Annotated in this window: 166 protein-coding genes, 8 tRNA genes and 9 pseudogenes (2 of these 183 only partly in view); 80 read left to right on the top strand and 103 right to left on the bottom strand. The window is 43.2% G+C overall.

Going from position 1 to position 230686, the window contains the following annotated elements; all coding sequences use genetic code 11:
- The 12 genes from H8S63_RS04245 to rhaB all read right to left on the bottom strand — a co-directional run.
- Window positions 1-1011, bottom strand: the 5' portion of a protein-coding gene (locus tag H8S63_RS04245) for a hypothetical protein (protein ID WP_186925817.1). Its footprint begins 528 nt before the window's first position; the window shows 1011 of its 1539 coding nt (coding positions 1-1011); it begins with the start codon at window positions 1009-1011; the stop codon falls past the left edge of the window.
- A gap of 28 nt (window positions 1012-1039) precedes the next feature.
- On the bottom strand, window positions 1040-1651 hold the full coding sequence (locus H8S63_RS04240) for a fasciclin domain-containing protein (protein ID WP_004310456.1): 612 nt from the start codon (window positions 1649-1651) through the stop codon (window positions 1040-1042).
- A 13-nt stretch (window positions 1652-1664) separates the two neighbouring features.
- Window positions 1665-3134 carry a RagB/SusD family nutrient uptake outer membrane protein gene (locus H8S63_RS04235; RefSeq protein WP_186925816.1) on the bottom strand — a complete coding sequence of 490 codons (1470 nt, stop codon included), beginning with the start codon at window positions 3132-3134 and terminating at the stop codon, window positions 1665-1667.
- Window positions 3135-3147: 13 nt separating this feature from the next.
- Window positions 3148-6285, bottom strand: coding sequence for a TonB-dependent receptor (locus tag H8S63_RS04230; RefSeq protein ID WP_118407151.1), 3138 nt, complete (start codon window positions 6283-6285; stop codon window positions 3148-3150).
- Between the two features lie 208 nt (window positions 6286-6493).
- Window positions 6494-10516 (bottom strand): hybrid sensor histidine kinase/response regulator transcription factor, encoded by a 4023-nt coding sequence (locus tag H8S63_RS04225; protein ID WP_186925815.1) that lies wholly within the window; start codon window positions 10514-10516, stop codon window positions 6494-6496.
- Window positions 10517-10586: 70 nt separating this feature from the next.
- Window positions 10587-11486: an AraC family transcriptional regulator gene (locus H8S63_RS04220; RefSeq protein WP_032839740.1), complete on the bottom strand. Its 900-nt coding sequence runs from the start codon at window positions 11484-11486 to the stop codon at window positions 10587-10589.
- Between the two features lie 98 nt (window positions 11487-11584).
- Window positions 11585-11899, bottom strand: coding sequence for an L-rhamnose mutarotase (gene rhaM / locus H8S63_RS04215; protein WP_007754771.1), 315 nt, complete (start codon window positions 11897-11899; stop codon window positions 11585-11587).
- A gap of 17 nt (window positions 11900-11916) precedes the next feature.
- On the bottom strand, window positions 11917-13071 hold the full coding sequence (gene fucO, locus H8S63_RS04210; RefSeq protein ID WP_186925814.1) for a lactaldehyde reductase: 1155 nt from the start codon (window positions 13069-13071) through the stop codon (window positions 11917-11919).
- 19 nt (window positions 13072-13090) lie between these two features.
- The gene (gene rhaD / locus H8S63_RS04205; protein WP_186925813.1) at window positions 13091-13900 is read right to left on the bottom strand and encodes a rhamnulose-1-phosphate aldolase; all 810 of its coding nucleotides are present in this window, start codon (window positions 13898-13900) and stop codon (window positions 13091-13093) included.
- Window positions 13901-13991: 91 nt separating this feature from the next.
- Window positions 13992-15011: an L-rhamnose/proton symporter RhaT gene (rhaT, locus tag H8S63_RS04200; protein ID WP_007754791.1), complete on the bottom strand. Its 1020-nt coding sequence runs from the start codon at window positions 15009-15011 to the stop codon at window positions 13992-13994.
- 3 nt (window positions 15012-15014) lie between these two features.
- Window positions 15015-16271 carry an L-rhamnose isomerase gene (locus tag H8S63_RS04195; protein WP_007754804.1) on the bottom strand — a complete coding sequence of 419 codons (1257 nt, stop codon included), beginning with the start codon at window positions 16269-16271 and terminating at the stop codon, window positions 15015-15017.
- A gap of 45 nt (window positions 16272-16316) precedes the next feature.
- Window positions 16317-17774 (bottom strand): rhamnulokinase, encoded by a 1458-nt coding sequence (gene rhaB / locus H8S63_RS04190; protein ID WP_186925812.1) that lies wholly within the window; start codon window positions 17772-17774, stop codon window positions 16317-16319.
- Between the two features lie 235 nt (window positions 17775-18009).
- Here rhaB and H8S63_RS04185 point away from each other — a divergent pair, with 235 nt between their 5' ends.
- The 9 genes from H8S63_RS04185 (at window position 18010) to H8S63_RS04145 (ending at window position 28406) form a co-directional block, all read left to right on the top strand.
- On the top strand, window positions 18010-18483 hold the full coding sequence (locus H8S63_RS04185; protein WP_007754821.1) for an arginine repressor: 474 nt from the start codon (window positions 18010-18012) through the stop codon (window positions 18481-18483).
- 26 nt (window positions 18484-18509) lie between these two features.
- A complete protein-coding gene (locus H8S63_RS04180) occupies window positions 18510-19088 on the top strand; it encodes a GNAT family N-acetyltransferase (protein ID WP_007754823.1) in 579 nt (192 codons plus the stop codon).
- A gap of 12 nt (window positions 19089-19100) precedes the next feature.
- Entirely contained in the window at window positions 19101-20309 is a 1209-nt protein-coding gene (locus tag H8S63_RS04175) for an argininosuccinate synthase (protein ID WP_007754828.1), read from the top strand.
- Entirely contained in the window at window positions 20306-21274 is a 969-nt protein-coding gene (gene argC / locus H8S63_RS04170; protein ID WP_186925811.1) for an N-acetyl-gamma-glutamyl-phosphate reductase, read from the top strand. Before H8S63_RS04175 ends, argC begins: the two co-directional genes overlap by 4 nt.
- Window positions 21275-21287: 13 nt before the next feature.
- A complete protein-coding gene (locus H8S63_RS04165) occupies window positions 21288-22409 on the top strand; it encodes an aspartate aminotransferase family protein (RefSeq protein ID WP_032839720.1) in 1122 nt (373 codons plus the stop codon).
- Window positions 22410-22548: 139 nt separating this feature from the next.
- Window positions 22549-23322 (top strand): pyrroline-5-carboxylate reductase, encoded by a 774-nt coding sequence (gene proC / locus H8S63_RS04160; RefSeq protein ID WP_007754833.1) that lies wholly within the window; start codon window positions 22549-22551, stop codon window positions 23320-23322.
- Between the two features lie 47 nt (window positions 23323-23369).
- On the top strand, window positions 23370-23924 hold the full coding sequence (locus H8S63_RS04155) for a helix-turn-helix domain-containing protein (RefSeq protein WP_007754835.1): 555 nt from the start codon (window positions 23370-23372) through the stop codon (window positions 23922-23924).
- 7 nt (window positions 23925-23931) lie between these two features.
- A complete protein-coding gene (locus H8S63_RS04150) occupies window positions 23932-25587 on the top strand; it encodes an AMP-binding protein (protein WP_022276493.1) in 1656 nt (551 codons plus the stop codon).
- Window positions 25588-26324: 737 nt separating this feature from the next.
- Entirely contained in the window at window positions 26325-28406 is a 2082-nt protein-coding gene (locus H8S63_RS04145) for a BT4734/BF3469 family protein (protein ID WP_186925810.1), read from the top strand.
- Between the two features lie 196 nt (window positions 28407-28602).
- Here H8S63_RS04145 and H8S63_RS04140 read toward each other — a convergent pair.
- From H8S63_RS04140 to prmC, 8 genes and pseudogenes are all read right to left on the bottom strand, one after another.
- Window positions 28603-28875 (bottom strand): annotated as a pseudogene (locus tag H8S63_RS04140) (fibronectin type III-like domain-contianing protein); the annotation flags it as partial.
- Between the two features lie 81 nt (window positions 28876-28956).
- A tRNA-Leu gene (locus H8S63_RS04135) sits at window positions 28957-29041 on the bottom strand.
- Window positions 29042-29056: 15 nt separating this feature from the next.
- Window positions 29057-29129, bottom strand: a tRNA-Gly gene (locus tag H8S63_RS04130).
- Window positions 29130-29222: 93 nt separating this feature from the next.
- Window positions 29223-30563, bottom strand: a complete 1341-nt coding sequence (gene argH / locus H8S63_RS04125; RefSeq protein WP_022276503.1) for an argininosuccinate lyase — start codon at window positions 30561-30563, stop codon at window positions 29223-29225.
- Window positions 30564-30580: 17 nt separating this feature from the next.
- Window positions 30581-30991, bottom strand: coding sequence for an SRPBCC family protein (locus H8S63_RS04120; protein ID WP_186925809.1), 411 nt, complete (start codon window positions 30989-30991; stop codon window positions 30581-30583).
- Between the two features lie 94 nt (window positions 30992-31085).
- Window positions 31086-31724 (bottom strand): orotate phosphoribosyltransferase, encoded by a 639-nt coding sequence (gene pyrE / locus H8S63_RS04115; protein WP_007754934.1) that lies wholly within the window; start codon window positions 31722-31724, stop codon window positions 31086-31088.
- 77 nt (window positions 31725-31801) lie between these two features.
- On the bottom strand, window positions 31802-32284 hold the full coding sequence (locus H8S63_RS04110) for a regulatory protein RecX (protein ID WP_007763901.1): 483 nt from the start codon (window positions 32282-32284) through the stop codon (window positions 31802-31804).
- Window positions 32281-33117, bottom strand: a complete 837-nt coding sequence (gene prmC, locus H8S63_RS04105; protein WP_032839725.1) for a peptide chain release factor N(5)-glutamine methyltransferase — start codon at window positions 33115-33117, stop codon at window positions 32281-32283. The genes H8S63_RS04110 and prmC overlap by 4 nt, the downstream gene beginning before the upstream one ends.
- 54 nt (window positions 33118-33171) lie before the next feature.
- Between prmC and ribD the strand changes: the two genes are divergently transcribed.
- The 8 genes from ribD (at window position 33172) to H8S63_RS04065 (ending at window position 41655) form a co-directional block, all read left to right on the top strand.
- Window positions 33172-34209: a bifunctional diaminohydroxyphosphoribosylaminopyrimidine deaminase/5-amino-6-(5-phosphoribosylamino)uracil reductase RibD gene (gene ribD, locus H8S63_RS04100; protein ID WP_186925808.1), complete on the top strand. Its 1038-nt coding sequence runs from the start codon at window positions 33172-33174 to the stop codon at window positions 34207-34209.
- A gap of 142 nt (window positions 34210-34351) precedes the next feature.
- A complete protein-coding gene (locus tag H8S63_RS04095; protein WP_186925807.1) occupies window positions 34352-35836 on the top strand; it encodes a DUF6242 domain-containing protein in 1485 nt (494 codons plus the stop codon).
- A gap of 26 nt (window positions 35837-35862) precedes the next feature.
- The gene (locus tag H8S63_RS04090; protein WP_186925806.1) at window positions 35863-36597 is read left to right on the top strand and encodes an isoprenyl transferase; all 735 of its coding nucleotides are present in this window, start codon (window positions 35863-35865) and stop codon (window positions 36595-36597) included.
- Window positions 36598-36627: 30 nt separating this feature from the next.
- The gene (locus tag H8S63_RS04085; RefSeq protein ID WP_007754946.1) at window positions 36628-39282 is read left to right on the top strand and encodes an outer membrane protein assembly factor; all 2655 of its coding nucleotides are present in this window, start codon (window positions 36628-36630) and stop codon (window positions 39280-39282) included.
- A gap of 23 nt (window positions 39283-39305) precedes the next feature.
- The gene (locus H8S63_RS04080) at window positions 39306-39821 is read left to right on the top strand and encodes an OmpH family outer membrane protein (RefSeq protein ID WP_022276508.1); all 516 of its coding nucleotides are present in this window, start codon (window positions 39306-39308) and stop codon (window positions 39819-39821) included.
- Window positions 39822-39877: 56 nt separating this feature from the next.
- Window positions 39878-40393, top strand: a complete 516-nt coding sequence (locus H8S63_RS04075) for an OmpH family outer membrane protein (RefSeq protein ID WP_007754950.1) — start codon at window positions 39878-39880, stop codon at window positions 40391-40393.
- A 110-nt stretch (window positions 40394-40503) separates the two neighbouring features.
- Window positions 40504-41346 (top strand): glutamate racemase, encoded by an 843-nt coding sequence (gene murI / locus H8S63_RS04070; protein ID WP_186925805.1) that lies wholly within the window; start codon window positions 40504-40506, stop codon window positions 41344-41346.
- Window positions 41347-41421: 75 nt separating this feature from the next.
- A complete protein-coding gene (locus H8S63_RS04065; RefSeq protein WP_007754954.1) occupies window positions 41422-41655 on the top strand; it encodes a DUF2007-related protein in 234 nt (77 codons plus the stop codon).
- Here the strand turns inward: H8S63_RS04065 and H8S63_RS04060 are convergent.
- A complete protein-coding gene (locus H8S63_RS04060; RefSeq protein WP_186925804.1) occupies window positions 41624-42775 on the bottom strand; it encodes a pyridoxal phosphate-dependent aminotransferase in 1152 nt (383 codons plus the stop codon). The two genes, H8S63_RS04065 and H8S63_RS04060, sit on opposite strands and share 32 nt — an antisense overlap.
- 105 nt (window positions 42776-42880) lie before the next feature.
- Between H8S63_RS04060 and proB the strand changes: the two genes are divergently transcribed.
- The 3 genes from proB to H8S63_RS04045 all read left to right on the top strand — a co-directional run bounded on the left by proB (window position 42881) and on the right by H8S63_RS04045 (window position 46395).
- The gene (gene proB, locus H8S63_RS04055; protein ID WP_022276511.1) at window positions 42881-43963 is read left to right on the top strand and encodes a glutamate 5-kinase; all 1083 of its coding nucleotides are present in this window, start codon (window positions 42881-42883) and stop codon (window positions 43961-43963) included.
- Between the two features lie 182 nt (window positions 43964-44145).
- Window positions 44146-45399, top strand: a complete 1254-nt coding sequence (locus H8S63_RS04050) for a glutamate-5-semialdehyde dehydrogenase (protein ID WP_186925803.1) — start codon at window positions 44146-44148, stop codon at window positions 45397-45399.
- A 39-nt stretch (window positions 45400-45438) separates the two neighbouring features.
- Window positions 45439-46395, top strand: a complete 957-nt coding sequence (locus H8S63_RS04045; protein ID WP_186925802.1) for an acetylornithine carbamoyltransferase — start codon at window positions 45439-45441, stop codon at window positions 46393-46395.
- A gap of 199 nt (window positions 46396-46594) precedes the next feature.
- On the opposite strand, the gene H8S63_RS04040 is transcribed toward H8S63_RS04045, so the two are convergent.
- The 7 genes from H8S63_RS04040 to rpmH form a co-directional block, all read right to left on the bottom strand.
- On the bottom strand, window positions 46595-46987 hold the full coding sequence (locus H8S63_RS04040) for a rhodanese-like domain-containing protein (protein WP_186925801.1): 393 nt from the start codon (window positions 46985-46987) through the stop codon (window positions 46595-46597).
- A gap of 11 nt (window positions 46988-46998) precedes the next feature.
- Entirely contained in the window at window positions 46999-47682 is a 684-nt protein-coding gene (locus H8S63_RS04035; protein WP_186925800.1) for a NigD-like protein, read from the bottom strand.
- A complete protein-coding gene (locus H8S63_RS04030) occupies window positions 47679-48827 on the bottom strand; it encodes an acyltransferase (protein ID WP_186925799.1) in 1149 nt (382 codons plus the stop codon). The genes H8S63_RS04035 and H8S63_RS04030 overlap by 4 nt, the downstream gene beginning before the upstream one ends.
- 7 nt (window positions 48828-48834) lie before the next feature.
- Window positions 48835-49809, bottom strand: a complete 975-nt coding sequence (locus H8S63_RS04025) for a D-alanine--D-alanine ligase (protein ID WP_055279549.1) — start codon at window positions 49807-49809, stop codon at window positions 48835-48837.
- Window positions 49806-50879 carry an RluA family pseudouridine synthase gene (locus H8S63_RS04020; RefSeq protein WP_186925798.1) on the bottom strand — a complete coding sequence of 358 codons (1074 nt, stop codon included), beginning with the start codon at window positions 50877-50879 and terminating at the stop codon, window positions 49806-49808. The genes H8S63_RS04025 and H8S63_RS04020 overlap by 4 nt, the downstream gene beginning before the upstream one ends.
- A 25-nt stretch (window positions 50880-50904) precedes the next feature.
- Window positions 50905-51552, bottom strand: a complete 648-nt coding sequence (locus tag H8S63_RS04015; RefSeq protein ID WP_186925797.1) for a PASTA domain-containing protein — start codon at window positions 51550-51552, stop codon at window positions 50905-50907.
- Window positions 51553-51694: 142 nt separating this feature from the next.
- Entirely contained in the window at window positions 51695-51856 is a 162-nt protein-coding gene (gene rpmH, locus H8S63_RS04010) for a 50S ribosomal protein L34 (protein WP_005678985.1), read from the bottom strand.
- Between the two features lie 191 nt (window positions 51857-52047).
- On the opposite strand from rpmH, the gene efp reads away from it, so the two are divergent.
- Window positions 52048-52614, top strand: coding sequence for an elongation factor P (gene efp / locus H8S63_RS04005; protein ID WP_007754996.1), 567 nt, complete (start codon window positions 52048-52050; stop codon window positions 52612-52614).
- Between the two features lie 82 nt (window positions 52615-52696).
- On the opposite strand, the gene H8S63_RS04000 is transcribed toward efp, so the two are convergent.
- Window positions 52697-54097 carry an alkaline phosphatase gene (locus H8S63_RS04000; RefSeq protein WP_186925796.1) on the bottom strand — a complete coding sequence of 467 codons (1401 nt, stop codon included), beginning with the start codon at window positions 54095-54097 and terminating at the stop codon, window positions 52697-52699.
- An 86-nt stretch (window positions 54098-54183) separates the two neighbouring features.
- Complete coding sequence (locus H8S63_RS03995) at window positions 54184-55779, bottom strand: DUF6377 domain-containing protein (RefSeq protein WP_186925795.1); 1596 nt, start codon at window positions 55777-55779, stop codon at window positions 54184-54186.
- Between the two features lie 264 nt (window positions 55780-56043).
- On the opposite strand from H8S63_RS03995, the gene H8S63_RS03990 reads away from it, so the two are divergent.
- The 5 genes from H8S63_RS03990 (at window position 56044) to H8S63_RS03970 (ending at window position 67370) form a co-directional block, all read left to right on the top strand.
- A complete protein-coding gene (locus tag H8S63_RS03990; RefSeq protein ID WP_055279547.1) occupies window positions 56044-58221 on the top strand; it encodes a glycoside hydrolase family 97 protein in 2178 nt (725 codons plus the stop codon).
- An 86-nt stretch (window positions 58222-58307) separates the two neighbouring features.
- Entirely contained in the window at window positions 58308-61382 is a 3075-nt protein-coding gene (locus H8S63_RS03985) for a TonB-dependent receptor (RefSeq protein WP_186925794.1), read from the top strand.
- A gap of 12 nt (window positions 61383-61394) precedes the next feature.
- Window positions 61395-63038, top strand: coding sequence for a RagB/SusD family nutrient uptake outer membrane protein (locus H8S63_RS03980; protein WP_186925793.1), 1644 nt, complete (start codon window positions 61395-61397; stop codon window positions 63036-63038).
- A 19-nt stretch (window positions 63039-63057) separates the two neighbouring features.
- Window positions 63058-64914 (top strand): SusE domain-containing protein, encoded by a 1857-nt coding sequence (locus H8S63_RS03975; RefSeq protein ID WP_255467625.1) that lies wholly within the window; start codon window positions 63058-63060, stop codon window positions 64912-64914.
- Between the two features lie 26 nt (window positions 64915-64940).
- Window positions 64941-67370, top strand: a complete 2430-nt coding sequence (locus H8S63_RS03970) for an alpha-amylase family glycosyl hydrolase (protein WP_186925791.1) — start codon at window positions 64941-64943, stop codon at window positions 67368-67370.
- Between the two features lie 135 nt (window positions 67371-67505).
- Here the strand turns inward: H8S63_RS03970 and H8S63_RS03965 are convergent, their stop codons facing one another.
- From H8S63_RS03965 to pta, 6 genes are all read right to left on the bottom strand, one after another.
- Complete coding sequence (locus H8S63_RS03965) at window positions 67506-68270, bottom strand: UDP-2,3-diacylglucosamine diphosphatase (RefSeq protein WP_022276521.1); 765 nt, start codon at window positions 68268-68270, stop codon at window positions 67506-67508.
- A 41-nt stretch (window positions 68271-68311) separates the two neighbouring features.
- Entirely contained in the window at window positions 68312-68623 is a 312-nt protein-coding gene (locus tag H8S63_RS03960; RefSeq protein ID WP_007755015.1) for a metal-sulfur cluster assembly factor, read from the bottom strand.
- A 45-nt stretch (window positions 68624-68668) separates the two neighbouring features.
- On the bottom strand, window positions 68669-69364 hold the full coding sequence (gene radC / locus H8S63_RS03955; RefSeq protein ID WP_186925790.1) for a DNA repair protein RadC: 696 nt from the start codon (window positions 69362-69364) through the stop codon (window positions 68669-68671).
- Window positions 69365-69615: 251 nt separating this feature from the next.
- Entirely contained in the window at window positions 69616-70605 is a 990-nt protein-coding gene (locus tag H8S63_RS03950; RefSeq protein ID WP_186925789.1) for a glycosyltransferase family 2 protein, read from the bottom strand.
- Between the two features lie 128 nt (window positions 70606-70733).
- A complete protein-coding gene (locus tag H8S63_RS03945) occupies window positions 70734-71933 on the bottom strand; it encodes an acetate kinase (protein WP_007755020.1) in 1200 nt (399 codons plus the stop codon).
- Window positions 71934-71959: 26 nt separating this feature from the next.
- Window positions 71960-72979 (bottom strand): phosphate acetyltransferase, encoded by a 1020-nt coding sequence (pta, locus tag H8S63_RS03940; RefSeq protein ID WP_186925788.1) that lies wholly within the window; start codon window positions 72977-72979, stop codon window positions 71960-71962.
- 197 nt (window positions 72980-73176) lie between these two features.
- Here pta and H8S63_RS03935 point away from each other — a divergent pair, with 197 nt between their 5' ends.
- From H8S63_RS03935 to H8S63_RS03920, 4 genes are read left to right on the top strand one after another with little or no spacing between them, the layout of a single operon-like run.
- On the top strand, window positions 73177-73533 hold the full coding sequence (locus H8S63_RS03935) for a CidA/LrgA family protein (RefSeq protein WP_007763834.1): 357 nt from the start codon (window positions 73177-73179) through the stop codon (window positions 73531-73533).
- The gene (locus tag H8S63_RS03930; RefSeq protein ID WP_007763832.1) at window positions 73530-74225 is read left to right on the top strand and encodes an LrgB family protein; all 696 of its coding nucleotides are present in this window, start codon (window positions 73530-73532) and stop codon (window positions 74223-74225) included. The genes H8S63_RS03935 and H8S63_RS03930 overlap by 4 nt, the downstream gene beginning before the upstream one ends.
- A gap of 56 nt (window positions 74226-74281) precedes the next feature.
- Window positions 74282-75199, top strand: a complete 918-nt coding sequence (locus H8S63_RS03925) for a DUF2156 domain-containing protein (RefSeq protein WP_186925787.1) — start codon at window positions 74282-74284, stop codon at window positions 75197-75199.
- 12 nt (window positions 75200-75211) lie between these two features.
- A complete protein-coding gene (locus tag H8S63_RS03920) occupies window positions 75212-76234 on the top strand; it encodes a GNAT family N-acetyltransferase (protein ID WP_186925786.1) in 1023 nt (340 codons plus the stop codon).
- 1 nt (window position 76235) lies between these two features.
- On the opposite strand, the gene H8S63_RS03915 is transcribed toward H8S63_RS03920, so the two are convergent.
- The 5 genes and pseudogenes from H8S63_RS03915 to H8S63_RS03895 form a co-directional block, all read right to left on the bottom strand.
- The gene (locus H8S63_RS03915; RefSeq protein WP_186925785.1) at window positions 76236-77369 is read right to left on the bottom strand and encodes a glycoside hydrolase family 88 protein; all 1134 of its coding nucleotides are present in this window, start codon (window positions 77367-77369) and stop codon (window positions 76236-76238) included.
- Between the two features lie 4 nt (window positions 77370-77373).
- Entirely contained in the window at window positions 77374-78669 is a 1296-nt protein-coding gene (locus H8S63_RS03910; protein WP_186925784.1) for a BNR repeat-containing protein, read from the bottom strand.
- Between the two features lie 9 nt (window positions 78670-78678).
- On the bottom strand, window positions 78679-79701 hold the full coding sequence (locus H8S63_RS03905) for a glycoside hydrolase family 43 protein (RefSeq protein ID WP_186925783.1): 1023 nt from the start codon (window positions 79699-79701) through the stop codon (window positions 78679-78681).
- A 27-nt stretch (window positions 79702-79728) separates the two neighbouring features.
- Window positions 79729-80985: a DUF2264 domain-containing protein gene (locus H8S63_RS03900; protein WP_186925782.1), complete on the bottom strand. Its 1257-nt coding sequence runs from the start codon at window positions 80983-80985 to the stop codon at window positions 79729-79731.
- A 231-nt stretch (window positions 80986-81216) separates the two neighbouring features.
- Window positions 81217-82770: pseudogene (locus H8S63_RS03895) on the bottom strand (AAA family ATPase).
- A 408-nt stretch (window positions 82771-83178) separates the two neighbouring features.
- On the opposite strand from H8S63_RS03895, the gene H8S63_RS03890 reads away from it, so the two are divergent.
- The 12 genes from H8S63_RS03890 (at window position 83179) to H8S63_RS03835 (ending at window position 102556) form a co-directional block, all read left to right on the top strand.
- On the top strand, window positions 83179-84306 hold the full coding sequence (locus H8S63_RS03890) for a FecR family protein (protein ID WP_186925781.1): 1128 nt from the start codon (window positions 83179-83181) through the stop codon (window positions 84304-84306).
- Between the two features lie 199 nt (window positions 84307-84505).
- Window positions 84506-87856, top strand: a complete 3351-nt coding sequence (locus H8S63_RS03885; protein ID WP_229101815.1) for a SusC/RagA family TonB-linked outer membrane protein — start codon at window positions 84506-84508, stop codon at window positions 87854-87856.
- 12 nt (window positions 87857-87868) lie between these two features.
- Window positions 87869-89785, top strand: a complete 1917-nt coding sequence (locus H8S63_RS03880) for a RagB/SusD family nutrient uptake outer membrane protein (RefSeq protein WP_186925779.1) — start codon at window positions 87869-87871, stop codon at window positions 89783-89785.
- Between the two features lie 192 nt (window positions 89786-89977).
- Complete coding sequence (locus tag H8S63_RS03875) at window positions 89978-91513, top strand: ADP-ribosylglycohydrolase family protein (RefSeq protein ID WP_186925778.1); 1536 nt, start codon at window positions 89978-89980, stop codon at window positions 91511-91513.
- Between the two features lie 7 nt (window positions 91514-91520).
- A complete protein-coding gene (locus H8S63_RS03870) occupies window positions 91521-93671 on the top strand; it encodes an alpha-N-acetylglucosaminidase (RefSeq protein WP_186925777.1) in 2151 nt (716 codons plus the stop codon).
- Between the two features lie 39 nt (window positions 93672-93710).
- The gene (locus H8S63_RS03865) at window positions 93711-95018 is read left to right on the top strand and encodes a family 16 glycosylhydrolase (protein WP_186925776.1); all 1308 of its coding nucleotides are present in this window, start codon (window positions 93711-93713) and stop codon (window positions 95016-95018) included.
- Window positions 95019-95060: 42 nt separating this feature from the next.
- Window positions 95061-96341, top strand: coding sequence for an acetylxylan esterase (locus H8S63_RS03860; protein ID WP_186925775.1), 1281 nt, complete (start codon window positions 95061-95063; stop codon window positions 96339-96341).
- Between the two features lie 33 nt (window positions 96342-96374).
- On the top strand, window positions 96375-97277 hold the full coding sequence (rbsK, locus tag H8S63_RS03855) for a ribokinase (protein WP_186925774.1): 903 nt from the start codon (window positions 96375-96377) through the stop codon (window positions 97275-97277).
- A gap of 12 nt (window positions 97278-97289) precedes the next feature.
- Complete coding sequence (locus H8S63_RS03850; RefSeq protein ID WP_186925773.1) at window positions 97290-98297, top strand: GRP family sugar transporter; 1008 nt, start codon at window positions 97290-97292, stop codon at window positions 98295-98297.
- A 13-nt stretch (window positions 98298-98310) separates the two neighbouring features.
- Window positions 98311-99141: an endonuclease/exonuclease/phosphatase family protein gene (locus H8S63_RS03845; protein WP_186925772.1), complete on the top strand. Its 831-nt coding sequence runs from the start codon at window positions 98311-98313 to the stop codon at window positions 99139-99141.
- 9 nt (window positions 99142-99150) lie between these two features.
- Window positions 99151-101727 (top strand): glycoside hydrolase family 3 N-terminal domain-containing protein, encoded by a 2577-nt coding sequence (locus H8S63_RS03840; protein ID WP_370527600.1) that lies wholly within the window; start codon window positions 99151-99153, stop codon window positions 101725-101727.
- 274 nt (window positions 101728-102001) lie between these two features.
- Window positions 102002-102556, top strand: coding sequence for an RNA polymerase sigma-70 factor (locus tag H8S63_RS03835; protein ID WP_186925771.1), 555 nt, complete (start codon window positions 102002-102004; stop codon window positions 102554-102556).
- A 454-nt stretch (window positions 102557-103010) separates the two neighbouring features.
- On the opposite strand, the gene H8S63_RS03830 is transcribed toward H8S63_RS03835, so the two are convergent.
- From H8S63_RS03830 to folP, 7 genes and pseudogenes are all read right to left on the bottom strand, one after another.
- A complete protein-coding gene (locus tag H8S63_RS03830; protein WP_186925770.1) occupies window positions 103011-104156 on the bottom strand; it encodes an ATP-binding protein in 1146 nt (381 codons plus the stop codon).
- A 123-nt stretch (window positions 104157-104279) separates the two neighbouring features.
- Window positions 104280-106223, bottom strand: coding sequence for a glycoside hydrolase family 97 protein (locus H8S63_RS03825; protein WP_186925769.1), 1944 nt, complete (start codon window positions 106221-106223; stop codon window positions 104280-104282).
- A gap of 42 nt (window positions 106224-106265) precedes the next feature.
- Window positions 106266-108717, bottom strand: a pseudogene (locus H8S63_RS03820) (alpha-L-arabinofuranosidase C-terminal domain-containing protein).
- A 39-nt stretch (window positions 108718-108756) separates the two neighbouring features.
- Entirely contained in the window at window positions 108757-109728 is a 972-nt protein-coding gene (locus H8S63_RS03815; protein ID WP_186925768.1) for a glycoside hydrolase family 43 protein, read from the bottom strand.
- Window positions 109729-109738: 10 nt separating this feature from the next.
- Window positions 109739-112078 carry a beta-galactosidase gene (locus H8S63_RS03810; protein ID WP_186925767.1) on the bottom strand — a complete coding sequence of 780 codons (2340 nt, stop codon included), beginning with the start codon at window positions 112076-112078 and terminating at the stop codon, window positions 109739-109741.
- Between the two features lie 137 nt (window positions 112079-112215).
- Window positions 112216-112980, bottom strand: a complete 765-nt coding sequence (gene cdaA / locus H8S63_RS03805) for a diadenylate cyclase CdaA (RefSeq protein WP_007755507.1) — start codon at window positions 112978-112980, stop codon at window positions 112216-112218.
- Complete coding sequence (folP, locus tag H8S63_RS03800) at window positions 112970-113833, bottom strand: dihydropteroate synthase (RefSeq protein WP_143867487.1); 864 nt, start codon at window positions 113831-113833, stop codon at window positions 112970-112972. Before folP ends, cdaA begins: the two co-directional genes overlap by 11 nt.
- A gap of 92 nt (window positions 113834-113925) precedes the next feature.
- Here folP and murF point away from each other — a divergent pair, with 92 nt between their 5' ends.
- Window positions 113926-115224 carry a UDP-N-acetylmuramoyl-tripeptide--D-alanyl-D-alanine ligase gene (murF, locus tag H8S63_RS03795; RefSeq protein WP_186925766.1) on the top strand — a complete coding sequence of 433 codons (1299 nt, stop codon included), beginning with the start codon at window positions 113926-113928 and terminating at the stop codon, window positions 115222-115224.
- A 6-nt stretch (window positions 115225-115230) separates the two neighbouring features.
- On the opposite strand, the gene H8S63_RS03790 is transcribed toward murF, so the two are convergent.
- A complete protein-coding gene (locus H8S63_RS03790; protein WP_007755519.1) occupies window positions 115231-115623 on the bottom strand; it encodes a membrane protein in 393 nt (130 codons plus the stop codon).
- A gap of 103 nt (window positions 115624-115726) precedes the next feature.
- On the opposite strand from H8S63_RS03790, the gene H8S63_RS03785 reads away from it, so the two are divergent.
- Window positions 115727-117097 carry a sodium-dependent transporter gene (locus H8S63_RS03785; protein ID WP_007755522.1) on the top strand — a complete coding sequence of 457 codons (1371 nt, stop codon included), beginning with the start codon at window positions 115727-115729 and terminating at the stop codon, window positions 117095-117097.
- Window positions 117097-118011, top strand: coding sequence for a helix-hairpin-helix domain-containing protein (locus H8S63_RS03780; protein WP_186925765.1), 915 nt, complete (start codon window positions 117097-117099; stop codon window positions 118009-118011). Before H8S63_RS03785 ends, H8S63_RS03780 begins: the two co-directional genes overlap by 1 nt.
- A gap of 183 nt (window positions 118012-118194) precedes the next feature.
- Here the strand turns inward: H8S63_RS03780 and H8S63_RS03775 are convergent, their stop codons facing one another.
- From H8S63_RS03775 to H8S63_RS03765, 3 genes are read right to left on the bottom strand one after another with little or no spacing between them, the layout of a single operon-like run.
- Entirely contained in the window at window positions 118195-118851 is a 657-nt protein-coding gene (locus tag H8S63_RS03775) for an ABC transporter ATP-binding protein (protein ID WP_186925764.1), read from the bottom strand.
- An 8-nt stretch (window positions 118852-118859) separates the two neighbouring features.
- Complete coding sequence (locus tag H8S63_RS03770; protein WP_022276542.1) at window positions 118860-119594, bottom strand: ThiF family adenylyltransferase; 735 nt, start codon at window positions 119592-119594, stop codon at window positions 118860-118862.
- The gene (locus H8S63_RS03765; protein WP_007755538.1) at window positions 119576-121711 is read right to left on the bottom strand and encodes a cation:proton antiporter; all 2136 of its coding nucleotides are present in this window, start codon (window positions 121709-121711) and stop codon (window positions 119576-119578) included. Before H8S63_RS03765 ends, H8S63_RS03770 begins: the two co-directional genes overlap by 19 nt.
- Before the next feature lie 200 nt (window positions 121712-121911).
- On the opposite strand from H8S63_RS03765, the gene H8S63_RS03760 reads away from it, so the two are divergent.
- From H8S63_RS03760 to H8S63_RS03735, 6 genes are all read left to right on the top strand, one after another.
- Entirely contained in the window at window positions 121912-122919 is a 1008-nt protein-coding gene (locus H8S63_RS03760; RefSeq protein ID WP_143867472.1) for an aspartate-semialdehyde dehydrogenase, read from the top strand.
- A gap of 160 nt (window positions 122920-123079) precedes the next feature.
- Window positions 123080-124345, top strand: a complete 1266-nt coding sequence (locus H8S63_RS03755) for a lamin tail domain-containing protein (protein WP_186925763.1) — start codon at window positions 123080-123082, stop codon at window positions 124343-124345.
- Window positions 124346-124458: 113 nt separating this feature from the next.
- Window positions 124459-126924, top strand: a complete 2466-nt coding sequence (locus H8S63_RS03750; protein WP_186925762.1) for a DUF4922 domain-containing protein — start codon at window positions 124459-124461, stop codon at window positions 126922-126924.
- On the top strand, window positions 126921-128252 hold the full coding sequence (locus H8S63_RS03745) for a SpoIID/LytB domain-containing protein (RefSeq protein ID WP_186925761.1): 1332 nt from the start codon (window positions 126921-126923) through the stop codon (window positions 128250-128252). Before H8S63_RS03750 ends, H8S63_RS03745 begins: the two co-directional genes overlap by 4 nt.
- Window positions 128253-128267: 15 nt before the next feature.
- Window positions 128268-129560, top strand: a complete 1293-nt coding sequence (locus H8S63_RS03740; protein WP_186925760.1) for an MFS transporter — start codon at window positions 128268-128270, stop codon at window positions 129558-129560.
- 39 nt (window positions 129561-129599) lie between these two features.
- On the top strand, window positions 129600-130451 hold the full coding sequence (locus tag H8S63_RS03735) for an ATPase (RefSeq protein WP_186925759.1): 852 nt from the start codon (window positions 129600-129602) through the stop codon (window positions 130449-130451).
- Window position 130452: 1 nt separating this feature from the next.
- On the opposite strand, the gene phnW is transcribed toward H8S63_RS03735, so the two are convergent.
- Genes phnW through H8S63_RS03720 form a run of 3 tightly spaced genes read right to left on the bottom strand, consistent with a single transcriptional unit; the run spans window position 130453 to window position 133791 of the window.
- Window positions 130453-131535 (bottom strand): 2-aminoethylphosphonate--pyruvate transaminase, encoded by a 1083-nt coding sequence (gene phnW / locus H8S63_RS03730; RefSeq protein WP_186925758.1) that lies wholly within the window; start codon window positions 131533-131535, stop codon window positions 130453-130455.
- A gap of 52 nt (window positions 131536-131587) precedes the next feature.
- On the bottom strand, window positions 131588-132379 hold the full coding sequence (phnX, locus tag H8S63_RS03725) for a phosphonoacetaldehyde hydrolase (protein ID WP_186925757.1): 792 nt from the start codon (window positions 132377-132379) through the stop codon (window positions 131588-131590).
- Window positions 132380-132423: 44 nt separating this feature from the next.
- Window positions 132424-133791, bottom strand: a complete 1368-nt coding sequence (locus tag H8S63_RS03720; protein ID WP_007755564.1) for a DUF5690 family protein — start codon at window positions 133789-133791, stop codon at window positions 132424-132426.
- Between the two features lie 232 nt (window positions 133792-134023).
- Here H8S63_RS03720 and H8S63_RS03715 point away from each other — a divergent pair, with 232 nt between their 5' ends.
- Complete coding sequence (locus H8S63_RS03715; RefSeq protein ID WP_186925756.1) at window positions 134024-134917, top strand: hypothetical protein; 894 nt, start codon at window positions 134024-134026, stop codon at window positions 134915-134917.
- A 168-nt stretch (window positions 134918-135085) separates the two neighbouring features.
- Here H8S63_RS03715 and H8S63_RS03710 read toward each other — a convergent pair whose 3' ends face one another.
- From H8S63_RS03710 to H8S63_RS03695, 4 genes are read right to left on the bottom strand one after another with little or no spacing between them, the layout of a single operon-like run.
- On the bottom strand, window positions 135086-136102 hold the full coding sequence (locus H8S63_RS03710) for a zinc-binding alcohol dehydrogenase family protein (protein WP_007755567.1): 1017 nt from the start codon (window positions 136100-136102) through the stop codon (window positions 135086-135088).
- Window positions 136103-136128: 26 nt separating this feature from the next.
- Window positions 136129-137397 carry an L-fucose:H+ symporter permease gene (gene fucP, locus H8S63_RS03705; protein WP_186925755.1) on the bottom strand — a complete coding sequence of 423 codons (1269 nt, stop codon included), beginning with the start codon at window positions 137395-137397 and terminating at the stop codon, window positions 136129-136131.
- Between the two features lie 38 nt (window positions 137398-137435).
- On the bottom strand, window positions 137436-138359 hold the full coding sequence (locus H8S63_RS03700; RefSeq protein ID WP_186925754.1) for an amidohydrolase: 924 nt from the start codon (window positions 138357-138359) through the stop codon (window positions 137436-137438).
- A gap of 15 nt (window positions 138360-138374) precedes the next feature.
- Window positions 138375-139307 carry an aldo/keto reductase gene (locus H8S63_RS03695; protein ID WP_186925753.1) on the bottom strand — a complete coding sequence of 311 codons (933 nt, stop codon included), beginning with the start codon at window positions 139305-139307 and terminating at the stop codon, window positions 138375-138377.
- Between the two features lie 178 nt (window positions 139308-139485).
- Between H8S63_RS03695 and H8S63_RS03690 the strand changes: the two genes are divergently transcribed.
- Window positions 139486-140523, top strand: a complete 1038-nt coding sequence (locus H8S63_RS03690; RefSeq protein WP_186925860.1) for a LacI family DNA-binding transcriptional regulator — start codon at window positions 139486-139488, stop codon at window positions 140521-140523.
- A gap of 36 nt (window positions 140524-140559) precedes the next feature.
- Here the strand turns inward: H8S63_RS03690 and H8S63_RS03685 are convergent, their stop codons facing one another.
- From H8S63_RS03685 to H8S63_RS03675, 3 genes are all read right to left on the bottom strand, one after another.
- Window positions 140560-141135 (bottom strand): FKBP-type peptidyl-prolyl cis-trans isomerase, encoded by a 576-nt coding sequence (locus H8S63_RS03685; RefSeq protein WP_186925752.1) that lies wholly within the window; start codon window positions 141133-141135, stop codon window positions 140560-140562.
- 11 nt (window positions 141136-141146) lie between these two features.
- Window positions 141147-142688, bottom strand: a complete 1542-nt coding sequence (locus H8S63_RS03680; protein ID WP_007755582.1) for a glycine--tRNA ligase — start codon at window positions 142686-142688, stop codon at window positions 141147-141149.
- A 103-nt stretch (window positions 142689-142791) separates the two neighbouring features.
- Window positions 142792-143298, bottom strand: a complete 507-nt coding sequence (locus H8S63_RS03675; RefSeq protein WP_186925751.1) for an HU family DNA-binding protein — start codon at window positions 143296-143298, stop codon at window positions 142792-142794.
- Between the two features lie 341 nt (window positions 143299-143639).
- On the opposite strand from H8S63_RS03675, the gene H8S63_RS03670 reads away from it, so the two are divergent.
- The 8 genes from H8S63_RS03670 to H8S63_RS03635 all read left to right on the top strand — a co-directional run bounded on the left by H8S63_RS03670 (window position 143640) and on the right by H8S63_RS03635 (window position 156934).
- Window positions 143640-146285 (top strand): DNA gyrase/topoisomerase IV subunit A, encoded by a 2646-nt coding sequence (locus H8S63_RS03670; RefSeq protein ID WP_186925750.1) that lies wholly within the window; start codon window positions 143640-143642, stop codon window positions 146283-146285.
- Window positions 146285-147157 carry a DUF3316 domain-containing protein gene (locus H8S63_RS03665; protein ID WP_186925749.1) on the top strand — a complete coding sequence of 291 codons (873 nt, stop codon included), beginning with the start codon at window positions 146285-146287 and terminating at the stop codon, window positions 147155-147157. Before H8S63_RS03670 ends, H8S63_RS03665 begins: the two co-directional genes overlap by 1 nt.
- 46 nt (window positions 147158-147203) lie before the next feature.
- Window positions 147204-148265 (top strand): S41 family peptidase, encoded by a 1062-nt coding sequence (locus H8S63_RS03660; protein WP_007755599.1) that lies wholly within the window; start codon window positions 147204-147206, stop codon window positions 148263-148265.
- Window positions 148266-148336: 71 nt separating this feature from the next.
- Window positions 148337-148418, top strand: a tRNA-Leu gene (locus tag H8S63_RS03655).
- A gap of 159 nt (window positions 148419-148577) precedes the next feature.
- A complete protein-coding gene (locus tag H8S63_RS03650) occupies window positions 148578-151643 on the top strand; it encodes a TonB-dependent receptor (RefSeq protein WP_186925748.1) in 3066 nt (1021 codons plus the stop codon).
- A gap of 12 nt (window positions 151644-151655) precedes the next feature.
- Window positions 151656-153188: a RagB/SusD family nutrient uptake outer membrane protein gene (locus H8S63_RS03645; RefSeq protein ID WP_149924125.1), complete on the top strand. Its 1533-nt coding sequence runs from the start codon at window positions 151656-151658 to the stop codon at window positions 153186-153188.
- 14 nt (window positions 153189-153202) lie between these two features.
- Window positions 153203-155512 (top strand): beta-glucosidase BglX, encoded by a 2310-nt coding sequence (gene bglX, locus H8S63_RS03640; protein WP_186925747.1) that lies wholly within the window; start codon window positions 153203-153205, stop codon window positions 155510-155512.
- A gap of 18 nt (window positions 155513-155530) precedes the next feature.
- Window positions 155531-156934 carry a glucoamylase family protein gene (locus H8S63_RS03635; protein ID WP_186925746.1) on the top strand — a complete coding sequence of 468 codons (1404 nt, stop codon included), beginning with the start codon at window positions 155531-155533 and terminating at the stop codon, window positions 156932-156934.
- A gap of 27 nt (window positions 156935-156961) precedes the next feature.
- Here H8S63_RS03635 and H8S63_RS03630 read toward each other — a convergent pair whose 3' ends face one another.
- From H8S63_RS03630 to H8S63_RS03595, 8 genes and pseudogenes are all read right to left on the bottom strand, one after another.
- Window positions 156962-159511 (bottom strand): outer membrane beta-barrel family protein, encoded by a 2550-nt coding sequence (locus H8S63_RS03630; protein WP_186925745.1) that lies wholly within the window; start codon window positions 159509-159511, stop codon window positions 156962-156964.
- Window positions 159512-159534: 23 nt separating this feature from the next.
- Window positions 159535-159726 (bottom strand): annotated as a pseudogene (locus H8S63_RS03625) (PD-(D/E)XK nuclease domain-containing protein); the annotation flags it as partial.
- A 236-nt stretch (window positions 159727-159962) separates the two neighbouring features.
- Window positions 159963-160997 carry an endonuclease/exonuclease/phosphatase family protein gene (locus H8S63_RS03620; RefSeq protein ID WP_229102149.1) on the bottom strand — a complete coding sequence of 345 codons (1035 nt, stop codon included), beginning with the start codon at window positions 160995-160997 and terminating at the stop codon, window positions 159963-159965.
- A 12-nt stretch (window positions 160998-161009) separates the two neighbouring features.
- Window positions 161010-162410, bottom strand: coding sequence for a DUF5689 domain-containing protein (locus H8S63_RS03615; RefSeq protein WP_186925743.1), 1401 nt, complete (start codon window positions 162408-162410; stop codon window positions 161010-161012).
- Window positions 162411-162455: 45 nt separating this feature from the next.
- On the bottom strand, window positions 162456-165206 hold the full coding sequence (locus H8S63_RS03610; RefSeq protein WP_186925742.1) for a TonB-dependent receptor: 2751 nt from the start codon (window positions 165204-165206) through the stop codon (window positions 162456-162458).
- 111 nt (window positions 165207-165317) lie between these two features.
- Window positions 165318-167273: a fimbrillin family protein gene (locus tag H8S63_RS03605; protein ID WP_186925741.1), complete on the bottom strand. Its 1956-nt coding sequence runs from the start codon at window positions 167271-167273 to the stop codon at window positions 165318-165320.
- A gap of 39 nt (window positions 167274-167312) precedes the next feature.
- Window positions 167313-168908, bottom strand: coding sequence for a fimbrillin family protein (locus tag H8S63_RS03600; protein ID WP_186925740.1), 1596 nt, complete (start codon window positions 168906-168908; stop codon window positions 167313-167315).
- 607 nt (window positions 168909-169515) lie between these two features.
- Complete coding sequence (locus tag H8S63_RS03595; RefSeq protein WP_186925739.1) at window positions 169516-170271, bottom strand: IS5 family transposase; 756 nt, start codon at window positions 170269-170271, stop codon at window positions 169516-169518.
- A gap of 388 nt (window positions 170272-170659) precedes the next feature.
- Between H8S63_RS03595 and H8S63_RS03590 the strand changes: the two genes are divergently transcribed.
- On the top strand, window positions 170660-171532 hold the full coding sequence (locus H8S63_RS03590; RefSeq protein ID WP_186925738.1) for an Rpn family recombination-promoting nuclease/putative transposase: 873 nt from the start codon (window positions 170660-170662) through the stop codon (window positions 171530-171532).
- Window positions 171533-171634: 102 nt separating this feature from the next.
- Here the strand turns inward: H8S63_RS03590 and H8S63_RS03585 are convergent, their stop codons facing one another.
- The 3 genes from H8S63_RS03585 to rpsO form a co-directional block, all read right to left on the bottom strand.
- Window positions 171635-173284 carry an AMP-binding protein gene (locus H8S63_RS03585; protein ID WP_022276184.1) on the bottom strand — a complete coding sequence of 550 codons (1650 nt, stop codon included), beginning with the start codon at window positions 173282-173284 and terminating at the stop codon, window positions 171635-171637.
- A 47-nt stretch (window positions 173285-173331) separates the two neighbouring features.
- Window positions 173332-173907 (bottom strand): helix-turn-helix domain-containing protein, encoded by a 576-nt coding sequence (locus H8S63_RS03580; protein WP_007755644.1) that lies wholly within the window; start codon window positions 173905-173907, stop codon window positions 173332-173334.
- Between the two features lie 180 nt (window positions 173908-174087).
- Entirely contained in the window at window positions 174088-174357 is a 270-nt protein-coding gene (gene rpsO, locus H8S63_RS03575) for a 30S ribosomal protein S15 (RefSeq protein ID WP_007763600.1), read from the bottom strand.
- Window positions 174358-174513: 156 nt separating this feature from the next.
- Here rpsO and typA point away from each other — a divergent pair, with 156 nt between their 5' ends.
- Entirely contained in the window at window positions 174514-176313 is a 1800-nt protein-coding gene (gene typA, locus H8S63_RS03570) for a translational GTPase TypA (RefSeq protein ID WP_007755649.1), read from the top strand.
- An 89-nt stretch (window positions 176314-176402) separates the two neighbouring features.
- On the opposite strand, the pseudogene H8S63_RS03565 reads toward typA, so the two are convergent.
- The 18 genes and pseudogenes from H8S63_RS03565 to rpsU form a co-directional block, all read right to left on the bottom strand.
- A pseudogene (locus H8S63_RS03565) lies at window positions 176403-176750 on the bottom strand (glycoside hydrolase family 95-like protein); the annotation flags it as partial.
- A gap of 273 nt (window positions 176751-177023) precedes the next feature.
- Complete coding sequence (rpoC, locus tag H8S63_RS03560) at window positions 177024-181307, bottom strand: DNA-directed RNA polymerase subunit beta' (protein ID WP_186925737.1); 4284 nt, start codon at window positions 181305-181307, stop codon at window positions 177024-177026.
- A gap of 120 nt (window positions 181308-181427) precedes the next feature.
- Window positions 181428-185240 carry a DNA-directed RNA polymerase subunit beta gene (gene rpoB, locus H8S63_RS03555; protein ID WP_007755656.1) on the bottom strand — a complete coding sequence of 1271 codons (3813 nt, stop codon included), beginning with the start codon at window positions 185238-185240 and terminating at the stop codon, window positions 181428-181430.
- 104 nt (window positions 185241-185344) lie between these two features.
- Window positions 185345-185719: a 50S ribosomal protein L7/L12 gene (rplL, locus tag H8S63_RS03550; RefSeq protein WP_004296358.1), complete on the bottom strand. Its 375-nt coding sequence runs from the start codon at window positions 185717-185719 to the stop codon at window positions 185345-185347.
- Between the two features lie 46 nt (window positions 185720-185765).
- Window positions 185766-186284: a 50S ribosomal protein L10 gene (gene rplJ, locus H8S63_RS03545; protein WP_007755658.1), complete on the bottom strand. Its 519-nt coding sequence runs from the start codon at window positions 186282-186284 to the stop codon at window positions 185766-185768.
- A gap of 15 nt (window positions 186285-186299) precedes the next feature.
- A complete protein-coding gene (gene rplA / locus H8S63_RS03540; RefSeq protein ID WP_007755659.1) occupies window positions 186300-186998 on the bottom strand; it encodes a 50S ribosomal protein L1 in 699 nt (232 codons plus the stop codon).
- Window positions 186999-187013: 15 nt separating this feature from the next.
- The gene (rplK, locus tag H8S63_RS03535; protein ID WP_007755660.1) at window positions 187014-187457 is read right to left on the bottom strand and encodes a 50S ribosomal protein L11; all 444 of its coding nucleotides are present in this window, start codon (window positions 187455-187457) and stop codon (window positions 187014-187016) included.
- 61 nt (window positions 187458-187518) lie between these two features.
- Window positions 187519-188061, bottom strand: coding sequence for a transcription termination/antitermination protein NusG (gene nusG / locus H8S63_RS03530; RefSeq protein ID WP_007755661.1), 543 nt, complete (start codon window positions 188059-188061; stop codon window positions 187519-187521).
- 16 nt (window positions 188062-188077) lie between these two features.
- Window positions 188078-188269 (bottom strand): preprotein translocase subunit SecE, encoded by a 192-nt coding sequence (gene secE / locus H8S63_RS03525; protein WP_004296363.1) that lies wholly within the window; start codon window positions 188267-188269, stop codon window positions 188078-188080.
- Between the two features lie 14 nt (window positions 188270-188283).
- A tRNA-Trp gene (locus tag H8S63_RS03520) sits at window positions 188284-188356 on the bottom strand.
- Window positions 188357-188409: 53 nt separating this feature from the next.
- Window positions 188410-189594, bottom strand: coding sequence for an elongation factor Tu (tuf, locus tag H8S63_RS03515; protein WP_055279243.1), 1185 nt, complete (start codon window positions 189592-189594; stop codon window positions 188410-188412).
- A gap of 50 nt (window positions 189595-189644) precedes the next feature.
- A tRNA-Thr gene (locus H8S63_RS03510) sits at window positions 189645-189716 on the bottom strand.
- 10 nt (window positions 189717-189726) lie between these two features.
- Window positions 189727-189799 (bottom strand) — tRNA-Gly (locus tag H8S63_RS03505).
- 28 nt (window positions 189800-189827) lie between these two features.
- Window positions 189828-189910: transfer RNA gene (locus H8S63_RS03500), tRNA-Tyr, on the bottom strand.
- Between the two features lie 126 nt (window positions 189911-190036).
- Window positions 190037-190110: transfer RNA gene (locus H8S63_RS03495), tRNA-Thr, on the bottom strand.
- 97 nt (window positions 190111-190207) lie between these two features.
- Window positions 190208-190507 (bottom strand): ribosome hibernation-promoting factor, HPF/YfiA family, encoded by a 300-nt coding sequence (hpf, locus tag H8S63_RS03490; protein ID WP_143865113.1) that lies wholly within the window; start codon window positions 190505-190507, stop codon window positions 190208-190210.
- 15 nt (window positions 190508-190522) lie between these two features.
- Window positions 190523-191404 carry a tyrosine recombinase XerC gene (gene xerC, locus H8S63_RS03485; protein ID WP_186925736.1) on the bottom strand — a complete coding sequence of 294 codons (882 nt, stop codon included), beginning with the start codon at window positions 191402-191404 and terminating at the stop codon, window positions 190523-190525.
- 70 nt (window positions 191405-191474) lie between these two features.
- Window positions 191475-191666, bottom strand: coding sequence for a 30S ribosomal protein S21 (gene rpsU, locus H8S63_RS03480; protein WP_007755673.1), 192 nt, complete (start codon window positions 191664-191666; stop codon window positions 191475-191477).
- Window positions 191667-191854: 188 nt separating this feature from the next.
- Here rpsU and H8S63_RS03475 point away from each other — a divergent pair, with 188 nt between their 5' ends.
- Both H8S63_RS03475 and H8S63_RS03470 read left to right on the top strand, forming a co-directional pair.
- Window positions 191855-193636: an aminopeptidase P family protein gene (locus H8S63_RS03475; protein ID WP_186925735.1), complete on the top strand. Its 1782-nt coding sequence runs from the start codon at window positions 191855-191857 to the stop codon at window positions 193634-193636.
- Between the two features lie 81 nt (window positions 193637-193717).
- The gene (locus H8S63_RS03470; RefSeq protein ID WP_186925734.1) at window positions 193718-194236 is read left to right on the top strand and encodes a gamma carbonic anhydrase family protein; all 519 of its coding nucleotides are present in this window, start codon (window positions 193718-193720) and stop codon (window positions 194234-194236) included.
- Between the two features lie 81 nt (window positions 194237-194317).
- Here H8S63_RS03470 and H8S63_RS03465 read toward each other — a convergent pair whose 3' ends face one another.
- Together H8S63_RS03465 and gltX are read right to left on the bottom strand one after the other, a co-directional pair.
- A complete protein-coding gene (locus H8S63_RS03465) occupies window positions 194318-195541 on the bottom strand; it encodes a 3-deoxy-D-manno-octulosonic acid transferase (RefSeq protein ID WP_007755680.1) in 1224 nt (407 codons plus the stop codon).
- A gap of 13 nt (window positions 195542-195554) precedes the next feature.
- On the bottom strand, window positions 195555-197072 hold the full coding sequence (gene gltX / locus H8S63_RS03460) for a glutamate--tRNA ligase (protein ID WP_186925733.1): 1518 nt from the start codon (window positions 197070-197072) through the stop codon (window positions 195555-195557).
- Between the two features lie 94 nt (window positions 197073-197166).
- Between gltX and H8S63_RS03455 the strand changes: the two genes are divergently transcribed.
- Window positions 197167-199239, top strand: a complete 2073-nt coding sequence (locus H8S63_RS03455) for an HD family phosphohydrolase (RefSeq protein WP_186925732.1) — start codon at window positions 197167-197169, stop codon at window positions 199237-199239.
- Here H8S63_RS03455 and H8S63_RS03450 read toward each other — a convergent pair.
- The 4 genes from H8S63_RS03450 to H8S63_RS03435 form a co-directional block, all read right to left on the bottom strand.
- Window positions 199214-199684, bottom strand: coding sequence for a low molecular weight protein-tyrosine-phosphatase (locus tag H8S63_RS03450; protein WP_186925731.1), 471 nt, complete (start codon window positions 199682-199684; stop codon window positions 199214-199216). The two genes, H8S63_RS03455 and H8S63_RS03450, sit on opposite strands and share 26 nt — an antisense overlap.
- Before the next feature lie 5 nt (window positions 199685-199689).
- Window positions 199690-202146 (bottom strand): primosomal protein N', encoded by a 2457-nt coding sequence (gene priA / locus H8S63_RS03445; RefSeq protein ID WP_186925730.1) that lies wholly within the window; start codon window positions 202144-202146, stop codon window positions 199690-199692.
- 195 nt (window positions 202147-202341) lie between these two features.
- Window positions 202342-202914 carry a porin family protein gene (locus tag H8S63_RS03440; protein ID WP_007755690.1) on the bottom strand — a complete coding sequence of 191 codons (573 nt, stop codon included), beginning with the start codon at window positions 202912-202914 and terminating at the stop codon, window positions 202342-202344.
- A gap of 154 nt (window positions 202915-203068) precedes the next feature.
- A complete protein-coding gene (locus tag H8S63_RS03435) occupies window positions 203069-204439 on the bottom strand; it encodes an FAD-dependent oxidoreductase (protein WP_186925729.1) in 1371 nt (456 codons plus the stop codon).
- 202 nt (window positions 204440-204641) lie between these two features.
- Between H8S63_RS03435 and H8S63_RS03430 the strand changes: the two genes are divergently transcribed.
- The 8 genes and pseudogenes from H8S63_RS03430 to H8S63_RS03400 all read left to right on the top strand — a co-directional run bounded on the left by H8S63_RS03430 (window position 204642) and on the right by H8S63_RS03400 (window position 219106).
- On the top strand, window positions 204642-207446 hold the full coding sequence (locus H8S63_RS03430; RefSeq protein WP_186925728.1) for a triple tyrosine motif-containing protein: 2805 nt from the start codon (window positions 204642-204644) through the stop codon (window positions 207444-207446).
- 226 nt (window positions 207447-207672) lie between these two features.
- Window positions 207673-210708 (top strand): TonB-dependent receptor, encoded by a 3036-nt coding sequence (locus H8S63_RS03425; RefSeq protein ID WP_007755696.1) that lies wholly within the window; start codon window positions 207673-207675, stop codon window positions 210706-210708.
- A gap of 18 nt (window positions 210709-210726) precedes the next feature.
- Window positions 210727-212247 carry a RagB/SusD family nutrient uptake outer membrane protein gene (locus tag H8S63_RS03420; RefSeq protein WP_186925727.1) on the top strand — a complete coding sequence of 507 codons (1521 nt, stop codon included), beginning with the start codon at window positions 210727-210729 and terminating at the stop codon, window positions 212245-212247.
- 20 nt (window positions 212248-212267) lie between these two features.
- The gene (locus H8S63_RS03415) at window positions 212268-213110 is read left to right on the top strand and encodes a LamG-like jellyroll fold domain-containing protein (RefSeq protein WP_186925726.1); all 843 of its coding nucleotides are present in this window, start codon (window positions 212268-212270) and stop codon (window positions 213108-213110) included.
- A gap of 7 nt (window positions 213111-213117) precedes the next feature.
- Entirely contained in the window at window positions 213118-214791 is a 1674-nt protein-coding gene (locus tag H8S63_RS03410) for a glucoamylase family protein (protein ID WP_186925725.1), read from the top strand.
- Between the two features lie 25 nt (window positions 214792-214816).
- Window positions 214817-217102, top strand: a pseudogene (gene bglX / locus H8S63_RS19925) (beta-glucosidase BglX); the annotation flags it as partial.
- Window positions 217076-218365, top strand: a complete 1290-nt coding sequence (locus H8S63_RS20285; protein WP_349091177.1) for a glucoamylase family protein — start codon at window positions 217076-217078, stop codon at window positions 218363-218365. The pseudogene bglX (H8S63_RS19925) and the gene H8S63_RS20285, both read left to right, overlap by 27 nt.
- 180 nt (window positions 218366-218545) lie before the next feature.
- Window positions 218546-219106, top strand: a pseudogene (locus tag H8S63_RS03400) (hypothetical protein).
- 20 nt (window positions 219107-219126) lie between these two features.
- On the opposite strand, the pseudogene H8S63_RS03395 reads toward H8S63_RS03400, so the two are convergent.
- Together H8S63_RS03395 and H8S63_RS03390 are read right to left on the bottom strand one after the other, a co-directional pair.
- A pseudogene (locus H8S63_RS03395) lies at window positions 219127-219660 on the bottom strand (FAD-dependent oxidoreductase); the annotation flags it as partial.
- Window positions 219661-219793: 133 nt separating this feature from the next.
- Window positions 219794-221227, bottom strand: coding sequence for an aspartate ammonia-lyase (locus tag H8S63_RS03390; RefSeq protein ID WP_007755725.1), 1434 nt, complete (start codon window positions 221225-221227; stop codon window positions 219794-219796).
- Window positions 221228-221406: 179 nt separating this feature from the next.
- Here H8S63_RS03390 and H8S63_RS03385 point away from each other — a divergent pair, with 179 nt between their 5' ends.
- From H8S63_RS03385 to H8S63_RS03375, 3 genes are read left to right on the top strand one after another with little or no spacing between them, the layout of a single operon-like run.
- Window positions 221407-222717 carry an anaerobic C4-dicarboxylate transporter family protein gene (locus tag H8S63_RS03385; protein WP_186925723.1) on the top strand — a complete coding sequence of 437 codons (1311 nt, stop codon included), beginning with the start codon at window positions 221407-221409 and terminating at the stop codon, window positions 222715-222717.
- A 32-nt stretch (window positions 222718-222749) separates the two neighbouring features.
- Window positions 222750-223808, top strand: a complete 1059-nt coding sequence (ansB, locus tag H8S63_RS03380; RefSeq protein ID WP_007755734.1) for an L-asparaginase 2 — start codon at window positions 222750-222752, stop codon at window positions 223806-223808.
- 14 nt (window positions 223809-223822) lie between these two features.
- Window positions 223823-225010 carry a porin gene (locus H8S63_RS03375; protein ID WP_186925722.1) on the top strand — a complete coding sequence of 396 codons (1188 nt, stop codon included), beginning with the start codon at window positions 223823-223825 and terminating at the stop codon, window positions 225008-225010.
- Window positions 225011-225089: 79 nt separating this feature from the next.
- Here the strand turns inward: H8S63_RS03375 and H8S63_RS03370 are convergent, their stop codons facing one another.
- From H8S63_RS03370 to H8S63_RS03360, 3 genes are all read right to left on the bottom strand, one after another.
- Window positions 225090-225311 (bottom strand): DUF2795 domain-containing protein, encoded by a 222-nt coding sequence (locus H8S63_RS03370; protein ID WP_002558131.1) that lies wholly within the window; start codon window positions 225309-225311, stop codon window positions 225090-225092.
- Window positions 225312-225384: 73 nt separating this feature from the next.
- A complete protein-coding gene (locus H8S63_RS03365; RefSeq protein WP_007755739.1) occupies window positions 225385-225948 on the bottom strand; it encodes a cob(I)yrinic acid a,c-diamide adenosyltransferase in 564 nt (187 codons plus the stop codon).
- 46 nt (window positions 225949-225994) lie between these two features.
- Complete coding sequence (locus H8S63_RS03360) at window positions 225995-226618, bottom strand: hypothetical protein (RefSeq protein ID WP_007755741.1); 624 nt, start codon at window positions 226616-226618, stop codon at window positions 225995-225997.
- A 151-nt stretch (window positions 226619-226769) separates the two neighbouring features.
- On the opposite strand from H8S63_RS03360, the gene H8S63_RS03355 reads away from it, so the two are divergent.
- Complete coding sequence (locus tag H8S63_RS03355; RefSeq protein ID WP_055279252.1) at window positions 226770-228068, top strand: NCS2 family permease; 1299 nt, start codon at window positions 226770-226772, stop codon at window positions 228066-228068.
- A 101-nt stretch (window positions 228069-228169) separates the two neighbouring features.
- Here the strand turns inward: H8S63_RS03355 and H8S63_RS03350 are convergent, their stop codons facing one another.
- Window positions 228170-228853: an energy transducer TonB gene (locus H8S63_RS03350; protein WP_186925721.1), complete on the bottom strand. Its 684-nt coding sequence runs from the start codon at window positions 228851-228853 to the stop codon at window positions 228170-228172.
- Between the two features lie 613 nt (window positions 228854-229466).
- Here H8S63_RS03350 and H8S63_RS20280 point away from each other — a divergent pair.
- Window positions 229467-229670: pseudogene (locus tag H8S63_RS20280) on the top strand (hypothetical protein); the annotation flags it as partial.
- 118 nt (window positions 229671-229788) lie between these two features.
- Window positions 229789-230686 carry the 5' portion of a site-specific integrase gene (locus H8S63_RS03345; RefSeq protein WP_149965228.1) on the top strand. Its footprint extends 326 nt past the window's final position, so 898 of the gene's 1224 nt are visible here — the first part of the coding sequence; it begins with the start codon at window positions 229789-229791; the stop codon falls past the right edge of the window.

Here is a 230686-nt window from a genome sequence, read left to right as displayed (position 1 = left end):
TTTGAGCTGGACAACTTCCATATTCACATAAGTCCTTACGATCCCTACTACTTCTTTACCCTCTCGACCGTCAGAAACAACCACTTTTAATTGGGACGTTTCTTCTGTTAATTGTACTTTAGGTGTATAATCAAAGTTTTTATTGTCACCACCTATCTCCTCACGGAATATTTCTGTACTTATACCATTTTCCACTCGGGATATAGCTACATATTTTACGCCACGAACCGATTCAATATGCATTGGAACTTCCGTATCTACTCCTTCATCAGTAGTAATTAGCTCTTTACCCAAGGTCAATACAGGAACCGGAACTGTCTTATATGACACCTGCAAAGTAGAAATTGTGATATTACCATATATATCTTCTGCTTTCACTTTAAAGCCCTTATCACCTTCTTTATATTCTATCAATTCATCATACTCATACGTTTTGTCGCCATTCAGTATATCACCACCTTTCGATGTTTGTCCGTCTACAGAAACCAAGAATCTTTCTACTTTCTTCAAACCAGCTTCCGAAACAATTTTAAAAGTGGTACGAGGCATTACCGGTTTTTCATCCATCTCATCATATACAATCTCTTCCGGATCGAATGTAATGACAGGACGTGCCATTACATCGGTAACAGCAATTGGTAAAGTCCCACTCGTAACATGATTCAGTTTATCTGTAGCTTCAATGATAAAAGCTTCATAATTTGCATTGTACTCCAAGTTTTCAGACAAGCTGTAAGAGTTGGGGTTAAAAAAGTCGGTTACAGTTTTATATTCTGTCACTCCCTCCACCGTCTGCAATTTCATTGTCACGCTCTGAAGCCCTGCCTGTGATTTAATAACAGCCACTACCGGCAGATTGTCTACTTTATTCAAATCAACGTCCAGCTGCTCCATAGGAAAATTAATCACAGGAGCCGCTGCATTAGGATCCAGTCCATCATTATCGTCGCCACAGGCAGCAAAGCCTAAGCAAAGTCCTAATATTAATAAGGTATATATTTTACGAATCATAATTAGTTCTCTTTTTAATTAACTGTGGTTATTTGGAATATTTGCAATAGTTCTCAAATATATGAATCACGCCGTTTGTCGGCAGAATATTGCTAGTCTTAGCTTGCCGTTGCGGAGATTTTCCGTTGCTTCCGGTCTGATTCACCAGAATCTTACCTACTGCAGCCTGCCATGGGTTTTTCCAAACAGACATTGTCATCAATCCAGTCTCACCTTTCAGCATAGTCAAAACGAACATCGGTTCAACCTGCAATTGCCCATAAGAACTATATTCTCCATCTACAATATGATAAAGCAACATATTCTTCACCTTTTCTTTATCACAATCTGTAATAGAAGCTACACCAGCAAATTCATTCTCCCGATAAAGCTGCATACCGGCATTATTCAAAGCCAGAAAAGTATATTTATTATCAGTCTGTGTATAATAGTCCTTTAAGCCTGTATATTCAATAGCTGCTATCAACTCCGAGAACATATCTTTGTGATCCTGAAAATATTCCCACGCTGTCACTTTTACATACGGATCATCCACCGAAGGCTCATAATCATAGTTCTTTTGCAAGTCCAGATCACAACCGGTCAATGCCAAAATTGTCCAACAAAAGAAAAGAGTCTTATATAATATTGTCTTTTTCATTGCTTCTACCTTTTTAGTTGTTAGTATTACCATAATACGTATTCTGCACAATCTTCGGATTTTCCAAGATATGTGAATAATGGATCGGGAAAAGTTCATTGCCGTCCTGCTCCATTCCGTTAATCGGTTTCATCACTTCCTTCCACTTTCCGGTACGCAGCAAATCAAACCAACGGCGTCCTTCGCCGGCTAACTCCACCTGACGTTCACGCAAGATATAATTGACTACCTCTTCTTCTGAAGCAAAATCATTTTCAGTCAGTGTATTCAATCCGGCACGGTCACGTACAGTTTTTACTAAATCCAAAGCTTCCCCCCATTTTCCCTGATGAGCACGAGCTTCAGCTTGCAACAACATCATATCTGTGTAACGATAGATTGGATATGCTACTTCGCATGTCTTATTCAAAGAGTTACTAATGTCACCTGCCATATATTTACGCAATTCATTTCCATTTTGATAGTATTTCACCGTAAAGTCTTTACGCTGGTCACCTTGCATATCCTTTTCATCAAAGATACTCATAAACTTATCAGACATGACTGCCGCACGATTTCCTGAACCGGAAAACCATTGATACATATAACTGTAACCATTCGTGCCGACTTCATCCATGTTGAAATGAACAAGGAAAATAAACTCTCTGGAGTTATATTCATCATTTTCCGGTGTATCATCAGAAGGTTTGTTAGTCAGTTCTTCCGTAAACATGGTATGCCAAGTAGCAATGTTAGGTTCGAAGTCTACAAAACGACCGCCTTTTTTGGAAGCGATAGTCGCCATCTTATCGATGGTCTGGTCGGCCAGATTATATTCTTTAGCCCACATATAAGCATCCGCCATGATGGCCCATACGCCACAGATAGAGATACGTTTGCGCTCATAATTCTTGTTACGGTTTATCAGTCCTTCCGCTTTCTTCAGGTCCGGAAGAATGACATGCTCCAAAATGTAGTTTTTATCCGTACGCTCTTTATAGATCGCTTCCGAATACTTTTCAGTGGGTTCTATAAACAAAGGTACGTCTCCCCAAACACGGATAGCATAGAAGTAGGCCAAAGCACGCAACGCATAAGCTTGTCCGAGATAGTCATTTCGGTCTGCCACGTCAGGCATACTGATATTAGGAACATATTTAATAGCCAGATTTGCCTGGTTAATCATCTGATACAGAGTCGTCCACTTTGCACATTTCTCATCCGTAGACATCAGGTTGTTGATAACACGTGCCTGATCGGCCATTACCGGTGCTCCGGGAGCTACATTATCCGAACGGAACTCACCCCAATAGAAATAGTTCTCCCGTAAAGTGGAACGTAACAATCCATAGATTTCATTTATACCTGCCTTAGCGTCACGGGCAGTCTGCCACATGTCACCTGCCGGAATTTCACTTACCGGTTCCTCATTCAGAAAGTCTGAACAGCTATTCAATGATAGAGCCAGGCATACAGCTCCAACAAAATATTTTATATTCTTCATACGATATCTTCAATTAAAAGTTTGCAGAAAAACCAATACCATATTCTCTCTTTCTCGGATAACGGTAAGAGTCTTTACCTACCTGCAGAGGATTGTTGGTAGAGAATTCAGGATCGAATCCCGAATAGTTGGTCCATGTCAAGGCGTTGTTTACAAAAGCGTAGATATTTATATTCTTCAACATCAGCTTCTTTATCCAGTTTTCAGGAAGATCGTATGCTACACGTATGTTCTGCAAACGAATAAATGAAGCATCTTCCAGATAGAACGAGTTACCCATACGGGCATTGTTGTAATCATCATTATACGGACGCGGATAGATTGCCTGGTCACCCGGATGCAACCACATATTATGGATGACTTCCGGTGAAGGAGTAGTTCCGGTGTATTTGAACATATTACGATTATGTTCGGCTGCATTATAAATCTGTCCTCCCAATGAATAATAGAATCCTAAGTATAAACTCAAATTCTTCCAAGTCACCGTTGTATTCAAACCACCGGTTACATCAGGCATGGCATTACCGATCACCATACGGTCATTATCATCAATCACACCGTCACGGGTTCCTTCCGGTTCCTCCCAGTTGTAATCTCCCCCACGGAACGGTTTGCCGTTCGGCAACGTTTTCTGACGGATATTACCTGCATATTCCTTTCCATCCAACAAATATTTGTACTGGAATACACCATTCTCAAACACCGGAGTCAACTGTTCCCATTTATCAGTAAAAGCATTCGATTCGTCGTATGCAAAGACACCGGCGCTTTTAAATCCGTAGAAGTCACCCACACGGCCACCTTCCTGCATCCACCAAATATCACCTTCCATATATGCCTTACCTTCAGACAGCTTCTCAATACGGTTGATGTTTCTGGAGATATTGAAAGAAGCATTCCACTTCCAGTCCTTCGTGCGGATAATATCACCGGTAACAGCTATTTCAAAGCCTCGGTTACTCATTTCACCGACATTAGTTTTCATATATGCAAAACCGGATTCTTTAGGCAATTGGTAATTTGCCAGCAAACCGTCTGTATATTTATCGTAATAATCGGCAGTGATTGTCAAACGGCTATTCCAGAAATTCAAGTCCAGACCAAGGTTGAATTGTTTAGTTTCCTCCCATTTCAGATTGTCTTTACCGATACGAGTCGGAATAACGCCACCCACTCCGTCATAAATAGAATTCGGAGAATAAGAGTAGATATAGTCGTAGTTGCCGATTGCTTCGTTACCCGTGATACCGAAACTTGCACGGATCTTACCATCTTCGAGAAACTTTTTCGAGAATTTCATGAATTTCTCATCCGAGAAGCGCCATCCCACAGATACGGAAGGGAAATTACCCCATTTGTTCTCTTTGGCAAAACGAGAAGAACCGTCACGACGCATAATGGCATTGAGCAAATATCTTCCTTTATAATCATAAGTCACACGGGCAAAAATGGAAGCCATAGAGTGATTGCTTAATGTGGAGCCTGTAGATGACAAATCCAGGTTTGCGGCAAAAGCATTCATTGTATAGATAAAATCTGTAGACGAGTTTATCCCCACAAATGTTTCGTTTTCATAACGCCACTGTTGTGCACTAACACCTACCATGGCCGTAAAATTATGATCTTTTATTTTGCGTGCATAAGTAAGGATGTCTTCATTCATCCAGTTCCAGTTCAGGTAATTATAAGAATAACCTTTATTCTGTTTCTGCCATTCGTCGGTGATAAGACTCGGTTCGAGTTTTTTACGCTTATCCAGATAGAAGTTGGCATTAATATTGGCTCTAAACTTCAAATACTTGTTGAATTTGATTTCAAAGAACTGGAAGAAGTTAGCCTTATAAGAATCCGTAAAGTCGGTGGTATAATTGACCTGTGCAATAGGGTTCTTCTGACCGTTAAACACTCCGACCAAAGAGCCATCCGGATAATAAGTATTGAAATAAGGACGACGAGTCAACACTGCGCTCAATAAAGTACCTTCATTCAGACCTTTCTTTTTAGAATAAGTCAAAGAAATACGGCTACCCATATTCATCCAGTCTGTCGGTGAATAATCGGAGTTGATACGAGTATTTAATCTCTGGAAACCTGTATTGGAAATAATACCTTTCTCATTATAATAACCGGTATTGATGAAATATTTCAATTTCTTTGTACCACCACCTACACTGATATCCACCTGATCTTTTTGTGCAGTGCTTGTAATCATGTCCAGATAATCGTTATCCACATTAAAGAAAGAGTTCAACGGATCATTCAGTATATCACTACTTTCATCCGGATTACCTCCGCCGTATGTTTCAAAATACTCTTTACGATACTGGTCGTACAACAAACGTTCTTTACGGTTTGCCTGTGGAACCTTGTGAGACAATGTACCCCACGAGTGATTATACTTGATATCAATACGGGCTTTACCTTCCTGCCCACTTTTGGTAGTGATAATAATCACACCGTTCGCCGAACGCGAACCGTAGATAGCTGCAGAAGCGGCATCCTTCAAAATCTCCATAGAAGTAATATCATTGGTATTGATACCATCGATACTTTCCAAAGGAACACCATCTACAATATAAAGAGGAGTCACACCTTCAGCGGAGAAAGTGGAAGTACCACGAATTTTGATAGAAGAAGATTCACCGGGCTGTCCGGAACCGGATACCACCTGTACACCGGCAGTAGTACCCTGCAATGCTTCAAAAACATTAGTAGCCATTTTTTGCTCAATGGCCTCGCTTGAAATGGAAGTAATAGCTCCTGTTACATCACGCTTTTTCATCGTACCGTAACCCACTACCACTACTTCGTCCAATAGCTTAGAGTTCTCTTCAAGCGTAATATTCATTGTTTTATCTTTCACTACCACATCTTTAGGGGTATATCCCATGAATGATACAGTCAAAGTAACTCCCTTCTTCGAAACATTCAATGAGAAATTACCATCTAAATCTGTAATTGTTCCATTAGATGTTCCCTTTTCCATCACATTGGCGCCAGGCAAAGGAAATCCTGTTTTATCCACAATAACTCCCTTCACTGCAAACCCGCCTTGAGCATAAGCCGGATTGACAAGGAAAAAGAGACTCAAGGAAATCAAAAGCAACGACTGAAGCAACCGCACTTTTGTCCTACTCTGCAAATTTTTCATAACTAGAATAAAATTAAATTGGTTAATTATCAAGGTTTGACTCACTATTTTATTAATTAGTAGGCGTGTGTGCGTACACACCAGATCACAATAAACACAAGTACAAGTTGGTACGATCCAACACCGCAAAAGTACCGGATTCGACCATGAGCTACCCTATCGAATTGTTCGTTTTATTAGGTCTAAAAATTCAGATAACTATTTTCATTCACGTTTCAGAGTCGTGTGAAGGGGGATTTTGTGATTTTCTATACTGTGTAGGAGCAATACTGAAAAGTTCTTTAAAACATTTGTTGAAGTATTGAGGATTTCCAAATCCCAACCGGTAAGCAATATCCGAAATATTCATCTCCGGAGCATTCAGCAGAAAATATGCAGCTTTCTTCAGACGCAGATTCATGATAAAATTATTTGGCGTACTTCCTGTGATACCTTTTATCTTTTGAAATAGAGCGGTACGTCCCACTCCCATTTCCCGTGAAAAGGTCTCTACACAGAATTCGGGATTCTCCATATTCTCTTCCACTACCCGAGTAGCCTGTTCAATAAACTTCTGGTCAAGTTCGTTCGTTGCAATCTTCTCAGCTTTGACATCCAATTGACGGGCGTATTTGTTCTGCAAAATTCTGCGGGTATTAATCAGATTATTGCATTGCATAACCAATCTTCGCATATTGAATGGCTTTACCACATAAATATCAGCTCCGATTCGTAACCCTTCAAGTTCACGTTCCGGAGCACTAAGAGCAGTCAACAGCACTACCGGAATATGACAGGTTTCTATATTATTCTTAATTTTAGCACACAATTCCGTTCCGGGCATTCCAGGCATCATTATATCTGAAATCACCAAATCAGGTTGCATCTCTTTCACCTTCTCATACCCTTCTTCTCCGTCATTTGCCGTTTCAACCGTATATAACGGAGAGAATATATCGACTAGAATATTTCTGATTTCCTCATTATCATCAATGACTAACAGTTTGCAGTCTGTAGTCCCATTTTCATTCTTTGCCGACTGCACTTCTTTAATCAACGCTTCTTTATCTTCTGAATAATAAATGTATTCTTTATCCTGTTCCTGTTCAATTCGAATAACCGAAGAATCAAAATGAGTATCCCCTTTCTTTAAAGTAACTTTAAAACAAGAACCTTTTCCTAGCTGGCTTTCTACTGTAATATCTCCTTGATGGGCTTTGACGATGCCCTGACTAAGAGCAAGACCGATACCTGTCCCACCGTACTGTCCGATATTCTCAACCTGATAGAACCGCTCGAATATCTTCACATAGTCTTCTTCAGATATACCGGCACCATTATCAGAAACAGAGAACATACATTCATCCGTTCCCTCAGTCAGCTCAAGCGTAATATTTCCACCGTCAGAGGTATATTTAAAGGCATTCGACAACAGATTATTGACAACTTTCTGTAATTGCAGACGATCCCCCCATATCATACATTGCTCACAATCTGCACGTAAGGTAAATGAAATATTCCTGTTAGCCGCCAACTCCTTAAACAACAGATAATGTTCCTTGAGCAGAGAATATAAATCAAACTGTGAGATTTTCAGTTTCAAAAGTCCCTGTTCCTGTTTCCTGAAATCAAGCAATTCTGTAATCAAATTTTTCAGATTACCGGCATTCTTATGTATATTCAACAACTTCGAATAAGCATAAGTAGACAATCTCCCCGAATTTAGCAACAAATCGACTTGTCCTAAAATAAGTGTGATAGGAGTTCTGATTTCATGTGAAATATTAGTAAAGAAGCGCAACTTGGACTGATTCATTTCTTCAATATACTGTTTCTCACGAAGTTCGAAATCAAGTGAAGTTTTCAGAAACAGACGTATCCTGTATTCTCTTATAACAAAGAAAAGAATAGCCATAATCACACATACATAAATGGTATATGCCCACCAAGTTGCATAGAAAGGCGGTGTAATTGTTATCCTCAGCGACCTGATGACTTCGGGAAAGTTCTTCAACCTAATCTCGAAAATATAATTATCGGGAGAGATATTTGTATAAGTAATATCGTTACCCGAACGGTTTTCGCTCCACTCATCATTATAACCAATCAACCGATATTCCACTTCGCCCCCACCGGTATGCAGAAAGTTATCTGTGGAAAAACCAATAGAAAAGACATTCTGCGAATAATTCAAATTGATCTGGTCAGTATAGGCAAAAGATTTATTCAAGATACCGGTTGGATCGCCAGTTGTTATCTGTCTGTTGTTCACATAAAGATGAGCCAATTCCAAATCGTATATTTTCGGAGGATAATGCAAGCTGCTTTCACGAATTGCAATCATTCCGGTAGTTCCTCCCATATAAATATTATGATTGCAGGATACGTGAAGGGATTTTCGATTCACAAGAGTCAGTGGAAACCCTGTATTAGAATTAAAGTTTATAATCTTCCCGTCTTTCTTGCCCAGCATTGACAATCCATGACCGGTACCAATCAGCAAATTACCTGAAGGTGTTTCACCTAGCACCCTTATATTTTCTCCGGACAACACATTCTCCGGTGTATGCAAATGAAACAAGCCATCCTCCTTATCCAACAAGAAAAGTCCGTTACCATGCGTCCCTACCCAAATATCTCCGGCCTTATCTTCATAAATCACATTAACAAGTTCTTTTTGGGATCTGACTTTCTTTCTCAAGTTTATTTTATAAGTTTCAAACCGGTGTTCATCAAGTATATAGGCAATACAACCCTCATCGGAGGCAAACCATAGTCTATTTTTTGAATCAAGCAACAAGGTATTATAATTATGTGTGAACAACTCCTTCTCATGAAACAAAATCTCAGATTTCAACGTTTGTTTATCCAAACTGACCACTGCCAACGTAGTACCAATATATAATCTTCGAGGTGTATCGGCCAATGCAAAAAGAGCTTCTCCTATCTTACCTTCTTCGGATGACCCAAGATTGTATATATCATTTCGATAGTTGTCAAGATGAAAGCAATTTATCTTATTAGTAAAATCGGCAGCAATCCACAAACAATTATTAGCCTCATCGAAAACAATATCTTTCAAATAATCGGTACTGAAATGATAACCTGTACGTAAATTAAAATGCTTGAATTTTTCTTGTTCCGGTTGATATAAGTTCAATCCACCACCCTCCGTACAAATCCATATATTTCCGGCTTTATCTTCTGCCATAGCGCCCACAACCGGAAAGGACAATCCGGTATCTGAAGCATGGAAATGGGTAAAATGCTGATATTCCGGAGAGAAGAAATTCACTCCGCCCCAATAAGTACCTACCCAAACCGTTCCCTGCTTATCCGTATAAAGAGAAGTTACGGAACGGTTGGACATAGCACCTACCCGATTCGGATCTGCCTGATAATGGAATATCTTACCGGAAGCCACTTCTATCTTACTGAGACCACTTCTATATCCTATCCATATATTTCCTTCCAAATCCTGGCACAGAGCTCTTGCCATATCATTCCGGACTTTGTAAATGCTCTTATTGTCATATTCGTATCGGTGTATCATGTTACCTTCCGGAGAAAAGCAGAAAACTCCATGCTCTTGAGAACCAACCCAAATATTCCGATCATTCCCCCTAATCAGTTTCATCACTTTTATCTCAGGTAAATGTAAAGATGCTCCGCCATAAATATCCACACATATTATCCCACCGTCTTTCAATGCAATCCACAAAGTCCCTTCTACCCCCTCTACCATAGTTGTTCCGGTATCCGGCAGTTCTAAATCTTTATACATTTGCATCAGACAATGAGAAACTTTATCATACAAGAATAGCTTTCCTTTTTCTACAATCCACACTCCACTCTTTCCTTTAGCTATAATAGAAGGTGAGGAAACCGGAAGCAAATAATACTTTTCCGTTTCAAGATCAAATTGAAAAAGTCCGGTAGAAGTCAACAGGAAAAGGCTTCCTTGACCATCCTCTATCATTTGAGTAACATATAAGTTACCGTAACTGATAGAGTCGTTATGGAAATGGTTAAAAACCTTGATATGATTACCATCGTAACAATTCAGACCATCCAAAGTAGCAATCCATATACGTGACTTCTCGTCCTGACAAATATCACTGACGGTTATTTGTGATAATCCGTTTTCTACTCCCAATGTCTTGAACTTATACTCTTGAGACTTTAGAGGAAATGAAAAACAAAACAGAAATATCAGAACAAAAAACAGTATATATTGCCCTTGTTTGTTCATATACTGAAACATATATTATATAATGAATATTTATCCAACCGCAAAAATAGCCTTTTTTTATGAAATAGTTCTATTCTTCCCTCCCGAATGAACGGTATTCCAACGGAGTAAGCCCTGTCCGTTTTTTGAAGAATGAAAAGAAGTACTCAGTAGATTGGAAACCTAAGAAGAAAGAAATCTCTTTTACTGACTGAGAAGTACCTACCAACAATTGCTTTGCCTTACGGAGTTTCAATTCTTGAAAATATTTGGCCGGTGCATAACCAGTATATTCCTTAAACACCCTGCGGAACCATGAATAACTGATATTCAGCCGCATCGCCAGTTCTTCCGGATCAACATTGCCCGAAACATTCTCGTTCATTATAATCTTTGCCTGCTCTATCTTCTGGTCAACATCGCTCATCTCAAAGACCTTGTTTTTAGAGATAGAAAGAATCATCCCGATTATATGCAACACAATGCCGGAAAGATACTGTTGTGCGGAAATCTTGTCCGCTTCGGCCACCGCAAGAGCACGGGAGAACAAAGATACCAACTCCTCATTGATTCCCACCTCCAATATTTGCTGTTCTTGGGATAAAAAAGAATTAGCCACAATCGCATCTATTGCCGGACCTTCAAATCCGATATAGTATTCTGTCCAACCGGTCTGCCGCAATGGTCGATACGTATGCCACTGTCCGGGAAACAACACCATCAACCTTCCTTTACAAACCTGCTTTTCTGGAGTAGAATCGGATGAGAACAGGCCGCGTCCTTTAGTAATATAAACTAGCTGGTATTCACGAAGCACCCTGCCTTTTTCCGCATTAAAAAAATAGCCGGAAGGATGCTCTTTCAACGGGTAAGGAGAATCGGGCGGGATAGACTGATAGCCGACTGTATTCACCCATAAACCGAACTTACGGTCCATGTCATTTACTATTAAATACTTGAATTCAAGCCCTAAACTTGTACCATCGGTCATGCCCATATCCTTACATACGATTTCTTTAATGTTTTCCACAGCAGACAAATGTACAAAAAAAGAGTGCATCGTATACAACCGACGCACTCTTTTTTTAATCAATCCATGTGGAAGACCTCCGGCAAAGGAATCGTAACCGGCGAATTATCCTCATTTACTTCCATGATATCCGCCATATAATCCCACCATTTCTGCACAATCGGATTGGCTCCCATATCTTGCGAGGACTCTTCTCCTCTTGTTTTCTGACAGGCGAAAAGAATATTTGTATCTTTATCCCAATAGATAGAATAATCATATACTCCACCATCGGACAACATTTTTTTCAGCTCCGGCCAAATGGCTGCGTGCCTTTTCTCATATTCTTTCTCGAACCCGGGTTTCAAGAACATCTTAAAAGCTTCCCGTTTCATACGCTTTCTCCTATCAATCAAAATGCTTTGTGATACAGAGCCTCAATATCCGCTACTGAAGCCGGACGAGGATTACCACCCGTACAGACATCATTGAAAGCCGCTACCGCCAAAGCAGGAATATCTTCTTCCTTCACATTAATTTCATGCAACTTCTGCGGGATACCGATACTCAACGAAAGAGCCTTCACTGCTTCTATTGCCGCTTTCACTCCTTCTGCCTCACTCATTCCGGCAGTATCTACCCCCATTGCTTTCGCAATATGAATATATTTCGAAGCCGCCGGAGATTCAGCATTGTATTCCATCACGTAGGGTAACAGCAAAGCATTTGCCACTCCGTGAGGCGTATCATAGAAAGCTCCCAACGGGTGAGCCATCGAGTGAACAATTCCCAGACCGACATTCGAGAATCCCATACCGGCGATATATTGCGCCTGCGACATTGCTTCGCGGGCCGCCACATCCTTACCGTTATCCACAGCCGCCTTCAAATTCTGTGCAATCATTTCAATCGCCTTCAATTCAAACATATCACTCATAGCCCAAGCACCCGGAGTAATATAACTCTCGATGGCATGAGTCAAGGCATCCATTCCCGTCGCAGCAGTCAGCCCCTTCGGCATGGAGTACATCAATTCAGGATCTACGATAGCCACAGCAGGAATATCGTTCGGGTCTACACACACCATCTTCTTACGTGCATCTTCATCGATAATCACATAATTGATAGTAACTTCGGCAGCCGTTCCGGCAGTAGTAGGCAGTGCGAAAGTAGGTACCGCTTTATGCTTGGTATCAGCCACACCCTCCAAAGACTTCACATCGGCAAAATCCGGGTTATTCACAACGATACCGATTCCCTTAGCAGTGTCAATAGAAGATCCGCCGCCCAAAGCAACGATAAAGTCTGCACCGGAAGCTTTGTAAGCAGCCACTCCGTTCTGTACATTAGCAATAGTAGGATTGGCTTTTACATCACTATAAAGTTCGTAAGGTATCTGATTGTCGTCAAACACTTTAATGATTTCGGCAGCCACACCAAACTTGATCAGATCCTTATCCGTTACAAAAAAAGCTTTCTTAAAGCCACGTCTGGCTGCTTCTACAGCAATTACACTCCGGCAGCCTGCACCGAAGTAAGAAGTTTCATTTAAAATAATGCGATTCATGGTTGTTTATTGGTTTATTTTATTTAGGAAGATTGAAAGCAACAGTCATTTCCTCCATCTGTTCCTGACTCATACCATCCGGTTCGAAGCCCATGTTCTTGGCTGCAATATAGATCAAAGCAGATTTATTCAACACATCAATCTGGTCGAATGCCTGCATCGCATCGCAATCTACTGCAAATACGCCATGTTTTTCCCACATCACAACATCGTAATCCTGCAACTCCTTAATGGTAGCTTCCGCCAGTTCTACAGAACTAGGCAATTTATAAGGAATGATACCCAAGCCACGCGGGCAGAATGCCTTTGTTTCGGGAATCATGCTCCACAACATATTGGTAGCCACATCTTTTTCCAGAAACTTCTTACAATGTGTCAGAGCGATCAACTCAATCGGGTGCGTATGCACAGATGCTTTATAAGGAGAGTTTTTGCTCAACAGGTCATTGTGCACACTCAGGTGAGAAGGCAATTCCGATGTCGGAGCCACCGCCTCATCAGCGATAATCACATAGCTGGCACAGTCATCCAGAATACGGATAACCGAACCATTCTCCATCGGCCAGCGAGCTAAATCACGCATACGCTTATTAGTTCCCTTGCAGTAGAAATAACATCCTTTCAGATAAGGAAGAGTCACACCGATAGATTTTACTTCGCTGATCGGTTTCATCTGACGGATTTCATCGTCTACAAACTCTGTGATATTAATAGTGATATTACCACCATTACGTTCAGCCCATCCTTTCTGCCACAAGTAGCCGGCAACTTCAGCCACCTTATTTACCTCTTTGGCAAGTGCCGGACGATTCTCTAAAATTGATTTCATTATATATATTTTTTAATTGTATACGGATTACACAGATTTCGCCGCAAGTTATAAAAAACTGCGTAATCTCTGTAATCCGTACCTATAAATTTTAAAACAAATTTGGGAACACTAATGAGAAGATAAGTACGATCAGACCAGCTATCAGCACAGTTATAGTCTTATTTGATACTCCTTTCCATTCCTTCAAAATGATTCCCCAAACATTACTAAAAGTTACATTCAATGCCATCAGTATACACCAGGAAAAAGCCAACAATACAGGACTTTCTGTCAAGAAACTTTTACCCATTTCCAATCCGAAGAATTGCATATACCACAACACACCTGCCAAGGCGCAGAACACCAGATTATTGCCCCACACTTTTCCTTTGGCATAGTCACCCATTGACTTATTAGCCACATTCTGTTGCAGACAATAAGCGGCATTCGTCAGAAATCCGCCAAGAGTAACCAGGAAGATTACCGGAAGACCGGCATAAAGCCCTTCTACTCCACCGGCTAGAGCCGCATTCTTGATAGGAGTTCCCGCATCCAACCCCAAGGCAAAGCAAGCGCTCATGACACCGGCAAGGAGGGCAACCAACAACCCTTTTGTCAGCGCAAAGTCTTTTACGGCAGCACGTTTTTCTTCTTCACTCATGTTTTGTGCACGCAAGCTACCGGCATAGCCGATAATAGCGATACCCGCCAATGTGATGCAAACACCCAACAACAGAATCAACCCGTTACCTTCAAACAAATTTGTGCCTGCAAAAAGAGCCGGAAGAAGAGTTCCGAAACCGGCACAAGTACCCAACGAGATACTCTGCCCTAGCGCAACCCCCAGATAACGCATGGAAAGTCCGAAAGTCAATCCTCCTACTCCCCACAATATACCATAAAAGATGCTCATACCGGCACCTCCTGCTCCCCACAAGTCGAGCAGACTGCCTCCTTGCGGTACGCCCAGCAGTGAACCCAAGAATGGGAACACCAACCAGGCAAATACACCTTGTATCAACCAGAAGCTTTCCCAGCTCCACTCCTTTACCTTTTTAATAGGTACATATGAACTGGACTGGCAAAAGCTACCGATGGCTATAATCAACAAGCCGATTAAAATATCCATAACTTATCGTTTAGAAGTTACTTCGGCTTCGTACTTTTCGATTTCTGCAATGAAATCTTCACCTACAGGAACATTGTTCTTCAAGCAGAACATATCCCAAACAGCATTCCAAGGCAACGCTTTTTCTTCTTCAAGCAAAGCCAGACGCTGGAATCCCTGTCCGTTTGCTTCATATTCACGCAATTTCGCAATCGGTTCGAGCAAAGCGCGGGTCATACATTTCTGTGCGGCACGGCTGCCGATCACGTATGCACCGATACGGTTGATGGAAGCGTCGAAATAGTCAAGACCATAATGTACACGGTCCAAAGCACCGCAACGAACGATTTCGCTGAACAGTTCCATTGTCGGATCATCCATAATAGTAACGTGGTCTGAATCCCAACGAACCGGACGGCTTACGTGCAACATCAGTTCGGGAACATAAAGCAACAATGAAGATACTTTATCAGCTACGCTTTCTGTCGGGTGGAAGTGACCGGTATCCAAAGTGATCATCTTATTGCGAGAAGCACCGTAACCGATATAGAAATCGTTGGAACCTACCGTATAGCTTTCCAGACCGATACCGAACACCTTAGATTCGATACAATCCTTCATATTCTTATATTCGGTAGCGAAGATCTGATCCAAAGAATCTTTCAGCAATGCACGATATTTCATACGATTTACCGTAATATCCTTGCTTCCGTCATGTACCCAAAGGTTCATAATACACGGATCACCCTGTGCCTTACCCATTTCCTCCGCAACAGCACGACAGCGTTTGGTATGTTCAATCCAGAACTGGCGGATACCTTCATCAGGGTTGGAGAGTGACAAATCGCCCGATTTCGGATGAGAGAAAGAAGTAGAGTTGAAGTCAAGCTTCATGTTATGCTCCTTACCCCATTCAATCCAACTCTTGAAGTGTTCCGGTTCTACCTGATCGCGGTCAACCACCTTGCCTTGGAAATCTCCGTAAATCTCATGCAAGTTCAAGCGGTGAGTACCTGGAATATAAGAAGCGGCTTTCAAGATGTCGGCACGCAACTCATCAATGTTACGAGCTTTGCCCGGATAATTACCGGTTGCCTGGATACCTCCGGTCAATGAACCTGCCTGCACTTCAAATCCAGTCACATCATCAGCCTGCCAACAGTGGAGTGACAGGTGAAAATCCTGCATAGTTTCCAAAACTTTCTCGGTGTCTACACCTACTGCCGCATAACGTTCCGCAGCAATTTCATACGCTTTCTGAATCAGTTCTTCTTTTTTCATGATATTCTTTTATTAAAATGATTATTCTGTCGGTTATCTAATTAATTATCGAACACAATTTTTAAAGTGGATATAAGCCGCATCCCATGCTTCCGTATCCTTCGGCTGATAAGTTTTTAACGGAATAGAGCTATGGATCAACCGGCGCATACCGGCAACATCCGTTGCTTCACCTGCCGCCATAGCCTGAATCATCACATTACCGATGGCTGTCGCCTCAGACGGTCCTGCCACCACAGGAATTCCGATAGCATTGGCCGTAAACTGATTCAGCAAGTCATTCCGACTACCTCCGCCAATCACGTGCAATGTTTCTATAGGTCGTGGAGAGAGTGAACGCAGATTTTCCAAAACCTGACGATAACGCAAAGCCAGACTTTCAAAGATACAACGCACCACTTGTCCGCGTTTCTCCGGAACCGGTTGTCCGGTAACCCGGCAATATTCAATAATGGCTTTTTCCATATCAGCAGGATTTGCAAAGCAATCATCATCCGGATTAATCAAACTACGGAACGGTTCACACGTATCCGCCTCACTGATTAATTCAGGATAACTTGTATCCCCCCAATTCAGACGGCAACGTTCCAACAACCACATTCCACAGATATTCTTCAACAGACGGATGGTTCCTTCCACGCCACCTTCATTGGTAAAGTTCAACGCCTCCGTTTCAGCATTAATCACCGGACTATCAGTCTCAACTCCCATCAGTGACCAAGTTCCGCTACTCAAATATGCAAAGTCACGGTCTAATGCCGGAACGGCGGCAACCGCAGAACCCGTATCGTGACCGGCTACTGCAATGACAGGTATTGCCCCCAGTCCTGTTATTTTTTGTACTTCTTCCGTCAATACCCCGACTTTCTCGCCCGGGAATACAAAACGACCGAAATTCTTCTCACTCAGTCCAACCGCTTTCAGCAACTCCGGTTCCAGACACCGTGTCTGCGCATTCACCAGCTGTGCTGTCGAAGCAATCGTATATTCCGTCACCATCTCTCCGGTCAGCATATAACTTAATGCATCCGGCATAAACAGAATTTTATCTGCTGCCTCCAATGCGCTGTCGTGATTGCGACGTAAAGTATCTAATTGAAAAAGTGAATTAAAATTCATAATCTGAATACCAGTTTTGCCATAGACTTCACTACGCGAAATACGGGAGAAAAGAGCTTCTGGTGCACCTACCGTATGAGGATCACGATACGCGTATGGCTGACGAAGCAGGTTACCGTCTTTTCCGACGCATACAAAATCCACTCCCCAGGTATCAATACCGATAGAAGCAATGGATTCGCCACGATGAGCCACCAACTTCAATCCGTCAATAATATGACGATATAATGCATAAATATCCCAATAGAAATGACCACCCACCTCAATCAGATGATTAGGAAAACGATTAATCTCTTCCAGATTTAATCCGCCTTCGATGAAAGTTCCTAAGATTGTACGGCCGCTCGTTGCGCCCAGGTCGACTGCAAAAAAGTTTTGTTTCATGGTATTCTGTCTATATATTTAAGGTATCCATTTACCTACATGGCAAAGATAGGCGATTCCCTCCTCCCTTTCCTTATGTATTTTGATTGAAAGGGTATACATTTTGACACAAAACAAAAAAGCAGGCTCTCACCGTTTAGCATATTTTTCACTTTTATGCAAAAAAACTTTGGTTTTATGCATCTTTTCTCCGAAATAATGCATACTTTTGCACCGTTCTTAGAATAAATATACAATGAAGAAGAAAGCAAATCGGTTAGATGCCATCAAAATGATTATCTCAAGCAAGGAGCTCGGTTCACAGGAAGAACTGCTGCAAGAGTTGAACCGTGAAGGCTACGAACTGACACAGGCCACCCTCTCCCGCGACTTGAAACAACTGAAAGTAGCCAAGGCTGCCAGTATGAACGGAAAGTATGTATATGTATTGCCCAACAACATCATGTATAAACGTTCCACCGACCAAAGCGCCGGTGAAATGTTGCGCAGCAACGGATTTATCTCTTTACATTTCTCCGGCAACATTGCCGTCATCCGTACCCGTCCCGGCTATGCAAGCAGCATGGCATACGACATTGACAACAATGAGTTCAGTGACATTCTGGGAACCATTGCCGGTGACGACACAATCATGTTAGTTTTGCGTGAAGGAGTTACCCCAAGCAAGATACGCCAGCTTTTGGCAGTCGTCATCCCGAATATCGAATAACTATACCTATATTATATAATAAAGAAATGGACACTCAGCAAATAGATGTTATGGTAGCCGACGCCTCACACGAGGTTTACGTTGACACTATTTTGGACACTATCAGAAAGGCTGCCGCAGTACGCGGAACAGGAATCGCAGAACGTACCCACGAATACGTAGCGACAAAAATGAAAGAAGGAAAAGCGATTATCGCACTTTGTGGAGAGACATTTGCCGGATTTACCTACATCGAATCATGGGGGAACAAGCAATATGTAGCAACTTCCGGTCTGATCGTTCATCCGGATTTCCGTGGTTTGGGACTGGCAAAACGTATCAAACAGGCTTCTTTCCAACTGGCACGCCTCCGATGGCCGAAAGCGAAAATATTCAGTCTGACTTCCGGTGCGGCCGTAATGAAGATGAATACGGAACTGGGCTACGTTCCTGTCACTTTCAACGAGCTGACAGACGACGAAGCTTTCTGGAAAGGATGTGAAGGATGTATCAACCACGACATATTGGTTGCCAAGAACCGTAAGTTCTGTATCTGCACAGCCATGCTGTACGATCCGACAGACCCACGGAACATAAAAAAAGAACAAGAAAGAAATAACATTTAAAATATACACACTATGGAAGAAAAGAAGAAAAAAGTAGTGGTGGCATTCAGCGGTGGACTGGACACATCGTTCACCGTCATGTACCTCGCCAAAGAAAAAGGTTACGAAGTATATGCAGCTTGTGCCAATACAGGCGGTTTCAGCGCAGAACAACTAAAGACGAACGAAGAGAATGCCTACAAACTGGGAGCTGTGAAATATGTAACGTTGGACGTCACTCAGGAATACTACGAGAAGAGTCTGAAATACATGGTTTTCGGTAATGTACTGCGCAACGGCACTTACCCTATCTCAGTAAGTTCCGAACGTATCTTCCAGGCATTGGCAATTGCACGCTATGCCAATGAAATCGGTGCGGACGCCATCGCTCACGGTTCTACCGGAGCAGGTAACGACCAGATCCGTTTCGACATGACTTTCTTAGTGCTGGCACCGAACGTGGAGATTATCACATTAACCCGTGATATGGCATTGAGCCGCCAGGAGGAAATAGACTATCTGAACAAGCATGGTTTCAGCGCAGACTTCACCAAACTGAAATACTCTTATAACGTAGGCCTTTGGGGTACTTCCATTTGTGGCGGTGAGATTCTTGATTCCGCACAAGGACTGCCGGAATCGGCTTACTTGAAACACGTTCAGAAAGAAGGAAGCGAACAGCTCCGTCTGACTTTCGAGAAAGGCGAACTGAAGGCTGTCAACGACGAGAAGTTTGACGACCCGATCAAGGCTATCCAGAAAGTGGAAGAGATTGGCGCAGCTTACGGCATCGGCCGTGATATGCACGTAGGTGACACGATTATCGGTATCAAAGGCCGCGTAGGATTCGAAGCTGCCGCTCCGATGTTGATTATCGGCGCTCACCGTTTCCTCGAAAAATATACATTGAGCAAATGGCAACAATATTGGAAAGATCAGGTAGCCAACTGGTATGGTATGTTCCTGCACGAAAGCCAGTATTTGGAACCTGTCATGCGTGATATCGAAGCGATGTTGCAGGAAAGCCAGCGTAACGTAAACGGTACGGCTATCCTCGAACTTCGTCCGCTTTCTTTCTCTACCGTAGGCGTAGAATCCGAAGATGACCTTGTTAAGACTAAATTCGGAGAATACGGTGAGATGCAGAAAGGCTGGACGGCTGAAGACGCCAAAGGCTTTATCAAAGTGACTTCTACTCCGTTGCGTGTTTACTATAATAACCATAAAGACGAAGAGATATGATTAAAGCAGGAATCATTGGTGGCGCAGGATATACAGCAGGCGAATTAATCCGTCTGCTACTCAACCATCCGGAAACCGAAATCGTATTTATCAACAGCAGCAGTAATGCCGGAAACAAAATTACCGACGTACATGAAGGATTGTACGGTGAGACAGATCTGAGATTCACCGATCAATTGCCTTTGGACGAAATCGATGTTCTCTTCTTCTGTACTGCCCACGGTGACACAAAGAAATTCATGGAAAGCCATAACATACCGGAAGACTTGAAGATTATCGACCTTTCCATGGATTACCGCATCAAAAGTGACGATCATGACTTTATCTACGGACTGCCGGAACTGAACCGCCGCGCCACCTGTACGGCGAAGCACGTAGCCAATCCCGGTTGTTTTGCAACCTGTATCCAGCTTGGCTTGCTTCCGCTAGCCAAGAATCTGATGCTGACAGACGACGTGATGGTAAATGCCATTACAGGAAGTACCGGAGCCGGTGTAAAACCGGGAGCTACCAGTCATTTCAGCTGGAGAAACAATAATATGAGTGTGTACAAAGCATTCGAACACCAGCACGTGCCGGAAATCAAGCAGTCACTCAAGCAATTGCAGAACAGCTTCGAGGCAGAGATTGATTTCATCCCGTACCGGGGCGACTTTCCACGCGGTATCTTTGCCACTCTGGTAGTAAAGACCAAAGTATCACAGGAAGAGATTGTCCGTATGTATGAAGAATATTATGCCAAAGACTCCTTTGTACACATCGTAGACAAGAATATTGACTTGAAACAAGTCGTCAATACTAATAAATGTCTGATACATCTGGAAAAGCATGGCGACAAGCTATTGATTATCTCTTGTATCGACAACTTGCTGAAAGGCGCCAGCGGACAAGCTGTTCATAACATGAACCTGATGTTCAATCTGGAAGAAACCGTAGGCCTACGTTTGAAGCCGAGTGCTTTTTAAAAATAACAGAATTATGAAATTATTCGACGTATATCCTTTATATAATATCAACATAGTCAAAGGGAAGGGTTGTCACGTTTGGGATGAAAACGGCACGGAATATCTGGACCTTTACGGAGGTCATGCCGTTATCTCCATCGGACACGCACATCCGCACTATGTAGAAATGGTCAGTAGCCAAGTAGCAAACTTGGGTTTCTATTCAAACTCCGTCATCAACAAGCTGCAACAGCAGGTAGCCGAACGATTGGGAAAAATCTCCGGCTACGAGGACTACAGCCTGTTTCTTATCAACAGTGGCGCGGAAGCCAATGAGAACGCTCTGAAATTGGCTTCGTTCCATAACGGACGTACCAAAATCGTTTCCTTCAACAAGGCGTTTCACGGCCGTACGTCTCTGGCGGTAGAAGCCACCAACAATCCGTCGATCATCGCACCTATCAACAATAACGGTCACGTGACCTATCTCCCTCTGAACGACATCGACGCGATGAAGCAAGAATTGTCAAAAGGAGATACCTGTGCTGTTATCATTGAAGGGATTCAAGGGGTAGGCGGTATCAAAATACCGACCGCTGAATTTATGCAGGAACTCCGCAAAGCCTGCAGCGAAACTGGAACGATACTGATTCTCGACGAGATTCAGAGCGGATACGGACGTAGCGGTAAATTCTTCGCCCATCAATATTGTGACATCAAGCCGGATATCATCACTGTAGCCAAAGGGATCGGAAATGGTTTCCCGATGGCAGGCGTCTTAATCAGCCCGATGTTCAAACCTGTATACGGACAACTGGGAACGACTTTTGGCGGAAACCACCTCGCTTGTTCTGCGGCTCTTGCCGTAATGGACGTCATCGAACAGGAGAATCTCGTAGAGAATGCGGCTAAGGTTGGTAACTACCTGCTGCAAGAACTTAAGAAATTCCCGCAAATCAAAGAAGTGCGCGGATGCGGACTCATGATCGGACTCGAATTTGAAGAACCGATCAAAGAGTTGCGTAGCCGTCTCATTTATGACGAACATGTATTTACCGGCGCAAGCGGCACGAATGTACTTCGCCTGCTTCCCCCTCTCTGTCTCAGTATGGAGGAGGCCGACGAATTCCTCGCCCGGTTCAAAAAAGTACTCTAACCGCTCATATTGATTAATAAACAGCCAACGATAAAAAGCAGCCTACCTCAGAATTTTATTTCTTATCCGGGCTGCTTTTTGTTTTTTCGCAATTAACCGTTACCTTTGTCTGTAACAATTCATTAAAAACAAGCGTCGTATGAAAATAGCTATTATCGGTGCAGGCAACATGGGTGGTTCTATCGCCCGTGGTCTGGCAAAAGGAAGTCTGATAGAAGATTCGGACATTATCGTATCCAACCCCAGCGCCGGCAAGTTGGAACAGCTGAAGAAAGAATTTCCGAACATCTCTACAACTCACAATAACGCGGAAGCGGCAACGGGAGCGGACATCGTTATCCTCGCCGTAAAGCCTTGGTTTATGCAGCCGGTAATGCGCGAGTTGAAGCTGAAGGGCAAGCAGATACTTATATCCGTAGCCGCAGGAATCAGTTTTGAAGAGCTGGCACATTATGTGGTAGTACCGGAAATGCCGATGTTCCGCCTCATCCCTAACACCGCCATCAGTGAACTGGAAAGTATGACACTCGTTGCCGCCCGCAATACAAATGACGAACAAGACAAGTTCATCCTCCGGCTATTCAGCGAGATGGGCACAGTCATGCTTATCCCCGAAGACAAAATAACAGCCGCTACGGCGTTGGCTTCCTGCGGTATCGCATACGTTCTGAAATACGTTCAGGCAGCCATGCAAGCGGGTATCGAAATGGGTATCCGTCCGAAAGACGCCATGACTATGGTGGCACAATCTCTGAAGGGAGCCGCCTCATTGATTCTGAATAATGACACTCATCCCAGCGTGGAAATCGACAAAGTGACTACTCCGGGAGGAATCACCATCAAAGGAATCAACGAGCTGGAACATAACGGTTTCACCTCCGCTATCATTAAAGCCATGAAGGCCAGCAAATAATGGCTGCTGCAAATCATTAATCACTAACAAACTAATCACTAAATAACATGAATGACCAGATTAGACAAATAGCAGAACGTCTCCGTGGATTGCGGGATGTGTTGGAATTGACCGCTGAGGACATCGCCCGCGACAGTGACATATCCGCCGAAGAATACCGGCTCGCAGAAACAGGCGACTATGACATCTCCGTCAGTATGCTGCAAAAGATAGCCCGCACTTATAACATAGCCCTTGATGCGCTGATGTTCGGTGAGGAGCCCAAGATGAGCAGTTATTTCGTAACCCGTGCAGGCAAAGGTGTCAGTATAGAACGTACGAAAGCCTACAAATACCAGTCATTGGCTTCCGGATTCATGAACCGCACCGCCGATCCCTTCATTGTGACCGTTGAGCCGAAAGGTGATGACGAGCCGATTCATTACAACAAGCACAACGGACAAGAATTCAACCTTGTGATTGAAGGTCGTATGCTTATCAACATCGAAGGGAAAGAAATTATCCTTAATCAAGGAGACAGCATTTATTTTAACTCCAAACTTCCACATGGCATGAAAGCGCTCGACGGCAAAACGGTACGTTTTCTGGCTGTAATTATGTAACAATATCATGATAGAAAGATTTTTAGCAAAGACTAACTTTGCCTCACAAGAGGATTTCATCAAGAACTTAAAAATAAACGTCCCGGAGAATTTCAACTTCGGTTATGACGTAGTGGATGCTTGGGCTGCCGAGCAACCCGACAAGAAAGCCCTGCTTTGGACAAACGACAAAGGCGAAAGCCGACAGTTCTCATTTGCCGACATGAAACGTTATACGGATATGACGGCTTCTTATTTCCAAAGTCTGGGGATCGGACGCGGGGATATGGTAATGCTGATTTTAAAACGTCGCTATGAATTCTGGTATAGCATTATCGCACTTCATAAACTGGGAGCGACCGTCATTCCCGCCACTCACCTGCTGACAAAGAAAGATATAGTCTACCGTTGCAACGCCGCTGATATCAAGATGATTGTGGCTGCCGGCGAAGGAGTGATTCTCCAACATATCAAGGAGGCTATGCCCGACTGTCCCACTGTGGAGAAGCTGGTCAGCGTCGGTCCTGAGATTCCCGAAGGTTTCGAAGATTTCCATCAGGGAATTGAGAATGCCGCTCCGTTCGTACGTCCCCGCCATGCCAATACCAATGATGACATCTCACTGATGTATTTTACTTCCGGCACGACCGGCGAACCCAAAATGGTAGCACATGACTTTACCTATCCGTTGGGACATATCGTAACCGGTAGTTTCTGGCACAATCTGAATGAGGAAAGCCTCCATCTTACCATCGCCGATACCGGTTGGGGAAAAGCTGTTTGGGGAAAGCTCTACGGACAATGGATTGCCGGAGCAAATATCTTCGTTTATGACCACGAGAAATTTACTCCCGGAGATATCCTGCAAAAGATACACGACTATCATGTCACTTCACTTTGCGCACCTCCCACCATTTTCCGCTTCCTGATTCATGAAGACCTGACGAAATACGACTTGTCCTCACTCAAATATTGCACCATTGCAGGCGAAGCATTGAATCCGGCCGTATTCGATACCTTCAAAAAATTGACAGGTATCAAACTAATGGAAGGTTTCGGGCAGACTGAAACAACACTGACCGTCGCCACGATGCCATGGATGGAACCGAAACCGGGAAGCATGGGACTGCCGAATCCTCAATATGACGTTGACTTGATAGACCACGAAGGTCGTTCCGTTGAAGCCGGAGAACAAGGACAAATCGTAATCCGCACCAGCAAAGGTAAACCCATCGGTCTCTTCAAAGAGTACTATCGTGATGCGGAACGTACTCGCGAAGCTTGGCATGACGGTATCTACTACACCGGTGACGTTGCCTGGAAAGATGAAGACGGTTATCTCTGGTTTGTAGGCCGTGCGGACGATGTTATCAAAAGTTCCGGTTATCGTATCGGCCCGTTCGAAGTAGAAAGCGCGTTGATGACGCATCCGGCAGTCATTGAATGTGCTATCACCGGTGTACCGGACGAAATTCGCGGACAGGTAGTAAAAGCTACGATTGTTCTTTCGAAAGACTACAAAGCCCGTGCAAGTGAAGAACTGATTAAGGAATTGCAGAATCATGTAAAAAAAGTGACTGCTCCTTATAAATATCCGCGTGTGATTGAATTTGTCGATGAACTTCCGAAGACAATCAGCGGTAAGATTCGTCGCGTAGAAATTCGTAAGAATGATGAGAAGTAGGTAAAAAGAGCCCTATTCATCGATAAAATCCTCCTTCAACTGTCTTTAGGCAAGTGAAGGAGGATTTCTTTTGTGAACAATGATACAAACTGACCAATTAATAGAAATCCTGATTCAATGAATCATTTGTATACCATATATGAAACAAAATTACACTTCTATTTTATTTTTCTGCCTTATCTTTGCCGCAGTAAAATCAAGCACACACTATTATATTATTAAAGATTTTGATTATTATTACAAGTAGAAAGGTTTCATTAGGTTTTAGGTTTACATATTAATTTGAAGGTTTTTATTGTCAGCTGACGTCTTTTCCTGAATAGCGCAATGATTATCAACCGCTTACCTGCTGACAATAAGCCCTGACAATAGGCTGACAATAAGAAGCTAGAACTTCTATTGTCAGCCTATTCATTTATACTAATGCACTGACATTGCCAACTTGTCACGGCCGTGGTTAGATCTCTCCACAGCTGTGATGAGTTCCTACCACGGATGTGAGAAGATCTCACCACGGCCGTGACAAACTAAAGACACTGATACCTTAGCGGAACTATATCGGCACACAAATGGAAATACATCCGTGTGATAGTGGAAGTATATCCGCTTCTCATCCTCCAAAAGCTTATTCTTTATCATGATAAAAGCCAAATAGCTTGTTTTACAAGCACCTTATCCGTACCTTTGAAACCTATAAACAAACACTTACAACTCTATAAAATTTAAGATAAATAGAAATGAAAATTACACAAATCAGGGAAAATGGAGATACGGAAGCATTAAGTGTGGTAAACATCGACCTGTTGATAGAAAAAATGAAAAGAGAGACCAAGCTCCGCCCGGTATCCGAACTACGCCAAGCCCTGCATTTTGTTCTGCCCGACGAACCTTGTTCACTCACTAGCAAATTGCCGCGAGTGATTCCTGCCGCAGCTTTCGGGCGAGTGAACGGAGTGAGACAAATGAAAACCTACAATGGGATTGTAGAACTGACCGTCGGTCCGTTAGCCGGAAAAACAGAAGTGGAGATTGTGAAGCAAAAGGCTGCCGAACTTCCTCAGACAATGCTGGCTTTCATGGGAGCAAGCGGCAAAAGTGTCAAGATATGGACTTGCTTCACCCGACCGGACGGCACTTTGCCGCAAACAACGGAAGAAGCCGAAGTGTTTCAGGCACATGCCTATCGCCTAGCCATCAAATGTTATCAGCCTCAACTTCCTTTCAATATTCTGCTAAAAGAACCGAAACTGGAACAGTTCTCACGTCTTAGCTATGATCCGGACTTGATTTATCGCCCCACTCCTGTTCCTTTCTATCTTTCACAACCTATCGGTATGCCCGGCGAGATGACTTATCATGAGAAATCGAGCACAGAAGCATCGCCATTGAATCGTGCCCTGCCGGGATATGATACGGAGGATACAGTGGCACTGCTTTATGAAGCAGCATTGCGAAAGACCTTTGAAGAAATGGACCAAGCCTGGCATCGGGATGATGATTTGCAAATATTAATAGTCCCGCTTGCCGAGAACTGCTACTACTCAGGCATTCCGGAAGAGGAGGCAACCAGACGCACCATCATCCGTTACAACAAAAGAAAGAATCCAATGCTGGTACGTGAAATGATAAGAAACGTATATAAGGAATGTAAGGGAGTGCCGAAAAGCAACTGTCTGACCAAAGAGCAACGCCTTAGCCTGCAAATGGATGAATTTATGAACCGCCGTTATGAGTTCCGTTACAATACGCAGATCGGAGAGGTGGAATACCGGGAGCGTTTCTCGTTCCGGTTCTATTTCCATCCCATCGACAAACGGGCACAAAACAGCATTATGCTGGACGCCCAATCTGAAGGAATCGGAGTATGGGACAGGGACATAGACCGTTACTTGCACTCCAACCGTGTGCCTATCTATAATCCGCTAGAGGAGTTTCTGTTTCACCTGCCACATTGGGATGGGAAAGACCGTATCCATGCGTTAGCCAACAGGGTTCCCTGCAATAATCCGCATTGGGAATTACTTTTTCATCGCTGGTTCTTGAATATGGTTTCGCATTGGAGAGGAGTAAATAAAATGTATGCCAATAGTACATCGCCTATATTAGTGGGAGCACAAGGAACTCATAAATCTACTTTTTGCCGTGAAATGATTCCGCCTGCACTCCGGGCTTATTATACGGACAGTATTGATTTCAGCCAGAAACGGGATGCGGAACTGTATCTGAATCGTTTTGCGCTCATCAACATTGATGAGTTCGATCAGATTACACTGACCCAACAGGGGTTTCTGAAACATATTCTCCAAAAACCGGTGGTCAACCTTCGAAAACCACATGGCCGCTCGGTGCTTGAGTTACAACGGTATGCTTCATTTATCGGCACAAGCAATCAGAAAGATCTGTTGACCGACCCTTCGGGGAGCCGTCGCTTCATCTGTATTGAAGTGACAGGAAACATCGACACTACACAGCCGATAGATTATGAGCAGCTTTACGCGCAAGCCATGCACGAAATTTCTCATGGTGAGCGTTACTGGTTTAATAGTGAAGACGAGCAGATTATGACCGAGAACAACCGGGAGTTTGAGCAAACACCGGCTATGCTCCAACTGTTTTATCAATACTTTAGGGCTCCACAAGCGGGAGAGGAAGGTGAATTCTTTACTCCGGTAGAAATACTGAATTACTTGAAGAAGAAAAGCGGTATTTCATTGTCCGACAACAAAGTATATCATTTCGGGAGAATGCTTCAAAAGTGCGGAATTAGCTCGAAACATACTTATAAAGGTACTGTCTATCAGGTAGTAAAGATATTATAAGATACAAAAGCAAGGCTGACAATAGAAGTTGATATCTTTTATTGTCAGCCTGTTTTCAGTGGCTATTGCCAGACAGCAACTAACTGATATTCACCCGTTTAGGTATTATATTGACAATTTGACAATAAAACAGGTGCAAATCACTGTGAGATCTAAATTTGATATTTTTGTTTCATAGATGAATAGAGGGTATCTCCTATTTTATCTCCACTTTCATCTGCAATCTGATGTCATCAGAAGCAGCACCGATCATTACTTGGAAAGTTCCCGGTTCTACCACCCTTTTCAAATTCCGATCGACAAGTGCAAAATCCTCTTCGGACAAAATAAACTTCACTTCCTGTTCTTCTCCACACTTCAAAAAGAGGCGTGCAAAATGTTTCAATTGCTTCAACGGTTGCACTACTGAAGCATATTCATCTCTCAAATAAAGTTGAACAACTTCTTCACCATCGTACTTTCCGGTGTTAGCCGTACATAGTACACTCATAAAAACAAATGAGGCTTCATGAATCTATATTCATAAAGCCTTTCAAAAAAAGAATACTCGTACTCGAAGCGGGACTTGAACCCGCACAGCCGCAATGGCCAAGGGATTTTAAGTCCCTCGTGTCTACCGATTCCACCATTCGAGCATCCTTTCAAAGAAGAGCGGAAAACGAGACTCGAACTCGCGACCCTAACCTTGGCAAGGTTATGCTCTACCAACTGAGCTATTTCCGCATTTTTTCAACGGGTGCAAAGATAAGTAGTTTACTTGTTTCTGCCAAATCTTTTCGGAGGAAAGTTTAAAAAACTATCCTCCGAAAGTTCATTTTATCTTCCAAGCAGTGCTTTCTCTGCTCTATCCATACCGCAAAAGTTGAATCCATCGACCACTTGCTGCATCAATGCAGAGATCTCTGTATTACACAAATTGCCTATACTTCCTTCATGTGTATGATGTACTTCCTTACTATGCGAGAATTTACCTGCTTCAATATCCAGACCGACCTTTTTGTATGCATCGCGGAAAGGCATACCTTCGCGTGCCAAACGGTTCACTTCTTCCACACTGAAAATGAGCAGATATTTGTCATCATCCAAGATATGTTCATTTACCTTAATCTCGTTCATGATGTAAGTTGTCATCTGCAAACAGTCTTTCAATTCCTGGAAAGCCGGAAGAAAGACCTCTTTTATAATCTGCAAGTCACGGAAATAACCGGAAGGCAGATTGTTGGCAATCATCATGATTTGTTGGGGAAGCGATTGCAACTTATTACATTTGGCACGTGTCAATTCAAACACGTCCGGATTCTTCTTATGAGGCATAATACTGGAACCCGTAGTACAATCATCGGGCAACTTCACAAATCCGAAGTTCTGGCTGTTGAACATACAAGCGTCAAAAGCTAATTTGGAGATTGTTCCGGCAATCGTGGCCAACGCAAACGCAACATTACGTTCCATCTTGCCACGTCCCATCTGGGCATATACCACATTATAATTCATAGAGTCAAAACCGAGCAACTCAGTTGTCATCGTCCGGTTCAACGGAAACGAAGAACCATATCCGGCAGCAGAACCTAACGGATTACGGTTGCACATCTTAAATGCAGCCTGCAGAAACAGCATATCATCCACCAGGCTTTCGGCGTAAGCACCGAACCATAGTCCGAAAGAAGAGGGCATGGCAATCTGCAGATGTGTATATCCCGGCATTAAAACATTTTTATAACGTTCGCTCTGGCAAATCAATACATGGAAAAGCTGCTCTACCGCTTCGGCTATTTCTCTGACTTGCGTGCGGGTAAAGAGTTTAAGATCCAACAGTACCTGGTCGTTACGCGAACGGCCGCTATGAATTTTCTTTCCTATATCTCCCAAACGACGAGTCAGCATCAACTCCACCTGTGAATGTACGTCTTCCACACCATCTTCTATCACGAATTCACCTTTCTCCGCTGAAGCATAAATATTTTTCAGTTCAGCCAGCAACTGCTCCAGTTCTTCTTTCGTCAGCAAACCGATACTTTCGAGCATTGTGATGTGCGCCATAGAGCCGAGCACATCATGCTTGGCCAGATAAAGATCCATTTCACGATCGCGTCCCACCGTAAAGCGTTCGATATCCTTATTTACCTGCACGGATTTCTCCCAAAGTTTCTGTGCCATACCAATTAATACTTGAATTAATAATTTATAATCGACAGCATTTCAACCATCTTCTCCAAACCTTCCTGGAGGGGCTTCTGCACCATCGCTTTCATAAACGGATTGATATCCATCCCGATAGTAACCTTTATTTTGCATTCTTCCTCACCGGTCGCCACTAATTGAATCCACATATTAAAAGGAAGCGGTGAATTGGTTGTCTCCAACTTCACACATTTAGAAGGCTCACGTTCAACGATTTGCAGTGTCAGCTTTCCAACAGGAGAAACACTAAAACTCAACGTATCCGAATCAAAACTCAAATCCTGTACCTTATCTTGCGGCAAACGGTCTTTAATGGCTTCCAGATTACTCAAATCCGAAAGCTTGTTATACACTCGTTCCTGACTGTAAGGTATCACCTTGACACTACTCTCAAATTTAGTCATAATATTCTATTTGTATAAAAACAAAAAAAGAACTATCCGGGCAAATATTGTCCGAAGAGTTCTTTTACTGACATATATTTAATCAAAAAAAGTCTTATTTACCAGCATCCCAATGAGCAGGGTCTTTACGCCATTCGTTCAGTGTCTGGATATCTTCTTTTTCAATGTAACCTGTACGAAGAGCAACATCAAGCACGGCCTCATAATTGGTCAATGTCACCAAAGTCACTTTAGCGTTCTTGAATGCTTCTTCAGCAACCGGGAAGCCATACGTATAAGCCGCAACCATACCAATTACTTCACAGCCATCGCGACGAATCGCCTCTACAGCCTTCAAACTACTGCCGCCGGTAGATATCAAATCTTCTATTACTACTACTTTCATACCCGGACGAAGTTCACCTTCGATTAGGTTCTCCAATCCATGGTCTTTCGGGGTAGAACGAACATATACGAACGGTAAATTCAATGCATCAGCAACCAAAGCTCCTTGAGGAATAGCACCAGTCGCCACACCTGCAATCGCATCCACCTGTCCGAATCGTTCCAATATCAGACGTGTAATTTCAATCTTCACAAAATTACGAAGAGAAGGATAGGACAGAGTTTTACGGTTGTCACAGTAAAAGGGGGATTTCCATCCAGAAGCCCAAGTGAAAGGGTTAGCAGGTTGAAGTTTAATAGCTTTAATCTTCAACAGTTTCTCCGCAAATAGTCTCTCTAAGTTTTTCATAACTAAACTAACTATTAATTATTTGCCGCAAAAGTACAGAAATAGAACGAGAATAAAAAGAAGAATCCGTTTATTTTTTACTCCACCTGCTCCTCTTCATCGGGAACATCGATACAACGCCTGATATCTTTCAGTTCAAACCCACGACTCATAGCGAACCGCATCAGCTTTCCATTCAGTTCATATTCATCCTGCGCATGGACACTTTTTTTCTTGGAGGCCAGCAGTCCACGAAGGACAGCAAGATATTCCTCCTCATCAATCTCATTCAGATAACGCCATGCTACGTCGGATGGAATCTTCTTCATATAGAGTCCTTGCGCTATTTTCATCTTCCCCCACTTGGCGAAACGGAATTTATCATTCACAAAAGCCCTGCAGAAACGTTCGTCATCAATGAACTTTTCTGATTCCAGCCGGTCAAGAATACGCGCTATGGTGTCATAGGCTATCCCCCAACGTTGTAACTTCTCATTTATTTCTGCCCGGCAATGCTCGGCAGTAGAGCAATAGGAGGCTACACGACTTAAAGCCTCTTCGTCTGTTAATTGTGCACTCATCGGTTAGCTGTAACTATTCTATCTTTTCCAAATATGTCTTTTATAACACGAATATCACGATATTGGTTCATTTCAAGCATATATGCTATTTCCCGGCCAAACGCCCGGTTGATTTCAAAATAAAGTTTTCCTTCCGGCAGAAGCAACTCACGCCCCAGAGTGGCAATCCTGCGATAAAACCGCAACGGGTCGTCATCGGGAACAAACAAAGCCAGTGCCGGTTCCCAATCGAGCACATTAGCTTCCATTTCATCTTTCTCCGCCTCAGTGACATAAGGAGGGTTGCTTACAATGACATCAAACGACGGTGACTTTTCCCAATCGTCAGATAAAACATCCCTTTGCCGAAACAGCACTCGGGATTCCAGTTCTTCGTTGTTTGTCCGAGCTATCGCTAATGCCTCTTCCGAAATATCCCAAGCTTCCACGTCGGCATCCGGAAGTCTCTTATCCAGAGAAATTGCAATGCATCCGCTTCCCGTACCTATATCTAATAGGTGATGTGCCCCCGGATTCTCATTGACGACCCAATCTACCAACTCCGCAGTTTCCGGACGGGGAATCAGCACCCCCGGAGCTACCTTGAACTTCCTCCCACCAAATACCGCAAAGCCGCGAATGTACTGTATCGGCTCATTTTTCTGTAAACGGAATATAATGTTTTCTAATTCACGCTCTTTGCATTCGGATAAAATCATATCTTTGCCCAAGTAAATATCGAGCGGATCGAACCCGAGCATATCGCAACAAATCATCATCGTAAGGGCTTTAAGCTCTTCCGGCGGATAGATATCACGCAGAGATTGGCGAATGCGGGTGGAGATACGATTCATACATTTACAGTTTCGGAGTGCAAAAGTAAGAATAATATAGCGAAGAGTACCAAAATGGAAGAAGAAAAATACATGAGACGTTGTATTGAGCTCGCAAAGAACGGGTTATGCAACGTAGCTCCCAATCCGATGGTAGGGGCTGTTATCGTATGCGACGGGCGCATTATCGGTGAAGGTTATCATGTCCGTTGCGGAGAAGCGCATGCCGAAGTCAATGCAATCCGCTCCGTCAAGGATGAGTCTTTATTGAAACGTTCGACAATCTATGTCAGCCTGGAGCCTTGTTCCCACTATGGTAAAACACCTCCCTGTGCAGACTTGATCATCGAAAAACAGATTCCGCGTATCGTCATTGGTTGCCGGGATCCCTTTTCCAAAGTAGCCGGACGAGGGATTCAGAAACTACAAAATGCCGGACGGGAAGTTATAGTCGGTGTGCTGGAAGAAGAATGCCTGCATCTGATCCGCCGTTTTATCACTTTCAACACGCTCCGCCGACCTTTTATTACTCTTAAGTGGGCTGAATCGGCCGACCGATTCATTGACATAGAGCGAATTGATGGGAATCCTGTCCTTCTCTCCTCCCCTCTTACGTCAATGTTGGTACATAAAAAAAGAGCGGAGAATACAGCTATTATGGTAGGAAGACGGACAGCCTTGCTGGATAATCCCTCTCTGACGGTACGCAACTGGTATGGACGTAACCCTATACGTATTGTTTTAGACCGCAACCTTTCTCTTCCAAATGATTTGCAAATATTCAACGGAGAGGTCCCGACATTAGTTTTCACAGAGAAAGAACATCCGGAAGAAAAGAGCGTCAGCTATATAACTATTGATTTTGGTCATAACCCTCTGAAGCTGATTATGGAAGAGTTATATCAACGAAATATACAATCATTGTTGGTAGAAGGCGGAAGCCAACTGCTGCAATCATTCATTGACAATGAATTATGGGATGAAGCCTATATAGAGAAGTGCCCCAAGCGGTTATACTCCGGTGTTAAAGCACCTGAAATAAGCAATAATTTTAGTTACTCGACCAAAGAACACTTCGGAAGACAAATTTGGTATTATGTTCATCGGATTTAGCTAAAATAGTCCTATTCAGGGAGTTTTACGTCGATAAAAACAGTGTTATTATCTATAATTTTATATAAAACTTACCTGTAATGTTCATTATCGGGAAAAATGTTTCTATTTTTGCAACTTGTAAATAAACACAATCTTTCAAATGAGAATAAAGTTTTTATCATTCATTGCGAGTTTTTTCATGGTGTCATTCGTTATAACGTCATGCCTTGATGACGATAATGACATAGAATATAGCCCGGATGCAACTATACATGCATTTGAACTTGATACAATATATGGGATATCCTACAAGTTCACTATTGACCATGACCAGCTAAAAGGTGAAATCTATAATCAAGATTCACTTCCTGTTCATGCAGATACGATTATCGATAAAATATTGATTAAGACTCTGACGACTGCTTCCGGTGTTGTCACCGTGAAAGACAAAGAAGGAAGAGACTCCATTATCAATATCAACGACTCACTAGACCTCCGCAAAAAATTAGAAATTAAGGTATGGTCCACTGAGGCATTGGCGGGAATAGCCCCCGACAAAGTAAAGACATATACTATTGATGTCAGAGTGCACAAGCATGATCCGGATTCTTTAAGCTGGGGATATGTCGGGAAAATAGGTGATGAGATTAAAGGAGCACAGAAAACCATTAAATTTAAAGATGAATATTTCATCTATTCTATGGATGGGTCAAGTGTAAAAGTACATAGCAGTAGTGACTTATCTAATTGGAGTTTGCAAAATGCAACGGGATTAGCAACTCTTCCTAACTCCATATTACCCTTAGAGAAGATTATATTGGCTACCGCAGACAATAAGGTATATGAATCTACCGACGGTATAGCATGGACAGAATCAAATAAATTTTCAGGTGAAGTAAATACATTTATTTCAGCAATACCCATTGAGAATGACAATAGCCAAACCGAAGAAGAGAAGTACATTCAACAAGCCACTTATCTCAAGACAGAAGATAACGTACGTTATTTGTATTCCATTTTAGAATCGGAACTAGAGATAGGAAATGCTGAAACTAAAATACAAGCAGCCGGTGAGAATTTCCCAACAAAGAACATTTCATACACAACTTTCAAAAAAGGAGGACAATATCAGAATGTTATAATAGGTGAACATGATGAATCTATCAAAATAACGGTTGGTGATAAAGAAATTCCAGTCAGCATAGCATGGGGATACAATGGAACGACATGGGCTGAGTTGGGAACCACTTCAACGGTTGCTTATTGTCCGGAGTTCAAGAATCCGACTATTATTTATTACAATAACCTTCTTTATACTTTTGGTGACAAGTTTGAATCCATCTATGTTTCAAAGAGTGAAGGAATTGCTTGGCAAAAAGCGGACAAAAAGTTCTCATTCCCTTATCAGGATTGGAGTGACCCCGAGTTCAAACCAACAATAGAAAAACCGGAATTCATGGGAAGAACTAATTACTCCGTAGTACAAGATACAAAGAATGACTACATTTACTTCTTATTCAGTAAGGGAGATGTTTTACTCGAAGAAGGTGAGAATACACATCCTTATAGTCATGATTCAGAAATCTGGCGTGCACGCTTAAACCAATTATGGTTTGATAAGGATCCCAAGCATGCAGGTCAATAATAAACGCATACGTTTAAAATAGAAAAATGTCCTATATAGAGCAAATAGACAAAACTCGGATACCCCAACACGTAGCCATCATCATGGATGGCAACGGAAGATGGGCAAAGCAACGGGGAAAAGAACGTACTTACGGTCACCACGCAGGCGCAGAAACGGTACAGAGAATTACCGAAGATGCAGCCCGTCTGGGAATCAAGTACCTCACTTTGTATACTTTCTCCACCGAGAACTGGAGTCGTCCGCAAGAGGAAGTTACGGCACTGATGAATCTATTGCTGGATTCTATTAAGGAAGAGACATTGATGAAAAACAATCTCCGCTTCAATGTAATCGGTGACTTAAAGAAATTGCCGGTTGAAGTCCAGGATAGTTTAACATCATGCATAGATCATTCCGCAAAAAACACGGGAATGTGTCTAGTGTTGGCACTTAGCTACTCTTCACGCTGGGAAATAACCGAAGCAGTCCGACAAATAGCTACGAAGATTAAAGAAGGAGATTTATCTCCTGAACAGATAACAGACGAATGCATCGCATCACATCTGAATACTAATTTTATGCCCGATCCGGATTTATTAATCCGCACGGGAGGCGAAATCCGACTAAGCAATTACCTGCTATGGCAATGTGCTTATTCGGAACTTTATTTTTGTGACATCTTTTGGCCGGATTTCGACAAAGAAGAACTCTATAAAGCCGTTTACGAATATCAACAGCGGGAACGACGATTCGGCAAGACCAGTGAACAAATCAGCTAATATAACTCGAAACATCAAATTATAACATAAATGCATTATCGTATTTCCTTTATATTCATAACGTTTATCTGCCTGTTCAGTTTTGCAACAACAGGTATTGCGCAAAATGCCAACACTGATGAAGACTCGAAACCTGTCATCTTATACTCTGGAACACCCAAAAAGTATGAGATAGCGGATATCAAGGTCGAAGGCGTGAAGAATTATGAAGACTATGTATTGATTGGACTATCCGGACTGTCGGTAGGACAAACAATTACTGTGCCGGGTGACGAAATCACCGGAGCAATCAAACGTTATTGGCGTCATGGCTTGTTCTCAAACGTACAAATCACAGCCGAAAAGATAGAAGGCAACAAAATCTGGTTAAAAATCAGTCTGACACAGCGTCCCCGAATCTCTGAGGTACGCTATCATGGCGTTAAGAAGTCAGAGCGTACCGATTTGGAAGGTAAGTTGGGAATGGTGAAGGGTATGCAGATTACACCGAATACCGTAGACCGGGCCAAAACATTGATTAAGCGTTATTTTGACGATAAAGGTTTTAAGAATGCAGAAGTTATCATCGCACAAAAAGATGATCCCTCCAGCGAGAACCAAGTAATTGTGGACATCGACATTGACAAGAAAGAGAAAGTAAAAGTTCACGAAATCAAAATTGTTGGAAATACGGCAATCAAAGCTTCCAAGCTGAAACGAGTAATGAAGAAAACCAATGAAAAAGGGAAACTTCGCAACTTGTTCCGCACGAAGAAATTCGTACCGGAAAACTACGAAGCGGATAAGCAACTCATCATCGACAAATATAATGAGCTGGGTTATCGTGATGCAGTTATCAGAAAAGACAGTATCTCACAATACGACGAGAAAACAGTTAATGTTTATCTCGATATCGAGGAAGGTCAGAAATACTATCTCCGTAACGTGACTTGGGTGGGTAACACGCTGTATCCTTCAGAACAGTTGGACTTCCTTCTGCGTATGAAAAAAGGAGATGTGTACAACCAGAAGTTGCTGAACGAACGTATCTCTACAGATGATGACGCTATCGGTAACTTATACTACAATAACGGTTATCTGTTCTACAACCTCGATCCGGTAGAAGTAAACATTGTAGGCGACTCTATCGACCTGGAAATGAGAATCTATGAAGGCCGTCAGGCTACTATCAATAAGATCAACATCAGCGGTAACGACCGTCTGTATGAAAATGTAGTCCGTCGTGAACTTCGTATCCGTCCGGGACAGTTGTTCAGCAAAGAAGACTTGATGCGTTCTTTGCGTGAAATCCAGCAGATGGGACACTTTGACCCCGAAAAACTTCAGCCGGATATTCAACCGGACCCGATGAACGGAACGGTTGACATAGGCCTGCCGTTGACTTCCAAAGCCAATGACCAGGTGGAATTCTCTGCCGGTTGGGGACAAACAGGTATTATCGGTAAACTGAGTCTGAAGTTCACAAACTTCTCTGTTGCCAACTTACTGCATCCGGGTGAGAATTATCGCGGTATCCTGCCGCAAGGTGACGGACAGACACTGACTATCAGCGGACAGACGAATGCCAAATACTACCAATCATACAGTATTTCATTCTTCGATCCTTGGTTTGGCGGCAAACGCCCGAACTCATTCTCTGTTTCGGCATTCTTCTCCGTACAGACAGATATCAGTAGCCGTTACTACAACTCCAGCTACTTTAACAACTACTATAACAGTATGTATAGCGGTTATGGCGGTTATGGTATGTACAACTATGGCAATTACAATAACTACGAGAACTATTATGACCCCGATAAATCGATCAAGATGTGGGGACTTTCCGTTGGTTGGGGTAAACGTCTGAAATGGCCGGATGACTATTTCACCCTTTCTGCCGAGTTGGCTTATCAACGTTACAACTTGAAAGACTGGCAGTACTTCCCGGTAACAAACGGTAAATGTAATGACCTCAGCCTTTCACTGACTTTGGCACGTAACTCTATTGACAACCCAATATTCCCGCGTTCGGGTTCGGATTTCTCATTGTCAGTGCAGTTCACACCACCTTACTCATTAATGGACGGCAAAGACTATAAAGGATATTACAGCAATCCTGAAACCGGAACCATTACTCAAGACAATATGAACAAGCTTCATAAATGGGTAGAATACCACAAATGGAAATTCAAAGGCAAAACATACACTCCGTTGATGGACCCGGTTGCACATCCGAAATGTCTTGTATTGATGACCCGTACGGAATTCGGCTTGTTGGGACACTACAACGAGTTCAAAAAGTCACCGTTTGGTACATTTGACGTTGGTGGTGACGGTATGACCGGTTATTCAACTTATGCAACCGAAAGTATTGCCTTACGTGGTTACGAAAACAGTTCATTGACACCATACGGTTCGGAAGGTTACGCTTATGCACGTCTCGGCATTGAATTAAGATATCCGCTCATGCTGGAAACAAGTACTAACATTTATGTGTTAGGTTTCTTGGAAGCCGGTAATGCTTGGCATGATATCAAGAAATTCAATCCGTTCGACTTGAAACGTTCCGCCGGTGTCGGTGTTCGTATCTTCCTGCCGATGATTGGTATGATGGGTATTGACTGGGGTTACGGTTTCGACCAAGTATTAGGTTCTAAACAATATGGAGGAAGCCAATTCCACTTTATCTTAGGACAAGAATTCTAATGTATCACCAAAAACTAAACGTTATGAGAAAGTCTGTTCTATTAATCATGATGCTGGTTGCCGTCAGTATGGCAGCCAACGCACAAAAATTTGCACTGATCGATACGGAATATATCATGAAAAATATTCCGACCGCCCAAAGCGCCAACGAGCAAATGCAACAAGCTACGAAAAAATACCAGAGCGAAGTAGAAGCTTTGGCAAAAGAAGCTCAGAAGATGTTTCAGGATTATCAAGCGAAATCCTCCACTCTCTCTGCCGCTCAAAAGACAAAGAAAGAAGATGAAATCGTAGCCAAAGAAAAAGCGGCTGCCGAGTTGAAGCGCAACTATTTCGGTCCGGAAGGTGAATTGGCCAAGATGAGAGACAAGCTGATCACTCCAATTCAGGATGATATTTACGAAGCGGTAAAAGCCATTTCACAACAATATGGATATGATCTGGTAGTCGACAGGGCCTCTGCGACAGGCATCATTTTTGCCAATCCGCGTATCGATATTAGCGATGAAATACTAAGAAAACTAGGATATTCAAATTAATTTCATACATTTGCATCCGGAAATAACTAAAAATCATTCAAATAAATTATAGAACTATGCTTAAAAAAATTGCACTTGTAATGTTGCTTGCACTCCCAATGGGTGTATTTGCACAGAACCTGAAATTCGGTCATATTAATGCGCAGGAGATTATCACTGTAATGCCGGAATTTACGAAGGCACAAAATGATATCCAGACATTAGAAAAACAACTGACTGCCGAACTTCAAAGAACTCAGGAAGAATTCAACAAAAAATATCAGGAATTCCAACAGGCTATGGCCAAAGACTCTCTTCCGGCTAACATCGCTGAAAGAAGACAAAAAGAGTTGCAGGACATGATGCAGAGACAGGAACAATTCCAGCAAGACGCTCAGCAGCAGATGCAGAAAGCTCAGACTGACGCAATGGCTCCTATCTACAAGAAACTGGATGATGCCATCAAAGCAGTAGGTGCTGCTGAAGGTGTTATCTATATCTTCGACCTTGCTAGAACTTCAATACCTTACGTAAACGAAGCGCAAAGTATCAATCTGACTAATAAGGTGAAAGCAAATCTTGGAATCAAATAAAAGAGAGTTCCAAGAAGCGAAAATATAAAAAAGGGAACGAGAAAGGAGATTAATCTTCTTTCTCGTTCCCTTTTTTTGGCGTACATTTGCGTACATAAATACTGTATGTCATGAATCAACATTTATCCCATGCTCCCGGTCCTATCGGAGTATTTGACTCCGGCTATGGCGGACTGACCATCTTAGATAAAATAAGAGAGGTACTTCCGGAATACGATTACATTTATCTGGGAGACAATGCCCGTGCTCCATACGGGACACGTTCTTTTGAGGTCGTATACGAGTTTACCCGGCAAGCCGTAAGCAAACTGTTCGACATGGGGTGTCATCTGGTCATATTAGCGTGTAACACTGCGTCAGCCAAAGCTTTGCGTAGCATTCAAATGAACGATCTTCCCAATATAGATCCGGCTCGCCGCGTACTCGGAGTAATCCGTCCTACAGTGGAATGTATCGGAAATATCACCCAAAACCAGCATATCGGCATATTAGCTACAGCGGGTACTGTAAAGTCCGAATCTTATCCGTTGGAGATACATAAATTATTTCCGGATATCCAGGTGAGCGGAGTAGCGTGTCCGATGTGGGTATCGTTGGTGGAAAACAATGAATCACAAAACGAAGGAACTGATTACTTTATCCGTAAATACATAGACCAACTACTGACAAAAGACCCGCAAATAGACACCGTGATTCTCGGATGCACGCACTTTCCCATACTCCTACCTAAAATCCGGCAATACATTCCGGAACATATCAGCGTGATTTCGCAAGGCGAATATGTAGCCCAAAGCCTGAAAGACTATTTGAGGAGACATCCGGAAATGGACGCGAAATGTACGAAAAACGGGAACTGCTCGTTTTACACGACAGAGGCGGAAGAGAAGTTCACTGAATCAGCTTCCACCTTCCTCCAACAGCAAATCCGTGTTAAACACATCACGCTTGAATAAATTTTAATTGAAGGATAACCATTTGTCTTTCTTTTTTGTTATATTTGTAGATAGCAACCCTTAATATATAAGATCATGAAAGAAAAGGATTATAGCAAGTCAATAGAGGTGTTCTCCGGCTCCCCGTGGGAAGCTGAAATCATCAAGGGTTTATTGGAAAGCAATGACATTCGTTGCGTTGTCAAAGACGGTATTATGGGAACGCTGGCCCCCTATATCGCTCCTGCTGTCTCTATCCTTGTCACAGAGGAGGAATATGAGGCCGCCACAGAGCTTATCAGAGCCCGGGACGAGAAAGATAGCGACTGATACGGTCGAGTCCTTCCTTGATATTCTCCAACGAGTTAGCATAGGAGAAACGCACGTATCCTTCCCCTCCTGTACCAAAGTCCACTCCGGGAGTAATACCGACATGCGCATGCTCGAGTACATCGAATGCAAAGCGATAAGAGTCGGCAGTAAATTTGCGTGCATCAGCGAAAATATAAAATGCCCCTTGAGGTTCCACCTTAATCTCAAATCCGATCTCACGAAGACGGGCAATCATATATTTCCGACGCTCATCATAGACCTGCCTCATACGTTCCACATCCGAATCCGCCTGCCGTAAAGCTGCAATTCCCGCCTGCTGGGCAACACTGGATGCGCAGATAAACAGATTCTGTTGCAACTTCTGCAATGAACGCATATAAGATTTCGGTGCGATGAGATACCCCAACCTCAGTCCGGTCATGGCAAACCGTTTGGAAAATCCATTCAGCACAAATGCTTGATCCGTGTATTCGAGAATACTATGTGCACGCCCTTCATACACCAGGCCATGATAAATTTCGTCTGAAATGACAGGAACTCCCAAAGCCGCTACTTCTTTCAAGAAACTTTCTTCCAATAACATCCCCGTCGGGTTCATAGGTGAGTTGATAAAAATAGCGGCAGTATGCTGATTCACACATTTGCGGATAGCTTCTATATCATATTGCAATCCTTTCTCTTCGGACAACGGCACCAAAACTGGTTTGGCTTGAGCCGCCAGCACAAAGTTCCGATAGCAGGCATATCCCGGATTGGAAAGAACCACTTCACTCTCCGAATTGCAAAGCAACATCAAGGCAAGAAGAATAGAGGGGGAAGAGCCGGAAGTCACGATGATACAGTCCGGATCAACCGCCACTCCATATTCTCTCTGATAAAAAGCTGCAATTTCCCGACGTAACTCAGGGTCTCCCAAAGAATGGGTGTAATGAGTCAAATGCCGATCGTAAGCAGCTTTCGCAGCCTCTGCTACACAAGACGGCACGTCAAAATCGGGCTCACCTACTTCTAAATGAATAATGTCAATGCCTTGTTTCTGTAACTCGTTTGCCCGTTCCAACACATCCATTACGATGAAGGAGGTCACCTGTTCTACTTGCGGATTTGTATGTTTCATTGTTTCTCTTTTCTCTATCCGGCTGCAAAGATAATTCTTTTTAGGCTGTTTTGGTAACATATCGACAAAAAGCTCTATATTTGTGCTTTCAAATCGTTAGCAAAGATGAAACAGGAATTTACACGAATCGCAGTAAAAGTGGGTAGTAATGTTTTGGCACGCCGAGACGGAACATTGGACGTAACCCGTATGTCTGCACTTGTTGACCAAATAGCAGAACTACATAAATCCGGTGTAGAAATCATCCTTATTTCTTCTGGAGCCGTTGCATCCGGACGTAGCGAGGTACATCCGCAGAAGAAACTCGATAGTGTAGACCAGCGACAATTATTCTCTGCCGTAGGGCAAGCCAAACTGATCAACCGTTATTACGAACTTTTCCGTGAGCACGGAATTACCGTCGGACAAGTGCTGACTACGAAAGAAAGTTTCAGTACACGCCGCCATTACCTGAATCAGAAAAACTGTATGACGGTAATGCTTGAAAACAATGTGATTCCTATCGTCAACGAGAATGATACTATCTCCGTAAGTGAACTCATGTTCACGGACAACGACGAATTGTCCGGACTCATAGCTTCTATGATGGATGCGCAGACACTTATCATCTTAAGCAACATCGACGGAATCTATAACGGCTCTCCGTCCGATCCCGATTCTTCCGTTATTCGGGAAATCGGTCATGGGAAAGATCTATCCAACTATATTCAAGCAAGCAAGTCCAGCTTCGGGCGAGGAGGTATGCTGACGAAAACAAATATCGCCCGCAAAGTTGCTGATGAAGGAATTACGGTTATCATCGCCAATGGTAAACGTGACAACATCTTGGTAGACTTGTTAGAACACCCCGAAAGCACTCTTTGCACCCGCTTCATTCCTTCTTGCGAACCGGTATCCAGTATCAAGAAGTGGATTGCGCATAGTGAAGGCTTTGCCAAAGGAGAAATTCACATCAACGAATGTGCCACTGAGGTACTCAGTTCGGAGAAAGCAGTCAGTATTCTCCCGATAGGTATCACTCATATCGAAGGAGAATTTGAAAAAGACGATATTGTCCGTATCATAGACTTTCAAGGAAACCAAGTGGGTGTAGGAAAAGCAAACTGTGACTCCCAGCAAGCCAAAGAGGTTATCGGAAAACATGGAAAGAAGCCTGTTGTACACTATGATTATTTATATATTGAATAATAATCGCGTTTAAATACTCAACATGATGAGATATTTTCTCATCACAATAAAAATATACACTCCAAAGGTTATTACAATTATAACCTAGACACAACATTTATTTCTGTTTTCAACAGGTTTTATTCACATCATTCACTATATTTGCATTGTTTATCTTTCTATTTAATGCAAAAAAGGAGCAAATGACTACAAATTTAAACAGAACCTTTGCTGCCGTACAGGCAGCAAGCCGAGAATTGGCCTTACTGAACGATGATACCATCAATCAGATTTTAAATGCAGTGGCCGATGCGGCAATTGCAAAAGCACCGTTCATTCTTGCAGAGAATGAAAAGGATCTTGCACGGATGGACCCAAATGATCCGAAGTACGACCGGTTGAAATTGACGGAAGAGCGTTTGAAAGGTATCGCAGCAGATACACGCAATGTAGCTACGCTCCCCTCTCCTTTAGGCAAAATACTGAAAGAGACTGTGCGCCCCAACGGGATGAAGCTGACAAAAATCAGTGTTCCTTTCGGGGTCATAGGAATAATCTATGAGGCACGCCCCAATGTCAGTTTTGATGTATTCTCTCTTTGTCTGAAAAGTGGAAATGCTTGCGTATTAAAAGGAGGAAGCGATGCCGACTGTTCCAATCGTGCCATCATCAGCGTGATTCACGAAGTACTGGGAAGTTTTAATATAAATCCGCATATCGTAGAACTGTTACCAGCCGACAGGGAAGCAACAGCCGCATTGCTAAATGCGGTAGGTTATGTTGATCTGATTATTCCCAGAGGTAGCAGTAATTTAATCAATTTTGTACGCAATAATGCCAAAATACCGGTCATTGAGACAGGAGCAGGCATTTGCCACACTTACTTTGACGAGTTCGGAGAGGTAAAGAAAGGAGCAGATATTATCCACAATGCCAAGACGCGCAGAGTCAGCGTATGCAACGCATTGGATTGCGTCATTGTGCATGAGAAAAGACTGGTCGACCTTCCCAAACTCTGCGAGAAGCTGAAAGACAGCCATGTAATTATCTACGCCGACCCACAAGCTTACCAAGCATTGGAAGGCCACTACCCTGCAGAGTTCTTACAATCTGCAACAAATGAAAGTTTCGGAACAGAGTTCCTTGATTACAAAATGGCCGTCAAAACGGTCAGAAGCTTTGAAGACGCACTGGGACACATCCAGGAAAACAGTTCCAAGCATAGTGAATGCATCGTTACGGAGAACAAGGAGCGTGCAGCCTTGTTTATCAAGATAGTGGATGCAGCCTGTGTGTACACCAATGTATCTACCGCCTTCACTGACGGCGCACAATTCGGTTTGGGAGCAGAAATAGGTATCAGCACGCAGAAGCTGCACGCACGCGGCCCGATGGGACTGGAAGAAATCACTTCTTACAAATGGGTCATCGAAGGGGACGGACAGACAAGATGGTGAGAAATACAATTGGATAATAACGAATAAATAATAGATAAGATGAAGAAATTTACTTGTGTACAGGACATTGGCAACTTGAAATCGGCCATTGAAGAAGCATTTGAGATTAAGAAGGACCGCTTCAAATATGTAGAACTTGGAAAGAACAAGACATTGATGATGATCTTCTTCAACTCCAGTCTGCGCACCCGCCTCAGCACACAGAAAGCCGCGCTTAATCTGGGAATGAATGTAATGGTGCTTGACATCAATCAAGGTGCCTGGAAGTTGGAAACGGAACGTGGTGTAATTATGGACGGAGACAAACCGGAACATTTGCTGGAAGCGATCCCTGTAATGGGCTGCTATTGCGATGTAATCGGAGTGCGTTCTTTTGCACGCTTCGAAGACCGTGATTTCGATTATCAAGAGACAATCTTAAATCAATTTATTCAATATTCCGGTCGTCCGGTTTTCTCGATGGAGGCAGCAACCCGCCATCCGCTACAAAGTTTCGCTGACCTAATCACTATCGAGGAATACAAGAAAACAGCACGTCCCAAAGTAGTCATGACTTGGGCACCGCATCCCCGTCCATTGCCGCAAGCCGTTCCTAACTCTTTTGCAGAATGGATGAACGTCACAGATTACGAATTTGTCATTACCCATCCGGAAGGATACGAGCTGGATCCCCAATTCGTTGGTAACGCCAAAGTTGAGTACGACCAGATGAAAGCGTTCGAAGGAGCGGATTTCATATATGCAAAGAACTGGGCAGCCTATACGGGGGATAACTACGGACAGATATTGAGTAAGGATCGTGACTGGACAGTTAGCGAACGTCAAATGGCGGTGACCAACAATGCTTATTTCATGCATTGCCTGCCGGTTCGTAGAAATATGATTGTGACAGACGACGTGATCGAAAGTCCGCAATCAATTGTCATTCCGGAAGCGGCCAACCGTGAAATCTCGGCAACCGTCGTTCTGAAGAGACTATTGGAAGGATTGAAATAACAGAAATGTCATAAAGGCAATCTTTCAATACAGCTATTAAAGAGGATACTCCTCGACAAGAAAAGATAGTATCAAAACGCAAATTATCGCAGATTATTGCAATTATATTGATAGGTTAATCAACAACTCATTAAATTATTTCTGCGATAATTTGCGTTAATCTGCGTTTTATCATTCATTATGACACTCTCTTCTTGCATCACTTTTCTATTTCCTTACCAGCTTCCTGCCAGGAATTAAATCCTTTATCAAGCTCAAAGACTTTATATCCTTTCTTACTCAAAATAGCCGCTGCCTTCTTACTGCGCTTTCCACTACGGCAGTATACAGCCACCGGTCTGTCTTTCTGCAACAAAGAATCAGCCATCGAAGAAAAGGAGTCATCCATCACATTAATATTAATCGTTTTTGCGATATGTCCTTCCGAGTATTCGGCCAATGTACGGACATCCAGACGTTGCATACCCTCATCTTGAATGAGCGCATCGAAATCTTCCACATTCATTGACTCAAAATCTCCTTTCTGCTGACAAGAGAAAAGAGAAGAAAGAAATAAAAGCATTCCCACGACCAATTGATTCATTTTAAGCATATCATTCTATATTATTCAGTCTTACCCGGAGTATACTCAAATTCGTAATCCTCTATCACATCGGCTTCCTTGCCGTATGTATAATACCTGAATTTAATCTTAATCCCATCGGCAGGATGTTCCGATTCCGCATATTGCTTTAAAGGGACAGAAATATAAGCACGCCGGTTATAGTATTCTTCATCACTATCCGCATCATGATATAACAGCATATCCACAGATCTTGTTGTTTCCAGTTCTGACTTATCCTCAATTATGCCAAAAGTATGTCCTTTCCCGGTACTGACTTTCAAGTTAAGAATCATATTCAAATAATCCCGTCCAAGCCAAATACTGACAACCTCTACCGGATCTTTGCCTTCCTTATCCTTAAAGGCCGGATCGTCCTTCGGTTTAGGAGTCGGTGTGAGGAGCGACTGCAAAGAATAAATTTTAGCCCCTTCCTCCATCGTTTCATAGTTACTCATTACACGTCTGGCGGTATTCGGAGAAATCGTAGACCCCGTAAGATCTTGCGAAACAGGTAATATGTCCCCCTTATCGGGAATAAGTGTCCGTATCCTGCCATCATCACCCGCTTCTATCGTAACAAATTCCATTTTTACCGATGGATAATAATAGTCATCATCACCACAGGCAGCCATCAGGAGGAGTAATCCCCACAACCAGATCATATATAACTTTCCTATTTTCATCGGCAGGCAGCTAAATAATTAACTAACGGATTGGAATACATCAACAACAACTTCTCACGCAAGAAGTCTTCATCTTTATTCGGAATGTTTATCTTAGCCAGTTGTTGGTCAATATAGTTTATGAACCGCAGCTTCTCCTCTTCCGTATAGTTAGCAGCAAACGTTGTAGAACCATTCAACCAGTCGTAAGCGACATAATTTCCGGAATAAATCCGATAGTTACTATGAATACGACGGTCAATACTAGCGGAAATACGGGCAAACAGTTCCGGTTTCGGCAAAGAACGGTCCATGCGCAACAACTCGTCGTTCAGACAAGGAGCAACTTGAAAATGCACTCTTCCCTTGTATCCGAAAAGACCGGTTTTCATATTGATTAAATCGTCCTGCGTTGTTTTTTTATACCCTTCCACATCTCTCTTCAATTGGAATTCCTGCGCTTTCAGAAAATCACAGGGATCATATTCGTAGGATATAGCAAGAGGAGCAATATTCATTTCCAGCAGACGGTCTATCACATCACCTTCACCACCCATCGCCAGCATTTTCAAGACGCTGTCCTGTGTGCGGTCGTTGGAATCTTTTGCACGTCCTTCACGTTGGGCAATCCATATTGATTGTTTCTTCTGCGAAATAGTATGATGCATATAGCGCGACATTCGCGCCGACGATTCCAACATCTGCCTCATAGTCAGTGCACGCTGAACGATAAATGATTTATTGACACGCACCAATTTCTTAATCCACGGGTAAATCAGCAGATTATCGCCGATGGCAATCTCTACGGTATCCATCCCTTCATCAATCAGCAAGATAGAAAGAAAACCCGAATCAAGGATAATATCCCTATGGTTCGACATATAAGTATAGGCTATATTATGATCCGGTATACGCGAATGGTCTAATGTCAAAGAATCTGTATGTTCCTGCGCAATCTTCCACAAAATGCCATAACAGAACGCTTCCTGAAATTCACGTTTTGTCTTACAAGCACGCATCTTCTGTGCCAGCAGTTCGAATGGAACGTTAGGTATAACTCCGGCAACAACCTTTTGAAAAGCCGGATCAGCAATCAATTCTTCAAAGATCTGAGGAAGTTCCTCATCATTGTAAGAACGAATCTCATTAAACTCTGTCAGGTCCATAACGTGATTAAAATTTATTTTCGATAATATCAGTCATCACATCCTTTATATCCAGTCCGGCTGCACGCACCTGCTGGGGAATAAAGCTTGTAGCAGTCATTCCCGGAGTCGTATTCACTTCGAGAAGATTCAGTTTCTCACCGGCAGTCACAATATAATCCACACGGATAATACCGGAACAGCCCAATATATCATAGATAGCCGAAGTCAGTTTCTGCACGCGTCCGGTCAGTTCCGGGGAGATACGCGCAGGAGTGATTTCATCTACCTGACCGTTATATTTAGCATCGTAATCGAAAAATTCATTGTGGGTAACTACTTCCGTAGGTGGGAAGACGACCGATTTTTCCTTCGTCTTGTAGCAACCGCAAGTCAGCTCCGTACCTTCCATAAATGCCTCAACGATCACTTCTTCCGCTTCTCCGAAAGCTTTGACAATGGCAGGCTGGATTTGTTCTTTTGTCTTCACTTTTGTAACGCCAAAGCTCGAACCTCCCAGACTGGGCTTGATAAAACAAGGCAGACCGATCTTCTCTATTACATCTTCGTCGGAAACCGACTGTCCTTGACGCAGCAGCAACGATTCGGCAATACGTACGCCAAAAGCCTTCAAATACTGATTGCAGGCAAATTTATCGTATGTAATAGCAGCCGCCAATACTCCACAACAGGAATACGGAATGCGCAGCATATCAAAATATCCCTGCAGACGACCATCCTCACCCGGTGTGCCATGAATCGTAATATAAGCAAAATCGAACACCACCTTTTCCGTTCCGTTCGTAAAACTAAAATCATTTCTGTCCACCGGAACCTTGTTGCCGTCCGGTAATTGTACTTCCCAGCGGCGGCCTTCCATCTCTACAATGTACAAATTATACTTCTCCTTATCTATAAAGGAATAAATACCCTGTGCGCTACGCAGGGAAACTACGATTTCAGAGGTATCACCTCCTGCTACGATAGCAATGTTGCGTTTCATTCTAATTCTCTATTACTTATATAGCCTCTCCACTTCTCGATAAGCCGGGTCATGTCATCCGGAAGTTCGGAAGTAAAATGCATCTCTTCACCAGTGACGGGATGCACAAACCCCAACGTCATAGCATGCAAAGCCTGTCGGGGACAAGTGTCAAAGCAATTATTTACAAATTGTTTGTATTTACTAAAATGAGTACCTTTCAATATCTCGTGCCCCCCATAGCGCTCGTCATTGAACAGCACATGTCCGATATGTTTCATGTGGACACGGATCTGATGAGTACGTCCCGTCTCCAGGATACATTCCACAAGCGTGACGTATCCCAAGCGTTCCAACACACGATAATGAGTCACAGCGTGTTTGCCAACTGTCGGGTCGGACATCACTGCCATCTGCATTCGGTCTTTCGGGTTACGGGCTATATTCCCGATGATTGTTCCCTCATCCTGCTCCACAATCCCCCATACCAGGGCGCGATATTTACGTTTGGTAGTTTTATTAAAGAATTGGTTTCCCAGATTTGTTTTGGCGTCTGGTGTCTTGGCAATCACCAACAACCCCGAAGTATCTTTGTCGATCCGATGAACAAGTCCCACGTGCGGATCATTCGCATCATAATCGGGATTATCTTTCATATGCCAGGCAAGCGCATTGACCAAAGTGCCATGATAATTTCCATGTCCCGGATGTACTACCAATCCGGCAGGCTTATTCACCACCATCAAATAGGGATCTTCATAAACGATAGTAAGGGGAATATCTTCCGGGATAATTTCATTTTCGTAACGCGGACGGTCCATCATCACCGTGATAACATCCAGCGGCTTTACTTTATAGCTACTTTTCACCGGCTTGCCGTTGACCATAACGAATCCTCCTTCGGCAGCCTTCTGAATACGGTTGCGCGAAGCATTGACAATACGTTCGAACAGATATTTGTCGACTCTGACCATCGCCTGCCCCTTATCTACCACCACCCGGAAGTGTTCGTAAAGTTGGGACTCGTCACCGACCGGTTCTATATCATCCAAATCGTTCTCCAGTTCATCCGGAAGTTCTTCCTCTATCATGTGAGTCTGTTCTGTTAGTTATCCATTAAAACCAGCTATCTTCTTGTATGGAAGATGATTCTGATGTCACAGGAGTTTCTGTATCCACAGCAACATCGGTGGAGTCTTTCTCCATGCTCCCTGCCCCATCACCAACCATCAGTGTCAAAGAAGCTCCCATAGGAATCTTTTCTCCGGCGGTCAGTTGTCTTCCCTGATACTTCACGCCATACACCCAGTCTTTTTCACCGTTCACTAACTGGACCTGATTCAGTTTGAAACCGGCACTTAACAGTTTGGCTTGCGCCTGACGAAGAGAGCTATTGTCCGCTACATCAGGAATCATACGCAAAGGAACATCCAGCGTGTTTACTGTCAGATAGACCGTACGACCTTCTTTTACTTTCTCACCGGCTCCCGGCTTGAGTTCAAGCACGATACCGGCAGCCTTATCCTTAACGTATCTCGTATCAGAAACCGAACATACCAATCCATGATTCCGGAACATCTTTGTCGCCTCCTCCACACTCATCCCCTTCACATCGGGAACAAGCACCGATTCACCATGATGCGTGTACACATCAATCCATTTCAGCACGCCGAATACCATGACTGCCACTATCACAATCATAGCGGCAATATTCAACCAGAAAAATTTATTTGTTTTAAAAGAAAAGAATTCTCTAATAGTCATACGCATTGCTGTTTATATGCGCCAAAGATACGACAAAATAGTTGAATTTATAAAAAAGAGGTGATGAAAAGTTTGCTATAAACAAAAAGGCAGAGATTAAATTCCCCGCCTTTTTTGTTTCCCTGATGATAGATAAAAGTGGTTACCACTTCTGTCCGTTGTACTCATCAGAAACAGTCAGTTTCTTTCTGCCTTTTGCACGGCGAGCAGCCAATACTCTACGACCATTAGCAGATGCCATTCTCTCACGGAAACCGTGTTTGTTCTTTCTCTTTCTGTTAGAGGGTTGAAATGTTCTTTTCATTTTTGTATCTTGTTTTATGTTATTATTCTACGTAATCGGGCTGCAAAAATAGGCACTTTTTTTAAATTAACCAAGAGATAACTCATTTTTGCTCAAAAGTTTTTGTGTTTTTTACTGATTTAGATTACTTTTGCACTCGATTTCCGACGAAAACAATTAAATAACAATAATATAATAAGAAGAATAGCAGTATGATTAATGCTCAAGACATCAAAAACGGAACCTGTATCCGTATGGACGGAAAGCTCTATTTCTGTATAGAATTCCTGCATGTAAAACCTGGTAAAGGTAACACTTTCATGCGTACTAAACTGAAAGATGTAGTTAGCGGCTACGTTCTCGAACGTCGTTTCAACATCGGTGAAAAATTGGAAGACGTACGTGTAGAACGTCGTCCTTATCAGTTCTTATATAAAGAAGGAGAAGATTATATCTTCATGAATCAGGAAACTTTTGACCAGCATCCTATCGCTCACGACTTGATTAACGGTGTTGACTTCCTGCTTGAAGGTGCAGTATTGGATGTTGTTTCCGACGCTTCTACCGAAACCGTATTGTATGCGGATATGCCGATCAAGGTGCAGATGAAGGTTACTTATACAGAGCCGGGCATCAAAGGTGACACTGCTACCAATACATTGAAACCTGCTACTGTAGAATCAGGAGCAACAGTACGTGTTCCTTTATTCATCAACGAAGGTGAAACGATCGAAATCGATACTCGCGATGGTTCATACGTAGGACGTGTAAAAGCATAAGTTACATAGAACACAATAATAAAGAAAGCCGGAAGATCAATTGAACTTCCGGCTTTCTTTATTGTGCTTTGCACGGGCATTCTTATTTATATCCCGCCGCTTTGGCTATTCTCTTCGGTATTTCAGTATTATCTATCTTCTCACCGAACAAATGTGAACCGGCTCCAATAGCGAATACAGGCACAAAACCGGCAGAATGTCCGCCACTCACCCAGCCAACCATCGCGATCTCATCCATAACTTGTTTGGCACAAGCAGCCATAGGCTCGCTCTTCGAGTACATACTCTCGGCAAACACCACTTTATTCTTCACAAATGACTTTTCAAATTCGTCGTGCAACTTCTTTTCTTGTTGCCAAGAAATAGGTAATTGTTTCCAGAATCCCATTTCATTGCCAAGAAATTCTTTCATATCTTCCCAAGTCACTTTGTTACCTTTGGCTTTTCTCAATTCACTGATACGTTGAGAAAGTCCGTCAGCCGAATGTTTTTGAGATTGCAATGCTTTCAAGTTCAGTTCATATTTTCCGGTTCCCAATACGATACCACCTGTTTCGTGGTCGGCAGTAACGACTATCAGTGTTTCTTTCGGATGCTTCTTATAAAATTCATAAGCCACTTTGATAGCGTTATCCATATCTTTTACTTCATTGAATACGGTAGCTGCATCATTCGCGTGACAAGCCCAGTCAATCTTTCCACCTTCCACCATGAGGAAGAAGCCTTTATTCTTGCCTTTAGTCAAAAAGTCGATAGCGCTTTCCGTAATTTGCGCCAGCGTCAGATCATTCTCTTTGCGGTCAATGGCATAAGGCAGACATGACGGATTAGCCCCCTCTTCCTGAATGAGAATCATTTTTTCAGCCTTAGCTGATTTTGCTTTATAGTCATTGTAACCACGTGCCACTGTATATCCGGCTTCTTCAAAGATAGGAAAAATGCTTGGAGCCTCTTTCTTATCAAAAGAAGTTGTCGGTTTCAAGAATCCGCCACCTGCATAAAAGTCAAAATCAGATTTCGGCAAGTCAAGAGCAATCTCATAATACATATTACGATCCGGTTGGTGCGCATAAAATGCGGCAGGGGTAGCATGATCAACACTGACAGAAGTAGTGACACCGACTTTCTTACCGGCTTTCTTCGCCTTTTCAGCTACAGTTTGAATCGCATTCTTATCTTCCCCCACAGAAATAGCGTGATTATAGGTTTTCTTTCCTGTAGCCAACGCAGTACCTGCGGCGGCAGAATCGGTCACGGAATTAGTTGCAGAGAAAGTAGTCGCCATCGTGGCAACCGGAAATTGAGTAAACAACAAAGGCTCAACACCGATACGTCCGTTCCGAAGTTCCGCCTGATACATCTCCGTACCATTCACTTGGTTGACTCCCATCCCATCTCCAATGAAATAGAATACATACTTTGCCTGACCGTTGGCCACAACGGAAATAAGAACAAAGAACAATGTGTAGATTAACTTTTTCATTCTTTAGTAAATTTATATTAGATTAGTTAGTACCACCTACAAAGGTATAAAAAAAGGCTATTTCTGATGTTACAAAACAAATAATATTATAAATTCATCACGTCCTGTTCAAACCGTTCCTTATCTCCAGCGGCCCTATTGCGCATCCGGCTACGGTAATTATAGATCGTTGCCAATGAGTAACCCAAGAAATGAGCAATCTTATTACTGTCTACCACTCCCAAACGGATAAGAGCAAAAATACGAAGTTCGGTAGTCAGCAGTTCATCAGATTTCGGATATATCCGTCCCTCCTCTACCAACAAATCGTTGAAAGCGGAAATGAAATTCGGAAAAAGTTTCAGGAAAGACTTATCGAACTCATTATAAAACTCGTTTCGTTCATCTTTGATAAACTGCTCGGACTTTATAGCCTTAAACAAATCCTCAATCCGGGAAGCCATAGCCAATTTAGCCAATGAGCGGCGGTACATCTCCAACTTATCCAGATAGTTCACACATCTGTCCAAATAACGGGCGATATATACTTCTTTTATCTTGCCCGTCTGCTCCAGTTCTTTGTTCACAGCCAACATCTGTCGATTAGCCAAACTCAAATCACGACGCATAGCAGACAGTTTCTTCATCCAGCGATACAAAAAGAAAATAGCTATCAAAAGAAATAAAGACAACATACTGACACTAATAAGCATCGCTCTTGAAACGGCTTGTTCTTTCTCTTCTTTCAACTTATAAGCCTTATCGATAATCGGGAAAAACTCCGTCACTTCAATAAACCTCAAACGGGCATTGCAGGCTACGGCATCTTCCATCGAACAACTCAAGTACTTATAAGCACGGTCAATATCTCCTAGTTCATACATCAGATGTGCCAACTTTTGCAAAGAGGCATACTCCCTGACCGAAGATTCCAAATCTGCAATAGCTGTCAATATGAGATAATAAACTTCTTTCTCAAAATCCTTCTTCATACCGTACGCTTCAGACAATGTATAGTAGATATACACTTTCTGCCGTTCGTCAACCGCCTCTTTCAAAGCCTCATCAAGTATCACCAGAGCTGTATCCGCCTTACCACTGACGATACATTTCTCGGCCAGAACAATCGTTCTGTTGATTTCCGGTGACATTACACTAATAATAGAATCCCGGTATAAATCTGTTTTTTCGAGATATTTCTTTTTCGCTTCCTTATTAGTAGTGTAATCAGCCAGCCAACCATAACAAGCACGATAAGTCTGATAATAAGCCAGCAAGGTTTCTTTGTCCAGCTTCGTCGGATTCATCCTCTCCAATTCCTCAATAGCTTCAATATACATTCCCATTACCCCTAACACCGTTGCACGATCAATAATAATCTTATTGTCCAATTCAGGGCGATTCAGTTGCGGAAGCAACTCCTGCTTCTTATTTATATAATGAAGGGCAGAATCAGCCTGATAATGAAGATAAGCATCAAATAAGGAACCGTATAGACGATATTTGTCGGCAGAGGCATTTGAATGCGCCAATTGCAATTTCAAGCCTTCAATTTCCTTTTCTTTCTGAATCTGATAAGTCTCCTTTTTATTTATGATGTCGTCCAGCTTTTTAAGAGCTGCCACATTATCTGTCTGTTTTGCAAACATTGAAACAGAACCAACCAAAAGAAAAGACAATACACAATAGGCTATATTTCTCATAGGTTACTTTTTAAAGATGTCACAAATATAATGAATATAGTAATCACAATGAAATAGATAAGCCAAACTATTTAATTTCCACTTATATTTTCGCCGATTCCAAACAATAATATATAACTGATAATCAATTAAATAAAATCATAAAGCGGTTATATTTTTATTCTAAACACCTCTTCCGATTCAATAGGTCGCTACATTTGCAACATCCGAAATAAAAAGGAGTAGAAACATTAGTTAGCTTACAATTTAATACCAATAAATAAAATGAAAAAGAATCTTTTACTCATTGCATTCCTCTGTATTTCATTTATAGCGAATGCGCAGCAGAAACTAACTTCACCGGATGGAAATCTGGTAATGACCTTTCAGGTAAACAAGGAAGGTGCTCCAACGTATGATTTGATTTATAAAGGCAAAACGGTAATCAAACCCAGTACTTTAGGTTTAGAATTAAAGAAAGAAGACAATACCCGGACAGACTTCGACTGGGTAGACCGTAGAGATCTCACCAAACTTGACTCAAAAACAAATCTTTATAACGGTTTTGAACTAAAGGATGCAAAGACCGATACATTCGATGAAACATGGCAACCGGTATGGGGAGAAGAAAAAGAAATCCGTAATCATTATAATGAATTGGCAGTGACACTATACCAGCCAATGAATGAGCGCTCCATCCTGATCCGTTTTCGCTTATTCAATGACGGTCTGGGATTCCGTTACGAGTTCCCTCAACAAAAATCATTGAATTATTTCGTTATTAAAGAAGAACATTCCCAGTTTGCCATGTCAGGCGACCATACCGCTTTTTGGATACCGGGCGATTATGATACGCAGGAATATGATTATACTATCTCCCGCTTATCGGAAATCAGAGGGTTGATGAAACAGGCAATCACTCCCAATTCGTCTCAAACTCCTTTCTCACCGACAGGTGTGCAGACTGCTCTTATGATGAAAACGGATGATGGTCTTTACATCAACCTTCACGAGGCAGCCCTCATCGATTATTCTTGTATGCACCTCAACCTGGACGATAAAAACATGATATTCGAATCTTGGCTGACTCCGGATGCAAAAGGGGACAAAGGATATATGCAGACACCTTGCCATACGCCATGGCGTACTGTCATTGTCAGTGATGATGCACGCAACATCCTTGCATCCCGTATTACTCTCAACCTGAACGAACCATGCAAGTTACCGGACGCAACCTCTTGGGTAAAACCTGTGAAATATATCGGTGTGTGGTGGGATATGATAACCGGAAAGGGCTCATGGGCCTACACCGATGAGCTGACTAGTGTAAAACTGGGTGAAACAGATTATTCAAAAACCAAACCTAACGGCAAACATTCCGCTAACACCGCTAACGTAAAACGTTATATCGATTTCGCTGCCGCCAACGGTTTTGATGCAGTACTGGTAGAAGGATGGAACGAAGGTTGGGAAGACTGGTTCGGTAACAGCAAAGATTATGTATTCGATTTCGTCACTCCTTATCCCGATTTCGACGTAAAAGAGATTCATCGTTATGCCGCAAGCAAAGGTGTCAAAATGATGATGCACCACGAAACTTCCGCATCAGCCCGTAACTACGAACGCCATATGGATAAAGCTTATCAATTTATGGTGGATAACGGCTATAACTCTGTAAAGAGCGGTTATGTCGGCAATATTATTCCCCGTGGCGAGCACCATTACGGACAATGGATGAATAATCATTATCTGTATGCGGTGAAGAAAGCAGCAGACTACAAGATTATGGTGAATGCTCACGAAGCAGTACGCCCGACAGGTATCTGTCGCACTTATCCGAACTTGATCGGTAATGAATCCGCTCGTGGAACAGAATATGAATCATTCGGCGGCAACAAAGTATACCATACTACAATTCTTCCATTCACCCGTCTGGTTGGAGGACCGATGGATTATACTCCGGGGATCTTCGAAACACATTGCAACAAAATGAATCCGGCTAATAACTCTCAGGTTCGCTCTACTATCGCCCGCCAACTGGCATTGTATGTAACTATGTACAGTCCATTGCAGATGGCCGCTGATATTCCTGAAAATTATGAGCGTTTCATGGATGCCTTCCAATTTATCAAGGATGTAGCTATTGATTGGGATGAAAGTAAGTATCTGGAAGCGGAGCCAGGAGAATATATCACGATAGCCCGTCGTGCCAAAGGAACGAATGACTGGTATATAGGTTGCACTGCCGGAGAAAAGGGACATGAGTCTAAATTAAGCTTTGACTTCCTCGAACCTGGGAAAAAATATGAAGCTACCATTTATGCTGACGCCAAAGATGCAAGTTGGGACAAAAATCCGCAAGCATACGTTATCACAAAAAAGAAAATAAACAATAAAAGCAAACTTACACTGAAAGCTGCAATAGGCGGGGGATACGCCATCTCAGTCAAAGAGATAAAATAAGACCTTAAACAAGTTTAATTAAGATTCCATAGTTTTCAATAGGTATTCATATAGAAGTACTATTTTTGACGAACTTATTTAATAACATGAAAACAAAAAAAATGAATGAACCGGGTAAAATAATGCTGCTATTTTTAGTAGCCATTATGTTTACGGTACAGGCAGTTGCACAAAACCTGTCAGTAAGTGGACTCGTCCAGGACGGTACCACCGGAGAGGGAGTTATCGGAGCAAATGTAGTAGTTAAAGGTACTACCAATGGCACCATTACCGATCTGGATGGGAAGTTTAAATTACAGGCCAAGCAAGGAGACATCATTGTCATTTCCTTCATCGGATATAAGACACAGGAATTACCGGCCGCAGCACAAATGAAAGTTGTTCTGAAAGATGATTCAAAACAGTTGGACGACGTAGTGGTCATCGGATATGGCTCCGTTAAGAAAGAAGACTTGAGCGGATCAGTCGTTGCCATTAAAGCTGAAGAGATGAACAAAGGTGCAGTCACTTCACCCGAAGAACTGATCATGGGAAAAGTTCCGGGATTGGCAGTCGCTCAAGGTGACGGTGGTCCGGGTTCAGGTTCTACGCTACGCATCCGTAGCGGTTCTTCTCTGAATGCCAGCAATGACCCGCTAATCGTCATAGACGGAATCCCCGTAGCCAACAATTCAGCTCCGGGTACACCGAATGCTTTATCGACCATTAATCCGAATGATATAGAAACTTTTACCGTATTAAAAGACGCATCAGCAACGGCCATCTACGGTTCACGTGCATCAAACGGCGTTATCATCATCACTACCAAGAAAGGGACACAAGGAAAAATCAAGGTAACTTATAACAGCAGTTATACTTTCAAAGATCCTTATAAGCGTTTTGAAACGATGAATGCAGACGAGTTCCGTCAGGCAGTGACGAACCAATATGCCGAAGGCACCGCTTTAGGCGATGCAGCACGCAATCTGATTAATCTCTACCCTCAACAGTCTACCGATTGGCAGGATGCTATCTATCAAAGTGGTCTGAGCACCGACCAAAATATATCCGTAGCAGGAAAAGCAGGGTTCATGCCTTTCCGCGTGTCTTTAGGTTACAACAATGAACGAGGTACAATCAAGACATCCAAGTATGAAAGATATACCGCATCTGTCAATCTAAGTCCGAAGTTCTTTGATGATCATTTGAGGGTGGATATCAATGTAAAAGGAACGATTAACAAAAATCGTTTTGCTGATTCGGGAGCAGTAGGAGCAGCTGCTTTCTTTGACCCTACCAAACCAATCTATGGTATTGACACAGAAGACCCTACATACGGTAGTAATTTATATAACTATAACGGTTATTGGAACTGGAGCACCGGCAAGAATACTCCCAACACGCTTTCTTCCGCCAATCCGTTATCTTTACTCTACGATGTGGACAATGCGGGAACTACTAAACGAAGTCTCGGCAATATCCAGTTAGATTATAAAATACACGGATTAGAAGATTTGCATGCCAACTTGAACGTAGGTTATGACGTAGCAAAAAGCACAGGTGGAAACTATACCGTTCCCGGTTCTTTCCAAACAGCCAAAGACAGTGATTTCAAGAATATCGGACGTGGTAATGATTGGAACAATCTGCGCCGCAACCATCTGCTGGACTTTTATTTGAACTACGCCAAAAACATAGAATCCATTCAAAGCAATATCAATGTAATGGCCGGATATTCCTGGCAACATTTCTATTACAGAGACCTGAGTATTTACAAATCAAATGTTACCGAAAACCTGGGAACTAAAGAAGGATGGACTTATAACGACGATGAAGGACGTTACATACAAAACAATAACACTCCCTCACCTTGGGAAAATTATCTGGTTTCTTTCTTCGGACGACTAAATTACAACTTCAAAGAACGTTATTTGCTCACTGCAACGTTACGTCAGGACGGTTCCTCACGTTTCAGCAAGAGCAACCGTTGGGGACTCTTCCCCTCCGCAGCGTTGGCATGGAGCATTATCAACGAACCGTTTATGGAAAAGGCACGCGATATTATGTCCAACTTGAAACTGCGTGTAGGATATGGTGTCACCGGTCAGCAGGAGATTACCGATTATCTCTATATCACTAACTACTCGCTGGGTAACAATACGACTTCACAATATATGGGTTCATATCTGCTGAAACCGGATGGGTACAGCCCCGATTTGAAATGGGAACAGACTGCGACATACAATGTCGGCATCGACTACGGATTTCTGAACAATCGTATCAACGGTAGTATCGAATATTATCAGAAGCGTACGAAAGATTTATTGAACACAGTCAGCGTAGCGGCAGGAAGCAACTTTACCAATATGATAACAGCCAACGTGGGATCTATGAAAAACGAAGGTTTGGAATTCAATATCAATGCCGTAGCTATACAGACTAAAGATTTCTCTTGGGAATTAGGCTATAACGTGACTTGGAACACCAGCAAAATTACTAAATTGACCGCTACCTACAATCCGGATTATGAAGGAATCAATGCCGGTTCTGCTTCATACGGTAGTGGCACAGTACTACAAAAGCACCAGGTAGGTTATGCCCCCTCCACTTACTGGCTCTTCCAACAGGTATACGACGAGAATGGAAAACCGGTACAAAACGCAGTGGTAGACCGCAATAACGACGGGCAGATTACGAATGACGACCGATATATGACTAAAAAGAGTCCGATGGCGGACGTATACATGGGACTGAGTTCGCAGTTTACATATAAAAATTGGGATCTGGGCTTCAATCTCCGTGCCAGTATCGGGAACTATGTCTACAACGCCAGTGCAGCGGACAACGGTTCACTGAATGCTTTCTCCAATCAAGGATTTATCACCAATTATTATAAATCGGCAGTAGAAAGCACCGGATTCACTCTCACCAGTTCTACCGAGCAAAAAGCAAGCGATCTCTTTTTGGAAAAAGCTTCTTTCCTGAAGATGGATAACATTACTTTGGGATACACCTTCAAGAATTTGTTCACCAGCAAGTTATCCGGCCGTATCAGCGCATCGGTGCAGAATGTGTTTACTATCACCAAGTATTCCGGACTCGATCCTGAGTGCAACGCCATTGATCAAAGTCTATGGCCGCGTCCACGCACGTTCTCTCTCGGAATTAATCTTAACTTTTAATCTGTCAGCATTATGAAATTCTATTCTATAAAATCGATCATATTGGTTTCCGCCCTCATTTTATTCGGCGGATGTATAGGTGATTTAGACGTGATGCCTCTCGATCCGAATGTCATGACGGCCGAAGACGCCTATTCTACTCCCGAAAGTTACACACAGGGATTGAAAAAGATCTATTCGGTATGGGCCCTCTCCGGACAAAAAGACGCAGGTTCTTCGGATTTGAGTGATTTGAATGCCGGTAACACAGTACTCCTGCGTTGTTGGTGGACACTGCAAGAAAGTACTACAGACGAAGTAAAATGCGCCTGGTCGGATAGCTGGGTACCGCAAGTTAACGGATTATCCTGGAATACAGCTAAGGTGGAATCAATGGAAGGGCTTTACCACCGTTCTATGTACATCGTAAGTATTGCAAATGATTTTCTGAAACAACTGAACAATGCCCCCGACGAAGTAGACCGGGAACGTTATCGTGCCGAAGCACGTTTCTGCCGTGCTTTAGCCTACTACGTGCTGATGGATGCTTTTGCCAATCCACCTTTTGTCACAGAAGAAACAACCTCGACGCTACCGGAGCAAATCAATCGCAAAGACCTATTCAACTGGCTAGAAAAGGAACTTACTGCTATTCGTAGTCTCCTTCCCGAACAGACAGACGAATACGGACGTGCCGATCAACATACCGTTGAGTTCCTATTGGCACGTATGTATCTCAATGCCGAAGTTTATACAGGAACACCCCGTTATACTGACTGTATCACTTATTGCAAATATATTCTAGGCAGTAATGACTATTCATTGGCAGACAATTATACCGAACTTTTTATGGCGGACAACGGAGAAAATAGCAATGCCAGAAAAGAAATCATTTTCCCGGTATTGGCTGACGGCAACACTACTCAGTCCTATGGAATAGGAGCTATCATTGTCGGCTCGCGTTCAAGTAGCGAAGGCACTGTTGTCAACTACGGATGCAACGGTGGATGGGATGGCTTCCGCTCTACAGGAAATCTGATACGTGCGTTCGAATATGAAGCGGAAGAATCAGCCTGGACCGCCGACAATTTAAATTCACACGACAACCGCGCCATCTTCTATAGCACAGGACGTTCATTGGATATCAAAACCTCATCTATCGGTACATTTACCACAGAAGGTTGGTCGGTATTTAAATTCACGAACCTGAACAGTGACGGTACTCCGGGAAAGAATTCCGTATTCCCTGACACAGACTTTCCACTATTCCGTCTGGCTGATGTATATCTGATGTATGCGGAATCCGTAGCCCGTGGTGGAGAAGGAGGAAGCGAATCCCAAGCTGTGACATACATACAGGACTTGCGCAAACGTGCCAAAACCGGTTATAGCCAAGTGGATGCAGCTTGGTTGAAGGCTTCCGCATCCATCAATGGAAGCACTGCCAACGTAAACTTTGGAAATATCTTAAACGAACGTTGTCGTGAACTTTATTGGGAAGCCACCCGCCGTACCGATTTAATCCGTTACGGACTGTTTACCTCGAATACTTATACGTGGGCAGAAAAAGGAGGAGTTATCACCGGAGTAGGTGTAGACAAACGCTACAATCTTTTCCCCATACCTGTAAGCGATATCAGCGTTAATGGTAATTTACAACAAAACGAAGGTTATTAATCTAAAAATCAGAATGTACATGAAAACAATATACGGATATATAGGTATACTGATCGCAGTTTGTTTATTACAAGCCTGTGAAAGTGACTTAGACAAAGCCTATTATAGCGACGGACAGGCTCAGCCTGCTGTATTGGAGGCTTTACCGGAAACGTATACCATCAACCCGCTACAACAAAATGAAGTTGCACTGACGTTCAAGTGGAGTGCACCCCAAATGGGATATAATGCATCGATCACGAACAATCTGGAGATGGATATAAAAGGCGAAAACAACTTCGGAGATAAAAAAGTAATCTTATCTTCGTTGGTAGGGAATAACTCGACTGTTTCATTTACGAATAAAGAGTTGAATGACTATGTACTGTCTCTGTTCAAGAATTATGCTGATGAAGCAGGAATATACACCATAGAAACCGTTCATCTGGAATTTCGTGTAACCTCTGTCATTTCAGAGGCGAAAACTCCTCTTGTTTCAAATATCGTTTCTTCCACTGTCACTCCATACGACAATGAAAATACAGGCTACAAAGCAGCGGTCATCACATCAACAGACATTAGCGAACTAGTTTTAGCGGCCGGTCAGAAAGAAGAAACGGCATTACCCTTAACGTGGCAACAGGCTTATTTGGGTGATAATGCAAGTATCAGCTATGCAATAGAAATAAATCTGCCCAAAACAAACACGGAATATAATTGGAGCAAGAAAGTGACTGTCAAGACTACTCAAGAAACCTCATACAATCTGACTCACCAAGATCTGAATGATGCACTTGTCAGTCTATTGGCAAAATATAGTAAGGAAGTAGGAAAAACTGAAATCAACCTCTCTGTTTCAGCTACTAAGAGCGGATATATCAAAGCGCTGGCTTCCGAACCTCTGACTATCAGCATCACTCCGTATGTAGCAACTCCGACATTCACTACTGTTCCGGAAAATATGGATTTAACTTCCGGCACTTCTTATTCTCTAGCATGGGAAGCTGTAGAAGGAGCTAAATACCAAGTGGAAATGGATATAAAAGACTCAGAATTCTCACAAAGAGCAATATTGGAAAGCGGTTTGACCAGTACAAACCTAGATATAAACAATGCAGTCCTAAGCAAGGCCATCAAATACCTGAAAATAGCACATAATGCAGTAACGCTTAGTGCAGAACAGGAGGTAGAGTTTCGGGTAAGAGCTTATTTCGGTAATACTGAGACAGGAGTATTATCAGAAGCAAAAACTGTAGCGGTGACTTATGATAATAGCGAGAATACACCGGAAGTATTCTATCTAGTAGGAGAATACTGTGCTTGGAAACACGATCAAACTCAAAAGCTATATAAAACAGAAAGTGGTTCGTACAAAGGACACATTATTGCAAAAAATCTTTATGAAGGGTGGAAAATCACAGACCAACCCAATTGGAATGGTAGAAATTGGGGAGCTCCAATCAATAGTGGAATCTTGACTCTAGGTAACGACAGCAAAAATATCACTTCTTACGGCGGTAACAACAATACCAACTACACCGTAGAATTTAATCCAAACAACGGTCGCCTCACCATGAGCAATGAAGAAAAGTCATGGATGTTATTAGGTGAACATAACAATTATTCTTTCAGTGATGCATCCAAAATGGAAATCATTTATGATGAAAGTAATAAAAAGTGGTATTTACAAAAGAAAGGAGTAAAGATACAAGCCGGAAATACGTGGCAAATACGTTCACAGATATTGAACATGGAAGTGACTCCACAAAATGCCGAAGGACATTTCGAAACGGATGTTACCGACGAAAGCCTATTTACCGTAAGCCAAACCGGCAATTACGAGATACGTTGGTATTTCAACGAACCGACTCCTTACGTAATAGTCATTAAAGAATAACCCATCCATCAAAAAAGAAAAGCTTTATGAAGAAATATTTGATATATATATTATTACTGCTATTCACTGCGCCCTATATAAGCTCATGCAGTGACGAGTGGACAGACTCCGACAAACTGAGCCTCCTGACAAAAGCAGAAGAGGAAGAACCTATTGTAGAGGATGACATTGACATAAGCCTGCTGAAATTCGGTTTCAACCTGAATCCCAAAGCCGAAACAAACGAGTTACCCAATGCGGACGAAGCTTTGGATATCTATTTTTATGCAGAAGGTAAAGAGTTGGCAGAAGGAGAAAAAGAATGCCCGTTATTAGGTTATCAAGAAGCGTGCTATCTCCATGCCGGTGTATATTCGGAAGGTACTTGGATGTATGTACCGGCTGCCTGGACAGAAGATACCGAAAAATGTAAAATGGTTCGTGTAAAGGAGAATGTATGGAAAATCACCCTCTCACCTACTATACGCGATTGGTTCGGAAGCGGTTCAACTCCAATTGAACAGTTAGGACTGATTATCCGTACTACTGATGGCAAAAAAGGAATAGAAGAAGATACCTTTGTCGATATTGAGGATGATAAGTACAACAGCTTTACTCCGGGTGAGATAAAGCTGGAGTCAATGCCTTCCGGACTGCAACATGGTATCAATATTATCGACAATCATACAGTAGCTTTGGTACTGTATGAGAAAGACAAAGACGGTAACCGTTATTACGATTATGCTTATGTCATGGGAGACTTCAATAATTGGAAACGCAGCAATGATGAAAACTCTCAAATGTATTATGACGAATCAGCGGGATGTTGGTGGATTACTTTAAGCGGTCTTGAGCCAACCAAAGAATACGCATTCCAATATTATCTGGGAAAGAAGAGTTCTGTAGAAGGAGAAAAAGATACAGAACTACGTATAGCCGATCCATACACGGAGAAGATTCTCGATGCAAGCAGCGATTCCTATATTCCGGAATCCACTTATCCTTCGTCCCAACGTATCTATCCAACGAAAGGGGCCGGAGTTGTTTCAACATTCAAGATACAGAAAGATTCCTATTCATGGGCACACGACAATTTCAAAATAGCAGATAAGAACAATCTGATGATTTATGAGTTACTCTTGCGTGACTTCACCGAAACCGGAGATCTACAGGGAGCGATACAGAAACTCGATTATTTGGAAAGGTTAGGTATTACCGCCATCGAACTAATGCCCGTACAGGAGTTTGAAGGCAATGACAGTTGGGGGTACAATCCGACCTTCTATTTTGCACTTGATAAAGCCTACGGTACTTCTGAGATGTACAAGAGATTTATTGACGAATGCCACAAAAGAGGTATCGCAGTACTTTTTGATGTTGTTTACAACCATGCTACAGGTAGCAACACTTTTGCCCGTCTGTATTGGGATTCGAAAAATAACCGAACTGCTGAGAATAACCCATGGTTCAATGTTGAAGCCCGTCATGCTTTCAATGTATTCCACGACTTCAACCACGAAAGTCCATTGGTACGAGACTTTGTAAAACGTAATCTAAAATATCTGATTAACGAATATCATATCGATGGTTTCCGTTTCGACTTGACTAAAGGGTTCACACAAAACGGAAATAAAGATACGGACGTTTCAGGTTACGATGAGTCACGTATCAGCATTCTACGGGATTATTACAACGCTATCCAATCCGTATCTCCAGAAGCAGTAATGATTTGCGAGCACTGGACTGATTGGGCAGAAGAAAACGTATTAGCTTTGGCAGGCATACAGTGTTGGCGTAAAGGAAGTAACACACATGATGAAGGCTACTATCAATCAGGGATGGGGTATTCAGAGCGCAGTTCCTTTAGCAATTTGATACAAAGTGGCGGAAACAGTATCCATTTTGGCGGATGGGTAGGTTTCATGGAAAGTCATGATGAAGAACGCGTAGCCTATAAAGCCCAAGTGTATGGAAACGAGAAAATAAAAACGGATCTTACTACCCGCATGAACCAGCTTGCCGCCAACGCTGCCTTCTGTTTCACAGTTCCGGGTCCTAAAATGATTTGGCAATTCGGTGAATTAGGTTATGACGAAACACTTGGTGAAGAAGATGAAAAAACAGCAAAGAAGCCGTTACATTGGGAATATTATGATGAACCTGCACGCAAAAGTTTGTATGATGTATATGCTAAACTACTAGATTTACGCAAAACGCACGCGAATTTGTTCGGGCAAAATGCAACATTCTCATGGAAAGTAGAAACTGCTGATTGGACAGGGAACACACCCCGCACCATCAGTTTGAAATACAATGATAAGGAACTCGTAGTCGTAGGAAATTTTGGAGATGATACCACCAACTATTCTCTAGATTCTAACATCAAGTACAATTACATGACCGGTGATGAAGTATCAGGTAATATAACTGTCGAACCACACAATTTCTTCTTAGGAACAAGCTTCAGACCTGAATAAACAGCTTAAGTAGAATAGATTAAACATAGAATTAACGCAAATTATCGCAGATAAATAAGAATAATTTCCCGAAGGAATAATCTTAATAATCTGCGATAATTTGCGTTAATCTGCGTCTAAACAAAACAAGATCAATTACACCTGTGTCTCTCCTTCGATGTATTCCTCCAGAAAGAGATTCTCTCCATCGAATACCGCATACGAGAAGAAATTAATCCAATCCCCGAGAATCAGCACACGGGAAGTTGCACTCAACATGAGATCCAATTCAATATGACGATGCCCATATATAAAGAAGTTGATATTCGGGTGGCTCTTCAGATATTCTTTGGTATACAAAACCAGATGTTCCTGATTCTCTCCCATATAATCCGGTTCCTTTCCGTCAATTCGTTTCAGTCGGCTATGCTTGGCCCATGTCAAACCCAGATCCACACTCCAACGAGGATGAATAGCAGAAAACATTCTTTGCAAAGTCGTACTATGAAACATTCGGCGAAGTAATTTGAACTTCTTATCCGGATCACCCAATCCGTCACCATGAGCCAGATAGAATTCTTTCCCATAGATTTCGGTAGTCAACGGTTCACGGTGCATAATGACACCACACTCTTTTGTGAGATAATCTCCACACCAAATGTCATGATTGCCAATAAAGTAGTGAACTTCCACACCCATGTCCGTAAGTTCGGAGATCTTTCCTAGAAAACGAGTATATCCCTTAGGAACTACCAAACGGAATTCATACCAGAAATCGAACATATCTCCCAGCAAATAAACGGCAGAAGCCTTATGTTTTATACTGTCGAGAAAGTTCACCAGGCGTCTCTCTTGTGTGCGACCATGTTCAATGGCGCGGGACCCCAAATGCGCATCGGAAAGGAAATAAACGTTCTTCATAGGCTTTGAGTTGTTACTTATAGTCAGCTTGTCACTCATCACTAGAGAAAGCCTAGTTCGAGTTTCGCTTCCTCACTCATCATATCTTTATCCCACTCCGGTTCAAACACCAGATTAATGATAGCCGAAGTCACTCCCTCCACCGATTCTACTTTCTGACGAATATCTTCCATGATAAAATCAGCAGCCGGACAATTAGGGGCGGTCAGTGTCATATCAAGTACTACTTCTCCATTATCGGAGACATCTATCTTATAAATCAGTCCAAGATCGTATACGTTTACCGGGATTTCCGGGTCGTACACCGTTTTTAGCATAGCTACAATCTTTTCTTCTATTTCAATCTTTTCCATAGGTTCTTTCCGTTAATAATAATGCAAATATAAGAATAAATTCATTTAGAGCAGTCCTTCATCTGCAAAACTATAGAATTGACTCTCACAAACGATAACGTGGTCTATCAAACGAATGTTCATTGTATCAGCTGCTTTACGAATATGTTCTGTCAAAATTTTATCCGGTTGACTCGGATGAATGTTTCCTGATGGATGATTATGCACAACAGCTATTTGCGTGGCCCTTTGTAACAATGCCTCCCGCAAGATCATACGTACGTCAGTGTAAGTTCCATCTATTCCACCAGTACTGATGCGCACTTTATCAATCAGTTTCGTTGCCTGATTCAACAAAAGAGCCCAAAATTCTTCTTGTTCCAAATCGCACATCAGAGGTTGAAAAATATCATAGATATCTTTTGAACAGGTGATTTGAGGCCTTTCTTTTATACTCTGCAGCTTCCTTCGTTTTCCAAGTTCCAATGCAGCCATCACCGTAATGCTCTTCACCGGTCCTATACCTTTAAAACGGGAATAGTCGCAGACTTCCCATTTTGCCAAGGAATTAAGGTTATTATCACAAGACAGAAGCAAGCGTCGCATCAGTTCAACAGCACTCTCTTCCGTATTTCCGGAGCCGATTAATATAGCGAGTAGTTCGGCATCACTCAATGCTGCTGCTCCCTTTTCCATCATTTTCTCCCGTGGGCGGTCCTCCAGTGCCCATTGGTTGATGGATAGTTTGTGTTTACTTTCCATTTGCTATGTTTTGAAGGTGTAAAGGTAGGCTTATTTAATTTAATGATAGAGGCAATGGAAAAAAAAATTGGTTGCAGGCTTCTTCTTTTTTCTATGCAGAGACAAGTTGTACGACACCCGGGTCTCAGCATACCTGACACCCGGGTGTTGAGTAGCATGAGACCCGGGTGTCAGACGTATTGAGACCCGGGTGTCATGCAACATTCCTTTTAAGTAAAAATAGGAATGGTAGTAAACAAATTAAAAGTAGGTTACTTATAAAAATTCTTTTGGAAAGCCTCAAACTCATCCTTCCCTCTGATACAACGTTGCCACCATGCGCGCCAAAAGCCTGTACCATAGCCTATAAGCTGTATAAATGCAGCGGCAATGGAATAAACGCCAATAGACAGACTTTTATTCTGAATAGTAGAATCAATGCATACGAGCAATGCATAGAGAATGACCGGCATGAAACTGAAGAGGCAGAAGGGGGTTCCTAATAATAGAAGTGCTACTCCCAATGTGAATGCCGCCGGAAGCAAATGTACCAGTTTCAGAGAATCCGGATATTTCTTATAAAGATTAATACGGGCAATGCCAGAGTTATGCACCTGCTTGAAGAATTTCTTCAAATCAGTCCGACGTTTATGATATACCCAGGCATCAGGAAAAAGACGGCAGATGTAACCACCTTTGAATATACGGATACTGAAATCAATATCCTCACCGAAACGCATTTTAGAAAATCCTCCCAAAGCCTCGTACACTGCCCGGCGAACTCCCATATTAAAACTACGGGGATAGAATTTGTCCATCTTCTTTTTTCCGCCACGAATGCCTCCGGTCGTGAAGAAAGAAGTCATGGAATAGTTGATTGCCTTCTGAATATCAGTGAAAGAATCGTGTGCACGGTCGGGGCCGCCAAATGCATCGGCAGGAGAAGCGGCAAGCTCCTTCTCTACCGCATCGAAATAGCCTTCGGGAAGGATGACATCAGAGTCCAATATAATAAGGTATTCTCCTTCGCTACGTTCTGCCCCGTAATTACGGCTCTGTCCCGGTCCGGAGTTAGATTTAAAAAAATATTTTATATCCAACTTATCCGTATATCGGTCTACTATTTCTTTACAGGAAACAGATGAACCGTCTTCTACCACAATCACTTCAAAATCTGTGAAATGCTGGGTAGTCAGACTCTTCAACAGTTCGTCCACCTCGTCAGGACGATTATAAACGGGAATTATAACGGAGTAACGCATATTAATCGGTTATGGCTCTATTTCAAGATACAAAGTAAGGTAAAAAAAACGAGAACCATGAAAAATAGCTAATAAAAAAGGCAGCTTCGTCACCGAGCCGCCTTTTTCTATATCCGGAGTTTATGAACTTATTTCTTCAGGATATCCATTGTATCAGAAGCGATCAATAACTCTTCATCTGTCGGAATTACTACAACTTTCACTTTAGAAGCAGGAGTTGAGATTACAGCTTCGTCACCATGAATCTTATCATTGACAGACTTATCGATCTCGATACCCATAAATTCCAATCCCTTACATACTTCCTCACGACACAGTGACTGGTTCTCACCGACACCACCTGTAAACAATACGATATCCACACCACCCAATGCAGCAGCGTAAGCACCGATGTATTTCTTAATACGATAGTAGTACATTTTTTCAGCAAGAATTGCTTTCGGATTGCCGGCTTTACAAGCCGCATCCAATTCACGCATATCGCTTGACACACCTGAAACTCCCAGTACACCGCTCTTTTTGTTCAGCAAATTGGAAACACCGGTTGTATTCAAGCCTTCTTTTTCCATGATAAAAGTTACTGCACCGGCATCTATATCACCGCTACGAGTACCCATCATCAAGCCTTCCAACGGGGTTAAACCCATCGTAGTATCCATACACTTGCCATCCTTGATAGCAGCGATAGAACCACCATTACCAATATGACAAGTAATGATCTTCTTTCCTTCCGGAGTTATGCCCAAGTACTCACATACACGCTTTGAAACATAACGGTGGGAAGTTCCGTGGAAACCATAACGGCGTACTGCATACTTTTCATACAATTCATAAGGAATAGCATACATATATGCATAGTCAGGCATAGTCTGATGGAACGCTGTATCAAATACACCTACCTGAGGAATATCAGGAAGAATAGCGGAAACAGCATTCACACCTTTCAAGTTGGCAGGATTGTGAAGCGGAGCCAAGTCATTGCAAGCGGTAAAAGCTTCCAATACTTCTTTGTTCAGCAATACAGACTCACTGAAACGTTCGCCTCCGTGCACCATACGATGACCTACCGCATTGATTTCTTCCAAAGATTTGATTGCCCCATATTCAGGATTAATCAATGTATTCAAAATAAACTCTACTCCTACTGTATGTTCCGGAATATCCTTTTCTAGGATTTTCTTTTCTCCATTCGGCAGAGTCAGTTTAAGGAATGATCCTTTCAGACCGATTTTCTCGATACCACCTTGAGCAATCACCTCTTTAGTGGTCATGTCGAACAATTTATATTTAATAGATGAACTTCCGCAGTTCAATACCAGAATCTTCATGTATTCAGTGTTTGACGGGTTAGTGATTAATGGTTAGCTTTTGCTGCGATAGCCTGATTAGCTGTAATAGCAATCATACGATATACATCTTCGATAGAACAACCGCGAGACAAGTCATTCACCGGACGGGCGATACCTTGAAGGATCGGGCCGATTGCGTCAGCGTGTCCCAGACGTTGAACTAATTTGTAGGAGATATTACCAACTTCCAGACTCGGCACAACCAATACATTTGCTTGTCCGGCAACTTGTGAACCTGGAGCTTTGCTTGCACCTACTTCAGGAACAAGAGCTGCATCAGCTTGCATTTCTCCGTCCAAGTCAAGAGTCGGAGCCATTTCTTTGGCAATCTTTGTAGCCTCTACCACTTTGTCCACCACCTCATGTTTAGCAGATCCTTTGGTAGAGAAGCTCAACATAGCAACTCTCGGAGTTTCGATACCAGCAACAGCCTTAGCAGTCTGTGCTGTACAAATAGCAATCTGAGCCAATTGGTTAGCATCCGGAACCGGAGTTACCGCTACGTCACCCATTACCAAAATACCGTTCTTTCCGCATTCCGGAGCATGTGTCAGCAACAACATTGCACCTGATACACAAGTGATTCCCGGAGCAGTCTTGATAATCTGCAAAGCAGGACGCAATACATTACCGGTAGTGTTGCGGGCACCTGCCAGCTGACCGTCAGCATCACCGCTCTTAATCATTAAACAACCATAGAACAAAGGATCGTTTGTCAAATTACGAGCCTCTTCGATAGTCATCCCTTTCTTCTTGCGCAACTCACACAGCAACTGTGCATACTCTTCATGTTTCGCAGAAGTTTCAGGATCGATAATAGTAGCCTTGCTGATATTTCCCAAGCCCCATTTTGCAGCAAGCTCATTGATTTCAGCTGGTTTACCCAGCAAAATAAGGTCAGCAACTTCGTCTGTCAAAATCTGATTGGCAGCTTTCAATGTGCGTTCTTCAGTTCCTTCAGGAAGAACAATACGTTGGCGGTCTGCTTTTGCACGCGCAACGATTTGGTTGATTAAATTGAGCATAGATATATTGAATATTATTATAAAACCTGCTTACAATTTGTTATTTGCGGTGCAAAAGTAGTCAATTTTGTAATATCCACATTACAATTTAGTCCATTTTTCTCCTCCACATCTAAAATATTATAATATTTAACACTGTACTCCTATTTTTCATACCTTTGCAGCGTTTTCAAACAAAATCAATAGGTTATTAGTATATGATACGTCAGTGTGCCATCTTATTTGGCTGTTTGGCTTTGGGTGAGCTAATCGTTTACTTTACAGGAATCAAACTTCCTTCCAGCATTATCGGAATGCTGCTACTCACCCTCTTTTTGAAATTAGGTTGGATTAAACTGCACTGGGTACAGGGATTGTCCGACTTTCTGGTTGCTAACTTAGGATTCTTTTTCGTTCCGCCCGGTGTGGCGCTCATGTTGTACTTCGATGTAATCGCGGCCGAATTCTGGCCGATTGTGATAGCTACCATCGTCAGTACCGCACTTGTACTTGTCGTAACGGGATGGGTACATCAGATCGTCCGTAAAATCAACTTAACACATAAGACCAAATGAGCTTCTTAGAAAATAATTTCTTCCTGCTGGCCATTACCTTCGGGATTTTCTTCTTTGCCAAACTGCTTCAGAAGAAAACAGGACTGGTATTATTAAATCCTATATTACTGACCATCGCACTATTAATCATCTTCCTTAAAATGACCAATATCTCTTATGAGACATACAATAAAGGAGGACATCTGATCGAATTCTGGCTACGCCCGGCCGTTGTGGCTTTAGGCGTACCTTTATATCTCCAACTGGAAATGATAAAAAAACAGTTGTTGCCTATTCTACTGTCTCAACTGGCAGGCTGCATCGTCGGAGTTATTTCAGTTGTACTGATTGCGAAATTTATGGGAGCCTCACAAGAGGTAATCCTGTCACTGGCTCCGAAATCGGTTACTACTCCGATTGCGATGGAAGTAACCAAAGCCATCGGTGGTATTCCGTCACTGACGGCGGCAGTTGTAGTGGCAGTAGGTCTATTGGGAGCTATCTGTGGCTTTAAGACCATGAAAATCATGCACGTAGGCAGCCCTATTGCACAAGGTCTCTCCATGGGAACAGCGGCCCATGCTGTCGGAACCTCCACTGCAATGGATATCAGCAGCAAATATGGAGCATACGCCAGCCTGGGACTGACGCTGAATGGTATATTCACAGCATTATTAACACCTACCATCCTTCGATTATTAGGTATTTTATAAAAACAAAATATCCTGATTATCCGTTATATAAAGAGTTAAACGCAAAATGCAACTTTATGATTCCATTTCAAGATATCACATTAGCAGATAAAGACACGATTACCTCATTCACAATGAAAAGTAATCGACGTAACTGCGACCTGTCATTTTCTAATCTCTGCAGTTGGAGATTCTTATATAATACTCAATTCGCAGTAGTCGACAACTTTTTAGTTTTCAAATTCTGGGCCGGAGAACAATTGGCGTATATGATGCCGGTAGGAACAGGAGACCTGAAAGCAGCTCTAAAAGAATTGATCGAGGATGCAGGTAAGGAGAACCAGTCCTTCTGTATGCTAGGAGTATGCGCCAATATGCGTGCAGAGCTTGAGACTATCCTCCCGGAACAATTCACATTTACGGAAGACCGCGATTATGCGGATTATATTTATCTGCGGAGTGACCTGTCTACATTAAAAGGCAAGAAATTTCAGGCAAAGAGAAATCATATCAACCGGTTTCGTAACACGTATCCGGATTATGAATATGCTCCGATCACTCCGGACCGCATCCGGGAATGCTTGGACTTGGAGGCCGAATGGTGTAAAGTGAATAATTGTGACCAGCAGGAAGGGACAGGCAATGAACGCCGCGCATTGGTTTATGCTCTTCACAACTTCGAAGTGCTCGGTTTGACAGGAGGTATCCTGCGCGTGAACGGCAAGATCGTGGCATTTACTTTCGGTATGCCTATCAATCATGAAACCTTCGGAGTGCACGTGGAAAAAGCAGACACTACCATTGATGGCGCATACGCCATGATCAATTATGAATTTGCCAATCGAATCCCCGAACAGTATATTTATATCAACCGGGAAGAGGATTTAGGAATCGAAGGTTTACGCAAAGCCAAATTATCTTATCAGCCGGTCACCATCTTGGAGAAGTATATGGCTTGTCTTAAGAGTCATCCGATGGATATGGTTAAATGGTAATATTCGGCGAACATGACAGTTAAAGAACAAGTAAAAGCTTTATGGAGAATCTGCTTTCAAGATAGCGAAGAATTTATTGATCTGTATTTCCGACTCCGCTATAAGAACGAGGTTAATGCTGTTATCCAAAATGGCGACAAGGTAGTTTCGGCACTTCAGATGCTTCCTTATCCGATGACTTTCTGTGGAAAGACCGTACAAACTTCTTATATTTCAGGTGCTTGTACCCATCCCGATTTCCGAAGCAAAGGAGTCATGCGCGAGCTTTTATCCCAGTCTTTCGTCCGAATGTTACGCAATGAGGTACACTTCAGCACATTGATACCGGCAGAGCCTTGGTTGTTCGACTATTATGCCCACATGGGATATGCTTCAGTATTCAAATACTCTACGAAAACAATAGCCTTACCTGAGATTATTCCTTCTCCTTCTAAAGATATCAACATTGAAATCATCGTAGAATATCAAGATGAGGTATATTCCTATCTTAACAAGAAGTTGTCCGAACGCTCTTGTTGCATCCAACACACTTCGGAGGACTTTCAAGTTATCATGAAAGACCTCTCCGTCAGCAACGGAATGCTCTTTCTAGCCAGACAAGAATATGAAATAAAAGGGATAGCCTTTATCTATAAAAGAGAGGAGAGCATCATTATTAATGAACTTTTGGCTGAGAACAAAGATGTAGAGTATAGTCTACTGCACGCTATCAAGCAACATACAGGATGCAAGCGTATGGTTCAACTACTGCCTCCTGAAGATAAACAGCCTCAACATCCGCTAGGCATGGTACGTATCATCAATGCCAAAGAAGTGCTGCAAATCTATGCCGCAGCTTTTCCTGAAGATGAAATGCAACTGGAATTATCGGACAAACAATTGCCTGTAAATAACGGCTATTATTACTTACGCAAAGGAAAGTGTATGTATAGCACCGAGCGACTGCCCGGTGCACATATACAAATGAATATTAGTGAATTAACCAATAGAATACTTCAGCCGTTAAAGCCATATATGAGCTTGATGCTGAATTAAATTATTTATTCAAATAACGAACCCGTTCACAGGCTGCCAATAGAAACGCACCTACTCCAAAATTCGAAGTTGAGTTTGCGTCTACCACCTGACCGGGTATCGCTTTCTCACCAATCGGTTGCACATAACCAATCTTGCCATCAGGCTGCAAAGCAACTGTTGAGAGATATTTCCATGCTTTTTCAACCACCGGCTGATATTCTGCAGCATCCAGAAAACCGTTATTGATTCCCCATTGTAAACCATAGGTAAAGAAAGCCGTTCCACTGGTTTCCGGTCCCGGTGCATGCAATGGATCGAGCATACTGCGTGTCCAGTAACCTTCCGGCTGTTGACAAGCAGCAACCGACTTAGCCAGGGTACGGAAACGATCTATATATTCCGGACGATACTTATCTGTTTCAGGAAGTTCTTTCAGGACTTTTGCCAATCCGGCCAATACCCAGCCGTCTCCACGTGCCCAGAAATCCTTTTTGCCGTTCACACTTTTGTGTTTAGGATACACGTATTTTCCATCCCGGTAATAAAGTCCGGCCTCTTCATCATACATAATACTATCAGCATAGGCGAGGTATTCATGCAGTTTCTCCAAATAGAGCGGATTCTTAGTAATGTTATACATCTTTGTCATGACCGGCATGACCATATATAAGCCATCTGCCCACCACCAATAATCATGATTGGGGGTACTCATCTGATATTCCATCACTTCGCGGGCACGGGCTATTTTCTGTGTATCCGGTTCCAGATTATAGAGATCGGCATACGTCTGGAAACAAATCTGATAGTCACCGAAAAGCACATAATCATCACTTTCACCGTAACTGTACTTCCAGTTTTCCTTATGATCTGATTTTGCCCCTTTCCATTCATTATGTTCCGCCCAGGCTTTCGAGTATTCCTGATATTCCGGCTGCTTAGTCAGAAAATAAGCTTCCATATTTCCGGTGTGATAGGCGGCATTATCCCAAAAAGAACGTCCGTGTTCCGGATGATTCGTCTGCCAATAATTATTCACTTTATGAATGGTGTTTATCACTTCTTCAGCAGAAGCATCTTTCTTATCCGTACAACTTGCACAGATTGCACCGCCTAGAAAGAGTGCAGAAAAAAGAGTTGCATATAGTTTCTTCATATCTTTATTTATTTGTATCCATATTCGTTTCCAATACATATACCATTTGAGGCTCAATTTCCGCTGTGCGTTCACCGTCTCCCTGACGGGTTCGCTGTACAAAGAGATGCAGTTTCCGCTGCTTTTTCCAAAGTTCCGTATCATGAGAGGGCTCCCAGGCATCCACCGAAAAATCCGTCAGATCCGTTATCGTCCACTTATTGGTACCCACATCAGTCGCATGTGCCATCGACACACGGCTTCCCCGTTCTTCGTCACGGAAAATATAAAAGACTTCTCCATCTTCTACCACAATACGCGGACGGGCAATAGGGATCATTTTCGTACCTCCACCCTTCAAGGTAAAAGGTGTCTGGCGATCGGTTATCTGCCGTTGATGCCACATCTTCCCGTCATTCCAGACGATGCGGTATTGAGGAACATCACTATCGGGTTCCCGCCAATAAGTAGCTATATACGGATTTCCTCCCGCATCGGCACTCATACTCGTTTGATTAATCAACTCACAGTTTTGAGGTAAACGACAGGCATACTCCGCATTGGACAATTTGATCGGGAGTTCATATCGTTCTCCACTCGTCTTATACCAAGTTACCCCATTATCAAAAGAACGGGCATAACAAATATCATGGTTTGTTTCCACATGCCAGGTCTCGCGCCATACCCATGAAAGATGAATCGTCCCTTTCTCATCAACATATAACTGCCAATAAGCATTCCGTTTATTTTCTCCGTCGATCAGTATATCCTGCACACGAGTCCATTTGTGTTCTTTCAGCGAATAACGGTTCATTACCAGATTTCCACGACCCGAAGAACCGGAGCGGTAAACAAACAATAAATCTCCTCCGGATAAAGGATAGAACTCCGGATAGGTGACATTTCCTTCGTCAACTCCGGTCATGGGCATTTTATCCCCCAGTTCCAAAGAACCGGGAGCAATGCTCCGGCAGTAATTCAATGGATGTCCGTGATGGTCAAAAGATACGTGTATGTATCCTTCTCCATCTATCATCATACTAATTATATTATGAGCATCCTTCACATTTCCCTGATATTGGGTGCGATGTAATGTCCATTGTTCCGAATCCAGTTTCCGCTTTCCAAGTACCAGATAGCCATCGTTATCGTAATAACTGATATATTGTTCATCACCGAGTGTAACCAGCGAGTTATTCCGAAAGACCGTCGTATTGACCGAAGTACAGCTATACCCCTTTCCCACTTCAACCAAACGCTGGGAACAGGCAATAACGGGAACGAGCATTATTCCGCAAAGTAGTAGCAGTATCCGTTTCATATTTATTTTTTATTTGTCAAAGATAGAAAGGTTCCATTTTTCATGCCAAGGGATAGTTATTTTCCCATCTTTTACCAACACAGGCAGCCATACATAACGGGAATCTTCCAAATCCTTCTTCTTCCAACGGTCGAACATGGCAATATATGCATCCTTCTTTCCGACAACAGGCTGGACATAAGTGCTCTGGGCATAAAACGTTTTATCTGCATCCGGTCCCGTACAAGGATTTCCGATTGTCTTCCATGTTCCCATAATAGAATCGGCTACTGCGATCTCGGCTATATTAGGATCCCAGCCAGTACAACCGGAACTTAACATATAATATTTACCATTATATTTAAATACTGCCGGAGCCTCTCTCGATTCTTTTACGAAATTGCGTGTAAAACGTCCGCTCGGTTTCAGATAATCATCAGTCAGAAGGCTGATATACATCGTTTCATTATTTTCTGAAGAATAAAACTGATAAGCACGTCCATCATCATCCACAAAAACAGTCTGATCGCGGCTCATCGCATTGTTCGGACGAAAACTTCCCTGATAAACGAACGGACCGACAGGAGAATCGGAAACTGCCACTCCGGCACAAGCCTTACTGTAATCAGCACTTTCCACATGGGCCCACATTACAAATTTGCCCGTTTTCTTATTATAAACCACTTTCGGACGTTCCAATACTTTGGAGGGATGCAGGTCATGATTCGGATCGTCTTTAACTGCCGGAAGTACAATACCCTCAAATTTCCAATTCAGCAAGTCTTTAGAAGAGTAACAACCTACTCCGGTCACATCCGTACGATAACACTCCCACGTAGCCCAGTCAGGCAAAATGGTCTTCCCTTTCTTGTATTCGCCATACCAATAGTAAGTGCCGTTATGATATAGAAGTCCACCACCATGAGCATTGATCGGATTCCCGTCCGTATCTTTCCAAACTTCTCCAGGGATAAATGCAGCGTTTTTCTGAGCTTGTACCGGCACCAGCAGCAAGCCAAGACAAACTACAATAAATAATAATAGTCTAGTCATATATAAATCTTTATTAGTTAGTCCATCTTAATGAACAGCATGATCTTTCGGGAAATCTTTCCCCTCCCAGGCTTTCTTACTTGTCCAATCCTCGGCAGGTGAAGTCCAAAATGGATGTTCTGCCGGAAGTCCCAATGGGAGGAATGCGAGTGAAGCCATATATAAGCTGCCATTATTCGTGTACCAATCTGATATATTCGGCTGCTTACCATTGAATCCTAAAGTCAGGAATCCTTTTTCATTGAAATTATGATTATCACTGAACATTCGTTTGATAACTGCCGTCATAGCTGCACGTACTTGTCCATTTGGTAATTCTTTAGGGAGCCACCCTCTCCATGCCAGTAATGCTAAAGGTTGTAAAGTTCCTGTACGGTACGTGATAGAACGCCCGAATACTGGGAGCGTACCTTCCGGAGAAATAAACCGTTCCAGAATTATTCCAAAGCGTTGCATCCGTTTGACTGCACGATTATAATCGCAATCCGGCATATTCCAGACTTTGTTCTTACCGGCATTTGTCATGATTTCCAACGGTTCTATATACATAGGGTGCAAAACGAAACTATTATAATAGTCAAAAGCAAAATCCGGACCGTCCGAATACCAGCCATCTCCCACATACCATTCTTCCACTTTACGTAGAGCCGAAGCAATGCGATAAGTATCACTCGGTGCACCAGCCTTACACAGGAAAGATTCCACTGTGGCAGAGAATAACAACCAGTTAGTGTAAGGAGGGTCTACTCGGCGAAGTTGTGTAAATTCGGTAATATAACGTTGTTTTGTCACACTGTCCAGCGGAACCCACAAGGCATCATATCCTCTTATGAAACTTTCTGCAATATAGGCTGCATCCACCAACGTCTGCCCCTCTTTTCTCCACAACAGATAATCGGGACTTTCCGGACTTACAGCCTGCGCATAACTCTTTAACGCCCATTCGCGCAACTGTTTACGCTGAGCTCCCTCCACTGTATCATCATCCGGTAATGAAATCCAAGGTGCCAATCCTGCCATTAAACGCCCGAAGCACTCCATATAAGTGACTTTCTTATTCCGTCCATCCCATGTCGGGCTTAACTCTACCAGCATGTTCTGTTGCAACTTGCCCTCACTCATATTACTAAGCACGGGTTCAGCCATTCGATATAATACTCCCGCCCACAGTTCGCGGTCGGTCGGTTCTTTTACTTGTTTTTTCTTTTTCGCAGATAGATCCTGTGCAGGGATCAACAACATTGCTATCAGCAACGGTAGTAAGTAATGTCTATTCAAATTCATGATATTATTTTAGGTTTTTCGTCTACAAAGGTACTCCATACTTAGATAAATAGAGTTCAATTTTACGTCAAAAAGGGATACAAAAAGACCATTATTCGTATGAAAAGCTTTTATAAGGCTATCTTTTCGCAAATGAATCTCATTGCCACTATATAATAATACGACATTACTCCACTTTCCACCTATCCATTATTGCATATTTCAATGACCAACTATACTTTTCATAATGCGCTATGCATCAGCATCAGGGATTATTTTCCACTCCTTAATGCCACGTGTCTCGGAAGAGAAGTCAGCACCTATCTTATATAATTTGCGGGGATCTTTTGCAAAAGGCAAAGCATAACCCTTCTCCTCTATCTGACGTAAAGCGTCGTCGGCACTACCATCAAGTTTAAGTTCCATCACGTAAATATAGTCCTTGGTTTTCAACACAATATCTATACGTCCATTACTAGTGGTACGTTTTACGTCGGTATAAAAGCCTAACATTTTAAACACCAGATACATCGCATTTTGAAAATAAAGTTCCATCTTCCCCGTTATCTTGTAGTCAGTATCGGCAAACATGGATTACATTCGCTGCATAAAGCTTTCAGGAGCACCACGACGTATATCCATGATAAAGTTAGTGATGAAAAATCCCGTCTTTTCTTCTTCCGGTGTGTAAAAAGGTATCAGATATTTAATGAAACCACTTTCCACCTCTTTGTTGGGAAAGCCCAACCGGTAGATATCAAATTCTTCATTATACCCCTTTATCGTGAGATATCCGCTCTGATAAATGACAGGAATAGGATTACGTGACATGGAATCAATGCTATTCAAAAAGTCACCGGAAACTTGCTCTTCGGTTAACTTGTCCAACTGGTAATTCGAATTCTTCATCAGATAAACAAGGAATGAAGGTGTGCCTATTTCAAACCAATAATTGGCAAACTTCATTTTAGCTAAAGTATTGAGGATGCTGAAAGGATTATAAAGTCCTTCGGTTTTGCAGTCAAAATGATAACCATCGTACTGTTCCTTCAGTTTGGTGTAACATTCCTCCTTTGTCAACCCATTTCTTTCACCTAACAGTGCCACATCATTATCAAAGTATTCGTGAAGTTCTCTATCTGTGATACCGCAAATATTGATGTAGCGGTCGTCCATAGAGATATCATTCAAGTTATTCAAATCACTGAACACACTCACCTTGCCGAATTTCGTCACACCTGTCAAGAAAGCAAGTTTGATATAGCGGTCTTGTGTTTTGAGTACAGAGTAGAAAGCTTTCAGCGTGCTACGATATTCTGTCTGTAACAGCTCGTTACCAATAGCTTGCAGCATAGGCTTATCGTATTCATCCACAAAAATAACTACACGATGACTAGTCTTTTCGTAAGCACGTTCTACGATTCCCTTTAAGCGTAAAGCAAAAGTCACCTCTGTAGGAAAGGTGCCGTATATTTCTTCCCATTTTTTGAGACTGTCATCAAGAACATGATTCAAGCTATCCATCTCATCATATTTGGCAGTATTCAAGTCAAGATGAAGAATAGGATGTTCTTCCCATTTATGTTCCAACTTCTCGATGGCAAGTCCCTTGAAAAGTTCCTTTTTACCGCTCAGATAAGCTTCCAGCGTAGAAAGAAGCAAGCTCTTCCCAAAACGTCGGGGACGGCTAAGAAAATAATAACGTCCGGTAGTAGTCATTTGATAGACTAACGCTGTCTTGTCTACATACATATAACCGTCATTTATCAGACTCTCAAAGTTCTGTATTCCTATGGGGTAAATCATAATGGGATTATATCGAACTCACGTTAAATTATACAAGTCCTCAAATGCAGAAAAAGAACCTTCCGACAATGATTGCAACAAACTATATATTCTGTCGTTTTCCATCATATTTCATTGATTCATTGTTTAAGTATTTCCCGTCTTTGTACGTTTTGTGCACAATATTATGAATAAAATCCGAATTGAACCTTATAACACCTTATCCCAACACCTCGGACAGCCGTCCTGCCTGTACATGCCGCACCCCTTCGCGCATCTTCTTCCTTCCCCAAAAAAATTCTTCTACAAAAAGCAAAATTTTCGACTATCACTGAAAAGAAACAGGAATCTGTAAAAAAAGCATTTTCTTTTTAGGGTAAGTTTGAGATGAGGTGTTATTCCTATAGAAACGATAAAAAAACAATTCTAATGGACAAAGAATTATTACATACATATTTTAGAGGAGAAGCTACTCCCGAAGAAGAGAAACAGATTATGGATTGGGCCGAGTCTTCACCCGAAAACTATCAAGAGTATCTGAAAGAGCGCAAAATCTGGAATGCCATACTGATGTATTCGGTCAATCCAACCATCAAAGCCACAGCTACCCACAAACGCCTGTTCCTTTCCTTATACAAATATGCTGCCATCGCCGTCATCGCTTTTGGAGTGGGGTTCTATACCTTACATAATAGGAATGTGCCGGGCGATTTCCTGTCTCATCTGTCCCCCATGGACATTTCCGAACCGGTGCTGTTACAGAACAATCAAAAATATATCGCGTTAGGAGCAGAGTCGTTCTCCTTGAATGAGCAGAAAGGCATTGTAAAGAACAACCACACAGACAGATTGCTCTCCTATCATCAAGAGGACGCTTCACGGGGTTTCTCCTTCGGGAAAAAGAGGGCCGACAACCGTCTGCTGGTGCCTCAGGGACAAACCTACAAGCTGGCACTCGCGGACGGAACAAACGTCATGCTGAATGCAGAGTCCGAATTGACATTCCCGTCGGAGTTCGACACAGACAGACGTGAAGTCTTCCTCAAAGGAGAAGCGTTTTTCCAGGTGACCCACAATGAAAAGGCACCGTTTATCGTACATACCGACCAATTAGACGTGCAAGTGCTCGGAACCACTTTCAACGTGAGCGGCTACAACAACGAAAATATGCTGAAGGTCACCCTTGTAGAGGGTTCCATCCGTATACACCAGCAGGGAGACTCGGTAAAGATTCGTCCGAACGAACAATACAATTACAACAAGAACACCCGGGAGAAGCGGGTTCAGACCGTAGATACGGAATTGTTCACCTCATGGGTCAACGATGAATACATCTTCAAGGATACCACGTTGGATGAAATCTTCAACCGAATCAACCACTGGTATATGTTTGATGTCACTTATGAGTCACCTTCCTTGAAAGAGAAGAGATTCTTCCTGACCATCGGCCGGGACGCTTCATTAGACCAAATCATACAAATCATCAACAGTACTGAAGAAGTATGTATAGAGAAAAAAGATAATCATATTGTTGTTAAAAACATTCCAGACAAATGAACTCATCATAGCCCATAAAACCAGAAATCGAATCCGATTACAGATACCCCATGGTTCAGTAAATAATCAATTACTTAAATTTAATACATAAAGTATGAAAGAAGACAGATATTTATGTTTAAGAAATTTATTTAGAAACATAAAAAAAGCATTTTTTATCGGACTATTGGTCCTCATGGCCCCGCACATAGTTCACTCTATGCCAACCAGTTCCCGGTTTGAAGACAATTACAACATCAATCTCTCCTTCAAAAACGAAACCTTAGAGAATGTCATTAAAGAAATTGCCAAGCAGGCCAACGTCAGAATCATCTATAGTTACGACCAGGTTGATTCCTCCAAAAGAATCAATGCCAACATTCAGACCACAGACATCCAGAAGGCCTTGGAAACGGTGTTAGGAGACGACTATGCCTTCAAACAAGAGGGAAACTACATCACTATCGTAGAAAAGAAAGCATCCTTCGTTCCACAGGCTACGCAACAGAAGAAAAGGGTATCGGGGCTGTTAACCGATGGAAACGGTGACCCCCTCATCGGAGTGACAGTGACCGTCAAAGGAAGCAACAAAGGCATCACTTCCGACATGGACGGTAAATACACCCTGGAGAATGTAAAGAACGGCGATGTGCTCGAATACCGCTATATCGGATTTGTTACCGAGGAACGGATTTACAAAGGGGAGCGGACCATCAACATCCGCATGATGGAGGCTTCCGTTGGTCTGGACGACGTGGTGGTCATCGGCTACGGTCAGCAGAAAAAGGAGAGCGTGGTCTCCTCCATCAACACCATCGGTCCCGCCGAATTGGCTATTAAGCAGCGCAACCTCAAGAACACCTTAGCCGGACAGATTGCCGGTGTAATTGCTATACAGCGAAGCGGCGAGCCGGGCAACGATGCCAGTGCTTTCTTCATCCGAGGACAAAGTTCGTATGCCGGTGGCGTCAACCCGTTAGTATTGGTGGACGGTATTCCCAGAAGCATGGACGACATTGACGTAGATGAAATCGAAAGCTTCACCGTACTGAAGGATGCCGCAGCCACGGCCGTTTATGGTGCTGAAGGTGCGAATGGCGTTGTATTGATTACCTCCAAACGCGGTAAAGTGCAGAAGACACAGGTGAACTTCAGCGCGCAATACAGCATCGTGACCCCGACCCGTATGCCCGAGACCTTAAACTCCTACGATTACATGTCCATGTACAACGAAGCCGTTTGGAACACCAAAGGTAATCCCGACCTGGAAAACTACATTCCTCACTACTCCACAGAGTTGTTGGAGAAATACCGCAATGGAGAAGACCCCGACCTCTACCCCTCAGTGGATTGGTTCGACCTGCTGAAAAAGCATACGCAAAGCCAACGATACACCATCAACTTCAGAGGAGGTTCGGACAAAGTCCGCTATTTCGCTTCCGGTTCCTACTACAAGGAAGACGGTATCTTCGAATCCAACTCGACGGAAAAGTACAATGCCAACATTGGCTTGCAGCGCTTCAACCTGCGTTCCAACATCGATATGGATCTGTCGAAGAGCACACTGCTCTCCATAGACATGAGTGGTCAGTACACGATGAAGAACCAGCCGGGTTTCTCATCGGACGATATATTCGCCAAAATTGCCGGATTCCCGGTGCACGTCATCCCGATGTCCTACTCGGATGGAACGGCTTCGGACCACTACAACAATGGTAAGGGCACGGACTATCAGCCTTACAACATGTTGAACCACAGCGGTTACATGAAGACTTGGAGTGCTTTCCTGCAGACTAAGGTCACGTTGAAACAAAAGCTCGACTTCATCACCAAAGGCCTTTCTGTACGAGGTACGGTCAGCTTCGATGCCGACTTCTACTCCACCATGAAGAGAGACATGAAACCCGAGAGTTTCTATGCTGAGGGACGCAACGAAGACGGCTCGCTTAAGAAGAAAAAGATGAAAGATGAATCTCCGCTCTCCAACCCTTCGAACAATGGCACGAACGGTGTCAAGAAAATCTATTTGGAAGCTGCCTTGGACTACAATCGGACCTTCAACAAGGTACACAATGTGACCGGTACCCTGTTGTACATGCAGAAGGAGACCCAATGGCAGAACAGAAAAGACCTACAACTCCTGCCCTACCGCAAGCAGAGCGTGGTGGCCCGTGCTACATACGGCTATGATAACCGGTATATGATTGAAGCCAGTGCGGGTATGACCGGAAGTGAGAACTTTTCCGACGGGAATCGTTGGGGCATCTTCCCCGCAGTCGGAGTGGCCTGGTACGTCAGCCACGAGCGATTTATGGAAGGAATCAGCGACTACATCAGCAAATTGAAACTGAGGGCCTCCTACGGTATTACCGGTAACGATGAGATTGGAGCGTCCAACCGTTTCCCCTATCATGGTAGCATCAATACAAAAGTGGACGGATATAATTTCGGTTTGGTGCCGGGACTCGGCGGATATGCCACCAACTATTTGACGGGAGTTGTGGAAGGTAACTTTGCCCTGCCCGGTCTCTCTTGGGAAATCGAGAAGAAACTGAATATCGGTATTGACTTGGGTTTGTTCAACGGCAGAGTAGATTTGAGTGCCGACTACTTCTTCAACCGGAGAAGCGACATCCTGCTGCAACGCAAAACTGTGTCTCAAGTAACCGGTTTCCGCAATATGCCCTTTCAGAATTTCGGTATCGTGGACAACCGGGGTATCGACGCCAGCCTTGTCCTGAAACAGCGCATTGGGCAGGTGAGCCTCTCCGCCCGAGGCAACATCACCTACGCGAAAAACAAGATTAAAGAGTACGATGAAGAACCCCAGCGGTTCGACTATCAGAACTACACCGGAAATTCGATAGGAGACGACATGCTGTACATAGCCGACGGGCTCTATACTCCGGATGACTTTGACATCACTACGGCTGCCAACGGTGCGCAGACTTATCGATTAAAAGAGGGTATGCCTGTTCCCGCAGCCTTGGTCGCTCCCGGTGACATCAAGTACAAGGACCTGAACGAGGATGGTGTCATCAACGGATACGACCGAACTTACAAGCACGGCTTCTACAACGATCTACCGGAAATCGTGTATGGATTCGGTCTGAATGCCGAGTGGAAAGGCTTCTTTGCAGGCGTGTTCTTCCAAGGTGCCGCACACAGTTCCATGAGCGTGCTGGCCTCCATGCCGTTTGCCTACGGAGTGGACAGCGGTTCTGTCCGCCAAGAGGTAAGCAATCACTGGAGAGCCTCTGACCCTTACAACCAAAACGTGCTCTACCCCCGCTTGCACGACAGCCATTTTGCCCACAACACCCTGCCTAGCACTTGGTGGCAGCGCGATGCCGGTTTCCTCCGTCTGAAGAATATCGAGATAGGTTATGAGTTCAATGAAAAAGCCCTGCGCGCTTTACGGCTGAAAAATCTCAGGCTCTACCTGCAAGGTAACAACATTGCCGTGTGGGACAACATCAAGTTCTGGGACCCGGAATTGGGTGGAGACAATTTAGGTGCCAAATATCCGCTGAGCAGCAATTACACAATCGGAATTGAAGTTACATTCTAAAACATAAAAAGTATGAGAATCTTAAATAAAATAAAGGCTGCGGCATCAGCCTGTGTTTTGAGTTTATCTCTGGTCGGATGCAGTGATTACCTGGATGTTTCCGACGAAATGGCCGAAAGCTTGGATATAGAAGAAGTATTCAGTAACCCCACTTATACCCGCCAATGGCACGCCAACCTGTTCGGGTGTATCTCAGAGTATTCAAGTATCGGAAGAAACGTACAAAGCGGTCTGGCTGGTGTGTGGGTGTCTATGTGTGGAGAAACCACCATCGGTGGCTCGGGATGGACAGAAATGATCGGCGGATTCACCGCAGACACTGCCCCCTACCATCGTTGGGGAGATTTGTACCGCTACATCAGGGACGCGCATATTTTCCTAGACCGGGGCACGGCATTGGGAGGCATTGACGATTTGTCTCGGATAACTGAGGAGGAGATGAGAAGAATGAAAGCGGAAGCGAAATTCTTGATTGCGTACAGCCACTTCTCTCTGTTCGAGTTATACGGGCCCGTTCCCGTCATGGCCGATGACATTGACCCGGAAGCCAAGGAACTGGATTTTGCCCGGTCTTCCGTGGACGAAATAGTCAACTTCATCGACAACCTTTTGGTGGAGGTGATAGAGTCTGGCGACCTGCCCCAGACCATTATCGAAAACCCTTCCGCTGAAGGAAATGACAAATACAACCTGTATGAGATTGCCCGCCCTACTGTGACTACCGCCTTGGCCTTGCGCGCCAAATTGTGGGTGTATGCCGCTTCTCCCCTGTTCAACGGAGGATATGCCGAAGCCTTAGAGTTGCAGAACAATGACGGAAAGCAATTGTTTGCCGCTTACGATGCCAACAAATGGAAGATTGCCAAACAACGGCTGGAAGACCTGTTCAGGAACACGACCAAGAACGGGCACGAGCTGTTTACCGTAAAGAACCCAGACGGCACCATCAATCCTGACGAGTCCTACTACCAACTGTTCATGAACTACAATGACGAGATTCTGTGGTCCACCGGTGTGAATCACTGGCACACCTCCATGGAGGCCAATACCAATGCAAGAGACTGCAAAGGCTGGGGCTATCTCGGTGTATCACAGGAATTGGTGGACGCCTATTTCATGAAGAGCGGACTGACGATTGACGACAAGGGCACCGAATACCGGGAAGAGGGTTTCTCCGATGTGGTCAATCCTTGCAACGAAAACAAACGGTTGGACAAAAACGTGTTCAACATGTATGTCAACCGCGAGCCGCGCTTCTATGCCAGCATCGGCTACGAAGGTAAGAGCTGGCACATCCAGCCTCCTGGCAAGCCCAATTACACTTTAGGTTTCGCCAGAGGAGAGGGAAGTGACATTTCTTCAGCAGATAATCCGCGCACCGGATATCTCCCCACCAAGCTCAAGAACAGGAAAGTGATGGCTCGATATGATGGCTATCCTCAGCGTTGGGGCCGTCCCTCCATCTTGTTCCGGTTGGCCGACTTCTATCTCTACTATGCAGAGGTCTGCAACGAAATCAACCCTAACGACCCCAACATCATCAAATGCTTGGATGAGGTGAGAAAACGTGCCGGCATACCGGGCTATCAGGAACTGGCCACTTCCGGAAAAAAGAACATCATCGGAAACCAGGCGCTGCAACGCAAGATGATTCAGCGCGAGCGTCAGGTGGAACTGGCGATGGAAGGCCAACGCTATTTTGACATCCGTCGCTGGATGATTTGCGGACCGGGTGAAGATGCGGACCAGAGCGTGTTCCATGCCATGAACATGAACGGCTTCAAGGATAAACCAGCCGGTGACCCCAAGTCTTATTTCACCCGTATCCTGTTAGAGAGACGTGCCTGGCATAGGGCGATGTATCTCTACCCGATACCTCAGGCTCAGATTCAAATCAGCAAGTTACTAGTGCAGAATCCATTATGGTAAACTGATTTTCATCACAGATTAAGGGGGTATTTTAACTCACCACAGAGTTGCACGGAGTTTTTACGAACTGATTATCAGCAGTTATACTCTGTGAAACTCTGTGTCCTCTGTGGTAAAAAGGAGTTTTGACACACCCTCGTATGGTGAATTTTATATAACAAGAATTACATAACTATGAAAATGATAAATAGAATGAAAATATTCCGATTACTTCCACTTTGCCTGTTACTCTTCGTCTCGTGCAACAACGAAAAAGATAGAACGATAACATTGGATAAATCCGTCTTACTGGACAAAATCGCAGGAGGATGGGCCGGTAAAATGGTCGGTGTGACTTACGGTGCTCCGACGGAGTTCAAGTATTTAGGAAAAATCATAGAGGACTCCATACCTTGGGAACCTAAAAAGATAGAGAATGCCAAATGGGAGGACGACCTCTATGTGCAGATGACCTTGATGGATGTGATGGACCGAAAAGGCAGGAATGCCGACGCCAAAGTGTTTCAAGAGTTTTTCGCCAACTCGGGGTATAAGCTCTGGCATGCCAATGCCCAGGCGCGCAAGAACTATCACGACAGCATTTTCCCGCCGATGTCCGGACACCCGGACTATAACTTCCATGCCGATGACATCGACTTCCAGATAGAAGCGGACTTTATTGGCATGATGTGTCCCGGATTGCCTCAACTGGCCAATCAGTGGTCTGACAAAATCGGCCACATCATGAACTACGGAGACGGTGTCTATGGTGGTGCATTTGTGGCTGCGTTATATACCGAAGCTTATTTGGAGAATGACATATGCAAGATTATCACCAAGGCCTTACAGTCTTTGCCGGCTGAATCTGATTACTACAAGATTATCCAAGACGTATTGTCGTTCTACAAGGAAAACCCGAACGATTGGAAAGCCGCCTGGCAGAAGTTGCAAGACAAATGGGAGAATACCGACATCTGCGGTGTAGGCGTACCCTTTAACATTGACGCCAAACTGAATGGAGCCTATATCGCTTTAGGCTTGCTGTATGGCGAAGGCGATATCAACAAAACCATGGACATTGCGACCCGCTGCGGGCATGACTCGGATTGCAATCCCTCTACTGCATTGGGAGTACTAGGAGTGGTTAAAGGCTATCACAGCTTCCCCGATGCTTACAAAGAGGTATTGAGTAACGTCAAAGATACCCTTTTCGTGCATACCAACTATACTTTGGAGAAAGCCATCTATAAGACATTGGCATATATCGAAAAGAATGTCACCGACTGTGGAGGCAAAGTGAGCGAGGAGTGCATTGAATTCAAGTTGCAAGAGTCCCGGCCACTGGCATTCGAAGCCTCGTTCCCCAATCTCGTTTTTGACAAGCGCATCGCCATTCCTAAAGAGAGTTCGTGTGTGCCCCAAGGAAAATGGGAAATGCAGAACAATGTGTTGTTCAGCGACCAAGCAGGAGATGAAATCAGCTTCGAATTTGAAGGCAGCGGAATAGCCCTGTACGGATGGTGGATCAGAAATGGCGGCAAGGCAGATGTCTATGTGGATGGTGTATGGAAACGCACCATTGACTGCTATTACAATTACGGCAAGCATGAACATAAGAATGCCAATATTTACCATATCTTGAACTTGGGGAAAGGGAAACATCAAATCAAATTGATGGTAAGAGGCGAGAAAAGGCCGGAATCGGAAGGATGTGTAATCGGCATTACAGAGGCTGTCATCTTCAAATGAGATTAAAATGAGAATCATTCATGTTTTTGTCCTGTTGCTGTTAGGAGTTGCTGCTTGTGCAGCAACTCCTATCAAGGGGTTGTTGGAACGCATAGACAAAGGAGCATCGCGCAAATTTATCATTGAGCAGACGAACGCTCCGACCGACTTTTTCGAGTTGGACCAAAAGGACGACAAGGTTGTGGTTCGTGGCAACAATTATGTATGCATCGCCACCGGCCTGAATTGGTACCTGAAGTATTATGCAGGGATTCATCTCTCATGGAACAGCATGCAGGCTGAGTTGCCAGAGGTGTTGCCTGCTGTGAAGCAGAAAGAACGCCACGAAACGACCATGAAGTATCGCTATAATTTCAACTATTGCACATTCTCGTACACGATGGCCTTTTGGGATTGGGAGCGCTGGGAGAAGGAAATCGATTGGATGGCACTACATGGCATTAACCTGCCCTTATCCATTGTAGGAGCAGATTGCGTTTGGTATCATGTGCTGGATAAGTTAGGTTATACCCCAAAGGAAATCAATGAGTTTATTGCCGGTCCGGGATTCCAAGCCTGGTGGCTCATGAATAATTTGGAGGGTTGGGGCGGTCCGAACCCGGACAGTTGGTACAAGAAGCAGATGGCCTTGCAACAACGGATTGTCAAACGGATGCGCGAATATGGCATCGAGCCTGTATTTCCGGGGTATTCCGGAATGGTTCCCCATAATGCCAAAGAGAAATTAGGATTGAACGTATCCGACCCGGGGTTGTGGTGCGGCTATCATCGACCCGCTTTCTTACAACCGACCGACTCACGTTTCCAAGAGATAGCCTCTTTGTACTATAAGGAGATGAACAAACTGTTTGGCAAAGCTAATTATTACAGTATGGATCCGTTTCATGAAGGAGGAAGTGTGGCTGGAGTGGATTTGGATGCGGCAGGAAAGTCAATCATGCAGGCCATGAAAAAGAACAACCCCAAATCGGTCTGGGTGGCACAAGCGTGGCAGGACAATCCCCGTCCCAAGATGATTGAGAACTTGAAGTCCGGTGATTTTATTGTACTTGACCTGTTCGCGGAAAGTCGTCCACAATGGGGGAATCCCGAATCGACATGGTATCGGAAGAACGGCTTCGGTCAACATGACTGGATTTTCTGCATGTTGTTGAATTATGGAGGAAATGTAGGTTTGCATGGGAAGATGGAGCATATTATCAATGAGTATTATAACGCCAAAGAAAGTCGGTTTGGAAAAACAATGAAAGGCATTGGTCTGACTATGGAGGGAAGCGAGAACAATCCGATCATGTTTGAATTAATGACCGAGTTGCCTTGGCGCTCACAACGTTTTGACAAAGACCAATGGCTAAAATCCTACACAAAAACCCGTTATGGGAAAAGCAATTCCGCTGTAGAAAAAGCCTGGAGGCTATTGAGTAACTCCATTTACAATTGCCCACCGGCTAGCACCCAGCAAGGAACTCACGAGTCTGTATTTTGTGCGCGTCCTTCCGAACATCCTTATCAAGTTTCGAGCTGGTCGGAGATGAACGATTATTATCATCCCAATGATGTCATTCGCGCTGCCTCACTGATGGTTTCCGTAGCCCATCAATTCAAAGGGAATACCAACTTTGAATATGATTTGGTGGATATTGTTCGTCAAGCGATTGCCGAGAGAGGACGTCTCATCGAAAAGGTTGTGGAAGCGGCCTATGCCTCGGGCGACAAAGTTTTGTATAAAGAGGCATCCAACCGTTTCTTGAACCTGATTCTCCTTCAGGATAAATTGCTGGCCACACGCCCGGAATTTAAAGTGGGAACTTGGATTAATCGTGCCCGTGACTTAGGAAATACGTTGGAGGAAAAAGCCCTCTACGAATGGAATGCCCGTGTACAGATTACGACTTGGGGCAACCGAACAGCCGCAGATAAAGGCGGATTACGCGATTATGCTCATCGGGAATGGAGCGGACTGCTAAAAGATTTCTATTATATGCGTTGGAAAACATGGTTTGATTACCAGACCAAACTGCTCAATGGGGAAAAACCGAAGGCAATAGACTTTTATGCCATCGAAGAAGCTTGGACTAAACAGACCAATGCCTATTCCAACCAACCGGAAGGTGATTGCATACAAACTGTAAAACAATTATTTGCTGAATTGTTTTAAATTAGATATTAAGAAATGACCATTAACTATTTTGAAGCTATGAGATATGTATATTCGATAATTGCAGGTTTGTTCTTGTTCCCATGTCTGAGTTGTAGTACAGATACAGCGGAGTGGTTGGATGAAGAAAAACCGACCGATGCTGTTCCTGTAAAAGGGATGAAACTGGTATGGAATGATGAATTCAATAGAACGGAACTGGATGCAGACAAGTGGTTCACTCAATATTATTCTACTTTAGATTTTGTGACAAAAACCAAATGGGAACAGTTTCAGAGCGGAATTCTTCCTGAACCTGCGTATAAATTTACAGGAAATTCCATTGTGCTATATATTGATGAAAAAAAACCGGAAAAGGCTTATTGGGAATCTAGCGGTAGAAAAATATCTTCCATCCAGACCTACGATTGGAGATTAAATAAAAATTTATTGGGTGATAAGGTGGGTGGATACATAGAAGCACGCATTCGTAGAAATGCGACTGAAGGTGCTCAGCTCGTAAACACCGCATTTTGGTTCGATTCTCCCGGCCCCGATGCGAAATATTTTATCGAGGAAGGAAATACTGCCAAAAATACAATCGGAGTACGGCCGCGTGGGCAAGTCTTTGAGATTGACATGTGCGAGTACTTGAATACGGAGATCGTACTTCATGGCAACGTCAATTCAAAGGGTGAGTATGAGTACAGTATTGGAAAATACTTGGTGAATGATGTGAATTTTAAGAACAGATGGACAACCCATGCCTTGCTCTGGACACCCAATTCCCTGAAATTTTACATTGATGGTATATTGAAAAAAGAATGGTCAGATCCCAACGACATTAAATCTCCTAATCATTATATGAACATTTATTTTGGTGCGTATGGGAAAGGAGGAACCGTGTCAACGGAAGTTGACTATATCCGGTTCTATCAGTGGGATTTGGAGGAGGGCAATGAACTTCCTAACGGTAATTTTGAATATGGTGACGGTTTGTACCCTTGGGAAGGTGACGCACAAATCGACAAGAACAATGTAAAAGACGGGAAACAAGCTTTGTCCATTGCATCCGGGAAACAAATAAGCCAATATGTCTATGTCGATCACACCTCTTCTTACTGCTTAGAATATTGGAGTAGCGGTTGTCTGGAAACGAAAGTCGAAAACATTATTCCTGTGGTTGGAAATGTACAGGATACTTTTCAGAAAGAGACAAACTTCGATTCCTATACTAAGGAAACCATCGTATTTTCTTCAAAGGAAGAAGTCGGCATAAATAAGGCTACCGTAAAAGTAACTTTCCGCAATAAAGGAAACAGCCCTGTGCTGGTTGACCATGTAGTTTTGAAAAAAGGTTTACGATAATACGTTCACCAATTCATGCTTTTAACAGTTAAAACGGTATATATGAAAAAAACTCTATTTTCATGCTGTGTCCTCATAGCCCTGCTATGGGGCACTACTTTGGAGTTGATAGCCCAACCCGCCCAAAGACTGATTAACGTAGTGGTATCACCCGACCACACCGACTGGAAATATAAATCCAAGGAGGAGGTCACTTTCACGGTTCAAGTGTTCAAGGACGAGAATCTGTTGGAGAATGCAATGATAGATTACGAGATAGGACCGGAGTGTTTTCCGGTAGAAAAGAAATCCAATGTTGTATTGAAAAAGGGGAAGACCACTTTGAAGGCGTCACTGAAGGAACCGGGCTTTTTACGTTGCAGAGTGTTGGCCAAGGTGGACGGACGTCAATACGAGGGTTTGGCCACGGTAGCTGTTGAAGAAGAAAAGATAGTGCCGTGCACTTCCCATCCGGAAGACTTTGACAACTTTTGGAAACAGGCTATCGAAGAAGCCCGTAAGTTGCCACTTGACCCCAAAATGATTCTGCTGCCCGAAAGATGCACTGAGACTCAGAATGTATATCACATTAGTTTTCAGAACCACATACCGTGCTCCCGCATCTATGGAATCTTAATCGTGCCGAAAAAAAAGGGTCGTTATCCGGCCATTCTGCAAGTTCCCGGAGCCGGCATCCGCTCGTATAGAGGACTCAACTTAGGAGATAATATCATTACGCTGGAAATCGGCATCCATGGTATTCCCGTCGATTTGCCTCAAGGGATATATACCGATTTGTCTTCCGGACCTTTGAGTTGGTATCAGGAAATCAACAAGCACGACCGCAACGGCCATTATTACAAGCGAGTGTACGTGGGTTGTGTGAAAGCGGTGGACTTTATTTATTCTTTGCCGGAATTTGACGGTTCGACCATTGGTGTAACCGGTGGAAGCCAAGGAGGCGCGCTTTCTATTGTAACAGCCGGTCTGGACCCACGCATCAAATTCCTGGCCGCACTCTATCCGGCGCTTTGCGACCATGTCGGCTATTTGAACGGACGTGCAGGAGGATGGCCGCACTATTTCAGGTATACCCCACCCAAAGCAAACGAGATGGAGACATTGGCCTATTTCGATGTGGTCAACTTTGCTCGTCGCATAAAAGTTGAGGGATGGTACAGCTGGGGATTCAACGACCAGACTTGCCCTCCCACCTCCATGTATGCTGCCTATAATGTCATTCCGGGAAACAAGGAGTTGCATCTTTACCTGAGAACCGGACATTGGACCTATCCAGAACAGGAGAGGGCACGGTTAGAGTGGTTAAAAGAAAAATGCAAATAAAGAGATTACCTTATACTATTTTAATGTCGTATCATGAAAAAAATCATAGTCATAGGCAGTTCCAATGTGGACATGGTGATGAAGACCTCTCACCTGCCCGCTCCCGGCGAGACCATCCTCGGAGGGGAGTTTCTGATGAACCAAGGAGGAAAAGGAGCCAACCAAGCGGTTGCAGTCCGAAGAATGGGCGGCAACTTGATATTCATGGCCAAATTAGGGAATGACATCTTGGGACGGCAGTCTTTGGAATATTTTGAAAACGAAGGCATAGATACCCGATACCTTACGCTCACTGAAAACGCAGCTTCCGGAGTGGCACTGATTAGTGTGGACAGCCAAGCTGAGAATAGCATTATTGTGGCCTCGGGGGCCAACATGCTACTGAATGAACAAGATGTGGATCGGATAACGGAAGAGATGGAAGAAGGAGATATCCTCCTGATGCAACTGGAAATACCGCTTCAGACTGTGGTCTATGCCGCTAAAAAAGCTTTTGAAAAAGGAGTAAAAATGGTGTTGAATCCAGCTCCTGCCTGTAATCTGCCCCAAGAGTTGTTCCCATACTTATACATGATTACCCCGAACGCCATCGAAGCCGAAATGCTTGCAGGCATGAAATTAGGTACTGATGCCGAAGAAGTAGGGAAAAAGCTGTATGAGATGGGAGTAAAGAATGTCATCATCACCTTAGGAGCAAAGGGGTGCCTCATCATAGAAGAGGGCATCTCCTATCACGTCGATGCCTTTAAAGTGAAACCTATTGACACCACGGCTGCCGGAGATACATTCAATGGAGCGTTGTGCGTAGGCTTGGCAGAGGGGATGGCCTTAAAACAAGCAGCAGTGATGGCTTCCAAAGCCTCCTCCATTGCCGTAACCAGAATGGGCGCACAACCTTCCATTCCTTATCGCAAAGAAGTAAATACGAATATCTAAGAAATAACGAATATGTTTATAGTTGAAAATTACGAATTGGCAGTGGTGTTGTGCTGGGTGACGATGCTCTGCTGGGGTTCATGGGGAAATACCCAAAAATTGGCGGCCAAGACATGGCGCTACGAATTGTTCTATTGGGATTATGTAATTGGTATACTTCTCTTCTCGCTGATTTTGGGATTGACCTTAGGAAGTTATGGAGAGGCAGGCCGTAGATTTATACAGGATTTGCAACAGGTAAGTGCCGAAAATGTGCAAAGCGCTTTTATTGGCGGCATCATTTTCAATGCTTCCAATATCTTGTTGTCGGCTTCCGTATCGCTGGCCGGTATATCGGTGGCTTTCCCTATAGGAGTAGGGCTGGCTTTGGTATTGGGGGTATTCATCAACTATTTCACCATGCCGAAAGGCGATCCTGTCATCCTCTTTTCGGGTGTCCTCCTCATCGTACTGGCTATTGTTTTCAATGGAGTGGCTTCCCATAAAGTATCTAAGGCATCTGGACAGAACAGCCGGAAAAAAGGCATTGTGATAGCCATCTGTGCCGGCATTCTGATGGCCTTCTTCTATCGTTTCGTAGCAGCCGCCATGGATTTAGAGAACTTGGAATCGCCTACGGCCGGTATGATGACGCCCTACTCCGCCCTATTTGTGTTTGCCATAGGTATCTTTGCCAGCAACTTCCTGTTCAATACGTTGGTGATGAAAAAGCCTTTTACCGGAGAACCGGTGAATTACAGCCAGTACTTCAAAGGGAGTTTCAGCACTCACTTAGTGGGTATCTTGGGAGGCATTATCTGGGCATTGGGAACCGCATGCAACTATATTGCTGCCGGTAAAGCCGGTGCGGCCATATCTTATGCCTTAGGACAAGGAGCGACAATGGTCGCCGCATTGTGGGGTGTATTTATCTGGAAAGAATTTAAAGGCGCTTCAAGATTCACCCGTCTGTTACTGACCCTCATGCTCATCCTCTTCATTTCGGGGTTGGCTTTAATTATTGTATCTGGTGGAAATTAAAAAGAAACAAGTTATGAAAAAATATATCATTGCTTTAGGCGTTTTATGCCTATGTTTAGAGTTGGTGGCTCAGAGCTACCCTAAAAAGAAAAATGCAATCCGAATTTTAACTTACAACACACACTATTGCAAGGGAGCCTCAGACCCTGGAGAGATAGCTAAAGAAAATATAGAGCATCTGGCTCAGATTATCAAAACTTTGGATGCCGATATTGTAGCCTTGCAGGAACTAGACAGTGCTTCAGTAGGCCGGGGGAACCGGTATCTGTTGAAAGACATAGCTGATGCAACAGGCTGCAAATACATACTGGTATATGGGAATGCCGCTCCATTCGACGGAGGCAGTATCGGTTGCGGAGTACTGGTCAAGAAAAAACATCCTATTCAAAGCACCGAAGTCATTCCTTTGCCGGGAGACGAGCCAAGGGTTGCCGTGAAAATAGATTTCAAGCATTTTGTCTTTATTGGTACGCACTTCGATCTCAATGACGAAAAGCGTAAAGAAGGGGCCGCAATAGTGTGTCATTTAATGAAAGATGAAGAGAGACCGGTGTTCCTTGCCGGTGATTTAAACGATTCTCATCGTTGGGCCAAGGGGGGCATAGCCTTTCCTGTATGGAGGAAACAGTTTAAAATCATTAGCGATATCAACGGTAATTCCATTCCGAGAAGGACGGATGACGGAGCCTTAATCGATTATGTACTTTTGTTGGATAATCAAAAGGCATCAGAGGTAAAGATTTGCCAATCAAGCATCGTACGCACTCTTTCCATTGACGGGAAAACAGTAGATACCGGCACCGTTTCGGATCATTATCCTATTTTTGTTGATGTAAAACTATAGCACACCGATATGATGATCAAAAGAAATCTCCTCAAATTGTTCTTTTTCGGTTTATCGCTTCTGCCGGAGATGTCATCTGCCCAGCAATGGCCATACCAACAAAGTTCCCTTCCCATAACTGAAAGGGTGGATGATTTGTTGGGACGCATGACCCTGGAAGAAAAAATAGCACAGATCAGACATATCCATTCATGGAACATATTCAATGGTCAGGAACTGGATATGGACAAGCTCAAGAATTTCACCGGAGGTCTGAGTTGGGGGTTTGTAGAAGGATTTCCACTGACAGGAGCCAACTGCAAGAAAAACATGCAGTTGATACAACAATTCATGGTGGAGCATACACGCTTGGGAATCCCCGTATTTACCGTTGCCGAGTCATTGCACGGTTCGGTACACGAGGGTTCCACAATTTATCCCCAGAATATAGCCTTGGGAAGTACCTTCCGGCCGGATTTGGCTTACCGGAAAGCAGCCATGATAACCAAAGACCTTCACGCGCAGGGAATACACCAGGTATTGGCGCCTTGCATCGACGTGGTGAGAGATTTGCGGTGGGGACGCGTGGAAGAGTCCTTCGGCGAAGACCCTATATTATGTGGACAGTTTGGCATCGCCGAAGTCAAAGGATATATGGACAACGGCATCTCCCCCATGCTGAAACATTACGGTCCTCACGGAAATCCGTTGAGCGGATTGAACTTAGCTTCGGTAGAATGCGGACTTCTGGACTTGCATGAGGTTTATTTGAAACCGTTTGAAATGGTGATTCGGAACACGCCCGTATGGGCAGTCATGTCCACTTACAATTCCTGGAATCATGTGCCGAATTCGGCTTCGTATTATTTATTGACAGAGATTTTGCGCGGACAGTTCGGCTTCAAAGGGTATGTCTATTCGGATTGGGGAGCCATCGAAATGCTGAAAACGTTCCATCGCGTGGCGCATGATTCTGAGGAAGCGGCCATGCGGGCTTTTACGGCCGGTCTTGATGTGGAAGCCTCCAGCAACTGTTACCCCGAACTGGTCAACCTGATACGGAAAGGAAAGTTAGATGAAGAGGTACTGAATGAATCGGTGCGCCGAGTATTGTATGCCAAATTTAAAATGGGGCTTTTTGAAGACCCGTATGGCAAACAGTATGCTCAATGTGAGATGCACGAACAAGAAAGCATACGATTGTCGAAAAAGATTGCGGATGAATCGGCTGTCTTATTGAAAAATGAGAACGGACTTTTACCATTGAATGCCGACAAGTTGAAATCTGTTGCAGTGATTGGTCCTAATGCGGACCAAGTGCAATTCGGAGACTACTCATGGACCCGTAACAATAAAGACGGAGTGACTCCGTTAGAAGGTATCAGGCAGCTACTAGGAGATAAGGCTACAATCCATTATGCCAAGGGATGTGACATCGTGTCCTTGAATGCCGATGGAATTGAGGAGGCTGTGGAAGCGGCACAAAAAAGTGAAGTGGCCATCCTGTTTTGCGGAAGTGCCAGTGCGGCTCTTGCGCGTGATTACAAAAGTTCGACCAGTGGCGAAGGATTTGATTTGAACGACTTGAATCTGACCGGAGTGCAAGGCGAACTGATTAAAGCCGTATATGAAACCGGAACACCGGTAGTGTTGGTTTTGGTAAGCGGAAAGCCGTTTGCCTTACCTTGGGAGAAGAAACACATTCCGGCCATCTTGACCCAATGGTATGCCGGAGAACAAGCCGGCCATTCGATTGCGGATATTTTGTTTGGAAGGGTTTCTCCTTCAGGAAGACTGACATTTTCTTATCCGCAGAGCACAGGACATCTGCCGGTATATTATAACCATCTTCCTTCCGACAGAGGATTTTACAAAATTCCCGGAAGTTATGAATCTCCGGGAAGAGATTACGTCTTCTCATCGCCGGACGCTCTTTGGGGCTTTGGCCATGGACTGACTTATACCTCTTTTGCTTACAAGAATCTAAAAAGCGACAAAGAACATTATGAACTCAATGATACGATATACCTGGATATTGACATTGAAAACACAGGGAAAAGAGCGGGAAAAGAGGTCGTACAGCTGTATGTGAATGACAAAGTGAGTTCAATGGTTACTCCCGTAAAGCAACTGAGGGATTTTAGGAAAGTGAGCGTTAAAGCCGGTGAAACCAAGACGGTGAAACTGAAAGTCGCTGTGAATGACCTTTATATGGTAACTGCCGATAATAAAAGAGTGGTCGAACCGGGAGAGTTTGAACTGCAAGTGGGAGCTGCCTCCGACAATATCCTCCAGATGAAAACAGTCACTGTCGGTGAATTTGCATCTGCCGTTACTGTCGAGAAACAAAAAACGGTAAAAAGCAGTAAGATAATTCCTGTACATGGAGAAATAAGGGATGTGCAAGCCACCTTGATAGGGAAGGTCAACATCCATGCCAAGAGCACAGGAAAGCTTCTTGGGAAAAGCGATGAGAAGGGCTGCTATAAGATTAACGCAGGAAATCAGGAGGTATTGGTATTCAGTAAAAAAGGATACCAAAAGTTGGAAGTACCTGTCGACAATCAAGAAGCCATCAATATACGCATGAACTACGGCGAACATTAAGACGCTGTAATCATCTAATCGTTTTCAAACAAAAGAGAAAAAGACCTCATAAAACCAGTCAAAACCAGTTGCAGAGTGTGAGAAATACGGGATTCAATAAGAGTCCCGTATTTTTTTTATAACCGAAAGATGATAGAATATTCCATTTATTACACTATCTTTGTTCAATACGGCATGAATCAGGAGTTTGTCATCAGTGATGAGCAACAACTTGAAATGTACTCCACTTATGAGCGCCTGAGTAAAATGAAAAATCTTAAATTATTGAAATACAATGGAATCATTCAGCCTACTCTTTAAAAAATATAAAGAACCATTCATATCTTTTGCCAATTCTTATCTGCACGATAGGGTTGCAGCAGAAGATATATATACGGATGCAATGGTGCAATATTGGGAAAAGAGGGATGAACTTTCTTCGGATGTAAATGTTCCGGCCTACATTCTTACCATAGTAAAAAATATGGCTTTAAACCACTTGCGGCATTTGCATGTAAGGGATCAGGTTGAAGATGAAATAGCCAATCATCGGATGCGCGAGTTGAACTTTAGAATCTCTTCATTGGAGTCGTGCGAACCTTTAGAGCTGTTTGCCTGGGAAATACGAGAAATCATCCGGAATACATTAGATGAACTGCCGGAACAGACACACATTATATTCCACAAAAGCCGGATTGAGCACAAAAAGAACAAAGAGATTTCAGAGGAATTGAACATCAGTATCAAAACGGTGGAATATCACATTTCCAAAGCACTGAAACTGCTGCATATACGCTTAAAGGACTATCTCCCCATTATATATCTGCTATTAACTTCTCATTATCGGTAAACCGGCGGCCGTTTGTCTTATACTGATATAGGTAGACGTATTTAACGTGAGTTCGATATAAGTATTAAATATATTTGATTGAATATTAGGAATATAGTGATAAATTTACAGCGCTAAATTATAACATTTAAAGCATTACCGCTATGTTTCTAATTATAAGTGAAATATATTTATTCTTATATCGAACTCACGTTAATTTATCTATAGTCCAAAGAAAGTTTGCTCCTATAGACAGGAAGTTTAAGGCTTATAAAGAAGAAGTTGATATATAAGATACCGCATCCAGTGGACTAATAGTCAATATACATCAGACCAACAGTCGACATACATGAACATAGACATTGATGAAAATGGGGATTAGAGACAGGTGAAAGGAAGGTGAAGGCCTGCCCTTCACCCGCTAATGCCGATGAGCAGGACATTGTGAAGGATGAAGGATATTTCCTCGAAATGATTATTTTAGTATACCGGCGTAAGGTAATGTCTGTAACCACAACTCCATAAAACGGTCGTATACACAATATCCCTCTTCTGCCTTAAACACATATTCTTTATTAACCAGAAACTTAAGAGCCGCATTAATACTACTCGGACCCTTCAATCCATACTTCTTAATAAATATAGAGCTATTAATAGCTGCAACAAATCGTTCCCGAGCGATAGCACGCAACAAAGTAGACTGGTTCTCGGTCAGCATACCATATAAACGCTGATATTCATCCATCTCAGAGCGAACTATATCCGTCAAACATTTCTCAAAGATGGTTTCATTTAAGACAGACTCCTTTTGTTCATAAAGTCGGTTCAGCACATACTGTATATACCATGTATGCCCATTAAAACGTTGATAAATCATCTGAAAAAGTTCATCACTCAAATCTTTTCCTCCGACCTGCATCCAACGTATGGCAAAAAGAGAATAATCTTCTAAAGGGATGGATGTCAGATTCATTTTTTCCGTACTCCGGTAAAAAGGACGTTTCGCTGAACCGAACATTTCTGCCATCAGATGTTGTTTACTTCCTGAAAAAATAAAATGTACATGAGGTAAAAATTGAATGTAAGAGCGCAACAAGCCTTCTACCCCTTTTTCCGGATATTCAGTGATCTGCTGAAACTCATCAATAGCGATATAACATTCCTTTCCCGAATGTTCCAGATAATCAAAAATCTCCTTTAATGTCGCTTGTGCCTGGGAAGGTTGAAAATCAAGAGTCGCTTGTGGCACTCCCGTTAAGACATCGGGGAAAAACACTAAACGACAATTTTTAAAAAAGCCACTGATTGCCGCCAACGTCTTCTGCGATAAATTATCTAATTTACCAATCACAGTCTGCCCGAACTGAATGATAAAATCATCCAGACATGTCGTGGAAAAAATATCCATGTAAAAACAGGCTGCCTCCGGATAATCCCGTCGTATCTGATGAAAAACGTTCTGTATTAATCCGGTCTTACCCATACGGCGAGGACTCATTAAGGTCACATTTCTTCCATTCCGTAAAGCGGATATCAAATGTTCCGTTTCTTCTATCCGATCACAGAAATACTTAGGACCAGCATAGGCATAAATCAAAAAAGGATTATTTACATCACTCATATTCAAGCAATTATTTATAGCGTAATTATTGTAGCACTTTTTATGCTACACAAATTACGCTATAAATATTGATTCTACCAAACTTTTGTCGGAGAATCATTTCCCTTATGATCCCGTAACGATTCAATTCACCAATACAACACCTCCCTGTGGAAGGATTTCCAGCTGCACTTTACCATTCTCTTTTACTTTCAACGGTACAAGTTGAGGTTCTCCTTTTTTATCATCCTTATACAGAGAGACGGTTTTTCCGGCAAACATTTCCAAATCCAATTTCAGCTTTAGTGTTTCTTTTCCGGCATTCACAGCCGCCAGATACCAGGTGTCACCGTGACGACGTGCCAAGACTACATATTTTCCCGGATACCCGTCAATGAAACGTGTCTCATCCCATGTGGTAGGAACCGCTTTCATATAGTCCATACAAACAGGAGAAACATCTTTCAAGTTGTTAGGGGCAAGCGCAAAGTTCTGTACCGGATTCTGGAACAGTACCGTAGTGGCTAATTGAAATATATCAGTAGTACGGCGGATAGTTCCTCCGTCATTGTTGCGGTTCAGCCGTTTGTTCAGAAAACAACCGCCGAATTCCATGCAACCTACCGTATTGCGGATAAACGGATGCAGGCAAGTATTGAAAGCTTCCTCATCACAAAAGTGCTGGTTGAAAACCATATTCTCGGATGCGAGCACAGCCTCGCTACCTACATAGTTGGGGTACATACGTTCCCATCCGCGAGGGATGGTACAGCCGTGGAAGATTACCATCAAACCATGATCGTCAGCATCACTCAAGATATCTTCATACAGACGCATCGTCTCTTGTTTGTCTCCACCAAAGAAATCAACTTTGATTCCTTTCACTCCAAGACTCTGCAACCATTTCATTTCACGTTTGCGGATAATGGCATTGTCCATGTGATTCACTGGTCCCTGCTCAATATCATTCCAATAGCCGGAAGAGCTATACCACAAGAAGATTTCCACTCCTTTGCTCCGCGCATATTCCACTAGAGATTTCATGCGGTCACGACCGATTCTTGTATCCCACCAATTGTCAATCAATACATATTCATAACCCATTGCGGAAGCAAAATCTATATAGCGGACCTGATCGTTGTAGTTGATACTGTCATCCTGCCAGAGAATCCAACTCCATGTGCCGCGTCCGAAACGATAATCATGCTTCGTTTCATAAAGAGGATGTACCACATCCCAAGTGACAGTCGTTTCCACAATCGGTTTCAAGGTCTCGCCAACAGTTATGGTACGCCAAGGAGTGGCACCGGGAAGGGCAAACGCTGGAGCAGAAGTTCCGTTACCATTATTTTCTTCCGCCATCGGGAAAGCTATTGTATATAAATTACCTTCAGTCACGTCACTCAAATGTGAACCGCAATAACGGCTATCTACTCCCGTCTCACTGATCAATACCCAACCATTAGTTCCGATACGGAACAGGCAAGGGAATGTGTAGCCATGTCCGTATTGCGAACGCTCACTCATAGGCGCATCCGCTTTATATTCTTCCTCGTAACTGGGTTTTGTTCGTTTCCAACCTATCATGGCATCGCTTTGCGGACATAAGAAGGTAGTAGTCTGCTGTGGTAAACGGAAACCGGTTTCTTCGGCAGTCACCGTCACACTTCCTTTTCCATTCTGGCGAGGCAAACTATATCGAAACGCTACGTCATTGTTGCCAATACGGAAGGTCACATTCATTTTCTGTCCTTTGGGATTTTCAAAATTACAAATCAACTCGTTCGCCCGATAGTGTATTTGTAATGTCTTGATACGGTTCTGACCATAAATGGTATCAATCGGAGTAACGGAATGTCCTGTCAGTTTCATCCCCTTTGTAAAGTCACCAATATTGGTGGTCATTCCCAGAGGAGATTTCTCCAGCATTGTCTTCCCATTATAAACAATAGAATAAACAGGATTCGCCTCCGAAGAAGCAAATACCGCTAATTGTAATTTCCCATCCGGTCCGTCCATCACTATATCTTGCGCCATCAGAGAGGTCAGGCAGAAACTTGCCAATACTGTTCCTATCAGTTTCTTCATAATCATTACTATGGTATTAGAGATATGTCAGTTTACTTTCCATTAATTCGCCTTCTGTATCCGGATCACCGTAAAAGAATAGGCGGGCAGATTGCAATCAAACTTCTCTGCAATTTGTATTCTGTCTTCAACAGGTAACGGAGTATCCGTCGGCTTACCGGTCAATACGGTTCTCTTCGCAGAAGGTTGTACCGCACCGATTCCGGAGAGATCCACATTCGTATTTACCTCCACCGGAAGCAGATTCACCAGTTTCACAATCACGTCCCCGCTTACCGAATCACGAACAATGGAAGAAGCAAAACGCTTCCTCACCTTATCGTCTTTATTGTCTAAAACAATTTTGGACGGCAAATATTCGTTTCCGGCATTCTGTCCGTAAAGCTTCTGAACATAATAACCGGTAGTAGGCTTCACTTCCCGATTATTGAAGTAAATCAAATCCGGATTCCATTGGGTATGTCTTTCTTTGGCGAGAAGAGGAGCATAGGAAGTCATGTGTACTACATCCCCATTCCGTTCCAAAGAGGTCAGATAAAGAGCTTCCGTCAAAGCTGTTTCAATATTTGCTTTCCGTCCCGGTATGTGAGTGGCATATTCTCCGAGGTATACTTTTGTTTTCTTGCTACGGTCATACTTGTCGTAGAAGTCCTGATTATGCAGAAACCATCCCGGAGACTGATAATAATGTTCGTCCACCATCGGAACACCTAGTTTGTCCGCCAGCTTCCATCCTTCCACATAATCCGTGCCCTCATTGAACGGTCCTACCGTACCTACAACTATCATTTCCGGATATTTTTCTTTGATGGCATTGAATATCATCGTGAAGCGTTCTTTGAAGATAAAGGTCCTCGTTGCCGATGCCGATATATTTCAGATTGAAAGGTTTCGGATGGCCTGCTTCAGCGCGCACCTTTCCCCACTTTGTCTTCTTCGCATCACCGTTTGCCCATTCTATCAGATCAAGAATATCCTGAATGTAAGCTCCCATTTCGCTCATCGGAATGCCGCCTTGCTGCCCTCCTCCCAAGTTGCCGTGACAGGCAGAATTCTGGCAAGGGACACCGGCAGCCAATACAGGAAGCGGTTCCGCACCAATATCTTCGCAGAACTGGAAATACTCAAAGTATCCCAATCCCATACTCTGATGATATCCCCAAAGGTTACGTTGCGCCTTTCTTGCTTCCAACGGGCCTACCGTATTTTTCCACTGATAAATATTCTTCAAACCATCGCCATGAGCCACACAACCACCCGGGAAACGGATGAAACGGGGATGAATATCCGCTATCGTCTGAGCCAAGTCCTGGCGGAGACCGTTCTTACGTCCTTTGAAGGTATCTTGTGGAAACAGGGAAACCATATCCAGATTCAGTTCTCCTGCCGATTGAGGGATAATCTCAAGGTGCGTATCCGCAGCCACTTTTGCAGTAATCACCGCTTTATATGTTTTCCATTGGCGGGAAGACACAGACAGAGAAGCTTCTCCACATACCTTCCCTTCTCCATCTACCAAACGAATCTTCAATTTATTGGATTTACCTTGCGGCACACGGGCAAACATGGAAAAATCATACTTTTCACCAATATTCAACGCGATACCGTCAAATCCGGCATTGACTAAAGCCGCACCCGGTTGCTCCACATTCAACACAGCATAATGCGAATTATTGGGATGGATAGGATCTGCTGTATCAATAGTAAAGCTCACTTTTTCTCCTTTCAGTGCCCACGAGTGAGTACTGTTCCAATTCTTATCCCCTTCCCTGTCTGAAGGATCATATTCAAAATCACGATTCTGAATCAGTTCCGCATAAAGACCGCCATCTGCCGAATAGTTAATATCCTCAAAGAAAGCCCCCAACAATAGTTCACTGATCTCTTTTGCACGTTCCGGCTGCACAGTGACCGTTGCCTGCACAGGTTTCAAGCCGACAAAACGTTCACCATCCTGCACCGGACGTTCTCCATATAATGAATTCCGATATTGATTCCAGTCATAGTGCTTGCTCAGCCCCTCTACCAACTCCCAAGCTACCCGGTTGATACTTCCTTTCTGCTCTTCTCCCGCAACCACCGCTTTTACTCTCATTCCTTCAAAATCCGAAGTGGTACGGGGATATTTCTGGCTGGTCCAATAAATCAAGTCTTTAGAGGTAGCTTGTCCATATCCGTCACGGTCATTCAGTTTCCATGTACAAATCCATTCGCCTTCGGACGATTGCTTCAAACAAGGGTCAAGCATTTTCTTCTGCGATCCCCAACGGCTATAATCACAACGGAGATAGCCGTAATTACGACCGACCTCAAACCAATTCTCTTTATCCATACTCCACGCAAAACGTAGTCCGCTACGTCCGTCATCAACGGAAGTGGCAAAGGAAAAGAGATAAACAGAATCGGGGGTACTTGCCACTTCTCTGATTGCAGCCAAAGTGACTTGCTGAAACGTCACAAACAGAAGAGCTAAAAACAGGAATAATTTTCTCATGGTATATACATTTCATTAAGATTATCAACCTACCGAAGCTTAAAGACCTTCCGGCTTACCATACGCTTTGAACAAGCGTTTCAGCTCTTTTCCGGTAATGGGTATCACAGTACCGTGACGCGGATGGAAGTCCATACTCACAGCATGGTCTATTACTTTAAAGTTTTCGAGGTCGGTACTTTCCGTAAACTGGTATTTACCTTTCATATATACATCGTACATCAGGATATATTTGTCCGTCCCTATCAAAGGGAAAATGCCCGAACCTTCTACGGCTTCTTTGGTCTGTTGCTTATAATCATCCGATTCCTTCCACTGTCCGGAAGTCAAAGAAGGAGTGGTCGCCTTTTTGATTCCATTTCCATTGCCTTCCGTTTTATAGAACAGATGGTAAAGTCCGTTTTTATAAATAATATCCCCGTCGATACATGACTTTCCGTTTGCCGGTAGAAACAGAGGTTTCGGTTCACCTTCTATATCCGTAAAATCCTTGTTGGCATACGCATAATAAATGATATCCGCACCGTTGCCATGTTTCATTGACCAATATATCATATATTTCCCGGCTTCTTTATCATAAACCGTCTGCGGTGCCCATACCCGTTTCAGATTCTCTTGATTGGGATACTTCTTTTGGATGTTTACAACATTAGAAGTCCAGTGAACCAAGTCCTTCGATTTCAACAACACCATGGCACGGTTAGAATCCCATCCGTTTCCACATACCATATCGGTAACGACCATATAGAAAGTCTTTCCATCTTCAGAACGAAGGATGTGAGGATCACGTACTCCACCTGTTGAACTAATCACACGGGAATCAAGTACCGGTTGATTCCCGTTCAAGGCTTTATAATTGTATCCGTCAAGGCTGACAGCCATCCGGACGGCTTCTTCACTCATGCGATTGCCTGTAAAATAAACAAACAGATAAGCGGATTGCTGGCAGTAGCCGGTCAGCACTCCTATGAAAAAGAGTGCCAAGAGGGTGATATATTTCTTCATATTCATTTGATATTCTCTAATAGTTGAAATCCACAGGTCTTACATATACACGATATTCACGAATCATACCCGGATAGTTCTTTTCGGCACGGGGCAGATAGCGGAAACCGGTTACCGTTTCCACTTTACTCAAGTCGATCACTAAATGATGAGGATAGGCAACATTGTCTACTGTCATCCAGAAAGTCGACTCCTGCAGGTCGAATATCTTGTCGGCCGTACGGTTACCGCTACGTGTTTCCTCACTGTCGGCATAACGGATCCTCCAGTGCTCGCGGGACACAGGTTTACCGTCGGCTCCCAATACATCAAACTCCGCCACCGCTGCGATATTATCATTCGCTTGCGGAGAAAGTGCTTCCAGACAGAAATAGCGTCCTTTCACCGGAGTATCAAATCGTACTTCCTGCCAGCCGTTACCTGGAGTGAAAGCTCCTTCGCATACTGCTTTCTCACCTGTAAGTTTCAGCTTCTCGCCATCCTTACGGTGTGTTTCGGGTGCTTTTTCACGAAGCACATCGAGAATTGGCTTCTTCAAACCCTTGATAGAAGCTTTGGCAGGACCTTTCAAATCAAGGACGAGAATCTCATTCTCTCCTTTTTTCAGCCAGCAACCCGGCATAAAGAGTGTTTGTTGCGGACCGATTTCCCAAAAACGTCCCATCGCATGACCGTTCACCCAAACCATACCTTTTCCCCATGTACTCATATCCAGGAAAGTATCTCCTACTTTGTCCAGTTTAAAAGTACCTTTATAATAGGCTGGCATAGTTGGCAACTGTTTGGTTTCATTATATTTCTTATCTTTAATAAAGGAATAATCTACCAGGAAGTTATACACTGTCCAGTTTTTTAATTCCTTTGTCTTATTTCCTGAAATAAGTTCCACCTTTTCTGTGATTCCTTTGCGGTCGTGAATGGATTTGTCAAAGTTGACACGCCCCATCGCTTCTATGAGAATATCCAGTTGCGTACCTTTCTTTAATATAGGCAGCGTTGTTGTGAACTCTCCCTTACGACGATCCAGACGCGCCAACAGCTTACCATCGGCATAAACCTGCGCCCAGTCATGTACCTCCGTAATCTTGAGGACCGTACCGACAGCAACAGCCTCCGGCAAGGTCGTACGATACAGAATCGTTCCCCATCCCTGATTAAACTGTTCCATCGGTTGGATATCCGTTGAATGTTTCGCTTCCGGCAAATTAGAGAAGAGCGGAGCCACTTTCGTAAAATGGAATTCAGGAATCTCTATTACGGGCAGAGCGGCAGGAACTTCCGGCAATGCAGCACCTGCAGGAAGATAGTTCTTCAATAAATCACGAAGCAAGAAATACTTCTCGGTAGTCCATCCCGCCTCACTGATAGGAGCATCATAATCGTATGAGCTGCACATGGCGGAATAAGCCGGGTTGTTCGCACCTCCCCAATGTCCGAAAGTCGTTCCTCCGTGAGTCATATACAGACTGAAAGAGATGTTCCGGTCGAGCATATCCTTAATGCCCTGCACCATATCTTTCGCAGGACGTGTCTCATGTTTCCGTCCCCAATGGTCGAACCATCCGCTCCAAAATTCACTACACATCAACGGAGTTTCGGGGCGAAGCTCTTTCAATTTCTTAAATTGCTGGTCGATATTGGCTCCCGTACCGAAATTCACAGTCCAGATCAAATCGTCGAGTGCATTATTCGTGAAGTTACTGCTCCAGTCACATTGGAACAAAGGCACATCGGTAAAGCCAGACTCACGCACTAAATCACGGACGGCAGATACATATGGTTTGTTGATTCCATAAGAACCATATTCATTCTCTACCTGAACCATTATGATATTTCCACCTTTATTTACCTGCAACGGAGCCAGCTGCTTGCCCACTTCTTTCATAAAGATACCGACCCGTTCCATATAATAAGGATCGAGTGTACGCAAAGCTATATCCTTCTTCTTCAGCAACCACCAGGGAAGCCCTCCCATCTCCCATTCCGCACAGACATACGGACCGGGACGGACAATGACATACATACCATGTTTCTGTGCCGCACGACAGAAAGCAGCAATGTCATTCTGCCCGGTAAAGTCAAATTTACCTTCTTCCTGTTCATGGATATTCCAGAAAATATAAATACAAATCGTATTCATTCCCAACGCTTTGCACATCTCTATACGGTGTTCCCAATAAGCTTGCGGGATACGGGTATAATGCAACTCGGCAGCCTTCACTACAAATGGTTTTCCGTCCAGCAGAAAAGTGTTCTTGCCTGCCTCAAACTTACGGGCAGTAGTTTGTGCCTGTGCACTACTAACGAAAAAAGTAACTGTAAAAAGTACCAGTAAAGCAATTAATCTGTTTTTCATGGTTTATTCAAAAATAGAATTTTAATAGTATACGGCAAAGGTAGGCGATTCACCTAAAAGAAAAGGCATAATTATCATTCAAAAAGGGGTGGAAATAAAGCAAAAATAGCCTACTAGCAGCCTACTAGCAATCAAATTCAATTTTCTTTCGTCAACAGACTTTCCAGTTCCTCCGCATTCAAGCGAAGATAGAACTGTCCGCGATAAGCTACGGAGATAGCTCCGGTCTCTTCGGAAACAATGATAGCATGGGCATCCGATTGCTGGGAGATTCCCATAGCCGCACGGTGACGCAAACCAAGTTCTTTCGGAATATTCAAATCATGGGAAACCGGCAGAATACATCCCGCCGCTTCAATACGCTTTTTACTGATAACCATCGCCCCGTCATGCAATGGACTATTCTTGAAGAAGATATTTTCAATCAGCCGTTGGTTGATTGCCGCATCAATCACCTCCCCTGTACGGACTATCTCATCTAAAGGAGTATTATGCTCAATCACAATCAATGCGCCGACTTTTTGTTTGCCCATACTCAGACAAGCCATTACAACAGGCATAATATCATCATGCTTCAACGATTCCTTCTTCGAGCCGTTAAACAACCGTGACAATGCACTGACATGGCGATGAGAGCCTAAAGTCAACAAGAAGCGACGTATCTCATCCTGAAAAAGAACAATCAAAGCTATCACACCGACACTCATCAACGTGTCAAAGATAGAGCCAAGCAGTTTCATCTCCAACACCTGGGTCACCACCAGCCAAATCAAGATAAAAACAAGAATACCGGTAAAAACCTTAATGGAACCGGAAGCTTTCATCAGTTTGTACGTGTAATACAACAGAAATGCGACCAGCAGGACATCTATAAAATCTTTTATTCCAATATCAAAAAACATGGCTCTCCTTTTTTATTTTTTCAACGATCCGAACTGTTTCCACAGCTTCACGCACATCATGTACACGCAAAATATGCGCTCCTTTCATTAACGCCACAGTATCCAATATGGTTGTCCCGTTCAATGAGTCTTGCGGAGTTCCTCCTAACAGTTTATAAATCATAGATTTGCGGGAAACTCCCACTAGTACCGGAAGTTCAAAGATGTGGAACTCCTCCAGATGTGCCATCAGTTCATAATTATGCTCCAGTGTCTTACCGAACCCGAATCCCGGATCGAGGATGATATCCTTCACTCCCAAATCACGAAGTTGCTGCACTTTACGGGCAAAATACAAGAAAACTTCCTTTATCAGATTCTCATAATGAGGTTCTTTCTGCATACTTTGCGGAGTTCCCTGCATATGCATCATAATATAAGGTACTCCCAATTCGGCTACTGTTGCAAACATCCTGTCATCCATCTCACCGGCTGCTATATCATTGATAATAGCAACTCCGTATTCCTTCACACAGCGTTCTGCCACCTCCGCCCGAAATGTATCTACGGAAATGATAGCCTCCGGATGATTCCGGTTCAGGATTTCCAACCCGGTACGAAGTCGGCGCATCTCTTCTTCGGCAGAGATATGTTCGGCATTCGGACGCGAAGAATAAGCGCCTATATCAATAATAGAAGCGCCCTCATCCAGAATCTGCCGGGCACGGGCGGCTATTTCTTCTTCAGTCTGCATCCGGCTACCGGAATAAAAAGAATCGGGAGTTACATTCAGAATCCCCATTACTTGCGGAGTAGCGAGGTCAAGCAACCGCCCTTTTACATTTATATAAATAGGAGACATTGGCTTTATCATTGATCGTATTCCTTTTAGATTGTTGCAAATGTAGAGAAATAATCCGAAAGAATAACCTATCTTTGCAGCGTTTTTAAATAAAAGATCAGGTTATGAAACTTTCTGCTCTTTACCAGATTTTCCTGGAATGCCAATCAGTAACTACTGATAGCCGGAACTGCCCGGACGGTTCTTTGTTTATCGCCTTGAAAGGTGAGTCGTTCAACGGTAATGCATTTGCCAAGTTTGCATTGGACTCCGGATGCGCGTATGCAATTATTGATGAAGGCGAATATGCCGTAGAAGGCGACCAACGCTATATACTTGTGGACAATTGTCTGCAAACAATGCAGCAACTTGCCAACTACCATCGTCGCCAACTCGGTACCAAAGTAATCGGTATCACCGGAACAAACGGAAAAACGACTACAAAGGAATTGATATCTACCGTACTTAGCCAGGCACATAACGTACTCTATACGCTAGGAAATCTGAACAATCATATCGGTGTGCCGACTACTCTGCTCCGTCTAAAACCGGAGCACGACCTCGCTGTGATTGAGATGGGAGCCAATCATCCGGGAGAAATCAAGTTTCTCTGCGAAATAGCAGAACCTGATTACGGCATCATAACGAATGTGGGCAAAGCCCATCTGGAAGGCTTCGGCTCGTTTGAAGGAGTCATCAAAACCAAAGGAGAGCTATACGATTTCCTTCGCAAGAAAAAAAATTCTACCATCTTCATCCACCACGATAATCCCTATCTGATGAATATGTCCGAAGAGCTAGACCGGATTTATTACGGAACCCAAGATGGCCTGTATATCAATGGACGTATCACCGATAATTCACCTTATCTGGCTTTCGAATGGAAAGCGGGAAACGGGAACGAAATCCACCGGATACAGACACAGCTAATCGGAGAATATAATTTCCCCAATGCTTTAGCCGCCATAACTATCGGACATTTTTTCGGAGTAGAAATGCAAAAGATCGATGAGGCCCTAGCCGGATATACTCCACAAAACAACCGTTCGCAGCTCAAACAGACAACAGACAATACGTTGATTATCGATGCATACAATGCCAATCCGACTAGTATGATGGCTGCCCTGCAGAACTTCCGCAATATGACAGTTCCCCACAAAATGCTACTACTGGGAGATATGCGCGAACTAGGTGCTGAAAGCAACATCGAACACCAGAAAATTGTGAATTACATTAAAGATAGTAACTTCGAGCAAGTATGGCTCGTTGGAGAACAGTTTGCAGCAACACAGCATAACTTCAAGACCTACGCAAACGTACAGGAAGTTATCAAGGAACTGGAAACCCAAAAGCCCAAAGGCTATACGATTCTCATCAAAGGTTCCAACGGAATCAAACTAAATTCAACGGTAGAACATTTGTAAAATTCTTCATTTCCTATTTTTCATTCTCGGCCTTACCCCATAATAGGCTACCAGGCTAGCTAGAATAGCTCCTGTACTATTGGCTGCAAAGTCCAGCCAGTCTCCTCCACGATAGGTGGTACAGTATTCTTGCATCAGCTCCACTGAGCCACTAAAGAGGACGGGACAGAGAAATGCACCTAACCACGCGTGCCACATCGGAGTATTATCCCTACGATGTGCACGCAAGAACTCCAGCCATAACATCCCCGACATACCGAAATACATACAAATATGCACTAATTTGTCCAAGTTAGGTATTTCATTCAAATCCGTCTTAGGCGGTTTAAAGAATGACAGGTAAATCACTGTCAGGATAATAAAAAGCGAGATAGGATATTTCTTAATATAAGATAGCATATCTAAATAAAATTACAGTTTCAGCACAAATATAAGTATCATTTTCTATATTTGCACTTTAATACGTATATTTTATAACGATTTGTAAGATAAAACAAGATTTATGACAAAAAATGATAGAGCGAACTTCGGTAGTAAATTAGGCGTTATACTTGCCTCTGCAGGCTCGGCAGTAGGGCTGGGGAATATATGGAGATTCCCTTACGAGACAGGAAATCATGGGGGAGCCGCCTTTATATTGATCTACTTAGGCTGTGTCTTGCTTTTGGGGCTTCCCATTATGATTGCCGAATTCCTGATAGGCCGTCGTTCAAGAGCCAACACAGCAGGAGCTTATCAGAAATTAGCACCCGGTACACATTGGCGTTGGGTAGGCCGTATGGGTGTATTGGCAGGTTTTCTGATCCTCAGTTATTATTCGGTAGTAGCCGGATGGACACTTGAATATATATTTGAAGCAGCTTCAAATGGTTTTGCGGGAAAAACTCCCGAAGAGTTCATCACTTCTTTCCAACAGTTTTCCAGCAATCCCTGGCGACCAGTGGTCTGGCTGGTTTCCTTCTTGCTAATTACCCACTTCATCATTGTAAAAGGGGTGGAAAAAGGGATTGAAAAGTCTTCCAAGATAATGATGCCCACACTTTTCATCATTATTCTTATATTGGTAGGTTGCTCTGTTTCACTGCCGGGCGCCGGTGCCGGTATCGAGTTTCTTTTGAAACCGGACTTCAGCAAAGTGGACGGCAATGTATTTCTGAGTGCTATGGGACAAGCCTTCTTTTCCCTTAGTCTGGGAATGGGTTGCCTTTGTACATACGCTTCCTACTTCAGTAAAGAGACAAACCTGACTAAAACGGCTTTCAGCGTGGGTATTATCGATACCTTCGTGGCAATACTAGCCGGATTTATCATTTTCCCGGCCGCCTTTTCCGTCGGAATCCAACCGGGATCCGGTCCCAGCCTTATTTTCATTACGCTACCGAACGTATTCCAACAAGCATTTAGCGGGGTACCTATATTGGCATATATATTCTCTGTAATGTTCTACGCATTGCTGGCAATGGCAGCGTTGACTTCCACTATTTCCCTACACGAAGTGGTGACAGCCTATCTGCATGAAGAATTCAAATTCTCCCGTGGGAAAGCGGCAAAACTTGTGACCGGCGGATGCATATTCTTCGGAGTATTCTGTTCATTATCATTGGGAGTAACAAAAGAATTCACTGTTTTTGGCTTGGGGATGTTCGACCTATTCGACTTTGTAACAGCCAAACTCATGCTTCCCCTCGGCGGACTGTGCATTTCTCTTTTTACCGGATGGTATCTCGACAAGAAAGTGGTATGGTCGGAAATTACCAACAACGGCACACTTAGAATTCCCGTATATCGGCTGATTGTCTTTATATTAAAATATATCGCACCAATCGCTATTACATTAATATTCATCAATGAGCTAGGATTCATCAAACTATAATGTGGAAAGACTTTTTTTATTTCACTAAAACCGAACGACAAGGCATTATCGTCCTTGTCGTTCTTATTTTAGGAGTACTCTTACTCCCCAATCTCTTCCCTCTTTTCAATCGTCCGAAAGAGGTAGACACCTTGAAACAAGAGATATTTCAGAAAGAATATAATGAGTTCATCGCTTCTCTCGAAGAAGTGGAGTCTCACAAAAAGTCGAAGAATCCGACTTCCCGACCATCCGTAAGGAAAGAAATCACTCCTTTCGCATTCGATCCGAACACTGCTGATTCCATGACTTTCCTCTCTCTCGGTCTACCGGCATGGATGGCAAAGAATATTCTGAACTATCGAAGAAGACAGGGGATATTCCGACATCCGGAGGATTTCCGGAAAATATATGGGCTGAAGGAAGAACAATATCAGACTCTTCTTCCCTACATCCGGATTGCAGAAAAGATCCGCTCCAAAGATACAGTACGACTGCTCACCATACAAAACGTACGAAAAGACACGGTATTCAAGTATCAGCCCGGTACTGTTATCAGCCTCAACCAAGCAGACACAACCGAACTTAAAAAGATTCCGGGAATCGGGAGTAGTATCGCCCGGATGATTGTAAATTATCGTAAGAAGCTGGGAGCTTTTTATAGAATAGAACAATTGCAAGAGATTCATCTAAAGGTCGAAAAGCTTCGTCCATGGTTCTCAATCGACCCCGATGAGATACGCCGTATCAATTTGAACAAAGCAAGCGTGGAACGAATGATGCATCATCCGTATATCAATTATTATCAAGCAAGAGTGATTGTAGAGTACCGGAAAAAGAAAGGAAGATTAAAGAGTTTGAAACAGTTATCACTCTATGAAGAATTCACTTCTGCCGACCTTGAACGGATAGAACCCTATATCTGTTATGATTAATTAAAAGAAAGATGCATTCCTATCACACCAGACAAGAATGCATCACACACAAACAAAACAAACACTCTACTATCATCTTCACAGACTTCTGTAGAGAAGCGACTGTAAATATATAACTAAAAGATAGAATCCTTGCAAGACTCCACCTTTTTGGTATACATTTTTAGAAGTTAGGTTCCTTTATTAATCTTTTTTAATCATACCATCTACCATATGAACCGTTCGGTCAGTGATTTTAGCAAGTCCCTCATCATGGGTAACAATCACGAAAGTCTGCCCCAACCGATCTCGTAAATCAAAGAACAGACGGTGTAAATCTTCTTTATTTTGAGTATCCAGACTTCCGGAAGGCTCGTCCGCCAGAATTACGGCAGGATCGTTGATTAAGGCTCTCGCCACAGCCACCCGTTGTTTCTCTCCTCCCGACAATTCATTCGGTTTATGGGAGGCACGGTCTGCCAGCCCCATAAAATCCAGAATCTTCATGGCACGATCGTTTGCCTCCTTTGAGGATACCCCTGCAATGAATGCAGGAATCATCACATTCTCTAATGCCGTAAACTCCGGAAGAAGTTGGTGGAACTGGAAAACAAAACCAATATTCTTGTTACGGAATGCAGACAACTCTTTCTCCTTCATCCGGCTGACCACAGTTCCGTCGATTTGTACCAGACCGGTATCCGGTTCATCCAAAGTACCCATAATTTGCAGCAGCGTTGTCTTACCCGCTCCACTAGGACCTACAATGCTGACAACCTCACTCTTATTGATTTCAAGATCAATGCCTTTCAGTACTTGTAATGAACCGAAGTTCTTCGTTATTCCTTCTAATTTTATCATAATAGCTTTTATAATCTTTTAATGACATATTCCGCCAGATAACATCCAAACACAGCAGGCATATAACTGACCGTTCCGCAAGTCGATTTCTTGTTCTGTTCGTCATCTGTGAGCAACACCGCCTTTGCATCAGCCTGTTCGGTACTGAACACAACCGGGAGTGTACGTTTCATCCCCATTTTCTGTAACCGTTTCCGCACCGCTTTGCTCAATCCGCAATGATAAGTATCCCAAAGATCGGCAAACCGTACCTGCGTAATGTCACTTTTTGCCCCTGCTCCCATACTGGAAACAATCCTAATCCGCCGTTTCATCGCTTCATAAATCAAGAAACACTTCGGACTGATGGTATCGATAGCGTCCACTATGAAATCATATTTACCGGCATCCAATAGCTCCGGTATATTTTCATCTTTCAGATAAACAGGTAAAACGGTCAGGTCGATATCGGGGTTTATATCTTTATACCGGGTAGCCAGCACTTCCGCCTTCGACATCCCCAAAGTGGAATGCAATGCAGGTAACTGACGGTTCAGGTTAGTCGGCTGCACCGTATCGGCATCTACAATCGTCATTCGTCCGACTCCTGCACGACAAATCATTTCTGCCGCATAAGCTCCCACTCCACCTAACCCCACGACCAATACGTGAGAGTTCCGGATACGATTCATCTTCTCTTCTCCCAAAAGAAGTTCCGTTCTTTGTTGCCAGTCGTCTCTTTCCATCAGCTTTTCTTGAACCATTTATAGAACCATTTACCGACCTTCTCATAATGCTGAGACTCATTATGCCCGCGAGGATCGGAGAAAGACACGATCTCTTGCGGTTCACCGAATTGATCGGGATATAAAATAATCAAACTATTATTTGCAAAATATTTGCCCAACTGTGACGGCAAACGATCAAAAGAAGGATCATAAGAGATAGATCCCCGACGGGCGGAAATAACAACCAACAGATGGTCATAGTTAACCTGTCCCGTTAATAGCAAAAGATCATCCCACTCATCTAATGTAGAAAACTCGGTCGGAGTACCTACATATTTCTTTTTCACAAGTTGCTGAAGCCTCATCAATGTCCGTTCATTCGAGAAGAAATGTACACGACATCCTAGAATGCTTCCCATACGGCAGAAATGCTCCACCCACTTTGCAAAGCCGGTCTCATATTCCGCCTTTGGAGGAACGGCAATATTAATCCGGCGTAAGGTATTCACCGGCATCAGGAATTTTGCGATCATCACCTCGCGATGCGTACCTTTCAGCAGACTTTCCGCCAAATGCCCGAAAAAAGAATCCACGATATTAGCTTTCCGGTGCAAACCGATCACCACATCCGTAGCCTCATACTCTTTTATCGTATGGATAATTCCCGAAGCAATATTCAGATCATAACGACTGACCATAGTGACAGGAACGTCGGCAGCCGCAGCAATCATCGCAGCTTTTTCCAGATTACGTTTTCCCTGTAATTCTTTCTTTTCCGAGCTATTATTATCATTGATTACATTCAATGCTATCAACCCATTTTTCTGTTTGGCATCCTTTATGACCAATGCCAGATTGATGAGGTCTTCAATCGTATCCGGGTTGGCGACCGGAATCAATATCTGTTCATTATTATTTTTCACCCCTTCTTTTTCCGACTGCACATTTTCGTCTAAAGCAAAACGGCGGGCAGAACGCTCCGTCACCAAAGAACTGATGACACAAGTAAAGAGAATCATCACTACGGTACCGTTCAGCACATCATCATTCAGCAAACGTTCTCCATTCTCCATAATGATTTCGTGTCCGATCAATACTGCCGCCAATGTGGCTGCTGCCTGTGCATTACTCAGACCGAATATCATACTCCGTTCATTCGGCTGCATCCGATAAATCTTCTGCGTAGCCCATGCTGCCAGCCACTTGCTGAAAGTAGCTACCACTGTCATTACAATTGCCACCTTCAATGCTTCCCCACCGGTGAACAGACTTCTTACATCAATAATCATTCCGACACCAATCAGGAAATAAGGTATAAACAACGCATTTCCTACAAACTCCAAACGGTTCATCAACGGAGAAACGTGAGGAATCAGCCGATTTAAGACCAATCCGGCAAGAAAGGCTCCCAAGATACCCTCCATTCCGACAAATTCCATTAATCCACCACCCAGAAAGACCATTGCCAACACAAACACAAACTGCATCACGCTATCGTCATACTTTCGGAAGAACCAGCGACCGATACGGGGGAAGAAGAAAACAATCAAAAATCCGAGAAAAGCGACTTTAGCAACCAGGAACGCCCAAAACCAACCATCCACAGTTCCCTTAAACATTCCACCTACAACAGCTAGAATAATCAAAGCAAGGGTAACGGTAACAGCAGTACCGCCAATAGTTATATTGACACTGCGCAGACGTGACAATCCGTAACGACTGATAATAGGATAAGCAATCAACGTATGGGAAGCGTACATACTTGCCAACAGTACGGCAGTGAGAAAACCATAGCCCAACAGACTCATACTGCTCCATATACCCAACCCCATAGGAATCAGAAAGGTGAGCCAGCCAAACACAAAGCTTTTCGTCCGGTTCTTCTTAAAATCCTCCATATCCATCTCAAGACCGGCGAGAAACATGATATAATAAAGCCCGACTTTACCGAACAGTTCGAAACTGCTATCACGGTCGAGCACATGAAAGCCATGCTCTCCAATCAGTACCCCCGCCAGAATCATGCCTATAATATGAGGTATATGAAGCCGTCCGAGAATCATCGGAGCAAAAAGAATAATAATCAGTACCAAAAAAAACACCCAAGTCGGATCAGAAATTGGCAACGTTAAATTGAGATCAAACAGGTTCATAGACTGTGGTTTTAGGAATTCAACTACAAAGGAACAAAAAAGTTCGCATACCTCCAATTCATAAGTAGATAGATTCAAATAATATTTTTTCGACAAAAATGCGGTTTATATGGCAAATTGTTATAATTTTGCAGTCTAATCTTTCCTATTAGACAGTATAGAAAGGGAAATACAGTATTCACATTTAACAAAAGAAAAAGATGAAAGTAGCTATTGTTGGCGTAAGCGGAGCCGTGGGACAGGAATTCCTGCGCGTGCTCGATGAGAGAAACTTCCCGTTGGACGAGTTAGTTTTGTTCGGTTCTAAACGTAGTGCCGGAACAACTTATACTTTCCGCGGTAAACAGATCGAGGTGAAACTCTTACAACACAACGATGACTTTAAAGGGGTAGACATTGCTTTCACTTCTGCCGGTGCAGGAACATCCAAAGAGTTCGAAAAGACCATCACTAAATACGGTGCTGTGATGATCGACAACTCCAGCGCTTTCCGTATGGATGCGGATGTACCTTTGGTAGTGCCTGAGGTAAATGCCGAAGACGCATTGGAGCGTCCACGCGGTGTCATTGCCAACCCCAACTGTACAACAATCCAAATGGTTGTCGCACTGAAAGCCATCGAACAGCTTTCTCATATAAAAACCGTGCACGTATCTACCTATCAGGCAGCCAGCGGTGCCGGTGCTGCCGCTATGGACGAATTGTACGAGCAATATCGCCAAGTATTGGCAAATGAACCTGTTACAGTAGAAAAGTTTGCATATCAATTGGCTTTCAACCTCATACCGCAGATCGACGTGTTCACAGAAAACGGTTATACGAAAGAAGAGATGAAGATGTATAACGAAACACGTAAAATCATGCATTCAGATATTAAAGTCAGCGCGACTTGCGTACGTGTTCCTGCACTACGTGCTCACTCTGAAAGTATCTGGGTAGAAACCGAACGCCCTATTTCTATCGAAGAAGCCCGCGAAGCATTCGCTAAGGGAGACGGACTGGTGCTTCAGGATAATCCTGCGGAAAAAGAGTACCCGATGCCGTTATTCCTGGCTGGGAAAGATCCGGTTTATGTGGGACGCATCCGCAAAGACCTGACGAATGAAAACGGATTGACTTTCTGGATTGTAGGTGACCAAATCAAGAAAGGTGCAGCACTGAACGCAGTGCAGATCGCAGAATATCTGATTAAAGTAAAGAATGTCTAAATCATAAAGATTTAAGAAAGAAAAGTCCGGTTTCGCCCTTGAAACCGGACTTTTTATATACCTTTGCATTCACAAAATAGAATTTAAGCCGCAATTGCCTCTGCGTTATACACAAACAAATACGGTTCAAACATTAATTATCATCTAAGAATTAAACCGTATGAGAATTTACAAAGTGTTTACACTTTTAGGTCTGTTCATTTCTATATTCTACAATTGTTCACTTCCTGCCGATGATGAAGAAGATTCAGAAGGAGAAGATACGGCTACTTCCGAACTTTCTTGGGAAGGAGAAACAGATAAATTCACTATCAATTCTAAAGAAGGAGTCCATCTGAATGATCCGGCAGAAGATAGTGGAACAGCCTATGTCACCATACCGTCCACGTCAGTAAAGAATACCCGCTGGGAGTTTGGAGTTCACCTTACATTCAATCCATCCGCCAATAATTATGCACGTTTTTATCTGACCTCTTCTTCCAACACCCTCTCCGGTAGCCTAAACGGGTATTTTATACAAATAGGAGGAGCAAAAGACAATGTGACACTTTATCGTCAGAATGGAGACCAGCCCAAGCTGCTGGCTTCGGGTCGGGAAGTGATGAAGGGTAATAACTCCCCCCAATTATACATAAAAGTAGAATGCGATAATAATGGGTATTGGACTTTTTGGACACGATTGGAATCCGAAGACGGATATACATTGGAAAAGCAAGTGAAAGATACCGGCATACAGAGTTCCGTTTGTTCGGGAATTTATTGTGTCTACACCAAAACCCGCTGTAAAGCCTTCACATTCCATCATGTACGATTATCCAACGGTGTAGAGACAACGACCGACCCCGACAATACTCCCGACAAACCGGATTCCGAAAAGCCGGATATTACCGAACTACCGGAAGATGTCAGAGGTATGCTCCTCTTTAATGAGATAATGTATGATAATGCCACAGACGGCACCGAATACATAGAGCTCTATAATCCGACTGAACAGACTATTGTGTTGCCACAGCTTTTTCTATATAAGATGCATGAAGACGGCAAAGTGTACAGTACCACTACGTTACAAAATGAATCTCCATCCCAACCCCTGATCATTGCATCCAGAGGATATCTTTGCTTTTCTAAATATCTCGACAAGATTATTCAAAAACACAATGTCAATAGAGAGAACCTAATAGAAATATCCAAATTCCCGGCACTTGATAATGAAGGAGGCTATCTCGCACTGTCCAGCACCCCCAAAACTGGGAAAGGACATACATTTGACACTTGTCGTTTCTGGGACGGAATGCACGATACCGACAAATCCAAAACTATCGGCATTTCACTCGAAAAGAAATCCCCGGAACTGCCTTCACTCAACAAGAATTGGCGTTCCTCTAAACATACGACCGGCGGAACTCCTGGAATAAAAAATATGTAAGAGTATATATATCTATGATAAATTCCCTACATTTGTAGCAAAGTAAACAAGTTTATGATAAATATATAAGAAACATCTTACACAACTCATACTACAAAACAAAAAGTAAAATAATGAAAACAACAATCAACTGTTTTCTTCCTTTCAGCCGGTTGGAAGAAACTGTGCAAACAGTTAAGGAGTTACGTGCATCGACGCTGGTAGACAAAATTTATTTATTGGCATCGCCAATTACCAATGTCTGTATTCCCGGATGCGAACTCATCTCTGTAGAGAAAATGCAGTCTACACAAGCGATGCGAGCTATTGCAGAACATTCTGATAAAACATATACCTTGCTCTATACCAAACACACTGCACTAAAAATAGGCATGTTCGCTCTTGAAAGAATGGTTCAAATAATAGAAATGACCCAAGCTAGCATGGTATATGCAGACCATTACCAACAGATGGACAGTGTGCAAAAACCTGCTCCGGTCATTGATTACCAATTCGGCAGCCTGCGTGACGACTTCAATTTCGGCTCGGTTTTACTGTTCAATGCCAACGTATTCAAGGAAGTTATAGAAAATACGGAAGAGGAATATCAATATGCAGGCTTGTATGATTTGAGACTCAAAATATCCCAAAAGAGCAAACTGGTACATATCAACGAATATCTATATACCGAAGTAGAAAGTGACAAGCGGAAAAGCGGTGAGAAGCAGTTCGATTATGTAGACCCTAAAAACCGTCAGGTACAGATTGAAATGGAACAGGCATGCACCAACCATTTGAAGGAAATTGGCGGATATCTTTATCCTATCTTCCGTCCCGTAGACTTTTCTTCCCACACTTTTGAATATGAAGCTTCTGTCATTATACCCGTACGCAACCGTATTCGCACAGTCAAAGATGCCGTACGCTCGGCACTGAACCAGCAAACGACCTTTCCGTTCAATGTCATTGTCATCGACAATCATTCGACAGACGGGACCAGTGAAGTTCTCCGTGAACTTAGTTCGGACAAGCGCCTGATTCACGTCATTCCCGAAAGAGATGACCTCGGTATAGGCGGATGTTGGAACATAGGTATCCATCACGAGAAATGCGGAAAGTTTGCCGTCCAACTTGATAGCGATGACGTGTATAAAGACGAACATAGCCTGCAAATCATCATTGATACTTTCTATAAACAGAAATGTGCAATGGTAATCGGCACTTATATGATGACTAACTTTGATATGCAGGAAATTGCCCCCGGCATCATCGATCATAAGGAATGGACGCCCGACAACGGACGAAATAATGCATTACGTATCAACGGCCTGGGAGCTCCCCGTGCATTCTACACGCCCATTCTTCGGGAAATCAAAGTCCCGAACACAAGCTATGGAGAAGATTATGCCCTTGGATTGAAAATTTCACACGATTATCAGATAGGCAGAATATACGACGTGATTTACCTTTGCCGCCGTTGGGAAGGCAACTCGGATGCTGCACTGCCTGTTGAGAAAATCAACCAGAATAATCTATATAAAGACCGGCTTCGTACGTGGGAATTGGAACAGCGCATCCTGCAACAAGAAACGACATTAGAGAATATTCAGCAAAAAATCGAACAGTTATTCCAAAAGCAAACTCTTTCTTGGAAACTAGCCAAAGAGAATTACCAAGCATTGGAACAGTATCGGTCACGAACAAAAGAAATATCCAAATGGTTTGGTAATGACGGTTTAGGTGCGAACCTATTCCTTAATCCGAAACGTATTCTTTCAGCTACCGCACAGACAGATATTGCCTCCATTCACTCACGGCCTTGCTTCCTCTGCCAAACAAACCGACCGCAGGAACAAGAGTTCATCAGTTATAGGAATTATCAGATACTGGTTAATCCCTATCCCATATTTAAACACCACTTTACAATTGTAGATAAGGAACACAAGTCGCAATCCATAGTCGGGCGTTTTAAAGATATGATAGAATTCACCGACATAATGAGAGAATACTTTCTTATGTATAATGGACCGGAATGTGGAGCTTCCGCTCCCGATCATGCCCATTTTCAAGCTTGCAGTAAAGAGGAAAGTATGCAGGGATCATATTACGATCACATAGATTTAATAGATAACGACAAGGTGCAAATTAGTTATGAAAATTTCCCGTACAGTTTCATCAGGATTCAGGCGAAAAATAAGAAAACAATGTCGAAAACCTTTCATCTGATTTACGACATCTTAGCTGCCAATAATAACGGAAAAGAACCAATGATGAATATTCTTGCCTGGTATGGTTTGGAACGCACCAAAGAGGATTTTGGAAAGAACTACGACGATCAATTTGAGTCAGTGGCCGAACACCCTTACAATTGTATTATCTTCTTACGCAGCAAACATCGTCCCGACTGCTATTACGCAAAAGGAGACGAACAAATTCTCATCAGTCCTGCTATTGCTGAAATGAACGGCATATTCCCTATAGTACGTGAAGAGGATATGGAGAAACTGACTCCTGAAAAAGTATATGATATCTATCGGGAAGTATCGATATCTAAAGAAAAGCTACAAGAAATAATAGAACGCATTAAAGCCGCCTTATGACAGAGCCTCAAATAGCAGTTGGCATTCTTTCTGGGAAAGAGATTGAATTCTCTTTCCCAATGAAATTTAGTTCTTCTGTCAGAACGGAAATTTCCGGGACACAGAAAGTTATTTATCAGGATGGGAAGATTCATTGGCAAGGGAAAGAGTACGACGAATTATCCTTCATTCCTCCACAAAATGCACATGCTTTCTTTGAACTGAAAGATGTGACCATCGGAATCAACTTCCATTGGGAACGCAAAGAAGTCCAGAAATTCAAAGGGGAATTAAAGATTATCATCGAAGGAGAACAACTAACCGCCATCAATGTGATTTCCATTGAAGAATATCTTACCAGTGTAATTTCATCCGAAATGAGCGCAACAGCTTCTTTAGAACTACTAAAGGCTCACGCCGTCATCTCCCGAAGCTGGCTAGTTAATAAGTTGAGAGTTGAGAATGGAGAGTTGAGAGTGGGCTGCGCTGTCCGGCTGCAGAGTAACTCTCAACTCTCCATTCTCAACTCTCAACTTATAAAATGGTATGACCATGAAGCACATAGAAATTTCGATGTATGTGCCGATGATCATTGCCAGCGTTATCAGGGAATTACACGAGCCTCAACACCGCAAGCCATCGAAGCAGTCTCCGCCACGCGGGGGGAAGTGCTGATGTATAAAGGAGCGATTTGTGATGCCCGTTTCTCTAAATGTTGTGGCGGAGCTTTTGAAGAGTTCCAAAATTGTTGGGAAAACGTAAAGCATCCTTATCTAATCAGACAACGGGATAGCAAGACTGAAAAACAACTTCCCGATTTGACCATAGAGGCGGAAGCTGATAAATGGATACGCACCTCGCCTGTTGCTTTCTGTAACACGCAGGATAAGAAAATTCTAAGCCAAGTCTTAAACAATTACGATCAGGAAACTGCAGACTTCTATCGTTGGAAAGTCAGTTATTCGCAACAAGAGCTTTCAGAACTGATTCATCAACGTTCAGGGATTGATTTCGGACAAATCATTGATTTAATTCCTGTAGAACGGGGAACATCCGGACGTCTTGTCCGACTAAAGATTGTAGGAACCTTACGGACACTCATCATTGGAAAAGAGTTGGAGATACGCCGCACTCTATCAACGTCCCATCTTTACAGCTCCGCTTTTGTCATAGACAAGGAGTACGGAGATGAACTCCCTTCACGATTCATCCTTACCGGAGCCGGATGGGGGCATGGAGTAGGACTTTGTCAAATCGGTGCAGCCGTGATGGGAGAACAAGGTTATAAGTATGAAGAAATACTATCTCACTATTACCCCGGTAGTACGCTTGGAAAACAATATAAATAAAATCGAACGAATGCCATGACAACACCCACTACAAAAAGAAATCCCTGGAGCTGGATACCCACCCTCTACTTCGCAGAAGGGCTGCCATACGTAGCGGTAATGACGATTGCTGTTATCATGTACAAGCGTTTGGGATTATCCAATACGGAAATAGCCTTATACACTTCCTGGCTTTATCTTCCCTGGACTATCAAACCGTTATGGAGTCCATTCGTCGATCTGGTGAAAACGAAACGTTCCTGGATTATCGCCATGCAAGGGTTCATCGCCGCCGGATTTGCAGGCATCGCCTTTTTTATCCCAACGGCACATTACGTACAATTCACCCTTGCTTTCTTTTGGTTATTGGCATTCAGTTCGGCTACCCATGACATCGCAGCAGACGGTTTTTATATGCTCGGCCTCAACAACAAGGAACAATCTTTCTTTGTAGGCATCCGAAACACATTCTACCGACTCGCCAATATTTTCGGGCAAGGTATTCTCGTCATGCTTGCAGGATGGTTGGAAACCTCTCAAGGCAATATACCTCTAGCATGGAGCATCACTTTCTACCTCCTGGCCGGATTATTCCTGGCTCTTACTTTGTACCATCGCTTTATCCTCCCCCATCCCGATTCCGATGTCAAACGTCCCGGACTCACAGCAGGTAAGCTATTAGAAGACTTTCTTCTGACTTTTGTCACTTTCTTCAAAAAGAAACACCTCGGTCTCATGTTCTTTTTCCTGCTCACCTACCGATTGGGAGAATCGCAGCTAGCCAAGATTGCTTCCCCCTTCCTACTCGACCATGCCGATAAAGGCGGGTTGGAACTATCCACAGCAACAGTTGGAATGATATACGGAACTATTGGTGTCATAGCCTTGTTACTTGGTGGAATTATCAGCGGCTTTCTCGTTTCACGTGACGGATTCAAGAAATGGATATTACCTATGGCATTAGCCATCAACCTTCCCGACATATTATATGTATGGATGGCTGCAGCCACTCCTAACAACCCGATATTGATTTCCACCTGCGTAGCTATCGAACAATTGGGTTATGGTTTCGGTTTCACAGCCTATATGCTTTATCTGATTTATATTGCCGAAGGCGGGCACAAGACAGCTCATTATGCTATCGGAACCGGATTTATGGCACTTGGAATGATGCTTCCCGGTATGCCGGCAGGGTGGATACAAGAACATCTCGGATACACCAATTTCTTTATCTGGGTTTGTATTTGTACGATACCCGGTATTATTGCTTCATTAATGATTCGCAACCAATTGGATGATTCTTTCGGAAAAAGCAATAAATTCACGTGATTATATTTAAGATATTAAACTGAAAATATACAGTAAACTATGATGCTTATCGCAGACAGCGGTTCTACCAAGACCGACTGGTGTGTCATCCTCGATAATACACCCATCAAAAGGATTGGAACGAAAGGACTCAATCCCTTCTTCCAATCAGAAGAAGAAATTCAGCAAGAACTGACACATTCCCTCCTGCCGCAATTGCCGGAAGGAACAATCGACTCTGTTTACTTTTACGGTGCAGGCTGTACACCCGAGAAAGCTCCCACCCTCCGGCGGGCAATAGCCGACAGTTTACCTATTGTCGGAAATATCAAAGCCTACTCGGATATGCTGGCTGCCGCTCGTGGACTATGCGGTCGTGAAGCAGGCATTACCTGTATACTGGGAACAGGTTCCAACTCCTGTTTCTATGACGGTAAAGAGATTGTCAACCACATTTCTCCTTTAGGCTTTATCCTGGGTGACGAAGGAAGCGGAGCTGTTCTAGGCAAGTTACTAGTCGGTGACATCTTGAAGAATCAACTCTCTCCCGCCATCAAAGAAGCATTTCTAAAACAATTCGACCTGACAGTTCCCGAAATCATTGACCGGGTTTACCGTCAGCCCTTCCCGAATCGTTTTCTGGCAAGCCTGTCACCTTTTATAGCACAACATCTGGAAGAGCCTGGAATACGACAATTAGTGCTAGGCAGCTTCATTGCTTTTCTCCGAAGAAATGTAATGCAATATGATTACACGCAGTATCCGGCACATTTCATAGGATCAGTAGCTCATTGTTACAAAGAGATACTTCAAGAGGCAGCACAAGAGACAGGTATTAGAATCGGAAAGATTTTGCAAAGCCCGATGGAAGGACTCATCCAATACCATTCCGATCCGTTACATCAGCCGTAGATTAGCTTTCCTTGATCGTTTCTATCAGCTTCATAAAGTCAGTCGGATGAACGTCACCGATGTTGCCGATACGGAAAGTATCTGCCTGTGATATCTTTCCCGGATAGATGACAAACCCTTTAGCTTTCAGTTTCAGATAGAAATCTTTAAAGTTAAAGTCAGCCGAAGGATAATAGAAAGAGGTGATAACAGGCGACTGCTGTTCATCGGGCAGCAGAGTCTTATAGCCTAAAGCGCGCATACCTTCCACCAATACGCGATGGTTCTCACAGTAGCGGGCATGGCGAGCTTCTACACCACCTTCGGCTTTCAATTCAGTCAAAGCCTGCATGAAGGCACGCACCACGTGAGTAGGCGAGGTGAAACGCCATTTTCCATGCCCTTTCTCCATTGTTTCCCATTGCTCATAAAGATCGAGCGAAAGAGAACGGGCAATTCCCTTACATTTCTCCATCAAAGAACGACGGGCAATGATAAAGCCAAATCCCGGTACACCTTGAATACACTTGTTGGCACTACTGATCAAGAAATCGATACCTAACTTTGCCATATCGATGGGTACTCCTCCAAAGCTACTCATAGCGTCCACAATCAATATCTTACCGTGACGCTTCACCACGGCGGCAATCTCCTCCAAAGGATTGAGCACACCGGTCGTAGTCTCACAATGTACTACAGACACATGCGTCACCTCCTGATGTTCATTCAAATAAGTATCTATTTTATTGGCATTCACCGGTTCTATTTCTTCAAACCTCATCACGTGACAATCAATATGGTAATATTCGGAAATAATGCCCATACGCTTACCGTAAGCACCATTGGCTGCTACTAACAGTTTATCCTCAGGACGAACTACAGAGCCAAGTGTGGCTTCCACACAAAAACTTCCGCTACCTTGCATCAACACAGCCGTATACTCGTCAGGAGCGCTAGTAGCAATCTCCACCAATTCTTTACGGATAACTTCTACAATACCAAGATTGTAATCTTCATCCCAAGTACACCAGTCGCTCATCATCGCTTGTTTCACAGTGCCGGTTGTAGTAAGAGGACCGGGAGTCAAAAGTAAATAAGGTCTCATATTATCTTAAATTTATTAATATATCGGTTTGTTATTTTTATTATTCTTTCTTTTATAATGCCATACGTTCATTGATATCCTCTATCAACATCGGCAGTTCGGCAATCGTGTCCACCACATAATCAGCACCAGCGGCATACATACGGTCCCGCACCTTAGCCATGCGGCATTTCAGTTCCCCCATCGGAAGAGTGCGGGTTTCTTTTTCAGTCAGTCCCAATTCGTTACTTCCCATTATTACACCTACACTCCACACACCGGCATTCACACCTTCACGTATGTCTGCAATCGTATCACCATATTTCAGCACAGAGAAACGGGAGGCAACGTCCAGATCACACATATTGCGATAAATCATATAAGGCTTCGGACGACCACCGGGCAGATTGTCCGAAGTGACACAATTATCAATCCTGTAACCTTTCTTTTCTGCGGCAGGAATCACCACATCCATCATCTTTTGAGTATATCCGGTAGTAGAACCGATTTTGATTCCCTGAGCACGTAGTTTGGCAATCACCTCCACCACACCGGGAATAGGCTCTGTATAATCTTCCAAAGTATCGAACAATACCTTTTGGAAACGTTTATAGCATTCCTGCACATCCTCTTCGGTATAGTCACGTCCGTACTTCTCACGAAAGTCCTTTCCTACCCGTTCAATGGAAAACAAAGCACGTATCTCTTCAATCTTAGTCACCCCCATGTGGGCACGTGTCTCGGCAGCCGTAACAGTCAGTCCCATCTGCTTGAAACTATCCACGAAAGCCGCTACCGGTGCAAAACATCCATAATCGACGGAAGTACCCGCCCAATCCATAATCACGCATTCTATTTTTTTCATATTGCAGTTATTGATATTACTCATTCTAGTGTAATTGATGTCAATCATATCGTTGGATTTGAAGTTAATAATTCGTTGTAACTATTCATGTCATTTACCTTTCTTGCGCTACCCGTATCAGGGATTTTCTTAGCCTTCATCACATAGACGGCCGCAGCGGCAAAAGCGATGCAACAGGTTATGCCTACAAATACACTCATCTCATTATAGAACACCGCCCAGTCTATATGCGAGGCTTTCAACTCCTTAAACAGCAGTAATGCTAACGTACCCACATAACCGACAAAATCTATAGTGATAATGAAGAATCCCACATTCCCCTTCACTTTGAAACAAGCAATGAACCTTTCAAAGAAAATGGTTTGGAAACTAAGGTAAGCAATGTCTATACAGAGCGTCTGCAAAAAGAGCCACAAAGTAGTAGACAACTGTACCTCTCCGCTACCTAGCAGAGCCAAGCCCCCCATACTTGCGGTAGAAAGTCCCAACAATGTATAAAGTACTTTCAAATGATTGCCGGAGAAAGCGAGTACGGCAAACGTGGACAATAATACCAATGTAGCGATGGTATCAAGTTGGGCAAACAGCCAGGAAGAAATTGTATCCACATCAATGATACAGACAATGAAATCCTCTTTAATATCACGTTGTACAGTAAGCAACAGATTGGCGACAAAAAGCAAAAGCAGTAAGGGCATATATTGTTTGAAGAGCGCCCAACGTTGCTGTCCGTTGAGAGTGACACGAACGGAACGGGCTGCAATATCCGCTGCCGTAGGACGAGGAAACTTGGTCATCATCCATCCCATAAAGCAAAGCAACGGAAAGGCCAATCCCCCTACGAGTGCAGGCATCCAAAACTCACTGACATGAAGTTGATTCAGCGCATAAAGTCCGAGACTCTTTGCCACTCCCGAACTCAGCGCCATACTCACTCCCATAATACTTGCCAGAATATCGGTAGTACGACGACCTTCGAGAAAGCTGAATATCACTCCCCACATGCAACCCAAAGAAAGCCCGTTAAAGAAAAGTGCCACTATATTATAGGGCAATGGTAACAGGCCGAACGCCAACAAAGATGCTTCAGACAAGGCAGCAGATCCGATAATGAACTTCAACCGATTCTGCGGCTGCAATTCGGAAATATATTTAATGCCAAACAACTTGGCGCATACATAACCGATGAGCTGGATAATGCTCACCACAATCTTATAATCCATACCAGCCACCGTCAACCCTTCAAACTCAGCAGCAGTAAAGGGCTTACGCAAAGCGTAAACCAACGAGTAAGACAATAGTGCCGTACCACCCATCCAGAGAATGAAAAGCCAGTCAGGAGTATGTCTTTCCGTTTTACCGTATTGTATGTCCGGTCTTTGTCCTATCAGTTTATTCAGTGATAAATTCATATTCTTCTTCGTTTTGACATCGCAAAAGTAGAGCCACCCAACGAGGTAAAAAATGAATAAAACAGGAATAATAAGTACGAAATAATTCAGAAATATTCATGTAATTGTAATGTAACACACTGGAAAGAGGCTACAAAACAACCTTTTTACAATAAAAGTCACCGTATAGAGAGTTGAATTCAAGAGAGAAAGCTATTTTTGTAACAAGCTAATGAACTCCTCAATAAAAAATATGAATGAGCTGAAAGAAATCTACGACCGCATTACTTTCCTACGTGGAAAGGGTATCAAGATGAAAGAAATGGCCGAACAAGCACAACTCACCCCGAGCGTATTGTCCGCCATGTATTCCACAGTATTCCCGGCATACTTCAAAAATGTGGAAAAAGGGATGGATGACAACGAAGCATTGGACAACGCTTTAATGTGGGTCAATAATCTTTCGAAAAAGAAACTCTTCGGACTACTTCCGCAAATGAAACAGGCACTCTTCGCTATGGAGGTGGTAGTAAAAGAAAAGCCGGACAGTATGAATCCTTTTCTTTCCGAACTGGAACACAACGCCAGGCAAAGTGTGAATCATATCACAAATTTCAGTGGCATATATACCAGCTACAGTCTCTCCTCCAACACCAATGACCTGAAAATCGAGCCTTACTTCATCGCTCCGGCCGAGAATGGCAACTACATCGAAGTGGGACACACGAATGCTCATGGCACCACTCATTGGGGATTCGGGCTGATGAATGGCATGAGTCATCTCTATCTTGTTTTCAATGAGAGTCATGCCCCGCAACTTTCCATGTTCAATATTTGCCTCAAACTGCCGATGTTCGACCGTCCGCCTTTCCTACGCGGCATTTACCAATGCTTTGATTATAATTACAACCCTATCGCCCGCCGTATATTATTGGTTAAACAGACCGACAATGCCGAACGTTCCAAGTTTCTTCAACAAAAAGGGAACCTGAAATCCTACGATGAGCTGAGTGAAATCGAGCGTCTCTATTACAGCTATACCTGTCGTGAAGGAGATGTTATACGTATGTATAACATCCCCACTCCCCAAATGACTACCGACGACCTGACATTGGAAAAGAAAATATTGGAACTGAGTAAGCTATAACATTGGTAATCAGCAGTTGTTAAAACAAAGGGCACGAATAATGTAACAATTAGAATAATATTTGAAACAGATAAAAAAACAACGGTTACACATAGATATAGAACAGAAACAAATCTTATAATCAGACAGTTTCTAATTATACTTCAAACTTTACCAATATACCCACAATCAGAATTCCACCAAGATACGGAATACCTTCCCCGGGTTAGCCGCCCATTCTTGCATAGCTTCTAAAGCTCCTTCAGGTTTGGCAACTTTCGAGATCAACTCTTCTACCGGACAATTTCCTTCTTTCATATAATTGATGACTGCACGGAAGTCTGTCGGCAAGGCATTTCTAGAACCACGAATATCCAGTTCTTTCTGAACAAAGAGTTTCGTTTGGAAAGCAACTTCACTTTTAGCGTAGCCGATACAAATCACCCGTCCTGTGAAACCGACTTCATCCACTGCCATTACATAAGTCACGGGACTACCAACAGCTTCAATCACGACATCAGCACCCAGTCCTTCCGTAATCTCCTGCATCCGTTCGTGCACATTTTCTGTCTTGGAGTTAATCACATAAGAGGCACCTACCTTTTTCGCCAGTTCCAGCTTTTCATCATCCAAGTCGACAGCGATTACCGTTGCACCTCTCAAAGCAGCACGCACAATGGCACCGATGCCAATCATACCACAGCCAATCACCATCACAAACTCGTTGTCGATCACCTGTGCACGAGACACGGCATGAAATCCGACACTCATCGGCTCAATCAACGCACAGTCACGAGAAGAAATATTGCCAGCTGGAATAATCTTTGTCCAAGGCAATACAGCATATTCGCACATCACTCCATTGCGTTGCACACCTAATGTTTCATTATGTTCGCAGGCATTAACACGACCATTGCGACAAGAAGCACATTTTCCACAGTTGGTATATGGATTCAAGGTCACATTCATGCCTTTCTCAAAACCTGCCGGAACATCCGGACCGATTTCCTCAATGACTGCTCCTACTTCGTGTCCCGGTATCACAGGTAATTTCACCATCGGATTTTTGCCCAGGAATGTGTTCAAGTCGGAACCACAAAAACCAACATACTTGATTCTTACTAATACTTCACCGGCTCCAACGACCGGTTTTTCCAGTTCAACCACCTTCATTTCGGAGGGATTGATAATTTGAACTGCTTTCATTTGATATGTATTTGATAATAAATTTATTAATCGATTACTTTATAACCTTTCCATCCGTAATAGGCACAGAAAACAAAACAAATCATCGGCACGCCATACGCGATATAATAGATGTTCTCGTTAATATGCATGAAATAAGCCGTCAACTGCGGGAGACAGGCATTACCAACGATCGCCATTACAAGAAAGGCCGAGCCGCTCTTCGTCTGATTTCCAAGTCCTTTTAAAGCCAATGAGAATTGAGTAGGATACATGATAGACATAAAGAACGAGATAGCCAGCATCGCATATAGTCCGATCATTCCTCCCCATATCATCACCACTCCACACAGGAGGATATTCATCAGGGCATAGATCAACAGCATATCTTGAGGACGGAATTTCACCATCAAGCCTGTACCAATCCAACGTCCCAAAAGAAAAGCCAACATATAGAGTCCGAAGAAAGTGGTAGCCGTATCTTCCGGCAATCCCGCATAGGTGCAGCAATAGACCAGGAAAAGACTGTTGATGGCTGTCTGCCCACCATTATAGAAGAATTGCGCAATCACTCCCCAACGAAGATGCGAGTGTTTTAATACTCCGAAGTCTATCAGTTTTTCTTTCTTGCCATCAGCCGTCACTGCATCTGAAGAAGCAGTTTCATCTCCAATCTTCGGCAACTTTGAAAAGACAAATAGAACGGCTATGGCAATGAGCAGTAACGCCAATATCAGATAAGGAAGTTTCATGGCATCCGTTTCCAGTTGGATATAGGTTTGCCAACCACCCGGATAATCTACAGGAAGCGTTTCCCGTGTGTAATGATTCCCACTAAGGATAAGTTTGCTTAGGAACATGGCGGCAATGAAAGCTCCGAGCCCGTTGAAAGACTGCGCCAGGTTTAATCGGCGGGGAGCCGTTTCAGAGGTACCCAGCACTGTTACATATGGATTGGCAGCCGTCTCCAGAAAACACATTCCGGTGGCAATGATAAAAAAGATGCAAAGGTAAGCCCAATATTCTTTTAGTATGGCGGCAGGGAAAAAGAGCAGCCCTCCGATGGCGGCTAGGATAAGTCCGAATATAATTCCCGCTTTATAGCTGTATCGTTTCATGAACATAGCTATCGGAATAGGGAAAATGAAGTAGGCAAGCCAATAGGCCGTCTCTGTAAAAGAAGCCTCAAAGGTATTCAGCTCGCAGGTCTTCATCAATTGCCGGATCATTGTAGGAAGCAGATTGCTGCTTATCGCCCACAAGAAGAAAAGGCAGAAAACCAAAGCTAAAGGTATTGTATATGTATTCTTTTTCATGGCATGAATATAGTTTTACGATAAGGTTGTTTTCTCAATCATTCGGACATATTCTTGATGTAAGGAAGCACGGGGAGATCTGTAAATCCATAGAAATTCCGGGCATTCTCTCCTAAAAAGAGTCTTTTATCCTCTTCCGTCAATTCGGAAGACTTCACCACAAAATCATAAGACATTTTGTAGGTGATCGCTGTGATGGTACGCGGATAATCCGAGCCCCACATCAGTTTTTCCATGCCCACCAGCTCTGCTGCTTCACGGATGGCTTTTACCGCTCCTTTAAAAGGATAGAACTCGTCATTGAAAAGCCAGGTGATTCCACCGGATTCAATCATCACATTGGAATGACGTGCCAGACGGATTTGCTCTTTCCAGTCGGGGCGAGTCACCATTCCGAAGTGTCCGATAGCTATCCGCAAATCCGGACATTCCTGAATAATCTCCTCCATTTCAGGAACCTGTGTGGCTCCGTCGGCTAGATCAATAGAAAGCAGAATGTCCTCATCTTCCATATAATGGAACATTTCCATCATCTCTTCGCTGTTCAGCATCACCCTTCCTTCTTTCAGCAAAAGACGATGGGCAGGAATCTTGATGGCTTTAAAACCTTTTGCGATCAGCTCTTTTGCCTGTTCCAGAAATCCCGGTTTACGAAATTCGCACATACCGCAAATAAAGAAACGATCGGGATAACGGGAAACGACTTCCGACAAATAATCATTCTGAATACCATCAATAAATTCTTGAGTGATAACAGCGGCAGATACTTGTGCATAGTCCATATTCGAAAGAAAGACTTCCGCACTATTCACCCCGTCTATCATAAAAGGAGGAACCATCTGGCGAATCTCTCCCATAAATTCCGAACGTCCGTTTTCCAACGTACGAATAGGCAGTCCGTCTACGACCGTATCTTGCCGTAGCCATAAATGAGCATGTGCATCAATGATTGTGTAGTCCATACCAACAAGTTCGTTTTATGAGTTTGCCCAGCTTACACGTTTCTGTTCTCCGATAATCTCCTGAACTTCCCGAACGAGCTCCCAATCAATCGGTTCTTCAATGAAAGTGATATTCTTTTTCACATTCTCCGGGTTGGTTGTACTGAACAGGGTGGTGGCAATACGGGGATTGCTGACAGAGAACTGCATAGCCAGTTTTTCAATCGGACAGTTCTTGGCTTTGCAGTGTTCCACTGCTTTACGGCAGGCTTCTACCAACGATTGGGGAGCCGGATGCCAGGCAGGAATACCACGTTCGCTCAACAGTCCCATCGAAAGCGGAGAAGCATTAATCACACCGATTCCTTTGGATTCAAAATAGTCCAGAAAATCCACTAACTTATCATCGCACAGACAATAATGGCAAAAATTGAGAATGGACTCGACTGTGCCGATTGGCGAGTGGTCGATTACCCATTTCAGATTCTCCAACTGTAAATCTGTGATTCCGACATGGCCTACCACTCCTTTCTCACGCAGTGCTACTAAGGCAGGCAATGTTTCATTAACAATCTGATTCAAATCGGCAAATTCAATATCGTGTACATTTATCAAATCGATAAACTCTATATGCAAGCGTTCCATACTCTCGTAAACACTCTCAGTTACCCGTTTGGCTGAGTAATCCCATGTGTTCACTCCATCTTTTCCATAACGCCCTACTTTGGTAGAAAGATAATAACGGTCGCGCGGAAGCTCTTTCAACGCTTTTCCTAGCACGGTCTCCGCTTTATAATGTCCGTAATAAGGAGAGACATCTATAAAATTCATTCCCGATTCAACGGCGGTAAATACCGCTTGAATGCCTTCTTGTTCTTTTAAATCATGGAAAACTCCTCCTAAGGAAGAGGCTCCGAAACTAAGGGATGACACTTTCATCCCTGTCTTTCCGATTTCATGGTATTGCATACTTCTTGGTTTTAAATAGTTTTGTATGCGACAAAAATAGGTCAGGAATGATTTCCGTATAGCGGTAAAGCCACTAAAAAGCAACGTAATGGTTTACGTAAAAAATATTGTTTCAGATATGCGTATTTATCCGGGAATGTACTTTCTTTGTAAAAGAATCAAAGTAAAAGACCTTCAAATGAAATACCGGAAACATACTTCACTCAAAGATCTCGCTCAAGCATTGGGAGTATCGATTCCCACTGTATCCAGAGCCCTGAAAGACAGCTCGGAAATCAGCCGTGAGCTCTGCGCCAAGGCTAAGGAACTGGCAAAAGAAATGAATTACCGTCCCAATCCTTTTGCCATGAGTTTACGGAAAAATGCCCCGCGTATCATCGGAGTGATTGTTCCGGATATCGTAACTCATTTCTTCGCCTCTATCTTGAACGGTATAGAAAATATGGCTATCGCCAACGGATATTTTGTGATTATCACTACATCGCATGAGTCATACGAGCATGAGAAACGGAACGTTGAGAACCTGGTAAATATGCGTGTGGAAGGTATCATCGCCTGCTTATCACAGGAGACTACGGACTATTCCCATTTTGCAACACTAAAAGATATCAATATGCCGCTTATTCTATTTGATCGTGTTTGTCTGACGGAACAGTTTTCTTCGGTTGTTGCGGACGGTGTGCAATCCGCTCAAATGGCAACACAACATTTTCTGGATAATGGAAGCAAACGGGTAGCGTTTATAGGTGGAGCGAATCATCTGGACATCGTAAAGAAAAGAAAGCATGGTTATCTGGAAGCTCTACGTGACAACCGGATTCCCATCGAGAAAGAGTTGGTCGTCTGCCGGAAGATTGATTACGAGGAGGGTAAAATTGCCACAGAGACCTTGCTGTCGCTTCCTCAGCCTCCTGATGCCATACTTGCCATGAATGATACCTTAGCTTTTGCCGCTATGGAAGTTATCAAAAAACATGGACTGCGTATACCGGACGACATTGCCATCATCGGATATACGGACGAACAACACGCCAATTACGTAGAGCCCAAATTATCGGCTGTGTCTCATCAAACTTATAAAATGGGAGAAACTGCCTGCCGGTTGTTGATTGAGCAGATTAAAGGGGATAAGGCTGTCAAGCAAGTGGTCATTCCGACTCATTTACAGGTGAGAGAAAGTAGTATAAAATCAAATAAGGTGTTGTATCCCTTATGACCAACACCTTATTTATTTTCCTTATTCTTGAGAAGATTATCGTTCTACAATCTTATCCAATTTTACATCATAGACTAGTGCCGAATAAGCCTGTAAAGAACCATCGCTACCTGTACCGGAACCATATCCACTCTGGTAAGGAATATACAAAGTCCAAAATTCTCCTTCTGCCATTTCAGTTAGCGTATACCCCCAGCCTGAGATCACTTCATTCAATAAGAATTCCGAAGGCACATCAAACTCGTCAGGCTCTGTTCCTGCAAAATTCTGTTGAACAACGTCACCATTAAAATAAGACATACGATAATATGCACTTACCTTAGAAGTATATACAGGTTTATCGTCATCCTTCACGCCGTCTCTGGAAATTCTTTTCTTGGCATATATTGTCTGCCCATTCGTCAAATCCGTAAAAGGATAAAGTTTCTCTTTTTCATCCGTGACTGTTATGCTGCCATTTTGTTGTCCAGCATACACATTGGCTATTGAATCAATAAAAGCCTCACTACGCGCACGCCAATTGTCATAACGTCCGGTCTCTTCCGTTTCGCTACAAGCGGTAAACGTCAAAGCCAACAATACTAAGGAGAATAAATAGATCTTTTTACTCATTCGTCAAAGGTTTATTGTAAAGTTTTCAATAGAGAAGTGATGCTTACTCTGTCTGCGATGATATTATTCAGTTCAGAGATAGCGACACGCTCCTGCTGCATGGTATCACGGTTACGCAATGTCACACAGTTATCTTCTAATGTCTGATGATCGACCGTCACACAGTACGGAGTACCAATAGCATCCTGACGGCGATAACGCTTACCGATACTATCTTTTTCATCATACTGACAATGGAAATGGAATTTCAAGTTATCAATAATCTCACGAGCTTTTTCAGGCAGACCATCTTTCTTTACCAACGGCATAACCGCCAGTTTCACCGGAGCCAGAGCAGCAGGCAATTTCAGAACCACACGGCTTTCACCATTTTCCAATTGCTCTTCGCAATAAGATGCGCTCATGATGCTAAGGAACATACGGTCAACACCGATAGAAGTTTCGATTACATACGGAGTATAAGACTCGTTCAGTTCCGGATCGAAATATTTGATGCTCTTGCCGGAGAACTTCTCATGTTGAGACAAGTCGAAGTTAGTACGAGAGTGGATACCTTCCACTTCTTTGAATCCGAACGGCATCAGGAATTCAATATCAGTAGCGGCATTTGCGTAGTGAGCCAACTTATCATGATCGTGATAACGATAGCTTGCATCGCCGAAGCCAAGAGCTTTATGCCATTTCAAACGGATTTCTTTCCATTTCTTGAACCAGTCAAGTTCAGTTCCCGGTTTTACAAAGAACTGCATTTCCATCTGTTCGAACTCACGCATACGGAAGATGAACTGACGGGCAACGATTTCGTTACGGAAAGCCTTACCAATCTGTGCAATACCGAAAGGAACTTTCATACGACCTGTTTTCTGTACATTCAGGTAGTTTACAAAAATACCCTGTGCAGTTTCCGGACGCAGATAAATTTTCATAGAGCCATCGGCCGTAGAACCCATTTCGGTAGAGAACATCAGATTGAACTGACGAACTTCTGTCCAGTTCTTAGTACCGGAGATCGGGCATACGATTTCTTCATCAATGATAATCTGGCGGAGTTCTTCCAAATTGTTATCATTCAAAGCTTTTGAAAAGCGAGTATGAAGTGCATCTCGCTTAGCCTGATGTTCCAGTACACGTCCGTTAGTAGAACGGAACTGAGCCTCATCAAACGCTTCACCGAACTTCTTGGCAGCTTTCGCTACTTCTTTATTGATTTTATCGTCATACTTTGCCAACTGATCTTCAATCAGTACATCGGCACGATAACGTTTCTTAGAGTCTTTATTGTCAATCAAAGGGTCATTGAATGCGTCTACGTGTCCGGAAGCCTTCCAGATAGTAGGGTGCATAAAGATGGCAGAGTCGATACCGACAATGTTTTCGTGCAACAGCACCATGCTGTCCCACCAATATTTCTTAATGTTGTTCTTCAATTCAACGCCCATCTGACCGTAGTCATACACAGCGCCTAGTCCGTCGTAGATATCGCTCGAAGGAAATACGAAACCGTACTCTTTACAATGCGATACAAGCTTCTTAAAAACGTCTTCTTGTGCCATTTTCTTTTCTATATCTATTAATTTGAATTTGCTTTTTTCGTAAAAAGTGCCACAAAGATAGGGATTTATCTTATAAATAAGACAGAGAGGGTATTAATTTATCTTATTCCTGAACTTCTTCCTCGATTTCCGGTGCCATCATACGGTCATATTCTTCCCGCTCCTGCTCCCGGTCCGCTTTCTTCATTTCTTTGGTCAGCATCTCTTCAGGCATATACAGATTAAAAGGAATACGCATGCATTTCATTTTTTTTACTTCCCGGCTAAATTCAGGACAAGCCACGAAATAGACACGTGAAACGGACACCTTTCCCGGAGTTACCTGTTCGGGACGTTCAAATCCCGGACTGGTCAGTGATGTATGGAATGTGCCAAGTCCTTCGATAGTAACCGGCTGTCCGATAGACAACAGACTACGGATAGCATCAACCATTTCCGTCAATATACCATCTATCTGCCCGCGATGAAATCCACTCCGTTTTTCCATGTACTCGGCAAATTCTCTATTCCGAATCGGATCTATCAGTTTTTTGGGTACACCATACCATAATTCTTTTCTTTCTCCCGATGTTAAATCGGCTTTCTTTCTCACTACATAAGGCACTGCCATCGTTTATACTCCTTTCTTTTTTCGTTTATACTCGCGTTCCATTTGACACCCGGGTGTCAACACCATTGAGACCCGGGTGTCAAACATACCAACACCCGGGTGTCAGTGCTCATGAGACCCGGGTGTCAGATAAGTGTTGGCTGCAACAAAATTAAGTCTTTATTATAGGAAATCAAAGTTTTCTTATACATTTGTACCATCCCTACAATAACTAAAGAAAAAGAATAAGTCAATTTATACCCTTTTAACATTCGGAATATCCCCCTTTCTTTTCCGAAATCTCTTTTATTTTTGTATTTTTGCCTGCGTATGCGTTAAAATATTATAGTATATACGAATTTATGAGTGACGAAATCAACGAGATACCGGAAGGACATTCAGATTACAAACCGGCGGACGCACGGGACGAAAGCGTAAAACATCAGCTCACAGGCATGTACCAGAATTGGTTTCTGGACTATGCTTCGTACGTTATTTTGGAACGTGCCGTGCCTCATATCAACGATGGTTTGAAGCCGGTACAACGCCGTATCCTACATTCCATGAAACGTCTGGACGACGGACGATATAACAAAGTGGCTAACATTGTGGGACACACCATGCAGTTCCACCCTCACGGTGATGCTTCTATCGGAGATGCCCTGGTACAGTTGGGACAGAAAGACCTGTTGATTGATTGTCAGGGTAACTGGGGTAATATCCTTACCGGAGACGGCGCCGCTGCTCCCCGTTATATAGAAGCACGCTTGTCCAAGTTTGCGCTGGACGTTGTCTTCAATCCTAAAACAACTGAATGGAAACTTTCTTACGACGGACGAAACAAAGAACCGGTCACTCTTCCCGTGAAATTCCCGTTATTGCTGGCACAAGGTGTGGAAGGTATCGCCGTGGGACTTTCTTCCAAAATTCTACCGCATAACTTCAACGAACTTTGCGATGCCTCCATCAGTTATCTGCGTGGAGAGGAATTCCAATTGTATCCTGATTTCCAGACAGGAGGTTCTATCGACGTAGCCAAATACAACGACGGAGAACGCGGCGGAGCGGTGAAAGTACGTGCCAAGATCACTAAGATTGATAATAAAACACTTGCTATCACAGAAATTCCATACGGAAAGACGACTTCGACAGTGATCGACTCTATCTTGAAAGCTGTTGATAAAGGAAAGATCAAAATCCGTAAGGTAGACGACAACACGGCCGCCAACGTAGAGATACTGGTTCATCTTGCGCCCGGCACTTCTTCGGACAAGACTATCGATGCACTGTATGCATTCACTGATTGTGAAGTAAGCATTTCCCCCAACTGTTGTGTTATTGATGACAGCAAGCCACATTTCCTAACCATCAGTAAAGTACTGAAAAAGTCGGCAGACAACACGTTGGATTTACTGAAGCAGGAACTGGAAATCAAGAAAGGCGAAATACTGGAAGCATTGCATTTCGCCTCACTCGAAAAAATATTCATCGAAGAGCGTATCTATAAAGACAAAGAGTTCGAGCAGTCCAAAGACATGGATGCAGCCTGCGAACATATCGACAAGCGTCTGACACCTTACTATCCGCAGTTTATCCGTGAAGTGACCAAAGAGGATATCCTCAAGCTGATGGAAATCAAAATGGGACGTATCCTGAAATTCAATTCAGACAAGGCGGATGAACTGATCGCCAAGATGAAAGAGGAAATTGCCGAGATTGATAACCATCTGGCTCACATCGTAGATTATACCGTCAACTGGTATCAAATGCTGAAGAACAAATACGGCAAAAATTTCCCGCGCCGCACGGAACTCCGGAACTTCGACACCATCGAAGCTGCCAAAGTAGTGGAAGCGAACGAAAAACTTTATATCAACCGTGAAGAAGGATTCATCGGAACAAGTTTGAAGAAAGATGAATTCGTGGCATGCTGTTCGGATATTGACGACGTTATCATCTTCTTCCGCGACGGTAAATATATTGTTACTCCCGTCGCCGATAAAAAGTTTGTCGGTAAAAACGTGCTCTATGTCAATGTATTCAAGAAGAACGACAAGCGCACGATTTACAACGTGGCCTACCGTGACGGAAAAGAAGGGACAACGTATGTCAAACGCTTCGCTGTAACCTCCGTTGTCCGCGACCGTGAATACGATGTCACTCAAGGAACTCCGGACTCACGTATCACTTATTTCAGTGCCAATCCGAACGGGGAGGCCGAAATCATCAAGGTGACACTGAAACCGAACCCGCGTGTCCGCCGTATTATCTTTGAGCAGGACTTTAGCGAAGTAGGTATCAAAGGAAGACAGGCACGAGGCATTATCCTCACCCGGCTTCCGGTGCATAAGATCGCCTTGAAACAGAGAGGCGGTTCTACTCTCGGAGGACGTAAAGTCTGGTTTGATCGGGATATACTCCGCCTCAACTACGACGGAAGGGGAGAATATCTCGGAGAATTCCAAAGCGAGGATACCATATTGGTTGTCTTGAACAACGGTGACTTCTATACCAGCAACTTCGACCTGAGCAACCATTACGAAGATAATGTAAGTATTGTCGAGAAGTTCGATTCCAACAAGGTATGGACTGCCGCACTATATGATGCAGACCAACAGAATTATCCATATTTGAAACGTTTCTGCTTTGAAGGTTCCAACCGCAAGCAGAACTATCTGGGAGAGAATAAGAACAATCGCCTTATTCTGCTGACGGACGAGTACTATCCGCGCCTGGAAGTTATATTCGGAGGACACGATAGCTTCCGTGATCCGCTGGAGATTGAAGCCGAAGAATTTATCGCAGTCAAAGGTTTCAAAGCGAAAGGCAAACGTATCACCACCTACGCAGTGGAAACTATTAATGAGCTGGAACCTACCCGCTTCCCCGAGCCTGTACAAGAGAGCCAGAAGGAACCGGAAGAAGAACCGGAGAATCTGGATCCAGACAGCGACAAGAGTGAAGGCGATATTATTGATGAAATCACGGGGCAGATGAAATTATTCTGATGAAGAAACAAACACTATATCTAGGGCTGGCAGGATGCATCCTGTTCGCCCTTTGCACAAGATTACAAGCGCAGACGACAGACACAGACAGTCTGCAAATCCACCGTTATGTAACACGTGCAACGATGTACGGTGTCGGATTTACGAATGTGTTCGACACTTATCTTTCGCCTCAGGAATACAAAGGAATCGACTTCCGTGTTTCCCGCGAAACAATCCGTATGACTAAACTTTTTGATGGGAATGTGTCTGTACAGAATTTCTTCCAAGCGGATATCGGCTATACACATAACCGTGTCGACAATAACAATACATTCTCTGGGTTGGTGAACTGGAACTACGGGCTCCATTATCAGTTCCGTCTGACAGAGAACTTCAAACTGTTGGCAGGAGGATTGATAGACGCCAACGGAGGTTTTGTCTACAATCTTCGGAACACAAACAACCCGGCTTCGGCACGAGCATATATCAATCTGGATGCATCGGGAATGGCTATCTGGCACCTGAAAATCAAACGTTACCCGATGGTATTGCGCTATCAAGTGAATTTGCCGGTAATGGGAGTCATGTTTTCCCCCCATTACGGACAATCTTATTATGAGATTTTCTCGCTGGGAAATGCCGGAGGAGTCATCAAATTCACTTCTTTACATAACCAGCCTTCGCTACGGCAAATGCTTTCCGTCGACTTCCCTATAGGATATACTAAAATGCGTTTCAGCTATCTGGCGGATTTGCAGCAGTCCAATGTAAACAATATCAAGACGCACACCTACTCACATGTGTTCATGGTAGGCTTTGTGAAAGAATTATACCGCATCCGAAATAAAAAAGGAGCCAGTGTTCTACCGTCATCGGTAAGAGCTTATTAAGTTGAGAGTTGAAAATTGAGAGTTGAGAGTTAATACAAGATTAAGAATGAGAAATAATATTAGACAAATGCTTTGGCTGCTCTGTTGTCTTCCGGTAGTGACCGGATGTATCAGGGAAGAGGAATATGCCAATGATCCTGTAGGAAACTTCGAGCAACTATGGAAGATTATTGATGAACGGTATTGTTTTCTGGAAGAGAAAGGCATTGATTGGGACGCTGTTCACGACAAGTATGGAAAACTGGTGAAACCCGGAATTTCGGATGACGACCTGTTTGATATACTAAGTCAAATGCTATATGAGTTGAAAGACGGGCACGTCAACCTCTCCTCCTCCAGTCGTATTTCATATTACGATGCCTGGTATCAAGGATATCCTTGGAACTATAGAGAGGATATCTTATACAATTACTATTTGGGAAGTGCCAGTTCCGGTTATCGTACATCTGCCGGTTTGAAATATAAAATATTCGATAATAATATAGGTTATATCCGCTACGAAAGTTTTAGTGCCGGAGTTGGAGACGGTAATTTAGACCATGTACTCGATTATTTGAAGCTCTGCAACGGATTAATCATTGATGTACGCGACAACGGAGGAGGAAACCTGACTAATTCCACCCGTATTGCCGCCCGTTTCACCAACGAAAAGACATTGACCGGATATATCCAGCACAAAACCGGTCCGGGACATAATGACTTTTCTGAAATGGAGCCGATCTACCTGGAACCCTCTAATAGCATCCGTTGGCAGAAAAAAGTGGTTTTACTTACCAATCGTCGTTGCTACAGTGCCACAAACGATTTTGTGAATGCCATGCACAGTCTAAACAACGATAACGAAGAGCAAAGAATATTTCAGGTAGGTGACCAAACCGGAGGAGGTTCCGGGCTACCTTTCTCTTCAGAATTACCCAATGGTTGGAGTGTTCGCTTCTCAGCCAGTCCTCACTTTAACAAGTATAAAAAGCCTCTGGAAAATGGAATAGAGCCAGATGTATACGTAAATATGGATAAGATTCTGGAAGAGGGAATAGAGCATGGAGATGCAGAATCACAAAAGAAGGATGCACTGATTGAAAGGGCATTTGAAATATTAAGTGAATAACTTTATTACCGAATTATTTGTTAAATCAGAAAATCTTCCTATCTTTGCACCGCTAAACAAAAGCGACGCATGCGGATGTGGCGTAATTGGTAGCCGCGCCAGACTTAGGATCTGGTGCCGTGAGGCGTGTAGGTTCGAGTCCTATCATCCGCACATTAAAAGACAGCAGCCTTCAAGAACTTTTCTTGAGGGCTTTTTTGTTAAAAACAAGTATTCTTCCCTTTTTCATAATCTTTTTTGAGTTTGGTTTGTTTCCTTTGTTACTTTCGCCGACAGGCGACAGAATAGATACTTCAACCTAAATAGTAACAAATGGAAAAATTTAATGCAATGAGGACTAGACTTTCACAACATCTTCAGACAAAAGCCATCAGGCTAAAGGGCTTCATTATGCTCACTTGCCTGTTACTAGGTTCTATCTCTGTCTTTGCACAAACAAAGACGGTGACAGGAACGGTAACAGATGCCGCCAATGAGCCGTTGATCGGTGCATCGGTACTCGTACAAGGGACTTCTACCGGAACCATTACGGATATGGACGGTAAATATTCAATCTCCGTCACTCCGGAGGATGTATTGGTGTTTTCATACGTGGGAATGACTACACAGAGTATCAAAGTAGGAACACAAAGCATAATTAACGTCACCCTAAAAGAAGACTCGCAAGTACTAGCCGAAACAGTCGTTATCGGATACGGTAGTGCAAAGAAAAGAGATCTGACAGGTTCCATCACCAACGTCAAAGGAGAAGAAATAGCCAATAAACCGGCTATGAACCCACTTTCTTCCTTACAGGGAAAAGTGGCAGGTGTGCAGATTGTAAACTCAGGACGAGCCGGGGCCGATCCGGAAATCCGTATCCGTGGTACAAACTCCATCAATGGATATAAACCGCTGTACATTGTCGACGGTTTATTCAATGATAATATCAACTTCCTTAATCCGGAAGATATCGAGTCGATGGAGATTCTGAAAGACCCGTCGTCCCTAGCCATCTTTGGTGTTCGTGGTGCAAACGGTGTTATCATCATCACCACCAAGAAAGCAAAAGAAGGACAGACCTTGGTCAATATAAATACTTCTTTCGGCTTCAAGAAAGTGGTGGACAAAGTAAAATTAGTCAATGGCCCGCAATTCAAAGAGCTGTATAGCGAACAGCTTGCCAACCAGAAAGATGACCCGTTCGATTACACCGGCTGGGACGCCAACACCGATTGGCAGGATGAAATCTTCCAGACTGCCTTTATCACGAACAATAATATCAGTATCACAGGAGCTTCTCCCAAACATAGTTTCTATCTGGGTGTCGGCTACTCTTACGAACAAGGCAACATCGAACATGAGAAATTCAGCAAGGTGACCATCAATGCCAGCAATGATTATAAAATCACCGACTTCCTGAAAGTAGGTTTCCAATTCAACGGCGCACGCCTTCTACCTGCCGACTCGAAACAGGTGTTAGGTGCTCTCCGCTCCACTCCTATCGCTCCGGTATATAACGACGAGTATGGATTATACAGCGCTTTGCCCAATTTTCAGAAAGCACAGATCAACAACCCTATGGTAGATGTCGATTTAAAAGCGAACACAACGAAAGCCGAAAACTATCGCGCATCGGGTAATGTCTATGGCGAAGTGGACTTCCTGAAACATTTTACCTTCAAAGCGACGTTCTCTATGGACTACGCTTCCAACAACGGACGTACCTATACTCCTATCATAAAAGTATACGACTCTACCGTCAAAGGAGATGTTTCCACTTTGGGAACAGGTAAAACAGAAGTCAGCCAGTTCAAGGAAAACGAGACGAAAGTACAGAGTGACTATGTGCTGACCTATACCAACAGTTTCGACAACGGCAATCATAACCTGACAGCCACTGCCGGCTTTACCACTTATTATAACTCACTAAGCCGCCTGGACGGAGCGCGCAAACAAGGAGTAGGCCTTGTGATTCCGGACGATCCGGATAAATGGTTCGTCAGTATCGGAGATGCCGCTACGGCAACCAATGGAAGTACCCAATGGGAACGCAGTACCGTGTCTATGCTTGCACGGGTCATCTACAACTATAAAGGGAAATATCTGTTCAACGGGTCATTCCGTCGGGACGGTTCTTCCGCATTCTCTTATACAGGCAATGAGTGGCAGAATTTCTTCTCGCTAGGTGGCGGTTGGCTGATGACCGAAGAAGAATTCATGAAGGACATCAAGTGGCTGGATATGTTGAAGATTAAGGCCTCTTACGGAACATTGGGAAATCAGAATCTGGACAAGGCCTATCCTGCTGAACCGCTATTGACCAATGCCTATTCGGCCGTATTCGGTAAGCCGTCCATCATTTATCCGGGATATCAACTTGCCTATTTGCCTAATCCTACCCTCCGCTGGGAAAAAGTAGAGGCATGGGAAGCCGGATTTGAAACGAATATGCTTCGCAACCGCTTGCATTTCGAAGGTGTATATTATATGAAGAACACTAAAGATTTGCTTGCTGAAGTTCCCGGAATCTCCGGAACAATGCCCGGTATCGGTAACTTGGGACGGATTCAGAATAAAGGTGTGGAAATGGCAATCACCTGGCGCGACCAGATCGGTGAATGGGGATATTCCGTCAGCGCCAACCTTACTACAATCAAGAATAAAGTAAAAAGCCTTGTTCAGGACGGTTATTCCATCATTGCCGGAGATAAACAGCAAAGTTACACAATGGCAGGTTATCCTATCGGATACTTCTATGGCTATAAGGTAGCGGGAGTCTATCAATCGGAAGCCGATATCAAATCGTCTCCTGAGAATACACTTGCTACAGTTACTCCCGGTGACTTGAAATTCGCCGACGTCAATAACGACGGAAAGATCACTCCCGCAGACCGTACCATGATAGGTGATCCGACACCGAATGTCACTTACGGTTTCTCGCTCGGCGTGGATTACAAGAACTGGTCTTTGGGTATCGATATGATGGGACAAGGCGGAAACCAGATCTTCCGTACATGGGACAACTATAACTTTGCCCAGTTCAACTATCTGGCACAACGCATGGACCGCTGGCACGGAGAAGGAACATCCAACAGCCAACCGTTATTGAACTCCAAACATTCCATCAATACGTTGAATTCTGAATACTACATCGAAGACGGCAAGTTCTTCCGTATCCGTAACGTACAGTTGGCATACTCTTTCGACAAGAGCCTGCTCGCAAAGATACGTCTGCAAGCCCTGAAAGTCTATGTCAACATTCAGAACCTGAAGACATGGAAACATAACACCGGCTATACTCCCGAGCTGGGTGGTACCGCCACCGCATTCGGAGTGGACAACGGCAGTTATCCCGTACCGGCAGTCTACACCTTCGGAATCAACTTAACCTTTTAAAACGATAATTGTATGAAACTGGATAAATATATATTTTCAACCTTTATTGCCGCTACCACACTGCTTCTGAGCAGTTGCAGCGACTTTCTAGACCGTAGTCCGCAAGGACAGTTCACAGAAGATGACAATCCGAACGCACTAGTGAACGGTAAGATCTATAATGTATACACCATGATGCGTAGCTTCGACGTAACCTCCGGTACACCCGCCTTCGCCATCCACAGTTTCCGCTCCGAAGATGCGGAGAAAGGAAGTCTTGCCAGCGACGGTTCCGATGTGGCCGAAATGTACGACGACTTCATCTACACTCCTTCCAATGGTCAGCTAGGTGCTTATTGGGGCAAAAATTACGCCATCATCTATCAATGTAATGACATTCTCAACGCTATCGCCGAAAAGGAAACAACGGGACAGACGGAAAGCGAAGACATCATCAATAAAGGAGAAGCCTCCTTCTTCCGTGCTTATTGTTACTTCAATCTAGTAAGAGCCTTCGGTGAAGTGCCTTTGGTGACTTATAAAATCAACGACGCTTCGGAGGCCAATATTCCGAAAACGACCGCTGATAAGATATACGAGCAAATAGACCGCGACCTGAAAACAGCGGAAGAGTCATTGCCTGAAACATGGAGTTCCGATTATACAGGACGGCTGACTTGGGGAGCTGCACGTTCTTTACACGCGCGTACCTACATGATGCGTAACGATTGGGACAATATGTACACCGCCTCCACCGACGTAATCAAGAAAGGCCTTTATAACCTGAACACCCCGTACAATAAGATATTCACAGACGAAGGTGAAAATAACAGCGGCTCCATATTCGAACTGCAATGTACCGCTACTGCGGCCCTACCGCAAAGCGATATTATCGGTAGCCAGTTCTGCGAAGTACAAGGTGTTCGTGGAGCCGATCAGTGGGATTTAGGCTGGGGATGGAACATGGCAACCGAACATATGGCGGAGGCATACGAACCGGGCGATCCGCGTAAGAATGCCACTCTGCTTTATTTCCGCCATTCGGACAGCGACCCCATCACTCCGGAGAATACGAACGAGCCTTACGGCGAATCTCCTGTTTCTCCGGCGATAGGCGCCTACTTCAACAAGAAGGCATACACTGACCCGGCTTTGCGTAAAGAATATAGCAATAAGGGCTTTTGGGTAAACATTCGTCTGATCCGTTATGCGGATGTATTATTGATGGGAGCCGAATCAGCCAACGAAAAAGGAATTCCGGGAGAAGCTATCGACTACCTGGAGCAAGTTCGTGCACGTGCCAGAGGTTCTAATGCCAATATACTGCCCAAAGTGACAACTACCGATCAAGGAGAGTTGCGCGAGGCCATCCGTCACGAACGCCGTGTGGAACTGGGAATGGAATTCGACCGTTTCTATGACCTTGTCCGTTGGGGAATTGCCAAAGATGTGTTGCACGCGGCAGGAAAATTAAATTACCAGGATAAGAACGCCTTGCTTCCACTTCCGCAGACGGAAATTGATAAGTCAAAAGGAGTATTGGTACAAAATCCGGATTATCTATAAATAAATATAATAACATGATATACAAAAAGTTAAGTTTACTCATCCTATTGTTTGCCACAGGTCTTCTGACTGTATCGGCACAAAAGTCTCCACAGGATATGGATCGCTTCATCGACGTACTGATGAACAAAATGACTTTGGAAGAAAAAATTGGACAGTTGAATCTTCCCGTCACCGGAGAGATTACCACCGGTCAAGCCAAAAGCAGTGATATTGCCGCCAAAATCAAAAAAGGCGAAGTGGGAGGACTGTTCAACCTAAAAGGAGTAGAGAAAATACGCGATGTACAGAAACAGGCAGTGGAAGGTTCCCGCTTGGGTATCCCATTGTTGTTCGGCATGGACGTTATTCATGGTTATGAAACCATGTTTCCCATCCCGCTCGGCCTATCCTGCACTTGGGATATGTCCGCTATTGAAGAATCCGCCCGTATTGCAGCTGTAGAAGCCAGTGCCGACGGCATTTCATGGACGTTTAGTCCGATGGTGGACGTCTCACGCGACCCTCGTTGGGGACGTGTATCCGAAGGTAGCGGTGAAGACCCGTTTCTGGGAGCCATGATTGCCGAAGCGATGGTACGCGGTTATCAAGGAAAGAATATGCAACGGAACGATGAAATCATGGCTTGCGTGAAACACTTTGCCTTATATGGCGCAGGAGAAGCCGGTCGTGATTATAACACCGTAGACATGAGCCGCCAGCGAATGTTCAACGACTATATGTTGCCTTACGAAGCTGCCGTCGAAGCAGGTGTAGGCAGTGTGATGGCGTCATTTAACGAAGTAGACGGAATACCCGCCACCGCCAATAAATGGCTGATGACCGATATTTTGCGCGGGCAATGGGGCTTCAACGGTTTTGTTGTAACCGACTACACGGGGATTTCCGAAATGATCGACCACGGAATCGGTGACCTTCAGACAGTATCGGCACGTGCCATCAATGCCGGAGTCGATATGGATATGGTAAGCGAGGGCTTTGTGGGAACACTGAAAAAATCCGTTCAAGAAGGTAAAGTTTCGATGGAGACACTGAATACAGCCTGCCGCCGTATTCTGGAAGCCAAATATAAACTTGGATTATTTGATAATCCTTATAAATATTGTGACCCGAAACGTCCGGCACGTGACATATTTACCAAAGCCCACCGTGAAGCCGCCCGCAGGATTGCAGCAGAAAGCTTTGTCTTATTAAAGAACGACAGCCCCGACAGGAACCCTAACGGAAATCCGCTATTGCCTTTCAACCCCAAAGGCAATATTGCCGTAATCGGTCCGCTCGCCAACAGCCGGACGAATATGCCCGGCACATGGAGTGTGGCTGCCGTACTCGACCGCTCTCCTTCATTGGTGGAAGGTCTGAAAGAGATGACAGCAGGAAAAGCGAATATCATGTACGCCAAAGGGAGCAACCTGATCAGTGACGCCGCATACGAAGAACGGGCAACGATGTTCGGCCGTTCGCTGAACCGTGATGGCCGCACAGACCAACAGCTGTTGGACGAGGCGCTCAATGTAGCACGCCATTCGGACATAATCATTGCCGCTTTAGGAGAGTCTTCGGAAATGAGTGGCGAGAGCAGCAGCCGTACGAATCTGAATATCCCCGATGTACAACAGAACTTATTGAAGGAACTGTTAAAGACAGGAAAGCCTGTGGTACTGGTATTATTCACCGGCCGTCCGCTTACGTTGACTTGGGAACAGGAACATGTACCCGCTATTCTGAACGTGTGGTTCGGAGGCAGTGAAGCTGCATACGCCATTGGCGACGCACTCTTCGGTTATGTCAATCCGGGTGGTAAACTCACTATGACTTTCCCGAAGAATGTCGGACAGATTCCTCTTTATTACGCACATAAGAATACCGGACGCCCGTTGAAAGAAGGCAAATGGTTTGAGAAGTTCCGCAGTAATTATCTGGATGTGGACAATGATCCGCTTTACCCATTCGGCTACGGACTGTCCTACACCACCTTCTCTTACAGCGACATTGATCTGAGTCATTCATCAATGGACATGACCGGCTCACTGACCGCAGCAGTAGAAGTTACCAATACCGGCACATGGCCCGGCACAGAAGTGGTACAGCTCTACATCCGTGATCTCGTAGGCAGCAGTACCCGCCCTGTGAAAGAGCTGAAAGGTTTCCAAAAGATATTCCTGCAACCAGGTGAGATGAAGATTGTCCGTTTCAAGATTGCTCCGGAAATGCTGAGATATTATAACTATGACTTGCAACTGGTAGCCGAACCGGGCGACTTTGAAGTGATGATCGGTACGAACAGCCGTGATGTGAAAACCGCGAAGTTCACGTTAAACTAAACTTTTATCACCTTGATTATGAACGATAAATATAAAAGAATAATAGAAATGAGTGCACTTCCGCTCATGTTACTATTTCTATCCGCCGTTGCCCTGACTTTCCAGAGCTGTAAAGGGAAAAGCAAAAACAACAACCTTTCCGCAGCCACCGACTCGTTATCGGACGACGCCCTGATGGATACCGTCCAAAGACGGACTTTCCTCTATTTCTGGGAAGGTGCCGAGCCGAATAGCGGCTTAGCTCCCGAACGTTATCATGTGGACGGCGTTTATCCAGAAAACGATGCCAACGTAGTCACTTCCGGCGGCAGCGGCTTCGGCATCATGGCCATCCTTGCGGGAATCGACCGCGGTTACGTCACCCGCGAAGAGGGACTGGCACGAATGGAACGCATCGTTTCTTTCCTCGAAAAGGCAGACCGTTTCCACGGAGCCTACCCTCATTGGTGGTATGGTGATACGGGCAAAGTGAAACCATTCGGCCAGAAAGATAATGGTGGCGATCTGGTAGAGACAGCTTTCCTCATCCAAGGACTGCTGGCCGTACACCAATATTACGTCAACGGAAACGAGAAAGAGAAAGCCCTCGCCCAACGGATCGACCAGATTTGGCGGGATGTCGACTGGAACTGGTATCGGCAAGGCGGACAAAACGTTCTTTACTGGCATTGGAGTCCGACGTATGGCTGGGAAATGAATTTCCCTGTACACGGCTACAACGAATGTATGATTATGTATATTCTTGCCACCGCTTCTCCTACCCATGGAGTACCTGCGGCTGTCTATCATGACGGTTGGGCACAGAACGGAGCCATCGTTTCTCCGCATAAAGTGGAAGGAATCGAGTTGCACCTCCGCTATCAGGGCACCGAAGCCGGACCGCTTTTCTGGGCTCAATACTCTTTCCTCGGACTTGATCCGGTAGGACTAAAAGATGAATACTGCCCCAGTTACTTCCACGAAATGCGCAACCTGACACTGGTGAACCGTGCTTACTGCATCCGCAACCCTAAACATTACAAAGGTTTCGGACCGGATTGTTGGGGACTGACCGCCAGCTATTCCGTCGATGGATATGCAGCTCATTCGCCCAATGAGCAGGAGGACAAAGGAGTAATCTCCCCTACCGCCGCACTTTCATCCATTGTCTATACACCGGAATATTCAATGCAGGTAATGCGCCATTTGTATGACATGGGAGATAAAGTGTTCGGTCCTTTCGGATTCTACGATGCTTTCAGCGAAACGGACAATTGGTATCCGCAACGTTATCTGGCTATCGACCAGGGTCCTATTGCTGTCATGATCGAAAACTACCGGACCGGATTATTGTGGAAACTCTTCATGAGCCATCCCGACGTACAGGCCGGATTAACCAAACTTGGTTTTAACACCAACAAGCAAGACGTGAGACAGAAATAAGAGGGAATCCCGGTGTGCGGAAATGGTCTACTGGCCACCTCCACCACTGGTGTTTCCGCCTCCTCCACCTTTGACATCGTTATTGTTAATGCTTCGGGCTGCTTTCTTCACACTCGCCTTCAGCTCCCCGAACCGGTAACTGATACTAAATCCATAATACCGGTTCGGATATTTGTTCGAACTTCTCGACATAAAGTTCTGCCCTTCAGTATGACTGTTGTACGTTCTGTATTTCTCCACAAAATTGTTACAATAGATATTCAGTGACAGGCGCTCTTCTTTCAGGAAAGAACGACTCAACCCCAGACCATAGTAATTGTAGCCCGAGCCTTTTCCTTGCAAGCTAATATAAGGTGTGCTTCCTCCGCCATTCAGGCTCAAGCGTATTTTCCAAGGTAACGTATGCTGTATTCCGCCATAAACGGAACCGTTCCACCCATAATTATGCAAATTCTGTGAAGGACTTCGCAAATCCCTGTAATTTCCACGCCCGTTAATATAGATCCGCGTTTTGGGAGAAGCATTCCAGTTCACATAAAAGCTCAAACCGGTTTCCCTACTCTTCCCGATATTATCATAAGTACTGTACAGAGCACCTTGAGGAGCTTTATGATCTCCATCAAAGATTTCTCCATTCGGGTCGGTAACCAAATGGCTGACCCTTTCGATACCATTATTATTGAAAGAATGGCGCAACGAAAGGTTGACATTGAATTTCGCCGTGAAATTGCTATAAGATAAATCGAACGAATGACTTTTCTCACTCTTCAGATTCGGATTCCCCTGGCTGATAAACATCGGATTCTGATTATCGAAATAAGGATTCAAATTCCAGATTCCCGGTCGCCAGATGCGCATATTATATCCACCACGCAAATTTTGCGTCTTGCCAAGCTTTATGCCCAACGAAACGGAAGGAACCAGATCACTGAAATTCGCATTGAAATCCTCTCCCGGACCTACAATATACTTTACCCGCTGCACAGTTTGTTCATAGCGAAATCCCGGTTTGAATGTAAGCCCCTTATATTTCAGTGTATATCCGGCATAAGCCGAAATAATATGGTTCAGATGCCGATACTCGCTACTACGGTCATCAGTATATACATAATCCTCACTTCCTCCTTCGGCCTCATAAAACTTGTTATCACTGGAATTACGGCGGAAAATATACTTGGCACCCGTTTCAATCGTATGCAATTTCCCAATCGGAGTCGTGAAGTCCACTTGGAAAGTCTGTTCCATCGTATTCGTTTTTCCATCCGAATGGAAGTTCTTCAACAACAGATTATCTATGATATCCTGCCTGTCTGCTTCCGGTTCAATATTCAAGTAGGTATTATATGAATCATTTGTTTGAGGGTGTGAGTTTATTTTATAAGAGAAGGTAATCATTCGCTCCTTGTTCTTTTTTGAAGTACGCTGGTAATCCACATTACCATTGATAGAGTACCAGGAACCTTTTCCATGATTATCCGTATTATACCGATAGGCAAAACTCTGATGGTCGGATCCATACATGACGGTACTTCCGTCGCTATTGTTCTTGCTACTGCCGCCATACATTCCAAAAGCCATAGTCAGCAATCGTAACGTGTCGATCTCGTAACTGGCCTCCAGATTACCATATTGAAAATTTCCTTTCGACTTGGAACTGCTTTCCGATTCCAGATACTTCTCATCGACCGACTCATAATTCTCCCGGTAACTGTCGGAATAGCTACGCGGGCTGTTGTTATAATTATAGTTGTAATTGGCGGAGAGGGTCAGTTTTCCTTGTTTTATCATGGCATAGCTACCCGCACCCACCCCGTTATTATTGGCATTTCCTCTAAAAGTAGCCGTATATCCTTCAAATCCGCTACCCACCGTAACAATATTCAGAATACCTCCGATCCCCTCCGCATCATATTTAGCGCCCGGTGAAGTAATGACCTCAATATACTTGATTGTATTTGCCGGCATACTTTTCAACACCTCTTTCGGATTGTTGCTCATCATATTGTTAGGTTTCCCATTCACGTGTATCTTGAAACTGCTGCTACCGTTTACCTGCACATTATCCTCTCCGTCCACCGTTACCAGAGGAACTTTCCGAAGCATTTCCAATATACTGTTCGATTTTGAATCCGGATCATCTTCAATGTTGTATTCAATCTTATCCACATCCACTTTAACCAAAGGCTTTTGTGCGACGATTTCCACACCTTTCAACACATTGTTAGCCTCCGAAGAGTATAAAGTCCCCAAGTTAACCACTCTCACCGATGGTTTTAAAGCAAATTCTTTCACGATAGGAGATTTGCCAATAGAGGAAATCGTAATAACATACTCCCCCGAAGCCACATTCAGTTTTTCCTGAAAGTGTCCGTTAGCTCCGGTCACCGCCATTTTCACGGCCTTATTCGGGGCACTCTTCTTTGTAATCCTGATTGTTGCATACGGTTCTCCTTCCTGAGTTAAGGAATCTAATAGTATCCCTTTAACAGTAAAAGAAAGAGGAGCAGATTTCTGTGCCCATCCCACCGCAGATGTAACGAACATGAATAGTAATAGTAGCAATAGTCTGTGTTTCATGACTAGAATTATTTAGTTTTTTATTAATCTTCCATAGCTCTCCATTCTCCGATTGTCCTTGTTGCACTATCAAAATTAACTCCTACCTTCATCACTTTCCTGTGATCCGGTTGATATGGGATAGCATACCCTTTACTGTTTATTTGTTTTAAAGCCTCTTCCGGAGTACCGTCCACCTTGAATTCAAAAACATAAATAGTATCTTGCATCTTTAATTCCGTCTTATCTACATAAACGTTATTATTATTGCGTAACTGTTCAAAGTTTTGTATTCCTATCGGATATATTCTGAAAGTATTATCCATGTCTGTCTTTATTAAAGTGAATCACAGGCAAATATAGATATTTACAGACAGACCGCAAACAGTAGATAAAAAATAAATGCACAGATTCGAAATAACATCAAGTTATTCAAATCAATGCATTTATATTGCAATATACGACAATAAAATTAACGTATCTCTTTCAAAAAATAAATCAATACGGGGAAATGATCACTATATCCATTAATAAAAGTATTACTGGAGAATGTGCGCCACGGATATCCTTTACGTTTTCCCTCCTGTGTCGTCAAGAAATCACGATTAAATATTTCCGCTTTCCAAAACTTCAAAGTTGAACGGTCTTTACCTAAAAGATTACCTGAAATAATCAGCTGGTCAAACAAATTCCATTTATCCTGATAACACAAAGAACCGATACCACGGTCGAACAAAGACCACGTAGCATTAAAATAACCGTCAGGCTTCGTATCTGCGGCCTTTCTACAAGCTTTTAAAACTTCCTTCGTGCTTTTATTATTCGGATCATCATTCAAGTCCCCTACAATCAACACTTTCGCATTCGGATCAGCAGCATGAATAGAGTCTGCAATGTGTTTAGTTATAGCAGCAGCAGCTTCTCTATAGATTGAAGAACGATCACCACCATAACGGGAAGGCCAATGGTTAACAATCATATGAAACGATTCACCCGCCAATAGCCCGCTCACCAGCAACTGATCACGTGAACGGAAATTCGGTTGTGAAGGCATCACAAAAGGATATGCTTTCGATGAAAGCAAAGTAAACAATTTGGGGTTATAAAGACATCCCACATCAATTCCACGACGGTCCGGTGAATCGTAATGCACAATTTCATATCCCATAGAAGCTAATGGTTCCGTCTTCACCAAATCTTCCAACACCCGACGATTCTCTATTTCGGAAACACCAAGAATAGCCGGTCCACCCGGACATTTCTCACGGGCTAACTTAGCTATGACTTTCGCCATATTCTTCAGTTTCTGCTGATATTTCTCCGGCGTCCAAGCGTAAGGACCATCCGGAAGAAACTCATCATCGCCCGGATTATTGGGGTCGTCTTCCGTATCGAACAGATTCTCCAGATTATAGAAACCTGCCGCATAGACTCCCAAACGTGTTTGCCCCATCAGTCCGACAGACAGGGCAAACAGTAGCATATTCAATAATACAAGTCTTCTCATTATCTATTACGATTATTTGGTCGGTTCCGGCTTTATAACCTCACCGCCTCCTTCACCAGAACCGGAAGTAACAAGTTTCACGCCAAAGAGACGTAATCCTACTGTATTCTGTGCAGAAGAAGCAAATTCTAATACTGTAGAGTTTTTGACAGCCACATTCTCAATCTTTATTTCAAAGGGTTTGTTCGCATCTCCATTAGCTTGCGACACAACTTTAGAGGGAACAGACAGTTCTATCCCATTACACGTCACCTTCAAAGCATTCAAGTCCTGAGTCGAGTTGTCCTCAAAAACATTAGCCCCTACATTATAAATCAGAGTAGCCGTTGTAGCTTCACCAGCCTCAATTCCTTTAATGATAAGCTTGTATGTCGTACCACCTTGAAACCATATATTGCCATCGCCACTATTGGAACGCGCACTCAACCCGGTCAAATCACCATCGAACATAGAATTAGGATTATCGAATGTATTGGAAGCACTAGCCTTCCACCATTCGTCTACTGATACCCAATTACCGTTTACCTTATCAGGCGCTTTAAACGTTTCGCTAAACAATACCGTTTCACCGCTTTCACTTCCACCATCTCCTTCTCCCGGTTCAACTCCATCGAAGCCGAAAACATCCGAACGGGAAGGAATCATCAGCTGCCAAGTTCCTTTGAAACGTCCGAGAATACCTACTACAGTTCCCGTTCCTACCGGCAACGTTTCTGCGGCAAAGGAAGCATAACTGCTCGTTCTCACCATAATCACATTTCCATGCGCATCTTTCAGGTTTTCCTCTCCGTACTCTTTCGTCTCCACTTTGGCAAATGTATTCTTTCCACCATTCTCGAAATGTACTCCTTCCATTTGCACCAAACGGTAAGTCATTTTAGTTACGTTAAGGTTTACCGTGCTCATGTCTGTAATCCGTTCCGGCTCGACGTTGTCCACATACGGCCATCCGTTCTTCTGGACACGCGCCTGAAATTCAGTAAACGGCAGACGATAGGTCGTGCCCCCGGCGAGCCATCCCAATTGCTGTTCATCTCCGTATACAGACACGCACATACCTTTCAGATTCACAAATACCTCTTGTCCGCGACGATAGAAATTAGAAACGTTATTCTCGTCCACCTGTATCGGCATTGCTCCGGTTTCATCCTGCACGATTACCTGCTTGTAGATATTACCCGATTCATCGTTTCCTGTGATGTATGCTCTCAATACCCAATCATTGGTGATTTCTATAGGCGTTTCTTGCGTAGCATTCTTACAGTTTTCTTTCAAATCCGCAATCGTTATATTCGCACTTGGTCCGTCATATACAGGTTCATTCAACGGAGGAGCATCATAATCACGTTCACAGCCGGTCAACACAGCGGCAGCCAGCACTAAAAAGGAGAATATTTTCTGAGTTACTTTCATATCTGTTTCAATTTTAATCGTTATAATATTCGTTCCGTTCTCTGTTTAGAAGCGGTAACTGATGTTCGCAAAGCAGTTGATACCCTGCATATAATAATACTTGTTAGGGAACAACGCCGGATTAACCAACGCTCCGTCTGAAGCAAACACACGTGCCTGTTCATAACCACCTGTACGAATGTCCCGCTTATTGAGCACATTATTGACCGAAAGGTTGAAATTAATGGATTGACGGTTGCGCAGGTAGAAAATCTTACCTACCGAAAGGTCGAGCGTACAAGCACTTCCGATACGTTCTTGTGTAGTCATGGCATAATAGGTATCCATCGTTTCCGGAAGCGTCGGGTCTACCGTATTGTAAATCCCCTCCATGCGGCGGGCAGGAGCCACGTCGATATAATTGCGTCCGAAAGCATTCAGGTTGGCACCCAAGAACCAATAATCAATGAAGTAACGTACCCCGAAAGTTCCCGCAAACTGCGGTGTTCCGGACACATACAAATTTTTCATATATACTTTTGAAGTCTTGTCACCTTGTGTAGCTTCATAATTTTCCACTGCCATCGGATTATTGCTATAATAATATTCCGAGATGGTACCGGCAAGGTCGAAACTCCAATGGTTGTCCAACTTATAAGTCGTTCCCAATTCAATACCACGATGTATCCGGTTCACACCATAGAGCACATGATTAAAGAAGTTGGTTCCGTTGAAGTAACTGCTACGCTCCATCTGATCGTAGAAATTAGTCTGATAAAGCGAAACACGTCCCGTGAAGGAGGGCAATGAAAAAATATAATTCACATCGGCAGAGAATACTCTTCCACTCTCCAGCTTCTGTCCGTTCTCTACATCCTCAGGAGTCATATCCGAAATACGGGGTGACAGATAAGCGTTGTTAGGCAACGGAGCTTCAGTACCGTAACTGACATTGGCTGTCAGGAAATGACGGCCATTGAATTTATAAGTCAATCCTGCTTTCAATGCCATATCCACAAACGAATGTGTCCGCCCTTTTCCGTAAGAATTCTCCGGATAACGTCCATTCTTCATTTTACCGTCCCGATAGAACTGCACATAATCGAACTTTGCCCCATAATAGAAGTCCATCTTAGCATATCTATGCTGATTGGTGACCCATGCACCGGCTTTCATGATATTCAGATTGAAGTTATATCCGAACACACCGCCTTCATATACTTTACGGTCGGGACGGTTCAAGTCATTCTGTTTGCTGTTGAGGTCATCGTGTATATCACGTTCGGCATACTTGTCATAATCCATCACGTAGGATGCGCCCAGCAGGTCATCCACTGTTTTGAACTGCCGCGACTGTGTGTATCGGAATTCCGCCCCTGCCGTCAACCAGCTATGGTCGCCCAATTTGGTGTTAAAAGTAGAGTTCAAAGTAGTTTCCAGCAAATCACTACGTCGTTCTTCCACCATATATTGCGCTTTTCCATCCGCCTGCATAGCGTTGGCAAGATACATATTGTCCCAATTAATTTGCGTAACGCTCGTATCGTTGCGTCTCCACAATAATTCTGTAGCTTCGGCAACTTCGGGTGAGACATTGATGTCAATGGCAAATGGCAACTTACGATAATAGTCCGGACGCGGATCCGACGCATTGTACCAGTTCAATGCTGTATTGCCATAGCGTCCGTAATGCATTCCCACTCCTGTAACCAATGACGATTCGTCGTCAATCTTCCACGTATGTGAAAGAATCAATGTAGGGTCGAAAGCCAGAACGACTTTCGCATTTCTTTTTTTCCCGTTCTGATATCCCCAGTTCGGGTTGTATTGATAATTGTCCAGCAATTCACACGCCTGCTGATAAGTGGCGCTCTGCTGTCCACGCTGCACAGGAGAACCGAAAGTGACGATAGAGAGACTGTGTTCTCCCCCTTTCCATTGCTTTTCGGCCGACAGCGCATAAGAGAAATTACGATAGAAAGTACCGTCTACTGCACCTTCGTGCGAGTAACGACCACCTAACGATGCGGCAAAAGCCCATCCATTGTCAAGCAATCCTGTGGAATAAGTCACCATTCCGCGCAAATAGTAATTGCGGTTGGCGTAAGAAAGCGTAGCCTTCGTTCCCGGAGAGATGGCAGAAGCCCGCATATTGATATTTTCCGCACCACCGATAGATCCGTAGGTGAAAGCGGAAGGTCTGTTGTAATTGACCACATCCCCATTCCGGGTCATGTCGTTCAATGCACCGATAGAAGAATAGTTGAAAACGCCCCTCAACTGGTCATTGAAATTCACGCCATTTATATATCTTTGTTCATAGATGTTTTCATATCCTCTGACACGAAAACGCATGGGAGATAACTGATAAGAAGTTTTATTCAAATAAACATCGTTAGAAAGTATGACTTTCGAACTAATCTCTTGTGAACTACTCTCTACGTCGTCATCCACTGCTGCTTCATCCAGCACACCAATTAATGAAAGATTATCAGTAACAGTCAGTTCCACAACCTCAACTTCACCAAGATCTGTTACCATACCTTCAGCCACCTCCACCAATAGATTTTTGGGGTTGATGCCTACGGAGTTAAAAACAAGTACATCCTTTCCCGGAGATACTTTGTCGAAAAAGAAAGTTCCTTTTACATCGGTTCGCGTCTGTCGACCCTCTCCGTTCAAAGTGACAATCACTCCAGGAACAGGACGATTACTTTCCGCACCAATCACACAACCTTTTATCCCCGTACCCGATTGCTGAGCCAAGAGAAAGGAAGGAAAAAGGAATGCTAGTAAAAGCACTAAATTTTGTTTCATAATTATCAGTTATTATTAATTATCCACCTCATCTAAGTGAGAATGTTCATCATCAAGAAAAACTTACCGTAGACTAAAATCCGTCTACGGCAAGAAATCATAAAGGAAGTGTTATTTTACCACTTCTGTCAATTCAAAATCATCGTAATAAATGTACCCTCCAAGCGCAGTAGCAGACGCTTTATATGTTCTTACTTCATAACGCATTTTTACAGTATTGGCAGGAGCCGTAAAAGTTATTTCCACATGTTGCCATTCTGCATTATCTTTAGAATAATCCTTCTGCTGAATCTGCGAATTAATATCAGTTATGGCTTTTCCATCTGCACCAACCATCGCACACCAATAACGGCTAGAAGCTTTCGTATCATTGTCCAAGAACCAATAAGATATCTTATATGTTTTACCTGCTTCAATTGCAATTTCTTGCTGAACCTTTTCCGTTTCAGCAGAAGATGTTTGTCTCAATGCATTATTTCCACCATGTTTAATATCCGTACTTTTTACAATTTCTCCAGTATTATAATCATTATTCCAAGCCGTAGGTAGTTTTTCAGTCCAATCTTCAAAACCTGGATTAGTCAATAAATTCGCTCCAGGAGTCGGATCCGGTTCCGGATCGGGATCTACTGTTCCACCACCTTCGCCTGCATCAGCTACCACTTTCACATTCTGAATCTGCCAAGTAGCAGAGAAATCACCATTACAAACGTACTTAAAGGCAAACTTCATAGATTTACCTGCATACTTAGAAAGATCAATATCGCCTGAAGATACATAAATATAATCAGTACCAGCTCCATAAGTAGGAATAGCGATCTGTTCCCATTGCTCTGTTGCCGCTTCTGTTGCCCATAAAGTCATTACCGTTTGACGAGCAGCCAAATCAACTTTGCTATTATTGTCACAATGCATGAAAGTCAATGTAGCTTTAGTAGCTTTACTTAAATCAACGTTTGGCGAAACCAACCAACTTTCACAAGCATTAGCTGTGTTATTATAATAACCGGAAGCTTTCATATATCCTACACTTTCAAATACTTTATGTGCCCACACAAAATTCATTCCACCTAAATCCTTATTGTCAATAGTAAATGCACCCTGTCCCGCATTAAAAGATTCATCCAATACAACTACTTCCGAAGGTTCCGGTACATCTGTCCCATCACCAAAATCCACATCAATATCACCACCCGGTACTGTAATCCAATCTTCAATGGTAGCAGCATCCATCACAATTACCGGCTGTCCGTTACTATCGCTTAATTTTACATTATGAGTATATTTACGACCTGTAAGCAATTCTTTTTGTGGATAATCAGCGGTAAATGCCTTACCATTCAAGTTGAACACCACTTTTACATCAGCCAATGCAGCAGCCGGCAAAACAATGGTTTTAGCAGTAGCGGCAGTTTCATCTACAACAGCAGCAATTTTAGCAGCAGCTCCTACATTGCTCAATGTGCCATTAGCCAAAGCAAAATCGGCAGTTGTATTCATCCCCTCAAAGGTTACAGTCAGCCCATTCAACGAAGGCACAGTAGCGTCTTTAGTGATATTGAATACAATCTGGCTCAACTGATGCGCAAATTGCAACTGCGGTTTGTTTGCAGTTCCTTTTGCAAATCCTGTTGCATTGTTAGAATAGAGCAAGTCGATATTCTCCGGCTTGCTTTGGTCTGCGACATTAACTTTATATACATTACCCGTCAACGAAGCTGTATATGGATAATAAGCAATAAAATCTACAGAACTTCCGTCTGTTGGATAGTACAAAGCATTATCCGCATCGGCAGCAGAAACATTTCCATTTGCGTCTGTAGCGTGTTGCTTATTAACAGCAATAGCAGAGGCTAAATCACCACTGGTTGCTTTCATAAAAACACCAATCTTATCACCGGCAGTCCATTTCGAATCAACAGCTCTGGTATTAATACCCTTGATAGAAGAAGTAAAGCTTATAGGCTGACTTCCATCGTTCCATTCACTCTTGTCGTCATTGTCCACACATGCGGTGAATGCTAATCCTGACAACACGGTTGCAAAGAATAATTTCTCTAGTTTCATAATCATTAGTGATTAGTTAAAAATATATTGAAGACTTATCTATCTCCATTTTGATTTGTCACATTGCCGCTTGATGTCAGCGCTTAAAGTCGGGAAGAATGTGAATCCGGTTATTTTCTCTAAATCTTCTACTGAACACGCATAATCCATATAGTCCCTCCCTGCAATCGCATCATCATTGGGTATTTTAAACGCAATTGTATAAAAAGTAGAGCCTAATTCCCTAGCCACAGCCTTATAATAATATTTGGGAACAACAACCTTACCATTCTTACAATCAACTTCGTATTTTACAACATCATTCTCAGATTCTTTTGCCATCGCACCTGTCACCACAAATACTGTATCAACAGAACTGTTCCAACGACGCACAGCGTCTTCCAAACGCGCCCAAATTTGACCATTCATATTTGCTTTCTGCGGAGTCGCGTTGGTGTAATAGAAAGTAGTAGCATTCATTGCTCCATTTCCCGTCCTGTCCTTACTTGGGATTTGATGTCCTCTGTTGTATCCCCTCTTAAACATATCACCGGCTTTATTAAAATTAGCTTGTAAACTTCCATCAAGTTCTGGGTCTTCAATCCAATCATCTTGTCTTTGAAAGCTTCCAACACATCCTTCATATATAGGATAAGCAACCCAATAAGCCATTTTTAAATTCGTATCGTATAAAAGGCTATAGTTACGATATTTTTTATTATCCGGCATATAGTGATTGATATATTTTATATTGCTTTTTTCCAACATATTCTTTGTTATCACCGGAGTCTCTCTCCACTTCGCATATTTACCCTCTTCCGGATCCACCTGTGAACCGCCATTCTTTATATTAACCGAGAAAATATGTTTGGCACCTTGCTCTAAAGAAGTGATAGAGGTCGGTAAAGTAATCTCTTTCGTCTTTCCATTCAAAGTCAGAGTAAGTTTTATGCCATTTATCGTATTTGCCGGTAATAGAATAGCTTCTGCGGCATTTCCCACACGACGCATAGTGACCGTTGCAATCGATTTTTCATCTACAGTCAACGAGCCATCTACAAGATTGAAATTCGCTTTTGTCTTTACTCCGGAAATGGTAACGGAAAGATTACTGAAATCCGTATTATCAGAACTACTCAGATTAAGCACCAATTGAGAAAACTGATGATAGAACTGCAAATTACCCGTTGTAGAAGTCGCTGTACGGTTTGTCAGATTATCAGCATAAAGTAAATCAATTTCTTCCGGTTTACTCTGATTGGTAACATCTACCTTATATATATAGTTATCTAATGTCGACTGATACGGATAATAAGCTATGAAATCAACTGCGCTTCCGTCCGACGGATATTCTATCGCTTTCCCGTCCGACAGGAAATTGCCATTACCCTGTTTCGTTATGAAAGGAACATTATCTCCTTCACCAACAATGGTACCGGCTCCCAGCGTTCCTCCGGCCTGTTTCATAAATACTCCAATTCTATCATTGGCAGCCCATGAACTTCCCGTAGCTCTGGTAACGGCATCTCCTTCCACAACAGAAGTAAACTGCACCACCGTCTGTTTCTCATCATCCACTACCTGTTGAGCCGTTTTATCACACGCTCCCAATACTAGCAGCAGAAATACACTCCACAAAAGATTTTTCTTCTTCATCTGTTTTAATTTAAGTCGTCTATTTGGATTGGCAAAATAAAAGATTAGCAATTACATTCTCATTACAAAACAAATACAAGAACAAAACATTTAATCCTACTTTCCCTCTCTATTAGTTTATTTTTTATTCTCTTTTAAAAAGCAAATGTAAATACATTTTTTTTGAAAAACAACCAAATTTTAAAAAAAATATCCAATAAAGGACTATAATTAATCAGCTCGTCGAAACTAGTTCTATCACTCATTATCAACAGTATATTCAATAAGTGCTTTGAAGATTTTGCATTTTAATGTTTATACGGTCAGAAACTAATAAATTGTTACGATTTTCACCATATTTACGACACAGCAGAAATGATACATTCAACCATTTTCCCGATTCATGACTGCATGACTTTGATCCTTTTCACCACAGAGGACACAGAGGTTTACTATTTTTTTATTCACTATAGAGTGACACGGAGGCGCACGTAATTTATAGTTGTATTTATCGTTCCGTTTTTACCTGCGGAAAGAAGAGAGAAAACCTCTGTGTCCTCTACATTCTCTGTAGTGAAATTCATAGTTACAGGGAGTAGTCTGACACAGTACTATTTTTAGAGCCTGTTTAAATTTTCTTCAATAATAATTTTATCGTTGCTATTTTGACCATTTCTTCTGCCGCATCGAATGTCAGTTCATAATTTCGGCAGAGCCTCCTGTCTTTTTCCATCCATGAAAATGTTCTTTCCACAATCCATCTTTTGTGAATAGGTCTGAATCCCTGTTCTTTGTATGCGCTAATAACCACCTGAATTACATAACCGAATTTATTTTTGACGTTCTCAATAAGCTCTCCCCTATATCCTCCGTCTGCCAATATGACTTTTATTCCCGAACAAAGCTCTTTCAACACCCTCATTAGCAGATAAGCAGCCTTACTGTCATGAATATTGGCTACTGCAACCATCACTGCAATAAGGAAGCCATTCTTGTCTACAACGATATGGCGTTTGACGCCTTTCACTTTTTTATTGCCGTCAACTCCGTTCAGAGACTGGTTATTGCCCCATTTAACGCTTTGGCTATCTATTATGCCTACACTTGGTTCCATGTTTTGACTCCGCTCTACCCGGACATGACCACGTAATCTGTCAAGAAGCAAATCGAAAACATTGAGAGAAGCCCATTTCCGGTAATAGTAATAAACTGATTCCCATTTGGGGAACTCTTTGGGAAGCATACGCCACTGGCAACCCGTTTTTACTAAATAAAATATGCCATTCCAAATCATACGCAAATCATATTTTCGTTTTCTTGTTTGCAGGTTCAACACTTTTGTTATATATTGCCACTCGGTTTCCGTTAAATCTGTCAGATACATCTTTATTATAAGTTTGGTCACTTCAAATAAAGATATTATTGGGCAGGTACGGAAACCTTCTTAAAATTTTATTTCAACCATTTTTAAACAGGCTCTTAGTAATTTTTCTCGGAACTATTATTTTCTTCATTGCCTAAAAACAACTAATAAAACATTAGTGACAATTGATGCCAAACCAGGCAGTTTTTAGTTAAAGGGAAATTTAAGAGACACCACAAATTCACACAGATTATTTTCATTTTCGTTGAATACCCATAGTGAATCAGGGGATTGATATACATATTTATTTAATCTGTGATGATGAAGAATCTTTTTTGTTTTTTTTGAGCAGACAAGTGATAAAGTCAGAAAAAAATCGTAGCTTTGCAATAACTAAAAACAGATAGATATGGAGCAGCAGGACAGATATATACGCTTTGATTGGGCTGTGAAACGCCTTCTCCGTCAAAAAGCGAATTTCGATGTACTGGAAGGATTCCTGACGGTTCTTCTGGGAGAAGAAGTGAAGATCATTGAACTGCTGGAAAGCGAAAGCAATCAGCAAAGCGCAGATGACAAGTTCAACCGTGTGGATATCAAAGCCAAAAACAGCAAAGACGAAATCATCATAGTAGAAATTCAAAATACGCGTGAGTTGTATTACTTGGAACGTATCCTTTACGGTGTCGCCAAAGCAATCACAGAACACATTTCTCTTGGTGAACGCTACTACGAAGTGAAAAAGATTTATTCCATTAGCATTCTGTACTTCGACATCGGAAAAGGAAATGATTATTTATATCATGGACAGAATAGCTTCACTGGAGTACACACCGGAGATCGGCTTGAAGTAACAACAAAAGAAAAGGACGCTCTCGTCCATAAACTTCCTGCAGAGATTTTCCCGGAGTACTTCCTAATCCGCGTAAACGAGTTCAATAAAGTAGCAGTCACTCCTTTAGAGGAATGGATTGAGTACCTAAAAACCGGCTGTATCCGTTCTGACACCCAAGCTCCCGGTTTGGCGGAAGCTCGTAAAAAGCTGATTTATTATAATATGTCTCCTGCAGAACGCCATGCTTATGACGAACACCTGAGTGCCATCATGATACAAAATGACGTGTTGGATGGGGCAAAATTGGAAGGGCGTATGGAAGGGCGCATGGAAGGAAAAATGGAAGGGTGTATAGAAATAGCCCGAAATCTGAAATCAATGGGATTGGACACAGAGACAATCCAAAAAGCGACAGGATTATTACCGGAAGAAATTCAGAAGTTATAAATGACCTCTAAGCATATAATTAAAGTAAGACTGTCTTCTTTTTGCCTATTAGAAGACAGTCTCTTTTTATATCTAAGAAAAGTGAAATTATTCATTCTTCATTTAAATAATCTCTATCCCCTTCTCCTTGCAAAGTTTCAAACCAAGATCCTTCAGTCTGAATTTCTGAATCTTGCCACTGCCCGTCATCGGGAATTCATCCACAAAGAAGATATATTTGGGGATTTTATAACGAGAGATTTTATTTCTGCAGAAGTCACGCACATCTTCTTCCTGCATTGTCACACCTTCTTTCAGAATGATAAATGCACCGACGGCCTCTCCGTATTTCTTTGACGGAACACCGGCTACCTGCACATCTTTCACTCCATCAAGTTTATAAAGAAACTCTTCGATTTCACGTGGATAAATGTTCTCTCCACCACGAATAATCATATCCTTGATACGCCCGGTAATCCGATAATTCCCATCTTCATCCTTAATGCCCAAGTCGCCCGAATGAAGGAAATTATTCTCATCAATGACTTCCGCCGTTGCTTCCGGATTCTTATAATATCCCTTCATGGTGTTATATCCACGATTACACATCTCACCCTGTACACCAACCGGACATTCCTCACCTGTCTCCGGATCAATCACCTTCACTTCCGTAAACTCAAAATCACGCCCTACCGTATTACAGCGCACATCAAATGAATCATCTATACGGGTAGCCGTCATACCGGGAGCCGCTTCCGTCAATCCGTATACACTGGTCACCTTCATATACATTTTTTCTTCTACCTGCTTCATCAATTCGACAGGACACAACGAACCCGCCATAATACCGGTACGAAGACAGGACATATCAAAGAGGTCAAACATCGGGTGATGTAGTTCGGCAATAAACATAGTAGGTACTCCATAAAGAGCCGTACAACGTTCCTTGTGGATAGAAGCCAACACCACCAACGGGTCGAAACGCTCCACCATTACTTGTGTACAACCATGAGTCAGACAATTCATAGTAGCCAGCACAACTCCGAAACAATGGAATAACGGTACGCAACAACAAAGCTTGTCATCTGCCGTAAATTTCATGTGTTCGCCGGTCAGGAATCCGTTATTGGTAATATTATAATGTGTCAACATCACTCCTTTCGGGAATCCGGTAGTACCTGACGTATATTGCATATTGACCACATCGTGACAGTCAACCTTGCTTTTGAGCTCATTCAAACGGTCATCTTCCACATTCTCTCCCAACAAAAGAATCTCCGCCGTATTATACATTCCGCGATGTTTCTCCTGACCGACATATACTACATTCTTCATATACGGAAAACGCTCGCTCTTCAAATGACCGCGTTCGCAAGTCTTCAATTCCGGAAGCATGGTATAAGTCATCTGTACGAAGTCGCTATCCTTCTCGCCATTTACAATACAAAGGGTATGCATATCCGAGTTCTGGCAAAGATATTCTAACTCGGATTGCTTATAGTTCGTATTTACCGTAACATATACCGCACCGATTTTGGCACAAGCATAAAGCAACGTCAGCCAATCCGGAACATTAGCCGCCCAAATGCCAACATGGGTTCCCCGTTCCACGCCGATAGAAATAAGTCCTTTCGCCATATCATCCACACGGTGATTGAACTGGCTCCAGGTGAAACGGAGGTTGCGGTCGGAATATACGATATATTCCTTATCAGGGGTCTCTTCAGCCCAGTGTTCCAGCCACTGGCCCAAAGTACGATCAAATAATTGCATGTAGTTAGTGATTAATTGATTAGTAATTAATGATTAACCGTATTTCGCTAAATCGGAGTGTAAATCACTGCCAGAATCTTAGCGGCCTGCCCCTCGTAGGCATGCACATGATGAGGAACAATGGAATCGTAATAAATGCTATCTCCCTCTTCCAGCAGATAGGTATTTTTACCATAACTGATTTCCATGATACCTTCCATCACCATAATAAACTCCTCTCCCTCATGAGAAGACAGCACAAAGTCGGTATCCTCAGTCGGCATTACGTCGATAATAAACGGCTCCATGTGGCGATCCGCTTTCGACTTCGACAGAGAATGATATTCCATGTGCTTGCGGGAATGAATCGCATTATTAGAGAAACTAATCGCATCTTTAGCTTCTTTCTTACGGCATACCACCGGACCGACTTCATCTTGGTCGTCAAGGAAAGTACCCAAACGCACTCCCAGCACGCGCGCAATCTTAATTAGCGGTGCAAGAGAAGGAATATCGATATTATTCTCGATACGTTCAATCTGCTCAATGGCCAGACCGGAACGTTGCGCCAGTTCTTCTATGGTTATTGTTTTATCTTCTCGCAGAGCTTTAATTTTTTCGCCGACAATTTTACTTGTATCCATATTGAAAGCATTTTAGATATCAAAGGTGATAATTTATAATAATTAAACTGCAAAAATAGCAAATTCTTTAGATGGACACAATTATAAGTGAGAAAATATGCTCATCAGCCCAAAAGAAGAAATAAAAAAGCCGTTCCCCCTAACAAGGAACGGCTTTTCAATCTTTCCGCAGCAAGTAAATTACTTACGCAAACCGAGTTCTTTAACAATTGCACGATATCTTTCGATATCTTTTGCTTTCAGGTAGTCAAGCAAACGACGACGTTTACCTACCAACATTGTCAAAGCTCTCTCTGTACTATAATCTTTTCTGTTGAGCTTCATGTGCTCAGTCAGATGAGAAATACGGTAGGAAAACAAAGCTATCTGCGCCTCAGATGAGCCAGTATCAGTGTTAGACTTTCCGTACTTTCCGAAGATTTCTTGCTTTTTAGCAGCGTCTAAATACATAACTTTTAGAATTTTAATATAGTAAATTATTCTTTTGAGCGTGCAAAGATAGGTATTATCTTTATATCCCACAACGTTTTACAAGAAAAAATTGCTATCATTGCACATATTTCTAATCCTATTTTCGTACCTTTGCAGCCAAATAATAGGTATTATATGCAAAATATTCGAAACATTGCAATCATTGCCCATGTAGACCATGGGAAAACAACGCTGGTTGACAAGATGCTATTGGCGGGAAACTTGTTCCGCAACAACCAAAATAGTGGTGAACTTATACTGGACAACAACGATCTGGAACGTGAACGTGGTATAACGATTCTTTCTAAAAACGTTTCCATCAACTACAACGGTACCAAAATTAATATTATTGATACTCCGGGACATAGTGACTTCGGTGGTGAAGTAGAACGTGTGTTGAATATGGCCGATGGCTGTATTCTGTTGGTAGACGCCTTTGAAGGTCCCATGCCTCAAACCCGTTTCGTACTGCAAAAAGCATTGGAAATCGGTTTGAAACCCATTGTCGTAGTCAATAAGGTGGATAAGCCTAATTGTCGTCCGGAAGAGGTTTACGAAATGGTATTCGACTTGATGTTCAGTCTTAATGCGACGGAAGACCAGTTGGATTTCCCCGTTATCTACGGTTCTGCCAAAAACAACTGGATGAGTACCGACTGGCAAAAGCCAACCGATACAATCACTCCTCTGCTGGATTGTATCGTTGAAAACATTCCGGCTCCACAACAGTTGGAAGGTACTCCGCAGATGTTGATTACTTCTTTGGATTATTCTTCCTATACCGGCCGTATTGCCGTAGGCCGTGTACATCGCGGTACTTTAAAAGAAGGTATGAACGTAACGCTTGTAAAACGCAATGGCGATATGTTCAAGACTAAAATTAAGGAGCTTCATGTTTTCGAAGGTCTGGGCCGTGTGAAAACGACAGAAGTCTCATCGGGAGATATTTGCGCATTGGTAGGTATCGACGGATTTGAGATCGGAGATACTGTTTGCGACTTCGAAAATCCGGAAGCTTTGCCGCCAATCGCTATTGATGAACCGACCATGAGTATGTTGTTCACCATTAACGATTCTCCGTTCTTCGGCAAAGACGGTAAGTTTGTGACTTCACGTCATATCCACGACCGCTTGATGAAAGAACTAGATAAAAACTTGGCTCTTCGCGTAAAGAAAAGTGAGGAAGATGGTAAATGGATCGTTTCCGGACGTGGTGTACTTCACCTTTCCGTACTGATCGAGACGATGCGCCGCGAGGGATATGAACTCCAAGTGGGGCAGCCGCAAGTTATTTTCAAAGAGATTGATGGTGTCAAATGTGAACCGATTGAAGAATTGACTATCAACGTACCGGAAGAGTATTCAAGCAAGATCATTGATATGGTGACACGCCGTAAGGGTGAGATGGTCAAGATGGAAAATACCGGCGAACGTATCAATCTTGAGTTTGACATGCCCTCACGCGGTATTATCGGCTTGCGAACGAATGTATTGACTGCTTCTGCCGGTGAAGCGATTATGGCTCACCGTTTCAAAGAATATCAGCCATTCAAAGGAGAGATAGAACGCCGTACCAACGGTTCCATGATCGCTATGGAAAGCGGAACAGCTTTTGCTTATGCAATCGACAAATTGCAGGATCGCGGCAAGTTCTTCATATTCCCGCAAGACGAAGTGTATGCCGGACAAGTGGTAGGCGAACATTCTCACGACAATGACCTAGTTATCAACGTTACCAAATCGAAGAAGTTGACGAATATGCGTGCTTCCGGTTCCGATGAAAAGGCACGTTTGATTCCTCCCGTTCAATTCTCTCTTGAAGAAGCATTGGAATATATCAAGGAGGATGAATATGTAGAAGTTACTCCGAAAGCAATGCGTATGCGTAAAGTAATTCTAGACGAGATAGAACGCAAACGTGCAAATAAGAGCTAATTAACAGTATCTCAATATAGTAATCCCGACGAAACGATCAAAGTTCCGCCGGGATTTCATTTTCCGTACACTCAGAAAAGACTATACTCTCATTTTTCTTTCATCAATCTTTTAGCCACATCATATTTTAGCTGATAACTTTGCCCTTTTATGGTTTTAAAGGACAACATTTTATTCCCATACTTTATCACACAATTTCCTCCCGCACCGGAACGTACCGTGGCTTCTTTCGACTGATTATTCTCCCATATCATATCAACCTCAAAATCCGCACTACTCTTGATCAGTTCATATCCTGTCTCTTTCAAAAAATTCAAATCCCTTGTATAGCCATAATATTCCCAGATATGAGCAGCCAACCAAGGGCCTGCCATCGGGTTGAAGTTCCAAGACATATTCTAACTTTCCAATGGCGTAGTGAAACCGAATATATTGCCCTTTGGTATAATCTGTTTCGCTCGCAAAAATACCAGAGACTAGAAATAAAGAATTGATAAACAAGAAACAGAACTTTTTCATGATTGTCGCATTATTATTCAAGGATTAATCAAATACCTATATACTTTGTACAAAAGTAATGAAAAAAACTCTATATACAATCAGACTATCTGATACGTTTCCCTCCACAACCAATTACCTTCAAGATCAAAAAAAGGAGCAACTACCTCATCAGGCAATCGCTCCTCCTTTATCTAGTCAATTGAATTGTATTATTCTACTTCATTGTAGTCGAGTACCGTTTTCTTGTTAGCCAAGATACGGTCATACTCTTCTTTTGAACCAACAATAAGTTTTTCAAATTCACGCTGGCCGGTACCTGCCGGAATCAAGTGACCGCAAATAACGTTCTCTTTCATACCCTCCAGTTTATCAACCTTGCCGTTAATAGCAGCCTCATTCAATACCTTCGTTGTTTCCTGGAAGGAAGCAGCCGACATAAAGCTTGAAGTCTGCAAAGCAGCACGTGTAATACCTTGAAGAATCTGAGTAGAAGTTGCGGCTACCGCATCACGAACCTCAACAGGTTTCAAGTCACGACGTTTCAGCATACTATTCTCATCACGCAACTTACGGGCAGTCACAATCTGACCGGCTTGCATATTCTGAGAATCACCTGCATCAACCACGACTTTCTTACCCCAGATACGATCGTTTTCTTCCATGAACTCAAGTTTATCTACAACCTGTTGTTCCAAGAAACGAGTATCACCCGGTTCGTCAATCTGTACCTTACGCATCATCTGACGCACGATAATCTCAAAATGCTTATCATTGATTTTCACACCTTGCAGACGGTATACATCCTGAACTTCATTCACGATATATTCCTGTACAGCCGTAGGACCTTTAATAGCCAAGATATCCGCCGGAGTAATAGCACCGTCAGACAACGGAGTACCTGCACGTACATAGTCATTTTCCTGTACAAGGATCTGCTTAGACAATGCTACCAAGTATTTCTTAACCTCACCAGTCTTAGAAGTTACGATAATCTCACGGTTACCACGCTTGATCTTACCCATTGTCACCTCACCGTCGATTTCAGAAACGACAGCAGGATTGGACGGGTTACGAGCTTCAAACAATTCAGTAACACGAGGAAGACCACCCGTGATATCACCTGCCTTACCTACGGCACGCGGAATCTTCACGATAACCTCACCGGCCTTCACTTTCTGACCATTTTCGATGATCACGTGACCACCTACCGGCAAGTTATAAGTACGAATCAGATCACCGTCTTCTGTCAAGATATGAGCCGAAGGTACTTTTGTCTTATCTTTGGATTCAATAATAATAATTTCACGAAGACCTGTAGCTTCATCCGATTCAACCTTATAAGTAACGTTTTCTATCACGCCCTCAAATTCGATCTTACCGGTTGCTTCAGTAATGATTACAGCGTTGAACGGGTCCCACTTAGCAATCATCTTGCCTTTTTCTACCAATTCACCATCGCCTACATACAGCGTTGAACCGTAAGGAACGTTATGAGTAGAAAGAACAATACCGGTATTTACATCTACAAAACGAACTTCAGCCAAACGACCTACTACCACTTTTGCAGATTCACCCATCTCATCTACAATATCTACCGTACGCAACTCTTCAAATTCAAGACGTGCATTGTTTTTAGCAACGATACTTGCATTAGCAGCGATATTGGCAGCAGTACCACCGGCGTGGAATGTACGCAATGTCAACTGTGTACCCGGCTCACCGATAGACTGAGCTGCGATTACACCGACAGCCTCACCCTTCTGAACCATGCGGCTCGTAGCCAAGTTACGTCCGTAACATTTAGCACAAACACCCTTCTTAGCCTCACAAGTCAGTACCGAGCGGATTTCAACACTTTCGATCGGAGAATCCTGAATCTTCTTGGCAATCTCTTCTGTAATTTCCTCACCACCGGCAACAAGCAGTTCTCCTGTTGTAGGATGAATAATATCATGTACGGAAACACGTCCCAAGATACGTTCGTACAGAGTAGCAATAACTTCATCGTTATTCTTAAGGTCTGTACAAACCAATCCACGAAGTGTACCGCAGTCTTCTTCTGTAATAATCACATCGTGTGATACGTCTACCAGACGACGAGTCAGATAACCGGCATCGGCAGTTTTCAAAGCGGTATCCGCCAAACCTTTACGAGCACCGTGGGTAGAGATAAAGTACTCCAACACCGAAAGTCCTTCTTTAAAGTTCGACAAGATCGGGTTTTCAATGATCTGACCACCTTCTGCACCTGCTTTCTGCGGTTTTGCCATCAAACCACGCATACCTGACAACTGACGAATCTGCTCTTTAGAACCACGGGCACCTGAGTCAAGCATCATATATACAGAATTGAATCCCTGATCATCCGAAGAAATTGTCTTCATCAGGATATTAGACAACTCAGAGTTTACATGTGTCCAAATATCGATCACCTGGTTGTAACGTTCGTTATTGGTAATGAAACCCATATTATAGTTGTTTACGACTTGTTCTACTTCGTCGTAACCTTTCTGCACCAAGGTCTCTTTTTCCTCCGGAATGATAATATCACCCAAGTTGAATGACAAACCACCCTTGAACGCCATCTGATAACCTAAGTTCTTGATTCCATCCAGGAAGTCGGCAGCCTTAGCCACACCACATACCTTGATTACATCACTAATAATATCACGAAGAGATTTCTTAGAGATGATTGTATTGATATAACCGGCTTCAGGCGGAACGATTTCATTAACAATCACACGTCCTACTGAAGTTTCGCGCATTACGTCTACAATGTTACCATTTTCATCAACGTCTTTCACGATAACTTTTACCGGAGCATGGATATCTACCTTACCTTCATTGTAAGCGATCAACGCCTCTTCCGGTCCGTAGAATGTCAAACCTTCACCTTTCGCACCGGCACGCAACTTAGTAATATAGTACAAACCAAGAACCATATCCTGTGCAGGCACAGTAATAGGCGCACCGTTTGCCGGGTTCAATATATTATGTGATTGAAGCATCAACATTTGTGCTTCCAGAATTGCTTCATTACTCAAAGGCAAGTGAACAGCCATCTGGTCACCGTCAAAGTCAGCGTTGAATGCCGTACATGCCAACGGATGCAACTGGATAGCTTTACCTTCGATCATCTTAGGCTGGAAAGCCTGAATACCCAGACGGTGCAATGTCGGAGCACGGTTCAACAGTACCGGATGTCCTTTCATTACATGTTCCAGAATATCCCAAATCACCGGTTCCTTGCGGTCAACGATCTTCTTGGCAGACTTCACAGTCTTAACGATACCGCGCTCAATAAGTTTACGGATAATAAACGGCTTGTACAATTCGGCAGCCATCAATTTAGGAATACCGCATTCACCCATCTTCAATTCCGGACCAACAACGATTACCGAACGGGCAGAGTAGTCAACACGCTTACCCAGCAAGTTCTGACGGAAACGTCCTTGTTTACCTTTCAAACTGTCAGACAAAGACTTCAACGGGCGGTTGGCGTCTGTCTTCACAGCACTTGACTTACGTGAGTTGTCGAACAAAGAATCTACAGATTCCTGAAGCATACGTTTTTCATTACGCAAGATCACTTCCGGAGCCTTGATTTCGATCAGTCGTTTCAGACGGTTATTACGGATAATCACACGACGATAAAGGTCATTCAAGTCAGAGGTAGCAAAACGGCCACCATCCAACGGAACCAACGGACGAAGTTCGGGCGGGATAACTGGTACGATACGTACAATCATCCATTCCGGTTTGTTACGTCCACGTGATGCACGGAACGATTCTACTACCTGAAGACGTTTCAAAGCTTCATTCTTACGTTGCTGTGAAGCATCGTTACCTGCACGGTGACGCAATTCGTAAGACAAAGCATCCAAATCCAGACGGGCCAGCAAATCATAGATAGCTTCAGCACCCATCTTTGCAACAAACTTGTTCGGATCAGTATCTTCAAGATATTGATTGTCTTTTGGAAGTGTATCCAGAATATCCAGATATTCTTCTTCAGAAAGCAAATCATATTCAGCTACACCGTCTTCAGCTTTTACACCCGGCTGAATAACAACGTAACGTTCGTAGTATATAATCGAATCCAGTTTCTTTGTCGGCAATCCGAGCAGATAACCGATTTTATTAGGGAGCGAACGGAAATACCAGATATGAGCCACCGGCACAACCAACTGGATATGTCCCATACGTTCACGGCGTACTTTCTTCTCAGTAACTTCCACACCACAACGGTCGCAGACGATACCTTTATAACGGATACGCTTGTATTTACCGCAATGACATTCATAATCCTTGATAGGACCGAAAATGCGCTCGCAAAACAAGCCATCACGTTCGGGTTTGTACGTACGGTAATTAATGGTTTCAGGCTTCAAAACTTCACCACTCGAATTCTCAAGGATTTCTTCCGGAGAAGCCAGACCAATTGAGATCTTCGAGAAATTACTTTTCGTCTTATTTTCTTTTCTAAAAGCCATACTCTATATTTAATTGAAAATGGAAAATTAAAAATTAAAAATTAAGAAACCGAAGAATGAAAACTGAAAACTAAAAACTCTCCATTTTCAGTTCTCAATTTTCAATTCCCAATTTATTAATTATTCCAAGTTGATACTCAAACCTAATCCTCTCAACTCGTGCAACAATACGTTCAAGGATTCCGGAATACCAGGTTGCGGCATCGGTTCACCTTTCACAATTGCTTCATAAGCTTTCGAACGTCCTACCACGTCATCAGACTTGATAGTAAGGATTTCCTGCAGGATATGAGCAGCACCAAAACCTTCGAGTGCCCAAACCTCCATTTCTCCGAAACGCTGACCACCGAACTGCGCTTTACCACCAAGAGGTTGCTGAGTAATCAATGAGTACGGACCGATAGAACGAGCATGCATCTTGTCTTCAACCATGTGGCCCAACTTCAACATATAAGTTACACCTACAGTTGCCGGCTGGTCAAATTGCTCACCTGTACCACCGTCACAAAGATACGTTTTACAGTAACGCGGCAGTCCTGCCTTGTCTGTCCATTCGTTCAGATCCTCCATTGTAGCACCATCGAAGATAGGAGTAGCAAATTTAACGCCCAATGTTTTTCCGGCACGTCCAAGTACAGCTTCAAAAATCTGACCGATATTCATACGAGAAGGCACACCTAACGGATTCAATACAATGTCGACCGGAGTACCATCTGCCAAGAACGGCATATCTTCCTGACGAACAACACGGGATACAATACCCTTGTTACCATGGCGACCTGCCATCTTATCACCCACACCGATCTTACGCTTCTTAGCAATATATACTTTTGCCATCTGGATAATACCAGCAGGAAGCTCATCACCAATGGTAATAGCAAACTTCTTACGCTTCAGTTCCGCATCCAGTTCTTTATATTTCTTGATGAAATTCATCACCAAGTCGCGAATCATACCGTTAGCATGCTCATCACTGGTCCAGTTACTCAACTGGATAGAAGTAAAGTCAAGTGAATCAAAATCAGATGCACTGAACTTCGCTCCCTTAGCAATCACTTCCGCCCCCAAGTAGTCTTTCACGCCCTGAGAAACCTTGCCTTCTGTCAAAGTCATCAGTTTCTTAACCAGAATGCGTTTCAAGTCTGCAACCTTAGATTCAAACTCATCATCAATCTTAGGCAACAGTGCCTTGTCTGCCAACTTAGAGCTACGGTTCTTGATCACACGTGAGAACAATTTCTTATCGATAACAACGCCTTTCAGAGAAGGAGATGCCTTCAAAGAAGCGTCCTTCACATCACCGGCCTTATCACCAAAGATCGCACGAAGCAGTTTTTCTTCGGGAGAAGGATCAGATTCACCTTTCGGAGTAATCTTACCGATCATGATATCACCCGGCTCGATACGGGCACCGATTCTTACGATACCGTTTTCGTCCAAGTCCTTAGTTGCCTCTTCACTGACGTTCGGGATATCAGAAGTCAATTCTTCCATACCACGCTTCGTTTCACGAACTTCGAGAGAATATTCTTCTACGTGAACTGAAGTCAACAGGTCTTCACGTACAACGCGCTCGTTCAATACAATAGCATCCTCATAGTTATATCCCTTCCAAGGCATATAAGCCACCAACAGGTTCTTACCCAATGCCAGCTCACCCTTTTCTGTAGAATAACCTTCGGTCAGGATATCACCCTTTTTCACCCGTTGGCCCTTGTCGCAGATCGGACGCAAGTCAATCGTCATGTTCTGGTTAGTCTTACGGAACTTAGGTATTCTATATTCCTTCAAGGCAGGTTCGAAACTTACGAACTCTTCGTCTTCCGTACGGTCATACAAAATACGAATAGTAGTAGCATCCACGTAGTCAACAACACCATCTCCTTCTGCAGTAATCTGCGTACGGGAGTCTCTTACCAACTGACGTTCGATACCTGTACCTACAATCGGCGCTTCACTTCTCAACAAAGGAACTGCCTGGCGCATCATGTTAGATCCCATCAATGCACGGTTAGCATCATCATGTTCCAAGAACGGAATCAATGAAGCGGCAATAGAGGCAATCTGCTGAGGAGATACATCCATCAGGTTAACTTCAGACGGTTCAACAACCGGGAAGTCAGCATCCTGACGAGATTTAACTTTATTACGCACAAATGTACCATCGTCATTCAACGGAGCATTACCCTGTGCAATAATCTTTTCTTCTTCTTCTTCGGCCGTCAGATAAACCAGACCGTTTTCAGAAAGATCCACTTTTCCATTTTCCACCTTACGGTAAGGAGTTTCAATAAATCCAAGATCATTAATCTTAGCGAATACACACAATGAAGAAATCAAACCGATGTTCGGACCTTCAGGAGTCTCAATCGGACAAAGACGACCATAATGTGTGTAGTGAACGTCACGAACCTCAAATCCGGCACGTTCACGGGAAAGACCACCGGGACCTAACGCAGACATACGGCGTTTATGCGTAATTTCAGCCAATGGGTTTGTCTGGTCCATAAACTGAGACAGTGCGTTCGTTCCGAAGAATGAATTGATTACAGAAGAAATAGTCTTCGCGTTAATCAAATCAATCGGAGTAAACACCTCATTATCACGAACGTTCATACGCTCACGAATCGTACGGGACATACGAGCCAAACCAACAGCAAACTGATTGGAAAGCTGTTCGCCTACTGTACGCACACGACGGTTACTCAAGTGATCAATATCATCTACATCTGCCTTTGAGTTAATCAACTCAATCAGATACTTAATGATTTCAATAATATCTTCCTTAGTGAGGACACGCACCTCCATATCAGTCGTCAGATTCAATTTCTTATTGATTCTGTAACGACCTACATCACCAAGGTCATATCGTTTTTCCGAGAAGAACAGGTTGTTGATAACTTCACGTGCACTTGCATCATCAGCCGGATCGGCATTACGCAACTGACGGTAGATATACAACACAGCCTCTTTTTCCGAGTTACTCGGGTCCTTCTGCAATGTATTATATATGATAGAATAATCGGACTGGTTCGGCTCATCCTTATGCAACAGAATGTTCTGAACTCCCGATTCAAGAATTTCATCAATATGCTCTTCTTCCAATACGGTTTCACGGTCGATAATAACTTCGTTACGTTCGATAGAAACCACTTCACCGGTATCTTCATCAACGAAATCTTCAATCCATGTTTTCAAGACACGTGCAGCCAATTTACGGCCCAACACTTTCTTCAGATTTGTCTTGTTAACCTTCACGTCCTCCGCAAGGTTGAAAATCTCAAGGATATCTTTGTCATTCTCGAAGCCAATCGCACGTAACAAAGTAGTTACCGGCAATTTCTTCTTACGGTCGATGTATGCGTACATCACATTATTGATGTCAGTAGCAAACTCGATCCACGAACCCTTAAACGGAATAATACGAGCCGAATAAAGTTTCGTACCATTGGCATGTACACTCTGACCGAAGAACACACCCGGAGAACGGTGAAGCTGCGATACAACTACTCGTTCGGCGCCGTTGATAACGAAAGTAGCCTTATCAGTCATATAAGGAATAGGGCCGAGGAATACGTCCTGAATCACTGTATCAAAATCCTCGTGATCGGGATCGGTACAGTAAAGCTTAAGTTTCGCTTTCAAAGGAACACTATAAGTGAGCCCACGCTCTATACAATCATCGATGGTATAACGCGGCGGATCAATATAATAATCCAGAAACTCAAGAACAAAATTGTTTCTAGTATCGGCAATAGGGAAGTTTTCAGCAAATACTTTATACAATCCCTCATTCTTACGTTTTTCGGGCGGGGTATCTAATTGTAGAAAGTCTTGGAATGACTTCAATTGTACTTCCAGGAAATCCGGATATTCGAGCGGATTCTTAGTCGAAGCAAAATTAACTCTTTGATTTACAGTATTTGAAGACATCTATTAATGAATTTGGAGAACTTAATTTGAAATATATACACAAAAAGGTTAAGAATCCTCTTGCGAAGGATTCCTAACCGAATTACCTGATTACCAGGCCAATGTTATTTAAGTTCAACTTCAGCTCCAGCTTCTTCCAATGTTTTCTTCAATGATTCTGCTTCGTCTTTAGCCAAACCTTCTTTAACTGTGCTAGGAGCACCGTCTACCAAGTCTTTAGCTTCTTTCAAACCAAGACCACAAGCTTCCTTAACGGCCTTAACTACTTGAAGTTTAGCTGCACCAGCGCTCTTCAATACTACGTCGAAAGAAGTTTTTTCTTCTGCGGCAGCAGCACCAGCTGCAGGACCAGCAGCAACAGCTACAGCTGCAGCAGCAGGTTCAATACCGTATTCTTCTTTAAGGATAGTTGCAAGTTCATTAACTTCTTTTACTGTCAAGTTAACTAATTGTTCTGCAAAAGCTTTCAAATCTGCCATTTTTTGTATGATTTTAATTGTTTAAATACTTTGTTGTTTTTGAAAATTATTCGGGTCTCTCACCAAGAGTCTTGAGAACTCCGTGAAGGGTGTTACCACCTGATTGAAGAGCAGAAATAACATTCTTGGCCGGAGATTGCAACAATGCAACGATATCGGCGATAACTTCATTCTTACTCTTGATTGCAACGAGAGCATCCAATTGATCTGCACCAATGTAGAAGCTTTCTTCTGCATATGCAGCTTTCAGTCCGGGAATACCGTCTTTCGCTTTATCCTTGATAAGTTTTGCAGGAACGTTTGCAGTGTTGCAAAACATAACAGCAGTAGTACCCTTCAAAGAATCGTAAAGAGGTGAAAAGTCTTCTTCCAGGCTTTCAAGTGCTTTGTGAAGCAAGGTGTTTTTAACCACCATCAATTTGATGCCTGATTTAAAACAATCTCTTCTCAGTGCGCTTGTAGCAGTAGCGTCCATCGCTGTAACGTCTACCAAATAGAAGTGACCATATTCCTTTACTGTAGCAGCAATTTGCTCTATAATCGTACTTTTATCTTCCTTTCTCATTATTTCTCTGTTTTATTAGATTTCATCCACTGATTTCGGGTCGATTTTGATACCCGCACTCATTGTACTAGAAAGATAAATACTCTTAATATATGTACCCTTTGCTGCGGTCGGTTTCAGCTTGTTCAGTGTAGAGATGAACTCCTTCGCATTGTCGCGAATCTGATCAGGACTGAATGATACCTTACCGATAGAAGTATGAACGATACCGCTCTTATCAACTTTAAAGTCAATCTTACCTTGTTTTACTTCTTTTACAGCTTTAGCAACATCCATAGTTACAGTACCACTCTTCGGGTTCGGCATCAATCCACGAGGACCAAGTACACGACCGAGTGCACCAATTTTACCCATGATAGATGGCATAGTGATAATCACATCAATATCAGTCCATCCACCTTTGATCTTTTCAATATATTCGTCAAGACCAACATAGTCAGCACCAGCTTCTTTTGCAGCAGCTTCAGCATCTGGTGTACAAAGTACCAACACACGTACTTGTTTACCAGTACCATGAGGAAGTGAAACAACACCTCTCACCATCTGGTTAGCTTTACGTGGATCGACACCTAAACGTACATCAATATCCAATGAAGCATCAAATTTGGAAAAAGTGATTTCCTTTACCAAAGATGCAGCCTCTTTCAGTGAGTATGCTTTCCCTGCTTCAATCTTTTCTGCAGCTAACTTTTGATTTTTTGTCAGTTTACCCATTACAATTGAAGTTTATTAGTTATTAACCGGGAACTCCCCTTTTACAGCGATACCCATACTTCTAGCTGTACCTGCAACCATTCTCATGGCAGCTTCCACAGTAAAACAGTTCAAGTCAACCATTTTGTCCTGAGCAATCGTACGAACCTGTTCCCAAGTAAGCTCGGCAACTTTCTTACGGTTAGGCTCAGCAGAACCACTCTTTACCTTAGCCATTTCAAGCAACTGAATGGCAACGGGAGGAGTCTTGATTACAAAATCGAAAGACTTATCTGCGTAGTAAGTAATGATAACAGGTAAAATCTTACCTGCCTTGTCTTGGGTTCTGGCATTGAATTGCTTGCAAAATTCCATGATATTGATACCCTTAGAACCCAAAGCAGGTCCAACGGGAGGTGATGGATTTGCAGCGCCTCCTTTAATCTGTAATTTGATTAGTCCAGCAACTTCTTTAGCCATTTTTTTTTTGATTTATATATAAACATTAAACGAAGAACAACAACAGCGTAACAATTCCGCGTTATTCCTTTTCCACTTGCATAAAGCCCAATTCAAGCGGTGTTTTGCGCCCGAATATCTTTACCATGACCTTTAGTTTCTTTTTTTCGCTATTCACCTCTTCAATGATACCACTGAATCCGCTGAAAGGACCAAAAGTAACTTTAACAGTTTCACCAACCACGTACGGAATATTGAGTTCTTCACCCGTTTCCTGCAATTCGTCCACTGTACCAAGTATACGATTCACTTCTGATTGTCTGAGAGGCACCGGTTTCTCGGAGCCGCCTAAAAAGCCTATCACATTCGGAGTATTGCGCAAGTGATGAGAAACCTCACCAACCAAAGCAGCCTCCACCAAAACGTAACCAGGAAGATAACTTCTTTCCTTCACAATTTTTTTACCATTGCGAACCTGGTAAACTTTTTCAGTAGGAATCAATACCTGAGATACATATTCACCAAGGTCGCTGTTTTTAATGTCAGCTTCAAGGTATTCCTTAACCTTAGCTTCTTTTCCGCTAATAGCACGCAGAACGTACCATTTCTTCTCAATCTCAGCCATTTTCAATTCCTAATTTTTAATGTGGATAAACAATTTTTTCCATGAAGTTCTGGAAACAGACATCCATACCCCATACTACCAATGCAATAAGCAGGGAAGCATATAAAACAACTACTGCACTGTTAGCAAGTTCAGAATACGTAGGCCACGAAACTTTATGAACAAGTTCGTCGTAAGATTCTTTAATATAAGCTATTACCTTTTTCATTTCAATAATATTAGCACGGGAGGAGAGGCTCGAACTCCCGACACCCGGTTTTGGAGACCGGTGCTCTACCAACTGAGCTACTCCCGTGTGTACATAATCAGTTCCCGATAAAGAACCGGGAACTGATTAATTATTGTGTATTAGTCAAGAATTTCTGTAATCTGACCAGCACCTACCGTACGTCCACCTTCACGGATAGCGAAACGAAGACCCGGATTCAATGCTACAGGGTAGATCAACTCAACTGTGATAGTTACGTTATCACCCGGCATTACCATTTCAGTTCCTTCCGGCAAAGTGATTTCACCTGTACAGTCCATAGTACGCAAGTAGAACTGAGGACGGTATTTGTTGTGGAACGGAGTGTGACGACCACCTTCTTCTTTCTTCAAGATATAAACCTCAGCTTTGAATTTAGAATGCGGTTTAATCTGACCCGGTTTACAAAGAACCATACCACGTTTGATTTCGTTCTTGTCGATACCACGAAGCAACAAACCTACGTTATCACCAGCTTCACCCTGATCCAACAGTTTACGGAACATTTCAACACCAGTTACAACTGATTTCTTATCTTCACCCAAACCAAGGATTTCGATTTCGTCACCTACGTGGATAACACCTGTTTCGATACGACCTGTTGCTACAGTACCACGACCTGTGATAGAGAACACGTCTTCAACCGGCATCAAGAATGGTTTATCAACATCACGCGGAGGCAATGGAATCCAAGTATCAACAGCTTCCATCAATTCCATCACTTTATCTTCCCACTTTTCAACACCATTCAATGCGCCAAGAGCAGAACCACGGATGATAGGAGTATTGTCACCATCGAAATCATAGAAAGAAAGAAGTTCTCTCATTTCCATTTCAACGAGTTCCAACATTTCTTCATCATCAACCATATCGCACTTGTTCAAGAATACAACCAGACGAGGTACGTTTACCTGACGAGCCAACAAGATATGTTCGCGAGTCTGAGGCATCGGACCATCAGTTGCAGCACAAACGATGATAGCACCGTCCATCTGAGCAGCACCAGTAACCATGTTCTTTACATAGTCGGCGTGTCCCGGACAGTCAACGTGTGCGTAGTGACGGTTAGCTGTTTCGTACTCAACGTGTGAAGTATTGATAGTAATACCTCTTTCCTTTTCTTCAGGAGCGTTGTCGATAGAATCGAAAGAACGCAACTCAGAAAGACCTTTCTTTGCCAACACTGTAGTGATAGCAGCTGTCAACGTTGTCTTACCGTGGTCTACGTGACCGATTGTACCAATGTTTACGTGCGGTTTGGTACGTTCAAATTTCTCTTTAGCCATAGCTTTACTTGTTATTTATTTGATTAATAATCAGCATTTACATCTTTATGAGCTGTTACCGGGATTTGAACCCGGGACCTCTTCCTTACCAAGGAAGTGCTCTACCACTGAGCTATAACAGCAAGAAAAAAGAGCGGAAGACGGGGCTCAAACCCGCGACCCTCAGCTTGGAAGGCTAATGCTCTATCAACTGAGCTACTTCCGCATTCTTGCCAAAGTTGTCACTCTGATCGTGGGCAAAGATGGATTCGAACCACCGAAGGCGTAAGCCAGCAGATTTACAGTCTGCCCCATTTGGCCACTCTGGTATTTGCCCTTAAACAAGTGGAGAATGTAGAGTTGAGGAATTCTTCCCACCTCAGTTCTCCTTATTATTTTCAATTGAAGTTTCAAATTTCGCATAGAACTCTCAATTTTCCATTCTCAACTTTCCACTTCTTTGAGCCTCTTGTCGGATTCGAACCAACGACCCCGAGATTACAAATCACGTGCTCTGGCCAACTGAGCTAAAGAGGCGTTCTAGCTAAAAAATGCAACCGTCACGTTCTAACGCGAGCGAAACGGCTGCAAATTTAGTTATTTATTTCTTTCCCGCAAAATATTTGGGATTTTTTTATTTGCTACGCTGTTTTTCCTTGTACTTAACCAGTTGTTTTTCGAGTGCTTCCACATCCAAATCAATCGCTTCTTCAAACGTATCACACACTTTGCTGGCATAAAATTCCCCGTTAGGGACAAGTATTTTAATACCTGCTTCTTTATTTGCAGCAACTTCCGGCTTAACTACCTTTAATGACACCTCTACTTTCTTTATATCTTCGTAATATTTTTCCAACTTAGACACTTTTTTCTGAATAAATGCCTGCAATTGCTCTGACGCATCAAAGTGAATTGATTGAATTCTAATATCCATACTTACCTCCTTTTTTTAGGCTCTTGGATGAGCCTGTTTATACACTTTTTTAAGTTCTTCAAATGTGGCATGCGTATAGATCTCGGTCGTTGTTATACTCTCGTGACCCAAAAGTTCCTTTACTACACCCAACTCCGCGTTATTATTCAGCATTGTGGTTGCAAAAGTATGCCTCAACACGTGAGGACTCTTTTTTTTCAGCGTCGCCACCTTTGACAGGTTCCGTTTCACTAAATTATAGACCAGATTCTTATAAAGCCGTTCACCGTTCTCTCTTACAAAAAAAGCCTCCGACCTTTCCGGAATCATTTCGTTTCTTACATCAATATACCCAAGCATCCAATCCCGCAGTTCATCACCGAACGGAATCAACCGCTGCTTGTTTCTTTTCCCGGTCACTTTCAGGCAAGATCCTGAGAAATCCACATCTTTATCATCCAAATCTATCAATTCCGAAAGTCTCATGCCGGTAGCATAAAACATTTCAATAATTAATCGATCCCGACAACCTTTAAATCCCTCGCCAAAGTCCGTCTCATCCAGCAATTTATTCATTTCATTTTCTTTCAGGAATACCGGCAACGGTTTTTTATTTTTAGGTCCCACTATTTTTCGTAATGGATCTACCGTCACCTCTCCTTTCTTCAAAAGAAACTTATAAAATGTCCGGAGCGTACTTAACTTGCGATTTACAGAAGTTGAGGTATATCCCTTATCCATCAATGAAACAATCCATTCACGAATCAGTTCAGCCTCGACCTCCAACGGATCAAATCCCCCATACTCTTCCTGAGCAAACTCCTGTAATTGCCTTATATCCTCACCATACGCAAGAACGGTTTTATCAGAATAATTCCGCTCATACCGGAGATAATCAAGAAAAGATTCTATCAACATAATCGCTACATCTAAATCGTGCAACGAATGTATGAAAAGAATTCAATAATTCAAAGGAAATTACGAATTATTAATCTTCTATTTGCTGAAGTTGTTGTACGTAAACTGCACGTTCTTTCTTAAGTCTTTTAGTTACAGACGGTTTGTCAAACTGCTGTCTGCTTCTCAATTCTTTCACAATGCCAGTTTTCTCAAATTTTCTTTTGAACTTCTTCAGCGCTTTTTCAATGTTTTCGCCTTCTTTTACAGGTACTACAATCATTTTGTTACTATTAATATGTTATGATTAAAAAAATTCCGCAGTCAAATTGCGCCGCAAAATTACACATACTTTCTTTATTCACAAAACTTTCGGCAAATATTTCTCAAAAACTATTCATAAACAGGTCATTAAATGCAGAAAGTTAGTACCTTTGAAACATTTATATGTCTATAATAATATAATAAGGTATGAAACAGAACATAAAAGAACGAGTACATGCTCTGCGCATGACACTCCACCCCAATTACATCAAAGCATTCATTATCCCCAGCACCGACCCTCACCTTAGTGAGTATGTGGCTCCCCACTGGATGTCACGCGAATGGATTTCCGGTTTTACGGGTTCTGCAGGAACAGCGGTCATCCTGATGGACGAAGCGGGATTATGGACCGACTCACGTTACTTCCTTCAGGCAGAGAAAGAGCTGGAAGGTAGCGGCATCACACTCTACAAAGAGATGCTGCCGGAAACTCCAAGCATAACAGAGTTTCTCTGCCAGCACTTAAAACCCGGAGAATCTGTAAGCATCGACGGGAAAATGTTCTCTGTGCAACAGGTAGAACAAATGAAAGAAGAACTAGCGGCGCATCAGTTACAGGTAGATATATTTGGAGATCCATTAAAAAACATCTGGAAAGACCGTCCCTCCATACCTGACTCTCCAGCCTTTATTTATGATATCAAATATGCAGGAAAAAGCTGCGAAGAAAAAATATCCGCCATCCGTGAGGAGTTGAGGAAGAAAGGCGTCTACGCTTTATTCATATCTGCACTGGACGAAATAGCATGGACTCTCAATCTACGAGGAAACGATGTACATTGCAATCCAGTCATAGTGAGCTACCTGTTAATTACACAGGATGAGGTGACTTACTTTATTTCACCGGAAAAAGTGACGCCGGAGGTCGAGACTTATCTAAAGAAACAACAAATAGGAATACAGAAATATGATGAAGTAGAGACATTCCTAAATTCCTTCCACGGAGAAAATATTCTTATTGATCCACGAAAAACGAATTACGCGATTTACTCGGCCATCCATCCGAAATGTTCCATTATTCGTGGCGAGTCTCCCGTCACATTATTGAAAGCCATTCGCAATGAACAGGAAATAGCCGGCATCCATGCTGCCATGCAACGGGATGGAGTGGCACTTGTCAGATTCCTCAAGTGGCTGGAAGAATCTGTATCTGCCGGAAAAGAAACCGAATTAAGTATAGATAAAAAATTGCATGAGTTCAGGGCAGCACAACCTCTCTACATGGGAGAAAGTTTCGACACCATTGCAGGATATAAAAAACACGGAGCAATCGTGCATTATTCGGCAACACCGGAAAGCGATGTAACTCTTCAACCTAAAGGATTCCTACTCTTAGATTCAGGGGCACAATACTTGGACGGAACCACTGACATCACTCGTACCATCGCATTAGGCGAACTGACGGAAGAGGAAAAGACGGATTATACCTTAATATTAAAGGGACACATAGCATTGGCTATGGCCAAATTCCCAGCCGGAACCTGCGGTGCGCAACTCGATGTACTGGCTCGTATGCCTATTTGGAATCACAGAATGAACTTCCTCCATGGCACAGGGCACGGTGTCGGGCATTTCTTGAGTGTACACGAAGGGCCACAAAGCATTCGCATGAATGAAAACCCTGTAATTCTCCAGCCCGGCATGGTTACATCCAACGAACCCGGTGTTTATAAGACAGGCAGTCATGGGATACGTACGGAGAATCTGACGTTAGTCTGCAAAGATGGAGAGGGAATGTTTGGAGAATATCTTAAATTTGAGACTATCACTTTATGTCCTATCTGCAAAAAGGGGATCATCAAGGAGATGTTGACAAAGGAGGAAATCGAATGGCTGAATAATTATCATCAGACTGTTTACGAAAAGCTATCTCCGGATCTTAACGAAGAAGAAAAAGCTTGGTTACAGAAAGCCACTACTTCTATTTAAAGATAAGATATCTGGAACCCGGGTGTCGGGCAACATAATTATAGTATCAACTAAAAAACATTATTAAATCAAACAAATCTCATGGCTTTAATAAAATCAGTACGCGGATTCACTCCCGAAATCGGAGAAAACTGTTTTCTCGCAGACAATGCAACTATTATAGGAGATGTAAAGATAGGAAATGACTGTAGCGTCTGGTTCAGTACCGTGCTACGGGGAGATGTCAACTCTATACGGATCGGTAATGGTGTTAACATCCAAGACGGAAGTGTCTTGCATACATTATACCAGAAATCGACTATTGAAATCGGCGACCATGTTTCTGTGGGACATAATGTTACCATTCACGGAGCGACCATCAAAGATTATGCATTAGTCGGCATGGGCTCTACTATTTTAGATCATGCCGTAGTGGGTGAAGGAGCAATCGTAGCGGCCGGATCGCTGGTACTAAGCAATACTGTGATTGAACCCGGAAGCATCTGGGGCGGCGTACCTGCCAAGTTCATCAAGAAAGTAGACCCGGAGCAGGCAAAGGAACTGAACGAGAAGATTGCCCACAATTATTTGATGTATTCGCAATGGTATAAAGAAGAATAAGCCTGTTTTACAGATGACTTATAAAAAGATAGCGGGAGACTCTTTTCGGAAAGAGTCTCCCGCTATCTTTTTATAGAAACATCAAAAATTAATCATATTCATGATTTTTTCCGTCGCACCGGACTTACTGGTCACATAATATCCGGCATTCTTTCCCGTCTCGTCTAAAAAGTCTTTGTCTGTCTGGAAACGGTCTAACAGGCTTTTCAGTTCTTCGTAATCTTTGATGGAGTAAGCACCTTTCGCTTCCAGCAGTTCCACGGCTTCCATAAATTTCTGATACTTCGGTCCGAAAATGACAGGGATACCATACACGGCAGCTTCCAGCGTATTATGAATACCAACACCGAAACCGCCACCAATATAAGCAATCTCTCCGTAGCGGTAGATGGAAGACAGTAAGCCGAAGCAATCGATAATCAGACAATCCGCTTTCAATACATTTTTTTCATCGGCACGAGTATAGCGCACATACGGACGTTTCAACTTACCAATAATCTCCACCAGATGATTCTCGTCAATCACATGCGGAGCGATAATCAGTTTCATTTCCGGATGATTATTGAAATATTCGAGAAACAGATCTTCATCCGGTCCCCACGAACTGCCGGCAACAAAAGTGAAAGCATTGTTTCCTTTGAACTTCTCCACCAGCGGAAGGTCTTTCGCCTCCTCACGTATTTGCAGTACCCTGTCGAAACGGGTATCTCCCACCACTGTTACACGGAGAATGCCAATCTTCGACAGATAACGTTTGGAAGCCTCGTTTTGTACAAACAGATGGTCGAAATCTTTCAGGACATTGCGATAGGTACCGCCATACCATTTAAAAAACACTTGGTCGCGGCGGAAAATAGACGACACACTATATACCGGAATCCGGCGCTTGTGAAGCTCATCCAGATAATTCTTCCAAAACTCATATTTGATAAAGAACGCCATACACGGATTAGTGATATCAAGGAACTTCCTCACATTCCGGGGTTTATCAAACGGCAGGTAGCAGACAATATCCGCTCCCCGATAATGCTTGCGCACCTCATAGCCCGAAGGAGAAAAGAAAGTCAGCAATATCTTATAAGCAGGATATTTTGCCCGAATCATTTCTATCAACGGACGCCCCTGCTCAAATTCTCCCAATGAAGCAGCGTGGAACCAGATATACTGTTCCCCCTTTTCCACCTGCTGGCGCAAAAGTTCGTACACCACCCAATGCCCCTTCATCATCTTACGGGGCTTGCGGCTGAACGGTGCAGCCAGATGAACGATAAAGTCATAAATGACTATTGCCAGGTTGTAAAGCATAGTACTATGTCGATTACTTCAAAACCTCAACTGCACGTTTGATACGAGCTATTGTTTCTTCTTTACCCAATACCCAGGAAATATCGAACATATGCGGGCCTTTTCCTTCGCCCACCAATGTCAGACGGAAGGCATTCATGATATTACCTGTATGGTAACCTTTCTCTGCAATCCAGTCCATAACGACTTTCTCCTGTCCTTCAATACTGAAGTCCTCGATACCGGCAATGACTTCCGCCAGTTCAGTCATACATTTTGCAGAATCCTCTTTCCAGCGTTTCTTCACCGTCTTTTCATCATATTCGGTAGGAGCTACGAAGAAGAAGCTACATACACCCCATAATTCTTTAATGAAACTGACACGGTCTTTCATCATGCCAACTACTGTCACCACCTTTTCGAAAGGAACTTCCACACCTTGTTCTTTCAAAAATGGCAAGAACAGTTCCGCAATTTCTTCATTAGGTTTCTGCTGTATATATTGATGGTTGAACCATATACCTTTTTTATAATCGAATTTGGCTCCCGACTTGCTGCAACGATGAAGATCAAACAGCTTTATCAATTCCTCCATCGACATTACTTCCTGATCGTTACCCGGATTCCAACCCAACAAGGCAAGGAAGTTGATCACCGCTTCCGACAAATAACCGGACTCACGGTAGCCCGAAGATATTTCTCCGGATTTCGGATCGTGCCATTCTAACGGGAACACAGGGAATCCCAAACGGTCACCGTCACGTTTGCTCAATTTTCCATTTCCTTCCGGTTTCAACAATAAAGGCAAGTGAGCAAATTCCGGCATTGTATCTTCCCAGCCGAAAGCACGATACAACAACACATGCAATGGTGCGGAAGGCAACCATTCCTCACCACGGATCACATGAGAAACTTCCATCAAATGGTCGTCAACAATATTCGCCAAATGATAAGTAGGCAGTTCATCAGCCGATTTGTAAAGGACCTTATCATCAAGGATGGATGAATTGATGATAACTTCTCCACGAATCAAGTCGTTCACACGAATATCTTCATTCGGCTCTATCTTGAAACGGACAACATACTGCTTGCCTTCTGCAATCAGCGCATCTACTTCTTCTTCCGGCATTGTCAATGAATTGCGCATCATGCCGCGCGTAGACGCATCGTACTGGAAGTTCGCAATTTCCGCACGTTTGGCATCCAATTCCTCTGGAGTATCAAAAGCAATGTATGCTTTTCCGTTCTCCAACAGAACCTGCACATATTTTTTATAGATATCGCGACGCTCCGACTGACGGTAAGGACCGTGTTCGCCACCGAAACTCACTCCTTCATCAAAGTGGATACCCAACCATTTGAAAGATTCGAGGATATACTCTTCCGCTCCCGGAACAAACCGGTGAGAATCAGTATCCTCAATACGAAATATTAAGTCTCCGCCGTGTTGACGCGCAAATAGATAATTATACAAAGCTGTACGCACACCACCAATGTGCAATGCTCCCGTAGGACTCGGAGCAAAACGAACTCTTACTTTTCTTTCTGCCATAATTTGGGTTAGTATAGGTAAATCGCGGCAAAATTAAACCTTTTTTTCCACACTATTGTTTTTTTTTGTACTTTTCGCAAAAATTTCAGTGGATATGGAACATTTGAAGAAAAAAAAGAGCTTTTCATGGAAAGATTTGTCATATAAATCGCTGCTATTCATAGGTACTGTGGCATTGATTGTCTATTTCCTGCCGCGCGATGGCAAGTTCAACTATCAGTTTGATATAAACAAGCCTTGGAAATACGGACAGTTAATCGCAACTTTCGATTTTCCTATTTATAAAGATGAAGCGATAGTGAAACGAGAACAAGACAGCCTGATGGCCCTCTTCCAGCCCTATTATGAGCTCGACAAGAAAGTCGAAAAGGAGGCGGTAGCCAAACTAAAAGAGAACTATCATACGAACCTGAAAGGGATTCTTCCTTCTACAGATTATTTACGCTACATCGAACGTACGCTGAAAGAGATTTATCAGGCGGGCATTGTATCTACCGAAGCTATACAGCAACTTTACAAAGATAGCACATCCGCCATCATGGTAATAGATGACAAGTTGGCCAATTCGCACCCCATCGAAGGTATTTACACGGTAAAGAAGGCATACGAGTATTTACTTACGGCAGACTCCGTTCACTTCAACAGGGAAATTCTACGGCAGTGTTCGTTGAATGAATATATCAGCCCGAACCTCACTTTTGACGAACAACGGACTCAGACAGCCAAAGAGGAGATACTGAACAACTATTCTTGGGCAAACGGTTTGGTTGTGAGTGGTCAGAAAATTATCGATCGGGGCGAGATCATCAGTCCGGAAACTTATAATATTTTGGAATCCCTGCGTAAAGAGTCCATCAAGCGAAACGAATCTATGGGACAAAGCCGTCTGATTCTTGGCGGACAAATTCTGTTTGTCGGCATGTTAATGCTTTGCTTTATGCTCTATCTTGATTTGTTCCGAAAAGATTATTATCAGCGAAAGGGCAGTCTGTCGCTACTCTTTACATTGATTGTATTTTATAGTATTGTTACGGCTTTTATGATGACACATAACCTATTCAATGTGTATATCATTCCGTATGCAATGCTACCTATTATTATCCGCGTGTTTCTTGATTCGAGAACTGCGTTTCTGACTCATGTCATCACAATATTAATCTGTTCCATATCACTACGCTTTCCACATGAATTCATTCTCACTCAGCTAGCTGCCGGTATGGTTGCGATATTCAGTTTGAGAGAACTGTCACAGAGATCACAGCTTTTCCGAACGGCATTATTAGTCATACTGACCTACGCCGCTGTTTATTTCTCTTTTGAACTGATGACAGAAAACGGACTTGCCAACGATTTCTCGAAGTTGAATATACGGATGTATACCTATTTCTTTATCAACGGAATTTTATTGCTGTTCGCCTATCCATTATTATTCTTATTGGAAAAAACGTTCGGATTTACTTCCAACGTTACTTTGGTAGAGCTTTCAAACATTAATAACGACTTACTGCGTCAAATGTCCGAGACTGTGCCCGGAACATTCCAACACTCCATGCAGGTAGCTAATCTAGCAGCGGAAGCAGCTATCCGTATCGGCGCCAAAAGTCAGTTGGTGCGTACCGGAGCTTTATATCATGATATCGGGAAAATGGAAAATCCGGCTTTCTTCACCGAAAATCAATCAGGAGGAGTCAATCCACATAAAAATCTAGGTTATGAACAAAGTGCGCAAGTAGTCATCAGTCACGTGACAGATGGATTGAAACTTGCCGACAAACATAATCTGCCTAAGGTTATTAAGGACTTTATCAGTACTCATCACGGACGGGGAAAAACAAAATATTTCTATATTTCCTGGAAGAACGAGCACCCGGACGAAGAACCGAATGAAGAACTGTTCACCTATCCCGGTCCGAATCCATTCACCAAAGAACAAGCCATCTTGATGATGGCAGACGCTGTAGAAGCTGCATCACGCAGTCTTCCGGAATATACAGAAGAGACAATCAGCAACCTGGTCGACAAGATTATCGATTCCCAAGTCACTGAAGGTTACTTTAAAGAATGTCCTATCACTTTCAAGGATATAGCCACTGTGAAAGCCGTATTCAAAGAAAAACTAAAGATTGCTTATCACACCCGGATCAGTTATCCTGAGTTAAAGAAGTAAGCAGCCCCGCACAAGCGTCTTCAAGTATGTCAAGCACATATTCAAAGCCCTCAGCCCCTCCATAATAGGGGTCGGGGACATGATCTGCCGGGATACGAGTACAGTACTCCGTCATACGATGAATCTTCTTCCATTCTTCCAGGGAAGGAGATTTGTCTTTCAGATCATCTATGTTCCGGTCGTCCATACCGATTATCAGATCAAAATTATAAAAATCTTCCGTACGGACAGGACGCGAACGATGTACCAATTGATAACCGCGACGAGCCGCGTGAGCACGCATCCGACTATCCGGTAATTCACCCTGATGATAAGACAAGATTCCGGCAGAATCTATCACAAACTCTTTCTCCAGTCCTGCTTCTTTTATCAAATGAAGCATTACACCTTCAGCCGTAGAACTACGGCAAATATTTCCTAAACAGACAAATAATATTTTCTTCATTTTCATTACATTGGGTCTACATCATAATAAACTATCAAAGATTTATAGCGTTCGTCTTCGATCATTTCCCTCTGAATGCGTAGTAGAAGCTCCCGTGCACGTCCCATCGGGGCATTCTGCTCAATCTTGACGACGATCTTCTTGATAAACAAAGTCTGGATACGGGCAACAGGAGGTTTATCCGGACCTAATACCCGATTGCCAAATACAGCCCGCAACTTATCCGCCATCACTGCCGCCATCTGATCCAGCAACGCTTCATTATGATTTTTCAGATAAACATATACCAACCGGTAATAGGGAGGATAATGAAACATCTGCCGTTCCGCCAACTGCCCGCCTACCATATCTTCATAATCATTGGCAATAACCTGATGAATGATAGGATGATCGATACTCTTGGTTTGCAATACCACCCGTCCGCGTTTGTTCTTACGTCCGGCACGTCCCGCTACTTGTGCCATCAACTGAAAAGCACGCTCATAGGAACGGAAATCGGGATAATTCAACATGGTATCGGCATTTAATATACCTACTATACTGACATGATCGAAATCCAACCCTTTTGATACCATTTGCGTACCAATCAATATGTCCGTCTTTCCCTGCTCAAAGTCCGCAATAATCTTCTCATAAGCCGAGCGGGTACGTGTAGTATCCAAGTCCATCCGAGCTACGGCAGCTTCCGGGAAAAGAATTTTGATGTCATCTTCAATCTTTTCCGTACCGAAACCACGGTTCACCAGTTCTGTTCCCTCGCAGGCAGGACAGGATTTCGGCAGTTGATACGTATAACCGCAGTAGTGGCAGGTTAATTGATTAATTCCTTTATGATAGGTAAGGCTTACGTCGCAATTTTTACACTTAGGCACCCAACCGCAGGTACGACACTCCACCATCGGGGCAAACCCACGACGGTTCTGAAAGAGAATCACTTGTTCTTTCTGTTCCAAAGCCTCTTTCATATATTGTATCAGGAGTGGCGAGAATTGTCCGACCATCCGCTTTTTACGATGCAGTTCCTTAATATCCACCGGAATAATCTCCGGCAACTGGATTTCTTTATATCGTTCTTTCAGTTGTACGAAACCATATTTTCCCTCTCTTGCATTCTGCCATGACTCGATAGAGGGAGTAGCCGTACCCAACAAAGTTTTAGCTCCGTACATGGCAGCCAGTACAATAGCCGCGCTACGGGCATGATAGCGGGGAGCAGGATCTTGTTGCTTATACGTATTTTCGTGCTCTTCGTCCACAATCACCAGTCCCAGATTCCGGAAAGGAAGAAACACGGAAGAGCGAACACCCAGGATAATATCGTACCCGTTCTCTCCCAGTTGTTTCCGCCATATTTCAACCCGTTCGGCATCGGGGAATTTAGAATGGTAGATCCCCAGGCGAGCACCGAAGACCCGTTGCAGACGCTCTGTAATTTGAGTAGTCAAGGCAATCTCCGGCAACAAATATAAGACTTGCTTTCCCTGACGAATCGTTTCTTCGATCAGATGAATATACACTTCCGTCTTCCCACTGGACGTTACTCCATGAAGCAGACAAACGTTTTTCTCCTGGAAAGACTGAACGATTTCATCATGTGCCCGTTGCTGAAACTCGTTCAAGGCGTTCAGCTCGACTACTTCTTTCTCCTGTTTATTCAACCGTCCGATTTCGTGATAGTAGATTTCGAAAATCTTCTTATCCACCAGCCCGTTTAGTACCGAAGGAGCCACATTAGCCCGTTGCAACAATTCTTTCTTGGAGACTTCTTTCGGAGTTCCGGTTCCTAAAATACCTGAATACTCTACATACTTCATGAGCAACGCCAGTTGCTTCGGAGCACGAGACAGAATATCAAACAGAATATGGAGTTGCTTTTCATCTGCCGTACCCGCAAGCCGCACTCGTGCCTCTGTCTTAGGCTTATAAGTGCGTTTCAATTCTTCCTTTACAAAAATGGCTTCTTTATCGAGCAGGGACTTGATGGCAGTAAGAATATTTTTTATGCCGCTGTCTTTCTCCAGTTTAGTGACGGACTGCTGCGCATCTACGGCAAGTAAATCCAAAATGCGTTGTTCCCGTTCCGGCAATGGCGCATCCGCCTCAAAATCGGGATTATATTCAACAATCGTTTCACTCTCCAGCTTCAGGCCGGAAGGAAGTGCCGCTTTATACACATCTCCCTGTGTACAGAGATAGTAATCGGCTATCCATTCCCAAAATTTGAACTGAACGGGTAGTAAAATGGGAGAAGCATCCAGCAATGCAGATATATCTTTCACTTCGTACTCCGTTGGAGCACAATAATGAACGTTAAGGACGATAGCCGTATAAAACTTCTTTCGCCCGAAAGGAACTACCACACGGCAGCCTATCTTCACATCTTCCGCACATTCGTCCGGCAAAGAGTAAGTGAAACTCTTCGGAAGCGGAAGCGGTAATATGACATCTACATATTTTTTCATTGCAGGTACAAAAATACAATAAAAAAATGGGGAATGAAAAAGAAGGAAGAGAGAACACTCAAAAGAAAAACGCTTCTTAAGGCAGGATTGGGCAGAAACAGTTTCGAGGCTGCAACAGGGCAGCCCTCGAACAAAAAAAAGAGTTCCCGTTCACCGGAAACTCTTTTTTATATACGATGTAAAATGACAGACTATTTAAAAAATATAGGCAACAGACACCTGCCAAGTCTTGGTTTTATAAGAGCCGCCAGTATCAATATCAGCAGTATCCCCCAATGGGATATTGTAATTAGCCCCTACCTGCAAATGATTCAGCAACTTCAAACCTGCTCCTACATTAATACCTACTTCAGCTTTCTTCTTATCGATCCCTGTTTTCTTTTCAAAATCGAAATAAAAATCAGGACCTGCTGCTAGATAAATACCTGCCAGGTTTCCCAACCCGATAGTATATTTCAGATTTACAGGAATATCAATGCCGTTCTGTTTAACGGTTATATCTCCATCTTCATCAGAGACCTTGATACCTCTTTGAGCGAAAAGCAAAGAAGCATCCACTCCCAATCCTACAATTGGAATAGTAAACTCGGCCATCGGCCCAATAAAGAAACCGGTGAAATTATCCTTTTTAAAATTATCGCCTACATTAGAGAGACTTGCCTTTGACAAGTTCAAACCTCCTTTTACACCAAAGTGTATTTGCGCCTGGACAGGCATCACCATGCCGAAACATACGGCAATCATTAAAGCACCAAAAATCTTTTTCATAAATTCACGTGTTTATAATTCGGGAACAAAGATATACATCTTAAATTAAAGAAACACAAATTATCGTTTTTTTGTTCACTTGTAAACAGCGGCAATCAAGGGTAATTTCTGTTTCACACTGAAAGACCAGGGTTTCCAACACATGAAATTATCATTATGAAAATAAATCATTCAACGCTTCGCTCATACTGGGATGAGTAAAGATGAAGTCACGCAGAAAAGTATAATCCAGCCCTGCCTTCATGGCAATGGCAACCGTATTGATAACTTCACCGGAATCGGGTGCAAAAAGCATACAACCTAATATCTTTCCCGTGTTCTTATCAATGATAGCTTTCAGTAATCCGTCCATCTCCCCTAATGTTTTCGCTCTCGGTATAGCCATAGCGGGCAGCTTCTTCACAATAATATCCAAGTTCTGCTTGCGAGCTTCCTCTTCATTTAGCCCGATACGCGCCAATGGCGGATCGATAAAAACAGAGTAGCTAACAGGATTACGGTCATTTGCCTTTCGTTCCTTATCTCCGAATAAATCCTCACGGACAATCCGGTAATCATCCAATGAGATATAAGTGAACTGCAAACCACCTTTCACATCACCTACGGCACGTATATTGGGATTGATTGTTTTCAAATATTCATCGACAATGATAGCACCACGCGCATCTACTTCTACTCCGGCCGCTTCCAGATTAAGACCTCCCGTGTTAGGTCTGCGACCTGTCGCCAGCAATACGGCTTCGGCGTCAAGTTCGAATACCCCGTCAGTCTGCAAATCAGTGAAGGCGACGATTGCCTTGTCTTCCTCGTGCTTCACCGACTGCACCTTTGCGTTCATCCGGAAAACAATGCCTTTTTTCTCCAATGTTTCTTTTACGCTTGCCGCAATATCGCGGTCTTCACGGGCAATCAGTTCGGGATAGCTTTCGAGCACAGTCACTTGCGAACCGAACGAAGCATACATGGACGCAAACTCCAGCCCGATATAACCGCCGCCGACAATGACCAGACGGCGGGGAAGGTTTGTCAGTTCCATGATTGAAGTACTGGTATAGACAAAAGGATTGTCCGTCACTCCGTCAATGGGTGGAATGACCGTTTCCGCTCCTGTATTGATAATGATTTGTTTGGATGTCAGCAGGATTTCTTCCGTAACCGTGCGGACTGCGACCGTATCGGAAGAAACAAACGAGCCTGTACCTGTATAAACAGTCACATTGGGATTGTCCGCCAAGTTATGATAGTTCTTGTTTCGTAATGCACCGGTTACCGTTTCTTTCACGGCAATCGCCTGCCGGTAAAAATCACTTTTCTCCTCAAAGGCGGTCTCTTTCCTGCCCCAAGCTATTTTTGCCTGATGTACTAACGTCTTTGTCGGGATACATCCGATATTAATACATGTGCCACCATACATTTTTTCGGAACGTTCGATAATAGCTACCTTCTGTCCGCGTTTTGCAAACTCTGCAGCAAGGGTCTTCCCGCCTTTGCCGAAACCAATGATTATAACATCAAATACATTCATATTCCTATCTTTTTATAAGTTTAAAATCAGCTTTTTCAGTTTGTTTCATTTCATATTGCAAAGGTCGCTTCTTTCGAGGTAACGGACAATAACGATTTTGCCGGATAAGTTAGCAATTATTCCTATAACATCATAACATTAAAGCTATTAATAAAAAAAGAATTTCTATCTTTGCATCAGCACTCAAAAAAAACGTACTACTATGTTCTTTCTGCAAAAATCACTTTGTTTTATTATCTGCCTGCTCTGGTTTAGTTTAGGATTTGCCGGAATCAACAATCCGTTAATCATCAACTTCAGCAAAACACAATATGGCGCAGCCAACAAAAACTGGTCTATCAGTGAAGACGAGCATGGAATACTCTATTTTGGCAATGACATCGGACTGCTCGAATTTGACGGTATCGAATGGAAATTGAACAAGCTCCCCAAAGCAGAAGTAGTGCGTTCTGTATATGTTGTTTCAAACAACGAAATCTATACCGGCGGTTACGAAGAGTTCGGTAAATGGAGCCGGCAGCCCGACGGGGAACTGACTTATACCTCACTCAGCAAAGAACTGCCGACAGACAATTGGCAGAATGATGATATATGGAGAATCCTGCCGCAAGGGGAATCCATCTATTTTCAATCATTCAGCGGCATCTTCCGCCACCACCTGCCGACAGGAAAAACAGAGAAAATAACCAAACAGGAGAATTTTCATTTCCTAATGCAAGTCGGCAGTGAGTTATGGATACAGGAAACACATAAGGGGCTGCTCCGTCTGAAAGAAGGTCGTTTCACCCTTATCCCACACAGCGAACTATTTCTGGGCAAAGAAGTGAAAGCCGTGCTTCCCTATGCGGAAAACCAACGGCTGGTAGTCACTTCGAACAGCGGTTTATTCATATATGATGGAGATACGTTCAGATTACTGAGTGACGCACCGGAATGGATTAATTCAAACATCAATTGCGCTATTCAAAAGGAGAATGGTCACTATCTGCTCGGCACGATTCTCAACGGAGTATATATGATAGACAGACAAGGGAAGATTATCAAGCATATCAACTCTGACGCCTACATGCAAAACAATACGATCCTGTTTCTTCACGAAGATAAGTATCATAACACCTGGCTGGCACTCGACAACGGGATTACCTGCATCCAGATACTTCCCGAACTCAGTTGCTACACCGATCCTACGGGCAAGACCGGTGCCGTATATGCAGCCGCACTTTTTGCCGACAAACTATTTATCGGTACCAACCAGGGACTCTTCTATATCAGCCAAAGCGATCTGAACAATATCAACGCATTGCCTGGCGACTTGCAAACGATAGAGAACATTAAAGAGCAAATCTGGGATTTAAAGATTATAGACGGAAAGTTATATTGCGGTTCCAACAGCGGGTTAAAAGTGATTGACGAACAACTGACAGTTACTACTCCCATCAATGTACAAGGGGGAGTGTTTACCATTCTTGCCAAAGAGCATTATCTACTGTTAGGCACATACGCATCCCTGAAAATCATAGATACTCGCACACAACGAATCATTCTTGACGACATTCGCCAGCCTATCGTCAACATCCAAATAGACCATCTCGACAATGTATGGTTGGAGCACATGAACAAAGGAGTTTACCGTTGCCAGCTTTCCGAGGACATGACAAAAATAAAAACTTCGGAATACTACGGCGAAGACCGGGAACTACCCTACAAGCTCCACCTTTTCAAAATCGGCGGAAGAGTTGTCATGCTGGGCGGAAATTCCTTTTACACTTATAATGACATAGGCGGCAAAGTAGAACTGTACGAACCGTTGAAACATTGCCTGAGCAACCTGACGGAAATAAAAAATGTATCCGACATAGACAAAAACCATTTTTATGTAATGGGAGATAATGTAATCTACCGCATTGTCCACGACGGTTCGCAAAACCATATAGAAGATAAAATAGACATCAACTATAACGGCATGTCCATGGTCAATCATTTCGAGCGGATTATCGCCCTCACGGATTCAACCAGCCTCATCTGTCTGGACAACGGCTTTCTGCTCTGCCCCAACAATCAGCAGCAAAATGTCATTTCGCTGTCCACTCCTTATATCAAATCCTTTTCCGCCTTGTCCAAAACGGGAGAAGCACTTCATAAGGAAAGTGAACATGAGGCTATCAAGATTCCATTTACCAATAATACGATAGAAATCAGATTCGCAACGGATGACGTACTGGCACACAATGTATCTTTCCAATATAAACTGGAAGGAATCAGCGAATGGTCGGAACCGGAAAGAATCAACAAAGTGACCTACGAACGTCTTCCCAAAGGAACTTATACCTTTTTATTACGTTCGATAGATAATCTGGGGAATTGCTCTCCTACACTGGAATATACTTTCACAGTTCTTTCTCCCTGGTACCAGACTATTTGGGCAATCTTGGGCTATTTTATCATCACATTACTCGTGTTACGGATAGTCTGGATACTCATCCTGCGCCGTTACCGGAACCGACATCTGATAAAAATCCGCCTTCGCGAAGCGAAAAGACTAAGCCGGATGAACCAGCAACTGCAAAACCAAATCAAAGAGAAGGATGCCGAACTGCTTTCGCAGACTTCTTTCGTCATCCAGCGCAACGAGCTTATCACGCAGATGAAAGATGAAATAGAAGAGTTCTATCGCACACACAACAACAAAGCGCTCGCACCGCTCTTTCATAAAATCAATATGCTTTTCAACAACAACCTCGACACCGAGGAAGACTGGAAAATGTTTCTTATCAAGTTTGAAGAAAAACATACCGGATTTTTCAAACAATTAAAAATGCTTTATCCGCAACTGACTGCCAACGATTTGAAATTATGTGCCTGCCTGAAGTTGAATCTGGATTCAAAAGCTATCGCGGCCCTAATGAATATTTCCGTACGTGCAGTGGAAAACAGCCGTTACCGGTTGAGAAAGAAAATTAATATCCCGCCCAATGAGAATCTCAACGATTTCTTCTTGAAGTTATAAATTCGTTATATCACTCATTTAATGCACATTACAATTGAATGAGAGGTAATAATGAGGTCGCTTAAATGTTAAAAATCAAAGCGATGTATCCGTAGTGAGCCTGTTTTTAGCAAGTATAAATTCATACTTTCTACATTTGCCATTGTCAAAACGGACGAATCGGGAAGCGTACGAGCCCAACAAAGTTTTGACAGGATTTTAATGTTAAACTAAAACTAATAATAGAATGAAAGACCAACTTACCCATTCATTTTGTAAGGACATCTCTCTATTAAAGAAAGGACTTCTATTAGGATTTTTCTTATTGGCAGTCACCACTCTATCCGCACAGATACGGGAGATAAAAGGTATCGTCACATCAGAAACAAGCGAACCACTACCCGGAGTAGCCGTGCAAATAGATGCTTCCGGCACCGGAACCGTCACCAACATAGACGGTCAGTATAGCATCTCTGCCCGGAAAGGCGATAAAATTACTTTCTCCTTTATCGGAATGACGTCACAAACTATCGTAGTAGACAATCGTACTACTATCAATGTCGTCATGAAAGAAGAAGCTTTTGCATTGGAAGAAGCTGTCGTTATCGGCTATGGCAGCGCGAAGAAAAGAGACTTGACCGGTTCTATCGAAACAGTCAAAGCGGCTGATATAGCCACCAAGCCTGCCAGCAATCCGTTGGCTTCCATCCAGGGAAAAATTGCGGGTGTTCAAATCGTCAATACCGGCAGGGCGGGTCAAGACCCGGAAATCAGAATCCGCGGAACAAACTCTATCAACGGATATACTCCCTTATATGTAGTAGACGGACTTTTCACGGATAACATCAACTACCTGAATCCTGCTGACATCGAATCTATGGAGATTCTGAAAGACCCGTCTTCACTGGCTATCTTCGGCGTACGGGGTGCAAACGGCGTAATTATCATCACGACCAAACGCGCCAAAGAAGGACAGACTACCGTCAGCATCAACGCTTCGGTAGGTTTCAAACATATCGGCGACCGTGTGGAACTTACCAATGCCGCCCAATTCAAGGAATTATACAACGAACAACGTAATAACCAGGGATTAGACCCGTTCGACTATACCAACTGGGCAGCCGACACCGACTGGCAGGACGAAATCTTCCAAACGGGCTTCCTGACCAACAACAATATCAGCATCACCGGTTCTACGGATAAAAGCAAGTTTTACATGGGACTTGGCTACACCATGGAAGAAGGTTCTATCAAGAGCGAGAAACTGAACAAGCTGACTATCAATCTGCACAGTGAATACGAAATGACTAAGTTCCTGCGTTTCGGCTTCCAGATTAACGGTGTACGTATGCTTCCGCCGGACGCTAAAGGCGTGAGCGCAGCCATCAAGGCAGCCCCCATCGCACCGGTAGCCAATGAAGAAACCGGACTTCTGCAACTCTTGCCGGACTTCCAGCAGGCACAGGTATCGAACCCGATGATTGACGTGAAGTACAGAGGACAGCATAACAAGGCCATCAACTACCGCATGGCGGGAAATATCTACGGGGAAGTAGACTTACTGAAAAACCTGACTTTCCGTGCCACATTCGCTATGGACTACAGTTCCGACCAGTCACGCCTCTACTCTCCTATCATCTACTTGTACAATGCAGATAAAGGAGAAAAAGAAAATGTAGGCGAACGTGAAGGCATCACACAGAAAAAATTGACAAACATGGCTGCACAGTCCGACTATGTACTGACTTATACCGGAAAATTCGGCGGACACGGTATTACACTGACAGGTGGTATGACAACCAACTACAACGAATATTCCTCACTGGATGCCGGCAGAAGCCAGAAACTGGGCGACGGCATCAGCATTGGCGAGAATGACGACAAATGGTGGATTACCACTATCGGCGACCAGTCCACTGCTACAAACGGCGGTTCACAGTACAAACGCTTTACCATGTCTTACCTGATCAGGGCACTGTACAACTACCAAAGCCGCTACCTGTTCAACGCTTCTTATCGTCGCGACGGTTCATCCGTATTCAAGCGTACCGGAAACACATGGGATAATTTCTACTCTTTCGGCGCCGGATGGGTAATCTCGGAAGAGAATTTTATGAAGCACCAATCTGTCATCGACTATCTGAAACTGAAAGGTTCATGGGGCGTGTTAGGCAGCCAAAATACAGGCGGCTATAACTATCCGGCTTATCCTACAATCGTCAACTCCGGCTCTGCCGTATTCGGTGACAACATCGTCGAAGGAAAAGGACTCGCTTACCTGGCGTCGCAGACATTAGGCTGGGAACGCAACTATTCATGGGAAGCCGGTTTCGAAATGAATCTTCTGAAACAACGCCTGCGCCTGTCTCCCGTTTATTATAACAAAACGACCAAGGATTTGCTGACTTCCGTTCCCGGTATTTCGGGCTCTACTCCCGGATTGGAAAATATCGGGGAAATCCAAAACAGAGGATGGGAACTGACCGCTTCCTGGAATGACCGCATCGGCGAGGACTGGAGTTATGGAGTCAGCGCCAACCTGACCACGATAGACAATAAGGTAAAATCACTGGTAAACAAGGATTATGCCATCGTATCCGGTCCGTCAAGAGTATCCCAAGGGTATCCCATCGGTTACTTCTACGGCTACCAGGTGGAAGGTGTATATCAGAATAAGGCAGATATTCAGAGCTCTCCTAAAAATACATTGAGTACCGTAGCACCGGGTGACCTGAAGTTCAAGGACGTAGACGGGAATGGTGAGATTAATGACAAAGACCGTACTATGATTGGTAATCCGACCCCCGATTTCACCTATGGCCTGACTATCAGTGCCGGATACAAAGGATTCGATTTCAGTATGGACATGATGGGGGTATATGGTAATGAGATTTACCGTAACTGGGAGTCGGACGAATTTTCCCAAAACAACTATTCGCTCCGCCGCATGAACCGCTGGAACGGTGAGGGCACTTCCAACTGGGAACCTATCCTTGACCCATCGAGAAGTATCAACCGCCAGAATTCAAGTTACTTCATCGAAGACGGCAGTTTCTTCCGTATCCGTAATATCGAACTGGGATATACGTTTAACCCGGGCTTATTGAAAAAGATTTATCTGAAATCACTCAGGTTATATGCCAACGTACAGAACTTGAAAACATGGTCCAAATGCAGTGGATACACTCCCGAAATCGGTGGTAGCGCTACTTCCTTCGGGGTAGATAACGGCACTTATCCGATGCCGACCGTTTATACCTTCGGTTTGAATCTTACTTTCTAATTTCATTTCTAAAGTTATATGACTATGAATAAAAAAAGAATTCTATATATAGTAGCTGCCTGCACTTTGTCATTCGCCCAAATGGGATGCAGCGATTTACTGGACCAGGCTCCGCAAGGGGAACTTATCGACACCGACCTCGTCGGTGGTACGTACGAGAGCGAAATATTCGGAATGTACGCTGCCATGCGCGACTATGCCCTGACATCGGGAACAACCGCACTTGCCATCCACAGCTTCCGTTCGGAAGACGCGGAAAAAGGCAGTACATCGACAGACGGAGCGGGTGCTGCCAAGATGTATGACGAGTTCAATTATGACGCAAGTGACGGTATGTTGCAAGGTTACTGGAGCGCCAACTACAACCTTATCCACAAAGTGAATACACTGCTCGAATCAATGAAAGCGGGCAATCTGACGGATGGTAATCTCGTCAATAAGGCGGAAGCACTCTTCTTCCGGGCTTATTGCTACTTCAATCTGGTGCGTGCATTCGGTGAAGTTCCCTTGATTGACTTTAAGATTAATCAGTCATCGGATGCCAATATCCCCAAGTCGTCCGTCAGCGATATATACGCACTGATAGACCGGGACTTGACAGAAGCGGAAAAGTATCTGCCCCGCACGTGGGAAAGCAAATACATCGGTCGCCTGACTTGGGGAGCCGCCCGTTCCCTGCACGCCCGGACGTATATGATGCGCAACGACTGGTCTAACCTCTGGACTGCCGCAACAGATGTCATCAACTCCGGAATATACAATCTGAATACGCCTTTCAACGATATATTCCGCGAATCTGGTGAGAATTGCAGTGAGTCTATTTTCGAACTGCAATGTACCGCCACCTCTTCTTTGCCCGAAAGTGAAGATATAGGTAGTAAATTCGCATTGGTGCAGGGCGTCAGAGGTTCCGGTGAATGGAATATGGGATGGGGGTGGAATACACCGACCGAAACATTGGCGAATGCCTTTGAAGCCGGTGATCCCCGCAAAGATGAAACGCTCCTGTATTTCATAAAGGTAGGAGAATCTCCTTCGTTAATTCCTGCCAATCAACCTTATAATGAGAAGCCGGTTGCCACAAATGATGTGATTGCCAAGTATTTCAATAAAAAGGCTTATACGAACCCTACTTATCGCGCTAAATATACTAAGTTCGGTTTCTGGTTCAATATCCGCCTTATCCGCTATGCTGATGTAGTGTTGATGGCAGCAGAAGCAGCCATCGAACAGAATAACACGAAGGCTGCCAAAGATTATCTGGAGATGGTACGCAGCCGTGCCAGAGGTAAGAATACCAATATCCTGCCCAAAGTCACGACAGACGACCAGGTGAAACTGCGGAACGCTATCCGTCAAGAACGAAGAGCGGAACTCGCTATGGAATTCGACCGTTTCTACGACTTGGTACGCTGGGGAATTGCAGAAGATGTATTAGGCAGTTTCGGTTATCAAAAGAAGCATGCATTATTGCCGCTCCCGCAAGAAGAAATAGACAAGTCTAACGGTGTATTGAAACAAAATCCAGATTACCTATAATATATTAAACGACTATTGATATGAAAAAATATATATATTCATCCATCGCTTTGTTTCTCCTCGGATTCATGGTTCAGTCCTGTTTCCAGGATATGGACCACCCGGGTTTCGATTATCCGGAAGAACTGCCGGAAAAGCCTTATAACCCGATGAAGTTGGGATTGGCTTTCGAGGATAATTTAGAGGACAACAGTATCTATAACTTCGGCATTACCGCCGACGGCACTCCCCACTTTGCGGAAGGTATTAACGGTAAAGCATATCAAGGTGCGACAGATACTTATATGGTAGTCGAAACTCCGGAAGCAATGAAAGACAGTATTGAGAATTTAGGTAGTTTCACTGTCTCTTTTTGGATGAAAGCTACCAAATGCAATAAAGCGACCGGCATCTTCGGGATATCCAATACCAAACAGTTCTGGGGTAATTTGGATATCTATCTCGAAAGTCATTCGGAAAACGATACGCAAGCCTTTTTCAAAGTTCATCTGCGCAACGGCAATGCCGAACGAACTGAAGAGTGCAGGATAGATGATGTGTTTATCAATGACTGGGTACATCTTTCTTTCAAATATGATGAGACAACTTCCAAACTGACTGTTTATAAAAATGCAGAAGAGATTCTTTCAAAAGCTCTTTCTGAAGGCGAAGCTCAAAAAATGATTTCCGGAAAGCTCAAATTCAGCGATGTTGGAAAACTAGTTATCGGAACACTGCAATTTCAAACAATACCAAGTTTGACAGAAGGTGCTACTGCCCAAGATTGGGGCGCACACTACCTCGGCGCACTCGACCAGTTCCATTTTTACAACAAGGCTCTCAAAAAGAGCGAGATACGAAATCTATATATAACTAAAGACTAAATATGCCATGAAAAAATATTTATCATTTACTTATATCTTCCTGATTGTCATTGCACTACTAACTTCTTGCAGTGACGATAACGAAAATGTAACCACCGATTTTCGATTAACAACTATCAGTATCGGTGAACAACAGAACTTATCGGCTTTTACAAATATTGACCCGGAAGCGTCCATCGTACTGCAATTTTCGGATGCAGTAGATAAATCGAGCGTTGCTAAGAATATCCGTTTCATCGAATTGGATGGTGAAGATGAATTTGAACTAAAAATCAACTACCAAATGGATGATGATAACAAAAAAGTGACCGTCACTCCGATAAATTCACTCGGGAATTATTCCAGTTATAAGTTTGTAGTGTATCCGGGAATAAAATCATCAGCCGGTGAACCCATCTTTACAGGAAAGGTGTATAGTATAAAAACAGGAATGGAAGATTCTGACAAATTTGACCGTATTGATGACGAAGAATTGCTGACACTGGTCCAAAAACAAACATTCAGCTATTTCTGGGATTTCGGTCATCCTGATTGCGGTATGGCGCGCGAAAGAAGTACTTCGGGAAATACAGTCACTACAGGTGGAACAGGTTTCGGAGTAATGTCAATCATCGTGGCAGCAGAAAGAAACTTTATTACAAAAGAAGCAGCCTTGGAGCGAATCCAAAAGATTGTAACTTTTCTGGATACAAAATGCGAGAAATATCATGGCGCTTATGCACATTGGATACATGGAGACAGCGGTTTTACACACTCGTTTAGCGATACAGATGACGGGGCGGACTTGGTTGAGACATCTCTCTTATTCCAAGGATTGCTAACAGCCAGAGCTTATTTCAAAAATAATACTGAAACTGAAAACAAACTTCGTAGCGACATTACCAGATTATGGAAAGCTATAGACTGGAACTGGTTCCGCAAAGAAAGTTCAGAAAATGCACTGTATTGGCATTGGAGTCCTAACCATAATTGGGAGATGGGCATGAAAATCAACGGTTGGAATGAAGGTTTGATTGCATACGTACTCGCAGCTTCTTCACCGACAAACGCTATTGATAAAGTTGTATATGACGAAGGATGGGCGAACAACGGCGGAATGAAAAACGGAAAAGTTTATTATGACTATGTTTTGCCGCTGGGTACGGATAACGGCGGTCCTCTTTTCCTTTCCCAATATTCTTTCTTGGGAATTAACCCGAAAGGTCTGTCGGACGCATATGCCAATTATGAGGAACAAACCCGGAACCATGCATTAATTAACTACAATTATTGTGTTGACAATCCGAGGGACTATGCCGGTTATGGCGAGAACTGTTGGGGATTGACCGCCAGTGACGGTGATAACGGATACAGTGCCCATTCTCCGAACAATGATAATGGTGTAATCGCCCCTACCGCTGCCTTGACTTCCTTCCCTTTCACACCGGAAGAATCAATGAAAGCCCTGCATTTTTTCTATTACAAACTGGGAGATAAGATTTGGGGGAAATATGGTTTCGTTGACGCATTCAATCTGGGCAAGCAATGGTTCGACAAAGAATTCATCGCTATCAATCAGGGTCCGGTTATCTGCATGATTGAAAACTACCGGAGCGGACTGTTATGGAACCTCTTCATGTCCGACCCGGATATTCAGAACGGAATGAAGAAGTTAGGATTCAGCAGCCCGGACTTAAAATAAACAATTCAATAGGTAAAAAACAGATATGAACAGAATCCTCACTATTCTAGTATGCTTGACCGCAACTTGCTGCATCCACGCACAGGGCGGAAAGAATGAAAAGATGGACCGATTTATCGACCAACTCATAAGCAAAATGACATTGGAGGAGAAAATCGGGCAACTGAATCTTCCCAGTGCCGGAGACATCACTACCGGTCAGGCAACCAGCAGCAACATCGCCGACAAAATCCGTAAGGGACAAGTCGGCGGCTTGTTCAACATCAAAGGAGTGACTAAAATACGCGACGTACAACGTATTGCCGTAGAAGAAAGCCGCTTAAAGATTCCATTGCTATTCGGCATGGACGTGATTCACGGATACGAAACTGTATTCCCCATTCCTTTGGGATTAGCAGCCACTTGGAATATGGAAGCTATCGAGCAGTCGGCACGCATAGCCGCCATTGAAGCAAGTGCGGACGGCATCTGCTGGACATTCAGCCCGATGGTGGACATCAGCCAGGATGCCCGTTGGGGACGTGTCTCCGAAGGGAATGGAGAAGACCCTTTCCTGAGTGGTGAAATAGCGAAAGCGATGGTACGGGGATATCAGGGAGACAACTCATACACCTCAAATAACCATATCATGGCTTGTGTGAAACATTATGCCCTGTATGGTGCCGGTTTCGCCGGAAGAGATTACAACACGGTAGATATGAGCCGCATCCGTATGTTCAACGAATATATGTATCCGTATAAGGCGGCGATAGAAGCCGGTGTGGGAAGTGTCATGGCATCTTTCAACGAAGTGGACGGCGTGCCTGCTACTGCCAACAAGTGGCTGATGACAGACATATTACGCAAGCAATGGAAATTTGACGGTTTTGTTGTGACGGACTATACCGGTATCAGCGAAATGGTGCCGCATGGTATCGGTGACTTGCCGACGGTATCGGCACGTGCCCTCAAAGCGGGAATTGACATGGACATGGTGAGCGAAGGATTTTTGACTACGTTATCCCAGTCACTGAAAGAGAATAAAGTCAATGTGGAAGAGATAGACCAAGCCTGCCGCCGGATACTGGAAGCTAAATACAAACTCGGTCTTTTTGATAACCCATATAAGTTTTGTGACCCCGACCGTCCGGCTAAAGAGATTTATACCCGTGAAAGCAGAGAGATTGCCCGCAAGATTGCCGCTGAAAGTTTTGTATTACTGAAGAACCTGCAGGAAGTACTTCCCTTAAAGAAATCCGGGAAAATCGCCGTTATCGGTCCGCTTGCCGATACCCGTTCCAATATGCCGGGTACCTGGAGCGTAGCCGTGGATTTGAACAAACCGATGACTCTGGTGGAAGGAATCCGGGAAGTAGCCGGGAAAGACGCACGCGTACTCTATGCAAAAGGCAGTAATCTGACTGCCGATCCTGAGTTGGAAAAAAGAGCTACGATGTTCGGCAGAGAATTGGGCAGAGACAACCGTACGGATAAGGAATTGCTGAATGAGGCATTGAAAGTGGCACGCCAATCAGATGTTATTGTGGCGGCTTTAGGCGAATCTTCCGAGATGAGCGGTGAGTCGAGCAGCCGTACCGACCTCAATATACCCGATGTCCAAAAAGAACTATTGGCAGAACTGGCAAAGACAGGCAAGCCGGTGGTACTCGTCGTTTTCACCGGACGCCCGTTAACGCTGACTTGGGAAGAGAAACATATTCCGGCTATTCTGAATGTATGGTTTGGCGGTACGGAAGCGGCTCCGGCTATTGCTGACGTGTTATTCGGAGATGTAAATCCGAGCGGTAAACTGACTATGAGCTTTCCGCAAAATGTAGGACAGTCTCCTTTATTCTACAACCATAAGAATACAGGACGCCCCCTGGAAAAAGGAAAATGGTTTGAGAAATTCCGTAGTAACTATCTTGATGTAAGCAATGACCCTCTCTATCCTTTCGGCTTCGGACTCAGCTACACGCAGTTCGAATACAGTAATCTGCAACTGAGCCATTCACAGCTTCGGACAGATGGAGAATTGACAGCCACCGTTACACTTACAAACACAGGGAAACGAGACGGACAGGAAATCGTACAACTATATATCCGTGATGTAGTAGGAAGTGTCACGCGACCGGTGAAGGAACTGAAAGGATTCCAAAAAGTATTCCTGAAAGCCGGAGAATCAAAGAATATTTCTTTCAAAATCACACCGGAGCTTTTGAAGTTCTACAACTACGACCTCGATTATGTTTATGAGCCGGGAGAGTTCCAAGTCATGGTCGGCGGCAACAGCCGGGATACGAAGATGGCAACATTCACGCTGCTGGAAGAGGAGAAAATCTCGGAAGAAGCATTGCTGGATAGCGTACAAAGACGCACTTTCGATTATTTCTGGAATGGAGCGGAACCGGTGAGCGGAATGGCAAGAGAACGGTTGAATGTGGATAGCAACTATCCACTGAACGACCGGCATATTATTACTTCAGGCGGCAGCGGCTTCGGCATTATGGCCATTATTGCCGGAATAGAACGGAATTACGTCACCCGTGCAGAAGGATTTGCACGAATGGAAAAAATAGTCTCTTTCTTAGAACGGGCTGACAAGTTTCACGGAGCTTTCCCGCATTGGTGGGATGGAGAGACAGGAAAAATAAAACCGTTCAGTCCTAAAGATGACGGTGGGGATTTGGTAGAGACAGCTTTCCTCGTACAAGGTCTGCTAGCTGCACACCAATACTATGCAAATGGCAACAAAGAAGAACGGGAACTTGCCGCACGCATGGATAAGCTGTGGAGAGACGTGGACTGGAACTGGTATCGGAATAAGGAGAATGTACTTTTCTGGCATTGGAGTCCGGAACATCAATGGGATATGAATTTCCGTGTACGTGGATTCAATGAATGTTTGATTATGTATATTTTGGCTGCCGCTTCACCTACACACGGAGTTCCGGCAAAGGTTTACCACGAAGGCTGGGCGGAAAACGGCGCAATCGTTAAGCCGCATACAGCCGAGAACCTGCCGATGAACCTAAGATATCAGACCGGCAACGTCGGGCCTCTTTTCTGGGCTCATTATTCTTTCTTGGGACTTGACCCGAACGGGCTGAAAGACCAATATGCCAACTACTTCGATGAAATGAAGAACTATACGCTGGCTAATCGCGCTTATTGCATCCGCAATCCCAAGAATTACAAAGGATATGGTGAAAATTGTTGGGGACTGACCGCCAGCTACTCTGTCAAAGGGTATGCCGCACATGCTCCCAATGAGAAAGAAGACCACGGAGTCATTAGTCCGACCGCCGCTCTTTCTTCCATTGTTTACACACCGGAAGAATCTATAGACGTAATGAAGTACCTGTATCAGAAGAAGGACAAAACATGGGGTGACTACGGTTTCTACGATGCCTTCAGTGAAACGGAGAATTGGTATCCGCAACAGTATCTTGCCATCGATCAGGGACCTATTGCCATAATGATTGAAAACTATCGTTCACAACTGCTTTGGAACTTGTTCATGCAGCATCCTGACATACAAAAAGGATTGCGCAAATTAGGATTCACCAGTCCACATCTTGATAAAAAGAAATAAATAAAATCACCGGAGCAGATATCTATCTACTCCGGTGATTTCTCTATTGATTCTATTTCCACTTGCTAAAATCACGTGAGTTCGATATAAGAATAAATATATTTCACTTATAATTAGAAACATAGCGATAAAAGTATTAAATTTATAATGCTGAATTATAACATTTAAACGATTACCACTATGTTTCCAGAGTCTAAAGTTACAGAGATTTATTGTATGGCCGATGATTTTTGCAAGGAATTTACATTTCAACAGGAAAAATATATGATTAAGGATAAGAAGACCAGGCATCGTAGCAAACCCAACCGTATGAGTGATGCAGAGATTATGGTTATTCTAATCCTGTTTCACTCCGGTGGTTTCCGTTGTTTCAAGCATTACTACAAGGAGTATGTCTGTAAACATCTGAAACACCTTTTTCCGCGTCAGATTCCTTATAACCGTTTTGTGGAACTGGAGAAGGAGGTATTGCTTCCCATGACCATCTTCATCAAAAAAGTCCTGCTGGGAATCTGTACCGGCATCAGTTTTGTTGACTCCACTCCCTTACGTGCTTGTCGTAACCAAAGAATCTTGATTCATAATTGAAGAACATTGCGCAGATAGAACACTCCAGACATCGTTCATTCAATAACTTTATAGCCAACTCCTTGTCGGCTATCGCGGCATACTGTTTTTTTTGAAAAGAAGCCCGCCATTGACGTATATTTTATCAATGACGGACAACTGTCTATTTTTTGATTTTATTTCGAACCCACGTTAAATACGGAGTAGGCAACCGGATTACGGTCACTTGTTTTCCGCTTCTTATCTCCAAACAAATCTTCACGGATAATCCGATAATCATCCAATGAAATATAAGTGAACTGCAAACCACCTTTCACATCACCCACGGCACGTATATTCGGATTAGTTGTCTTCAGATATTCATCCACAATGATGGCTCCATGTGCGTCCGTCTCCACTCCGGCAACTTCTAGATTCAGATCTTTCGTATTGGGTTTGCGCCCCGTAGCCAACAAGACAGCATCTGCCTCAAGTTCGAACACTTCACCAGTTTGTGAGTCAGAAAAGACAACGACAGCCCTATTTTCAACATGCTTCACAGATTGTACCTTCGCGTTCATCCGAAAAACAATGCCTTTTTTCTCCAATGTTTCCTTTACACTTGCAGCAATGTCACGATCTTCACGAGCAATCAAATCCGGATAACTCTCAAGCACCGTCACCTGCGAACCGAACGAAGCATACATAGACGCATATTCTAAACAAATATAACCGCCGCCAACAATAACCATTTCGCCGGATAAATTAGCAATTATTCCCGTATAAAATCAAAGTAGTACATCATCAAAACCACCGGAACAGATCAACGATCCGCTCGGCGATTTCTCATCTTAAACCAATTCCACTTACTATAAATACCAATCAACGATTTGGGTGAATATCCAACTTCACCGGCTTAATCATATTCTCCGGTTTCAGAATGGTATCCAAGTCTTTTTTAGAAAGGATATTGTGCTCCAATACAAGTTCATACACTCCTTTCCCTGTCTCTAAAGCTTCTTTTGCGATCTTAGTAGAGTTTTTATAACCGATTACCGGATTCAAAGCTGTCACTACCCCGATACTATTATGAACATCCCTACGGCACTTTTCTTCGTTGGCAGTAATGCCGTCTACACATAAAGTACGCAAAGTATCAAAACCATTCATCAACAGATCAGCGGATTCAAAACAGCATTGCGCCATCACCGGCTCCATTGCATTTAGTTCCATCTGGGCAGCCTCCCCACTCATTGTCACACAAAGGTCGTTACCTATTACTTTATAGGCGACCTGATTCATTACTTCTGGTATTACCGGATTCACTTTTCCTGGCATGATGGAGGAGCCCGGCTGCATAGCCGGCAAATTAATTTCGCCCAGCCCACAACGCGGTCCGGACGCTAACAGCCGCAAGTCATTACATATCTTATTCATCTTTACAGCTACCCGCTTCATCGCTGCCGAATAACCCACCATACAAGAAGTATCCGAAGTCGCTCCAATCAAATCATCCGCCAATTTTATATCCAGCCCTGTAATCTTACACAGAGCCTCAATACACATTTCCGCATATTCCGGCTCGGCTGTGATTCCGGTTCCAATAGCTGTCGCTCCCATATTGACTGTCAAAAAATCCTGTGCGGCAAAATCCAGGTTCTTCACTTCCTGCTCCAGAATATTTGCAAATCCATTAAAAGTTTGTCCAAGCGTCATCGGTACCGCATCTTCCAATTGGGTACGTCCCATTTTGATAATATGTGCAAACTCTTTCCCTTTTTTCCGGAAAGAAGCTATCAATTCTCCAAAATGCTTCACCAATTTGAGATGAGTGTAATACAAACCAATGTGAATAGCGGTAGGATAAGCATCATTAGTAGACTGGGAACGGTTCACATGGTCATTGGGAGAACAATACTGGTATTCTCCGCGCCGGTGTCCCATCAATTCCAATGCACGGTTGGCAATCACCTCATTGACATTCATATTCGTAGTCGTTCCGGCACCACCTTGAATCATATCAACCGGAAATTGTTCATGATGCTTGCCTTCAAGAACTTCCTTACAAGCTTTCAATATGGCGTCTGCCTGTTCTTCTGTTAACAGGTCCAATTTGCGATTGGCAACGACAGCTCCCATCTTCGTAATAGCCAAAGCCTGAATAAACAAAGGGTATTCGTTCAAGTGAAATTTGCTGATGCGAAAATTTTCAATACCACGGAGTGTCTGCACTCCGTACAATGCACTTTCCGGCACCTCACGACTACCTATCAAGTCGCTTTCTGTACGAGTTTTTGTTGATAAATTCTGTTTCATATCGGTTGTTTTATAACAATGACATTTTAGTTAGTTCTTATAATAACCAACCAACAAGGTTATTGTTTTAATAAATATGCAAAAACCATTCAATAACTTTTTTGTTCTTAATACAGGAAAAAGAAAGTACAAAGAAAGAAATCACTTATCTTTGTCTTTAAACTTAACGCAATAACCTTATGATATTACAATTAGCATTTGTTCTGACTGCCATTATTATTGGTGCACGCTTGGGAGGAATCGGTCTCGGAGTGATGGGAGGAATCGGATTGGCGATACTTACCTTCGTTTTTGGCCTGCAACCTACCGCTCCTCCTATCGACGTAATGTTAATGATTGCAGCCGTTATCTCAGCCGCCGCCTGTATGCAGGCTGCCGGCGGACTCGATTATATGGTGAAGCTGGCAGAACATTTATTACGGAAGAATCCGTCACACGTTACTTTGTTAAGCCCATTAGTGACTTACTTGTTTACTTTTGTGGCCGGAACCGGTCATGTGGCCTATTCCGTATTACCGGTTATTGCGGAAGTCGCCACCGAAACAAAAATCCGTCCGGAACGTCCGCTCGGTATCGCGGTTATCGCTTCCCAACAAGCGATTACCGCAAGCCCGATTTCTGCAGCCACAGTTGCTTTACTCGGACTATTGGCCGGTTTCGACATCACTCTGTTCGATATTCTCAAGATTACGATTCCCGCTACCATTGCCGGTGTTTTGGTAGGTGCGTTGTTTTCTATGAGAGTGGGCAAAAACCTGTCAGAAGATCCCGAATACCAGAAACGTCTGAAAGAAGGGCTTTTCAACGACAAGAAAATAAAAATCAAGGATGTCAAGAACAAACGTTCAGCTATGATTTCTGTTATCATCTTCATGTTGGCTACTGCCTTCATCGTACTTTTCGGCTCTTTTGAAGGGATGCGCCCGTCTTTTCTTATCGATGGTGAAATCGTTACTTTAGGAATGTCCTCTATCATCGAAATCGTCATGCTGTCGGCTGCCGCCATCATCCTATTGCTAACAAAAACAGACGGAATCAAAGCTACACAAGGCTCTGTATTTCCTGCCGGAATGCAAGCGGTAATCGCCATTTTCGGTATTGCCTGGATGGGAGATACGTTCCTTCAAGGTAATATGGCGCAACTGACTTTCTCCATCGAAGGTATCGTACGTCAAATGCCATGGCTTTTCGGAATTGCACTGTTTGTGATGTCTATCCTATTATATAGCCAGGCCGCTACCGTACGTGCACTAGTACCGCTAGGCATTGCACTCGGTATCTCCCCCTATATGCTGATTGCCTTATTCCCTGCAGTGAACGGATATTTCTTTATTCCAAACTACCCTACCGTAGTAGCCGCTATCAATTTTGACCGTACGGGAACAACAAAAATCGGCAGATATGTGCTGAATCATTCATTCATGATGCCCGGACTTGTATCAACGGCTGTTGCTATCGGACTAGGGTTGCTTTTTATACAAATATTCTAACTATATATTATTAACCTAAACTTCATTCAGTTATGAAACAATTCAAAAGATTTGGTCTGATAGCAGTAACACTACTATTAACCGTGACAATGGCGTTTGCCGCAAAACCGAATATTCATATCCTTGCCACAGGAGGAACGATTGCAGGTACAGGAAGCTCTGCCACCGGAACCAGTTACACAGCCGGACAGGTGGCCATCGGTGCGCTGCTTGACGCCGTACCGGAAATCAAAGAGATCGCTAACGTTACAGGTGAGCAGATCGTAAAAATCGGTTCGCAGGACATGAACGATGAAGTATGGCTTACACTTGCCAAGAAAATCAACGAACTGCTGAAACGTCCGGATATCGATGGTATTGTCGTTACTCACGGAACGGACACAATGGAAGAAACCGCTTATTTTCTGAATCTAACCGTTAAAAGTGATAAACCGGTAGTATTGGTAGGCGCCATGCGTCCGTCTACCGCATTAAGTGCCGACGGACCGTTAAACCTTTATAATGCCGTAGTCACTGCCGCTGCCACAGAATCAAAAGACAAAGGAGTACTGATCGCCATGAACGGACTTATCTTGGGAGCGGAAAGCACAGTGAAAATGAACACCGTTGACGTACAGACATTCCAAGCTCCCAATTCCGGTGCACTGGGCTATGTACTAAATGGAAAAGTATTCTATAATCAGATAACACTCAAGAAGCATACCACCCGATCAGTATTTGACGTGACCCGCCTTACTTCACTCCCCAAAGTAGGTATCGTATATAGCTATTCCAATATTGAGGCTGATATGATGACTCCTCTGCTCAACAACGGATATAAAGGAATCATCCATGCCGGAGTAGGTAACGGGAATATCCATAAAAACATCTTCCCATCATTGATAGATGCACGTAAAAAAGGGATTCTTGTTGTTCGTTCCTCCCGTGTTCCAACCGGTCCTACGACTCTTGACGCAGAAGTAGACGACGCTAAATATCAGTTTGTGGCTTCGCAGGAGTTGAATCCGCAAAAGTCGCGTGTATTGCTAATGCTTGCATTAACCAAAACTACGGACTGGAAGCAAATTCAGCAATATTTTAACGAATACTAAACCCTGACTAACTTATGAAAAAATTGATTTTTATACTGCTCCTCACGGGCAGCATACAGGGAATATATGCCCAAAAAGCAGAGAAAAAAGACAAATTCTCTCCTAATACTCCTTTATTTGAGGAACTGACAGACGTGAAAAAGAAAACAGATAAGTTCAACCTTTATCTGAATATGCAAGGTAGCTTTGATGCCCATTTCCGGGACGGATTTCAAGAAGGTGACTTCAATATGCACCAACTCCGCATCGAGGCAAAAGGTAATATCAACAACTGGCTCTCCTACCGTTACCGTCAACGCCTTAACCGCTCGAACGATGCAAACGGCATGATTGATAATCTTCCCACCTCTATAGATTATGCAGGTATTGGTATCCAACTAAATGAGCAGTTCAGCCTTTTCGCCGGGAAGCAATGCGCCGCTTACGGTGGTTTTGAATTCGATCTGAATCCGATTGATGTCTACCAATATTGCGACATGATTGATTACATGAGTAACTTCATGACCGGATTGAATGTTGGTTATAATATCACTCCCGACCAGCAACTGAATCTGCAAATCCTAAACAGCCGCAACGGTTCTTTCGACAGTACCTATGGGATTACAGAAGACACCGAAGGTAATGTACCCGATCTGAAATCCGGGAAAATGCCGCTGGTATATACATTGAACTGGAATGGCAACTTCAACAACTTGTTCAAAACTCGTTGGTCGACCTCTATCATGAATGAAGCCAAAAATCATAATATGTATTATTATGCCATAGGTAATGAACTGAATCTGGGTAAGTGGAACGCCTTTGTAGATTTCATGTATTCGAAAGAAGATATCGACCGCAAGGGAATCATCACGAGTATTGTCGGACATCAAGGCGGACATAACGTCTTCGACACCGGTTATCTTTCTGTTGTAGCCAAATGCAACTACCGTTTTCTGCCAAAATGGAACGCTTTTGTGAAAGGGATGTATGAGACCGCATCTGTCACTAAAGCCTCCGAAGGAGTGGAAAAAGGGAATTACCGCACCTCGTGGGGATATCTTGCCGGTATCGAATTCTATCCGATGGAAACCAATCTGCACTTCTTCGTAACATACGTAGGACGTTGCTATGACTTTGCTTCCCGGGCCAAAGCATTGGGACAAACGGACTACACTACGAACCGGGTATCTGTAGGTTTCATTTGGCAAATGCCCGTATTCTAAACACTGTAAAATACAAAAAAATACCCGATAGCTTTTGTATAGTTATCGGGCATTTTATATGTTCAGTTCTTAGTTAAAATTAATACTCTTCCTCGTTAAAGAAAAAATCCTCCTTACTAGGATAATCCGGCCAAATATCTTCGATACTTTCATAGATTTCGCCCTCATCTTCCATCTCTTGGAGATTCTCAATAACTTCAAGAGGAGCACCCGAACGCATGGCATAATCAATCAATTCATCCTTGGTTGCCGGCCAGGGAGCATCTTCAAGTTTTGATGCTAGTTCCAATGTCCAATACATAATTTTGAGTATTTAAAGTGAATACTAAATTTGTCTTGCTTTCTATTTTTCGGCAAAAGTATAATAAAATCTATCATTTCCAACTATTATCCCAAAATATTTCGTTATTTTGTTCATCAAAATTAATTTTCCGGGATAATACAAACAAATAGTCTGACAATCTGTTGACAAAAGCGAATACTTCGGGCGAAATTGTACAAGTTTCGGATAAAGCCAAAATACGTCTTTCGGCCCGTCGGCAGACTGTCCGGCAGATGTGACAAACAGATGCGCCCCGACTTCCACCCGGAATAATAAAGGCACAAAGCTCCGGCAACTGTTCGTCCAACTTATCAATTTCATGTTCAAGACTTTCTACATCTCCGGAAGTTATAATACTCGCAGGTTTCAACTGCATTGTCTCCTGATCGGTAGCGAGATGGGAGCCGATAGCAAACAACTTATGCTGAACTCCTAAAATAAAGTGACGGTCCGCCTCATCCAACAGATAGGTGTACAACCAGCCCAAATTCGAATTCAGTTCGTCCACTGTCCCATAGGCTTCCAGGCGGATATGCGTTTTCGGCACACGACTGCCGCCAACTAGGCTGGTAGTCCCCTTATCACCGGTTTTTGTATATACAAGGCTCTTTTTCATAATTTTCTTTTTTAATCATCTATATAAGGTTAACGTACAAAGGTTCTCAGAAGTTGACGATATAATGCTGTTTTATCTTTGTTTTATCAAAAAAGAGTAAACCCAAGTCATACAAATCAAAAGTAACCCCAACCCGCTCGTCCTCCTTCAATTGATTCCAAAGCGTTTTCATCTTCTTTGAATAGCAAATTCCCTGCACCACAAACACACTTTTCAAAGTAACCCGCTGCGCACAAATATGAAAAACTTCTTCCATCAGTTCAGGATTCTGATAATTATTCATATATAAAAAATCGACCGGAGTATCTGCATCCAGAAACAGTTCCGAGAGGTCGGAAGCAAATAGATAAGAAGCGGAAGGCTTAGCCGACTGCAAATAAAGTGAAGCCGTCGAAGGCTGTCCCACTTCTATAACAGTGGCAGGTTGTACTTTATTCACCAACCGGAACAAAAAGCGGTTTATTTTTCCTCTACTCTTACTCCACCCACATTCTCTCACTTTCTTTCTCTGCTCTTCTTGCAAAGCATGATATGCATAATAGGGTGTATACTCATAAATCACATCCGTTATCAGACTGAAAGCAAAAGGGGAATGCACACCATATCCGCAACGATAGCGAAAACGGGAAAGCCAAATAAAAGGTCTTTTTATAGAAAGTAGAAGATTCATAAAACAAACGTTCGTTTTTTATTCTCGGATACAAAGATATGTTTTTTATCGCAAAGACAGAATAGTGGCGCAAGAAGAATTCAACAACTGAATACACCCCGATTGTCTAAAATTTATCTACTTTTGTAACGTCTAAAAATATTCGAAGAATATGGAAAACAAGAATATGCTACAAAAGTTGTTTGGATTCAATTCACATTCCATGCAGGTAAGAACTGAGATTCTTGCAGGTATTACTACATTTCTGACTATGTCATACATTCTTGCCGTGAATCCTAGCATACTGGGTGTCACAGGCATGGATAAGGGGGCGGTATTCACCGCTACCGCCACAGCTTCCTTAATAGCCACTCTTATTATGGCGGTATGGGCCAAACTTCCGTTCGCGCTTGCTCCCGGCATGGGACTAAATGCTTTTTTCGCTTTCACAGTCTGTCTGGGTATGGGTAATACTTGGGAATTTGCATTAACAGCAGTGCTTATCGAAGGCATCCTGTTTATCCTACTGACCCTTTCCAACTTACGTGAAGCCATCCTCAACGCCATACCAGACTCCCTAAAGAACGCCATTGGGGCAGGTATCGGACTTTTTATCGCCTTCATCGGATTGCAGAATGCCGGAGTTATCACCAAGAACGATGCAACCTTAGTGACACTCGGCAATATCACTTCCGGTTCTCCGCTTTTGGCGCTTATCGGACTTGCCATCACTTCCGTGTTACTTATAAAAAAGGTAAAAGGGTCTATGCTATGGGGAATCCTTTTGACAATGTTGATCGGCATTCCGATGGGAATTACCGAATTTAACGGAATCGTCAGTATACCTCCCTCATTGGAACCGGTATTTTTCAAGTTCGACTTCTCAAAAGTGCTCACCACTCAAATGGCTTTTACTGTGTTTACATTGTTATTTATTGATATGTTCGATACCATCGGCACGTTGGTCGGCGTATCCAACAAAGCCGGAATGTTGGTTAATGGGAAAGTGCCCCGTGCCAAACAGGCATTTATGGCCGATGCTATCGGGACTACCGTAGGGGCAATGTTAGGAACCAATACGGTAAGCACATTTGTAGAGAGCGCATCAGGCATCGCTCAAGGAGGCCGTTCCGGAATCACTTCTTTTGTAACTGCTATCTGCTTCGGAATAGCCTTGCTTTTCGCACCGCTTTTCCTCTCCATCCCAAGTGCGGCAACCTGCCCTATCCTGGTGTTGGTCGGTTTATTCATGATGTCACCTATCAAAGACATTGATCTGGATGATTTCACGGAATCAGTTCCGGCATTCATCTGTATCATTATGATTCCAATGGCTTATAGCATTTCAGACGGTATTGTTCTCGGGCTTATCAGTTATGTACTGACCAATCTGCTATCGGGTAAGTTCAAGAAGATATCACTCACCATGTATATTCTCGCAGCCCTCTTTACTCTCAAATATCTGGTATGACCGAAAAGATAAAAAACAAATATAGAAAAAGAGGGTATGTCAATGGCTCATTCGATTCCGAATCTTGACATACCCTCTTTACACTCATCTATTTCAAGCAATTACTGAAGTCTGAACATCACAGGCACAGTATATTTTACTCGAACTTTCTTACCGTTCTGCACTCCGGGTTTCCACTTCGGCATAGAACTGATCACACGGACAGCTTCTTTATCCAAATACGGATCAACCCCTCGTACCACTTCAGGATTCGTTATCGTCCCGTCCTTATCTACAACAAACTGAACAATAACCTTTCCTTGTGAGCCGGTTTCCTGTGAAATCGTCGGATACTTGATATTACCGCTTAAATATTTCATTAAAGCAGCCGTACCACCCGGGAACTCCGGCATAATCTCAACGCTGACATGAATAACGTCTTCAACTACCGTTTCGGTTTCCACCACAGGCGGTATCCATACAATTTCATGAACTGCATTCATATCCTCTGATACTGTAGAAACCTCATCCGTCACCTCTATATCGCTCTTTACTATTTCTAATATGTCTACGACCTTATTTTCGGGAGGTGGAGGCGGTTCCAGCTTTTCCTCAGGGAATGTGATTGGAACTAGCTCTGTCACAAAGATGGATTCATCATCTGATGATAGTGCCGCAACCCTGACATCATGTTGTGTCCATTCGAACGAAACGAACATGAAAGCGAGCGCAACAACCAAACCCATCAACAACCAAGAACCCCGTTGATTCTCAATTGCAGCCTTTTTTGATTTCTTGGCTTCCATAAAAAATGTGTTTAAGTAATTAATAATAGAAAATATATAGTATATATACTACTTTTCATTTTTCCTCTTAAGCATTACTTAAAGTGCTCTCTAGCTGCAATAAATATAGTATTTTTATTGACAGGGTGTTACGCTTCCGCTTGTTTATTTTATTCTTTTGCCTTCTTTTGGATAAAATTTATGAATTCAACTTACTTTACCTCAAAAACAGAATAAACAGGAAATTTCAGTCAGTCTTGCGAATTGCCCATCTCCTTTTAACAAACAGCATTTGCATATCTATTTTTCAGAATGCAACAGTTCTTCAGAATACAACTTTATCTATTCTTCTTACCTATATTACTAATTGGCAGTACGCAGTGATTTAATACTCGTCATACATAACTTTATTCGTCTGACAGTTGTTGAACTTTCGTCTGACAACTGTTATTCTTTCGTCTAACAATTGTCAGACGAAAAAGAAACAGTTGTCAGACGAATAAAATCATGCATCATTAGTCATAAATCCATTAAGTATTAAGAATAAATTTGCACAAGCTCAAAATTAATTCATAACCTAATACGGAAAGAAACAGACTGAAAACAACTGAAGTTTCGGATTGATCCAATTTAGACCAACGAGTTACGAGGGATAGAAAAGAAAAACGGAGAGAGTTTTTCAACTTTCTCCGCTTCAGTACCCAGACCCGGTACAAGGCATAGAAATCATAGGAAGACAAAAGAACTTATCTCCTTTATTATCAATAGTTTGCATATTTCCTATTTTCTCCATTTTTGCCATATTTTGCCCGTTTTCTGTTATTCAGTACACTTTTAGTACACTTTGAAATATAATTTTCTTTTATACCTTTGCAATATCGGAAAACAAAAGAAAATCAACTATTTAGTAATTTTACCCGGTTACGGTACCTAAATCGGGATAAAACCTCTAAACAATGGCAAAGTTAGAAAATAAAACGAAAGAAAATCCGAAACTGGAACAAAATAAGCTTTCGGATGGTAGAATCAGCCTTTACTTGGAGTATTATTTAGGTAGAGAGGAAAAGCCCGTATTGGATGAAAGCGGCAATCAGGTGTATTACGAAAGCGGTAAGATGCAAGGAAAACCAAAGTTTACTGTCAAACATCACAGGCGAAAAGAAAACCTTAGCCTGTATCTGATAGACAAACCACGTACTCCTGCGGAACGACAACAGAACAAGGAAACATTAGAGCTTGCCACAAAGATACGTGCAGAACGTGAACAGGAATTTAAGGAAAGTATGCTTGGTTACCGCTTGAAGAAAGACAGAACGGTTAATTTCTTAGATTATTATCAAGCCTACATTAACAGCTACACGAAGAAAGACATTCGTATGGTGCAAATTGCGCTTAGTCGTTTCAAGGACTTTTTGAAAGAACAATATCCTGTGAATGAATTTAGCATCAAGCCCGAACTCATTACCAAAGAAATGATGGAACAATTTGTTGCTTACCTGCAATCCCGAAGTGTGGGCGAGGGTGCAAAAAGCATTTTCCAACGATTCAAGAAAGTTGTTCGATATGCCATAGACCATGATGTCATGCTGAAAGACCCATGTAAGGGTGTTACATGCAAAGTAGATAGCCAAATACTCCGGAAAGATGTACTTTCCCCCGAAGAAATACAGAAACTGATAGCTTGCCATTACGACAATGAAAATCCGACAGTCAGACGGGCTTTCATCTTCTGTCTGTACTGCGGCTTACGCTTCTGTGATGTGAAAGACCTTACTTATAAAAATGTGGACTATGCCAACCGACTATTGAAATTCGAGCAAAGCAAGACAAAAGGACATTCAGCCAGCAGCGGTG

The organism is Bacteroides sp. NSJ-39 (assembly GCF_014287315.1).
Lineage (GTDB): Bacteria > Bacteroidota > Bacteroidia > Bacteroidales > Bacteroidaceae > Bacteroides > Bacteroides finegoldii.
Note: the sequence above shows the minus strand (reverse complement) of the source record. Positions and strands in the feature narration are given on the sequence as shown.

Bases quoted from the DNA above. Each gene is read 5' to 3' on its own strand.
- H8S63_RS04240 (WP_004310456.1), bottom strand. From the start codon at position 1,651: ATGAAAAAGACAATATTATATAAGACTCTTTTCTTTTGTTGGACAATT.
- H8S63_RS04235 (WP_186925816.1), bottom strand. From the start codon at position 3,134: ATGAAGAATATAAAATATTTTGTTGGAGCTGTATGCCTGGCTCTATCA.
- H8S63_RS04230 (WP_118407151.1), bottom strand. From the start codon at position 6,285: ATGAAAAATTTGCAGAGTAGGACAAAAGTGCGGTTGCTTCAGTCGTTG.
- H8S63_RS04225 (WP_186925815.1), bottom strand. From the start codon at position 10,516: ATGAACAAACAAGGGCAATATATACTGTTTTTTGTTCTGATATTTCTG.
- H8S63_RS04220 (WP_032839740.1), bottom strand. From the start codon at position 11,486: ATGACCGATGGTACAAGTTTAGGGCTTGAATTCAAGTATTTAATAGTA.
- rhaM (WP_007754771.1), bottom strand. From the start codon at position 11,899: ATGAAACGGGAAGCTTTTAAGATGTTCTTGAAACCCGGGTTCGAGAAA.
- fucO (WP_186925814.1), bottom strand. From the start codon at position 13,071: ATGAATCGCATTATTTTAAATGAAACTTCTTACTTCGGTGCAGGCTGC.
- rhaD (WP_186925813.1), bottom strand. From the start codon at position 13,900: ATGAAATCAATTTTAGAGAATCGTCCGGCACTTGCCAAAGAGGTAAAT.
- rhaT (WP_007754791.1), bottom strand. From the start codon at position 15,011: ATGGATATTTTAATCGGCTTGTTGATTATAGCCATCGGTAGCTTTTGC.
- H8S63_RS04195 (WP_007754804.1), bottom strand. From the start codon at position 16,271: ATGAAAAAAGAAGAACTGATTCAGAAAGCGTATGAAATTGCTGCGGAA.
- rhaB (WP_186925812.1), bottom strand. From the start codon at position 17,774: ATGAAACAAAACTTTTTTGCAGTCGACCTGGGCGCAACGAGCGGCCGT.
- H8S63_RS04185 (WP_007754821.1), top strand. From the start codon at position 18,010: ATGAAGAAGAAAGCAAATCGGTTAGATGCCATCAAAATGATTATCTCA.
- H8S63_RS04180 (WP_007754823.1), top strand. From the start codon at position 18,510: ATGGACACTCAGCAAATAGATGTTATGGTAGCCGACGCCTCACACGAG.
- H8S63_RS04175 (WP_007754828.1), top strand. From the start codon at position 19,101: ATGGAAGAAAAGAAGAAAAAAGTAGTGGTGGCATTCAGCGGTGGACTG.
- argC (WP_186925811.1), top strand. From the start codon at position 20,306: ATGATTAAAGCAGGAATCATTGGTGGCGCAGGATATACAGCAGGCGAA.
- H8S63_RS04165 (WP_032839720.1), top strand. From the start codon at position 21,288: ATGAAATTATTCGACGTATATCCTTTATATAATATCAACATAGTCAAA.
- proC (WP_007754833.1), top strand. From the start codon at position 22,549: ATGAAAATAGCTATTATCGGTGCAGGCAACATGGGTGGTTCTATCGCC.
- H8S63_RS04155 (WP_007754835.1), top strand. From the start codon at position 23,370: ATGAATGACCAGATTAGACAAATAGCAGAACGTCTCCGTGGATTGCGG.
- H8S63_RS04150 (WP_022276493.1), top strand. From the start codon at position 23,932: ATGATAGAAAGATTTTTAGCAAAGACTAACTTTGCCTCACAAGAGGAT.
- H8S63_RS04145 (WP_186925810.1), top strand. From the start codon at position 26,325: ATGAAAATTACACAAATCAGGGAAAATGGAGATACGGAAGCATTAAGT.
- argH (WP_022276503.1), bottom strand. From the start codon at position 30,563: ATGGCACAGAAACTTTGGGAGAAATCCGTGCAGGTAAATAAGGATATC.
- H8S63_RS04120 (WP_186925809.1), bottom strand. From the start codon at position 30,991: ATGACTAAATTTGAGAGTAGTGTCAAGGTGATACCTTACAGTCAGGAA.
- pyrE (WP_007754934.1), bottom strand. From the start codon at position 31,724: ATGAAAAACTTAGAGAGACTATTTGCGGAGAAACTGTTGAAGATTAAA.
- H8S63_RS04110 (WP_007763901.1), bottom strand. From the start codon at position 32,284: ATGAGTGCACAATTAACAGACGAAGAGGCTTTAAGTCGTGTAGCCTCC.
- prmC (WP_032839725.1), bottom strand. From the start codon at position 33,117: ATGAATCGTATCTCCACCCGCATTCGCCAATCTCTGCGTGATATCTAT.
- ribD (WP_186925808.1), top strand. From the start codon at position 33,172: ATGGAAGAAGAAAAATACATGAGACGTTGTATTGAGCTCGCAAAGAAC.
- H8S63_RS04095 (WP_186925807.1), top strand. From the start codon at position 34,352: ATGAGAATAAAGTTTTTATCATTCATTGCGAGTTTTTTCATGGTGTCA.
- H8S63_RS04090 (WP_186925806.1), top strand. From the start codon at position 35,863: ATGTCCTATATAGAGCAAATAGACAAAACTCGGATACCCCAACACGTA.
- H8S63_RS04085 (WP_007754946.1), top strand. From the start codon at position 36,628: ATGCATTATCGTATTTCCTTTATATTCATAACGTTTATCTGCCTGTTC.
- H8S63_RS04080 (WP_022276508.1), top strand. From the start codon at position 39,306: ATGAGAAAGTCTGTTCTATTAATCATGATGCTGGTTGCCGTCAGTATG.
- H8S63_RS04075 (WP_007754950.1), top strand. From the start codon at position 39,878: ATGCTTAAAAAAATTGCACTTGTAATGTTGCTTGCACTCCCAATGGGT.
- murI (WP_186925805.1), top strand. From the start codon at position 40,504: ATGAATCAACATTTATCCCATGCTCCCGGTCCTATCGGAGTATTTGAC.
- H8S63_RS04065 (WP_007754954.1), top strand. From the start codon at position 41,422: ATGAAAGAAAAGGATTATAGCAAGTCAATAGAGGTGTTCTCCGGCTCC.
- H8S63_RS04060 (WP_186925804.1), bottom strand. From the start codon at position 42,775: ATGAAACATACAAATCCGCAAGTAGAACAGGTGACCTCCTTCATCGTA.
- proB (WP_022276511.1), top strand. From the start codon at position 42,881: ATGAAACAGGAATTTACACGAATCGCAGTAAAAGTGGGTAGTAATGTT.
- H8S63_RS04050 (WP_186925803.1), top strand. From the start codon at position 44,146: ATGACTACAAATTTAAACAGAACCTTTGCTGCCGTACAGGCAGCAAGC.
- H8S63_RS04045 (WP_186925802.1), top strand. From the start codon at position 45,439: ATGAAGAAATTTACTTGTGTACAGGACATTGGCAACTTGAAATCGGCC.
- H8S63_RS04040 (WP_186925801.1), bottom strand. From the start codon at position 46,987: ATGCTTAAAATGAATCAATTGGTCGTGGGAATGCTTTTATTTCTTTCT.
- H8S63_RS04035 (WP_186925800.1), bottom strand. From the start codon at position 47,682: ATGAAAATAGGAAAGTTATATATGATCTGGTTGTGGGGATTACTCCTC.
- H8S63_RS04030 (WP_186925799.1), bottom strand. From the start codon at position 48,827: ATGGACCTGACAGAGTTTAATGAGATTCGTTCTTACAATGATGAGGAA.
- H8S63_RS04025 (WP_055279549.1), bottom strand. From the start codon at position 49,809: ATGAAACGCAACATTGCTATCGTAGCAGGAGGTGATACCTCTGAAATC.
- H8S63_RS04020 (WP_186925798.1), bottom strand. From the start codon at position 50,879: ATGATAGAGGAAGAACTTCCGGATGAACTGGAGAACGATTTGGATGAT.
- H8S63_RS04015 (WP_186925797.1), bottom strand. From the start codon at position 51,552: ATGACTATTAGAGAATTCTTTTCTTTTAAAACAAATAAATTTTTCTGG.
- rpmH (WP_005678985.1), bottom strand. From the start codon at position 51,856: ATGAAAAGAACATTTCAACCCTCTAACAGAAAGAGAAAGAACAAACAC.
- efp (WP_007754996.1), top strand. From the start codon at position 52,048: ATGATTAATGCTCAAGACATCAAAAACGGAACCTGTATCCGTATGGAC.
- H8S63_RS04000 (WP_186925796.1), bottom strand. From the start codon at position 54,097: ATGAAAAAGTTAATCTACACATTGTTCTTTGTTCTTATTTCCGTTGTG.
- H8S63_RS03995 (WP_186925795.1), bottom strand. From the start codon at position 55,779: ATGAGAAATATAGCCTATTGTGTATTGTCTTTTCTTTTGGTTGGTTCT.
- H8S63_RS03990 (WP_055279547.1), top strand. From the start codon at position 56,044: ATGAAAAAGAATCTTTTACTCATTGCATTCCTCTGTATTTCATTTATA.
- H8S63_RS03985 (WP_186925794.1), top strand. From the start codon at position 58,308: ATGAAAACAAAAAAAATGAATGAACCGGGTAAAATAATGCTGCTATTT.
- H8S63_RS03980 (WP_186925793.1), top strand. From the start codon at position 61,395: ATGAAATTCTATTCTATAAAATCGATCATATTGGTTTCCGCCCTCATT.
- H8S63_RS03975 (WP_255467625.1), top strand. From the start codon at position 63,058: ATGAAAACAATATACGGATATATAGGTATACTGATCGCAGTTTGTTTA.
- H8S63_RS03970 (WP_186925791.1), top strand. From the start codon at position 64,941: ATGAAGAAATATTTGATATATATATTATTACTGCTATTCACTGCGCCC.
- H8S63_RS03965 (WP_022276521.1), bottom strand. From the start codon at position 68,270: ATGAAGAACGTTTATTTCCTTTCCGATGCGCATTTGGGGTCCCGCGCC.
- H8S63_RS03960 (WP_007755015.1), bottom strand. From the start codon at position 68,623: ATGGAAAAGATTGAAATAGAAGAAAAGATTGTAGCTATGCTAAAAACG.
- radC (WP_186925790.1), bottom strand. From the start codon at position 69,364: ATGGAAAGTAAACACAAACTATCCATCAACCAATGGGCACTGGAGGAC.
- H8S63_RS03950 (WP_186925789.1), bottom strand. From the start codon at position 70,605: ATGCGTTACTCCGTTATAATTCCCGTTTATAATCGTCCTGACGAGGTG.
- H8S63_RS03945 (WP_007755020.1), bottom strand. From the start codon at position 71,933: ATGAAGATTCTGGTATTGAACTGCGGAAGTTCATCTATTAAATATAAA.
- pta (WP_186925788.1), bottom strand. From the start codon at position 72,979: ATGCTCAATTTAATCAACCAAATCGTTGCGCGTGCAAAAGCAGACCGC.
- H8S63_RS03935 (WP_007763834.1), top strand. From the start codon at position 73,177: ATGATACGTCAGTGTGCCATCTTATTTGGCTGTTTGGCTTTGGGTGAG.
- H8S63_RS03930 (WP_007763832.1), top strand. From the start codon at position 73,530: ATGAGCTTCTTAGAAAATAATTTCTTCCTGCTGGCCATTACCTTCGGG.
- H8S63_RS03925 (WP_186925787.1), top strand. From the start codon at position 74,282: ATGATTCCATTTCAAGATATCACATTAGCAGATAAAGACACGATTACC.
- H8S63_RS03920 (WP_186925786.1), top strand. From the start codon at position 75,212: ATGACAGTTAAAGAACAAGTAAAAGCTTTATGGAGAATCTGCTTTCAA.
- H8S63_RS03915 (WP_186925785.1), bottom strand. From the start codon at position 77,369: ATGAAGAAACTATATGCAACTCTTTTTTCTGCACTCTTTCTAGGCGGT.
- H8S63_RS03910 (WP_186925784.1), bottom strand. From the start codon at position 78,669: ATGAAACGGATACTGCTACTACTTTGCGGAATAATGCTCGTTCCCGTT.
- H8S63_RS03905 (WP_186925783.1), bottom strand. From the start codon at position 79,701: ATGACTAGACTATTATTATTTATTGTAGTTTGTCTTGGCTTGCTGCTG.
- H8S63_RS03900 (WP_186925782.1), bottom strand. From the start codon at position 80,985: ATGAATTTGAATAGACATTACTTACTACCGTTGCTGATAGCAATGTTG.
- H8S63_RS03890 (WP_186925781.1), top strand. From the start codon at position 83,179: ATGGACAAAGAATTATTACATACATATTTTAGAGGAGAAGCTACTCCC.
- H8S63_RS03885 (WP_229101815.1), top strand. From the start codon at position 84,506: ATGCCAACCAGTTCCCGGTTTGAAGACAATTACAACATCAATCTCTCC.
- H8S63_RS03880 (WP_186925779.1), top strand. From the start codon at position 87,869: ATGAGAATCTTAAATAAAATAAAGGCTGCGGCATCAGCCTGTGTTTTG.
- H8S63_RS03875 (WP_186925778.1), top strand. From the start codon at position 89,978: ATGAAAATATTCCGATTACTTCCACTTTGCCTGTTACTCTTCGTCTCG.
- H8S63_RS03870 (WP_186925777.1), top strand. From the start codon at position 91,521: ATGAGAATCATTCATGTTTTTGTCCTGTTGCTGTTAGGAGTTGCTGCT.
- H8S63_RS03865 (WP_186925776.1), top strand. From the start codon at position 93,711: ATGAGATATGTATATTCGATAATTGCAGGTTTGTTCTTGTTCCCATGT.
- H8S63_RS03860 (WP_186925775.1), top strand. From the start codon at position 95,061: ATGAAAAAAACTCTATTTTCATGCTGTGTCCTCATAGCCCTGCTATGG.
- rbsK (WP_186925774.1), top strand. From the start codon at position 96,375: ATGAAAAAAATCATAGTCATAGGCAGTTCCAATGTGGACATGGTGATG.
- H8S63_RS03850 (WP_186925773.1), top strand. From the start codon at position 97,290: ATGTTTATAGTTGAAAATTACGAATTGGCAGTGGTGTTGTGCTGGGTG.
- H8S63_RS03845 (WP_186925772.1), top strand. From the start codon at position 98,311: ATGAAAAAATATATCATTGCTTTAGGCGTTTTATGCCTATGTTTAGAG.
- H8S63_RS03840 (WP_370527600.1), top strand. From the start codon at position 99,151: ATGATGATCAAAAGAAATCTCCTCAAATTGTTCTTTTTCGGTTTATCG.
- H8S63_RS03835 (WP_186925771.1), top strand. From the start codon at position 102,002: ATGGAATCATTCAGCCTACTCTTTAAAAAATATAAAGAACCATTCATA.
- H8S63_RS03830 (WP_186925770.1), bottom strand. From the start codon at position 104,156: ATGAGTGATGTAAATAATCCTTTTTTGATTTATGCCTATGCTGGTCCT.
- H8S63_RS03825 (WP_186925769.1), bottom strand. From the start codon at position 106,223: ATGAAGAAACTGATAGGAACAGTATTGGCAAGTTTCTGCCTGACCTCT.
- H8S63_RS03815 (WP_186925768.1), bottom strand. From the start codon at position 109,728: ATGAATATGAAGAAATATATCACCCTCTTGGCACTCTTTTTCATAGGA.
- H8S63_RS03810 (WP_186925767.1), bottom strand. From the start codon at position 112,078: ATGAAAAACAGATTAATTGCTTTACTGGTACTTTTTACAGTTACTTTT.
- cdaA (WP_007755507.1), bottom strand. From the start codon at position 112,980: ATGTTTTTTGATATTGGAATAAAAGATTTTATAGATGTCCTGCTGGTC.
- folP (WP_143867487.1), bottom strand. From the start codon at position 113,833: ATGATAAAGCCAATGTCTCCTATTTATATAAATGTAAAAGGGCGGTTG.
- murF (WP_186925766.1), top strand. From the start codon at position 113,926: ATGAAACTTTCTGCTCTTTACCAGATTTTCCTGGAATGCCAATCAGTA.
- H8S63_RS03790 (WP_007755519.1), bottom strand. From the start codon at position 115,623: ATGCTATCTTATATTAAGAAATATCCTATCTCGCTTTTTATTATCCTG.
- H8S63_RS03785 (WP_007755522.1), top strand. From the start codon at position 115,727: ATGACAAAAAATGATAGAGCGAACTTCGGTAGTAAATTAGGCGTTATA.
- H8S63_RS03780 (WP_186925765.1), top strand. From the start codon at position 117,097: ATGTGGAAAGACTTTTTTTATTTCACTAAAACCGAACGACAAGGCATT.
- H8S63_RS03775 (WP_186925764.1), bottom strand. From the start codon at position 118,851: ATGATAAAATTAGAAGGAATAACGAAGAACTTCGGTTCATTACAAGTA.
- H8S63_RS03770 (WP_022276542.1), bottom strand. From the start codon at position 119,594: ATGGTTCAAGAAAAGCTGATGGAAAGAGACGACTGGCAACAAAGAACG.
- H8S63_RS03765 (WP_007755538.1), bottom strand. From the start codon at position 121,711: ATGAACCTGTTTGATCTCAATTTAACGTTGCCAATTTCTGATCCGACT.
- H8S63_RS03760 (WP_143867472.1), top strand. From the start codon at position 121,912: ATGAAAGTAGCTATTGTTGGCGTAAGCGGAGCCGTGGGACAGGAATTC.
- H8S63_RS03755 (WP_186925763.1), top strand. From the start codon at position 123,080: ATGAGAATTTACAAAGTGTTTACACTTTTAGGTCTGTTCATTTCTATA.
- H8S63_RS03750 (WP_186925762.1), top strand. From the start codon at position 124,459: ATGAAAACAACAATCAACTGTTTTCTTCCTTTCAGCCGGTTGGAAGAA.
- H8S63_RS03745 (WP_186925761.1), top strand. From the start codon at position 126,921: ATGACAGAGCCTCAAATAGCAGTTGGCATTCTTTCTGGGAAAGAGATT.
- H8S63_RS03740 (WP_186925760.1), top strand. From the start codon at position 128,268: ATGACAACACCCACTACAAAAAGAAATCCCTGGAGCTGGATACCCACC.
- H8S63_RS03735 (WP_186925759.1), top strand. From the start codon at position 129,600: ATGATGCTTATCGCAGACAGCGGTTCTACCAAGACCGACTGGTGTGTC.
- phnW (WP_186925758.1), bottom strand. From the start codon at position 131,535: ATGAGACCTTATTTACTTTTGACTCCCGGTCCTCTTACTACAACCGGC.
- phnX (WP_186925757.1), bottom strand. From the start codon at position 132,379: ATGAAAAAAATAGAATGCGTGATTATGGATTGGGCGGGTACTTCCGTC.
- H8S63_RS03720 (WP_007755564.1), bottom strand. From the start codon at position 133,791: ATGAATTTATCACTGAATAAACTGATAGGACAAAGACCGGACATACAA.
- H8S63_RS03715 (WP_186925756.1), top strand. From the start codon at position 134,024: ATGAATGAGCTGAAAGAAATCTACGACCGCATTACTTTCCTACGTGGA.
- H8S63_RS03710 (WP_007755567.1), bottom strand. From the start codon at position 136,102: ATGAAAGCAGTTCAAATTATCAATCCCTCCGAAATGAAGGTGGTTGAA.
- fucP (WP_186925755.1), bottom strand. From the start codon at position 137,397: ATGAAAAAGAATACATATACAATACCTTTAGCTTTGGTTTTCTGCCTT.
- H8S63_RS03700 (WP_186925754.1), bottom strand. From the start codon at position 138,359: ATGGACTACACAATCATTGATGCACATGCTCATTTATGGCTACGGCAA.
- H8S63_RS03695 (WP_186925753.1), bottom strand. From the start codon at position 139,307: ATGCAATACCATGAAATCGGAAAGACAGGGATGAAAGTGTCATCCCTT.
- H8S63_RS03690 (WP_186925860.1), top strand. From the start codon at position 139,486: ATGAAATACCGGAAACATACTTCACTCAAAGATCTCGCTCAAGCATTG.
- H8S63_RS03685 (WP_186925752.1), bottom strand. From the start codon at position 141,135: ATGAGTAAAAAGATCTATTTATTCTCCTTAGTATTGTTGGCTTTGACG.
- H8S63_RS03680 (WP_007755582.1), bottom strand. From the start codon at position 142,688: ATGGCACAAGAAGACGTTTTTAAGAAGCTTGTATCGCATTGTAAAGAG.
- H8S63_RS03675 (WP_186925751.1), bottom strand. From the start codon at position 143,298: ATGGCAGTGCCTTATGTAGTGAGAAAGAAAGCCGATTTAACATCGGGA.
- H8S63_RS03670 (WP_186925750.1), top strand. From the start codon at position 143,640: ATGAGTGACGAAATCAACGAGATACCGGAAGGACATTCAGATTACAAA.
- H8S63_RS03665 (WP_186925749.1), top strand. From the start codon at position 146,285: ATGAAGAAACAAACACTATATCTAGGGCTGGCAGGATGCATCCTGTTC.
- H8S63_RS03660 (WP_007755599.1), top strand. From the start codon at position 147,204: ATGAGAAATAATATTAGACAAATGCTTTGGCTGCTCTGTTGTCTTCCG.
- H8S63_RS03650 (WP_186925748.1), top strand. From the start codon at position 148,578: ATGGAAAAATTTAATGCAATGAGGACTAGACTTTCACAACATCTTCAG.
- H8S63_RS03645 (WP_149924125.1), top strand. From the start codon at position 151,656: ATGAAACTGGATAAATATATATTTTCAACCTTTATTGCCGCTACCACA.
- bglX (WP_186925747.1), top strand. From the start codon at position 153,203: ATGATATACAAAAAGTTAAGTTTACTCATCCTATTGTTTGCCACAGGT.
- H8S63_RS03635 (WP_186925746.1), top strand. From the start codon at position 155,531: ATGAACGATAAATATAAAAGAATAATAGAAATGAGTGCACTTCCGCTC.
- H8S63_RS03630 (WP_186925745.1), bottom strand. From the start codon at position 159,511: ATGAAACACAGACTATTGCTACTATTACTATTCATGTTCGTTACATCT.
- H8S63_RS03620 (WP_229102149.1), bottom strand. From the start codon at position 160,997: ATGAGAAGACTTGTATTATTGAATATGCTACTGTTTGCCCTGTCTGTC.
- H8S63_RS03615 (WP_186925743.1), bottom strand. From the start codon at position 162,410: ATGAAAGTAACTCAGAAAATATTCTCCTTTTTAGTGCTGGCTGCCGCT.
- H8S63_RS03610 (WP_186925742.1), bottom strand. From the start codon at position 165,206: ATGAAACAAAATTTAGTGCTTTTACTAGCATTCCTTTTTCCTTCCTTT.
- H8S63_RS03605 (WP_186925741.1), bottom strand. From the start codon at position 167,273: ATGAAACTAGAGAAATTATTCTTTGCAACCGTGTTGTCAGGATTAGCA.
- H8S63_RS03600 (WP_186925740.1), bottom strand. From the start codon at position 168,908: ATGAAGAAGAAAAATCTTTTGTGGAGTGTATTTCTGCTGCTAGTATTG.
- H8S63_RS03595 (WP_186925739.1), bottom strand. From the start codon at position 170,271: ATGTATCTGACAGATTTAACGGAAACCGAGTGGCAATATATAACAAAA.
- H8S63_RS03590 (WP_186925738.1), top strand. From the start codon at position 170,660: ATGGAGCAGCAGGACAGATATATACGCTTTGATTGGGCTGTGAAACGC.
- H8S63_RS03585 (WP_022276184.1), bottom strand. From the start codon at position 173,284: ATGCAATTATTTGATCGTACTTTGGGCCAGTGGCTGGAACACTGGGCT.
- H8S63_RS03580 (WP_007755644.1), bottom strand. From the start codon at position 173,907: ATGGATACAAGTAAAATTGTCGGCGAAAAAATTAAAGCTCTGCGAGAA.
- rpsO (WP_007763600.1), bottom strand. From the start codon at position 174,357: ATGTATTTAGACGCTGCTAAAAAGCAAGAAATCTTCGGAAAGTACGGA.
- typA (WP_007755649.1), top strand. From the start codon at position 174,514: ATGCAAAATATTCGAAACATTGCAATCATTGCCCATGTAGACCATGGG.
- rpoC (WP_186925737.1), bottom strand. From the start codon at position 181,307: ATGGCTTTTAGAAAAGAAAATAAGACGAAAAGTAATTTCTCGAAGATC.
- rpoB (WP_007755656.1), bottom strand. From the start codon at position 185,240: ATGTCTTCAAATACTGTAAATCAAAGAGTTAATTTTGCTTCGACTAAG.
- rplL (WP_004296358.1), bottom strand. From the start codon at position 185,719: ATGGCAGATTTGAAAGCTTTTGCAGAACAATTAGTTAACTTGACAGTA.
- rplJ (WP_007755658.1), bottom strand. From the start codon at position 186,284: ATGAGAAAGGAAGATAAAAGTACGATTATAGAGCAAATTGCTGCTACA.
- rplA (WP_007755659.1), bottom strand. From the start codon at position 186,998: ATGGGTAAACTGACAAAAAATCAAAAGTTAGCTGCAGAAAAGATTGAA.
- rplK (WP_007755660.1), bottom strand. From the start codon at position 187,457: ATGGCTAAAGAAGTTGCTGGACTAATCAAATTACAGATTAAAGGAGGC.
- nusG (WP_007755661.1), bottom strand. From the start codon at position 188,061: ATGGCTGAGATTGAGAAGAAATGGTACGTTCTGCGTGCTATTAGCGGA.
- secE (WP_004296363.1), bottom strand. From the start codon at position 188,269: ATGAAAAAGGTAATAGCTTATATTAAAGAATCTTACGACGAACTTGTT.
- tuf (WP_055279243.1), bottom strand. From the start codon at position 189,594: ATGGCTAAAGAGAAATTTGAACGTACCAAACCGCACGTAAACATTGGT.
- hpf (WP_143865113.1), bottom strand. From the start codon at position 190,507: ATGGATATTAGAATTCAATCAATTCACTTTGATGCGTCAGAGCAATTG.
- xerC (WP_186925736.1), bottom strand. From the start codon at position 191,404: ATGTTGATAGAATCTTTTCTTGATTATCTCCGGTATGAGCGGAATTAT.
- rpsU (WP_007755673.1), bottom strand. From the start codon at position 191,666: ATGATTGTAGTACCTGTAAAAGAAGGCGAAAACATTGAAAAAGCGCTG.
- H8S63_RS03475 (WP_186925735.1), top strand. From the start codon at position 191,855: ATGAAACAGAACATAAAAGAACGAGTACATGCTCTGCGCATGACACTC.
- H8S63_RS03470 (WP_186925734.1), top strand. From the start codon at position 193,718: ATGGCTTTAATAAAATCAGTACGCGGATTCACTCCCGAAATCGGAGAA.
- H8S63_RS03465 (WP_007755680.1), bottom strand. From the start codon at position 195,541: ATGCTTTACAACCTGGCAATAGTCATTTATGACTTTATCGTTCATCTG.
- gltX (WP_186925733.1), bottom strand. From the start codon at position 197,072: ATGGCAGAAAGAAAAGTAAGAGTTCGTTTTGCTCCGAGTCCTACGGGA.
- H8S63_RS03455 (WP_186925732.1), top strand. From the start codon at position 197,167: ATGGAACATTTGAAGAAAAAAAAGAGCTTTTCATGGAAAGATTTGTCA.
- H8S63_RS03450 (WP_186925731.1), bottom strand. From the start codon at position 199,684: ATGAAGAAAATATTATTTGTCTGTTTAGGAAATATTTGCCGTAGTTCT.
- priA (WP_186925730.1), bottom strand. From the start codon at position 202,146: ATGAAAAAATATGTAGATGTCATATTACCGCTTCCGCTTCCGAAGAGT.
- H8S63_RS03440 (WP_007755690.1), bottom strand. From the start codon at position 202,914: ATGAAAAAGATTTTTGGTGCTTTAATGATTGCCGTATGTTTCGGCATG.
- H8S63_RS03435 (WP_186925729.1), bottom strand. From the start codon at position 204,439: ATGAATGTATTTGATGTTATAATCATTGGTTTCGGCAAAGGCGGGAAG.
- H8S63_RS03430 (WP_186925728.1), top strand. From the start codon at position 204,642: ATGTTCTTTCTGCAAAAATCACTTTGTTTTATTATCTGCCTGCTCTGG.
- H8S63_RS03425 (WP_007755696.1), top strand. From the start codon at position 207,673: ATGAAAGACCAACTTACCCATTCATTTTGTAAGGACATCTCTCTATTA.
- H8S63_RS03420 (WP_186925727.1), top strand. From the start codon at position 210,727: ATGACTATGAATAAAAAAAGAATTCTATATATAGTAGCTGCCTGCACT.
- H8S63_RS03415 (WP_186925726.1), top strand. From the start codon at position 212,268: ATGAAAAAATATATATATTCATCCATCGCTTTGTTTCTCCTCGGATTC.
- H8S63_RS03410 (WP_186925725.1), top strand. From the start codon at position 213,118: ATGAAAAAATATTTATCATTTACTTATATCTTCCTGATTGTCATTGCA.
- H8S63_RS20285 (WP_349091177.1), top strand. From the start codon at position 217,076: ATGGCAACATTCACGCTGCTGGAAGAGGAGAAAATCTCGGAAGAAGCA.
- H8S63_RS03390 (WP_007755725.1), bottom strand. From the start codon at position 221,227: ATGAAACAGAATTTATCAACAAAAACTCGTACAGAAAGCGACTTGATA.
- H8S63_RS03385 (WP_186925723.1), top strand. From the start codon at position 221,407: ATGATATTACAATTAGCATTTGTTCTGACTGCCATTATTATTGGTGCA.
- ansB (WP_007755734.1), top strand. From the start codon at position 222,750: ATGAAACAATTCAAAAGATTTGGTCTGATAGCAGTAACACTACTATTA.
- H8S63_RS03375 (WP_186925722.1), top strand. From the start codon at position 223,823: ATGAAAAAATTGATTTTTATACTGCTCCTCACGGGCAGCATACAGGGA.
- H8S63_RS03370 (WP_002558131.1), bottom strand. From the start codon at position 225,311: ATGTATTGGACATTGGAACTAGCATCAAAACTTGAAGATGCTCCCTGG.
- H8S63_RS03365 (WP_007755739.1), bottom strand. From the start codon at position 225,948: ATGAAAAAGAGCCTTGTATATACAAAAACCGGTGATAAGGGGACTACC.
- H8S63_RS03360 (WP_007755741.1), bottom strand. From the start codon at position 226,618: ATGAATCTTCTACTTTCTATAAAAAGACCTTTTATTTGGCTTTCCCGT.
- H8S63_RS03355 (WP_055279252.1), top strand. From the start codon at position 226,770: ATGGAAAACAAGAATATGCTACAAAAGTTGTTTGGATTCAATTCACAT.
- H8S63_RS03350 (WP_186925721.1), bottom strand. From the start codon at position 228,853: ATGGAAGCCAAGAAATCAAAAAAGGCTGCAATTGAGAATCAACGGGGT.